General features: G+C 51.1%; 177 protein-coding genes and 2 tRNA genes (1 of these 179 running past the window's edge). 89 read left to right on the top strand and 90 right to left on the bottom strand.

From position 1 onward, the window contains the following. Window positions 1–245 (top strand): transposase (locus FCL47_RS08395; RefSeq protein ID WP_136813034.1); only part of this gene is annotated, 245 nt, incomplete at its 5' end. After that, the gene (locus FCL47_RS08390; RefSeq protein WP_255580662.1) at window positions 235–699 is read left to right on the top strand and encodes a Card1-like endonuclease domain-containing protein; all 465 of its coding nucleotides are present in this window, start codon (window positions 235–237) and stop codon (window positions 697–699) included. The genes FCL47_RS08395 and FCL47_RS08390, both read left to right, overlap by 11 nt. A gap of 428 nt (window positions 700–1127) precedes the next feature. Here FCL47_RS08390 and FCL47_RS08385 read toward each other — a convergent pair whose 3' ends face one another. The 5 genes from FCL47_RS08385 to FCL47_RS08365 all read right to left on the bottom strand — a co-directional run bounded on the left by FCL47_RS08385 (window position 1128) and on the right by FCL47_RS08365 (window position 5183). Further along, window positions 1128–1406: a lipid-A-disaccharide synthase N-terminal domain-containing protein gene (locus tag FCL47_RS08385; RefSeq protein ID WP_136813032.1), complete on the bottom strand. Its 279-nt coding sequence runs from the start codon at window positions 1404–1406 to the stop codon at window positions 1128–1130. Between the two features lie 210 nt (window positions 1407–1616). Continuing rightward, entirely contained in the window at window positions 1617–1826 is a 210-nt protein-coding gene (locus FCL47_RS08380; RefSeq protein ID WP_136813031.1) for a hypothetical protein, read from the bottom strand. A 25-nt stretch (window positions 1827–1851) separates the two neighbouring features. Further along, on the bottom strand, window positions 1852–2568 hold the full coding sequence (locus FCL47_RS08375; protein WP_136813030.1) for a glycosyltransferase family 2 protein: 717 nt from the start codon (window positions 2566–2568) through the stop codon (window positions 1852–1854). Continuing rightward, window positions 2565–4160, bottom strand: coding sequence for a glycosyltransferase family 39 protein (locus FCL47_RS08370; protein WP_167496418.1), 1596 nt, complete (start codon window positions 4158–4160; stop codon window positions 2565–2567). The genes FCL47_RS08375 and FCL47_RS08370 overlap by 4 nt, the downstream gene beginning before the upstream one ends. An 87-nt stretch (window positions 4161–4247) precedes the next feature. Continuing rightward, complete coding sequence (locus tag FCL47_RS08365; RefSeq protein WP_136813028.1) at window positions 4248–5183, bottom strand: DUF2279 domain-containing protein; 936 nt, start codon at window positions 5181–5183, stop codon at window positions 4248–4250. A gap of 558 nt (window positions 5184–5741) precedes the next feature. Between FCL47_RS08365 and FCL47_RS08360 the strand changes: the two genes are divergently transcribed. Next, window positions 5742–6188 carry a PilZ domain-containing protein gene (locus tag FCL47_RS08360; RefSeq protein WP_167496417.1) on the top strand — a complete coding sequence of 149 codons (447 nt, stop codon included), beginning with the start codon at window positions 5742–5744 and terminating at the stop codon, window positions 6186–6188. Window positions 6189–6238: 50 nt separating this feature from the next. Here the strand turns inward: FCL47_RS08360 and FCL47_RS08355 are convergent, their stop codons facing one another. From FCL47_RS08355 to FCL47_RS24370, 5 genes are all read right to left on the bottom strand, one after another. After that, window positions 6239–6928, bottom strand: a complete 690-nt coding sequence (locus tag FCL47_RS08355) for a hypothetical protein (protein WP_136813026.1) — start codon at window positions 6926–6928, stop codon at window positions 6239–6241. 197 nt (window positions 6929–7125) lie between these two features. Next, window positions 7126–7755: a hypothetical protein gene (locus FCL47_RS08350; RefSeq protein WP_136813025.1), complete on the bottom strand. Its 630-nt coding sequence runs from the start codon at window positions 7753–7755 to the stop codon at window positions 7126–7128. A gap of 96 nt (window positions 7756–7851) precedes the next feature. After that, window positions 7852–8340 carry a DUF5658 family protein gene (locus tag FCL47_RS08345; RefSeq protein WP_136813024.1) on the bottom strand — a complete coding sequence of 163 codons (489 nt, stop codon included), beginning with the start codon at window positions 8338–8340 and terminating at the stop codon, window positions 7852–7854. Between the two features lie 330 nt (window positions 8341–8670). Further along, entirely contained in the window at window positions 8671–13113 is a 4443-nt protein-coding gene (locus tag FCL47_RS08340; RefSeq protein WP_205747251.1) for a DUF4082 domain-containing protein, read from the bottom strand. A gap of 114 nt (window positions 13114–13227) precedes the next feature. Then, window positions 13228–13401, bottom strand: a complete 174-nt coding sequence (locus FCL47_RS24370; RefSeq protein WP_153306361.1) for a hypothetical protein — start codon at window positions 13399–13401, stop codon at window positions 13228–13230. A 444-nt stretch (window positions 13402–13845) separates the two neighbouring features. Between FCL47_RS24370 and FCL47_RS08335 the strand changes: the two genes are divergently transcribed. The 10 genes from FCL47_RS08335 to purL all read left to right on the top strand — a co-directional run bounded on the left by FCL47_RS08335 (window position 13846) and on the right by purL (window position 28936). Beyond that, the gene (locus tag FCL47_RS08335) at window positions 13846–15285 is read left to right on the top strand and encodes an efflux transporter outer membrane subunit (protein WP_136813023.1); all 1440 of its coding nucleotides are present in this window, start codon (window positions 13846–13848) and stop codon (window positions 15283–15285) included. 5 nt (window positions 15286–15290) lie between these two features. After that, a complete protein-coding gene (locus tag FCL47_RS08330) occupies window positions 15291–16592 on the top strand; it encodes an efflux RND transporter periplasmic adaptor subunit (RefSeq protein ID WP_136813022.1) in 1302 nt (433 codons plus the stop codon). Next, window positions 16589–17314, top strand: coding sequence for an ABC transporter ATP-binding protein (locus FCL47_RS08325; RefSeq protein WP_240744176.1), 726 nt, complete (start codon window positions 16589–16591; stop codon window positions 17312–17314). Before FCL47_RS08330 ends, FCL47_RS08325 begins: the two co-directional genes overlap by 4 nt. Then, window positions 17314–18525 carry an ABC transporter permease gene (locus FCL47_RS08320; protein WP_205747250.1) on the top strand — a complete coding sequence of 404 codons (1212 nt, stop codon included), beginning with the start codon at window positions 17314–17316 and terminating at the stop codon, window positions 18523–18525. Before FCL47_RS08325 ends, FCL47_RS08320 begins: the two co-directional genes overlap by 1 nt. A 245-nt stretch (window positions 18526–18770) precedes the next feature. Further along, window positions 18771–19208 (top strand): PilZ domain-containing protein, encoded by a 438-nt coding sequence (locus FCL47_RS08315; protein WP_136813020.1) that lies wholly within the window; start codon window positions 18771–18773, stop codon window positions 19206–19208. A gap of 35 nt (window positions 19209–19243) precedes the next feature. Beyond that, window positions 19244–20158, top strand: a complete 915-nt coding sequence (locus tag FCL47_RS08310) for a DUF362 domain-containing protein (protein ID WP_136813019.1) — start codon at window positions 19244–19246, stop codon at window positions 20156–20158. A gap of 96 nt (window positions 20159–20254) precedes the next feature. Then, window positions 20255–21802: a 4Fe-4S binding protein gene (locus FCL47_RS08305; protein ID WP_136813018.1), complete on the top strand. Its 1548-nt coding sequence runs from the start codon at window positions 20255–20257 to the stop codon at window positions 21800–21802. Continuing rightward, window positions 21786–24248 carry an AAA family ATPase gene (locus tag FCL47_RS08300; RefSeq protein WP_136813017.1) on the top strand — a complete coding sequence of 821 codons (2463 nt, stop codon included), beginning with the start codon at window positions 21786–21788 and terminating at the stop codon, window positions 24246–24248. Before FCL47_RS08305 ends, FCL47_RS08300 begins: the two co-directional genes overlap by 17 nt. 235 nt (window positions 24249–24483) lie before the next feature. Next, complete coding sequence (locus FCL47_RS08295) at window positions 24484–24879, top strand: hypothetical protein (RefSeq protein WP_136813016.1); 396 nt, start codon at window positions 24484–24486, stop codon at window positions 24877–24879. A 250-nt stretch (window positions 24880–25129) separates the two neighbouring features. Then, window positions 25130–28936, top strand: a complete 3807-nt coding sequence (gene purL, locus FCL47_RS08290; protein ID WP_136813015.1) for a phosphoribosylformylglycinamidine synthase — start codon at window positions 25130–25132, stop codon at window positions 28934–28936. 88 nt (window positions 28937–29024) lie between these two features. On the opposite strand, the gene FCL47_RS08285 is transcribed toward purL, so the two are convergent. The 3 genes from FCL47_RS08285 to FCL47_RS08275 are packed head-to-tail and all read right to left on the bottom strand — an operon-like array spanning window position 29025 to window position 31437. After that, window positions 29025–30359: a serine dehydratase subunit alpha family protein gene (locus tag FCL47_RS08285; RefSeq protein ID WP_136813014.1), complete on the bottom strand. Its 1335-nt coding sequence runs from the start codon at window positions 30357–30359 to the stop codon at window positions 29025–29027. 30 nt (window positions 30360–30389) lie between these two features. Further along, complete coding sequence (locus tag FCL47_RS08280; RefSeq protein WP_136813013.1) at window positions 30390–30770, bottom strand: RidA family protein; 381 nt, start codon at window positions 30768–30770, stop codon at window positions 30390–30392. Between the two features lies 1 nt (window position 30771). Continuing rightward, window positions 30772–31437, bottom strand: a complete 666-nt coding sequence (locus FCL47_RS08275; RefSeq protein WP_136813012.1) for a transcriptional regulator — start codon at window positions 31435–31437, stop codon at window positions 30772–30774. 269 nt (window positions 31438–31706) lie between these two features. Here FCL47_RS08275 and FCL47_RS08270 point away from each other — a divergent pair, with 269 nt between their 5' ends. From FCL47_RS08270 to FCL47_RS08250, 5 genes are all read left to right on the top strand, one after another. Further along, window positions 31707–33767 carry a serine protein kinase PrkA gene (locus FCL47_RS08270; protein ID WP_136813011.1) on the top strand — a complete coding sequence of 687 codons (2061 nt, stop codon included), beginning with the start codon at window positions 31707–31709 and terminating at the stop codon, window positions 33765–33767. Between the two features lie 80 nt (window positions 33768–33847). Further along, on the top strand, window positions 33848–35230 hold the full coding sequence (locus FCL47_RS08265; protein WP_136813010.1) for a DUF444 family protein: 1383 nt from the start codon (window positions 33848–33850) through the stop codon (window positions 35228–35230). A gap of 38 nt (window positions 35231–35268) precedes the next feature. After that, window positions 35269–36894 carry a SpoVR family protein gene (locus FCL47_RS08260; protein ID WP_136813009.1) on the top strand — a complete coding sequence of 542 codons (1626 nt, stop codon included), beginning with the start codon at window positions 35269–35271 and terminating at the stop codon, window positions 36892–36894. A gap of 56 nt (window positions 36895–36950) precedes the next feature. Next, a complete protein-coding gene (locus FCL47_RS08255; protein ID WP_136813008.1) occupies window positions 36951–39242 on the top strand; it encodes a serine protein kinase PrkA in 2292 nt (763 codons plus the stop codon). 12 nt (window positions 39243–39254) lie between these two features. Beyond that, entirely contained in the window at window positions 39255–39929 is a 675-nt protein-coding gene (locus tag FCL47_RS08250) for a uracil-DNA glycosylase family protein (protein ID WP_136813007.1), read from the top strand. Window positions 39930–39939: 10 nt separating this feature from the next. Here FCL47_RS08250 and FCL47_RS08245 read toward each other — a convergent pair whose 3' ends face one another. Continuing rightward, a complete protein-coding gene (locus FCL47_RS08245; protein WP_136813006.1) occupies window positions 39940–40707 on the bottom strand; it encodes a sirohydrochlorin cobaltochelatase in 768 nt (255 codons plus the stop codon). Window positions 40708–41043: 336 nt separating this feature from the next. Between FCL47_RS08245 and FCL47_RS08240 the strand changes: the two genes are divergently transcribed. The 4 genes from FCL47_RS08240 (at window position 41044) to FCL47_RS08225 (ending at window position 45651) form a co-directional block, all read left to right on the top strand. Beyond that, window positions 41044–42600, top strand: coding sequence for a DUF3373 family protein (locus tag FCL47_RS08240; RefSeq protein ID WP_136813005.1), 1557 nt, complete (start codon window positions 41044–41046; stop codon window positions 42598–42600). Window positions 42601–42757: 157 nt separating this feature from the next. Next, window positions 42758–43537, top strand: coding sequence for a peptidoglycan editing factor PgeF (gene pgeF, locus FCL47_RS08235; protein WP_136813004.1), 780 nt, complete (start codon window positions 42758–42760; stop codon window positions 43535–43537). A 28-nt stretch (window positions 43538–43565) separates the two neighbouring features. After that, window positions 43566–44240, top strand: a complete 675-nt coding sequence (locus tag FCL47_RS08230) for a response regulator transcription factor (RefSeq protein WP_136813003.1) — start codon at window positions 43566–43568, stop codon at window positions 44238–44240. Then, window positions 44221–45651, top strand: a complete 1431-nt coding sequence (locus tag FCL47_RS08225) for a cell wall metabolism sensor histidine kinase WalK (RefSeq protein WP_136813002.1) — start codon at window positions 44221–44223, stop codon at window positions 45649–45651. The genes FCL47_RS08230 and FCL47_RS08225 overlap by 20 nt, the downstream gene beginning before the upstream one ends. On the opposite strand, the gene FCL47_RS08220 is transcribed toward FCL47_RS08225, so the two are convergent. Next, window positions 45609–46349, bottom strand: coding sequence for an endonuclease/exonuclease/phosphatase family protein (locus FCL47_RS08220; RefSeq protein ID WP_136813001.1), 741 nt, complete (start codon window positions 46347–46349; stop codon window positions 45609–45611). The genes FCL47_RS08225 and FCL47_RS08220 overlap by 43 nt on opposite strands. A 204-nt stretch (window positions 46350–46553) precedes the next feature. Between FCL47_RS08220 and hemC the strand changes: the two genes are divergently transcribed. Further along, window positions 46554–47483, top strand: coding sequence for a hydroxymethylbilane synthase (gene hemC / locus FCL47_RS08215; RefSeq protein WP_136813000.1), 930 nt, complete (start codon window positions 46554–46556; stop codon window positions 47481–47483). Window positions 47484–47523: 40 nt separating this feature from the next. Next, the gene (locus tag FCL47_RS08210; RefSeq protein WP_167496416.1) at window positions 47524–48507 is read left to right on the top strand and encodes a Gfo/Idh/MocA family protein; all 984 of its coding nucleotides are present in this window, start codon (window positions 47524–47526) and stop codon (window positions 48505–48507) included. Window positions 48508–48675: 168 nt separating this feature from the next. Here FCL47_RS08210 and FCL47_RS08205 read toward each other — a convergent pair whose 3' ends face one another. The 3 genes from FCL47_RS08205 to FCL47_RS08195 form a co-directional block, all read right to left on the bottom strand. Next, the gene (locus FCL47_RS08205; RefSeq protein WP_136812998.1) at window positions 48676–51732 is read right to left on the bottom strand and encodes a molybdopterin-dependent oxidoreductase; all 3057 of its coding nucleotides are present in this window, start codon (window positions 51730–51732) and stop codon (window positions 48676–48678) included. A gap of 10 nt (window positions 51733–51742) precedes the next feature. Further along, on the bottom strand, window positions 51743–52399 hold the full coding sequence (locus FCL47_RS08200; protein WP_136812997.1) for a 4Fe-4S dicluster domain-containing protein: 657 nt from the start codon (window positions 52397–52399) through the stop codon (window positions 51743–51745). 74 nt (window positions 52400–52473) lie between these two features. Next, the gene (locus tag FCL47_RS08195; RefSeq protein ID WP_136812996.1) at window positions 52474–53496 is read right to left on the bottom strand and encodes a transglutaminase-like domain-containing protein; all 1023 of its coding nucleotides are present in this window, start codon (window positions 53494–53496) and stop codon (window positions 52474–52476) included. Between the two features lie 309 nt (window positions 53497–53805). On the opposite strand from FCL47_RS08195, the gene FCL47_RS08190 reads away from it, so the two are divergent. After that, window positions 53806–55758: an ATP-binding protein gene (locus tag FCL47_RS08190; RefSeq protein ID WP_167496415.1), complete on the top strand. Its 1953-nt coding sequence runs from the start codon at window positions 53806–53808 to the stop codon at window positions 55756–55758. 35 nt (window positions 55759–55793) lie between these two features. Here FCL47_RS08190 and FCL47_RS24365 read toward each other — a convergent pair whose 3' ends face one another. Next, window positions 55794–55946: a hypothetical protein gene (locus tag FCL47_RS24365; RefSeq protein WP_153306360.1), complete on the bottom strand. Its 153-nt coding sequence runs from the start codon at window positions 55944–55946 to the stop codon at window positions 55794–55796. A gap of 195 nt (window positions 55947–56141) precedes the next feature. On the opposite strand from FCL47_RS24365, the gene FCL47_RS25595 reads away from it, so the two are divergent. Together FCL47_RS25595 and FCL47_RS08180 are read left to right on the top strand one after the other, a co-directional pair. After that, window positions 56142–56390 carry a tyrosine-type recombinase/integrase gene (locus FCL47_RS25595; protein ID WP_136812994.1) on the top strand — a complete coding sequence of 83 codons (249 nt, stop codon included), beginning with the start codon at window positions 56142–56144 and terminating at the stop codon, window positions 56388–56390. A 64-nt stretch (window positions 56391–56454) separates the two neighbouring features. Next, window positions 56455–56531: transfer RNA gene (locus tag FCL47_RS08180), tRNA-Pro, on the top strand. Between the two features lie 86 nt (window positions 56532–56617). On the opposite strand, the gene FCL47_RS08175 is transcribed toward FCL47_RS08180, so the two are convergent. The 5 genes from FCL47_RS08175 to hutH form a co-directional block, all read right to left on the bottom strand. Next, entirely contained in the window at window positions 56618–56962 is a 345-nt protein-coding gene (locus FCL47_RS08175; protein WP_136812993.1) for a DUF1330 domain-containing protein, read from the bottom strand. Between the two features lie 29 nt (window positions 56963–56991). After that, window positions 56992–57441 carry a PaaI family thioesterase gene (locus FCL47_RS08170; RefSeq protein WP_136812992.1) on the bottom strand — a complete coding sequence of 150 codons (450 nt, stop codon included), beginning with the start codon at window positions 57439–57441 and terminating at the stop codon, window positions 56992–56994. Window positions 57442–57501: 60 nt separating this feature from the next. Further along, window positions 57502–57816, bottom strand: a complete 315-nt coding sequence (locus tag FCL47_RS08165; RefSeq protein ID WP_136812991.1) for a YdhR family protein — start codon at window positions 57814–57816, stop codon at window positions 57502–57504. Between the two features lie 225 nt (window positions 57817–58041). Then, window positions 58042–58794, bottom strand: a complete 753-nt coding sequence (gene hutC, locus FCL47_RS08160) for a histidine utilization repressor (RefSeq protein WP_136812990.1) — start codon at window positions 58792–58794, stop codon at window positions 58042–58044. A gap of 12 nt (window positions 58795–58806) precedes the next feature. Further along, window positions 58807–60339 (bottom strand): histidine ammonia-lyase, encoded by a 1533-nt coding sequence (gene hutH, locus FCL47_RS08155; protein ID WP_136813052.1) that lies wholly within the window; start codon window positions 60337–60339, stop codon window positions 58807–58809. A gap of 308 nt (window positions 60340–60647) precedes the next feature. On the opposite strand from hutH, the gene FCL47_RS08150 reads away from it, so the two are divergent. From FCL47_RS08150 to pta, 4 genes are all read left to right on the top strand, one after another. Beyond that, window positions 60648–62708 carry a urocanate hydratase gene (locus FCL47_RS08150; protein WP_136812989.1) on the top strand — a complete coding sequence of 687 codons (2061 nt, stop codon included), beginning with the start codon at window positions 60648–60650 and terminating at the stop codon, window positions 62706–62708. Window positions 62709–62811: 103 nt separating this feature from the next. After that, complete coding sequence (gene hutI / locus FCL47_RS08145) at window positions 62812–64053, top strand: imidazolonepropionase (protein WP_136812988.1); 1242 nt, start codon at window positions 62812–62814, stop codon at window positions 64051–64053. Window positions 64054–64124: 71 nt separating this feature from the next. Further along, window positions 64125–65738: a glutamate formimidoyltransferase gene (gene ftcD, locus FCL47_RS08140; protein WP_136812987.1), complete on the top strand. Its 1614-nt coding sequence runs from the start codon at window positions 64125–64127 to the stop codon at window positions 65736–65738. A 248-nt stretch (window positions 65739–65986) separates the two neighbouring features. Beyond that, on the top strand, window positions 65987–68113 hold the full coding sequence (pta, locus tag FCL47_RS08135; RefSeq protein ID WP_136812986.1) for a phosphate acetyltransferase: 2127 nt from the start codon (window positions 65987–65989) through the stop codon (window positions 68111–68113). A gap of 72 nt (window positions 68114–68185) precedes the next feature. Here pta and hypB read toward each other — a convergent pair whose 3' ends face one another. The 12 genes from hypB to FCL47_RS08075 all read right to left on the bottom strand — a co-directional run bounded on the left by hypB (window position 68186) and on the right by FCL47_RS08075 (window position 81600). Beyond that, window positions 68186–68950, bottom strand: a complete 765-nt coding sequence (hypB, locus tag FCL47_RS08130) for a hydrogenase nickel incorporation protein HypB (protein WP_136812985.1) — start codon at window positions 68948–68950, stop codon at window positions 68186–68188. Between the two features lie 119 nt (window positions 68951–69069). Continuing rightward, window positions 69070–69417 carry a hydrogenase maturation nickel metallochaperone HypA gene (locus tag FCL47_RS08125; protein ID WP_136812984.1) on the bottom strand — a complete coding sequence of 116 codons (348 nt, stop codon included), beginning with the start codon at window positions 69415–69417 and terminating at the stop codon, window positions 69070–69072. Between the two features lie 33 nt (window positions 69418–69450). After that, entirely contained in the window at window positions 69451–69942 is a 492-nt protein-coding gene (locus FCL47_RS08120) for a HyaD/HybD family hydrogenase maturation endopeptidase (RefSeq protein WP_136812983.1), read from the bottom strand. 76 nt (window positions 69943–70018) lie between these two features. Next, window positions 70019–71035, bottom strand: a complete 1017-nt coding sequence (hypE, locus tag FCL47_RS08115) for a hydrogenase expression/formation protein HypE (protein WP_136812982.1) — start codon at window positions 71033–71035, stop codon at window positions 70019–70021. 169 nt (window positions 71036–71204) lie between these two features. Continuing rightward, on the bottom strand, window positions 71205–72290 hold the full coding sequence (hypD, locus tag FCL47_RS08110) for a hydrogenase formation protein HypD (RefSeq protein WP_136812981.1): 1086 nt from the start codon (window positions 72288–72290) through the stop codon (window positions 71205–71207). A gap of 13 nt (window positions 72291–72303) precedes the next feature. After that, entirely contained in the window at window positions 72304–72567 is a 264-nt protein-coding gene (locus FCL47_RS08105; RefSeq protein ID WP_136812980.1) for a HypC/HybG/HupF family hydrogenase formation chaperone, read from the bottom strand. Then, window positions 72536–74917 carry a carbamoyltransferase HypF gene (gene hypF, locus FCL47_RS08100; RefSeq protein WP_136812979.1) on the bottom strand — a complete coding sequence of 794 codons (2382 nt, stop codon included), beginning with the start codon at window positions 74915–74917 and terminating at the stop codon, window positions 72536–72538. The genes FCL47_RS08105 and hypF overlap by 32 nt, the downstream gene beginning before the upstream one ends. Then, on the bottom strand, window positions 74892–75536 hold the full coding sequence (gene cybH / locus FCL47_RS08095) for a Ni/Fe-hydrogenase, b-type cytochrome subunit (RefSeq protein WP_136812978.1): 645 nt from the start codon (window positions 75534–75536) through the stop codon (window positions 74892–74894). Before cybH ends, hypF begins: the two co-directional genes overlap by 26 nt. Window positions 75537–75596: 60 nt before the next feature. Continuing rightward, entirely contained in the window at window positions 75597–77297 is a 1701-nt protein-coding gene (locus tag FCL47_RS08090; protein ID WP_136812977.1) for a nickel-dependent hydrogenase large subunit, read from the bottom strand. Between the two features lie 95 nt (window positions 77298–77392). After that, the gene (locus FCL47_RS08085) at window positions 77393–78469 is read right to left on the bottom strand and encodes a hydrogenase small subunit (RefSeq protein ID WP_136812976.1); all 1077 of its coding nucleotides are present in this window, start codon (window positions 78467–78469) and stop codon (window positions 77393–77395) included. 756 nt (window positions 78470–79225) lie between these two features. Then, window positions 79226–80596 (bottom strand): polya polymerase, encoded by a 1371-nt coding sequence (locus FCL47_RS08080; RefSeq protein WP_136812975.1) that lies wholly within the window; start codon window positions 80594–80596, stop codon window positions 79226–79228. Window positions 80597–80613: 17 nt separating this feature from the next. Next, complete coding sequence (locus FCL47_RS08075) at window positions 80614–81600, bottom strand: nitronate monooxygenase family protein (RefSeq protein WP_136812974.1); 987 nt, start codon at window positions 81598–81600, stop codon at window positions 80614–80616. A gap of 732 nt (window positions 81601–82332) precedes the next feature. Between FCL47_RS08075 and hisS the strand changes: the two genes are divergently transcribed. Together hisS and aspS are read left to right on the top strand one after the other, a co-directional pair. Next, a complete protein-coding gene (hisS, locus tag FCL47_RS08070) occupies window positions 82333–83595 on the top strand; it encodes a histidine--tRNA ligase (RefSeq protein ID WP_167496413.1) in 1263 nt (420 codons plus the stop codon). Between the two features lie 65 nt (window positions 83596–83660). Then, window positions 83661–85445 (top strand): aspartate--tRNA ligase, encoded by a 1785-nt coding sequence (gene aspS, locus FCL47_RS08065; protein WP_136812972.1) that lies wholly within the window; start codon window positions 83661–83663, stop codon window positions 85443–85445. 125 nt (window positions 85446–85570) lie between these two features. Here aspS and FCL47_RS08060 read toward each other — a convergent pair whose 3' ends face one another. Genes FCL47_RS08060 through FCL47_RS08040 form a run of 5 tightly spaced genes read right to left on the bottom strand, consistent with a single transcriptional unit; the run spans window position 85571 to window position 90608 of the window. Further along, window positions 85571–86485 (bottom strand): DMT family transporter, encoded by a 915-nt coding sequence (locus tag FCL47_RS08060; protein WP_136812971.1) that lies wholly within the window; start codon window positions 86483–86485, stop codon window positions 85571–85573. 12 nt (window positions 86486–86497) lie between these two features. Beyond that, window positions 86498–87622 carry an AI-2E family transporter gene (locus FCL47_RS08055; protein WP_136812970.1) on the bottom strand — a complete coding sequence of 375 codons (1125 nt, stop codon included), beginning with the start codon at window positions 87620–87622 and terminating at the stop codon, window positions 86498–86500. Between the two features lie 27 nt (window positions 87623–87649). Next, window positions 87650–88414 (bottom strand): LUD domain-containing protein, encoded by a 765-nt coding sequence (locus FCL47_RS08050; RefSeq protein WP_136812969.1) that lies wholly within the window; start codon window positions 88412–88414, stop codon window positions 87650–87652. After that, window positions 88414–89868: a LutB/LldF family L-lactate oxidation iron-sulfur protein gene (locus FCL47_RS08045; protein WP_136812968.1), complete on the bottom strand. Its 1455-nt coding sequence runs from the start codon at window positions 89866–89868 to the stop codon at window positions 88414–88416. The genes FCL47_RS08050 and FCL47_RS08045 overlap by 1 nt, the downstream gene beginning before the upstream one ends. Further along, entirely contained in the window at window positions 89865–90608 is a 744-nt protein-coding gene (locus FCL47_RS08040) for a (Fe-S)-binding protein (RefSeq protein ID WP_136812967.1), read from the bottom strand. Before FCL47_RS08040 ends, FCL47_RS08045 begins: the two co-directional genes overlap by 4 nt. 548 nt (window positions 90609–91156) lie before the next feature. Between FCL47_RS08040 and FCL47_RS08035 the strand changes: the two genes are divergently transcribed. Then, a complete protein-coding gene (locus FCL47_RS08035) occupies window positions 91157–92158 on the top strand; it encodes an ABC transporter substrate-binding protein (protein ID WP_136812966.1) in 1002 nt (333 codons plus the stop codon). A gap of 68 nt (window positions 92159–92226) precedes the next feature. Here the strand turns inward: FCL47_RS08035 and FCL47_RS08030 are convergent, their stop codons facing one another. The 6 genes from FCL47_RS08030 to FCL47_RS08005 all read right to left on the bottom strand — a co-directional run bounded on the left by FCL47_RS08030 (window position 92227) and on the right by FCL47_RS08005 (window position 96347). Beyond that, window positions 92227–92652 (bottom strand): iron-sulfur cluster assembly scaffold protein, encoded by a 426-nt coding sequence (locus tag FCL47_RS08030; protein ID WP_136812965.1) that lies wholly within the window; start codon window positions 92650–92652, stop codon window positions 92227–92229. Between the two features lie 4 nt (window positions 92653–92656). Next, entirely contained in the window at window positions 92657–93064 is a 408-nt protein-coding gene (locus FCL47_RS08025) for a bacteriohemerythrin (RefSeq protein ID WP_136812964.1), read from the bottom strand. A 180-nt stretch (window positions 93065–93244) separates the two neighbouring features. Then, the gene (locus tag FCL47_RS08020) at window positions 93245–94531 is read right to left on the bottom strand and encodes a citrate synthase (RefSeq protein WP_136812963.1); all 1287 of its coding nucleotides are present in this window, start codon (window positions 94529–94531) and stop codon (window positions 93245–93247) included. A gap of 166 nt (window positions 94532–94697) precedes the next feature. Next, entirely contained in the window at window positions 94698–95252 is a 555-nt protein-coding gene (locus FCL47_RS08015) for a flavodoxin family protein (RefSeq protein ID WP_136812962.1), read from the bottom strand. Window positions 95253–95285: 33 nt separating this feature from the next. Next, window positions 95286–95684 (bottom strand): tRNA (N6-threonylcarbamoyladenosine(37)-N6)-methyltransferase TrmO, encoded by a 399-nt coding sequence (tsaA, locus tag FCL47_RS08010; protein ID WP_136812961.1) that lies wholly within the window; start codon window positions 95682–95684, stop codon window positions 95286–95288. A gap of 48 nt (window positions 95685–95732) precedes the next feature. Continuing rightward, window positions 95733–96347: an alpha/beta hydrolase gene (locus FCL47_RS08005; RefSeq protein WP_136812960.1), complete on the bottom strand. Its 615-nt coding sequence runs from the start codon at window positions 96345–96347 to the stop codon at window positions 95733–95735. 149 nt (window positions 96348–96496) lie between these two features. Between FCL47_RS08005 and FCL47_RS08000 the strand changes: the two genes are divergently transcribed. From FCL47_RS08000 to FCL47_RS07990, 3 genes are all read left to right on the top strand, one after another. Continuing rightward, entirely contained in the window at window positions 96497–96880 is a 384-nt protein-coding gene (locus FCL47_RS08000; protein WP_136812959.1) for a YhbY family RNA-binding protein, read from the top strand. Window positions 96881–97276: 396 nt separating this feature from the next. Then, window positions 97277–97939 carry an HAD family hydrolase gene (locus FCL47_RS07995; RefSeq protein WP_136812958.1) on the top strand — a complete coding sequence of 221 codons (663 nt, stop codon included), beginning with the start codon at window positions 97277–97279 and terminating at the stop codon, window positions 97937–97939. Window positions 97940–98345: 406 nt separating this feature from the next. After that, on the top strand, window positions 98346–100394 hold the full coding sequence (locus FCL47_RS07990; protein WP_136812957.1) for a methyl-accepting chemotaxis protein: 2049 nt from the start codon (window positions 98346–98348) through the stop codon (window positions 100392–100394). A gap of 124 nt (window positions 100395–100518) precedes the next feature. Here FCL47_RS07990 and metF read toward each other — a convergent pair whose 3' ends face one another. Beyond that, window positions 100519–101406 carry a methylenetetrahydrofolate reductase [NAD(P)H] gene (gene metF / locus FCL47_RS07985; protein ID WP_136812956.1) on the bottom strand — a complete coding sequence of 296 codons (888 nt, stop codon included), beginning with the start codon at window positions 101404–101406 and terminating at the stop codon, window positions 100519–100521. 513 nt (window positions 101407–101919) lie between these two features. Between metF and FCL47_RS07980 the strand changes: the two genes are divergently transcribed. The 3 genes from FCL47_RS07980 to FCL47_RS07970 all read left to right on the top strand — a co-directional run bounded on the left by FCL47_RS07980 (window position 101920) and on the right by FCL47_RS07970 (window position 107356). Then, window positions 101920–104073, top strand: a complete 2154-nt coding sequence (locus FCL47_RS07980; protein ID WP_136812955.1) for an EAL domain-containing protein — start codon at window positions 101920–101922, stop codon at window positions 104071–104073. 436 nt (window positions 104074–104509) lie between these two features. Further along, a complete protein-coding gene (locus tag FCL47_RS07975) occupies window positions 104510–105310 on the top strand; it encodes an ABC transporter substrate-binding protein (protein WP_167496412.1) in 801 nt (266 codons plus the stop codon). Between the two features lie 6 nt (window positions 105311–105316). Continuing rightward, a complete protein-coding gene (locus tag FCL47_RS07970) occupies window positions 105317–107356 on the top strand; it encodes a response regulator (protein WP_136812953.1) in 2040 nt (679 codons plus the stop codon). Between the two features lie 141 nt (window positions 107357–107497). Here the strand turns inward: FCL47_RS07970 and FCL47_RS07965 are convergent, their stop codons facing one another. From FCL47_RS07965 to hslO, 4 genes are all read right to left on the bottom strand, one after another. Continuing rightward, a complete protein-coding gene (locus FCL47_RS07965; protein ID WP_136812952.1) occupies window positions 107498–108517 on the bottom strand; it encodes an alpha-hydroxy-acid oxidizing protein in 1020 nt (339 codons plus the stop codon). 176 nt (window positions 108518–108693) lie between these two features. Continuing rightward, on the bottom strand, window positions 108694–109011 hold the full coding sequence (locus FCL47_RS07960) for a hypothetical protein (RefSeq protein WP_136812951.1): 318 nt from the start codon (window positions 109009–109011) through the stop codon (window positions 108694–108696). A 121-nt stretch (window positions 109012–109132) separates the two neighbouring features. Continuing rightward, a complete protein-coding gene (locus FCL47_RS07955) occupies window positions 109133–109510 on the bottom strand; it encodes a PilZ domain-containing protein (RefSeq protein ID WP_136812950.1) in 378 nt (125 codons plus the stop codon). An 89-nt stretch (window positions 109511–109599) separates the two neighbouring features. Continuing rightward, on the bottom strand, window positions 109600–110511 hold the full coding sequence (hslO, locus tag FCL47_RS07950; protein ID WP_370459545.1) for an Hsp33 family molecular chaperone HslO: 912 nt from the start codon (window positions 110509–110511) through the stop codon (window positions 109600–109602). Between the two features lie 252 nt (window positions 110512–110763). Between hslO and FCL47_RS07945 the strand changes: the two genes are divergently transcribed. Then, window positions 110764–111327 (top strand): chalcone isomerase family protein, encoded by a 564-nt coding sequence (locus tag FCL47_RS07945; RefSeq protein ID WP_136812948.1) that lies wholly within the window; start codon window positions 110764–110766, stop codon window positions 111325–111327. 78 nt (window positions 111328–111405) lie between these two features. Here the strand turns inward: FCL47_RS07945 and FCL47_RS07940 are convergent, their stop codons facing one another. The 5 genes from FCL47_RS07940 to FCL47_RS07920 form a co-directional block, all read right to left on the bottom strand. After that, window positions 111406–112149, bottom strand: a complete 744-nt coding sequence (locus FCL47_RS07940) for a FadR/GntR family transcriptional regulator (protein ID WP_136812947.1) — start codon at window positions 112147–112149, stop codon at window positions 111406–111408. A 21-nt stretch (window positions 112150–112170) separates the two neighbouring features. After that, window positions 112171–114345, bottom strand: coding sequence for an L-lactate dehydrogenase (quinone) large subunit LdhH (gene ldhH, locus FCL47_RS07935; RefSeq protein WP_136812946.1), 2175 nt, complete (start codon window positions 114343–114345; stop codon window positions 112171–112173). Window positions 114346–114358: 13 nt separating this feature from the next. Then, window positions 114359–114919, bottom strand: coding sequence for a lactate utilization protein (locus FCL47_RS07930; protein ID WP_167496411.1), 561 nt, complete (start codon window positions 114917–114919; stop codon window positions 114359–114361). Between the two features lie 472 nt (window positions 114920–115391). Then, on the bottom strand, window positions 115392–116831 hold the full coding sequence (locus tag FCL47_RS07925; protein ID WP_136812944.1) for a sigma-54 dependent transcriptional regulator: 1440 nt from the start codon (window positions 116829–116831) through the stop codon (window positions 115392–115394). Then, entirely contained in the window at window positions 116824–119502 is a 2679-nt protein-coding gene (locus tag FCL47_RS07920; RefSeq protein ID WP_136812943.1) for an ABC transporter substrate binding protein, read from the bottom strand. Before FCL47_RS07920 ends, FCL47_RS07925 begins: the two co-directional genes overlap by 8 nt. 307 nt (window positions 119503–119809) lie before the next feature. On the opposite strand from FCL47_RS07920, the gene FCL47_RS07915 reads away from it, so the two are divergent. Further along, a complete protein-coding gene (locus tag FCL47_RS07915) occupies window positions 119810–120862 on the top strand; it encodes an adenylate/guanylate cyclase domain-containing protein (RefSeq protein ID WP_136812942.1) in 1053 nt (350 codons plus the stop codon). A gap of 74 nt (window positions 120863–120936) precedes the next feature. After that, window positions 120937–122217 carry a DUF401 family protein gene (locus FCL47_RS07910; protein WP_136812941.1) on the top strand — a complete coding sequence of 427 codons (1281 nt, stop codon included), beginning with the start codon at window positions 120937–120939 and terminating at the stop codon, window positions 122215–122217. Between the two features lie 104 nt (window positions 122218–122321). Here the strand turns inward: FCL47_RS07910 and FCL47_RS07905 are convergent, their stop codons facing one another. Continuing rightward, window positions 122322–122672 (bottom strand): cupin domain-containing protein, encoded by a 351-nt coding sequence (locus FCL47_RS07905; protein WP_136812940.1) that lies wholly within the window; start codon window positions 122670–122672, stop codon window positions 122322–122324. A gap of 84 nt (window positions 122673–122756) precedes the next feature. After that, window positions 122757–123650: a DMT family transporter gene (locus tag FCL47_RS07900; RefSeq protein WP_136812939.1), complete on the bottom strand. Its 894-nt coding sequence runs from the start codon at window positions 123648–123650 to the stop codon at window positions 122757–122759. 479 nt (window positions 123651–124129) lie between these two features. On the opposite strand from FCL47_RS07900, the gene FCL47_RS07895 reads away from it, so the two are divergent. The 8 genes from FCL47_RS07895 (at window position 124130) to FCL47_RS07860 (ending at window position 132282) form a co-directional block, all read left to right on the top strand. Next, a complete protein-coding gene (locus FCL47_RS07895; protein ID WP_136812938.1) occupies window positions 124130–125113 on the top strand; it encodes a dihydroorotate dehydrogenase-like protein in 984 nt (327 codons plus the stop codon). An 89-nt stretch (window positions 125114–125202) separates the two neighbouring features. Beyond that, the gene (rsxC, locus tag FCL47_RS07890; RefSeq protein ID WP_136812937.1) at window positions 125203–126525 is read left to right on the top strand and encodes an electron transport complex subunit RsxC; all 1323 of its coding nucleotides are present in this window, start codon (window positions 125203–125205) and stop codon (window positions 126523–126525) included. A 190-nt stretch (window positions 126526–126715) separates the two neighbouring features. Further along, window positions 126716–127783 carry an RnfABCDGE type electron transport complex subunit D gene (locus tag FCL47_RS07885; RefSeq protein WP_240744175.1) on the top strand — a complete coding sequence of 356 codons (1068 nt, stop codon included), beginning with the start codon at window positions 126716–126718 and terminating at the stop codon, window positions 127781–127783. Beyond that, complete coding sequence (locus tag FCL47_RS07880) at window positions 127780–128676, top strand: FMN-binding protein (protein WP_136812936.1); 897 nt, start codon at window positions 127780–127782, stop codon at window positions 128674–128676. Before FCL47_RS07885 ends, FCL47_RS07880 begins: the two co-directional genes overlap by 4 nt. Window positions 128677–128697: 21 nt before the next feature. After that, window positions 128698–129318: an electron transport complex subunit RsxE gene (gene rsxE / locus FCL47_RS07875; protein WP_136812935.1), complete on the top strand. Its 621-nt coding sequence runs from the start codon at window positions 128698–128700 to the stop codon at window positions 129316–129318. Then, a complete protein-coding gene (locus FCL47_RS07870) occupies window positions 129315–130256 on the top strand; it encodes an electron transport complex protein RnfA (protein WP_136812934.1) in 942 nt (313 codons plus the stop codon). Before rsxE ends, FCL47_RS07870 begins: the two co-directional genes overlap by 4 nt. An 89-nt stretch (window positions 130257–130345) precedes the next feature. After that, window positions 130346–131221, top strand: a complete 876-nt coding sequence (rnfB, locus tag FCL47_RS07865) for an RnfABCDGE type electron transport complex subunit B (RefSeq protein ID WP_136812933.1) — start codon at window positions 130346–130348, stop codon at window positions 131219–131221. Window positions 131222–131244: 23 nt separating this feature from the next. After that, a complete protein-coding gene (locus FCL47_RS07860) occupies window positions 131245–132282 on the top strand; it encodes an FAD:protein FMN transferase (protein WP_136812932.1) in 1038 nt (345 codons plus the stop codon). 79 nt (window positions 132283–132361) lie between these two features. Here the strand turns inward: FCL47_RS07860 and FCL47_RS07855 are convergent, their stop codons facing one another. The 3 genes from FCL47_RS07855 to FCL47_RS07845 form a co-directional block, all read right to left on the bottom strand. Then, window positions 132362–133708, bottom strand: coding sequence for a sigma-54 dependent transcriptional regulator (locus tag FCL47_RS07855; RefSeq protein WP_136812931.1), 1347 nt, complete (start codon window positions 133706–133708; stop codon window positions 132362–132364). Continuing rightward, a complete protein-coding gene (locus FCL47_RS07850; RefSeq protein WP_136812930.1) occupies window positions 133705–134322 on the bottom strand; it encodes a hypothetical protein in 618 nt (205 codons plus the stop codon). Before FCL47_RS07850 ends, FCL47_RS07855 begins: the two co-directional genes overlap by 4 nt. A gap of 110 nt (window positions 134323–134432) precedes the next feature. Then, window positions 134433–135944: a HAMP domain-containing sensor histidine kinase gene (locus tag FCL47_RS07845; protein ID WP_136812929.1), complete on the bottom strand. Its 1512-nt coding sequence runs from the start codon at window positions 135942–135944 to the stop codon at window positions 134433–134435. 563 nt (window positions 135945–136507) lie between these two features. Between FCL47_RS07845 and FCL47_RS07840 the strand changes: the two genes are divergently transcribed. Beyond that, window positions 136508–136813: a hypothetical protein gene (locus FCL47_RS07840; RefSeq protein WP_136812928.1), complete on the top strand. Its 306-nt coding sequence runs from the start codon at window positions 136508–136510 to the stop codon at window positions 136811–136813. A gap of 179 nt (window positions 136814–136992) precedes the next feature. Here the strand turns inward: FCL47_RS07840 and FCL47_RS07835 are convergent, their stop codons facing one another. Genes FCL47_RS07835 through FCL47_RS07825 form a run of 3 tightly spaced genes read right to left on the bottom strand, consistent with a single transcriptional unit; the run spans window position 136993 to window position 139728 of the window. Then, the gene (locus FCL47_RS07835; protein WP_136812927.1) at window positions 136993–137688 is read right to left on the bottom strand and encodes an aspartate/glutamate racemase family protein; all 696 of its coding nucleotides are present in this window, start codon (window positions 137686–137688) and stop codon (window positions 136993–136995) included. A 54-nt stretch (window positions 137689–137742) separates the two neighbouring features. Next, window positions 137743–138276 carry a hypothetical protein gene (locus tag FCL47_RS07830; protein ID WP_136812926.1) on the bottom strand — a complete coding sequence of 178 codons (534 nt, stop codon included), beginning with the start codon at window positions 138274–138276 and terminating at the stop codon, window positions 137743–137745. Window positions 138277–138336: 60 nt separating this feature from the next. After that, the gene (locus FCL47_RS07825; RefSeq protein WP_136812925.1) at window positions 138337–139728 is read right to left on the bottom strand and encodes an ATP-binding cassette domain-containing protein; all 1392 of its coding nucleotides are present in this window, start codon (window positions 139726–139728) and stop codon (window positions 138337–138339) included. 240 nt (window positions 139729–139968) lie between these two features. On the opposite strand from FCL47_RS07825, the gene FCL47_RS07820 reads away from it, so the two are divergent. Beyond that, entirely contained in the window at window positions 139969–140820 is an 852-nt protein-coding gene (locus tag FCL47_RS07820; RefSeq protein ID WP_167496410.1) for an alpha/beta hydrolase, read from the top strand. Between the two features lie 10 nt (window positions 140821–140830). On the opposite strand, the gene yciA is transcribed toward FCL47_RS07820, so the two are convergent. Next, window positions 140831–141244 carry an acyl-CoA thioester hydrolase YciA gene (gene yciA, locus FCL47_RS07815; RefSeq protein WP_370459544.1) on the bottom strand — a complete coding sequence of 138 codons (414 nt, stop codon included), beginning with the start codon at window positions 141242–141244 and terminating at the stop codon, window positions 140831–140833. A 176-nt stretch (window positions 141245–141420) separates the two neighbouring features. Here yciA and FCL47_RS07810 point away from each other — a divergent pair, with 176 nt between their 5' ends. From FCL47_RS07810 to FCL47_RS07800, 3 genes are all read left to right on the top strand, one after another. Then, complete coding sequence (locus FCL47_RS07810) at window positions 141421–141783, top strand: PilZ domain-containing protein (RefSeq protein WP_136812922.1); 363 nt, start codon at window positions 141421–141423, stop codon at window positions 141781–141783. Window positions 141784–141860: 77 nt separating this feature from the next. Beyond that, window positions 141861–142526, top strand: coding sequence for a ferric reductase-like transmembrane domain-containing protein (locus FCL47_RS07805; RefSeq protein WP_136812921.1), 666 nt, complete (start codon window positions 141861–141863; stop codon window positions 142524–142526). 51 nt (window positions 142527–142577) lie between these two features. Next, window positions 142578–143177 carry a YceI family protein gene (locus FCL47_RS07800; RefSeq protein ID WP_136812920.1) on the top strand — a complete coding sequence of 200 codons (600 nt, stop codon included), beginning with the start codon at window positions 142578–142580 and terminating at the stop codon, window positions 143175–143177. A 12-nt stretch (window positions 143178–143189) separates the two neighbouring features. Here FCL47_RS07800 and FCL47_RS07795 read toward each other — a convergent pair whose 3' ends face one another. Continuing rightward, window positions 143190–143681: a DUF1499 domain-containing protein gene (locus FCL47_RS07795; RefSeq protein WP_136812919.1), complete on the bottom strand. Its 492-nt coding sequence runs from the start codon at window positions 143679–143681 to the stop codon at window positions 143190–143192. A gap of 186 nt (window positions 143682–143867) precedes the next feature. Here FCL47_RS07795 and FCL47_RS07790 point away from each other — a divergent pair, with 186 nt between their 5' ends. Further along, window positions 143868–144089, top strand: a complete 222-nt coding sequence (locus FCL47_RS07790; protein ID WP_136812918.1) for a hypothetical protein — start codon at window positions 143868–143870, stop codon at window positions 144087–144089. 109 nt (window positions 144090–144198) lie between these two features. On the opposite strand, the gene FCL47_RS07785 is transcribed toward FCL47_RS07790, so the two are convergent. After that, the gene (locus FCL47_RS07785; RefSeq protein ID WP_205747248.1) at window positions 144199–144834 is read right to left on the bottom strand and encodes a cob(I)yrinic acid a,c-diamide adenosyltransferase; all 636 of its coding nucleotides are present in this window, start codon (window positions 144832–144834) and stop codon (window positions 144199–144201) included. Then, a complete protein-coding gene (locus FCL47_RS07780; RefSeq protein ID WP_136812917.1) occupies window positions 144812–145297 on the bottom strand; it encodes a dihydrofolate reductase in 486 nt (161 codons plus the stop codon). The genes FCL47_RS07785 and FCL47_RS07780 overlap by 23 nt, the downstream gene beginning before the upstream one ends. 342 nt (window positions 145298–145639) lie before the next feature. Between FCL47_RS07780 and FCL47_RS07775 the strand changes: the two genes are divergently transcribed. The 4 genes from FCL47_RS07775 to FCL47_RS07760 all read left to right on the top strand — a co-directional run bounded on the left by FCL47_RS07775 (window position 145640) and on the right by FCL47_RS07760 (window position 149059). Then, entirely contained in the window at window positions 145640–146515 is an 876-nt protein-coding gene (locus FCL47_RS07775) for a hypothetical protein (RefSeq protein ID WP_136812916.1), read from the top strand. Between the two features lie 144 nt (window positions 146516–146659). Beyond that, complete coding sequence (locus tag FCL47_RS07770) at window positions 146660–147109, top strand: NfeD family protein (RefSeq protein ID WP_136812915.1); 450 nt, start codon at window positions 146660–146662, stop codon at window positions 147107–147109. 79 nt (window positions 147110–147188) lie between these two features. Continuing rightward, entirely contained in the window at window positions 147189–148154 is a 966-nt protein-coding gene (locus FCL47_RS07765; protein WP_136812914.1) for an SPFH domain-containing protein, read from the top strand. Window positions 148155–148159: 5 nt separating this feature from the next. Next, window positions 148160–149059 (top strand): DMT family transporter, encoded by a 900-nt coding sequence (locus FCL47_RS07760; protein WP_136812913.1) that lies wholly within the window; start codon window positions 148160–148162, stop codon window positions 149057–149059. A 26-nt stretch (window positions 149060–149085) separates the two neighbouring features. Here FCL47_RS07760 and FCL47_RS07755 read toward each other — a convergent pair whose 3' ends face one another. Next, a complete protein-coding gene (locus FCL47_RS07755) occupies window positions 149086–149916 on the bottom strand; it encodes a DnaJ domain-containing protein (protein WP_167496409.1) in 831 nt (276 codons plus the stop codon). Window positions 149917–150177: 261 nt separating this feature from the next. Between FCL47_RS07755 and FCL47_RS07750 the strand changes: the two genes are divergently transcribed. From FCL47_RS07750 to FCL47_RS07705, 10 genes are all read left to right on the top strand, one after another. Next, window positions 150178–151365 (top strand): anaerobic nitric oxide reductase flavorubredoxin, encoded by a 1188-nt coding sequence (locus tag FCL47_RS07750; RefSeq protein WP_136812911.1) that lies wholly within the window; start codon window positions 150178–150180, stop codon window positions 151363–151365. A gap of 566 nt (window positions 151366–151931) precedes the next feature. Next, a complete protein-coding gene (locus FCL47_RS07745; protein WP_240744174.1) occupies window positions 151932–152339 on the top strand; it encodes a hypothetical protein in 408 nt (135 codons plus the stop codon). Between the two features lie 257 nt (window positions 152340–152596). Continuing rightward, window positions 152597–153745 (top strand): iron-containing alcohol dehydrogenase, encoded by a 1149-nt coding sequence (locus FCL47_RS07740; RefSeq protein ID WP_136812910.1) that lies wholly within the window; start codon window positions 152597–152599, stop codon window positions 153743–153745. Continuing rightward, complete coding sequence (locus FCL47_RS07735; RefSeq protein ID WP_136812909.1) at window positions 153745–154935, top strand: ATP-binding protein; 1191 nt, start codon at window positions 153745–153747, stop codon at window positions 154933–154935. The genes FCL47_RS07740 and FCL47_RS07735 overlap by 1 nt, the downstream gene beginning before the upstream one ends. A 12-nt stretch (window positions 154936–154947) precedes the next feature. After that, a complete protein-coding gene (locus FCL47_RS07730; protein ID WP_136812908.1) occupies window positions 154948–156285 on the top strand; it encodes a sigma-54 dependent transcriptional regulator in 1338 nt (445 codons plus the stop codon). A 386-nt stretch (window positions 156286–156671) separates the two neighbouring features. Continuing rightward, window positions 156672–157853 (top strand): iron-containing alcohol dehydrogenase, encoded by a 1182-nt coding sequence (locus tag FCL47_RS07725; RefSeq protein ID WP_136812907.1) that lies wholly within the window; start codon window positions 156672–156674, stop codon window positions 157851–157853. A 95-nt stretch (window positions 157854–157948) separates the two neighbouring features. Beyond that, entirely contained in the window at window positions 157949–159676 is a 1728-nt protein-coding gene (locus tag FCL47_RS07720; RefSeq protein WP_136812906.1) for an aldehyde ferredoxin oxidoreductase family protein, read from the top strand. A gap of 232 nt (window positions 159677–159908) precedes the next feature. Continuing rightward, entirely contained in the window at window positions 159909–160823 is a 915-nt protein-coding gene (locus FCL47_RS07715) for a DMT family transporter (protein ID WP_136812905.1), read from the top strand. Between the two features lie 71 nt (window positions 160824–160894). Next, window positions 160895–161854: a multidrug resistance efflux transporter family protein gene (locus tag FCL47_RS07710; protein ID WP_136812904.1), complete on the top strand. Its 960-nt coding sequence runs from the start codon at window positions 160895–160897 to the stop codon at window positions 161852–161854. Between the two features lie 46 nt (window positions 161855–161900). After that, window positions 161901–163886, top strand: a complete 1986-nt coding sequence (locus tag FCL47_RS07705) for a cation:proton antiporter (protein WP_136812903.1) — start codon at window positions 161901–161903, stop codon at window positions 163884–163886. On the opposite strand, the gene FCL47_RS07700 is transcribed toward FCL47_RS07705, so the two are convergent. From FCL47_RS07700 to FCL47_RS07685, 4 genes are all read right to left on the bottom strand, one after another. Beyond that, complete coding sequence (locus FCL47_RS07700; RefSeq protein WP_136812902.1) at window positions 163849–165372, bottom strand: acetyl-CoA hydrolase/transferase C-terminal domain-containing protein; 1524 nt, start codon at window positions 165370–165372, stop codon at window positions 163849–163851. The two genes, FCL47_RS07705 and FCL47_RS07700, sit on opposite strands and share 38 nt — an antisense overlap. Before the next feature lie 111 nt (window positions 165373–165483). Then, a complete protein-coding gene (locus FCL47_RS07695; RefSeq protein ID WP_136812901.1) occupies window positions 165484–165978 on the bottom strand; it encodes a hypothetical protein in 495 nt (164 codons plus the stop codon). 39 nt (window positions 165979–166017) lie between these two features. Continuing rightward, window positions 166018–166371, bottom strand: a complete 354-nt coding sequence (locus tag FCL47_RS07690; protein ID WP_136812900.1) for a hypothetical protein — start codon at window positions 166369–166371, stop codon at window positions 166018–166020. 118 nt (window positions 166372–166489) lie between these two features. Beyond that, a complete protein-coding gene (locus tag FCL47_RS07685) occupies window positions 166490–166825 on the bottom strand; it encodes a hypothetical protein (RefSeq protein ID WP_136812899.1) in 336 nt (111 codons plus the stop codon). A gap of 339 nt (window positions 166826–167164) precedes the next feature. Here FCL47_RS07685 and FCL47_RS07680 point away from each other — a divergent pair, with 339 nt between their 5' ends. The 3 genes from FCL47_RS07680 (at window position 167165) to FCL47_RS07670 (ending at window position 171687) form a co-directional block, all read left to right on the top strand. Beyond that, on the top strand, window positions 167165–168193 hold the full coding sequence (locus tag FCL47_RS07680) for a TAXI family TRAP transporter solute-binding subunit (RefSeq protein ID WP_136812898.1): 1029 nt from the start codon (window positions 167165–167167) through the stop codon (window positions 168191–168193). A gap of 135 nt (window positions 168194–168328) precedes the next feature. Continuing rightward, window positions 168329–170434 carry a TRAP transporter fused permease subunit gene (locus tag FCL47_RS07675; protein ID WP_205747246.1) on the top strand — a complete coding sequence of 702 codons (2106 nt, stop codon included), beginning with the start codon at window positions 168329–168331 and terminating at the stop codon, window positions 170432–170434. Beyond that, complete coding sequence (locus FCL47_RS07670) at window positions 170431–171687, top strand: lactate racemase domain-containing protein (RefSeq protein WP_136812897.1); 1257 nt, start codon at window positions 170431–170433, stop codon at window positions 171685–171687. Before FCL47_RS07675 ends, FCL47_RS07670 begins: the two co-directional genes overlap by 4 nt. A 26-nt stretch (window positions 171688–171713) precedes the next feature. Here FCL47_RS07670 and FCL47_RS07665 read toward each other — a convergent pair whose 3' ends face one another. Next, window positions 171714–173489: a gamma-glutamyltransferase family protein gene (locus tag FCL47_RS07665; RefSeq protein WP_136812896.1), complete on the bottom strand. Its 1776-nt coding sequence runs from the start codon at window positions 173487–173489 to the stop codon at window positions 171714–171716. Window positions 173490–173680: 191 nt separating this feature from the next. On the opposite strand from FCL47_RS07665, the gene FCL47_RS07660 reads away from it, so the two are divergent. The 3 genes from FCL47_RS07660 to FCL47_RS07650 all read left to right on the top strand — a co-directional run bounded on the left by FCL47_RS07660 (window position 173681) and on the right by FCL47_RS07650 (window position 178750). Beyond that, window positions 173681–175060: an FAD-binding oxidoreductase gene (locus FCL47_RS07660; RefSeq protein ID WP_136812895.1), complete on the top strand. Its 1380-nt coding sequence runs from the start codon at window positions 173681–173683 to the stop codon at window positions 175058–175060. Window positions 175061–175388: 328 nt separating this feature from the next. Further along, window positions 175389–176681, top strand: a complete 1293-nt coding sequence (locus FCL47_RS07655; protein WP_136812894.1) for a (Fe-S)-binding protein — start codon at window positions 175389–175391, stop codon at window positions 176679–176681. 404 nt (window positions 176682–177085) lie between these two features. Beyond that, complete coding sequence (locus FCL47_RS07650) at window positions 177086–178750, top strand: cyclic nucleotide-binding domain-containing protein (RefSeq protein ID WP_167496408.1); 1665 nt, start codon at window positions 177086–177088, stop codon at window positions 178748–178750. A gap of 14 nt (window positions 178751–178764) precedes the next feature. Here FCL47_RS07650 and FCL47_RS07645 read toward each other — a convergent pair whose 3' ends face one another. Together FCL47_RS07645 and FCL47_RS07640 are read right to left on the bottom strand one after the other, a co-directional pair. After that, the gene (locus tag FCL47_RS07645) at window positions 178765–179787 is read right to left on the bottom strand and encodes a response regulator (protein ID WP_136812892.1); all 1023 of its coding nucleotides are present in this window, start codon (window positions 179785–179787) and stop codon (window positions 178765–178767) included. 764 nt (window positions 179788–180551) lie between these two features. Next, window positions 180552–180755, bottom strand: coding sequence for a hypothetical protein (locus FCL47_RS07640; RefSeq protein ID WP_136812891.1), 204 nt, complete (start codon window positions 180753–180755; stop codon window positions 180552–180554). Window positions 180756–181084: 329 nt separating this feature from the next. On the opposite strand from FCL47_RS07640, the gene FCL47_RS07635 reads away from it, so the two are divergent. From FCL47_RS07635 to ggt, 4 genes are all read left to right on the top strand, one after another. After that, window positions 181085–182047, top strand: a complete 963-nt coding sequence (locus tag FCL47_RS07635; protein ID WP_136812890.1) for a DnaJ C-terminal domain-containing protein — start codon at window positions 181085–181087, stop codon at window positions 182045–182047. Between the two features lie 2 nt (window positions 182048–182049). Continuing rightward, window positions 182050–182349, top strand: coding sequence for a chaperone modulator CbpM (locus tag FCL47_RS07630; RefSeq protein ID WP_136812889.1), 300 nt, complete (start codon window positions 182050–182052; stop codon window positions 182347–182349). A gap of 222 nt (window positions 182350–182571) precedes the next feature. After that, window positions 182572–182994 (top strand): RNA-binding protein, encoded by a 423-nt coding sequence (locus FCL47_RS07625; protein WP_136812888.1) that lies wholly within the window; start codon window positions 182572–182574, stop codon window positions 182992–182994. Between the two features lie 181 nt (window positions 182995–183175). Next, window positions 183176–184912 carry a gamma-glutamyltransferase gene (gene ggt, locus FCL47_RS07620; RefSeq protein ID WP_136812887.1) on the top strand — a complete coding sequence of 579 codons (1737 nt, stop codon included), beginning with the start codon at window positions 183176–183178 and terminating at the stop codon, window positions 184910–184912. A gap of 117 nt (window positions 184913–185029) precedes the next feature. Here ggt and FCL47_RS24360 read toward each other — a convergent pair whose 3' ends face one another. After that, the gene (locus FCL47_RS24360) at window positions 185030–185206 is read right to left on the bottom strand and encodes a hypothetical protein (RefSeq protein ID WP_153306359.1); all 177 of its coding nucleotides are present in this window, start codon (window positions 185204–185206) and stop codon (window positions 185030–185032) included. 308 nt (window positions 185207–185514) lie between these two features. Here FCL47_RS24360 and FCL47_RS07615 point away from each other — a divergent pair, with 308 nt between their 5' ends. After that, window positions 185515–186063, top strand: a complete 549-nt coding sequence (locus FCL47_RS07615) for an NUDIX hydrolase (protein ID WP_136812886.1) — start codon at window positions 185515–185517, stop codon at window positions 186061–186063. A gap of 179 nt (window positions 186064–186242) precedes the next feature. Beyond that, window positions 186243–186692, top strand: a complete 450-nt coding sequence (locus tag FCL47_RS07610; RefSeq protein WP_136812885.1) for a CBS domain-containing protein — start codon at window positions 186243–186245, stop codon at window positions 186690–186692. 221 nt (window positions 186693–186913) lie between these two features. Here the strand turns inward: FCL47_RS07610 and FCL47_RS07605 are convergent, their stop codons facing one another. The 8 genes from FCL47_RS07605 to FCL47_RS07570 all read right to left on the bottom strand — a co-directional run bounded on the left by FCL47_RS07605 (window position 186914) and on the right by FCL47_RS07570 (window position 199680). Beyond that, window positions 186914–190036, bottom strand: a complete 3123-nt coding sequence (locus tag FCL47_RS07605) for an efflux RND transporter permease subunit (RefSeq protein ID WP_136812884.1) — start codon at window positions 190034–190036, stop codon at window positions 186914–186916. A gap of 57 nt (window positions 190037–190093) precedes the next feature. Next, window positions 190094–191224, bottom strand: a complete 1131-nt coding sequence (locus tag FCL47_RS07600; protein ID WP_136812883.1) for an efflux RND transporter periplasmic adaptor subunit — start codon at window positions 191222–191224, stop codon at window positions 190094–190096. A 230-nt stretch (window positions 191225–191454) separates the two neighbouring features. Further along, entirely contained in the window at window positions 191455–192159 is a 705-nt protein-coding gene (locus FCL47_RS07595) for a DUF1003 domain-containing protein (RefSeq protein WP_136812882.1), read from the bottom strand. Window positions 192160–192208: 49 nt separating this feature from the next. Then, window positions 192209–194779, bottom strand: coding sequence for a bifunctional lysylphosphatidylglycerol flippase/synthetase MprF (gene mprF, locus FCL47_RS07590; protein WP_136812881.1), 2571 nt, complete (start codon window positions 194777–194779; stop codon window positions 192209–192211). Window positions 194780–194998: 219 nt separating this feature from the next. Beyond that, on the bottom strand, window positions 194999–195718 hold the full coding sequence (locus FCL47_RS07585; RefSeq protein WP_136812880.1) for a GMP synthase: 720 nt from the start codon (window positions 195716–195718) through the stop codon (window positions 194999–195001). A gap of 6 nt (window positions 195719–195724) precedes the next feature. Further along, window positions 195725–196885 carry an iron-containing alcohol dehydrogenase gene (locus FCL47_RS07580; protein WP_136812879.1) on the bottom strand — a complete coding sequence of 387 codons (1161 nt, stop codon included), beginning with the start codon at window positions 196883–196885 and terminating at the stop codon, window positions 195725–195727. Window positions 196886–196897: 12 nt separating this feature from the next. Then, on the bottom strand, window positions 196898–198289 hold the full coding sequence (locus tag FCL47_RS07575) for an aldehyde dehydrogenase family protein (protein ID WP_136812878.1): 1392 nt from the start codon (window positions 198287–198289) through the stop codon (window positions 196898–196900). A gap of 20 nt (window positions 198290–198309) precedes the next feature. Further along, window positions 198310–199680, bottom strand: coding sequence for a glutamine synthetase family protein (locus tag FCL47_RS07570; RefSeq protein WP_136812877.1), 1371 nt, complete (start codon window positions 199678–199680; stop codon window positions 198310–198312). Window positions 199681–200027: 347 nt separating this feature from the next. Between FCL47_RS07570 and FCL47_RS07565 the strand changes: the two genes are divergently transcribed. The 4 genes from FCL47_RS07565 to FCL47_RS07550 all read left to right on the top strand — a co-directional run bounded on the left by FCL47_RS07565 (window position 200028) and on the right by FCL47_RS07550 (window position 202422). Continuing rightward, complete coding sequence (locus FCL47_RS07565; RefSeq protein ID WP_136812876.1) at window positions 200028–200438, top strand: Fur family transcriptional regulator; 411 nt, start codon at window positions 200028–200030, stop codon at window positions 200436–200438. 7 nt (window positions 200439–200445) lie between these two features. Beyond that, window positions 200446–201063: a nitroreductase family protein gene (locus FCL47_RS07560; protein WP_136812875.1), complete on the top strand. Its 618-nt coding sequence runs from the start codon at window positions 200446–200448 to the stop codon at window positions 201061–201063. Window positions 201064–201065: 2 nt separating this feature from the next. Then, the gene (locus FCL47_RS07555) at window positions 201066–201440 is read left to right on the top strand and encodes a hypothetical protein (RefSeq protein ID WP_136812874.1); all 375 of its coding nucleotides are present in this window, start codon (window positions 201066–201068) and stop codon (window positions 201438–201440) included. A gap of 70 nt (window positions 201441–201510) precedes the next feature. Next, window positions 201511–202422 (top strand): TIGR01212 family radical SAM protein, encoded by a 912-nt coding sequence (locus tag FCL47_RS07550; RefSeq protein WP_136812873.1) that lies wholly within the window; start codon window positions 201511–201513, stop codon window positions 202420–202422. A gap of 306 nt (window positions 202423–202728) precedes the next feature. Here FCL47_RS07550 and FCL47_RS07545 read toward each other — a convergent pair whose 3' ends face one another. Together FCL47_RS07545 and FCL47_RS07540 are read right to left on the bottom strand one after the other, a co-directional pair. Then, window positions 202729–203268, bottom strand: a complete 540-nt coding sequence (locus tag FCL47_RS07545; RefSeq protein WP_136812872.1) for a LysM peptidoglycan-binding domain-containing protein — start codon at window positions 203266–203268, stop codon at window positions 202729–202731. Beyond that, a complete protein-coding gene (locus tag FCL47_RS07540; protein WP_136812871.1) occupies window positions 203265–204113 on the bottom strand; it encodes a tetratricopeptide repeat protein in 849 nt (282 codons plus the stop codon). The genes FCL47_RS07545 and FCL47_RS07540 overlap by 4 nt, the downstream gene beginning before the upstream one ends. A gap of 280 nt (window positions 204114–204393) precedes the next feature. Between FCL47_RS07540 and FCL47_RS07535 the strand changes: the two genes are divergently transcribed. After that, the gene (locus FCL47_RS07535; RefSeq protein WP_136812870.1) at window positions 204394–205167 is read left to right on the top strand and encodes a 1-acyl-sn-glycerol-3-phosphate acyltransferase; all 774 of its coding nucleotides are present in this window, start codon (window positions 204394–204396) and stop codon (window positions 205165–205167) included. Window positions 205168–205260: 93 nt separating this feature from the next. Here the strand turns inward: FCL47_RS07535 and FCL47_RS07530 are convergent, their stop codons facing one another. Then, window positions 205261–205626 carry a hypothetical protein gene (locus FCL47_RS07530; protein ID WP_167496392.1) on the bottom strand — a complete coding sequence of 122 codons (366 nt, stop codon included), beginning with the start codon at window positions 205624–205626 and terminating at the stop codon, window positions 205261–205263. A 289-nt stretch (window positions 205627–205915) separates the two neighbouring features. On the opposite strand from FCL47_RS07530, the gene FCL47_RS07525 reads away from it, so the two are divergent. Continuing rightward, a tRNA-Sec gene (locus FCL47_RS07525) sits at window positions 205916–206013 on the top strand. Window positions 206014–206035: 22 nt separating this feature from the next. Here the strand turns inward: FCL47_RS07525 and glyQ are convergent. Continuing rightward, a protein-coding gene (glyQ, locus tag FCL47_RS07520; RefSeq protein ID WP_136812868.1) for a glycine--tRNA ligase subunit alpha crosses the window boundary here: on the bottom strand, window positions 206036–206735 show its 3' portion. The gene runs 167 nt beyond the window's last position; 700 of the gene's 867 nt are visible here — the last part of the coding sequence; the start codon falls outside the window, past its right edge — the gene reads right to left on this strand; the stop codon is at window positions 206036–206038.

Here is a 206735-nt window from a genome sequence, read left to right as displayed (position 1 = left end):
CTGGAATTTACGAGAATCCTGACAACAGGATCTTTCACTGGGTCAACACCATGATCAGCAACGTAAAGAGGGCTATTCATGGAACATATCATTCTATAAGCTCAAAGCATTTACCTCGTTACCTGGCTGAATTTTGTTTTCGATTTAATAACAGGTTCTATATAGGCGCAATGATAGGAAATTTGATTAAGTATGCAGCCAATACGAAGCCTAGACCCCTGCGCCTCTTAAAGCTTGCGGAGTAAGAGGGGTAATCAGAAATACTTTTATCAAAAAAAGGATAAAATTATTCACCTCACGATTCAGGCTTCACCGACGATTAAGAATTTTTTTACCGGTGAATGGATGGAATGGTATGTATTTATAAAATCATTAGAGTATTTTCGTGATAAGCAGCTATCAATCTCTTGTTTAAGAAGTCTGATTGTGACCTTTCCAAACGAGGATGCTCATGAATTAGATGTGTTTTTCCTGATTAACAATAGCATTCCACTTTGTATAGAATGTAAGACAGGAGAGTTTCGACAAGATATTGAAAAATATTCTAAACTGCGGAAGCGGTTACACCTTGATAAAACGCAGTTTCTTCTTTGTGTGATTGGCTTAAGTCAAGAACAGGCTCAGGGATTGACCGCAATGTATGATGTAACATTTGTTAACGAGAGTACTTTTCTGCAGCACGTTGAAAAATTGTTATGATTTTTCCGTTTTTTTACAGGAAGTGCGAATGTAAGCTTTGGTTGATAAGGCTGGAGGATGGTGGGAATGCCTCGTCTCACCTTTAATAATTTGTAACTGTAAAATTATTCCATGATCCCCGAAAATCATGAGTTCCTGTTCGATATCCTGGCAGTTTGATAGCGCGCAATATGCGGCCTTGATGTTGGTTGGGAAAAATGTAACATGTTGTAGTTTTTTGATAAAATATGCATAAAAGTGGGTTTGACTCACGTCTCGTCAATCAGAATAATGAAATCATTGAAGATGCCGAATTCTTCCTGCGTGAAAGTCTCTATGTAGCCACTTGCGTTATCCGCAAGGTAACCAACGAGAGGAATCAAAGATGGGCTCTTCTGTTTCCAACCCAATCTGCCGTGTACCAGAGTACTTCTGACTATATTTTTAGATTAAGCGTGATTTTCCTTTGGTGTTTCGTGCATTACGAAATAAAGATTGCGGCAATAGACAAATAAACCGGTTGCCTGGCCTAAAATAAAGACTGGGTCTCGCTTGTAAAGAGCGTAGGCAAGTAAAGTGGTTCCACCGAAAAGGCTGAAATACCAGAATGCCACGGGCATTACCGACCTTTTTGCTCGTTCGCTGGCCAGCCACTGCACAAGAAAACGACAGGAGAAACATGCCTGTCCGATAAAACCTATAATCAGCCAAAGCGTTGAAGTACTCATCAGAATTCCTCTAGTTTATATTTCAAATTGTTATGTGATTACCACTAAAGTTCAGCTTGGAAGGTCCGAGGGAATATGAGGTGCCCTTTTCACGGGACGCCATAAACCCATCCCTGGGGGCTTGACCGCAGCCATCCAGGCTGCGGAACACCCGTGCAAAGGGCACCTCATATTCCCATATAGCTGAGGTTTAGTGGTAATCACAAATTGTTATGCTAAGCACCACTCGGGCAGATGCTCTGTCCCTGGTAAAAGGGGGATTGCAATGGCCTCTTGTTGATAAGCAGTAGTAAAAATCATATGGCTGATTCGTCCGATAGCATCACTACACAAATCAGCATGCCGGGAGTAATTATCTGAGCCGATACGAGTCCATCCAATAAATGCTAATATATACAGCAATGCCTCATTTGCAGCCAAAATGCTTCCAGAAAAAAGACCGCGCTTATTTTGGGCCAGACGTTAGACGGTAATGGATATATCGGCTGCGCATCCAGCGAAAAGCCAGAGTGTCAAAGAAAGGCCCTATGAGACGGTTGAAAAGATGATATTTGCTTGTTCCGGCATACCGTGGAGAGTGAGACACAGGGATTTGTTTAACCTTTCCCCCCTGCAACTGAACAAGAGCTGGTAGAAATCGATGCATACCTATAAAGAATGGTATATTCCGGGCATAGGAAGTCTTCACTATTTTTAAAGGACAGCATGTGTCCTTTATAGCATCATTGATCATCCATCGCCGATAACTGTTAGCAATTTTTGAGGACAATCTTTTAATCAGGCTGTCTTTTCTGTTCTCCCTGATGCCATTGACCATGTCGTATTCGGGAAAATATTCAAAATACGGAAGAAAATCGGCAGGATGTGTTTGTAGGTCGGCATCGATGTAACCGACCAATGTTGTCTCGCAGTGATCCAATCCAGCCTTGATAGCTACACTGAGACCATAGTTCTTGTCAAGCGACAACACCTGGCAGTATTCAGCCTGCAGGCATTTATTATGGAGGATTTTGCGGCTATTGTCCGTTGATCCGTCATCTATAAAGAGGACGCGGCTTGGTACGGAGCAGGTCCTGATAAAGCTGTCCATTTCGATGAAAAATGCCGGGAGGCTCTCTTCTTCGTTAAAAACCGGGACTATGATGGTGAGTTCGTCATTCATGATTTGGGTTCACTTTTGTTCAGAGAGTCACTCTGGATTGCTGGCTGAGCAATCCACTGTTGATAATTGGCAACAAAATCTTTCGCTGGGCTAAAAATCAGCCATCCATCACTATACTGCCTGGCTATTCCGGTTGTTTTTGACTGCTTATTGATCTTGATTTTCGTGAAGACCAGGCAGAAAGCCTGGGGATTATCAACACTCCATATTACCAATTCCTCGAATGTGTTTTGAGGAGTAACTGGTGTCAGCAGTCTACCCGAAAACTGAAATTGGTCCATCAGTTTTGGTGGAAATACTGCAACCGGTTTGTTTGCATCCTGTGCCTGTTTGATTTTTTCACCTATCACTGTCTGGTCGTAGATGGTATGCAGTGGGTCTGCAAGGGCAAGCTGGAGGAGTATTACCAGCAGCAACATACTGGACGACACTATCTTGACAGACTTGAGCATTGACTCAGGGCGGGTCATATACAGAAAGAGGCCGGCAGAAAATGGTACAACTGCAATCCATTTAGGAAGGTATTGCAACATTTCCCTGTCGCCACCATGCAATGACAATTGAGGGACGATAAGGAGCGCAAGAGACAACATCAGAAAAATAACCAATAACGGCACCTGGTCATATGGTGTTCGCTTTGGGACCGTGGTGACCGTATGAGCGATGAGCAGAGAACTGACAGGGAGTAAAGGCAAAATATAGTGGATCTGTTTCCCGCTCACACAGGAGAGGAGAAAAAAAGCAGGAAGCAAGGCGCATAGACAAAAACGTGTTGCAGCATCGAAAGATTTTTTCTTCCAGCCACGCCATGCCGGCAGCCAAAAAAACCAGGGGAGATAGAGCAATGGCAAAAGAAGGGCGTACCAATAAAAAGGCCTGCCATGGGCAAAAGCCTTGACCATACGTCCTGCCGTCTGACTAAAGAGTATTGCCTGTCGGTACTCTTCTCCTCCCTGTATTGCAGCCGGAATTGCCCAGCAAAGAGCAATGCCTATTCCGGCAAGAAGCGCTAAAAAAGAAGAGCCATACCATTTTCCCCAAGGCATGGTGTCTTTTTCACTCCATAGAGGGGCAAGCAATACTGGTGGTAAAACATAGAGGAGGACAATAGGCCCTTTTGCGAGTATGCCCAGGCCAATGGCCAAACTGAGGAAGGACCACGGCAAAATTGTTGCTGCGCGCCGTGCTGCCAGAATTGCGAGAAGGGCCAGCAGCGCTATAAAAGTCAACAGTGCATCGAACATGGTCAGGGAACCGTAGAGGCTCCAGACGAAGGTTCCCAGGAGAATAAATGGGGCAGCCAGCCGAACAGCCTTGTTTGCCGGCCATAAGATTTTCCCCAGATGCACCGTTAGTGCAACAGAACCGAACGCAAAAAATGGCCCAACCAGCCTGGCCGACCATTCACTTACGCCAAAGAGCAGCCAGGAAACATGGATAAGCCAGAATAATAACGGTGGCTTGTGACTGTACGGATGCCCATTGATATGCGGAACCAGGAAGTCGTTACTGTGCCACATTTCCCAGGCAACCGAAAGATATCTCGTTTCGTCTATCGGAATAAGTGGTCTGGCATAGATGGTAGAAAGCATTAAGATCAGGCATAATACAGTCCATTGCCAGTTTTCTGCTAATTTCTGTCTCAACATTTTGAATTTAATATTTTTTTCTGTTTGTTATTATCTGGAAAGATCCGACGATGCTTTGAGAACGGTGTAAGGAGGCTGGATATATTCAAAGACTTTTCCTGTCTTTTTCCAACCTTTCTCTCTCAATATGCTTGAGAAATTGAGGCTGATACCTACGTAAAAGGATCGAGTATCCTCTTCTTCCGCGTCTCCGTATCCTCTGGTATAATACCCTCCCGCGAGTTCAACATACTTGAGAAAGGTGTTTTCGAATCTGTCGAAACCATCGAGCTTGAGGACCATCGAATAATACTGATTAGAGTAATCATCAAATATTCCGTTGACGGGGACGTTGAAAACATACTCAACCCTGAGGTCAATTTTTCGATCAAGTTCCGGGTATCGTTGCATCAAGACACTCGTCAGCGCCCCAGCCGTGTTCATTGCCATATCTTCCCAGGAAAATCCCTGTGTTTCACTTGTTGCATCACCAATTTCCATAAAGGCCTGCACAGTCCATGCGGATAATGCTGCATATGTGTTTGCCTGTTTCGGGACGTATCCCCAGCTCGTGTAGAGGCCGGTAAGCGCATCGGAGAAGGCATAGGTTGACCACAAATGGCCAAGTTTATCCGCACCACCATATTTAGAGCCCTGTTCAAACCATCCTTCATGAGCCTTGTTCAAGCCGGCTGAACCGTAGTCCCAGGTCGCCAGTCCCCAAATTCCAATGGCTGTTGCGGCAGTGAGATTAGTGTAGAGCATCTTGTTAGCCTTTGGCTGCCTGGACCACCAGCTTTCTTGAGGATTGGCCAGCATAGTGAGATCGGTTTGCGCGTTTGCTGTTGAATCGATATATCCAGGTTGATTCGCTCCTGTCGCAGGGCGTGTCGGAGCGATAACATTTTGTGCTTCATCGGCTGTCGCCATTGCAATATTGAAGCAACTTACTAGGATCACTGTTGGCAGGAGTAGTTGTTTTTTCATGAGGTGTGTTATTTTTTGACTTTAAGTTTTTGCTGGAGCTGTAAAAATCACCCTAAGGGTAAAGCTGTCTTCCTCTGGGAGCAGGTAAAGTTTTGTGCTATACCGCATTGAATTGCAGGGTCAAACGAGTGCATCAGTTTTTATCGTAAAAGGATGAATGATGTCCTGAAGTCAATTGACAAACATTCCGCATGCTCCACGCTTCGTCACCCGTAAAACAATTGGCGCTATTGTATGTGGTTCAGATGAAGAAGCAGTGAAGTCACCCAGAAAAAAGTCTGGTTTTGCTTATGCATGGTCAAATCCGGCACTTGAAACTGAGTGTTTCGTCAGTGGCAATAAACTGAAAAATAGGTGATCTTTGTAGTAATAATAAATAGTTGAATGTTTGTGATGATGCAAGAATTGAGATGATAATTGAGGTGATCTGGTCTACGGAATATTGAATTGCAGGCAATGCGACAAAGTAGTATATTTTGAGCTTTAATCTGTTGTTAACCTGAAATCAATTTTGGCTGAATGGCTTGTCGACAGCTGATTTTACAAAAGAGGATATTGATGACTTTGAATTGGGAGGAAATTCCCTCTATAGACAATCTTAAGCTGGATTGGGATTATGAACCGGAAAATCCGCTGGGCAAGAGGTCGACGATACGACTGGGCAAAAAGCAACTGCTGCGTATACTTGACAAAAATTCCGTGCCGGTGAGCATAGCTCCAATAGTGCCGGCAAAGGTATTGGCAAAAAAATCCCATGAAAATGGGTATCTGATTGATCTTTCTGAAGAAGGTTTGGCGGTAACTCTTGATCGTGCGATAGAACCTGCTTCGCAGGTGAAGGTTGGTTTTTTTCTCGGGAAACGCAAAATTATTGCAAAAGGAATTGTCAGATATGTTTCTGTTTTGGCCGGGGAGTATCGCATAGGGATAGAATTTGTTCAATTAAGCGAGGAAAATGTGTTATTCATTAAGTCATTGCATTCTTCAGCTATTTACAAACTCTAGACCGCAGTGATTCTGAGGTGCTGTATCTGGTTGAACGTTCGACGCATGAATTAGAATGACAACTCTTTTCTAATAACCAAGGGTTTGTATCCAAGCACCGCATTCATATGGTGCAACAATGCGTGCTGGCCCTCTGTCCTCCATATCTCTGCTATCTTGGCATCAATTTCTCGATATTTTTCCAGTAACCTGTGAATATCCGCAAAATTTTCGGGAGAATCCTGAAAGGACTCATCAATGAGTCCCAGCCACAGGGAACTGACCCCCATAATGAAAGCTGGCCAGTTCTTCTGAAGATCCAGGGACCAGTGGGTGTCACTGGTGGCCTCAATGGCAGAAAAATTCGGGTGGTCTGGGTTGTCTGTGATGACTCTTTCTACAAGATTCGCTGATATGGCTCTTTTGAGTATTTCACTCTCATGAATTTCGGCAAAGACGGCAGATGCTATTTCAGGTTTGCTGTAAAAAATTAACGAGAATTGCTGGCCTGCCTGATCACGTGCTGCTCTTCGGTGAAAACGCCAATATGGGATATCGTCTATATGTCTGACAAGAACCGGCGAAACAACAGCATGGGCTAACAGAAGATCAATTACGAGATCAGGCCCGACATTGGCAGGCCAGACATTCTTAAATTTGCACCGCCACCAGTAGGTATTGTCCAGGACTTTATAGCTGGGAGGAACGTTGTGCACTGACACATCTTGAACAGGCTTATTGCTTGCACTGCATCCGCACATTAAGACTCCTGCGAAAAGAACCATTGCAATGATTTTTTTTTCAGTTAGAGAAGTCATTTAATGCCTCACTTTCTTTCCTAAAATACAAATGTTCTGTCTTTACGTTACCTTGCAAATCAGAGCCGATTGTGAATGCCTTTGCTGAGAGCAACATGCCGCCGAGAAATGATACATTCTTTGCTGTTGCGTCTGCGCAACTAGTTCTGATGAGCCAATTGGACCAGCACCGGTGGGGTTGGCTTGTCGTACAGAATCAAAAAGACCAGAAGCAGGAAAAAAATCGAGATCTGTAGAGCAAGCAGAAAGAATGTGGTGACGATCTGATTGGACAGGTTTTGTTTTGCCAAAAGAATCAGGTAATTCCTTTCATGATTATCTATAAACAGGTCCTTATCTTGCTGGGTAGGCGAATAGAGGGTGAACATGTTGTCGTGGGTTAGAAATGGCAGCGCTACGCCGGTTTTCTGATAAATTATCCGACCGGCAATGTGCCTTTCTTTTTCACTGTTGCCTGCAACCAGCAGCCTGGCAAATTCAGGATCAATTTTTTTCCCGCTATATTGTTCAAATGAACTGAGATTTGCATAGTTGCTGCAGAGCCCATAAGTTAGTATCGCAATGTTAAAGATAAAGATCCCTATAAATACAAAGGAGTAGACTCTTTGTCCGTCAGCTTGCAGGGTCCAGAAACTTACTGGTAATAAAATAGACAACAGAAGAAGTGCCGGGAATTTTATCATGGGCAGGAGGAAAATGTCTCTGGCAAAGATATAGCCCAGGACAATAACGATCCACAATAATACGGTAACAAAGGGTATATATTTCATGTTCGGAACCTTCTGCTGGATTTTTTAATTGACCTCCCTGTCATTGACGATGCCGTGGTCAAATGGTGCGGTTTTGCTCTGATAATGAATAGCTTATCACACTGGGCTCAATTTGGTCAGCAAATAGAGTTCCCAGATGATGACAGCTCCAAATACTGCGATACAGGAGGGGAACAGCATGGATGATACTATACGGTATCTCGCAGATATGACTGTGTGAAGTACAACCAGGATCAATAATGCAAATGCGGTAAGTCCATATTTGACGGTGATAAAAATTCCCGGACCAAGATTTAAATAGTAGCGCATTACCGGGTTGAGTTCCACTGCTCCTCGGTGTATGAGAACAAGGGTCAGCGTTGCGTCCAGCAGGCTCAACCCCAACACAATCAGCGTATAGATCAGTAAAGTCGGATGGTAATGATCAAGACGGGGGATGCGCCTGCAGTCCTCGGCACGCCGCAGGTTTCTCCTTTTTCCTTCGAATAACAAGAGCTTGTAGGAGCTGATATGTTCTTGTCGGCGGTCATGATCGGAGCGCCGCTCTTTGTTTGATAGTGTTTTCAAGTGGGTGGATTTATTCATTCTTACTCTTGCAATGAATTGGCACTGTCCCCGATCTTTGAGTGCCTCTTTAGTCTCCGCGATAAAAATAGGAAATCCTGAAATAAATTTAAAAGCAGAAGCTTACATTTACTTCCGGCGCGCTATACCGGTCAAGAGAGTCCGGAACAGAATACCCACTCTTGGGGAGTTAATGCAACCCTGCTGCCAAGTAAGAGACGATAACGACAGTGTCTAAAAAACGGGATCGCCTCATTTTTAGGTTCTGTCATTGAGGTAGATCCTGTTTGAGGGCACATGCTGCCTGGCTCCGACCAAGATTGTTTGGACAATCGCAGTCGGAAGTACGGATTATGGAGCGGTTGTGCTGAACACCACATCAACCCAATAGTTGGATTCGAGCCACCCCTGGCTGGGAAAGCTGCTTGTGGAGCCATAAGCATACACGCCGTTGAAACCGGAAACCCCGTCTGCCAGGGCGTGCAGCGGAGGGCTGTCCATCCCGTTACCGGCGAAGTAGCCTTGATCGTCGCTGTAGTGACCGACGTTGGTGTGGTAAGAGGCAACATATATCGTGTTGGCTGTGATGGGCACGGGTGTGGGGAAATTGACCTGTTGCCAGCCCGTCGCCGTTTCAGTGGCGAAAGTGGCGGTTGCGAGCAATGTACCTGTGCTCGTCCAGAGATTGCCAATGTGGATCCCGGTATTGGCGGTTGCTTTGTAAAAGCGGATACCGGTAATAAAACCATTTGTGTCCGAGCGAAACTTCACCCCCAGTTCGACCGCACTGTCAGGACCGGAGTCAATCAGTCCGGGAATGGTAGTACCAGGCCAGATAGTGGCATTCGTCTGTTGCGGTGCAGTGGTTATGATCAGATTCGTCGTGCCGGTTTTACCGCTGAGTGCCGCCGAAATGGTCGCACTGCCCGCGCTTACTCCAGTGGCGAGGCCGGAATTGGTGATGGAAGCAATACCGCTATTCGAACTGGTCCAGCTTGCCTGGGCGGTGATGTTTTGAGAACTGCCATCGGAGTAGAGTCCCGTGGCCGTAAACTGCCGCGTGGCTCCGGTTGTAAGAGTCGAGCCGGTCGGAGTGACCGAAATAGATGACAGTGTCGGTGTTGGTACTGTGGTCGCGTTAAATACCACATCTACCCAGTAGTTGGAAGACTTCCACCCCTGATTGGGGAAGCTGCTGGTGGAGCCGTAGGCAAATACGCCGTTGAATCCGGAGATCCCATCCGCCAGAGCATGAAGAGGCGGGCTGTCTTTACCTGCGCCGGCGAAGTAGTTCAGATCATCGCTGTAATGGCCAACATTGGTGTGATAAGAGGCCACGTATACCGTGTTGGCCGTGATGGCCACAGGCGCAGAGAAACTTACCTGTTGCCAGCCAGAGGCTGTCTCGTTGCTGAAGGTGGCCGTAGCCAGCAAAGTTCCCGTGCTTGTCCAGAGATTACCTATGTGGGTACCGGTATTGGTGCTGGCCTTATAGAACCGGATGCCGGTGGCAAAACCACTCGTGTCCGAACGAAACTTAACTCCCAGCTCGACCGCGCTGTCAGGACCGGAGTCAATCAGTGCTGGAACAGCAGTTCCAGGCCAGATAGTGGTATTCGCCTGTTGCGTGGTAACGACAATGCCGAGCGACCTGGTCACCGGGGTCGATCCCCCGGAATCCGATGCTTGAACCGTAAAGTTGAAGGTGCCGCTGGCTGTCGGTATTCCGGCGATGACACCAGTACTGCCTGCTAAAGAAAGACCCGTCGGCAGTGAGCCGCTCGCTATCGCCCATATATATGGCGGAGTGCCACCGCTTGCGGCCAAAGTTGCCGAGTACGATCCATTTTGTGTGCCGGCAGTCAGTGAGGCGGTCGTGATGGTCAGCGGTGTTGATTGTACAGCCAGAGTCGTATTGCCTGTTACGCTGCTCAGTGCTGCCGCGATGGTCGTAACGCCGGAGCTTACGCCAGTGGCCAGGCCGAAGCTGTTAATGGTGGCAACGCCCTTGCTCGAGGACGTCCATGTTGTCTGGTTGGTGATATTCTGGGTGCTGCCGTCAGTGTAGGTTCCGGTAGCGGTGAATTGTTTGGTAGCTCCGGTCGAGATTGTCGGGCTGACAGGAGTCACACTGATGTTGGCGAGTAAAGGAGGTTGAGCGGCACTGAACGCCACGTCGACCCAATAGTTAGAGGCATTCCACCCATTGTTGGGGAAGCTGCTGGTGGAGCCGTAGGCATACACCCCGTTGAATCCGGACACCCCGTCCGCCAGGAAATGCAGTGGGGGAGAGTCTACGGTGTTGCCGGTAAAATAGTTCAGATCGGCGCTGTAGTGGCCGACATTGGTGTGGTAAGAGGCCACGTATACGGTATTGGCCGTAATCGCCACGGGTGTCGCGAAGTTCACCTGCTGCCAGCCGGAGGCGGTCTCATTGGTGAAGGTGGCAGTAGCCAGCAGAGTTCCCGCGCCTGTCCATAAATTTCCAATATGGATGCCCGTATTGGTGCTGGCTTTATAGAAGCGGATGCCGTTAATGTACCCGCTTGTGTCGGAGCGAAACTTAACTCCCAATTCCACGGCACTGTCCGGACCGGCGTCAACCAGTAAGGGCACTGTAGTATTAGACCAGACTGAGCCACCATTGCCGCTGCCGCCACCGCTGACCGTGACATTCACGCCTGTCGAAGGAATTTCAATGTTACCGCTGTCGTCAGTGGCCCGACTGCGAATGGTGGTGGCGCCTGGTGTTGGCGACTGCCATGTATAGCTCCAGCTCGCCCTGCCCGTCGCAGGATGCCAGGTAGTCCCGCCGTCGGTCGAAATTTCAATCCCACCCACAACACCACCCCCTGCATCTGTCGCGGTCCCGGTGATCTGTGTCGGCGAGCCTCGTGTGACAGTCGAACCTGCCAGGGGTGAGGAAATAATGGAAGTCGGACGTGCTTGATCGGTTGAGGCCGTGGCCGGTACAAGTCCCGGCTTTAAGGTTGCCGGCTGTGAACCCATATCGGCAAAAAGATTGACTGTGGCCTGTTGCATGTTGATATCTGTTACTGATCCAACGCTGCTCTGGTCATGATTGGCATCCAGTCCCCAGGACCACTCATACGTCCCTGTAGAAAAAACGAGGGAGCCGCTCGCATGTCGGTAAAGAGTCACGTTGTGAACTGTGCTGCATGCCCCAGTGGTGTTGCCGAAGTCCAAAAGGCAGGCACTTGTCGTGGAAACAGGCGTGGTGGTAAGATGTATAATACCGGCTGGCCTGAAGCCGTTATCTTCATCCATATCGAGTTCGTCATGCAAGGTGCCGGGAGCAAGTTGTGCAGTCTGTCCGGCTGTTAATGTGGCCATGCTGGTGTTACGCCAGAACCGCATCTTGCCATCGGCCGCGGGGACCGTCATGGGCCCGCCCCTGTAACTGGAAGCAAACCGGGTAAGGGTGCCTGTCAAGGCATTTTCCGGACGACCACCGTCGGCAGGAGGGCTGAAACGCGGATCCCGCCAGGTGCCTGTCCAGGTCGGGGGATCTGCGGGGTCGATTGCCGCATTGGCCCAGGTCTCCTTGTAGCAGACCAGGGTTCGGTAAGGTGTGCCGGAGCCATCGATACTGTTTTCCCACCTGGTTTTCCAATAAATTGTATTTCCGCTGAAGAAGGCCAGGTTAACCCCGGCGTTGCGTGCCGCCTCCACGTTGCTCCGCTGATTTCCCGACCAGTATTCGTCATGGCCGTTTGTCATCCAGATCTTGTGATTGAGCAGCAGTGCTCCATTCCGGTCGGTGTCGACTCCGGTCGAATACGTGACGTTGTACCCGTTTGCCTCCAGCCAGCGCACCATCGGATATTCAGCGTTGAACACCCAGGTCTGCGGTTCGAACGATCGAGTCTGAAAGGGACGATTGTAGCTGATTTTGTAGGCGCGACAACTCGAATTACCGCCACCGCCGCCGCAACCATAAAAATTCTGCCCGCCGTAATAATTGTAGGCTTGCCATGCCGTATCAGCGGTCTGAAACAAGATGTCTGAGTTACTGGCATCATCACGCACAACAAATATGATATGACTTGCGCCACCGGTGTCGTTGCGTATGGCCCGGGCGAAATATATGCCGGACGTTGCATTGGCTGGTACTGCCCAGGATGCTGAAACAGCCCAGTTGCCACAGTCGGTAAGGCCTGTCATCTGGTCATACAGGCAGTTCGGCTGATTCTGTGGCAAAGGTACTGAAGGGTTTACCGTGGTGACGAGGCGGGCGCCGTTACCGCCGTAATACCCCATACGGTAAATATCCAGTCGCCAGGAATTTGAAGGGGTGTCGACTTTAAACTGGACGAGGCTGCCCTTGTTTACGCTAATGTTGGTGGCAAAGCCCTGGATGCTTGTGTCACCGGCAGGGGATGGAATATCCCAGGTACTCTGCGGAGTTCCTGGCAGACAGTTTTCCGCTTCGATGGCGTTTGCCGGTGAGGCACACGAACTCTCCGCCTTGCCGGCACTGAAAAGCAAAGCAGAGCTCACAAATAACAATGCACTTAACAGCCATGCCAGCTGTTTTTTGTGGTGATGTTCTCTGTATGATGTGGCGCCGTTTTCTTCATCGATTCCGCCTTGTTTTGCAGAAGATGACCTCTGCAAGGCCGGAGCAGCATACTTGTCAGCGTTATGCCGGTCCATTGTGCTAAAACTTTCCTGGAACAGGCGTCGCAGCGTCTGCCCGAGCCAACCTTGAAAAAGTGGAGAAGACTTGGCCGAATTCAACCTGAAAACAGGTGTGCTGTGTCTGGCTTTCATAAGAGTATCTCCTCACGGTTATGCAGGGAATTGTTGTAATTTCGGGCAGACATAAAAAGATCTTTTTGTTGTTACAGCTTGACGAGTGAACTCATGCCTTGCCGATAATAATTATCACTCTTGTTCATGAATCGTATGCACTTTTAGCGGGAAGTAAATAGCTGGATACTTGTGTATAAAAAAAATCATTATTGCAGTTTTTCCAGGTAAAACGGAACCTCCTGCAAACGGAAAATCCGGTTGCTTGACAAGGATATCTCTGGTGTTATCCTGCTGTTTTTGTGCCAAACGGACTTTCCGAGTGTAACATAACGGCAGGAAAAAAATTCTCGGGGGCGAATTGTTCTCTCCTGCCGGAAGGTGAACTTATCGGAAAATGCGTAAAATGGACTTGATTTGTATAGTTGTCGGCGAGTTGTCATATCTGGTGTGAACTATTTTGATCAAGTGGTGTGTTGGAATGCCGTAGTATTCATTCCTGTTTGTTTGCAAATGTTTTTCCATAAATCCTGGGTAAAAATGATACAGCAGGGGGGATTTTTTATGCAGTTCAATAATGAAGTGATGACGCCGGCAATTCTCTCTCATCCTGAACGTCACGATAGAAGCGGTTTTAATTTTATTAGCAGTATGGTATCATTTTTGCTAGGTGCATTTCGTTAGTCAGTTCCCACGCCTCTTGCCCATTATTGTTTTCAGTTCTCTACGGATTATAATCTCGGCACTATGCCCATGAATCAAATAAAACTCTGCCTGACGGTACTCTGTCTTCTGCAAGGCCTTCTCGGCTGTGCCAAGGTGGGTCCCGATTATTTCCGGCCCGACCTGAAGACTCCAGCCGCATGGCAGGCCCCCATGGCGCAAAGCTTGACCAATGGTCCAGTCGATCGGCAAATCCTGGCCCAATGGTGGACACTGCTCAAGGATCCCCTGCTGAGCAGCTATATTCATCAGGCCATTGCCGGAAATCTCGATCTTGACCAGGCGCGGTCCCGTCTGCTGCAGGCTCGGGCCAGTCGCGATATCAGCTCGGCCGGTCTGTTGCCAGCAGTTGATGCCAGCGGCTCTGTAACGAGAAGCGGAACGAGCAACAGCAGCGGCGGCAACGATTTAACCTATCATTCCCTCGGATTTGATGCGGGCTGGGAGCTTGATCTTTTCGGCGGCAGACGGCGGGCGGTAGAAGCTGCACAGGCGAAGGCGGAGGCAAGCGAGGAAGATCTCCGCGATGTCCTGGTTTCCCTGCTTGCGGAGGTGGCACTGAATTATATCGACATCCGTACCTATCAGGCTCGCCTGCAGATCGCCCGGGATAATCTTGCCGCCCAGCAGGAAATTTTTGCCCTTACCGAAGCCCGCTATCAAAGTGGCCTGACCAGTGAACTCGCGCTGCAGCAGGCAAAATATCTGGTGTCCAGCACCCGTGCTCAGATCCCGGATCTGCAGACTGGTCTGGCAAACGCGGCCAATGCGCTTGCCGTTCTGCTGGGCCGCCCTCCCGGTTCCCTGAACGAGCAGCTGAAGGAGAACGTTCCATTGCCGACTTTGCCGCTCTCGGTAGCTGTTGGCATTCCGGCAGATACCCTGCGGAGTCGACCCGATATCCGCAAGGCCGAACGGTTACTTGCCGCGCAGACAGCCCAGATCGGAGTCGCCACCGCCGAACTCTATCCCGCTTTTAAATTGAGCGGTTCCGTTGGTCTTGATGCCCTGTCCATTGGCAAACTGTTCAACTCCGGCAGCGGCAGTTACTCTTTCGGGCCGAGTTTCAGCTGGCCGGTGTTCGATGGTGGAGCGATTCAAGGCAACATTCAACTTCAGAACTTTTTGCAGCAGGAAGCCCTGGCCGGATATAAAGCTGCGGTGCTCTCTGCTCTCAAGGAGGTGGAAGGGGCTCTGGTGGCTTATGCCCAGGAACAGCAGCGTTATCAGGCTTTGCATGATTCGGTGGAAGCGGCCGAACAGGCATCTGCATTGGCTGAGATGCAATATGAGGCGGGGCTTATTAATTTTACCGAGGTCCTTGACACCAGAAGATCTCTGCTCTCGTTTCAAGATCAGGCAACCCAGAGCAGTGCCGCCATGACCGGCAATCTGATACGACTGTATAAAGCCCTCGGTGGGGGCTGGACATCTTTTGTTGCAGATACGCATACTTTCAGCGGGAAATAACCAGAATGGCATCAAATAACAAACCGAACGTTCAGGACAGCGGCCTCGCCGAAACCCTCCGGCTGCATCAACAATCAGACACAAAAAAGCAGCGAAAGCGGCTGCTGGGCTGGTGCGCTTTTTTTCTGCTGCTCGCCGCGGGAGCGGTGATATGGGCAATGCGGGACCCAAGCGGCACAATACAATATAGAACCCAGCCTGCCCACCGCGGCGACATGATCATTAAGGTCACGGCCACCGGTAATCTCCAGCCTACCAACCAGGTGGTCATCAGCAGTGAACTGTCCGGCACGGTCAAGTCGGTTGAGGTCGATTATAATGACCAGATAAAGATCGGCCAGGTCCTGACCCGACTGGACACCTCGACGTTGTCGGCGCAGGTCCTTCAATCCCGCGCCGCTCTCGCTTCGGCCCAGGCGAAAGTTCTGCAGACCCAGGCAACAATCACGGAGACCCAGGCCGCCTTCAACCGGTTGCTTGAGGTCGGCAGGCTCAGCCGTAATAAGGCCTTGGCAAAGAGTGAGCTGGATACCGCCAGGGCGGCGCTTGATCGAGCGAAAGCCGATTATGCCGGGGCTCTTGCCGCAGTATCCCAGGCCGAGGCTACCCTCAAACTGAACCAGACCGATCTGGCTAAAACCGAGATTCGTTCGCCGATCAACGGCATCGTTCTGACCCGATCGGTTGAGCCCGGACAGACCGTGGCCGCTTCGCTTCAGGCTCCGGAGCTGTTCTCTCTCGCCGAAAACCTGGCCCAGATGGAGCTGCATGTGGATGTCGATGAAGCGGATGTCGGCCAGGTGCAGGCCGGGCAAACGGCCAGCTTTACCGTTGATGCCTACCCGGACCGCAGCTATCCGGCAGAACTGACCCAGGTCCGCTTTGGGGCAAAAACCACCAACGGTGTGGTGACTTATGAAACCATCCTCACGGTTGATAATTCGGATTTGTCACTGCGGCCGGGGATGACTGCAACCGCTGATATTATCGTGACCAAAAAAAATGATATCCTGCTCGTGCCCAACGCCGCCCTGCGTTTTACGCCGAAGAAACTTGATGCAACGAAGAGTGGTGGTGGGAGTCTTTTCAGCAAACTTATGCCTCGTCCTCCCCGGCGGACAGATAAACGGAAAGAAGCTGGTGGAGTAGTGGAAAAGAACCAACAGGTGTGGGTCCTGATCGGCGATCGGCCGGTGGCTACTCCGGTCACCATCGGTCTGACCGATGGTACTTCAACTCAGGTTGTTGGCGGCAATCTTCAAGCCGGCATGGAGCTGATTATTGATGCGGGGATCGGCAAACAATGATGACGTTCACCACCACAGCTGGCGATGAGCCCCTTATTGCCCTTAAAGGCGTAACCAAGGTATACGGCACCGGCCCGGCCGCCATGCATGCCCTGCGGGGTATTGACCTGACCATCAGGGCCAGGGAGTTTGTTGCCGTTATGGGGCCAAGCGGTTCCGGCAAGTCTACCTGTATGAATATCCTGGGCTGTCTCGATACCCCTTCCTCGGGAGCATTCCTGTTCGAGGGGATCGCTGTGGGCGAGCTGTCACGTGATCAATTGACCCTGATGCGCAGGCATTGTCTGGGCTTTATTTTTCAGGGATTTAACCTGTTGAACCGCACTTCGGCACTGGAAAATGTCGAACTGCCTTTGATTTATCGCGGCATCCCCGCTGCCCGGCGGCATGGCCTGGCCCTGGATGCTCTGGCGACCGTTGGCCTGACCGGCTGGGAGCACCATACCCCCGGCGAGCTCTCGGGTGGCCAGCAGCAGCGTGTGGCCATCGCCAGAGCCATTGTCACGGAGCCAAAGGTACTGCTCGCCGACGAGCCCACCGGCAACCTCGATTCGGCGCGCAGCCGGGAAGTTATGGAACTGCTGAGCGCTTTCAATCGTGACCGTGGCCTGACGGTCATCATGGTCACTCATGAACTGGAAATGGCCGCTTATGCCGACCGCCAGATCCGTTTTATCGATGGGCAGATCGATGCCTCTGCACCAACAGGGAGGACCGTCTGATGCTCTGGGAAACCATGATTCTGGCACTTCGCGAGATACGCCGCAATGTGCTGCGCTCCTCACTCACCATTCTTGGGATCGTCATCGGCGTCGCCGCCGTCATTACCCTGGTGACCCTGGGCAAAGGTGCCACGGCCCAGGTCGCTGCAGAAATTTCGAGTCTTGGCAGCAACATGCTGCAAATCCGCACCGGGCAGGGCTTTCGAGGACCTGGAGGGGCAAGTGAAACGGCCAAGGCCTTCAATCTCGATGATGCCAGGGCCATCGCCCAGCAGATCACCGGTATTGCTGCGGTCGCTCCGAGCGCTGCAAGCGCGGCCCAGGTCGTTGCCGGCAATACCAACTGGTCGACCGGTATCACCGGCAGCACCGATGCTTTTCTCTTCGTCCGGGCCTGGTCGCTGGCACTCGGCCGCTCGTTTACCGAGAATGAACAGCGGTTCGGCAAGGCGGTGTGCATCCTGGGTGCTACCGTAAAAAAAGAGCTTTTCGGCAGCCGGGACCCTCTGGGTGCCTCAATCCGTTTCAAGGGGATAACCTGCCAGGTCATCGGTGTGCTGGAAGCCAAAGGCCAATCCGGCGGCGGCAACGACCAGGACGATTTCGTCCTTATTCCACTGCACACCCTGCAAAGAAGGATAACCGGCAACACCGATATCAGCGCGATTTATGTTTCTGCAGAAGACGGGTTTTCCACCACCAAAATTAAAGAAGACCTCGAACAGCTGCTGCGTGAACGGCGACATATCGGCAGCGATCAGGACGATGATTTTTTTGTTCGCGATATGCAGGAAATTATGACCACGCTTACCGGTACAACCCGGATACTCACCACTCTGCTTGGCGCGGTTGCCGCGGTCAGTCTTCTGGTCGGCGGGATAGGGATCATGAATATCATGCTTGTCTCGGTCACGGAACGAACCCGCGAAATCGGTATCCGCCTGGCCATTGGCGCCATGGAACATGATGTCCTGCTGCAGTTTCTGGTGGAGTCGGTTGTGCTGTCATCGTTTGGCGGGCTGTTCGGCATTGCCTTTGGTCTAGCCGCCGCCGCCCTTGGTGCGCAGGCCATGCATATGCCGTTTATCTTCAGTCCCGGCATCGTCGCTGTGGCCTTTTTATTCTCCTGCGCGGTTGGTATCATCTTCGGCTTTTTTCCCGCACGAAAAGCCGCCCGGCTCGATCCGATCGAGGCCCTGCGCCATGAATGATCATACTCCCGGGGACCATTTGAGCAGGAGACAAACGACTTGTTCTTTCACCCTTGTGTGAATATATATTTAGTGACTTAGAAATAGTTTCCTTGTGTTTTTTACAAGAAAACTATTTCGTGAGGGGACTTATCCCCGCACAGCACGGGGACTAAAAAGAGTCCCGCAAAGCTTTTGGGCGGGATAAGACGTAGTAAAAATGCAGGATTCATGTATCTCACCAGAAATTCTTTTGGGAGAAAAATATGACAGTGAAGAAAACAGGTTGGGACGATATTCCATCAATTGAGGGGCTTGAAGTCGATTGGAATTACGAACCGGACAATTCTCTGGGCAAGAGAGCCTGGGCCAGGATGACGGAGCGGGATCTGTTGCCTCTTTTTGATGTACAAAAGATGCCGGTTCAGATTGCCGCAAAGAATTTTGACGGACTGGGGTCTTTGGTGGATATCGGTCAAAGCGGCATGGCCGTTCTTTTAGATACCAGACTGGACCTGAGCGAGCCGGTGAAGATAGGGTTTTTTCTCGGTAAACAGAAGGTTATGTCGCGGGCGGTGATAAGAAACGTGGGCGATAAACGAGGCAAACACCGGATTGGCATGGAGTTTATGGACTTTAAGAAAGAATACCAATCCTTCATTGCCGGGCTCGTCTCCACCAAGCACTACAGCTCTCTCAGGTGATCCCGATGGACTCCGCTGCACATCACAGAAAATCTATGAACAGAAGACAATTCGTCAAAGATGTCTTGCTGTGGACTGCCGGGTTGAGCCTTGGCGTTCCCTGCCTCAGGATCTTTCCCGCCGAGGCAGCGCTTCCAACTCCGATCCTTGGCGTCGCCAAAGGTGCGGATTATCGGTTGCTGGTTGTAAAAGCTGTTGAAATTGCAGGAGGAGTTGGTAAATTTATCAAAACAGGTGATACTGTCGTCATAAAGCCGAACATGGGCTGGGACCGGACGCCCGAGTTGGGAGCGAATACCCATCCCCTGGTTGTGCGCACCCTGGCCGAGCTGGCGCTTGATGCGGGTGCGACGAAGGTGCAGGTTTTTGATCACACCTGCAATGAAAAACGGCGGTGTTATACCAACAGCGGCATCATCGACGAGTTGGAAAAATTGGGGGATGCGAGAATAGCGTGGGAACATATCGATCCCCGTAAATTTGTCCCCGTTGATATCGACAAAGGGAAATCCCTTAAACGGTGGGAGATCTATAAAGATGCCCTGGCCGCCGACTGCTATATCAATGTTCCGGTCGCCAAACACCATGGACTGAGCCGATTATCGCTTGGGTTGAAAAATTCGATGGGGGTTATCGGCGGTAATCGTGGCCGGCTGCATCATAATCTCGGTCAGGAGCTGGCGGATCTGGCGACCGTGGTGCAACCCAAACTGACGGTGATCGATGCCACCAGGATGCTGTTGCGCAATGGGCCTCAGGGTGGTCGAAGAGAAGATGTCAAGGAGATGAATACGGTCATCGCCTCTTCCGATCCGGTGGCCGCCGATGCCTATGCCACTACCCTTTTTGCGATGCAGCCGCAGGACATTGCCAGTACCCTGGCTGCCTATGAGATGGGGCTTGGCGAGATGGATATTGATAAGATGGAGATTAAAACCGTGCAAATATGAAGCTTTTTACTTAACCATCTCAAGGTCTATGTTTTTACGAGTTTGGCAAATATGATGACCGTTACAAAACCCCCAAAAAGAGGAGGTTGGCGCCTGATGGTTCTTCGGCGTTGCACGCAACTGCTCTTTTTAGCGGTATTTTTGTATCTGTTTATCAAGACCGATTACAACGGTTCCGACCGACTTGACGCTGCGGTCAATATCCTCTTTCGTCTCGATCCTTTTCTTGCTGCGGCCGTGATGCTTGCTGCAAAAACTTTTGTGGCCCTGTTTCTGCCCGCTCTTGCGGTGGTGGTGCTGACGTTTTTTGTCGGCCGGGCGTTTTGCGGCTGGTTCTGCCCGATGGGAACCCTGCTCGATCTTTGTCAGAAGTTCATTCCGGCAACCTGGAGAAAAAGCCGCACCTTTTTTCCCGATCTGGCCCTTATAATTCTTATTTTCACGCTTGTTTCTGCCCTATTCGGATTTGGCATAGCCGGTTATTTCGATCCATTCTCGATTCTGGTGCGCGGGCTGGCCCAGGCACTATATCCTGCCTTCAATAACCTGACTGTCGGATTTTTCACCTATACCTATCAGGAGCTGCCCGTTGTCAACGGTTTCACTGAGCCGGTGTACAGCTTTCTTCGCGCCACGGTGCTGCCTTCCAGCCAGAAATTTTTCCAGCTTGCCTATTTTTCGCTGTTTGTGCTGCTCACGGTTTTGCTGTTGGAGGCGGTGCAGCGAAGATTTTTCTGCCGCAATCTCTGTCCTCTTGGGGCGCTGCTCGGTCTTATCGGCCGCAGCGGAACATTTGCCGCCAAGGGTGGCAACGACGATTGCCGCGCTTGTCGCATCTGCAGCAGCAACTGCCGGATGGGCGCTATTGATGACGATCGGAAAATCGATATGGGGAGCTGCACTCTCTGTTACGAGTGCGTGGAAAAATGTCCCCGACAGATAATTGGTTTCGACTTTGCCCTTATCGGCCGGAAAAACAGTCGGCCGTCTCTTTCCCGCAGAAAATTTATTGGCGCGGCCCTCCTCGGTTTTCTGCTGCCTTCGGTCAAAGGGGTTGCGGTGCAGGCGAAAAATCCGGATCCTTTATTGATCAGGCCGCCGGGAGCCCTTGCGGAGAAAGAATTCCTGCAGCGCTGCGTCCGCTGTGCCGAATGTATCCAGGTCTGTCTTGGCAACGCCCTGCAGCCATCGCTTTTCCAGGCAGGACTCGACGGCATGTTCAGCCCGATGCTGGTGGCACGGAGCGGGTATTGCGAATTCAACTGCACGCTTTGTGGCCAGGTCTGTCCCACCGGGGCCATCCGACAGTTGACCACGGTCGAAAAGCACCAGTGGAAAATCGGCCATGCCTGGTTTGATAAAAATATCTGTCTTCCCTATGCCAGGGCCACTGCCTGCATGGTCTGCGAGGAACATTGCCCGACACCGGATAAGGCTATTCGCTTTAAAGAAGTAGTCGTGGCAGGTACGGACGGGCAGGCGATAACCATCGGGCAGCCCTATGTGGTGGAGGAGCTCTGCATCGGCTGCGGTATCTGCGAGACGAAATGCCCCCTGCCCGGCAGGAGTGCCATCTTCATCACCAGTGCCGGGGAACATCGGCATCCGGACAATGCACTGACGAGCTATGGCGGATATAACTGAAAGTCTGCGCGGCATTGTCCAGCGGGTCACCTACCACAATGCCGACACCGGCTGGTCGGTCTTGCGGGTTTCCCCCTTCAACAGCCCCGGTAGTCTGGAGACGGTGACCGTGCATCAGACCCAGGTCTTTGCCGGGGCGACCATGGAATTTCATGGCGCCTGGACGGTGCATCCCCAGTTTGGCCGACAGTTTAAAGCCCTTCGGGCCATTGAGAAAAAACCCGCGACCACCGCCGCGCTGGAAAAATATCTGGGCTCCGGGCTGATTCATGGGGTCGGGCCGAAAACCGCCGCCAGGATCGTTGGCAACTTCAAGGAAAGTACCCTGGATGTCTTTGAGTACGATATAAGCAGGCTGCTCGAGGTGCCCGGCATCGCCAAAAAAAAGCTGCAGATGATCGAGCAGGCCTGGCGGGAGCATAAAGTCGTGCGGGAAGTGATGATGTTTTTGCAGGGGCATGGCATCTCGACCCTTTTTTCGGTAAGGATTTATAAAAAATACGGGGATCAGGCCATTCAGATGGTCAGTGAAGATCCTTACCGGCTGGCGAATGATTTTTATGGCATCGGTTTTTTCTCGGCCGATAAAGTCGCCCTCAGCCTGGGACTGGCCGAAGACAGCGAGCAGCGCATAACCGCAGCCGTCAGGCATGTCCTGGCCGCCGGCCGCGAGCAGGGGCACTGTTATCTGCTGGCAACTCAGATTACCACTGAAGTCGGCAGCCTGCTTGGCTTTAACCCGGAAGGCCGTCTTGGCGATATCCTGCACCGGATGGAGGCTGAGAATCAGCTGAAAGTGCGTTTGCTGCCCCTTCCTGACGGGGGCGATCTGGTCTGCTACTACTCCAAATCGCTCTATTACGATGAAGCCTTTGTCGCAGAAAAAGTGCGCGGCATGGCCTATCCGCTGAACATTGACGGTCAGGCTGCCGGTACATGGACCCGGCTGCATTGCCAGAAACAGGGGATCGCACTCAGCGAGGAACAGGCGGTTGCCGTGCAGGCCGTTATCGCCAATCAATTTTCGGTTCTGACCGGGGGACCGGGCTGTGGAAAGACTACCACCACTCTTGTTATCGTCAGGCTGCTTGAGCATCTGGGCAAACGGGTGCTGCTCGCCGCTCCAACCGGCCGTGCCGCCCAGCGGATGACAGAAGTCATCGGCAGGGAGGCCAAGACCCTGCACCGCCTGCTGGAGTGGCAGGGCGGGGCGTTCAAGAAGAATGAGGAGCAACCGCTGCAGGCCGACTTCCTCATTGTCGATGAATGTTCCATGCTCGATATTTCCCTGACAGCGTCCCTGTTAAAAGCAGTGCCCGCCGGATGCCAGGTGCTGTTTATCGGCGATGCCGATCAGCTGCCCTCGGTGGGTGCCGGCAATGTCCTGCGGGATATCCTCGATTCGGGTGCGGTTGCCGCGTTTCGACTCACCCGGATTTTCCGTCAGGCGCAGGAGTCAAAGATAATTCAGTATGCCCACCAGATAAATAAAGGTGTCACGCCGCCCATCGACTCGCCTTTCAAAAAACCGGAGATCTGGCGAAAGAGTGACTGTCTGTTTATCGATTCGGATGAAGCCACCCAGGAACAGCTGAGCTTTGTGGCTCGGGTGAAACGTTTCTATGATTTGCAGACGCCCCAGCTTGAAGGGCTGACGACCTCCGAAAACCTCTATGAATTCAGAACCTCCGAGCAGATCCGTTCTGCCTATGAAGAAGATTTTGTCATTCCCAAAAAATTTCTGCACGTCGATCTGCACAAGGTGCAGCAGGCCCAGGGCGGAGTCGATGAATTAAAAGCGGTCCTGGCCAGGGTGCACCCCTGGTCAACCCTGCATTATGGCTTAGCTGCGGTTGATACGGTGGTGCGCCTCTATCTGGAGTGGATCCCCAAATACCATGGGCGGGAATGCGAGATCCAGATCCTCTCACCGATGACCCGCGGCAGTCTGGGGACCGCGAATCTGAACAGGGTCATCCAGGAGGCGGCCAATCCACAGGCAGAGGGCAAGGCGCAGCTGTTGGTTGGGGAGCGGATCTTTCGGGTCGGCGACCGGGTAATCCACCGGAGAAACAACTATGACCTGGTCGTTTTTAACGGTGATATCGGCACGATTTTATCCATCGATAACATCGGTCTCAGTTGTGTGGTGGCCTTTTTCCCGGAAGGGCGGGAGGTTGTCTATCAAAAAGACGATATCCTGGAACTCGACCTGGCCTATGCGATAACCATTCATAAATCCCAGGGCAGCGAATTCGGCGCCGTCATCATGCCGGTATTGACCCAGCATTTTAAGATGCTTTTTCGTAATCTCATCTATACCGGGCTGACCAGGGCACGAAAGCTGGCGGTGCTGGTCGGCACGCGTAAAGCCATGGCCATGGCCGTGGGCCAGCAGGACACCAGCAAGCGCCAGACAGCCTTGCGGCTGTTGCTGCATCGTTAACCGCGGTGGGGGTCGAATGACAGGAGTGTCATATGGCAATGACAGCTTTGCGGCAACTGTACCTTGCTTTTTGCGTGGAAAAAGACGAGAATTACCGGCCACCGAAAAGTTGCAATGTCGCCTAAGTGCGTTACCATATGCGGGCAGGCGCACCACAGATATCTTTTTCGAGAAAGTAATGTGTAGGACGTTTTTACTTTAATTATCTCAAATTTACGGTTCTTACGAGTTTGTCATGTATATATGTGTTGATTTTGATGGAACAGTGGTCGATCACCGATACCCGGAAATCGGCGAACCCGTCCCTGTGGCAGTTGCCTGGCTGAAAAGGTTGCAGTTTCTTGGTGCAAAAATCATTCTGTTTACCATGCGTTCCAATAGAGCGGACGGGATGAACCTGTTGCAGGATGCAGTACGTTATATGGAGGAAAATGGTATTCAGCTGTTTGGCGTGAACAGAAACCCTGATCAGGATATCTGGACCAGCAGCCCCAAGGCCTACGGAGAAGTATATGTTGACGATTCGGGGTTTGGCTGTCCGCTCATTCAGCCGGAAGGCTTCGCCAGGCCTTGCGTAGACTGGAAAAAAGTAGGTCCGCAGCTTGAACATATGCTGCTCAGCCGGAAGTAGATGTGCGAGGTTCGGTCGTTATACTCTGCTCAAAATGATGGGGAAATAATTGCCGAATAATGCTAGTGTCTGCCCATATAGCCACTCAGGCGCGTTATGGAGGCCTTGCCGTGTCAGGCTCCTTGCGCTCTTTATCACTGATAATCTCACCTTAAATCGAATTTAAGACTGGCTCGTTTAAAAGCTTCACGTGCGACTGACGGATGAAGCGCTTTGGTAAGCCATTATATAAAGTATAGAGGAAATAATCATGGGTGTCACCGTCACACAGCTGTATCGAAAAATTGATGACCACAAGGCCTATTGTTTTAACATCGAATCAATCCGGCCGTTAACCAGCGAGGAAATGACCTGTCTGCGGCTTATTCTGGCGGATGGGTTTCTCGTTGACAGTGTCAGTGATGCTCCCGTTCTGCAAGGCGACAGGGTGGTGGAAGTAGGGCCCCGGCTCAATTTTGCCACCGCCTGGTCATCGAATATGGTCTCCATCTGCAAGGCCACAGGGCTGGACATGATCACCAGGGTGGAGCGCTCCAGGCGGTATCTGGTACCGGGAAACATCGATGTGCAGGAATTTATTCACCTTCACCATGATCGGATGACCGAGTGCCACTATCCGGCGCCGCTGACGAGTTTTCACACCGGAGTGGTGCCGGAGGCGGTCTATGAGGTGGATCTCAAGACGCTGGGGGCGGATGGCCTGAACGAGTTGCCGGGGATTTCCATGGACGAATGGGACAGGAACCTCTACTACGACTACTTTGTCAACCAGCAGCACCGCAATCCGACCATCGTTGAGATCATGGATTTGAACAATGCCAATTCCGAGCACTCCCGGCATGGTTTTTTTAAAGGAAAACAGGTGATTGACGGCGAGGAAATGGACAGCACCCTCTTTGATCTGGTGACCGCAACGCTCAACGCACATCCCAAGGGATCGCTGATTGCCTTTAAAGATAACTCCAGCGTCATTCAAGGCTATGCAATCGATACCCTGGTGCCGGCGCAGCCCGGCAGTCCCTCTCCGCTTGTGCCGGTGACGGTGCAGTATCATCCCCTTCTTACCGCGGAGACGCATAACTTTCCCACAGGGGTCGCACCTTTCCCGGGCGCGGAAACCGGCACCGGCGGGCGGATTCGTGATGTCCAGGGCACCGGCCAGGGCGGTTTTGTCGTCGCCGGGACCGCTGGGTATTGCGTTGGAAACCTGCATATTCCCGGCTATGAACTGCCCTGGGAACAGAGTTATCCCTGCCCCGACAATCTGGCCTCGGCCCTGGAAATAGAAATTGAAGCCAGTAACGGCGCCTCGGATTACGGCAATAAGTTCGGCGAACCCCTTATTCAGGGCTTTACCAGATCCTTTGATATGCGTCTGGATAGCGGTGAAAGGTGGGGCTTTCTCAAGCCGATCATGTTTACCGCCGGGGTCGGCCAGATTGACGGCCGGCATACCGAAAAAGCCTCCGCAGTGCAGGGCATGCTCATCGTCCAGGTGGGTGGGCCGGCCTATCGCGTTGGTTTCGGCGGCGGGGCCGCATCCAGTATGCTCCAGGGGGAAAACGAGTCGAGTCTGGATTTCAATGCGGTGCAGCGCGGCGATGCGGAAATGGAGCAGAAGATGAACCGGGTCATCCGCGCCTGCAACGAGATGGGCGAAAAAACCCTGATCGATGTGATTCACGACCAGGGCGCAGGCGGCCCGGCCAATGTGTTGAAAGAGCTGGTGGAAAAATCCGGTGGCCGGGTGGAGGTCCGTAATATCCGGGTCGGCGACCCGACCATGTCGGTGCTGGAAATTTATGTTGCCGAATACCAGGAGCGGTGCGGTTTTTTGATTCGCCCGGAAAATATTGCCCAGTTCGAGAAGATTTGTGTTCGGGAGAAGGTCAATTGCGAGGTGCTGGGGGAGGTGACCGGCGATTTGAAGTTTGTCCTCCATGACGCAAACGATGACACCACTCCGGTGAATATCGATCTGCCGGTCCTGCTCGGTGAAATTCCCCAGAAGACATTTACCGATACCAGAACGCCGCTGCGCGCACAAGCTCTGCAGCTCCCGGCAGAATTGACGGTGGCTTCCGCGCTGCATGATGTGCTGCGCCTGGTTTCCGTTGGTTCCAAGAGATTTCTCACTAATAAAGTCGACCGGGCGGTGACCGGCCTTATCGCCCGACAGCAGTGTTGCGGCCCTCTCCAACTGACCGTCAGTAATGTCGCCGTGGTGGCGCAGAGTCATTTCGGCCGGACGGGTATCGCTTCGGCCATCGGCGAACAGTCGATTAAGATGCTGGTTGATCCGGCAGCCGGTGCCCGGATGGCCGTCGGCGAGGCACTGACCAACCTGGTCTGGGCAAAAATCGAGGAGCTGGAGCAGGTCAAATGTTCGGCTAACTGGATGTGGGCCCCAAAGCTGCCGGGTGAGGGTGCGGCCATCTATGACGCCGCCCGGGCCATGCGCGATATAATGGTTGAGGTCGGCATGGCGGTGGATGGCGGCAAGGACAGCCTGTCCATGGCCACCATGGTTGGGAAAGAGACGGTCAAGTCACCGCGTGAACTGGTCATCTCGGCCTATGCGGCGGTGCCGGAAATCGGCAGGGTCATAACGCCCGATATTAAAGAAATCGGCTCGCCGCTGCTCTATGTCGATCTCGCCGGCGGTCAGGCCAGGATGGGCGGCAGTGCCCTGGCCCAGGTGATGGGCCAGGTGGGAGATAAAAGTCCTGATGTCGAAAACGGTACGGCTCTCAAAGACAGTTTCCTGGCAGTGCAGGAACTGATCGCCCAGGATCTTATTGCTGCCGGTCACGATCGCAGTGACGGCGGCTTGATTACCACTCTGCTGGAAATGGCGTTTGCCGGCAATTGTGGCCTTGATATTGACCTGCATGGGACCAATACAGTTTTTGCAACACTTTTTGCCGAGGAACTGGGGCTGGTGGTTGAATGTCGACCGGGTAAAATTTCCCAGGTGGAGCAAATTCTGGCTGGTGCCGGAGTATCCTTTGTCCAGCTTGGCACGACAACCGAGGCACAACAGATACAGATACGCTATAACGGCGAGAAGGTCCTGGATGAACCGATGATCGTTCTTCGCAGCTGGTGGGAAGAAACCAGTTATCAGCTGGAACGGCTGCAGATGAATCCGGCCTGTGCCGATGAAGAAAAGACCAATATCCATGACCGGAAAGGGCCGGCCTATCATTTGAGTTTTACGCCTGAGCCGCCACCTGCTGCGCGTCTCACCCGCACCGATAAGCCCAAAGTGGCAATTCTGCGTGATGAGGGCTCTAACTCCGATCGCGAGATGTCTTCGGCCTTTTATCTGGCCGGGTTTGAGCCCTGGGATATCTGCATGAGCGATCTGCTGGCCGGAACCGTTACCCTGGACGATTTCCGCGGCCTGGCCGCAGTCGGCGGTTTTTCCTATGGTGATGTGCCGGAATCGGCCAAGGGCTGGGCGGCAACCATCCTGTTCAATCCGCGGTTAAAAAAGATGTTTGACGAATTCTACCGGCGGCCCGATACCTTTACCCTGGGGATCTGCAATGGCTGCCAGTTGTTTGGCTTGCTTGGCTGGGTCCCGGAGATGGGGCTGCCTGCTGAACGCCAGCCCCGGTTTATTCGCAATGTTTCGGGGAGATTTGAGTCCCGCTGGACGACGGTCAAGGTGCAGAAAAGCACGGCGATGATGCTTGCCGGTATGGAAGGGCTGGTCTTTGGCATCCATGTTGACCACGGGGAAGGCCAACTGCATTTCCCGGACAAGGATCTCCTTGACAAGGTAAAAGCGTCGGGCATGACGCCGCTGGTCTATGTTGACGATGATGGTCAGCCAACCGGGAAATATCCGTTTAATCCCAACGGCTCAATCGATGGACTTGCCGGGCTGTGCTCAGCCGACGGCAGGCATTTAGCCCTCATGCCGCATCCCGAACGGGTCTTTCTGCCCTGGCAGGCCCACTATCTGCCGGAAGAGATGAAAGGCTTGCAGGTATCCCCCTGGATGCAGATGTTTACCAACGCCTATGACTGGTGCCGGAAAACGAAGTAGTCGATGACCCCTTGTTCCCATGCGTTGCATGGGAACAAAAAAAGCAGGTGAAGATTTCTATGCCCTTTGGGTAGTTTTTACGACGCCATCATTTTGCGTCCTGTTGATTCTTCTTTGTCATCTGTTTTTCCAGCATGATCTTCAGGATGGTCTTATCGGCCTGGATCATCCCGTCGTGGCTGAGGGCGCCCATGTTCTGGATGGTTTTTTGCGTGGAGTTGCCGATGATGCCGTCGGTGTCCTTGACATTTACCCCATGCAGGGAAAAGAGCGCGGCCTGAACGGCAGCGCCCGCCGCGGTGTTGAGTTTGATGGCGCAGCCGGCTTTCGCACCATCGCAGATAACTCCGGCCAGATCCTCCAGGATATTTTTGATCGCTCCTTCCATATGGTGTACGTCGCCGCCGACCAGATAGGTGATACCCGCTGTCGCCCCGGCCCCGGCAGCGATCGAACAGCCACAGACGGCGGAGAGCCTGCCGGTGTGGGCCTTGACATAGGCCGTGACGATGTGACTGAGGCCGATGGCTCTCAGGATGGTTTCCCGGTCATGGTCGATAAAATCCTTGATCGCCCAGATCGGTAAAATAGCCGTGAGACCATGATTGCCGCTGCCGGCGGAACTCATAGCCGGCAGATTGGCCCCGCCCATCCGGGCATCGGCCGCAGCGGAGGTGAGCCTGCGCGCCGAGCTCGACATATCTTTGACCATCAGTTTCTGTTTGATCAATCGGTCGATGGCCTTGCCGATGCCAAGGCCGCTGCCGTGTTTCAAGCCATATTCGGCGAGAGCCAGATTGTGATTAACTCCCACCTCGAGAAAGTTGAGATCGTCCTCGTCCAGATCGGCGGTAAGCTCAAGTATGTCCGGCAAGGTCAATTCCCGCAACCAGGTTTCCAGGTCAGCCAAAGTGTGTTTGCCGCCTTTACTGTGGGATTTGGTGAGAAAAGGGGAGTCGGTGATTTCTTCGCCATTCAGTTTCAGGCTGACAATATTGTTGTGCAGGTCGATAATAAGTGATTCGGCGATGTTGCTGCCCGAGATAAGTTTTGTTTTGACGTAGAGGCCGACTTCATCGCGCAGGTTAACGGTCACCTTGTTTTTGTCGAGCAATGCCTTGGCCTTTGCTATGGTCGTTTCGTCAAGACTTTCCAGTACTTCCAGGCCTCTTCCCGGATTTCCACCATACGCCCCGAGGGCCGCTGCGGTATCAAGGCCCTGCATGCCGCCGGTGCCGGGAATGATGACCGCCATGCCGTTTTTGTAAATATTGGGATCGATCCAGATTTCAATGGCATCGAATTCTTTTTCCGGCAGAAGTGTTGCTGCCGCGGCACCACCCAGGGCGATGGCAACCGGCTCGGTACACCCGAGAGCCAGGATAACCTCCATCTCCAGGATGTCTTTGACCGTAAATTTCATAAGGCTTTCCTTTCTTCCATATAAAATCAATTAGATGGCAAGTATGAATTCAATTTCAATGTTTGCGCCAAGGGGTAATGCCGCCACCTGGACAGTTGATCGTGCCGGTGGGGAATCGGCGAAAAAACTCCCGTAGGCGCTGTTGACTTCCTGAAAATCGCCCAGGTTCGTCAAAAATATCGTCGTTTTGACCACACGGCTCAAGTCGGTACCTGCCTCTTTGGCGATGGCCGTGGCATTGGTGATGATCTGCCTTGTTTTGGCGCCGATATCGCCGTCGAGCATCCTGCCGCTGACTGGATCTATCGGCAGCTGGCCGGAGATAAAGAGCAGGCTCTCGGTGGCGATGGCCTGGGAATATGGACCGATGGCGCTGGGTGCCTGCGTGGTGGAAATGACTTTTTTGAGCATATTATGCCTCTGATATTATGGTTGAATTGCTGGAACGAACTTTTTTCAGATAATTGTAGACCGTGAATTTCGTGACACCCATCATCTGGGCCACCTGTTCGACTGCGCCTTTAAGCAGGAAGGTGCCATTTTCTTCCAGCCGGCGGGTGAGTTCAGTTTTTTCATCGACATTCATCGTTGCCGGATGTTTTCCGATGTCCTCTACTGCATGATAAAAAAGAGCCTCAACTGTTTCTCCTGCGGCGTGGGCAAATGTTTCTGTTCCTGCTTGACAATTGTTTTCCTGGATGTTGATAAAAGGCATCAGGGCCTGGCTGGCATTGTAAAAATCGGTGGTATCCAGATTTATACAGAAGGCGGCAAGCGGTCTGCCGGCTGTGTCCCGGATAAATGTTGTTGTCGATTTCAGCGAGCGGCCATCGGTTGTTGTCGTCCTGTAATTATGCCTGTCCACGGCCTGACCGGAATTTTGCTGGAGCATTTTCAGCAGCAGGTCGGTGGCTGGAGCACCGGGTGTTCTGCCGGTCACATTTCCCCGGATGTAAATAAGGGAGTTTTCCAGCTGGGTTAAATCATGGACACTTGCTTCACAATTTTTGCCGAGCAGTGCTACAACCGCATCGGCCATTCGTTGCAGGTTCTCAAAAACACGTTCTTTTTCAGTCATATATACATGGAGTCATGTCGAGTTTTATTTTGTGAATATGCACTAATCTATTCTGGCAATTGATGCGGGTTGTGTCAATAAAAAAGTTGAGCTGTTCAAAAAAAGTTGAATGAACTGGCCCCTGGAAAAAGTTGGGCTCGAAATAAGTCGGAGAGCTGTCGCTGCAAATGAGAATTATTTGTGGTTCTTTCTTGCAAAAATATCATTGGTGCCAATATTCTACTAACAACTAGAGGTATCAATCTATCTCAATCAGGCAGGAGGGGACGATGGCAGACCAAAGAAGTAATTCACTCCATAACCATTTTACCTCGGTGAAGAAAGGCGAACGTGTTTTTGAAAACGCCTTTGAGAGTGTTTCCCGAATGGTATTGGAAGGGGATATTGACAAGGTAATGGTCAACGGTAAAAACACCTTTGATTTCAGGATATTCCGGGAAGGCAAAAAACATATCGTCGGTATGTACGACGAAATAAACTCGTTTGTGTCGTTTGTCAAAGATGCCTCCCAGGGTGGGTCATCGAAGGAGATGGCCTTTGTCCTGGTTGGGGAGCCGGGCAACGGCAAGACCTTTCTGGTTGAATATCTCTGTAAAATGTACCGTGATTTTCTATCACTGCCTAAAAACCGCAAATATACTTTCCGCTTTGTCGGCCTGGACAAGCTCGGGTCGTACGGCAACATAACCACCATTGAATCCCAGACCTATGAAGATCCGATGGTGCTGGCCATGAATCTGCACGAATCAAGTGCCGAGTCACAGCAATACCTGTCCCGAAGGTATCGTGTTGCGGATAAGATGCTGGAAACCTGGTATGAAAATTATCGTCCTCTGGGTGCATGTTCTGCCTATATCTGGAATAATATCCGGGAGTATACCAATGGCAACCTCGATGATATGCTCGATTTCATTGAAATTGTACCTGTTCCCCTGATAGAGAGCCTCGGTACGGTGACCGGCAAGTATCCGGCCAAGGATAAGATCACCTCGTCGGCGGTTGATCTGCTCGGTGAAGAGTCTATCCAGCGGTTGCTGCATATCACCGATACCAATAATCCATACCGGTTTGATCTGCGCCGAGGGGCTCTGGCCCGGGTCGCCGGCGGCGGTATCCATTTCAGCGATGAGATCTATAAAAACAAAAAGGATCTGGTCCAGGTCTATCTTGGCATCATTCAGAACCGGTGCATTGAGATTGACGGTTACAAGTGGCCCATCGACACCCTGATCATCGCCACCAGCAACAACTCGGAATTCAATCGTTTCCTGGCTGAAAAGGAGGAGGCGCCGATTGTCGACAGGTGTCGTATCTGCTATGTCTCCCACAACACCAATTACGTGCTGCAGAAAGAACTCACCACCTATGCCATCGGCAATGAATCGAAGACAACCCTGACCGGGGATGCCATGCATCAGGATCCCAACCTCAACTACGCCGCTTCCGTGGGTGTGGTGCTCACCCGGCTGCCAAGATCGGAAAAACTCACCCCCATTGAGACCATGAAACTTGCCGCTGGAGAGGTGGCCGGCGAAAAGAGTTTGAAGACGCTGTCCGAGGTTATCGATACCCTCAGCCAGGAACACGACATTACCAAACGGTATGGTCAGAAAGGCCTCGGCCAGCGAAATCTCGGTCGTTCGATCCAGTTGATGCTCGAGAGCTCCGAAACCAACGAGGGCAAGTGCATGTTCGCCTACGATGTCTTTCATGCCATTGAGCGGGCGATCCTCGATTATGTGTCGGAGGCGAAAGATCGGGCCAAGTTCCTCGATGACCTGAAAATTGCCAAGGGGCTGTATCGCGAGCGGATCATGACTGAAATGTTCAACGCCTATATGGATGAACCGCTGGCCATCCGTAAAGATGTACTCAACTATGTCAATATGATCATCGGGATAGACGCCGAAAATCTGGGGACAGACAAGATGTGGAAATACAAAAACCCCCAGACCGGTGAACTGCAGGCCTTAAAGATCGACGAGCGATACATTAACTCGGTGGAAGATGGTCTCGGTCTGAAGACGAGGGAACAGAAGGACTCCTTCAGGACATCGATCCGGAAGATCTACGGCCAGAAAATCTCGGTCCGGCCGGACTATGATTTTATGGACAACCTCGAGCTGGTCAAGGCGGTTACCGATGTCCGGCTGAAATCGGATATCGCCGGGTCCGGCAGTCTGATCGGAGCATTGGCAAACCGCACCAATGAAGAGAACCAGAAGCTGTACGACCGGATGATTGAAACCATGCTGAAGAAGCTCGGGTATTGTACGACCTGTGCCCAAAAAACTATCGAATATTTCTGTACCCAGGTCGATGAAAACTGATGGTGTCGTAAAATCTCTCTAAAGGCGAAGGTTTTCCTTAGCTATCGCATATCTTTAAAGATGTACCCGGATACGATAAAATGAAACAAAAACTGCACGCCCTCTATCGTACCTTGAAAGAAAAGGGACTGACCCCGGAACAGGACCGGAAAATCCGCTATGAGCTGGATTTGCTCGAACTTGACCGGGATCATCGCTATGCGCCTGCGCCCGTTGTTCGGAATATTTACCAGTACAATGATCTGGAGATGCTGCATGACGCGTCTCCGCCAAAACTGCTGGCGCTCACCACCGTTCAGTCGCTTGATTATCTGCTGGAAAAAGACAAGCAGCGTGAGGAGGATGGCTTCCCCCGAAAAATAAGAGTCGGCAAGATGGTCAAACCGAGCCAGAATGGGGATGACAAGGTCGTTATCGTGCCGACCACGGTGGAGGAAAAACTGGTCCATGATAAAGTCCGGTTGAATGAAGAAGGCGAAGGGGATGGAGACGATCAGGGGGCCGGGGAAGGTGGTGCCGGCGAAGGCGAAGAAGGCGAAGTCATTGGCGAGCAGCCGGTCAGGCCGGAACAGGGAGGCCAGGGCGGGGCAGGCAAAGGCGAGGGTGGGGAACACGACGTCGAATCAAATGCCTACGACCTTGGCCGCATTCTTACCGAACAGTTTGAGCTGCCCAATCTGAAAGATAAGGGGAAAAAGAAATCGCTCACCAAGTACACCTATGATTTAACCGATAAAAATAGAGGATTTGGCCAGATACTGGATAAAAAGTCGACCCTCAGAAAGATTATCCAGACCAATATTGCCCTCGGTCGTATCCGTGCCCGGGACAAGATCGACAGTCGAGGGCTGCTCATCTCCCCGAGGGACCGAATCTACCGAATCCTGTCCAGAGAAAAAGATTATGAGTCCCAGGCGGTGGTCTTTTTTGTCCGGGACTATTCCGGTTCCATGGGCGGTAAACCGACGGAGCTGGTGGTCAACCAGCATGTCCTTATCTATTCCTGGCTGATTTACCAGTATAAGAACCAGGTGGAGACCCGTTTTATCCTGCATGATACCGAGGCGAAAGAGGTTAAAAATTTCCAGACCTACTATAACTCGACCGTGGCCGGCGGCACCCAGGTGGCCAGTGCCTACAGTCTGGTCAATAAAATTGTCGAAGAAGAATCGCTTGAACGGGACAATAATATCTATGTGTTCCACGGTACCGATGGTGATGACTGGGATACCAAAGGAGATAAGGCCCTGCCGGAACTGGAGAAGATGCTGCATTATGCCAGTCGCGTCGGCATAACTATTGCGGAAAACGGCTACGGCATCTCAGGGCAGACGGAGGTGGAACGATATATCCGTAAATCGGGGCTGCTTGAAGAGCGAAAAGATGTGCTGCGAATGGATGTGATTTCCGAGGACACCAATGAAACGAGACTGATCAAGGGAATCAGAGAACTTATTTCGTAATTTCTTTATAGCGATACGTGTTCTCATGGTGAGGTGATATGGAACTGCTGAGTCAACATGCAAAGAAAATCATGGAGGGGTGCAAGGAACGCGCCCGGGATGCTGGTCTGCGTTTTCAGGATGACAGCCTGGAATATATAGTCACGAACCGTGATTTTTTACAGCTGTCGCCGAAAAATATGATCCCCACCCTCTATGATTACTGGGTACAGGATGTTGAGGTGCTGAAGGACCAGGGACAGTATGAACTCTATCCCAATAACCCGTATGAAACGGTCATCAATACCCGCCCGCCTATCTCCTTCTATAATGACAACAATCCGGACTGGCTCAACGTGATGATTTTCTATCACGTTATCGGGCATATCGATTTTTTTCAGAATAATCTCTATTTTCGCCATACCTGGGATTACGATTTTGCCGGCAAGGCCCTTGCCGATAAACGATTGTTTGCCAAGCTCCGCTCAGAGAAAGGGAGGTGGGTCGATTATGTTATAGAATTTTCCCGGGCCATTGATAACCTGGTCGGCTATTTCGATCTGCTCTCCTCTTTTGCCATAGAAAAGAAAAAACTGTCGAAAATAGATTACTATTTCGATGTGTTCATCCAGCAGAAAGAAAACCATACCATTGCCGGATATGTCGCGGAGATTGATAAATATAACAAATCCATGCGGGAATTTCCTCAGAACGGGGAGGCGCTGTTTCTCGAGAGTGTAAAGAGTAAATATGCCGAGTTTGAATCCCTGTACAACAAGGCTGTCAATGAGAACGGGCAGGGAAAAAGGCATGACCTGCTCCAGTTCCTCATGGAACATTCCGAGTTTCTCAATCGTGATGAAAATAAATGGATGCTGATGGTCATTGAGGTGGTTCGCAGCACATCGCTTTATTTTCAGCCGCAGATCAGAACAAAGATTCTCAATGAAGGGTGGGCAAGTTACTGGCATGAAAATCTTTTTTTAAATGACGATCGAATCAGTGGCCATGAGGTTGATTTTGCGGTGATAAACGCCAAGGTGACCTCGATGCCGCGCGTCGGTATGAATCCGTACGCGCTTGGCATGCGCCTTTTTTATTATCTGGAATCGCAGGCGAATGCTGGAAAAATATCATATGATTATCAGAGGATAGCCGACAATTACCGACGGAAAAATTTTAATTCCGAAACCGGCGGCGGCAGGGATTTTATCTTTTCTGTTCGGGAAAATTTCTGTGATTCGATGTTTATCAATGCCTTTCTCGATCAGGATTTCGTTGACCTCCATCAACTCTTTGTTGTTGATAAACGCCTCAATAAAGAACGGATGACCTGGGAGTATTATGTTAAATCGAAAAAAGCAAAGCATTACAAGAAGATGATCGCTGATTCTCTCTATCATCCTCCGGCCTTGACAATCAATGTCGATGATGACAATACGCTGGTTCTCAATCATGTTTTTGAAGGGAAACCGCTCTACCGAGACTATATCGAGGGAACGCTGCTGGGGCTGGAATTTCTTTGGGGAACAAAAGTGAGCCTGTACACCCACGAAGCGGAACTCATAAAAAAAGAGCCGGGTCAGGTAAAGGATGGACAGCGAGAAGAAGAACGGAAAATTAAGTGGAAACGCTTTCGCTATACTATGAAAGATCGGAAGATGACACGGGTTGTGATCAATTAGGAGCCTCTTCCCGGACAGACTCCTTGTGACGGAATAACAGCAGTAAAGGTGAGTACATGCGCGATTTAAGCAGGGCGATGGAGAATCTGGATAGAAATAAAGACCAGTTGCGTCAGTCGCCGATTCTCTCTTTTCCGGATTTTCTCCAGCAGGTAATCGAGCACCCGAACCGGATAATACGTAACGTGTATCAGGTCTATTCCGATCTGATTGACAGCCTGGTCGATGATGGTATTGATGAATATGACAACGATCCTGAATCCATTCGATTTTTGAAATATGATTGTACCAGGCTTTTTGTCGAAGGTTCCGACCGGCCTTTTTTTGCTGATCGACTCTTTGCCAACCGGCTTATGCGTCATGTTGACAGTTTTAAACTGGGGTCGAAACAGAATAAGATATATATCTTCGACGGTCCGCACGGCAGCGGGAAATCGACATTTCTGAATAATCTCCTGCGCTCTTTTGAAAATTACGCCAACTCGCCAGAGGGCTCCCGGTACGAGGTGATCTGGCGGTTAAAGCATGATCACCTGGTGGGTGGAGTGCACAGTTTAAATTCTCTGACCGACAAACTGGCCTGGGTTCTGGAGAATGACGGCAAGACAGAGTTGGCCACGGAAATGAAATGTGCCTGTAAATCGGATACTGATTTAGGCGGGTATTTTGATGTTCCCTGCCCGAGCCATGATAATCCGCTGCTGCTTATTCCCAAGGAAGTCCGGCGCAAATTCTTTGATGATCTCTTTGAAGATGATGTCTTCAAATGGCAGTTGTTTACCGAAAAGAAGTATGAGTGGCTCTTCCACGAAGAACCCTGCACCATCTGTGTTTCCCTCTATCAGGCATTGCTGCAGAAGTTTCGGGATCCGCAAAAAGTTATGGAATGTGTCTGCGCCCGTCCCTATGTGTTTAACCGGCGGCTAGGCGAGGGGGTTTCCGTTTTCAACCCCGGCGATAGACCTTTGCGCAATCCCATTATGCACAATCCGATTATTCAGAGGAGCCTGGACTCCGTGCTGGCGGATGGTAAGCATGTCAGCTATCTCTATTCCCGCTATGCAAAAATCAATAATGGCATCTATGCGCTGATGGATGTCAAATCGCATAATACCGAACGGCTGATGGAGCTGCATAACATTATCAGCGACGGGGTCCACAAGGTGGAAGATATTGAGGAGAAAGTGAATTCTCTCCTCTTTGCCCTGATGAATCCGGAAGATAAAACACTGCTTGCCGACCTGCGCGCCTTCTCTGACCGGGTGGAATATATAAATATCCCTTATGTCCTCGATTTGCAGACCGAAGTCGATATCTATCGGGAGAATTTCGGCAAACACATCGATGAAAGCTTTCTGCCGCGTGTCCTGCATAATTTTGCCAGGGTTATTATTGCGACCCGGCTGCGCACCAAGTCGGAGGCGATGGAAGAGTGGATCGGCGAACCGGAAAAATACGCAATGTATTGCGATACCAATTTACAGCTGCTGAAGATGGAGATTTTCACCGGTTATATTCCCAAGTGGCTGGCAGAGGAAGATGTCGCCCAATTCACCGCCAAGAGAAGGCATAAAATAGTTGCCGAATCGGAAAGCGACGGGTGGAAGGGCTTGTCCGGTCGTGACTCGATCAAATTGTTCAATGAATTTTATTCTACCTATGCCCGGGAAGACAAGCTGATCGACATGGCGATGCTGGGAAAATTTTTCCGGAAATATTGCAAACAGGATCGCGACATCCTGCCCATGGGTTTTCTCGATTCCCTGCTGCGGATGTACAATTACACCGTCCTTCAGGAGGTAAAAGAATCGTTGTACTTTTATAACGAGGAACAGATCTCACGGGACATCATTAATTATATGTTTGCCGTCAATTTTGATGTCGGAACAACCGAGATCTGCGGATTCACCGGGGAGCGACTGGATATCACCGAGGCGTTCTTCCATCGGATGGAGACCCGGCTGCAGATTGATCCGAAAATGAGTGTCTCATTTCGTAACAGCGTACAGAAGTCCTATACAACGACGGCACTGCCGCAGGAAATGTTGCGCGACGGCCTGCCGATTACCAAAACCTCGCTCTACATTCACCTGTATGAAAAATGCACGCACAATCTGAAAGAGAAGGTGCTGGAACCGTTTTTGAAAAATGAAAACTTTCGTCGAGCTGTAAAGGATTATAATCAGGAAGATTTCAAGACCTATGATAAAAAGATCCAGAATGATGTGCATTTTATGATGGAGAATCTCCAGCACAAATATCTCTATTCCCGTCAGGGTGCCAAGGAGATCTGTATCTATGTGATTGACAATAATCTGGCCCGTCAATTCTCCGGGCTAGTGGAATAAGCTGCGAGTTGCATGGGTTCCTTCACCCATATTCATCCCTACGAGATTTTTATTCCGGAAGGCGCGGACAAGATTATTATCGGGACCTTACCACCGCCCAGATTTTCCCAAGGTCGGCTCAAGGAGCGAGATGTCGATTTTTGCTATGGCAGTTGCGATGGGATGCTCTGGCCGGTACTCAGTGAAATCTTTCAGCTCGGCCTGCACTATGACAATTCGCCGGCCGCGGTGCAAGAACGGCAGGATTTTCTCATTCGGCAAAAAATTGGTATCTGCGATATAGTCCAGTCATGCAGGCGCAGTAAAATAGATGCTTCGGATATTGGCATGACGGATATCCGGCTGCGCGATATAGTGAAGCAGCTGCAATTGCATCCAACTGTCAAGACGCTCATTTTCACCGGTGGCAACAGCAGAAATGGGCCGGAATACCTGTTTCGTCAACATCTGAAGCCCTATGGCTTAAAACTCTCTCCCGTAAGCCGCGAGGTCCCTAAAGTACACCAGTTCACTCTCGCTGGCAGAGTGCACACGACAATCTCCCTCACCTCTCCCTCCAATGCGGCCAACCGGGCAATCGGCAGCAGTTCCCTCTATAAGAAAAGAAAAAAAGAAAATCCAGCCTATTCCACGTTTGACTTTCGTGTTGAACAATATCGAACAGTATTTCTTGCGGTGGCTCCCTGACACCTGCGCGTTATCCGATCGTCTGGCTGGCCTCCATAATATGGCGGATAATAATATTTTCGAAACCGTCATACATGCCTAGGCCATGAGCAATGGATTCCACCCTGAGCCCTTTTTCCTCCAATCGGGATTGCCAGGAAGACGGATTGTGACTGATGATATCTCGTCTATAGTGCATGCCGGCGACAAGAAATAAGGGGATGATACACACTTCAGTGAAGCCACTCTCTGCGATTTCATCAACAAGCTGTGTCGTATCTGGGGATTTTTCCACCACCCCGACAAAGATTCTTGGGCTGAATTTTCTGCGGAGGATTTTTTCCAGGCAGTAGTAGGCCGTCCAGATCGGATGATCTGTGCCATGACCCAGGACTACAATGGCTTTCTCCGGCCGTGCATCGATAACCGGCCGCAAAATTTCTCCTATTTGATCGTAGTCTTGCGGGCTGGTGAGCAGTGGCATGCCGAGCGCGCACTCAAGGCCTGATTGCGCACTGTTTTTTGCGAGCCGGTGAAATTCTGTGCCGGGAAATAAATGCAGTGATTGGACGATAACCCTGGATACACCCCGTGCAGCCAGATTCTGCAGCACCTGTTCGGGATGGAGCACTGCCGATTCCTGTCGCTGGTGCAGCTCCCGGGTGATCTTTTTTGAGGAGTATGCCCATATGATCTCAGCCTGGCCAAAATGGTCTTCAATGCAGTTGCTTAATCTATTATAAGTTGCAATCGCCTTCGAAGTGGTGCCAAAGGCTGATATGACAATGGGGAGTTTCATGCCAGATAGAAGATTGAAGGAAGGTATACCCTTCAACAGGGTACTGGACAGAGTGCCACACTTCGCAAGGGGATCAATCCCTTATACTATACTCGCATGTTGCTGGGAAAGAAAAAAAATTACGATAAAATAATAGTTAAATAAAATCAAAATAAATGATACAATAATTTGTACTGCACAATACAGATTTTTTGATAAACCTCCTTGACAATAGAAAGACATTTGTAGTATTTAATAGATCATCTATTAAATTAAATACTGTTTTACTTAAGCGGGAAGGGATGAGGGAGTAGCGCAGATAGAAAGAGCGGAAAAAACTACAGTGGGAGGAGAACAATGGTAAAGAAAATTTCAGTGATCGCGCTGGCGGGAATGCTAGCCCTGCCGACGTTTGCCATGGCAGCCGGTAAAACGAACGTCGCCGATCTGGAGAAGAAGATTGACGAACTGAGCCGGCAGCTGGATGAGCTTCGAGGGGCAATGGCCGCCCAGTCGAAACAAAATGAGGCACTGGCAGATAATGTCGATGAGCTTGGCAGCGACATGGAAGAGATGGATGAAAGATCGGAAAAATGGGACCTGATCTCTCGTTTCGATTTAAGCGGAGATTTTCGCAGCCGCGCGGATTTTTACAATGCCGATACCGTCCGCGGTCGGAGCCTCGACAATGATACCCTCTGGACCAACCGTTTTCGTCTGAATATGCGGGTCAAGGCGACAGAAAATGTCGAATTTAAAGGCCGCCTGGCCATGTTCAAGACCTGGGGTGACCAGTCCGCCTTCAGCGACGACAGCGGGGCCATGTATCCGCTTTTCGACGGCAATGTTACCCGGTCCCCTGTTGGCAGCAGTGCCCTGTATGTTGACCGTGCCTTTGTCAACTGGAACAACATCGGTGGCTTGCCGGTCTGGTTCTCTATCGGCCGTCGGCCCACCACCGATGGTCCTCCAGCCCAGTTACGAATAAACAGCGATGAGCGCCTGGCAACGCCGATGGCCTTCATGGACTGGCCGTTTGACGGGGTATCTGCCGGCTATGCCTGGAACTGGGGCGTTGAAGAACTTGGCTCCAGCCGGGTTCGTTTCTGTTATGGACGAGGTTTTGAGGCAGGTCTTGAGGATACCACGGACAATATCAAAGATACTGATTTTGCCGGCCTGAGCTGGGATATCATGAAAAAGGGTGATCGTTTTGCCTATATCCAGAGCTTTATGGCCTTTGATCTCTTTAATTATCCCAATTTCCAGGATCCATTCATCGATTATGGTGCACAACAGCCAGTCTCAATGGATCCAACGGTAATGGGAGGGTATGGCGACAGAATAAATCTTGGCAATATCTGGCATACCGCCGGAGTCTATCAGGATAAGATTGCCGGCTTGAATTATTTCATAGCCGGTGGCTGGTCGCAGACGCATCCTAATTCAAATGGTATGTTCAATGATCCGTTCAGCGCTACCGGTCCCAATACCGACAGTGAAAACGGATACTCAGCCTATCTTGGGGTGCGCTATGACCTCGACAACGCCGGCTTGAAATTCGGTGCTGAATTTAACTACGGTTCACAGTACTGGCTGGCGATGGCTCCGGGGCATGATGATATCTATCAATCCAAGCTTGCCACCAGAGGCCAGGTCTATGAGATATACACCCTCTGGGATCTGCCGACTGGCGAAGCAATCTCCAAATATGCCAAGACATTTATGCGGCTTGGATATCAGCATTATGAATATGATTACTCAGGTTCAGCGGATTGGAATATGGCATCGTATGATCTAGATGATGCCGGCGATCGTGCGAAAATCGATATGTTAAATGGAATGATGTATAATGGATTTGATCCGGTGAAACGTGCCGATCAGGTATACGTCACTTTTGAGGCGTTCTTTTAAACAGTAAGTTTTATACCGAAACACCAAGGGCCATGTTCACGTAAGTGAGCATGGCCCTTTTTTTATTGCCCCATGATCTTGTCTGCTATACTTTGCATAGTGTTTCCAGCAAGAAGTCCGGGCATATCGCTAAATACAATTATCAGGTTAAGTAAGAATGGCAGAGCCATCGGTAATAAATCCAATTACAGGCACATTTCCCGCCCAAAACGGCACGCGCTGTACCTACGGCTTGTTTAATCGCCATGGCGGCTCGAGCAGCGGTCTGTATGCATCGCTCAATGTTGGCCAGAATGTCGGCGATCAGGACGGCTCCGCCCTGGAAAATCGCAAAAGAGTGAAGGAATTTCTGGCAGTTCCTCATCTGCTTGCCGCAAAACAGGTGCATGGCAGCGGCATCTACTGCCTGACGGAACCGTTGACGGCAGACAAAGAGGTCGAGGGCTTTGACGCCCTTATCACCGATCGTACGGGGGTCGGCCTGATGATTCAGCAGGCGGATTGCCAGGCGGTACTGCTCTTTGACCCGGTGCAGGAGGTGATTGGCGCAGTGCATTGCGGCTGGCGGGGGAGCGTGCAGGCCATTCTTGCCCGGGTGATCGCCGTCATGACGGACAATTATGGAACGGTTCCGGCGAATCTCCAGGCGATGATCAGCCCTTCTCTGGGGCCCTGTTGTGCCGAATTCGTCAATTACCGACAGGAACTGCCAACCGGGTTTTATCCGTTTATGGTCCGGGATAATCATTTTGATTTCTGGCGGATCAGCCGATCGCAGCTCAGAGATGCGGGACTGGTCGAACAGCATATCGGGGTCGCAGAAGTTTGCACCTGCTGTTCCAATGATTATTTTTCGTACCGACGGGCAAGTCGTGTAAGTCACGGGCTGACCGGGAGAAACTGTTCGGTCATTGTTCTGCGAAAGGAAGCAGACTGAAATTTTGTTCACCGTTTACCGGAAAACCATGCGTATTTTACTGATTGAAGATGATGTCAAAATAGCCTCCTTTATTGAAAAGGGCTTCAAGGAAGCAGGTTTCAGCGTCGACAAGTGCACCGATGGCCAGACGGGCCTGGAGCATGCTCTGGCCGTTGCCTATGATGCCGCAGTTGTTGATCTCATGCTGCCCGGACGTGACGGTCTCAGTGTTATTGAGGCTATGCGCGCAGAAGAAGTCAACACCCCGGTGCTGATCCTCAGTGCCAGGCAGTCTGTTGACGACAGAATCCAGGGACTGCAGCGGGGCGGGGATGATTATATGGTCAAACCCTTTTCTTTCAGTGAGCTCCTGGCCAGGATCCAGGCGCTTATCAGGCGGGACAAGAAAAATACCAAACCGATGTTTCTCGCTGTGGCCGATCTGGAAATGGATCTTTTGAAACACGAGGTCTGCCGTAATGGTGAGAAAATCGACCTGCCGTCCAAGGAATATGCTCTTTTAGAGTACATGATGCACAATCCGGGCATCGTCCTGTCCAAAACCTCAATTCTCGAGCGGGTCTATGATTATTCCTTTGATCCGCAAACCAATGTGGTTGATGTGCTGGTCTGCCGTCTGCGCAATAAAGTAGATAAGGATTTTAACGTTAAGATGATCCATACCGTCAGAGGCGTGGGCTATGTTCTTAAAGCTGAGTAGGGAGGATTTCAGCTGGTCCCGTTCAAAGAAAGTACTGCCGGTTTTCTTTCTTCTCTGGGGGGGTGGGCTGCTGCTTGCACTGCTCTATCTTTTCAGCGTACGCAGCCATCTGCAGACCATTGAACGCGATCAGACGGAAAAGCTGCTCGACAGCTATCTGGCCGAACATCAATCGATAAATCGTTTGTCAGGCAGCCACCGGTTGCCGCGCGATACCCTGCTGCAGGGCCTGGCTTTTATCCGTATCATGCTGGGCAACGACCAGGTGGTGGTGGCTGATCAGGCAGATGCGCTCAGCCTTAAAGGGCTGGTCAACCTGCCGCCTGCAACCAGCGGGGTATGGCTGCCGGTGGGGATGGGGGAAGAAAAGCACCTGCTGACCGTCATCGTCCGGAAATATGACAATGGTCTGCTCATACAGGCCGGGAAAGAAGGGCGGGAAGGGTATACCCTTTTCCATCAGTTGGTGCGATATACCATATTTTTGGTCGCCTGCAGTGCTCTCATGCTCTGGCCATTGTCTCTCTACTTCATAAAGCAGAGCCTCACCCCGCTCATTACCACCCGGGAGAAAATCGGCGATCTTATTCAGCGCTCAAAGACCGGGTTTTTGCCGGAGCAGGGCAACGGGCCGGAACTGGACAGTCTCTACGGCCAGATAAATCAGCTTATCCGTCAGAATCGACACCTGGTTTCGGAAATGCAGCATTCCCTCGACAATGTCGCCCACGATCTTCGTACGCCCATGACCAGGCTGCGCTCTGTTGCTGAATATGGCCTGCAGGCCGAAGACGACACGTCTCGTCTGCGCGATGCACTCTCTGACTGTCTCGAAGAATCGGAACGGGTTCTGGCCATGCTGAAGATCATGATGAGTGTCGCTGAAGCTGAGTCCGGAACGATGCGACTTGAGCTGCAGGAATGTGATATTATATCGAGCCTGCAGCAGGTTGTCAGCCTGTATGAATATGTCGCCGAAGAACAAAAAATAACGGTGCAGCTGCAGGCAGGCGAAAGTGACAAGCAGGTGACAGCCATGGTGGACAGTACCAGGATATCCCAGGTATGGGCCAATCTCCTTGATAACGGCATAAAATATGGCAGGGAAGGCGGATGGGTCAAAATTGCTGTGCAGGTCGTCGGAGGCGAATTGATCATATGCTTTGCCGATAACGGCATGGGGATTTCAGAATCCGAACAGGGGAAAATCTGGGAGCGGCTCTACCGCGGGGACCGCAGCAGGTCCCGGCCGGGCCTTGGCCTGGGACTCAGCTATGTGCATGCGGTGGTTGCGGCACATCATGGGCAGGTTTCGGTGCACAGCACCTTGCATGAGGGCAGTCAGTTTGAGGTGCGTTTGCCGCTCGCTCAGGTGAGGACACAGGAAAAATCGCATATGAGCGGCGAATGATCGGACAGGCGGACGTCGGGGATGTAAAAGTTATCGATGCGGATGCCGGCGCTATGCAGAATAAAGTCAATCTGCCTCAGAGGTGCATGGCTCGGATGCGATGGGACATTGGTGAGATTGGCGTTTTTCAGGCCCGTTGCGGCAAGGAACAGATTGAGTTCGCGACTGCCCCAGAAGGTATTGAAATCGCCGGCAATAATCACTTCTTTGTCGGTGTTCTGGGTAAGGGCATGGAGTTGTTCGAGCTGGTTCTGTCGGTGGCGGTATTTGAGAGACAGGTGGACAATGAAAATGGCGATGGCCTGCAGATCAGTCTGGATGACCAGTTGTTTTACTCCCTGTTCGAAATAATGGAAATGAAAGTTTTCAATATTCTGTTTGGTCAGCAGGGCATTGGACTGTTGCTTCAGGACGGGGACTTTCTGCGCCAGCGAATTGGTGTTGTATTTGCTTTCAATGATGAAATTGTAGCCCAGCGTGTCGGCGATGGTTTGCGCCTGGCAGAAATGTCCGCAGCGATAGGAGCCTGAATCAACTTCGACCAGACCGACGATATCAGGATTAACACTGGCGATAAAGCTGATTATCCGCTGCAGGTTGACGGTGGTCCTTTTGAAAAAACCGGCAAAAGGCAGCGGCAGGTGGTAGCCGAGTTGATGGCCGGTGCCGTATCGGATATTGTAGAGAAGTAATCGCATGGTGCTATAATACTTCTTTTGCACTCTTTGAAGCAATGGCTGGTTGCAAGAAATCGCGACAAATTTATGATTTTGTAAAAGACGGTTATAGAGTAGTCTGCAGGCGTTGATTTCCTCTCCGAACGGGTATGCTGAGCCGGATGGAATAGAGAATTCCGTCCTGCTCCTTCGCATAATTATATGCAATAACAATACGATAATATTATGATAACAATAGGGTCAAGAAAAAGTAAGCTCGCCATGTGGCAGACAGAAACGGTTGCCGGATATCTCAACGATGCCGGCCTGCAGACGCAGATCAGTTCCATGGACACTATCGGCGACAAAGTACTCGACACCTCAATTGCCAAAATAGGCAGTAAAGGGGTTTTTACCGTGGAACTTGAAGAGCAGCTGGCCGGTGGAATAACCGATATTGCCGTACACAGTGCCAAAGACATGCAGTCTCAGTTGCCGGAAGGTTTTAGCCTTATTGCCTTTACGGAACGGGAAAAAGTCAATGATGTGCTGCTGAGTACCGACAGTTCAATCGATATAGCCGACAGCACCCGGCCGCTGGTTATCGGGACTTCCTCGGTGCGGAGGAGGGCCTTTCTCAGGCATTACTACCCCCATGTGTCCATCGTTGAGATGCGGGGCAATCTGCAGACCAGGATCGAAAAGATGAAGCGTGGCGACTGCGACGCCCTGTTGCTGGCCTATGCAGGCGTAAAGCGGATGGGCTATGCCGATATGATAATTGTGGAGTTTGACGAGGGGCAGTTTGTGCCGCCGGTGGGCCAGGGATGTATCGCCATTGAGTCGGCTACCTCGCTTGCCCCGGAAAAAATCCGGGAAATTCGGGCATGTTTGAATAATCCGGTGAGCGAGACCTGTCTTCTGGCCGAACGGGCGTTTCTTAAAAAACTTGAAGGCGGGTGCAGCATTCCGGCTTTCGGCCATGCCATTCTTGATGGCGATGAGATTACCCTCACCGCCGGGCTTGCCAGTCTTGACGGCAGCCGGATCCTGCGCACGACGGAAAAAGGCCCGGCCCAGGATCCGGAAGCGCTGGGCAAGATGGTCGGAGAATATATCCTGAAGAACGGTGGTCGGGAAATGTTGGCGGAAATCAGGCGATTACAGGCTGAGTAATAGTTTCATGACTCCAGGCACCAGACACCAGGGACGACGCATGATCAAAAATGATCCACTCAGAGTCGGTATCATTGGTACGGGGAAACACGGCAGCCGGTATGCCAATCATATCGTTAAGGATCTTGGCCACTGTTTCCAGCTTGCCGCGATCAGCAGGCGATCTGCCGCTGCAAAGGAACAGGCGGCAGCCTGGAACACCAGGCTGTTTGCCGATTGGCGCGAGCTGGTCAGTTCCCCCCTGGTGGATGCGGTTATTTGTGTTACCACCCCCAATCTCAATCCGGAAATTGCCCGTTTTTGTGCTGCGCAGAATAAACCGCTGCTCCTTGAAAAACCGCTGACTACTGACTTTCATACTGCAAAAGAACTGGTTGCCCTGTTTGAGCGAAAGTCCCTGCCGCTTACCATCGGCCAGACGCTGCGATATAATAGTGTGATATGTGCCCTAAGAGATATGCTGCCCTCGATGGGCAGGGTATTTTCCCTTGGTGCCTCGCAACGGTTGGAGCCGTCGACGCTTTCCTGGCTTGAACAGCCGGAAATTGCCGGTGCAGGGGTGATTTTTCACACGGCGGTGCACCTTTTTGACGCCCTGCGTTTTATTACCGGCCAGGAGATCGTCAGAATCCGGGCGACCGCCCGAAATATTTATAATCCGCGACTGGAAGATGTTGTAACCGCCGAGGTGCTGATGGCGGATGGGGCACTCGGGACCATTGATACCAGTAAAGTAAGCCCTTCGCGGGCCTGCCGGTATGAATTTGTATGTGAAAAAGGACAGTTGCATGGTGATCAGGTGCACGGCCTGCTGCAGAAAATAGTCGGCATGGATATCAGCCACCTGCCGGTACCACCTCCGGGCCCGGCGATCCTGCCGTTGCTTGAGGATTGGTATGCATATCTGCAGGGCGACATCGATAATCCGATTCCCGGCGCGGAAGGGCTTGCCGCGGTAAAAATCTGTCATGCCTGCCGAAAATCTGTTGCCACCGACCAATGGGTAACTATTGATGAATTGTAAATCGGTACCCATGCTGCGAGAAGGTATCGTTGCTAAGAACAACGTCAGACGGGATGATCTCTGCTGCAAAAAATAAGTTTGTGGCAGATCGTGAACAGCGGCAAATGCCATCCATCCGCCGCCATAATCCATTACTTTTTCTCATGTACAATATCTGTTGCTTCCCTGTCAGGCTGATTTTTCAATTTTAACCCGAGTGCTGCTGAAGTCAGGTATACCTGCCAACACGTCTACCAGCGGGGTGTTCGCCATATTGGTGTCGAGTCTGCCGATCAGGTTGGGATTGGTCCCGGCACCCAATGCAGGAACCCCGGTCACTCCATCTTTGTCGCACACTTCCGGGCCACCGAGGAAAACATCCTTTGCGCCAACAACCAGAACTGGACTGGCGCCAAGCTGACTGTGACCGTAATGAAACGAAATACCTACACAGCCTGGACGAATGACCTGGGTTACCGCAACCTTTCCAGTAATCCCTGCAGGATTGCTCACGGAGCGCAATCGCACCTTATCGCCACTTTGCAAACCAAGTGCTTTGGCGTCCAGGGTATTGATCTGAATAAAATTTTCCGGAAACAGCTCCATGGCATAGCGATGCCAGGTAGTCCTCGATTGGGTGTGGACATGCATCTTATACGTGATAACCGTAAAAGGATAGTCCTGGTCCTGCTGCGCAATGTTTTTGCCTGAAGCGTCTTCCGGTGTCAGGTATTGCACTGTGCCTGAAAACCGTTTTCCCGTGAGACTGCTGCGCGTTTTGGCCAGTTTCTCATTGTAAAGGACCACTCTGTCAATGCCATGCAGAAAGGTCTCCCCGGAAAATCCCGTATCGTACCCTGTAAAGATGCCGCCTCGAGCCAACATATGGCAGAGCTGACGCCAGTGCTGATCGGAAAACATCGTCCGATTTCGGGCTAAGGGATAATTCTTTTCGACAAAGCGGGTATCTTCCTTGGATGCCTGCGGCAGATTGGCGCCCTGGGCAATATTGGCGTAGGCCCTCAGGTAGAAATCCTCGGCGGTGTTAAGTGGATACATTGCGTCATTGCTGCCGGCAATGGCATTGTCGCCAAATCCGGGTAGTTTGAGAGCCAGTGCCAGATCGATGAGGAATGTTTCAAGGCAGAATGGCTTGTTATCAGGTGTCCTGCCGGTAAGAGGTTCCAGGCAGGGTATGCGCACGCCGGTAAACTTGAGGGCGGGGGCATGGGGATTCAGCCAGCCATAGTGTCCTTCGAGATAGGTGACGTCCGGCACGATATAGTCGGCATAGAGATTTGATTCGTTTATGCCTATATCGATTGATACATGGAGCGGTACCTTTTCGCTGTTTCGGAGTGTTTCCCGATAGCGATAGCCGCCGGGGGTTGAATAGACAGGGTTGTAGAAATAGGTGAAGAGAACTTTACAGCCGTAGGGGTATTGTTCATCGATGCCGCTCATTGCCTCGACGCTGAGACCGCCTCTAGTAAAAGAAAACCAGGGCCGATGCGAGGGGTACCCGGTGCCACCTTGGCTTTTCTTGGCCGCAAATTCGGCGGTCTCTTCGTATTTGCCACCCTCTCTGGAAATTTTAACACCAGTTGGTTTCTTTTTACCGGGAAAGTTATTGAGATCATATTCGCCATTCTTCCAGGATGCCACTGCGCCGCCACCGGTGAGATAGCCGCCTTTCATTCCGATGCTGCCCACCAGAACACTGAGCAGTGCCACCGCAAATGCGGCGTAAGTACCATTGGTATAGTTACCGGCGCCATGATATTGACAGACGGCTGCTTTCGTCCCGTAGCTGGTGAAATCCCTGGCTGTCTTTATGATCTGTGCCTCTGGAATTCCACAGAACGTTGAGTATTCGCCAAGTGTATGGGCAAAAACCGCACGTTTCATAAGGGCAAAGGATGTTGCCACTTTGAAAGTTTTGCCATCTTCTGCCATGACGGATGCTTCTCTGTCCAGTAGTGCCGTCTCGTTGGCGGTATAAGGAAGTGGATTTGCGTCATCATCTAACACCATGAAGATGGTTTTGTCGTTTTCTGTGGGATTGCTTTGCAAATCAGCTACTCGTAAAAACTGTCCATAACCGGGATGATCAGGTTCATCAATGACCAAATGGGTTGCATTGGAGTAACAGGAAAATCCTTTTTTCTTCGCAGCATCAAGATGAGCAAGAGAGAGGTAGGCGCTATTGCATCGATTGTTTTCAATCATCCAGCGGATCATCCCCATGGCAAAGGCTCCGTCCCGTCCAGGAATAACAGGAACCCAATCGTGGGAGTGGACCGCGGCATTCTGTGCCCTCGGATCGACGATTGTAAACTTGACCTCGCCTTTGGCATACCTGTCAGCTACTGCTGCCCCATAAGTATTGATACCGGGCTGAAGTGCCTCATAGATATTAGCACCAAAGACAAGAATATATTCAGCACCCCAAGGGTCGGCTTTCAGTTCAACCTGTTTTCCCTCTGTCAGTGCAAAATTACCCATCCTGAAGCCAAGGCCGCAAATGTCGGTATGCCCAATACGATTAATTGAGCCAATCGAAGATTTTACAAACCGATCAATGAACTCTGATCGTCCGGATTGCAGCCGTCCGGTGATCATGGCAAAGCTGTTTCGTTTGGAACCAAGTTTTGGATCTTTTGGGTCAATCAGTGCATCGGAGAGACAGGATTCAAGTCCAGGTACATCACGGGTTTCACCAAGGTGGGAAAAGAGTCTGCCGCCTTGGGCGATTTCCCTGATAAGCTGGTCCCAGCTGATCTCCTGAAATTTCCCTTCTCCTCTTTCACCGCATCTTTTCAGTGGTTTGATGAGTCGTCTTTTATTGTAGACGTAGCCCACCGCGTCGTGGGCCTTACCACAGACAGGACTTGGCAAGTGCAGGGTCGATTCGACTGGGGTGTCATAGTGTATCGGTTTACCCATGCTGTTATATGGGTGGTAGGGGTTGCCGGAGATTTTTTCCAATCGGTTGTTTCTGACGACCTGTCGGTTGCCGCAACGGGCGTTGCAGCCGAGGCACACAGAATGTACCACCCGAACGTCATCATCTGTCTGATCTGCGGTCTGCCCGTAATGCGCTTCCGGTACCCTGCGCCTCTCCTCTGCTTCAGCGCGGCTCGACGCGGTGAAACCAATGGCCGCCATTGTCGCGGCCGTGCCCTTGATAAATTGACGCCTGTCAATAGTGTCAGCGGGTGTATCCTGTTTGATTATTTCTGTCATGGATAATTCCTCAACCTTTTTTGGCAATGGTATGGAAAAGTCTTTCCTTGTGCTCTTCGAAGATATTGGGCTGATCTTGTATCAAGAGGCGGACGTAGTCAGCAAATTCTCCTTGTGGGTTTGATAGGTCGCCAAAAACTCGAGCATGCGACGGGCAGCCGTCAATGCATGCAGGGGCCAGGCCTTTCTGCAGTCTGCTGACACAAAAATCACACTTATCGGCTTTGTTGCCATTGTTTGGATCGAGAAATCTGGCGTTGTAGGGGCAGGCGTCGACACACGCTCCATCCCCAACGCACAAATCCCAGTCGGTGACAACAATTCCGTCTGCAAGGGCAAAGGTTGCCCCATAACCACATGCCTGAATACAGGGAGCATTTTCACACTGGTGACATAATTCCGGAGAGTATGTTAGCCAGGCGTTTGGGAATTCACCTTTGTCTTTGGTGATAATGGTGGTGTTGAAATAGCCCTCCGGAGTAAGGTTGTGTTCTTTGCAGGCTATGACACAGGAATGACAGCCAGTACAGCGGTTGACGTCGATGATCATTGCGGGTCTGACCGTTGACGAACTGCCTCGAGATACAGCGGTAGAAAGTGTTGCTATCCCGGTCAGACCGAGAATGAGCACGCCGGTTCTTTTAAAAAACGTTCGTCGTTCTTCCATTGTTTCGTTTCTCCAAAAATAAATGGGACCACCGAATTTCGGTGATCCCAGGTTTTTCGACGGAGTATCTGTTATTATTTATGGTAAGTGATGGTGTACTTGAAGGTCGCGGGTTCAAGCCAATCCAGGGCCTTGCCGCCAATCTCGGCGTAAGGGTATCCGAAGGTGTTGAGCGGTTTGCCCGCTTGCGGAGGATTAAGTAATAAGTCCCGTCCAATCGCCAGCTTGACACGGTAGGCGTCCCACGCACCCCAGAAATACTCTCGGTATTCTTTGGTTTTCTGATCGTCAAGTTTGAGATTTTGAGTCAGCATCATTTTGCGGACATCGGCAGGGTCGACAGGCACCCAGCCATAACCTGGCAGGAAAAATTCCGCCCAGCAATGTTGCCACGTTGTTATGTCTTCAATTTCCTTTTTCCCCTGACGGATACCGAAGACTTCCCGGGCCGGAACTCCCACCGCCCGGCAGAGGGAGACAAATACTGAATGAATGTCGGTACATTTACCACCCGGTGTTTGCAGCAGGGAGCAGACATCGCCGGGGCCGCAACCTTTGGTGTTGGGGTCACGGTACATATTCTCACAAGTCCAGTCATAGATAGCTTTGGCCTTGCTATAGACGGTAGTATTGTGACCGACTATCTTGTCTGCCAAATCCTTGACCACTCCATCAATAGGCCCAAGACTGGTCGGGGCAAGGTACAGGGCATAATCTGCAGGGTCCCAGGGTGCTTCCTGTTTCGGAAAATCTTTTCTGATGACTTCCTGGCGGGTAACGGAGAATTTGAGCACGAGTTTTCGGGTGTTCGTGCCTTTGTCCCAACGGGCATAGAGCATCGGCGTAGAATATTTTTGGTCGGAATAAACTGCCGATTGAGCATAGTTACCGGATACGGCAATATTCGATACCAGCTGGTCCCGATCTGAGAGAGGATAGGGAATCCACAATTTTGTCTCCTGGTCGGAAGGGTGACCGGAGAGATCGAATTCCATGGTAATTGTTCCAGATGATTCGGACGCTGCTAAGACCGTGAGGACAGAGAAGGGCATCGCCAGCAACAAGGCTGCCGCAATAAGTATCAGATTCTTTTTCATTTGCTTATCTTTTCCTTTGCATGAATACTATAGGCATGCCTGATTATTGATAACGTAAGAAACCAACTCAATCGTGGTCTAACTTAGGCTAATTGCTAAGCAGTGTAAAATATTTAATCCCTATAATTGGCAGGAAAGTAATAGAATTTGTCTATTGGTTCAATAGGTATAGTGGATCGACTGACATTCAGCTTCACAGACCATAAAGTTTAAAAGGTACGTCCGCACATTTTGGAGCATTGCTTTCGAGAGAGGCACTATCTAAGATAAATGGTGAATACATGGAATCAGAACCAGAAACTCGGGTATATGCCAGACAACGACTTTTCCAATTCAATTCCATCGGGCACGGCTGGAGCGATTCTGCCTGTAGGCCGGATTCGAAAGAGCTTTTTTGTTTTTTTACCAGGATCAATCTATGATACGGATTCACTCGACACCTTTCTCAATGATCTGGCCTGGCTTCGTAATATTGCTATCGTGGTGCTCGCGGTATCTCTTCTGGTTATTGTCATAGCCACGGGCATAATTTTACGCGTGCTTATACGAAAGCCCTTAACCATTTTCTCTCAGGAGATGGAAAAAGTAGCCCGGGGTGATCGTGGCTATCGATTCTATGATGTTCGCCATAAGGAATTGATCGGTATAGCCCAGCGATTCAGCAAGATGGCAGATGAAGTATGGGAACGCCAGCAGTCTCTAAAGGAGGAGGTCGTTGAGCGTAAACGTGCAGTGGACAGAATGCGGGAAAGTGAAGCGAGGACACATGGAATTCTCGATGCCATTCCCGATATGTTGTTTCAGTTCGATAATGTCGGCCGGTTTTTAGAATTGAGGGGGGGGGCGGAAGATTTCACTATCACCTCCGAGCAGTGTGTAGGGAAGACAATTGAACAGGTTATGCCGGCGGATGTCGCCGGGAATTTCCGAAAGCAGCTTATCGGAACCTTTGCTTCCAGAGGAGTGAGGGTATTTGAATATCACCTGCCGGTTAGAGATGAAGTCCGGCATTTCGAATGTCGGTTAGTCGCGGTATCCGATGATCTGGCGCTGGCCATGGTACGAAATATCACCGAGCGGGTGACTGCTGCCGAGGAAAAGAAACGACTGCTTGAGCAACTCCAGCGGGCTCAAAAAATGGAGGCCATTGGTATTCTGGCAGGAGGTGTTGCTCATGATCTGAACAATGTCCTGTCGGGACTGGTCAGCTATCCTGAACTCATCTTGATGAAACTACCGGAGAACAGTCCTCTGGAAAAATCCATCCGTACCATTCAAAGCTCCGGCGAACGCGCTGCCAATATCGTTCAGGATCTGTTGACCTTGGCACGTCGAGGGGTTGCGGTCTCCGAGACTGTCAACCTGAATGAGGTGATTAACGACTACCTGAAAAATCCCGAATATGAAATTCTTCGCAGAACTCATCCTGGAATCAAGATGGAACTGAACCTATCCCCTGATCTTCTCTCTCTTTCAGGGTCTCCTGTTCATCTCGCAAAAACTGTCATGAACCTGATTGTCAATGCAACAGAAGTGATATCCACTGAAGGTGTTATCCGTATTAAAACTGAGAACCGTTATATAGATACCCCGATTAAAGGTTATGACGATGTTGAAGAAGGGGATTATGTCATGCTGCGGATAATGGATAACGGCATCGGCATCCCGGATGAGGATGTCAGTCGAATATTTGAACCCTTCTATACTAAAAAAATGATGGGGCGCAGTGGTACTGGTCTCGGTATGGCCGTGGTATGGGGAACCGTCAAGGACCATCACGGCTACATCGACATTCAGAGCGTGGAGGGTCAGGGCACTGCCGTTACTATTTATCTTTCATCCACAAAGGCACCTCGAATACAGGTGAATGAACTAGAAAAAATAGAGGAAATGAGAGGTGCCGGGCAACGGATTTTAGTCATTGACGATGTAAAAGAACAGCGGGAAATCGCCACGGCTATCTTGAGCCAAATCGGCTATCAAGTGGAAAGCGTTTCCAGTGGCGAGACCGCTGTCGATTATCTCTTAAACCACCAGATCGATCTATTGGTTCTGGACATGATCATGGATCCAGGCATTGACGGTTTGGAAACTTATCGGCGTATCATCTGTAATCACCCCGGCCAGCGTGCCATTATCACCAGCGGGTTCTCTGAATCGGAGCGAGTGAATGAGGCAAAGAGACTGGGTGCCGCAGTCTATGTGAAAAAACCCTATCGAGTGGAAGCCCTGGCAAAAGCGACCAGGGATGCATTGCAATAACTGACGGTCAAGGTACCGCTTTACGGTATTCTTGCTTATTCTCGATCTCGAAGGTCGGGAAACTGAAAAATCCTTGTTCCCATTTCGCCCTTCATCCGGTAGAGCAGGCAGAGGCGCCCCCCTTGCTGCACCCCGCGCAATAGACGAATCTCCTCTACCGCAACCCCGATCACCTCGCCGGTCATCACCTTTCGGTGAACTTCCAGGCCAGTTCCCGGAGCCGGATAATATCCAATTACTAATGACAGACGTTGTGTCTGACAACGAGGAAAGTATCCACATTGTGCCCGGCATACTCGAATATTGTTGTCTTTGGCGGCCCTTCTTCACTTTTTTGGTTTATTTTTAATAGACATGGTGAACCAGCAATATCAGTCCAGCAAATGGCAGATGGTTTGTCAGATATCCAAAAGGCAAAACGGAGGGCGAAAATTACCCGCAGGATAAAAATGTGTGATTTGAGGCACGCAATTGCGACAAAATTACTTGACAACGGAGCAGATTTGAAGCACGTTAGCGTCTTACAAGGTCGCCGATCTGTTCAACAAACGGTCGACACCTGTCAGCACTTTTCACAGAGCTTGAGCGAAGAGGCTGTAGGGAAATTACCCTCAGTTTTCGAGGAGGAATAGCCCTTGGTACCACTGGTAACAGTTGGTAATATAAATCTAAAAAGAAAAAACGTGCAAACGCAGTCGGGGAGTGGCTCAGTCTGGTAGAGCACAGCGTTCGGGACGCTGGGGTCGGAGGTTCAAATCCTCTCTTCCCGACCAATTCTAAAGGGTTTCAGGCGATTGTCTGAAACCCTTTTTTTGTTGCACATGCTGTCATCCCTGGGGCCGTATCACTCAGTACCGCTTTACTCCTGCTCTTCATTCTTTCCCTTGAGTATTGGTCTGAGGTCTTCGAGCTTGTCGAACAGATGCCAGATGTAGTTGCTCGTTCCATTGACGCGGTGCGCATGCAGATCGGCAAGGGCTGGGTCGTTGCAGTAGTTGTCGAAGGCTGCCTGTGAGGCCCACTCAACCAGGATAAAAACACTGCGGGGCTCGATGTCGCCTCCGGCAGCCGCACGGAATTTTCCCAGGGCCACGACGCGGCCATCGTGAGCTTTGACTTCCTGGACCGATTTCCTTGAATAGGCGAGGTACTCATCCCTGTTCGAAACGTTGAAGAGATTGAGGGCGTAGACAGGCTGGGACATGGGTGTTTCTCCTCGGTGAGTTTTGGCGGTTAGTTCTTTGTCTCCAGTTTGGCGGCATCTATAACCATCAGGGTGATAGTGCTTCTGGAAACCATTTTTTCATGGGTGTCCCTGATATCAAAGACTGTGGATTGAGCGACAATTATTTGTTTTCCCTGACTGATTATTTCTGAGCTGCACCGCAGTGCATGGCCATAGGCGGGTTTTAAAAAATTGATTTTAAATTCGATGCTCAATATTCTTTTCCTGTCGGGCACAAGGGTGTAGGCAGCGTAGCCGGCGGTATGGTCAGACATAGTAGCAATTACCCCGGCATGTATGAAATTATCCTGGGTTTTATGATTGTCGCCAATTTTTAAAGTGGATGCAAAAATTCCTTTTCCTGCTTTTAACACCTCGAATCCACAGAATTCAATAAATCCCCGGCGAAAATCTTTTTCAAGAAAGTCAAGCCTCTCCTGAGTGAGTTCTAATTGCATAATCAACCTCTCTTGCTAAATGTTTTTTCCCGGAAAGGACCTCGAGTCATTCTCCTCTTTTTACTGCTCAGAGATGATTTCATGTAAAACATTGTCGACCACAACAGGCGTGTCGAGATACGTCAATGTGGGATCGGAGCCATACTTACTCCGCACGAACGCTTTCCACTCGTCCGTGTACAACGCATCAGCATCCTCCCGGGACTGCCAGAGGTAGACACCTCCGGCTTTGGTGCCGTCTGGCGTCAAAAAATAGTACTTTCTTATCAACCCGGGCATGCCCTGGTATTTCGGAGCGGTACCCAGGAAAATCTGTCGAGCCGCATGGTTCGTGAGTGGTTCTGGAAGTTTGAATTCAGCAATTACGGTAATCATTGATCCCTCCGGGTGGTTCACGTGTTTCAAATTCAACGTGTATCAGGTTACTGCGTTTAACAGACGGAAGAGGTACAGAGGTACCTTGAGGCAGATTGTCTTTCCTGCAAACCAAAAAAGACAACAAGCTGTATGGTACTAACCATTTTTTTTCATGGGTGACAAGGGCAGGAGTACCACTCAACTTCTCATTCTGATGCGGTCGATTGCCCCTTCCCGGAAAATTTATGCAATGTCGATGCTGCCGGATGCGGTGGGAGTGAATTTGCCGCCCAGGGTATAGCGGGAGCCCGGTGAGTAGAAGGTGCTGCTGGTGGCAACCAGCTCACCGACCCAGGTCTTGCGATGCAGGGCCAGGCATGGTTCTGCTGCGTTTATTTCCAGGAGGTCGCGGATCCAGGGGTCGGGGATCAACGCCTCGACGATATGTTCAACCGCAGTTACCGCAGCGATGCTGAGCAGGTAATCGCTTACGGTAATCCGGCTGAAATCCTGGTTGAGATAAGCAGGGGCAATGCGGGGATTGATATATCGGCAGCCAAGCTGGATCGGCACCTTATGGTCTTTATGGACAATAATGGAGTGGAATACGGGAGCATACGGCTGCAGTTGCATCGCCAGGGCCACCGACGGTTTGGCCTTTTCTTCCTGCAGCAGGTGCACCGTGCAGGAGTAGGAGCCACCCCTGGCACGAATCTCCTCGGCAATGGAGCTGATCTGCAGCAGGGCCGCCTGCGGTTTTCGATCGGCGACAAAGGTGCCGCGGCCCTGGATGCGTTTGATTCGCCCTTCGGCGGTCAATTCCCGCAGGGCCCTGTTGACGGTCATGCGGGAGACATTGAGGCCGGCAACCAGCTCGGCTTCCGATTCGATCTTCATGCCGGGCAGCAAGGCCGAATCATTGATCTTGTCGATTATATACTCTTTTACCTGCTGGTAGAGCGGCGGTCGGCCAGTCTGAGTGGTTAGTTTATCCATCTTTCTGAAATGTCAGGTGAAACTCGGCAACAGATCGGCGCTGACCAGATGATTGAAGGCACCCGCCTGCACCAGCTGTTGGGCATTTTTGATATCCGGGGCAAAGTACCGGTCCTGGTCATAAAAGGCAACCACCTCGCGGACCAGCGCTTTCGCCTCTTCAAGCAGGGGCGAGGTCTTGAGAGGGGCGCGGAAATCGACACCCTGGCAGGCTGCCAACAGCTCAATGGCCAGTACACCCGCGGTATTGTCGGCCATTTCAAGAAGTCGTCTGGCGGCAAAGGTAGCCATGGAGACATGATCCTCCTGGTTGGCTGAGGTCGGCAGGCTATCGACGGATGCCGGGTGGGCCAGCGACTTGTTTTCACTGGCAAGAGCCGCTGAAGTTACCTGGGCAATCATAAAGCCGGAGTTGAGACCGCCTTTTTCGACGAGAAACGGCGGCAGCTTGGACATGTGGGCATCGATCAGCAGGGCCATGCGCCGTTCGGAAAGCGCGCCGATCTCGGCAATGGCCAGGGCCAGGTTGTCCGCGGCCATGGCGATCGGTTCGGCGTGAAAGTTGCCGCCGGAGATAATGTCGTTTTCCCGGGAAAAAACCAGCGGATTGTCGGATACCGCGTTTGCCTCTGTGGCGATTACCTCGGCACTATTGCGGATCTGGGTGAGGCAGGCACCCATGACCTGCGGCTGGCAGCGCAGGGAATACGGGTCCTGCACCGCCTCGCAGAATTTATGGGAGAGCTCAATTTCACTGTGGTCCAGAAGGCGCCGGTAGCAGGCCGCAACATCGATCTGGCTTTTATGGCCCCGGACCGCATGGACCAGGGGATCAAAAGGCCGTCGACTGCCCAGCGCTGCCTCAACGCTGAGACTGCCCGAAACCATGGCGGCGGCAAACAACTCTTCGGCGGCAAACAGTCCCTCCAGGGCAAAAGCGGTTGACGCCTGGGTACCGTTCAACAGGGCGAGCCCTTCTTTAGGGCCGAGGGTGATGGGTGAAAGACCGGCTATCTGCAACCCTTCCAGGCCGGAAATTATTTTTCCTTGATGCAGTGCCTCCCCTTCACCAAGGAGAACCGTGCTCATATGGGCAAGAGGGGCCAGGTCGCCGGAGGCGCCAACCGACCCTTTCTGGGGGACGCATGGGTACACTTGGGCATTGACCAGCTGCACCAGCGCTTCGATGACCTCGAGCCGAATGCCGGAATAGCCCCGAGCCAGACTGTTGATTTTAAGGACCATCATCAGCCGCACGGTCGATTCCCGCATAAAAGTGCCGACGCCGGCGGCATGGGAGAGGACGATGGATCGCTGGAGATGTTCCAGTTCTTCGTTCGGAATAATGGTGCTTGCCAGCAGGCCAAAGCCGGTATTGATGCCGTAAATGACCCGTCCCTGTTTGATGACGTCTTCTACGGTTTTAACCGATGCATCAATTGGTGTCCGGCAACTTTTCGCCAGGCGTACTTTCACCGGTGCTTTCGCGATGAGCCGGAGTTGGTCAAGGGTGAGTTTGCCAGGGTCGATTTCTATTTCGGTGATCATTATTGTCGTCCTGTGAAATGAATGGGGGAGCTGCAGCCCTACGCTCCAGAGCTGATATTCTAAAGAATGTTTGCTTTTTATTGTATAGACAACACAGGCTGAAATCAACATTAATCCGTTCGTTTATTGGAACTTGTATGTACAAATTGCAGATGGTACTATTGTTCGAAAATGATTACCAATAAAGATGGCGTTGTAATGCTGGAAAAATGGCCCCCCAAGACCATTTCTTACGGGCAGACAACGGCGCAGATGAAGAGTGTTTACGACGCCTTTTATGAAGAACACAAACCAGGGAGAGTGATATGGTGCATAACACCCAGATTGCCGAGGTCATGAGGATTCGACTCGATGATGAACTGCCGGAAAAGCAAGACTTCCAACCAGGTATTCGACGTGCGCCGGATCGCGGTTTTCGGTTATCCAGAAGCCAGACCGAAACCGCCTTGAAAAACGCCTTGCGCTATATTCCCGAACAGTATCACGCAACCCTGCTGCCGGAATTTCTCGAGGAACTGAACAGCCGGGGCCGAATTTACGGCTATCGCTATCGTCCCTCTGGCCCGATCACGGCCAGACCCATTGATGAATACGCAGGCAACTGTCTGGCCGGCAAGGCTTTCCAGCTGATGATTGACAATAATCTCGATTTTGCGGTCGCCCTCTACCCCTACGAACTGGTGACCTATGGAGAGACCGGCAGCGTCTGCCAGAACTGGATGCAATTGCGGCTCATCAAAAAATACCTCCAGGTTATGACCGAAAACCAGACCCTGGTGATGCAGTCCGGTCATCCGCTGGGACTGTTCCGGTCGAGCCCGGACAATCCGCGGGTGATTATCACCAACGGGTTGATGGTCGGCCTCTACGACAATCCTGGCGACTGGGAAATCGCGGCGCAGATGGGGGTTTCTTCCTATGGCCAGATGACCGCGGGTGGCTGGATGTATATCGGTCCTCAGGGTATTGTCCACGGCACTTACAATACCCTGCTGGGTGGCGGCCGAAAAATGTGCGGGGTGGACGCTGCGGGCAATTTGGCCGGGCTGCTCTTTGTCACTTCCGGACTTGGCGGCATGAGCGGAGCGCAGCCCAAGGCGGCCAAGATTGCCGGCGCGGTTTCCATTACCGCCGAAGTTGATTTGTCGCGAATTGAAACCCGTCGGCAGCAGGGTTGGGTTGATGTCGTCTCCGCCGATCTGGCCGAGGTCGTCAGTGCCGCCCGGCAGAGTCTGGCCGCGAAAGGCAATACCTCGATTGCCTACCACGGCAATGTGGTTGACCTGCTCGAGTATCTGGCGGCAAAGGAGTTGAAGGTCGATCTGCTGTCCGACCAGACCTCCTGTCATGTTGTGTATGATGGCGGCTACTGTCCGCAGGGAATTGACTTTGCCGAACGGACCCGTCTGCTTGCCACCGACCGGGCGACTTTTAAAACCCTGGTCGATACGAGTCTTCGACGTCATTATGCTGCTATCCAGAAATTGTCGCAGCAGGGGGCTTATTTCTTTGATTATGGCAATGCCTTTTTAAAAGCCGTCTTTGATGCCGGCGTGACCGAAGTGGTGAAAAACGGAGTCGATGCCAAGGATGGTTTTGTCTTCCCGTCCTATTTTGAGGATATCATGGGGCCGATCTTTGACTATGGCTACGGACCCTTTCGCTGGGTCTGTTTGAGCGGCAAGGCAGAAGACCTTGATAAAACCGATCAGGCGGCGATGAGCTGCATCGATCCCGCGCGACGGCCGGAAGACCGCGACAACTATATCTGGATCAAAGAGGCGAAGGCCAATCGGCTGGTGGTGGGCAGTCAGGCACGGATTCTTTACTCCGATGCGGCAGGACGCACGGCCATTGCCCTGAAGTTTAACGACATGGTGCGTTGTGGCGAGGTCGGTCCAATCATTCTTGGTCGCGATCACCATGATCCGGGCGGGACTGATTCCCCGTTCCGGGAAACAGCCAATATTTATGACGGCAGCAACGTCTGTGCCGATATGGCGACCCACTGCTTTGCCGGTAATGCCGCCCGGGGCATGTCCCTGGTCGCCCTGCATAACGGTGGAGGAACCGGGATAGGCAAAGCGATTAACGGCGGTTTCGGCATGGTCCTGGACGGCAGTGATCGGGTGGATGAAATCCTGCGCAGCGCCATGTCCTGGGATGTAATGGGCGGTGTCGCCCGCCGTAACTGGGCGCGAAACCCCAATGCCATGGAAGTGGCGATGGCCTATAACAGAGACAACACCAATGGCGATCAGATTACCATCCCCTTCCAGACCGATGAGAAAAAGGTGGCCGAGGCAGTGGCTGATCTCTTTAGTGCCTTCGCCCCTGAAGGCTGTGAAAAAAATAAGAAATTCTGAGATAAATTTGAAATCAGAGGCTTAGACGTATCTCCACGGCACTTACACCCGCTTGTGGGGTTTTTCAAAGCAGCTCAGATAAAGGATTAGAGCGAGGCAGAGGATGTCACAACAACTTTTTCGTAATACGAAAATATACAGTCCGGTGGACAAGGGACGGCCGTGCTCCGGCATGGAGCAGGGGGAGCTGGCCCATTTCTTGAGAGGCGCACTGCTTGTTGAAGATGGTCTGATTGTGGCCGCAGGCGATGAGCAAGAGGTGTTGGCTGTCATAAAAACCGCCGGGGAAACAGAGGAAATAAACTGCGAAGGCCGGTGCATGGTGCCGGGCTTTGTCGATCCCCATACCCATATGTGTTTTGCCGCCCTCAGGGAAGCGGAATTTGCCCTGCGGATGCAGGGGACTGCGTATCTTGAAATTCTTCGCCAGGGCGGCGGGATCCTCTCTTCGGTTAAAGCGGTCGCTGCCGCCAGTGAGCAGGAGCTTTATGACAATACCCTTGGCCGCGTAATGACTGCGCTGCGGCTCGGCACCACGTCCATGGAAATCAAAAGCGGCTATGGGCTGGACACGGAGAATGAGCTGAAGATGCTGCGGGTTATCGGCAGGGTGGCAAGTGACACCCCGCTTGATATCGTGGCCACCTTTCTTGGCGCCCATGCCGTCCCCGAGCGGTATAAGAGTGATCCCGACGCGTTCGTAACCCTGCTTATTGACGAAATGCTGCCGCGGGTCAAAGAACAAGGGATTGCCCGATTCTGCGACGTGTTCTGCGAGACCGGCGTTTTTACCATAGAGCAGAGCCGCAGGCTGCTGAAAGCCGCACAGGCGATGGGCCTGGGGGTGAAGATCCATGCCGATGAGGTAAACGATCTGGGTGGCGCCGGGCTTGCCGCTGAGCTGGGCGCCTGTTCCGCCGACCACCTGCTTGCCGCAGGTACCGCAAATATCCAGGCGATGGCGCAGGCCGGGGTTGTCGCCACCCTGCTGCCGGCCACTGCGTACAGTCTCAGAAAAAACTATGCCCGGGCTCGACTGATGATCGAGACCAATGTGCCCGTGGCACTGGCCACCGATTGTAATCCGGGGTCGAGTTTTACCGAATCGATGCAGTTCGTCATCGGCCTGGCCGTCCTGAACATGCACATGACCCCGGCGGAAGCGCTGACCGGCGCGACATTAAACTCGGCCTATGCCATAAATATGGCGGATAAGGTCGGCAGCCTGGATAAAGGCAAACAGGCAGATTTCCTGCTTCTGGACGGGGATTCCCCGGTTATTCTTGCGTACCATGCCGGGGCAACATCGGTTGTCGATGTCTATAAAAAAGGGCAAAAAATATAAATTACTCGGGTTACTGGTTCCCATGTGGTCCATGGGATCTACCGGATACCGGGCTGTTTGGGGAGAGTGAAATGAAAAAAATAGTGGAATGTGTTCCCAATTTCTCAGAAGGAAAAAATGAGCAGACCATCCAGGCGATAGCCAAAGCCATTGAAACGACCGCTGGCTGCACCCTCCTCGATGTCGATGCCGGCAGATCGACCAATCGAACCGTTTACACCTTCGTCGGCGATCCGGACAGCGTGGTCGAGGGTGCTCTTGCCGCGGCACGGGTGGCTACCCAGCTGATCGATATGCGCAAGCATAGCGGCGAACATCCGCGCTTTGGCGCCATGGATGTCTGCCCGTTTATACCGGTAACCGGAGTGACCATGGAGGAATGTGTCGAAATCTCGAAACGATTCGCCCAAAGGGCCGCCGACGAACTCAAGGTGCCGTTTTATCTGTACGAAGCCGCCGCGGCCCATGATTATCGTCGAAAACTCCCGGATATCCGTCATGGCGAGTATGAGGGCCTTGCGGCACGCCTGAAGGATCCAAAGTGGCAGCCGGATTTCGGGCCGCAAGAATTTGTGCCGACCTGGGGCATTACCGCCACCGGTGCCCGCAATTTTCTTATTGCCTATAACGTCAATATCCTGGGGACACCGAACCAGGCCCATCGTATTGCCCTGAACCTGCGCGAGGCGGGCAGGGGGGAAGAGCAAACCGGTCGACTGGCCGAGGTGAAGGGCATGGGCTGGTTTGTCCGGGAATATAATATGGCCCAGGTGACCGTCAACCTCCTTGACTTTACGGTAACCCCCCTCCATGTCCTGTTCGAGGAGGTAAAAAAAGAAGCCGCTGCCCTCAATGTCGGCGTGGCCGGCTCCGAGATTGTCGGGCTTGTGCCGCTTGCGCCACTGCTGATGGCGGCTGATTATTATATCGAAAAAGAAAACCTGTTTATCTATGAAGAAGATCAGAAGATACGGCTGGCAGTCGAGCGGCTGGGACTGAACTCCGTGGCTCATTTTGTTCCCCAGGACAAGATTATTGAATACCGGGTGGCTGAAAAGCCGGTCGAGCCCCTGGCCGGCTCAACAGTCCGCGGTTTCATTGAAGAAATTGCCGCCCGCACCTCCGCACCGGGCGGAGGCTCTGCGTCGGCCGCCATTGCGGCGATCGGCACCGCCCTTGGCGCCATGGTTGCCAAACTTACCTACGGGGTGCGTAAATTCGAAGCGGTGCAGCCGCATATGCAGCGGGCAATCCCCGTACTGCACGAGCTCACCGGCAAGCTTATCCCGATGATTGATGCCGACACCTCAGCCTTTAATCTGTATATGGAAGGGGTACGGATGCCCCAGGATACAGAGGAAGAAAAAGCAGCCCGAAACGACTGCATGCAGGCGGGTCTGAAGACGGCTATTCAGGTGCCGCTGACCACCATGCGGCTGGGTGATGCGGCCTGGGACAGCCTCTGCGAAGTGGCTCGGTACGGCAATCCGGCCTCGAGCTCAGATACTCTGGTTGGCGCCCGGGCCCTGGAAACCGGGATATGGGGAGCCTATCAGAATGTGCTGATCAATATGACGGACATTCAGGATACGGTTTATAAAGAAAAAACCCTTGGTGAAGCGGAAAAAATTGCGGCTCGAGCCGCGGAAAAATGTTCTGAAGTGCGGCGAATACTACATTCCTGATCCTTGGTGACGCTTCGTAACCCCATACGATAATTTGGCTTACCGTTAGACCATTGTCGGCAGCAATAACGCGAGGATCATTTTTTCGCTAAAAACTTGAATTTCCGGAAAAATTTGGGTATACTCGACGTCTTTTTCGAAACCTTGCCCGTGGTGTGAAGACATCTTATCGTGTTCCACGACGTGACATGCAGGCCGCAGGCCGAGCAATTTTTTAAAATTTTTGGAGTTTTGCAGTAGAGAATATCATGGCAAATAAACTGTATGTAGCGGGAACAGAACCCCGCAGTGGAAAATCGGCTATTATCCTTGGCCTGATGGAGCTTTTGACCAGAAACATCAAGAAGGTTGCATTTTTTAAACCGCTTATCGAGGATGATTATTCCAGGGTCGGTAAGCTCCGGCGGGATAATACTATCAATCTTATCATGCAACACTATCATCTGTCTTTGGATTATCATGAGATGTATGCCTATTCTGTCGCCCAGGCCAGTCAGCTTATTGCCATGGGGAGAAATGCAGAGTTACATGATGGTATAATGGCTAAATACAATAACCTGGCTGAAAAGGCTGATTTTGTCCTGTGTGAAGGTATTGAATTGGCAGGGGCGGCCGCCTCCTTTGATTTTGATATCAATGTTGATATCAGCAATAATCTCGGTTGCCCCCTGATGCTGGTAGCCGGAGCGAAGAACAAGACGATTGAGGAGGTGGTACGCTCAATCAAGGTGTACTATGAGTCGCTCGCCGAACGGAGTTGTGACCTGGTGGCAACCATCGTTAACAGAGCTGATCCGGCAATTGCTGAAGCTATGGAGGTGCGGCTTCTTTCAGAAAGCATAAACCGGAAAAAGCTTGTTTATGTTATTCCAAACAATGAAAACCTGGGTAATCCTTCTATAGGCGAGGTCGCCCGTCTGTCGAGCGCTGAAATTCTCTACGGGGAGGAAAACCTCACCCGTCATGTTCGCAGCTTTACTATAGCTGCCATGCAGCTGAGAAATTTCCTGGACAGGATTGAGTATGGCACGCTGGTGATTACTCCCGGCGATCGCTCCGATGTCATTCTGGCCTGTCTGGCTGCAGGAGAGTCAATGACCATGCCGAACATCTCCGGGATCATGTTGACCGGTGGATTGGTTCCTGAAGCACCGGTCCAGAGGGTTATTGAAGGATTCAAGCAAACGGTCCCGATAATTTCAGTAAATGAAAACACCTTCCAGGCGGCAATTCGAGTCGATAATATCCATGCTAAAATTACCCCGGACAATACCAGAAAGATAACTCAGGCCCTGGCGGTTTTTGAACGGCACATTGATATGAATGAGCTCAGTGACAGAATTATCAAGACCAAAACCACCATTGTTACGCCGAAGATGTTCGAGTCCCAGCTGCTTCAGCGCGCCAAGGCCCACAAGCAGCATATTGTGCTGCCCGAAGGTGAGGATGAACGGGTTCTGAAGGCCGCAGAAATTTTGTTGCGTCGTGACGTCGTTGATCTAACCCTGCTTGGACGGGAAGATAAAATACACGAACGGGTCAGAAGTTTGGGGTTGCATCTGGAAAAAGCAAAAATCATTGATCCGAGAAAATTTGCATTTCTTGAAGAATATGTAGACACCTACTATCAGTTGCGCAAGGATAAAGGGATAACCCTCGATAATGCCCGGGATATTATGGTTGATTTGAATTTTTTCGGTACCATGATGATTTATAAAGACCATGCCGACGGTATGGTCTCGGGCGCGGTGCATACCACCGCAGATACTATCCGTCCCGCCTTTCAATTCATTAAGACGAAACCGGGTTGTTCGGTTGTTTCCAGCGTATTCCTGATGTGCTTGAATGACCGGGTACTGGCCTACGGAGACTGTGCTGTCAATCCGGACCCGACCGCCGAACAGCTGGCCGAGATCGCTATCGGTTCAGCCAAGACGGCTGCCCTTTTTGGTATTTATCCGCGGGTGGCCATGCTGTCCTATTCATCCGGCAGATCAGGAAAAGGACTGCAGGTGGATAAGGTGAGGAAAGGTACTGAAATTGCGCAGGAAATGGCGAAAACACTGTATCCTGGCCTGGAGATCGAAGGGCCGATTCAGTATGACGCAGCCGTTGACATGGAGGTTGCCAAGACCAAGATGCCCGACAGCAAGGTCGCCGGCAGGGCGACGGTGTTTGTCTTTCCGGATCTGAACACCGGCAACAATACCTATAAAGCGGTACAGAGATCGGCCGGCGCGATTGCCGTGGGGCCAATTCTGCAGGGATTGCGTAAACCGGTAAATGATTTAAGCCGTGGCTGCCTGGTGCCGGATATTGTCAATACCGTCGCAATCACTGCCGTTCAGGCATATGCGGATAAACAGAGCGAGTAAAGAATTACGTACCTGGTCGTGCACGTGACCGCCGTCGGCGCCCTGCCGACGGCGGTCACTGCCAGTCACACCTTACGCTTTCTTGACGGCCCGCATCTTTTTAACTAATTCGCGCAAATAATTGAGCCAGCTCTCCATGCCATTGCCGGTCGTGGAGGAAAGGTCCATGGTCCTGAGCTTAGGATTGAGCTGCAGCGCGTCGCCCATTGCTTCTGCTACCGGAAAATCAAAGTAGGGCAGAAGGTCGGTTTTTGTGATGACAAAGGTATGCGAACTGGTAAAGGCTTTAGGGTATTTAGCCGGTTTATCAGGCCCTTCGGGGACGGAAACCAGGACTACGCGCTCATGCTCGCCGAGGTCGAAGGTGGCCGGGCAGACCAGGTTGCCGACATTTTCGATAAAAAGCAGCTCTATCGCCTCTCCGCCAGGTTCTTTCTGTAGCCGGTGAAACCCTTTGTGCGTCATGGCCGCGTCAAGGTGGCAGGCTCCACCGGTAGTCAGTTGAATCACCGGTACACCTTTTGCCCTGATTCGTTCGGCATCCCGTTCTGTTTCAATATCGCCTTCGATAACCCCGATATTAATCTCTCCTTTCAATGCCTCGATGGTGTGTTCCAGCAGGGTCGTTTTGCCGGAACCGGGACTGCTGATCAGGTTGAGCGCAACTGCGCCGATCTCATCGAAATGCTCGCGGTTGGCCCGGGCAAGAGCATCGTTGGCGGCAAACAGGCTGGCGTGCACATCCACGGTTTTGCTGTGGCTATGGCTATGACCTGAGGAATGGTCGTGGTCGTGACTATGGTCGGAAGGGCTGGGGCAGCCGCAGGTATCGCACATTATGTTACCTCGTCGAAGTAAATTTTGAAAAACCATTAATGTTTAATTTTACAATGGCGTCGTAAAAATTCTTCATCTGCTTCGTTGCTGCCAAATATGAAGTTTTTTACTTAGCCATTTCATTCCATTTCCACCTGGCGCAACAGCAGATCACTGCCGCCATCGGGAATAAGCAACAACTCTCCGCAGGCTGGACATGCATCCGGTTTTCTGCCGGCGGTGATCTCCACATGACTGCAATTTGTGCATCGGTAACTCACGGGAGGCACCTGGATAATCATTTTTGCACCTCGTACCAGCTCATCATCGGCGGATAAAATATCGAAACCGAACTGGAAAGAGTCGACGACAACCCCGCAAAGGGGCCCGATCTCCATGGTGACGCTGATGATCCTGGTCGCATTATTGGCCGCAGCCAGCTCTTTCAGTTGCTCGAAAAGGCCCTGGACTAATGATATTTCATGCATAACAATTCATGGTTTCTCAGGATGAAAACAGATTTACTTTCTGGTGACTTCCACGCCCAGTTCGGCCAGACGGGCGAGGATCATCTCGGCCACTTCTACTTTTCGTTTCTCCACCACATCGGAGAGTTCGATGGATTCCTCAAGTTCCTTGGGGATAACCGTATAAAACTCCACATGTTCGGGGGCTGCGTCACGCAGTTTTGATACTTCAAGTATCTCCAGCAGACCGAGTTGATGGGGGGACATCCGGGTTTGAAAATTACCGGCCTGCACATCGTCTAAGGTGTAAAAGTGAAATTCTCCTGGTTCGCCTTCAATATCAACCACATCGATGACAAAGATCGGATCGCATTCCTCCAGGAAAGGGGCCATGTAAATTCCGGCGGTGCCCACATCCTGAATTTCTACTTTGTCCGGGAAGCTATAATTTTCCTGGAGATAGTGGACGACATGGACACCAAAACCTTCGTCTCGTAAGATAAAGTTGCCGATACCGGCAATGCCTATTTTTTTCTCTATTATCATGGGGTGCCCTGCTCCTGAAAAGACTCTCGGCTTATTGTTCATGTATCGGGGGGGTGTATTGGCCACGTTTGATTGCTTAACAGATGCGAGGCAGAGGGACCCCGTGAAGCGGTGTGACCACCCTCGCTCCGCCGACCGGGGTATTAATGATAACCCGTCCGGCTTTTTCAGCAGTGAGTCTGCCGATAATTGCTGCTTCTCTGCCCTCAGGGGTCGCCCGCATAACGGCAAGGGCCTGTTCCGCCTGTTCCCCGCTGACAATCGCGAGGCATTTGCCTTCATTGGCCAGATAGAGGGGCTCCAGGCCAAGGAGTTCACAGGCGGCGCGAACCTGCGGGCGAACCGGCAGGGCCTCGTCGGAAAGCTCAATGCCAAGCCTGCTGTTTTCGGCAATTTCACAAAGCGTCGAAGCGACCCCGCCTCGGGTCGGGTCGCGCAGGGCGTGCACCGTACCGGCAGGCAGCTCCCGCAGCAATGTTGCCACGAGTCTATGCAGCGGCATGGTGTCGCTGTGCAGATCCCCCTGCACGGAGATCCCCGCCCGCCGGGTCATGATGGTGATACCGTGATCCCCCATGGTTCCAGAAAGAATGACTGCGTCACCGACTCGGGCGTTCCTGGAGGAAATGTCGATCTTTTCGTCGACAAAGCCGATGCCGGAAGTATTGATGAAAATTTTATCGCCTTTGCCTTTGGGGACCACTTTGGTGTCGCCGGTAACAATTGGGACCCCGGCCTCTTTGCACGCCTGGCTGATGGAGATGATCACTCGTTCCAGATCCGCAAAGCGCAGCCCTTCTTCAAGGATCAAACCCAGGCTGAGGCAATAGGGCACGGCGCCACGCATGGCCAGATCGTTGATGGTGCCATGAACGGCAAGTTTGCCGATATCCCCACCCGGGAAGAAAATGGGATCGACCACGTAGCTGTCGGTGGTGAACGTCAGTTTGCCCGGTTTATTGGGCAAAATAGCACTATCTTCGAGACCTCGCAGGATCGGGTGGTCAAGATATTTTAGAAAGAGATCGCCGATCAGCTGCTGGCTGGCGAGACCGCCGCTGCCATGGTCGAGTAAGATTGTTTTTTCAGACATGATTTTATTTTTTGGTGATAAACTCGTAAAAATTCACATTGCAAGATGGTTAAGTAAAAAACTTCATATGCGAGGCGTAAGATTTTTATATCATTTCGGCGTACTAAAGTACGTCGTAATGATATGAAAATTGCAACAACGACGCAGATGAAGAATTTTTACGACGCCATCATTCACGTCCATATTTATGATACGCTGCGCAGGTCCCTTCACTGGACACCATGCAGGGGCCAACGGGATGGGCGGGAGTACAGCGGGTATCGAAAAGCGGGCATTCTCGGGGGGTGTTCATTCCTTTTAAGATGTTGCCGCACATGCATCCCCTGGGTTCCTCTGCCTGGGGCAGGGTAATGTCGAGTCGCACCTCAGCGTCAAAGGCACCATATTTTTCACGAATTTTCAGACCGCTTGCCGGAATACGGCCAAGGCCGCGCCAGTCCATGTCGGCCGGTTCAAAAATTTCTTCGACCATCTTCCGGGCCCTCATGTTGCCTTCCCAGGAGACGGCGCGGGGGTAGGCGTTTTCCACTTTTATATCGTTCGTGCCTACCTGACGGGCGAGAAGGATGAGGCTCTTGACCAGATCGGCCGTCTCAAAACCGCCGACCACACAGGCCAGATGATATTTTTTTGCCAGTGGTTCCCAGGCCCCTGCGCCAATGATTGACGAGACATGGCCCGGACAGAGCAGGCCGTCGATTTTGAGCCGGGGATCACTGAGCAGGGCTTCCATCGGCGCCGGCATGGTTTTCTGGGTAGAAAAGACCATGAAATTATGGATCTTTTTGTTCCTGGCGGCAAGAATCGTCGCGGCGATTCCCGGGGTCGTTGTTTCAAAACCAACGCCGAGAAAAACCACCTGCTGGTCTGGATGCTGTATTGCCAGCTCGAGGGCATCCATCGGCGAATAGACTATGTCGATTTGAGCCCCGCCCGCGCTGGCCTGGGCAAGCGAGGTGCGGGTACCCGGTACGCGAAACAGATCACCAAAAATAGCCACCCGCACTCCAGGATAATCAGCTATGGCGATAAAGGCATCCATGTGTGAGGCAGAGGTGACGCAGACCGGGCAGCCGGGGCCGGAAACCAGTTCCATCCCCTCCGGCAGGATGCTCCGCAGCCCGTTGCGAAAGATGGCCATGGTATGGGAGCCGCATATCTCCATCACCCGCAGTGGTCTGGTGACGGTTTTTTTCAGCTCTTCAACCAGCGGTTTGACAAGTTGGAGATCACGGTATTCATCAAGGTGTTTCATGGTTTATTCCAGATCAGGAAAGTAACTCTTCCGGCATATTGTCGGCCAGCTCCTGGAGAAGAGCGATGTTTTTTAACGCCTCTTCCTCGACCAGGGAATGGATGGCAAAGCCGGCATGGATAATGACATAGTCACCAACGGCCGGCCAGTGGTCGACGATGTCCAGTCGGACTTCCTTACTTATGCCATCGGTATCGACCGTGGCTATCTGGTTGCTGGTGAAATCGTCAGGGTCACCCTGAACATTAGTCACCCGCATGGGAATTGCGAGACACATGGCGCAGACCTCCTATGATTGTCTGACCGAAAGCAATCGCGCCGTCATTGAGGGGAAGCGAATTGCCGGTGTAAACGTTTAAATGTAGAGCCTGTAGTGTATGTAAAAGGCCACCGAGGAGCAAGCTGTTTTGCATACATCCTCCAGAAAGCACAACCTTTTGGATGCCGGTCTGAAGCGATAATTTTTCAATAAGTCTGGTGATGCTGTTGATAAGCATCGCGTGGAACTGTAGAGCAAGTGCGGATCGATCTTCGCCTCTCTGCATTCCATCGTGTATTGTCTTAACAAATTCTGCCGAACAAATCTCCCATTTTCCGTTATTTTCTGCCAATAAAGCGTTCGTGTTGGTGTGCAAAATGGGCGAAATATCCTTGAGCCAGGAGCTGGTCTGAGCCTTTTTCGCCAATGTTTCCAATTCCATGGCCGCCTGGCCTTCGAAGCTGATCCGTTGCCGGATACCGAGCAGCGAGGCGGCTGCGTCGAAAAGCCGGCCGCAGCTGGAGCTCAGTGGACTGTTGAAGCCGCTTGTGAGCATAGACGAGATAACCCGTAATTTGCCCTCATCTTCCTGCCGGAGCGCAGCCGGCAGCCGGTCCATGGCTATGCCATCGTCACCGAAACTATGGAATAGAGCGGAGAGACCCATCCGCCAGGGCTCGGTCGCTGCTGCATCGCCACCGGGAAGGTGCATCTGGCTGAGGTGCCCCAGTCTACTGTAGGCAGTTAAATCGGCCTGTAAAATTTCACCGCCCCAGATTGTGCCGTCATCGCCAAGGCCGGTGCCGTCGAGTATGACCGCCAGGACCGGCTCGTCAATTCCATGCTCGGCCATGACTGCAACGGCATGGGCGTGATGATGCTGGACCCGGTAGAGAGGCAGGTCACTCTCTGCGGCATAGCGGCTGCTCAGATAGTCGGGGTGGAGATCGCAGGCGACCACCTCCGGTTCGAGCTGAAAGACGTTCTTGCAGTGCGTAATTGACTCCTGGTAGAACTCGTAGGAGGCCAGATTGTCGAGATCACCGATGTGCTGACTGAGCATGACGGTCTGGTCGCGACCCAGTCCAAAGGTGTTTTTCAGGCCGGGACCACAGGCCAGGATGTTCGGCAGCCGCCAGGGGATCTGGATTGGTGCAGGGGCAAAACCGCGGGCGCGGCGCAGGATAACCGGCTGCTTGGCGATAATTTTAACCACCGAGTCATCGACGCGGGTGACGATGTCGCGGTTGTGCAGCAGAAACAGATCGGCGATCGTCTTGAGTCGGGCAAGGGCGTCGTCATTGGCGGTGCAGATCGGACTGCCGCTGCTGTTGCCGGAGGTCATGACCAGCGCTTCCGGACAATTTTTTTGTTGAAAAAGCAGGTGGTGCAGCGGGGTGTACGGGAGCATCACGCCGATTTCATCAATTCCCGGGGCAAGATTGTCAGCCAGCCTGGTGTCTTTTCTTTTTCCGAGCAGAACAATCGGCTGTTCCGGTGAGGCAAGGAGCTGCTCGGCAACTGGGGTAAGGAGACAGAATTTTTCTGCTGCTGCTCTGTCAGCCACCATGATGGCCAGAGGTTTGTCCGGGCGGCCTTTTCTGTCGCGGAGCACTGAGACTGCTCGGGTGGAACACGCGTTCACTGCCAGATGAAACCCGCCGAGACCGCGGATGGCCAGGACCAGGTCTTCCTGCAACGAGGTCGCTGCCCGGGCCAGGACCGAATCGGTCTGCAGACATCTTCCATCTCTGTCGTATAAAGTGATATTCGGACCACAGTCGGGACAGGCATTAGGCTGGGCGTGGAACCTCCTGTTGCCCGGATCATGGTATTCCGCGGTGCAGGCCTTGCACATCGGGAATACCTTCATGGAGGTCTTGGGCCGGTCGTATGGAATTGTTTCGACGATAGTAAAGCGCGGCCCGCAGTTGGTACAGTTGATGAAAGGGTAATGAAACCGTCTGTCGGCGGGATCGAGCAGTTCTCTCAGGCAGTCACGGCACAGGGCAATATCCGGTGGAATTGCCGTGTTGGCAGAGCTGCCGGCAATACTTGGCAGAATGGAAAAAGAGGGTGCCGTGTTATCGTCATTATCACCTGCGAAGGGCAGGCAATGGCTTTCCAGTGAGATGATCCTGGCCAGTGGTGGGGCCTGGTCAACTATGGCCTGCATAAAGATATCAAGCGTATCGCCTGGGGCCATGGCAGTGATTGCCACGCCAGTGCTGGTATTCGTTACGGTTCCGGAAATTGCGAAACGACGGGCTAAGTTGTAGATGAAGGGTCGAAACCCTACGCCCTGGACAGTGCCCCGAACGAGAATTTCGACCCTTTTCTTTTTATGCTCTGTGTTTAAATTTTGCACCGGTAAAGATGGAGGAAATTAATCCCTCCGGCTCCTGGCAGTCATTCCATATGCAAAGGTAGATATGGACGACGGCGAAGATCATAAACCACCACATCAGCAGATGGTGGAGATAACGAGCAGACTGCTGGCTGCCGAAAAGTATCCCGCCCCATTTGGCCAGGAGGGTTACTTCCGGGAAAAGCATGTAAAATCCGCTGCAAATCATGACGAGCGCGGCGAAAAAAGTAAAGAGGTACGTCAATCCGGCCAGAAGATTATGGCCGAGTCGTTCGTCATGCTTATCACTGATATAGCTGTACTGCAGCAGGGTCATCTTGAGATTGTTGATATTCCGCTTACTGATCGGCAGGATATCCCAGACCCTTTCCTGGGCATTACCGAAAATATACAGGAATAATCTGATCAATACGGCCGATGCCATGGTGTATGCGGCGATATAATGAATATACCGCATCGTTGCCATCGGAAAGCTCGCACTGCCTTCAATCATGGTGTTTGTCCACGGATTGTTGATGTAAAAGCCGGTGACTACCAGAAAAACGATAGACAGGGCAAACATCCAGTGGAACAGCCGGAGCAGTACGCTCCAGCAGTAATGTCTTTCATAAGTTGCCATTCTTATAACCTCCTACGGCTTGTGCCGGAAAGAAAAGTTTTGAGTTAGGTGAAATCAGGCTTACAGCGCTTTCACTTTCATAACTTCCTTACCTTCTGGGTCCAGCATATGGACGGCGCAGGCGATGCATGGATCAAAAGAATGCACAGTACGAAGAACCTCGAGAGGTCGTTCGGGGTCAGCAATCGGATTGCCCATAAGAGATGCCTCGTAGGGGCCGAGCTGTCCCTCCGCGTCGCGCGGACCTGCATTCCAGGTAGAAGGAACGACGCACTGATAGTTTTTAATCCTGCCATCCTGGATGACGATCCAGTGCGACAGCAAGCCACGTGGTGCTTCATGGACGCCGACGCCGCGCTGCTCTCCTTTGGGGAAAACCGGTGGATTGAAGATCTCGTAATCCCCGGAGCCAATATTATTTACCAGTAACTCCCAATGCTTAAGAGCAAGGTCGGCCATCATTCCGGCACGGACTGCGCGGGCGGCATGGCGGCCGATGGTGCTGTGCAGGATATTCGGACCGACAGTCACACCAGCAACTGCACTGATGCGGCTGAGACAGGCATCGACACTCTTTACCGTCAGTTCGTGTCCCTGGGCATACCCGACAACCATCTGGGCCAGAGGGCCAACCTGCATTGGTTTATTCTGGAATCGTGGGGCCTTGAGCCAGGTGTACTTGCCATCATCCTGGAAATCGGTGTATTTAGGATCGGTTGACGATTCCCATGGGTGCTTGGACCAGTCGCCGTCATACCATGCCTTGGCGATGGATTCCTCGACATTTTCCTTGAAATATGGATCAGCCAGGCCGGTGATCGGTTTGACTGTGGCGAGATCGCCGCCAAACACGGTTCCGCCGGGCAGGTCGGATTGGGTTCCGGCCGCGTCAAGGAACATATCCGGTGCGGCAAGATAGTTGGTAACGCCGGCGCCATAGGGGAGCCAATCTTTATAGAGGGCGCCGACTGCAACAACGTCGGTGATGTAGACCATCTGGATAAAGCTCCGCACTTCTTCTACCAGCTGCTTAATGTAGTAGAGGCGTTCCATGGTCACCGCAGTCTCGTTTTCCGGGTTGATATTGGTGGTAACCCCACCAACCGCGAGATTCTGGATATGCGGGTTTTTGCCGCCGAGAATGGCCAGGGCCTGGGTGGCTTTGCGCTGATAATCAAGGGCTTCGAGGTAATGGGAAACCGCCATGAGATTTGCCTCCGGCGGCAGTTTCATGGCCGAATGGCCCCAGTATGCATTGGCAAAAGGCCCGAGCTGGCCGCTGGCCACCAGGGTTTTAAGCTTATCCTTTACTGCCGCAAAACGCTTGGGACTGTTGCCCGGCCAGTCTGACAGGCTGTCAGCCAGTTTAGCGGTGGCGACAGGGTCCGCGTCAAGGGCGGAGACAACATCAACCCAGTCGAGGGCGGACAACGCGTAAAAATGGACAATATGGTCATGCAGACAATGAATCGACTGGACCATATTACGAATCAACTGGGCATTGAGAGGAATTTCCAGGCCAAGGGCGTTTTCAACTGCACGAACGGAAGCCAGGGCGTGGACCGTGGTGCATACCCCGCAGATACGCTGGACAAATACCCAAGCATCCCGAGGATCCCGGCCTTTGAGAATGTTCTCCAGACCACGATACATCTGGCCGGAGGACCACGCCTTGGTGACCAGTCCTCCGTCAACTTCTACATCTACTCTTAAGTGACCCTCAATCCGGGTGATCGGATCAATGGTAATTCGCTGCGCCATGTGAACAACCTCCATATAAGATAGGACAACCTGCCGCCGTAAAGTTATCTGCTTTCAGGCGTCGGGAGAAAATATTTTCGCCAGGGAACTGCTTTTTATGCGTCTCCGCTCTTTTTGCCTTTGATGATTCGTTTACCGATGCCGACTGCGGCATGAATGCCGACTGCAGCGGCAGTAACGCCTAACACGGTTTTACCAACCTTGTCGGCGCTGGCGACGATTCCGGCGGAGGGGATTTTTACCATCGGCAGTCTCTCGTTGAACGGGGTCATGGTATCCCAGAAATTCGGTTCGGTACAGCCGAAACAGCCGTTGCCGACACTGACCGGCCAGACACCGACGTCGTTGAAACGGGCGGTAGGGCAGTTGGAGAAAGTTTCCGGGCCCTTGCAGCCTACTTTGTAAAGGCAGTAGCCGAGCTTATGGAACTCATCGCCGTATTGTTCTACAAATCGACCCTCGTCAAAGTGGGCCCGGCGTTCACACTGGTCGTGAATCCTGCGTCCATAGGCAAAGAGCGGCCTGTTCAAGTTGTCGAGAGCGGGCAGTCTTTTGAAGGTTAAATAGTGCAGAATGGTACCAAGGAAAGAAACCGGGTTAGGCGGACAGCCTGGAATGTTGACAATAGGTACGCCGCTTACCAGATCCTGGACTCCGACGGAACCGGTGGGGTTAGGGGCTGCAGCCTGCACGCCGCCGAAGGTTGCGCAGGTGCCGATAGCAATGATTGCCGATGCCTTTGGGGCAACCTCGGCCAGGATATCCATGGCGGTTTTCCCGGCAATCTTGCAGTAGATGCCGCCATCCTTGGTGGGGATACCGCCTTCAACGACCAGAATGAACGGATGGTTGTCAACAGTATCATGCAGATTTTTTTCTGCCTGATGTCCTGCGGCGGCCATGACGGTTTCATGGTAATCGAGGGAGATAATATCGAGTATCAACCGGGCAAGATCTGGATGAGAAGAGCGCAATAAACTCTCTGTGCAGCCGGTGCATTCCTGGAAGTGGAGCCATATAACGCGTGGGCGCTCAGCGGTTGCAGCCGCTTCGACCAGTTTGGGGATCATAGTCTCGGACAATCCCAGGGCGGCTGCCGCCATTGTGCACCCTTTGAGGAATCCGCGTCGATTAAGCTGCGGGTCCAGCATCTTGTTTAATGTGTCTGCCATGTCAACCTCCTATTGCTGTGTGACAACAAATGTGCGCAAGCGCGCGATTGTTCGGCGGTACGTTTAGCCGATAAAGAAAGTCTATTAAAATACGGTATAAAACGTCAAGCCAGTTGGCCTGATTATTTCCATGGGAGTCTGTAACTGTTGATTTAAGACCCAAAACTTCATTGCATAGTCGAGAATCGCAGAGAGACTTGGGAGTCGGCACGTAATCAGAGCAGCTGGTTGTGCTCTGCACAGCGACTTCCGGGGTGTGTTTGAGGACTGGATGAAACAGAGAGCTGTTCTTTAGAGGCGAGACAGGCGTGCTGCATTGCTTTGCTGGGAGCAAGGCATAATAGGGTGAGGCAATATGTTGAACAGTTCTTTTTGCCATTGTGCAAAGAGTGCGCCGTGATTTTGGGTGTTGGCCCTGAAACTGTTGTGCAAGCCATATCTCCAGTAGAGAAAGTGGTTATAGATAACACCACGCTGTGACGAAATCAAGACCATTTTACAAGTATGTCGAATATCTTTCCGGTAATAAGGAAAAAAACCATTCGGCTGTCAGTAAAGTGGATATTTTTCCTGTTGTTCGTGTTGTGCAAACACTGAGTGCGCACAGCGGAGATATCATTCCGGTGTTGTCCCGTGCAGCAGAGGTGTATTGGTGCATTCGAGTGTCATAAAAGAAGGGGGGACATGGGGGCAGTATAAAAGACGGATGAGAAGTGGATGGTTTTCGACAAGAGAGGCAAGTTGAAAAAAAGAAGCTTATTTTTTAAAGCCAAAAATGCCCCCCTTGCCATGCGCGGCAAATGCCGGCTTGCCTTTTGGCGGTGAAGACTTTCTCCCCGGTCTCTTTATCTCTTCTTTGATCTGTGGAATCGGAGGTTCACCCAGGAACAGGTGATCGATGGATTCACCTGTGGTCGCTGCCATGTAGCAGTTGTAGAAGAGGCAGGATTTCTTGAAATAGCTTTTCTTCTTCAGCCATTTTGGCCAGCTGTTTTGCTGCTTGTTGTGGATAAGCTGCGATAGGTTGATTAAAAGACTGACCATTTCCTGGCGCAGGGAGCGTCGCAGGTTAAGGTCGATACCGATAGTCCTGTCAATATCCTCGCGGATCTGCTTGCCCACATGATAAAGAGGCGCCCCTTTGCGAAACTGGCTGATCAGCTGAAAACGGGCTTCAACCCAGGGTATGAGAAAAAGGGCGATCAGGAAAAAATCGGGCTGGCGATGGATGTTCAGTTCCAGTGACAGATTGTTTATTCGGTCGATGATGCGACATATTCCGGAAAGAAGCTCCCGGGGGTTTTGCAGGGGCGCCAGGTTAGTGGCGAAAATTTTTCGATAGAAGGGGAAAAGAGCGAACAGGAGTCCCGAGTCAATGGCCAGTTCCAGCCAGGGTTCGGCTGCACCGCTGTAGAGGTCTTTCAGAAATTCGTCACGCAAACGGGACGGGGGGCAGAGTGACAGTTTGTGGCTGTTGCTGCACAGTGCCTGCCAGGTTTGTTCTTCGATGGTGAAATTGATTCTGGCTGCATGGCGGATCGCCCGTAACATGCGGACGGGATCCCGGCTTATTCTTTTGACTGGCTCGCCGACTATGCGGATAATTCCCTGGTCGAGGTCCAGGCTGCCGTCGACATAGTCGATAATGGTATTCGTCTGGATCTCAAAAAAAAGCGAATTGATGGTCAGGTCTCGACGCTGCGCGTCCTCGCTCAGCGTGCCGAAGGTGTTGTTGGGGGCAAGGACGGTTTCCGGACCGTCAATGTCATGCTCGCTGAGGGATCGGAGGGTACTTATCTCGATGGTCTTCCCGCCCTTGAAAAAGAGCTGTACCAGCCTGAAGCGCCGGCCTATGGTATTACTGTTGGGGAAGAGCCGGCGCAGCTGGCCGGGGTGAGCGTCGGTGCTGATATCAAAATCTTTGGGGGTTTTGCCAAGATATAAATCGCGAACGCCGCCCCCGACAAGGTAACCGGCAAATCCGGCATCATTCAGTTTTTTGAGGACGAAAAGAGCGTCCCTGTCGATCATCTCGGCCCTGATCGGGTGCTTTTCAGGGGGGATAATGCGGCAGGAAGGCGATGGCGACGCTTCTTGCTGGGTGTCGGTTTCTGTTGGGGAAATCATTTGTAAAGAGGTGGTTGTCAAATTGCCGGACTGAATCCTTTCCCCTCTTTGTAAACCGCTTCGGCTTGCTGCTTGAATTGTCGGAAAATTTCAGCGACAGAAAGGATTTTATCCATTTTGTAGCTGTTTTCACCGGAGAAGATCAGGCCGTCACGAACATTACCCGATTTGGCCATCATCAACCTTTCGTTGATGCAGTAGTGGTGGTCACATTTTTTCAGACATACCTGGGGACATTTTTTGGTGCTGACGTCTTCGCCTGCATTCAAAGCCTGGACAAAGGGGTTGTTTATGGCACGACCGGGCATGCCTACCGGGGAGGAAGTAAGGACGATGTCTTCTTTTTTGGCGTTAAGATACGCCTGCTTGAATTCATCGGCGATATCGCATTCTTCACTGAGTACGAAGCGCGAGGCAATCTGCACCCCGTCGGCACCGTACTTATCCATCATTTCCGCCATTTCATAGCCGTTGGTTATGCCGCCGGCGGCGATAAGCGGGATGTTTTTTACGACATCACGGATGGCGGGAAAAATTTCGCGGAGGGGTTTGTCGGTACCGAGATGGCCTCCTGCTTCTTTTGCTTCGACGATAACCGCTGCTGCGCCGAGTTTCTCGGACAGTTTGGCCAGGGCCGCAGAGCTGACGATCATGACGATGGGCGTGTTATGTTCCCGGCCAATTTTAAAAATATCCCGGGAAAAGCCGGCCCCGGTGATTATCATATCGATTCCGGCGTCTATCGAACTCATGACCAGCTTGTAGAAATCCTTCATGGCGTACATGATATTGACGGCGACTATACCGCTTGTCTCCGCCTTGGCTTTTTTAATATCCTCGTAGAGCTCTTCGGGAGGGAGGCCGGATCCGCCAATAACACCGATGCCACCGCAATTGGCAACCGGAACGGCCAGCGCTGAGGTAGATACCCGAATGGACATTCCGCCCTGAATTAATGGAAATGAGGCTTTGAAATTGGCAATATTAAGAGAAGGTAACTTCATGCAGAAAGGATTCCTTTTAGTACCTGAAAAATTATTTTTAGCAGTTTTCACATAAAAACAATTTTTTGCGATGCACCAGTCCAGTTTTATCGGGGATTTTAAAACAACATATATGAGAAATGAGATAATGCACTTCTTGCCTGATTTTGTCAAGAGTAGTATCAGTCAATTGCAACACGATTTTTTGGCCAAGGTGCCCTGGAATTCACCTTTTACACCTGCACTTTATTGTGGGTTTACAATGAATAGCCGGGCGGTAAACTTGACAAAATCACAAAATTGCAGTTAATTTCTTCATTTTTGGTTTTAATGGGATAACTCTTTCCTGATAACTTTTCCGTTTTTTAGTGACTTAGAAATAATTTTCTTGTGCTTTTTACAAGAAAATTATTTCGTTAAGGAACTTATCCCCGTCAGGCGAGGACTAAACAGAGTCCCGCAATGCTTTTAGGCGGGATTAGTGGCCAATTGTCAGTTTTCTTGTGCTTTTTACAAGAAAACTATTTCGTTAAGGAACGTATCCCCGTCAAGCGAGGACTAAACAGAGTCCCCGTCAAGCGAGGACTAAACAGAGTCCCCGTCAAGCGAGGACTAAACAGAGCACCCCTCAAGGGGGTACTAAACAGAGTCCCGCAATGCCCGGGGACTGAACAGAGCCCCCCTCAAGCGAGTACTGAAAAAAATCCCACAAAGCATTTCGACGGGATTTCTTATAACCATATGGAGATAGCTTTGAAAATCAAGGCCCTGAAAGGCTTTAAAGATATTGTGCCGGGAGAGGTGCTGCTCTGGCAGTACCTTGAAAGAGTGGCCAGAGATGTCTTTGATCGGTTTCATTTCCGTGAGATCCGTCTGCCCATTTTAGAAGAGACCGAGCTGTTTGCCAGATCTATCGGCGAAGCAACGGATATCGTCGAAAAGGAGATGTATACCTTTGTTGACAAGCAAGTCACCATGCGGCCCGAGGCTACGGCTTCAATGGTGCGTGCCTATATAGAACACGGACTCTATGTCGAAAAACCGGTGCAGCGACTCTTTACCATTGGACCAATGTTTCGTCACGAGCGCCCCCAGAAGGGACGACTCAGGCAGTTTCATCAGATGGATGTCGAGGTTCTCGGCTCGGAAAATCCTCGGGTGGACGTCGAACTGATTGCCATGGGTGCCATGCTGCTGGACGAACTCGGTATGCAGGTCAGTCTGGAACTCAATTCTCTTGGGTGTCCGGCGTGTCGACCGGGGTATCGGGCTGAACTTATATCCTATATAGACAAGCGGCATGATTTGCTGTGCAGTGACTGCAAACGTCGAAGTACGACTAATCCGCTCCGGGTCCTCGACTGCAAAGTACCTTCCTGTCGGGAGCAGATCGTCGATGCCCCCTCTATTCTTGAGTACCTCTGCGACCAGTGCAAAGACCATTTCGGCAAGGTTCAGGCAGGTCTTGAACAGCTGGGGGTCCCATACCGGCTGAACAAATTTATGGTCCGTGGACTGGATTATTATTGTCGCACAACTTTTGAATTTATCACCGCCGATCTTGGTTCCCAGGCCGCGGTGGCCGCTGGAGGAAGATACGACGGTCTGGTCGAAATACTGGGTGGACCAAAGAACAGCCCCGGTATCGGCTTTGCTATCGGCATGGAACGTTTGGTTCTGCTGCTGCAGCAGCAACAGGCGGTTATTCCGGAAGATGAGGTCGACCTGTACATTGCCGGCATCGGCGAACAGGGCTCCCGGAAAGGTTTTGAGCTTGCCAATGCAATGCGGGCCCGAAAGTTCTCTGTTGCTATGGACCATGAAGGTCGAAGCCTGAAAAGCCAGATGAAGCAGGCCAATAAGGCCGGGGCGCGCTTTGTCTTTATTATTGGTGATGCCGAACTGGAATCGGGTAAAGGAATCCTGCGCAATATGCTGGGAAATGAAGAACAGCAGGAAGTTCTTCTGTCTGCGGCAGCGCTGGCTGATGCTTTGCCAGAGAGCTTGGTATCTTGATTACGTTAACGAACACAACAACACCTGACAGTGAAAAATTCAACAAATAGACTATAAAATAAATTATGGAATCAATGGGGCAGTTGAGCCGGACGCATTCGTGCAATGATCTTGGCAAAAAAAATGTAGGCGAGCAGGTCACCCTGATGGGCTGGGTCCTGCGCAGGCGCGACCACGGCGGGGTTATTTTCATAGATCTGCGTGATCGGGGCGGGATAACCCAGGTGGTTTTCAACCCTGAGATCGACCCGGAAGTGCACGCGAAGGCGCATCAGCTTCGCAGCGAGTGGGTCCTGGCCATACGCGGCCGGGTCGAAGCCAGACCCGGCGATATGGCCAACCCGAAACTTGCCACCGGCGAGATAGAGGTGCTGGTTGATGAGCTGCGAATTCTGAACAGCAGCGAGACACCGCCCTTTCCCCTTGATGAAGACACCGAGGTGTCGGATAATCTGAGGCTGCAGTATCGCTATCTTGATCTGCGTCGTCCGGAAATGGCGGCCAACCTGATCATGCGCCATAAAGCGGTGCAGAGTGTCCGCAATTATCTGAACGATAACGGTTTCCTCGATATCGAAACCCCGATGCTCACCCGTTCCACTCCGGAAGGCGCCCGCGACTATCTGGTGCCCAGCCGGGTAAACAGCGGCAAATTCTATGCCCTGCCCCAGTCGCCGCAGCTGTTCAAGCAGCTGTTGATGATTGCCGGCATGGACCGGTATTATCAGATCGTCAAGTGTTTTCGTGACGAGGACCTGCGTGCCGACCGGCAACCGGAATTCACCCAGATCGATATGGAGCTCAGTTTTGTCGACGAGGAGCAGATCATGGCGATTAATGAAGGATTGATCGCCACCTTGTTTAAAGACACTCTTGGCCTTACGCTTTCTCCGCCTTTCCCGCGACTGACCTTTGCGCAGGCGATGAACCGGTTCGGCACCGATCGTCCGGATGTCCGCTTTGGCATGGAACTTATTGATCTGACCGGGATAGCTGCCCAATGCGGCTTTAAGGTGTTTCGGGCCATTGCCGACAAGGGCGGCACGGTTCGGGCGATCAACGCCAAGGGCTGTGCCTATTTTACCCGCAAGGAACTCGATGTCCTAACCGAGTATGCCGCCCAGTTCGGTGCCAAGGGTCTCGCCTGGGTGAAGATGAAGGAGGGCGGCGAATGGCAGTCGCCGATCGCCAAGTTCTTTACCGAAGAGGAACGGACAGCAATTGCGTCCGCCACCGACGCGGTGGAAGGGGATCTGCTCTTTTTCGGGGCCGACAGCAGCAAAGTCGTCTTTCAGGTACTGTCCGAGCTGCGGGTCGAGCTTGCCAGACGTCTTGAACTCTTGAAAAAGGACGAGTTCAACTTTGTCTGGGTCACCGATTTTCCCCTGATGGAATATGATGAAAAGGAAAAACGTTTCCAGGCCCTGCATCACCCCTTCACTGCACCGAAGGAAGAAGATGTCGCAAAGCTGGACAGTGATCCGGCGGCAGTTTCCAGTCGTGCCTATGATCTGGTGCTGAACGGGACGGAAATCGGCGGCGGTTCCATCCGTATCCACCAGAAGAGCATGCAGTCAAAGGTTTTGGATGTCCTCGGTATTGGCGAGGAGGAAGCCAATGATAAATTTGGATTCCTGCTGCGCGCTCTGGAGCTCGGTGCCCCGCCGCATGGCGGCCTGGCCTTCGGCCTTGACCGGCTGCTGATGATCATGACCGGCAGCGATTCTATCCGCAACGTCATTGCCTTTCCAAAGACCCAGAAGGCGACCTGTCCGCTTACCGACGCTCCTGCCTCGGTGGCCAGAAAGCAGCTGACTGAGCTACACATCAGACCCGACTGGAAAGAATAAGTGTAACTGTCCAGCAGCACGCCATCTGACGGTGATCAGGGCGCCTAGCATACCATAGTATAGCTAGGCGACCTGCTTACTGCCAGCTGACCCACTGTTGAACAGTTACGTATAAGCCGGTCGTGTTACCCTTGCTCTTCCTTCCCGGTTGCTTGTACTCTTTTGCCTTTTTGCACCCTGAAGGTGGTGAGCAGAATGCCTCCGAAAATAAGGCAGATCGCCTGGACATGGGTGGGCGTCAGCGTCTCGCCGAGAAAGAGTACGGCGAGGATAGTGCTGAAAACCGGCATCAGGTGGATAAATGGTCCGGCGATATTGGCCCCGAGCATCGTCACCGCCCGATTCCAGAAGATAAAGGCCAGGACCGAGGCAAAGATCGCCACATAGAGGATGGTGACAAGTGAACCCATTGAAACGGTCATGGTTTTGCCGGTGGCGATTTCCAGCAGATAAAGCGGCAGCAGGATGACCAGACCAACCATAACTATCCCCACCTGGTAGGCGAGTGGATGCAGCCCTTGCGGGTATCTTTTTAAATGGGCTGAATAATAGGCCCAGCAGACAGCCGCAATAAAGACCAGGATATCTCCCCTGTTAAATTGCAGTTTCAGAAAAGTTGCCGATTCTCCGCCGGAGATGATCAGTAAGACGCCGCTGAGGGAGGTGGCCACCCCCAGACATTGCCTGACGCTGAGGCGATCCTTGTACAGTATCCAGGACAGCACCACAATGATAACCGGGATGCAGGAATTGACCAGCACCGCATTGATGGCGGTAGTGGTCTGCATGGCCATATAAATCAAGCTGTTGAATCCGGCCACCCCGACAATGCCCTGGATGATGATAAATTTTTTATGGTGCAGGGCAAGTTGCCGCTGGGCCAGGAGGTGGCGGAGGCCGAATCCGCTGAGAATCAGCAATGCCACCATCCAGCGCCAGAACGAGAGGGTGAAAGGCGGAATTTCTGCATGCATGCCCCGGCTGAGGACAAAATTACCGGACCAGAAAAGGGTGGTGAGGATTAAAAGAATATACGGCATTGCAATCCGATGTCATCCCGAGACGTTATTGTCCGTTTCCTGGTTGTCATCCGGGGTATCGTGTCGTTTCTTCAGAACAACGTGGACATTGGGAAGATACTCTTTGAAGACATCGCCGTAGATTTCCCAGACGGTAATAAAAAGAGCGGCCACGAGCGGTCCGATGATGATGCCCAGTAAACCGAACATGGACAGACCGCCGAGGGTACCAAACAGAACGAAGAGATCATGCATTTCGGTATCCTTGCCAACCAGCCGCGGCCGGACGAGATTGTCGAGATTGCCAGCCACGGCCCCGCAGAGGATAATCAAAATGAACACTCCGGTAAAATTGCCGGACAGCGCGAGAATGATAAGTGCCGGAAACCAGATGATTGCCGTGCCTAAAGCAGGAATGATTGACATCACTGCCATCAGCGATCCCCAGAAAACCGGGCCCTCAATGCCGGTTATAGCAAAGGCTATGCCGCAGATTGTTCCCTGCATGATACCGATGATCACGGTTCCTTTGATAGTCGCTCTGGTCACCGAGGTGAACCGGTAGAGCAGGCGCTGTTCGTTAAAGTCGTCTAATGGAAGAAAGAACAGTATCTTACGCAGCAACAGATCGCCCATGGTGAGGAAATAAAACATCACGTAGAGCATGATAACGGATGAGAACACCGCCTCAATCGTTACCTTGGTAACGGAAGAGAGGGAGTTGATCAAAAAAGTGGAGACGGTGCCGACCATCTCTCCGGCTTTCTGGACGATGATATCACGGTAGGGGAGGATTTCCTGGTAATAGGGAATTTTCTCGAGATAGACGGTGAGGGTGGTCGGTTGATTGATGAAGCTTTGTACAAAAGGGGTAACCGACTGGCCGATGCTGATGGCCTGGGTCACTATCAGAGTGATAAGGATAGTGAGCGGTGTCAGGACCAGCAGCACAATAGCCAGCACGGTGAGGATGGAGGCCAGCGTTTCCCGGCCGCCCAGTTTTTCTGTGAGCAGGTGGTGGGCCGGTGCGACCATCGCTGAAAAAAGGCCGGCCATGAAAATCGCCATCAGGAACTGATGGATCATACTCAAAAAGACGGCTGAAATAAGGATAACCAGACTAAGCAGGGTTACTTTGTTGACCAGTTGTTGTTTCATAGTTGAATGGACGGCTTGAGTATTTCTTTACGCTGCTTCGGTAGTTGCTGCATCACTTCCGGCAGCAGAAGGTTCGGCGAGAATGATCAGGTGCACTTCGCGGGGACCGTGTGCCCCGTGTACCATATGCGCCTCGATGTCCGCTGTCTTCGAGGGCCCGGAGATAAACACCAGGCTGTCCAGATGCGCTCTGCCGCGCAGCAGGGTATAGGCTTCCTGCAGATCGGCGACGATATGCTCTCTTCTCATAATGGCAATATGGATCGACGGCAGAAGCGATGTCGAGCGCGGTCGTCCGGGTTCGGTCAGCTGGATCAAGGTGGCTGAATCGGCCACCCCGATGGTCGGCGCGGTAATACCGATGAAGGAGGCGATAGTTTTCTCCTGAACCTGTCGGTCCGAGTTGAAGGCGGTGTGCACGGTGACCGCCTCCCGGTTGAAGCGCTTCCACAGCTGGAGGGCGGCGATATCCGGATGATCGTGGCCGATAACATGTTTGGTATGATTGAATTCGGGTTCTTTGCTGCGGATCAGTTCGACGACTACGGCGGCGGCTGCATCAGAAGAGGCGACGATATGGCTGCAGATGTTTAAACTGTTGCCGTTTTTCAGGAAAATTTCTACCAGCTCGTCCTGTTCTGCCACGGTTCTGCCAGCAATTTTTTGCCGGATTTCGGTGGTATCCGGGGAGGCAAACAGTTTGGGAAACATGCTTTTTACGCGCTCGCTGTGCGGTGCTTCACCGAGGGCGGTGCGGATGTTGCCCAGAAAAAAAGCCTGATTGTGGTCCATTATTGGTTCTCCTCGGTTTCTGGAGCCGCAGCAGCCTGGCGGTTGCGATATTTTTCTTCCCAGAGCTCAGTGAAGGTCTTTTTGGCAATGGGCGGCAGGTCCCGTCCGTCGGTCCACCCGGAGGCGATTCCAGCCATGCTGCTGATCATGTTGTTTTTCTTTATAAAAACTCTCTGGAAAAGCCGGCCGATTTTAAGCAGGCTTCGATAGAGAGGTTTTCTCGTTATAATGAGCCGCCAGATGGTAAAGCCGTAGGCCTCGGCGGGATTGTGCTGCCTGGTGTCCCACCTGTCGCTGGCATAGGCCAGCTTCTGGCGCAGAGCGGCGAGCATCCGCGGCAGATCGATCTGCACCGGGCAGATATCCTTACAGGCGCCGCACAGGGTCTCGCCTTTGCAGAGATCGGCATGTTTATTGATCCCGTCCAGCAGCGGTGTTATGACCGCGCCAATCGGGCCGCAGTAGGAAGAATTATAGGCATGACCGCCGATTCTGCCGTAAACCGGGCAGATGTTGAGGCATGCGCCGCAGCGGATGCAGGCCAGCACTTCGCGAAACTCGGGGTCGGCCAGAATTTTTGCACGGCCGTTGTCGATGATGACCAGATGAAATTCTTTGGGGCCGTCAGGGTCGTCCGCGCTGCTTGGGCCGCCTGTGAAGCTGACATAGGTCGACAGCTTCTGCAGCGCCGCCCCACGGGTGAGGAGCTGGACGGTTTCCCGATGCTCCTCGAGGGTGGCGACGATGCGTTCCATGCCCATCAGCGCGACATGTACCGGCGGCATGGTCGTGGCCATCCGGATGTTGCCCTCGTTGGACACTAAACTGATATGGCCGGTTTCGGCACAGGCGAGGTTGCAGCCGGTCAGTCCCATGTCGGCGCTCAACAGTTTTTCACGCAGCTCTTTGCGGGCGGCCATGGTCAGTGTCGGTGGATCGTCGGTGTAGTCCATGCCCAGCTTTTCGGCAAAAAGCTGACCGATCTGCTTGCGGTCCATATGGATGCACGGGGCGATGATATGTGACGGTTTATCGCCGGCCAGCTGAATAATATATTCGCCCAGGTCTGTTTCGACCACTTCGATGCCGTCCTCCTCCAGGGCCGGATCAATACCGATCTCCATGGAGATCATTGATTTTCCTTTGACGACTCTTTTTACCTTGTTATCTCTAGCAACTTTCAGGGTATAATCAATGGCATCCTGGGCAGTTTCGGCGAAGTAGACCTTGCCTCCCCGGGCACGCACATTTCTGGCAAGCTCGGCGAGGAGAATGTCCAGGTGCTCAAGGTTTTTCAGACGCGATTTTTTCACCCGTCTGCGCATCTCCTGATCTTCCATGTTCGCCCACAACGCCATGGCACCCTTGCCGAAACGATCCTGCAGGGTATGCAGGCTGGCCTGGAGTCTGGGCGATGCCAGGGCTTTTTGTGCTTCTTTGCTGTAGTCGTTCATGCCTTGCCTCCCGTGGGGCCAGCTAAGAGCTGGGCAATATGCCGGACCTTGACATCTTTTTGCCGTCTGGAAATACGGCCGAGAATGTTCATCAGGCAGCTGATGTCGCAGCCGGTGACGGTGCCCGCCCCGGTGGCGAGGATATTGTCGATTTTCTCATCGGCCATGGCGACACTGATCTCGGGATAATTGACGCTGAAGGTTCCGCCGAAGCCGCAGCAGGTATCGCTGTCCTTCATCTCAATCAGCTCCAGGCCGCGAATGTTCCGGAGCAGGACTCGCGGCTGGGCGGCGATGCCCAGGCCACGGCTCAGGTGGCAGGAATCATGGTAGGTAACCGCACCGACATACTCGGCTCCGACGTCGGTTATATTCAGTTCGTCGACCAGATACTGCGTGAACTCAAAGGTTTTTGCGCCGATGGCCAGAGCCCTGCTGTGCATTGCGGGATCGTCGGTAAAGAGCTCCGGGTAGTGATGTCGGACCATATGGACACAGGAACCGGAGGGGCAGACAATGACCTCCGTGTCTTCAAAGAGATCGATGAAATGTCTGGCAGCGGCGGCGGCATCCCGGGTGTAGCCGCTGTTAAACGCCGGTTGACCGCAGCACGTCTGCCCTGTGGGATAGTCGTATGGAATACCAAGTTTGTCAAAGACCGTGATCATTGCCTCGCCGGTTTCGGGAAACATGGTGTCAACAAGGCATTGGATAAAGAGAGAGACAGTTTTTCCAGACATTGTTCAGTCCTTTTGTTGACAGGAGAATAAAAATGGGTGACCGATAACGGTGTCCGGTTGCTCGTATATAAGGTGATCCGAAAAAAAAAAAGCAGTGCAGCCGGGCAAGGCAATTCTATTTACTTGAATGAATTCTCATAATCATCTACAAAGGTCAAGAGGAATATATCGTGTAAAAGTCCTCACCCAGGCAGACGGAAAGATAGCCGGGATTCTTTACAATCTCCCCTCGAGGAAGACTCTTTTTAGTATTCGCTTGCCGTGTTACGTTCCTTCACAACATACTTTTCCTGGGAAAAACACAGGAGAAATGATAATTGGATCATTGATCCCGCCCAAAAGCTTTGCGGGACTCTGTTTAGTCCTCGCTTGACGGGGACTCTGTTCAGTACCCCCTTGAGGGGGATTCTTTACGATCCCCCCTTGAGGGGGATAAGTTCCTTCACGAAATACTGTTCCGGTAAAAAAACCGGAACAGTATTTCTAAGTCACTAATATAAAAAGATCCATTTGTCGAGTTAAGTAAATTAAAGATGATGAGGAGTGAAATGAAGAAAACTTTGAAAATTATTGTAGTAACTCTGCTGTTGGCTTGTGTTGCCGCCACGGTAAATGCTAAAAAACCGGTAACAAAAAAAACGGCAGGCAAAAAGGCAGTTGTCATCGGCGTCAGTCAATTCGTTGAGCATCCTGCCCTGAACGCAGTGCTGTGGGGGTTTAAAGATTATCTCAAGGAAAACGGAGTCAATGTTACCTATCGAGAATATAGCGCCCACGGCAAGATCGAGCAGACCGGTCAGGTTGCCGCTCAGATTGCTTCTGATAAACCTAATCTCATTCTGACGCTTGGTACCCCGAGTGCTGAGGCCTGTGCCAAGGTTTATGGTAAGGCGCCGCAGCTGGCACATACCCCGATGTTGTTCTCTGCCGTTTCTGATCCTGAGGCCGCAGGGCTTGTCGTGGACTCTATGCACCCGGGACCTCATATTACCGGCGTCTCCGATCAGATGTCGATGGAAAAACATCTGGAGATGATACGCCGTTTTCTGCCCCAGCTGAAAAAACTCGGGGTGATGTATAATGGTGGGGAAAAGAATTCGGTCGCCAATGTGAAGCGGCTGAAAGAGGCCGCTGCTAAACGAAATATTACTGTTGTCGATGCACCGGTGGCCAATTCCGCCAATGTCTCACGGGTTGCCCAGAGTCTTGTCGGCAAGGTCGATGCTGTTTATGTACCGACGGATAATACCGTCGTCTCCGCCATCGAGGCGGTGGTAAAGGTATGTGAGCAAAACCGGCTGCCGTTGTTCAGTGGAGATATCGACACGGTGAAGAGAGGGGCAATTGCCGCCCTGGGTTTTGATTATTTTCTGCATGGCAGACAGACTGCGATCATGGCCAGAAAAATTCTGGCCGGCACCAAAGTTGAAACCCTGCCGGTCGAGTTCCAGAACGATCTTTCTTTTACCATCAATCCGAAAGCTGCAGAACGGATGGGCCTGGCGATTAACAAATCAGAGCTTGCTTCAGCAACCACCGTGCTGAAGTAGGAGAAAAAATACAACCTCCCTGCCGCCTGTTGCGGCCGGGGAGGTTGTATGGTATGCGAATAACCGGATCAGCGATTGGGGTAATTATTTTTCCACGGTTCTTTTTGCCTGTTGGTGTAGTCGGTCAACGCCTTATAAAAAGCGCCGACAGCCAGTTCGGCACAATGGAAATGATCCGGTGGCAGGGTTTGCAGATATTCTGCCACGTTTTCCGGAGTGAGCCTCCAGCCGTCGGAAAGCGTTCGTCCTTCCATCAAAAATGACACGGTGTTGCCGCAGGCAACAGTATTGGAGCATCCGTCAACCCGGAAGGTGACCATTCTGATCTGCCCTGCCTGTATGGCCAGGTAGATTTCAATTGTGTCGCCGCAGTCGCCTGTTCTTTTACCGTATCCATCGGGCTTTTCGAGTTCACCATAGCGTTCTGCTCTGGAAACCATAGCCTGAAAATTCTTGGAATGATCCTTTAGGGAGGGGCGTGTCGTTGTTTCCATACTGTTAACTGAGACCTTTGCTTTTGAAAAAATCTTTATATTTCATATCCTCCTTGAGGATGTGTCCAATCAGCCAGGTTCTGAGGTAATCGAGAAGCGCCGTAGAAAGAAGGTTTGGGCCAAGGTCCGATGCCGAGTAAAAGGCAATGGTTTTATCAATGAATTCCTGGTGCTGCTTTTCCTGCTCGCTTTTATGCTCATAGCCATATTCTGCCATAAGGTATTCTTCAGCCCGAAAATGAACCTGGGCATAGTCGGTCATTTCGGTCAGGAGGTCGGCGATTGTCTGTGGCTCAGTCAGAACCTTCTGTTCTTTAATGAGTCTGTTGATCATGCCGATCAGTTTCTTATGCTGTTCGTCCATTTCCTTGACGCCAACACTGAATTCATTTTTCCAAGTGATAATTTCCATAAGCTTCCTCAATATAACTTGTTGTTATCTCACAATAGTCTCTGAAAAGAGATGCAGAATACCACGAAGCTGATTCTTTACAAGAAATAATTAGCGCCGGCAGGGCAGCGGTAAGCGACGCCTGATCTCTGCAGGACTGCAGAAATCAGGCGATGGGGCGCAGCGAATAGACGATACGTATTAGCGTTCGGCCATGGGGATGAAATGGCGGGTCGTTTTGCCGGTATAGATTTGACGCGGGCGTGATATCCGCAGGTTATGATCGTGCATTTCTTTCCAGTTGGCGATCCAGCCGGGCATGCGGCCGATGGCAAACATGACGGTATACATATTAAGTGGAATACCGATGGCCCGAAGCAGGATGCCGCTATAGAAGTCAACGTTGGGGTAGAGATTTCTGGACACGAAATAATCGTCGCTGAGGGTGGCATCTTCAAGTTCCAGCGCGATATCCAGCAGGCTGTCCTGCACTTTAAGAGCCTCTAATACATCATGAACACGCTTTTTCAGGATTAAGGAACGGGGATCGAAGTTTTTATACACCCGGTGGCCAAAACCCATAAGTCTGAACGGATCGTCTTTGTCTTTGGCTTTTTCAAGATAATAGGTCAGGGGTCGGCCTGATTTTTTAATATCTTCGAGCATGGTAATGACCGCTGCATTGGCTCCGCCATGCAATGGCCCCCAGAGCGCACAGACTCCTGCTGCAACTGAACTGAAGAGATTTGCCCGTGAGCTGCCGACTACCCGGACGGTCGAGGTTGAACAGTTTTGCTCGTGATCGGCATGCAGGATCAGAAAGAGGTTAAGCGCCTTGTCGATAATTGGTGTGACTTTGTATTCCTGATATGGATCGGAAAACATCATATGCAGAAAATTGCCGCAGTAGGTAAGGTTGGGGTTTGGGTGATTGATCGGTTTACCGGCGGCCATCCGGTAGGCGAAGGCGGCAATTGTTCTAACCTTTGAAAGCAGGAGTGATGCGGTGCGGTCGAATTGCTCTCCGGTGGTTGGAACCTCGAGCACTTCCGGATGAAAACATGATATGAGGTTCAGCATGGCCGAAAGGATCGCCATCGGCGGGGCCGATTTTGGAAACCCGGAAAAGTGGTGTTCCAGATTGGTGTGCAGCGGTGCATGCTCTTTCAGTCTGTCGGAAAAGGATTTAAGCTGCTCTTTGTTCGGCAGTTCCCCATATAGAACAAGATAGGCAGTTTCAATAAAAATTGCTTTTTCAGCGAGTTCTTCAATCGGATATCCCCTGTATCGGAGGATACCTTTGGCCCCGTCGACATAGGTTATGGACGAGTAACAGGAGCCGGTGTTGCCGAATCCGGGGTCCATGGTGATGTATCCTGTTTCCGCCCGGAGGTTTTGCGTATCGATACATTTTTCGTTCTCTGAACCGGTAAAGACATCGAATTCATAACTCTTTCCTTCAACGTTCAGTGTTGCTTTGTCGCTCATAGTATTCTCCAGGGCAATGGTATTGTTGTACCGTCTTAATCACAAAGGCGTACGGCAATTTTATATGCAGCCGGCAGGTCTGATAAAGAGAGGTTCTACCTGTAACGTATAGTAATCATTCATGCAGTTAGCAATAGGAACAGCAGACAGATGTTGCCGATTGCCATCAGACAGCCAACTTTTGGCCGAGAGAATAGGCTCGGTCCAGGGTTTCCTGCTGGGCGAGGATATCCTCTTTGGCCCGTGTCCCAGTCGCCTGTACCCGACCTGCCAGGGTGAAGCCGAGAAAAGGAAAGAGCTTTTCCTGGTAATCGAAGTAGGGCTTGAACTTCTCTGCATCCGGATTGCCCTGGGTGTAGGCAAAGGCGATTTTTTTCGGGCCGTTCAGGCGGCTTTCATACTGTGGCGTGAGTACACGGCACAGTCGATCCATAAAGACCTTGGTGTTGCCGCTTACCTGCCATGCATATACCGGTGATCCCAGCACGATGACATCACTTTGCTGGAGGGTGTCGTAGACACGGTCCATATCGTCATGCATGACACAGTCTCCGGTGGCCCTGCAGGCACCGCAGCCCATGCAGTAATCGATGGTCAGATCGGCAAGTTTCAAGAATTCAATCCGGCCTCCTGCAGCTTCCGCCCCGGCCAGTATCCTGCGCACCAGTTTTTCCGTATTGCCGTCTTTTCTCGGGCTGCCGTCAATGCCAAGTATTTTCATGCCGGTACTCCTCTGTTATGTGAAATGTAGTTATCAGCTTATTTTTTTCTTAATGTCAATGATTGGTGTGCCGTCCAGGATATCGAGGCCGGAGACCTCCACCTGATTACCATGTACTGCCAGCACCTTCAGTTCTGAAATCGCCAGCGGATTGGGCCGCATCGGACTGCGGGTGGCAAAGACGCCGCGAAGCCCCCGCGATTTGTCTCCCCGCGGATACACTTTGAGGACGTCTCGCGTTGACTGATGCAGCCAGAAGAGCACAACGATAGTCTGTCCGGCGGCAATTCCGTCAAGGCCTTCCTGATATTCCGGAAAGATCTCCAGGGTCCCGGTTCTATCCGATTCGTCAAAATTTTTCGGAGCGTCCTCACGGCTGGTAATATCACCGTGGAGCAGGCCGATAATGTGTAATCTTGGTTGTTCCGCCATGTTATGTGCGCCTTCCTGAAAAATTGATGGTGTTGTAAAAAGAACAGCCTAATGCAACTGCAGCCATGCCAGAAGCGGGTCGATCCATTCCCGGTAGGGACGATAAATCAGGCCGTGGCCGACATCGAGGGCCAGAACGATTTGCTTGAACTGTCCCAAGCCTTCGGAGCGCTGAAAGTAGAGAGCCGGCGTGATTGACAGCTTGTCGGACCGATCGTGGATCGACAGAACATTACCATGCAACTTGAGATTTTCATCGGTGAGACATTTTTCGAACAGCCCGGCCAGAAACAGGTAATTTATCTCTTTTTCTTCAAGCATGCTCGAGACATAAGCACTGATAATGCCGCCTTTGGAGGCACCGACAAGAACTATATTTCCCGGTAAAACGCCGCTCGCCAGCAGTTTTTTAACCTGGGATACAATTTTTTTGGCATAGGGGACAACCTGGGTATCTTTTGCACGCACCTCGCTGATGACCACGAATCCTTTCCCGGCCAGTTCCTCAAGGATCATCTGGTATTCATAGTAACCGTGTTCTTCACTTAAAGGGCGGCTTCCCCCAACTTCGACAATCAGGCCATGCAGATAAAAAAGATAGCGCCTGGTGGTGTCGGGCTTGTCTGGTACATCCTGCAGGATGTTGGTGTTTGTCGTCGGCATAGAGTTGTCTCCTGTTCGAAAGGTTCTGGGTTCTTTTCATATCAGGAAGTTGCGGGTGGTTTCAAGGAGATTTTTATTTGGTCGGCGGCATCAAGCGACCCGTTCGGCTCAAGAAACTGAACCGTAATTCTGATATTTTTTCAGCGAAAATGTCCAGATATACAAATTGCCATGGCAAGAATCCATTAGTCCGGATCGACAGCGTCGTCGCCTGCTGGGCTCCTCCATTTTCCTTTGAGATGCTCAATGCCCTCAATCCGATTTTTAAGATTGGCAAAAGTACCGGTGTTTATCATCAGTTTTGCGGTGAAGTCCTTGAGGCATTCGAAGCACATACCCGCGACATCCAGCTCGGTGAGATTCTGAAAATTCCGGGCACAGGCAAAGCAGAGACCGTCCTGATTTTCGCTGAATATGATCGTGTCGGCGCTTCCATCTGCCACGTGTCTGCAGACAATCCAGACGGGAACATCTCCGTGTTTGGTGCATGTTTCTTTTTCGGTCATTTCGCTCCCTTGGCTGTAGATTGGTAAATCGTTGTCGGGCCTGAAACAAGAATCACAACAAATCATCTAAGGTAGGACCATTATTACGATTGTTATATATCTAACCTGTTGTTTGTGCCTATTTGACAAACTAACAAACTTTTATTCGAGATCCAAATCAATTCCGCTTTGTGATTACCACTAAACCTCAGCTAGAGGGGGATATGAGGTGCCCTTTGCACGGGTGTTCCGCAGCCTGGATGGCTGCGGTCAAGCCCCCAGGGATGGGTTTATGGCGTCCCGTGCAAAGGGCACCTCATATCCCTCGGGATCTTCTAAGCTGAACTTTAGTGGTAATCACATTCCGCTTTGAAGACGGCATTTGCCTGAAAACATTCAATAGTGTATCTTTACCGTTCAATTTTCACCAACCGGAGATCTCCCATGAAACTGTATGACAGCTATCTTTTCGATGCCGATGGTACCCTCTTTGATACCGTAGAGCTTATCTGTACCTGCTTTCAATATGTAGCCGAGAAATATGCCGGTAAAACCATGGATAGAAGGGATATCATCCATGGTATCGGACTGCCGCTGAAGAGTCAGCTCATCACCCATCTGGGGCCCGAACTTGACCATGAACACATTCTTGATGACTATCTTCAATACCAGCTCAGCATCATGCAGGACAGTATTCGCCTCTTTCCCCACGTCATTGAGACCCTGGCTCTACTGAAGAGCGCAGGAAAAAAACTGGCCATTGTCACCTCGCGAAGACGGTTCAGCCTGGAGAAAATTCTGCAGTCCACCGACACAGCCGGGTACTTTGATGTGCTGGTAACCCCCGAAGACACTGCCAGACATAAGCCTGACGCCGAACCAGCCTTAAAGGCCATGTCCCTGCTTGGTGCAGAGAAAACCAGTTCCGTATTCATCGGTGACGCCCTCTATGATATCTGCAGCGGAGCCAGCGCCGGCATCGACACCATTTTTGTCAACTGGAGCCATGCTGCACGCTCCTCCCTTCCGGTTGCCCCCACCTGGGCGATCAATTCTCTGCAGGAGTTGACCTTGAGCCTGCACTGCAGGAAGACGGATACGGTGTAAACCGACCATTTCCCAAAAAAATTATGCAAAGTTGTGACAAACAATAAAGTCCTTGACTTCTTGCTGTCAAATCCAGAGAATTAATAATAATTCACGATGTCAGTGTCTGCACGTACCTCTGCATTGCCGCCTGCCCGTATGATTATGCCGTTGTGCCATTCATTGTAAGTTGTGATTATCACCACTAAACCTCAGCTATATGGGGATATGAGGTGCCCTTTTCACGGGACGCCATAAACCCATCCCCGGGGGCTTGACCGCAGCCATCCAGGCTGCGGAACACCCGTGCAAAGGGCATCTCATATCCCTCTGGACCTTCTAAGCTGAACTTTAGTGGTAATCACATTGTAAGTTGAAATTTTGTATAGAGTTTTATTCTATTTTAAAAAACATCAGGAGTATTTGCGTGAAAAATTTAAAACTCAGAGTGAAGTTGGTGGGAGGATTTATCCTTACCGCCTTGATCATCCTTGCGGTTGGTATTACCGCAATTGTCGAGCAGGGTAAGCTGCACCATCTGCAGGAGGAAATGGCCGAACAGGATTTGCCTGCCGTACAGGATATCCTCATGATGAAAAGTGAATTTGCCTCCATTGCCAGCCTGATGCGTACCATTCTCACCCCCTATGCCTCTGTCGAGCAGCGCAAAATGGCGCATGAAGGACTTGTTGAGGGTAGAAAAGTTTACGGTCCGATAAAAGAGGCCTTTTTGAAACTCGATTTTGCCGCGAAGATAAAACCCGAGTGGGAGGCGTTTTCAGGTCATGTCGGCCAGTGGGCGGCAGTCAACAACAAGGCCGTGGCAATTTCTCAAAAACTGATCGACTCCGACGTGACCAACCCCGTTATCCTCAACAATCATATGAATGAGTTTGAAAATGCACACCAGGCTCTTCTTGCGAAAGTTGGCAGGCTTATGGCTTTTAATGAAACTTTTGACGGTGGTGCGGACGGAACAGCGTGTTCGCTGGGCAAGTGGCTGGACAATATGGACACGACCAATCCGGATATTGTCGCTCTGGCCAAAGAACTGCAACCGATTCACCTGGAACTGCATAAGCATGTCAGTGAAATAAAGAACGATATGGCCGAGGGTAAGGCCGATGAGGCGCGGAGTATCACCCTCAATGAACTGTATCCTCTTTCTGAGCAGGTTTTTGCCCTGGTTGCAAAAATGAAAGCAGTAAGCGATGTCGCCTACAACTCCTTTATCGAGATGAATGGCCTGCTTCTGGGAGATGCCGCAATGCATCAGAAAGATACGTTTAATGCTATGGGCGAGATAGTCAAGAAAGCCAAGGAGGAAGCAGCCAGTACTGTCAAGAGAGGCGAGGCTATCGCCAGGACGAGCACGTTAATTACGATTATAGGCATTTGTCTTGGGGTGGTGCTGGCTTTAGGTCTTGGTTTTTATCTCACCTTTATTATTACCAAGCCACTGCAAAAAGGCGTTGAGCTTTCCAGAGCCATGGCTGCCGGGGACATGACCAAGTCCATGGATGTCGATCAGAAGGATGAAATTGGTATTCTGGCCTCTTCCCTAAACGAAATGGCCAGGAATCTGCGACAGATGATTACCGATGTCAGTGCGGGGGTTGACAATGTTGACGATTCCTCCAGCCAGTTGGCGGCCATTTCCAATCAGATGCAGTCCGGCGCAGAGAACACCGCCAGCAGATCGGGCCAGGTGGCCGCGGCGGCCGAGGAGATGAGTTCAAATCAGAATACTGTTGCCGCGGCAATGGAACAGGCTTCAGTGAATGTGAACATGGTCGCCACAGCCACCGAGGAAATGAACGCCACCATCAATGAGATTGCCCGGAATTCGCATCACGCTCAGGAGATAACAACGCAGGCAGTTGATAAATCTCAGAAAGCGTCGCAGCGGGTCAATGAGTTAGGTAAGGCCGCCGATGAAATAAACAAGGTGACCGAGGTTATAACCGAAATTTCAGAGCAGACCAACCTCCTGGCGTTGAATGCCACCATCGAAGCGGCACGGGCCGGCGAGGCAGGAAAAGGTTTTGCAGTCGTGGCCAATGAAATTAAAGATCTGGCCAAACAGACAGCACAGGCAACTCTGGATATCAAGACCAAAATTCAGGGAATACAGCAGGCAACCGGTATAACGGTGACGGAAATCAATGAAATCCAGAAAGTTATATCGGATATTGACCAGATCGTATCAACCATTGCCGCGGCGATAGAAGAACAGACTGCGACAACAAAGGAAATTGCAGAAAATGTCAGTCAGGCGTCGAGCGGAATCACCGAGGTTAACGAAAATGTTGCCCAGAGCTCTGCTGTTTCGCAGGAAATTGCCGCCGATATTGCCGAAGTAAATAATAGTGCCAACGAGATGAATCAGGCAAGTTCCCGAGTGAAAGAGAATGCAGGGGATCTCGCGGGTATTGCCAAGAACCTCAAGCAGTTGATCGCCAGGTTTACTGTCTAGGCAACACTCCACCCGCTGCCAATGCGCTTCTTGCAGAAAAGAAGAGTGGCAGCGGGTGGGAAGAGCATCAATTGCGATCGATCTCCCTTTTACGACGATGAACCGGAATTTTAAATATGGCGAATCAGACAAAACTCCGTGTAGTGGTTACTCCCAGGGAATCGTAGATCTGTCGAGTGGCATTTGATTTGTTAAGCGTATACAGATGAATGCCTCTGGTATTGTGATCAATGAGATCACGTACCTGCTCGGTAGCCCAGTGGATGCCCACCTTGGCTTCATGCTCTTCATCTTCAGCACGATGCATCGCCTTGATTAAACTTGCCGGAAAACGTGTGCCGGCGGAAACCTCGGCCATCCTCTTCATGAGTTTCACCGAGGTAATCGGCGCAACACCGGCAACGATAGGCACCCGAATGCCGGCCAGTTCACAGCGCTCGCAAAAGTCATAAAATTCATTGTTGTCAAAAAAGAGCTGGGTACAGATATAGTCAGCCCCGGCATCGACCTTAGCCTTGAGGTGATCAATCTCCTGCAGCCGGTTAGGGGTTTCAGGATGGCCTTCCGGGAAACCCGCTACGCCGATGCCCATCTTGGGATAATGCTTGCGGATGAATTCGACCAACTCAAAGGCATATCTGAAGCCGCCCTCTACCGGTTCAAAAGGTCCCTGACCTTGTGGTGGATCGCCACGCAGGGCCAGAATATTCTCAATTCCACTGGATGCATAGGTGTCCAGAATCGACCTGATTTCATCCCTGGTTGAACCAACGCAGGTCAAATGCGAAACGACGGTTAAATCGGTCTCTTTCTGGATGCGCAATACCAGGTCATGGGTCAAATCACGGGTTGAGCCACCGGCGCCATAGGTGACACTCACATACGCCAGTTCAAGCGGTGAAAGATCGCTGATCGTCGCATAGAGCTGTTCCGCCGCTTCCTTACTTTTTGGGGGAAAGAGTTCAAAACTAAAGGTAATCGGATTCTGCTTAAAAATTTCTGAAATGTGCACTGTTTTCTTCCTTGTGTAAAAAAAAATCCCTCCGAAGAGGGCGTTCAACTTAAGAGGACCAGGTCATTGTATGCCCTCAAGCCGTTCTTTGTAACTACTCCTGCAAAGGAGGTCAACCCCTAAATATCCGAGCCGATCTCGATTGAGTTGCCAAAGAGGTCTTGCAATGTGACTGCCACTAAAGCTCAGCCGGAAGGTCCAGAGGGACAGAATATTTAGTGGTAACCAAAAGTTACAATGCCCGGTCCTGTATGGTGTTGGTCCGAGCAGTAATCCCGGTACGACGTTTACTGTTTTCCGTCTTTTTACGCTTCTGGCGGTAAAACCCTCGACGTATGATCGCAATGGGCGCGCTTGACTGAGCAACCAGATTTAGGTAGAATTTATTGGTAGTTGCATTTATATGCTGTGCTGACAATGTGGGGTACACTGCCCTTGTAAATTTTCCGGAAATGGAAAAATATTGCTGAGTCAGATATTGCTGCTGGTAAATCAAAAAAAAATCGAGGCTATTTGAAACTGGTTACCGCATCAATTTTCAGGCTTATGGAATATATTGGGGAGCTGCCGCTCTTGCTGGCGATAAGGCGGGGACTGGCCATGGTCCTTCCGCTGATCATCGCCGGATCATTGGCCCTGCTGCTTCTCAATATACCCATTCCCGGTTTTCAAAGTTTCCTGGACGATACCCTCGGAGCTCAATGGCGCACATTGTGTACACTGATTGAGCAAGGGTCGTTCGGCATTGCCTCTCTGGCGGTGCTTATTAGTATAGTTTCTGCTTATGCCCGTGATAAAGGGAGCCTGATCAATGGCATTGGGGTCAATCCCGTTGTAACCACAGCTGTCTGTCTCTCCGCTTATTTTGTTGCCGCAGCACCTTTAGATGGCAATATTCTCCAGGGTTTCTTTTCTCTGGGCAGCGGAGGATTCCCCATTGCGTTATGCATTGCAATTACCAGCGCTCCTTTATTTCTGTTTTTGATGAGATTCAGTCCCTTGAACAACTTCTTGAGCTCAGCCGGGGATGATTCTGATGTAAATGGGGCTTTAGCCGCCATTCCGGCCGGTATTGCAACAATTTTTATCTTCGGTCTGGTCCGGTTATTTTTGAACCAGGCCGGTTTCACCGATCTCCACAACCAGGCACAATTTTTATTCGGGGCGCCTTTTCAGGGTGCGGGCAACACCTTGTCAACCGGATTGGGATATATTGCTCTGTCCCAATCCTTGTGGTTTTTTGGCCTGCATGGACCAAATCTGCTGTTTCTTGCGGAAAATCAAATTCTGAGTCCCGCTTCACTGGCGAACATTCAGGCGGTCTCTCAAGGGGTGGAACCGTCGTTTATTCTTACAAAGCCCTTTCTCGATGCATTTGTCCACATTGGAGGGTCTGGAAGCACGTTGGCTCTGATCCTGGCAATTTTGCTGAGAAGCAAAGTCATAAGCAATCGTCGACTGGCCTTGATTGCCATTTTGCCCGCGCTGTTTAATGTCAATGAAGTTATTCTCTTTGGCCTGCCTCTGGTGCTCAACCCAATCTATGCCATTCCATTCCTGCTGGCTCCAGTCGTCCAAACCGCGGTAGCGTATTGGGCGACCTTTTTGCATCTGGTGCCGATGACTGTGAACGATATACACTGGACTACTCCTTTAGGGTTTGGCGGCTATGCGGCCACGGGGGCAATATCCGGGGCTGTTTTACAGGTAATTTGTATGGCGGTTGGAATAGTGGTCTACCTGCCTTTTGTCGAATTGGGAAATATACTCAACGCCCGCCGTTTCAAGCGATCTATGAATGTCCTTATGGCTGTTGCCGGCACCGCTGATCAGAAGCCGAGCAAGCGGTGTCTCGATTTGCCGGGGCAAGAGGGGATGCTCGCCAAGGCACTGGCCGCCGATTTAACACGAGCTCTGGATTGTGATGATCAGATTTATCTGGTCTATCAGCCACAAATTGATGCGGATAAAGGCAAAGTTGTCGGCGCCGAAGCGTTACTTCGATGGAAACATCCAATACATGGATTGATTCCACCCCATGTGGCGGTCGCTTTGGCGGAAGATGCCGACATCATTGGTCGTTTAGGATTAAGAATTCTGCTCGATGCCTGTACACAGCATGCGGTATTACTCCAAAAAGGGGTGCGTGACTGTGTCCTTGCGGTCAATATGTCGGCAGCACAGTTCGAAGATGTGAAGTTGGTGGAGAAAATAGTCGATGTGCTTGAAAAGACGGGCCTGGAGCCGACAATGCTTAAGGTGGAAGTCACTGAATCCATCGCCCTTACCCCCGATGCTTCATCTGTTGCGATACTGCGCGACTTACGGGCTATCGGCATTCGTGTAGCCATTGATGATTTTGGCATGGGCCATACTTCTCTCCGCTATCTCAGGGAGTTTCCGGTTGATACCGTTAAAATTGACCGTTGTTTTACTCAGGAATCCGCTGCTGGGGTCAATGACCATATAATCGCCAGCATTGTACAACTCTGCGAAGCAATGGGGATCCAGATAATTGTTGAAGGGGTGGAGACGGTGGCGCAGCTTGAGCGATTCCGCGCCCAGCGCTGTTCCCTGTTCCAGGGGTATCTGTTCAGCCAGCCTTTGTCGGGTGAGGGGTATGTAGATTTTATCTGTCAAAGACAGGTGGTAATACCAAAAAATTAAGTTGGTAAGTTGCCAGTTGCCTCATCACGAACGTGGCCGGCAGGTGTTAGAAAATATCTGCTATGTCTCAATTGGTCGAAAATGATGGCTACCTGTCAGCAACAATTGCCCCCGCTGCCCCAGTTTCGGGTCTCACAGGTATATTGATCCAATTTCCGGCGGGTCAAAATTTGTTTCATCGTGCATAAAGGGCCTGTTCGTTTTCCGGGACGACGCAAACCCATCCTGGGGGCTTCTCTGCAGCTATTCATGGCTGCAGAGAAGCCCTTTGCATTTTGGTTTCCTCTCCAGTCGCATCAAATCACCTGGTTGTACACGAAAATTTCCAAGGGCTTTATCGGGTTAGGCCATGTCCTTGTTGGTACTTTGTGTTAAGATGGAGCAGATACGATATTTCAAAAAAGAAATCCTCGGGGTTGAATCAACGGAGGACCTTATGAAAATGAATCTGTTGTCCATTGTCTGTATTGTTCTTTTCATTGGCTTGAATGGTTACATCTTGAGGGCAGACGAACAAGTACCTTTCCCGCAAGTTATTGTCGTAGAGAATGATTGGCCGCCATATTTTTTCGGTGAGACACACGAACAGCTGCCCGGGTTTGCCAGAGAACTTCTGCAGAAATGCATCCCTTCCGCGGGATATGTGGCAAAATTTCAATTCTACCCTCTTAAGCGTATGTATTCGTATCTACAGAGCGGTGAAATTGATATTGCATTGTTTTCCCATAAAGCGGACCGTGACAGCTTCGTCCTGTACGGCAGAGAATCACTTTTTTCTTCGGGCTATCGGCCTGTTATTCGCAGTGAAACGGACATCAGGATAGATTCGCTCGATGATTTTGATGCATTGCGTCTTGGCCATCTGGCCGGCCTGAAATATTCGCCTTCCTTTCTTGAGTATATCGATCGTCGACAAAAAGCAGGATCCCTGATTACCACGACAACGGGTGACTCTGCCCTGAGAATGCTTCTTGAAGGAATAATCGATGTTTTTGTAGATACGCAGGACACTGTCTTATGGCGGGCCAAAAAAATGGGTGTACTTAACCGCATAAAGATCGTTGATTATGATATAAAATCAAGTGATTACTTTATGGCTGTCGCTAAAAAAACTAAGAGGATTCAGGCCCCTCAGGAATTTTTAGATACGTTTGACAGATGCTTGGCGGAGATGAAAAAGAACGGAGAATATACGGACATCGCCAAAAAATATACTATACAAGCCGGTCGGCCATAAAAAAGCATGCACAATCTGAAACTACGACCAGCGATTGCCCTGGTTCTCTTGATTGGATTTCTTATCCCGGTACTTTTTGCGAGCCAGTTGACCCTGCTTGCGCAAAAGCATGTCCTGATGCAGGAGTTGAAGAAAGAACATGCCAGAAGACTAGAAATTCTGGCCCTTGCCATGCAGGAACCGGTCTGGACGCTTCTGCCGGAGACTGGTCTCCCGTTGGTGGAGGCCATGATGACTGATAAGCGGATGATTTCTATCAAGGTGATCTCGGAAGAAGGGGTTTTTATTGAAAAGCACTCATCCAACCACCCCCCACCCGTGAATATTTTAACCGGAGACACTGAAATCTTCTATCACGGCCGGGAACTTGGCAGAGTTTCAGTTGCTATAGACACCAGTCCGCTTGAAAGAACCATTGCCTCCCAGTCGTCCCGGTACCTGGCCATTATTCTGGTTCCTTTTATCCTGAGTATATTTATCCTTTTCTTTCTGCTGCGGCGAAAAATCATCAATCCGATTGAACTGCTGATCACCCAGTCTGAAGATCTCGCCAGAAAAAAGCTGGAGAAGGAGTTCTACTGGAAGCAGGAGGACGAAATCGGACTCCTCGGCCGAAGCCTGGAAAAGACTCGGCAGTCTCTGCGTAGAGTATTTGCAGATCTTGAAAAAGCAAAAAACCAGGCAGTCATCAACGCCAGTGACCTTGAAACAAGCAATAGCCAGCTTACGGAGCAAATATCCGAGCGCATTAAAATCGAACAGGAGCTCCGTCTTCATAAACAACAGCTTGAGCAGATTGTGCAGCAACGTACTGCGGAGCTCATCAAAACAAACGAGAACCTGATCAGAGAAATGAAGGAGAAGAAAAAGGCTGAAGATGAGCGCAGGAATATCGAAGTGAAACTTCATCGTGCAGAAAAGATGGAAGCCCTTGGCCTTCTGGCGAGTGGTGTTGCCCATGATCTGAACAACATCCTCGCCGGAATTGTGAGCTATCCGGAGATTCTGTTGCTGAGGATGGATAAAGAGAACGATTTATATAAACCACTCGAAACCATCCACAGTGCGGGACAACGTGCGGCTTCTGTGGTGTCCGATCTTCTCACCATTGCCAGAAATGCAGCTACTGTTCGTGTGCAACATAATCTCAATGATTTAGTTCAGGAATATTTTTCCAGTCCCGAATTCTTTCAGCTGCAGAATATTTCTGATAAAACGCATGTTGAGTTGATTCTTGAAGCACACAAGCCGTATGTATTGTGTTCGACGGTTCATGTGAAAAAGTGCCTCATGAATCTGGTAACAAATTCAGTGGAAGCCATAGGAAGCGGCAAGCGTGGAACAATAACCGTCTCAACGTATAACACGATTGAAACAGAGAGAACTGAAAACCAGGCAAAGGAAATCGAATACATCGTGCTGAGCATAGCGGACGATGGCCCTGGCATTGCTGAAAAGGATCTCGAAAATATTTTTGAACCCTTTTACAGCACAAAACAAATGGGAAGGAGCGGCTCGGGGCTTGGTCTGGCCGTGGTCTGGAGTTCGATGCAGGAGCATAATGGCAAGGTTAGTGTCAGCAGCAATAGTGAAGGCTCCTGTTTCAAACTCTATTTTCCTCAGGCGCAAGTGCAGGACAATCAATCGGCAACCAAGAAAAAAGAAACATATATACAAGGAAAGAACCGGACTGTTCTGGTCGTGGATGATGAGCCGCTCTTATTAACTATTGCCGAAGACATGCTTGCTGCGTTGGGTTTCAGGGTGGTAACGGTTTCCTCAGGCGAGGAGGCCGTTGAGTTCCTGCAAACAGCCACCGTTGATCTGGTTATGCTGGACATGGTGATGGAGCCTGGGATAAACGGCAGGCAGATCTATGAACAGATCCAGCGTATTCATCCCGGACAGAAGGCGTTTATTGTCAGCGGATTCGCCATGAACGATGACATTCAGGCTGCCCTTGATCTGGGTGTCCGTTCCGTTTTACAAAAACCTTATGCTATAAACGAATTGAGTGAGGCCATGAAGCTGGCACTCGATTCATAAGAGGGACTGTCGTGGCGAAATGAGAACCACAGAGTGGATGGGTGCAGGGACAAGCGGCATGCACCTCCATTTGCACCACCGGCAGGGGGCGGGCAAACGGAGAATACATATTGGATGAACAAAGTTGCCTGTGACTGGTAATTATCCATTACCGGCAAACAAAATTTTCCGGTCGACAGAGCAGGCGGCACTGGTTCCAGTGAGGACCATTGTCTGTTTTAATTCCGCGGCAATTGTGTCGATATAGGTTTCAACACCTTGCTGCAGCCCACCAACGGCGGCCACGGAGAACGGACGACCGACGAGCACTGCATCAGCTCCTAAAGCCAGCATTTTCAAGACATCTCCTCCTGTACGGACACCGCCATCGGCCAGAATTGTAATCTTTCCTTTTACTGTGTCGGCGATTGCGGCAAGGACATCTGCTGCACCGGGGGCAGAGTCCAGCACTCTGCCGCCATGGTTGGAAATAATAATTGCATCGGCTCCAGCAGCAACAGCCAGCTCGGCCTCATCGACGGTCATGACGCCTTTGAGGATAAACTTTGTTTGTGTCTTGCGGATTATTTCTGTGAGTTTCTCAAGTGACTTTGGGGAAACAGGCCGGCCCATTTTGCGTAGCGTGATAAGACCTGCGGCATCGATATCCATACCTATGATGTCGGTGCCGGTGGCCTTGGCGGCCTCAATTTTTTTGAACAACTCTTCGTCTTCCCACGGTTTAATGAAGGGTATCCCGTGGCCATCCGCTGCTTTAATCGCATTAAAACCTGCCTGGTGAATGAAATCCGGCACCCCGTCTCCGCTGCAGCCGATGATGCCTTTGGCTTTGCAGCCGTTGATGATCGCCTGGATGTAGTCTTCTTCGGATACAGCGCCACCCATATTGAAAGAGACGCCGCCGATTGGTGCGGCAAGGATGGGGAGTGTGAGTTTTTTACCCAGCAGGTTCACTGTGGTATCCGGTTCAATGACGTCATGAATCAGGCGCATATTGAACTTTATCTTCGATATCGCTTCAATGTTACTTATAAAAGAGGAGCCGCTTCCCAGTCCGCCCATGCCGGGGACTTGTCCGGCACATGCCTTGCCGTTGCAGATTGGGCAGACTTTGCAGTAGGGGTCCATCATTTTTCGTGCGTTGTTGCGAATTTCTTTCATTCCAGTCTCCGAGTAATAATGTAGAGGGCAGTAATATGGCCGGGCAAAACTCTTGGTTGTCAGGCGGTCCGTACGCGTTAAACGGTTCCTGTCGATTTATAATAAAAAGCTCCCTCAGGCAAGCGAATTCCAGCGATTTTTCTCGCGCCGGCGATGTCCATTGGCGCGCAGATTAGCTACTGCCAGCCATATTCTGCAAGCTGAGCAAGAAAAAGATAGACGGTGATGAAGAAAATGGTGCCGATCCCCAGTGCCGCAACTCCACTCTGCAAATAATTCCGGTAAGCGAGGACCCTGTTCCTGAGGGCCTTACCGATTGTGCTCTCATTTTTCGGCCAAAAGAGAAGTTGTTTCCAGGTGGTTATACCCCTCAAGGGGGTACTGAAAAGAGCACCCTGATTTCGGCGGCAATCGGTTCTGGTATAACTTTTGGTATTGCTGGATGGGAAATGGGTGAAGATACCTTCGCTGATGGTTTCCGTATTATTCTTCATGGCGTACTCTCCTTATTTGGTAGTTGTAAGGAGAGTATAACAGGGCAGGGGTATCACAGAGTGAGTACCCTGTTATTTTTATAAAAGAATGAGCACAGGGGGTATGAGGACTGCATCGGGATTATTTTTCGATAGGGATCTGGTTAAGCAAGGAGTTGCGGTGCTCCGCCGCCAGCAAGGTTAAAAAATCGGTCAGAAAATTTTCTGCAATTTCGGTGAACTCGGCCGAAAAACCACCGGCATCAATCCGTACCACCCTTGCTTTCAGTTCGAGGGGCTTGTCGCGCATCGCAAGTTCCAAAACGATCAAAAGTTGATCGCCAACCTCGAGTTCTGTGCTGTTTTTCGTTACAAAACAACCACTCGTTGATACGTTCTGTAGTATAGCCTGGCCCATTTGACCATTAGCCATATAGGTTAATTTTTTATTGGCCAGTTTGAAGCGGAATGCGGTTCGCCTGGAAACATTTGTTCTGGAAGACTTTGTTTTGGTAGCCATTTCAACATGAATCTTGAGAAGTTTTGGTGGTCCGTCAGCGAGATATCAACCTGCCGCCGCAGCTGTTCAACCCTAAATTGCACATCCTCTTAGTTTGCGGGCGTCTGTCCGTTTTTCAGCAGCTTTGTGAGCTCATCGTGGCTAAAATGGTAGCTTTGCCTGCAAAATTCACAACGAACCTCGGCGCCGTCTTCTTTTTCCAGGAGCTGCCGGATATCATCTTCGCCAAGCGAAAAAAGTGCTCCTTCCATTTTGCCCTTACTGCAACTGCAGGCATAGAAAAGTTTTCGTGTGCCGATTTTTTTGTGTGGAACTTTGGTAAACAGCTGGGAAAGTATTGCGGCTGGTTCTTTGCCCTCCAGCAGGAGTTGGGAAAGCGGCGGCATTGCCGCGATCTCCTGTTCCAGATGGGTCAGCAGTGTTTCATCGGCTGGGGGAAGGGATTGGATGAGAAAACCTCCAGCGGCGGCAATAGTCCCGTCTTTTTGCAGATGAATGGCCAGGGCGATTGCCGATGGTGTCTGTTCCGACTGGGACAGGTAATAGGCGAGATCTTCACCTATCTCACTGGTGTAGAGCTGGATAGTGCCCGGGTATTTCTGATTGTTGCCGATATCTTTGACCACCGTGAGAAAGCCCGCCCTGCCAAGCCCTGTTGCTACATCTATCTGTCCGTTACTGAGTGGTACTTCGGCATGGGGATTGGCAACGTATCCGCGCACCCAGCCGTCATAGCCCGCTTCCGTGATGATTTTCTTGAGGGGGCCGCTGCCTTCAAATTTTAAAAAGACACTCTGGCTATCCTTTAAAAGGGCTGCCAGAAGGGCGGCGCCGGTCAGTGCCCTGCCGAGCGCGGCTGCGGCCAGCGGTCCGACATCATGGCGTCTGCACGCCTCGGTTACAAGGTCGGTGGTATTGCAGGCTACGCCAAAAAAATTGCCCGATTCCGAGATAACTCTTTCTATTGTGTCAGCCATGGTTTCCTGTTCGTGGTGGTTGATTGCCGGAGCGAGGACGTAAAAAATATCTTACTATCAAATACCGGTAGATGGGAAGTAATCTGAAAATCTTTTCGGTATTCCACTCTGGCACTGAACAAAGTTTCAGATCGTTAAGAGTAAGGCACGAATTCCCATGGAGCAATATCGAATCTGTTGTCAGTCAAATATTACGTTTACGTACTCGTTAAAAAAAGGTAAATTGGTGGAGTTTTTTTTTGGCTCTATTTCAACCTCAGACAAAGGAGTGTGACCATGCGACTTTTTATTCTCTGCTGTTTGTTTTTGTGGAGTGTGCCCGCAAATGCCCAGGAAATTGCTGGAGTGATGGTGCAGGAAACACTGAAAAATGACGATGGTACAGTCATGCATCTGAATGGCGCCGGGATCAGATCAAAGTTTTTTTTCGACATCTACATTGCTGAATTGTATATGGAGCATCCCTCGAATGTGGCGGGGGAGGTGATAAATGGAGGCGGTCGTAAACGGATTACAATGCAATTCCTCTATGATGAGGTGGGCAAAGATAAACTGATAGAGGGTTGGAACGAAGGTTTTACCGGCAATACCAGCGCCGCGGAAATAGCCACATTACAAGCCCGGATAAATCAATTCAATTCGATGTTTGTCGATGTCAAAAAAGGTGATTTGATTGTACTCGATTTCGTGCCGGATCAAGGGACCTTCGTCACTATTGCCAAGCAGGAAAAAGGTGTCATCCCCGGTAAGGATTTCAATGATGCCCTGCTCAGGATCTGGCTGGGCGACAAACCGGTTGACAAGGGGTTGAAAGAAAAAATGCTGAGCTACAATAAATAAGTTGCCCTGCAGTCAGCCACTTTGAATAGTGACTCGGCAGGGGCATTTGCCCCAGCCGAGCAGTATTGTTTCGTTGCTTCACGCGGCCATGTGATGCATGGGAATGCCTTCGAGAATGAAGTTGTGTCGTGCAAAATAATCCTGCACAAAAAGGATGTGCGCGCGCATGGCGTCGTGGGCCTTTTGTGGCTCACGATCAACGATGTGGCGGTATATAGTGCGGTGCTGTTCCAGCACCTCCTGGTAGGCGAACTCATTATCCTTCATTCGAGCCAGGTTCTTTTTTATCCCGATATACAGAAAATCGTAAAAACTCCTGGTTAGGTTGAGCTGAACAGGATTTTTGGTGGAAAAGGCCACTGCCATATGAAAAGCTGCATCGGCAGCTGTCGAAATGGCATTGGTTGTGGCCAGGTCTGCAGCCATTTCCTCGAGGCAGTCGCGTATACCGGCCAGGTCCTGTGCGGTGGCTCTTGTGGCGGCAAGTTTTGCTGCGTTGCATTCGAGGCCCATGCGCACCTCAAGAAGATCGGTATACGTGGCTTCATCTGTGGTCATCAGGTCAGAGAGTGGGTGGCCCTCGCGCGCTTCCGGGGAACTGACAAAGGTCCCATGTCCCTGGATATGATTGAGCAGTCCAAGATTTACCAGCTTGTCAATGGCGTTTCTCACCGAAGTTCTGCTCACCTGCATTGAGGCGGCAAGATCACGTTCCGGAGGAAATTGCTGCTCCGGCTTGAAGGCGCCTCGGTAAATCAGTTCCCGCAGCTGCTCAAAAACCTGACTGGAAACCCGTTTTGGTCTAATTGGTCGTATGTCCATAATATTACCCCGTAAAACAAGTTATTTTGTTTTGTCCAATGCTTCCGCCAGAAGTTCCATGGTATGGACACAGCGGATTGTCTCATCTGCTTTACCGACAGCACCTTTCAGCATGATCATGCAACCCGGACAATCGGTGGCCACAGTTTTGACTCCAGTATCCTGGATAGTTTCCACTTTATCTTTGGTGATTTGTCTCGAGATTTGCGGATGGCTGAGAAAGGAATAGGTGCCGCCAAACCCGCAGCATCGATCAGAGTTTTTCATTTCCTTAATGTCATGCCCTGAGGCGAGAAGAAGAGCCCGTGGTTCCTTCCAGACATTGGAGCCTCGTTTGAGATGGCAGGAGTCGTGATACGTTACTGCTTTCCCCGTCCCCATTGCCTTAAGTTTTGCTGAAGCGCCGAGGATGTTTTCCATGAATGCTGATGCATCCATGGTTTTGCTGGAAAGGGCCATGGCCTTGGCCGACCATTGGGGGTGATCCGCCAGGCGATCGACAAAATCACGCTTAATGGCCATAGTGCAGGTGGGGCAGATGCACAGAATGTAATCTACCTTTGCATCGGTAAAAGCCTGCACGCTTTGTTTGGCCAGGTCTACACCCGTTTCGGTGTCACCGGCATAGAGGGCGGGGATGCCGCAGCAGTTCTGGCTCTTTGGAAATACCACTTCGACATTGAGAGAATTGAGAACCTTGATCATGCTCACGCCAACTTCCGGGTAGACAAAATCCGCCCCGCAGCCGACAAAGAAACCGACCCGGTATTGGGGATTGGTGACCTGCTGGGGGATGGAGTCGAATTGGTCCCGAAATGATTTGGGGGCAATGGATGGCAGATCTCGCCACTCGGTAAAATCGCGATCCATAAAATGCAGAGGCAGATGGCGGATAATGCGGCGCTCCGAATCACTCCTGTTTTTATGCGTTATCGGGCCCTGCAGCTTGGAGGCGGCCCGGACCATACTGTGAAACAGGCCGCGATTCTTCATTACTGCCTTGAAGGCGACATTCTTCACCACCCCCATGCCGAAGTCCTTGGTTACCTCATTACGCAGATGGAGGATGATTTCTTCCAGATCGATTTTGGAAGGACATACGGCAACGCAGGAGCGACAGCCGATACATGCTCTGGTTATTTCTTTCGCCTTGTCCAGTCCTTCGTAAAAGGCGGTGAGGATAATGCCGATGGCGGAGATGTAGATAGAGCCGAAGACATGGCCGCCGACCGTCTGGTATACCGGGCAGACATTGGCGCATGCGCCGCACTGGATGCAGCGCAGGGCGTTCTGGCAGACTTTTGATTCATACAGCGCTTCCCGGCCCCCGTCGATGAGAACGATGTGCTGTTCTTTTTGCTCGCCGTTCACCGGGACAGCTCCCCGAATCCAGGTAATATAGGAGGTAAGCAGCTGGCCGGTCGCGTTTCGCGGCAGGAGCCGGGTAATTTTGATGGCATCCTCGATATTGCGCACCAGCTTATGGATCCCGGCAAAGACCACGTGTACCTTGGGCAGGGTGGCACAGAGTCTGGCGTTGCCCTCGTTGGTTACCAGGCCGATTCCTCCGGTATTGGCCACGAGGAAATTGGCACCGGTCAGGCCGATGTCGGCGTTGAAATATTCTTTTCTGAGGCGCAGGCGGGCATGATCGACCAGGGTCTTAATCTCCGGTGTAAGACGGGTGCCGCATTCCTTGGTGAACAGTTCGGCAACCTCTTCCTTGAACATATGGATGGCCGGCATCACCATATGGCTCGGGCGCTGCCCGGCCAGCTGAATAATCCATTCGCCAAGATCGGTTTCCGACGCTTTGATCCCGTGAGCCTCCAGCGCCTTGTTCAGATGGGCCTCTTCGGATACCATTGATTTGGATTTGGCAATATGTCTGGCCCCTTTCTGTTTGGCAAGGTTGATCACATAATCATTGGCCTCTTTGGTGTCTTTGGCGATAAAGACCTTGGAACCCGCTGCTTCCGCGTTTTGGATGAATTCAGCCAGGAGTTCTTTGCGGCGTACCCGGACTTCATCTTTAATTGCCGCGAGTTCTGTTCGCATCGCTTCAAAATCAAGACCTCGGTAGGCATTTTCCCGCGCGATCAGATAGGCGTCGCCAAAGAGATGCAGAGCCTTGCTCAGTTTCGGGTTGGCGATAGCGGCTTCGACGCTTTTTTTATAGGTATCGTTGGTGGCCATGGTCGTTCCTTAATCAGTTTTCCATTAAATCACTGGAGATGCCTGCAACCAGCAGAATATGCACTTCCCGGGGGCCGTGGCAGCCGATGGTCAGCACCCGTTCAATATCTGCGGTACGGCTGGGGCCGGTGATGTAGGCGATAAATTTCGGTTCATTTCCCTGGTGAAAGGCGGTCATTGGCTCGACTGCTGCCAGATTGTCTCGGAGGATTTTCGTCGGATCGACCAGGATAAAATGCATTTCCGGCAAAGTTGTGGCAAGGCGCATCTCCTCGTCGGTGCTGTCAAGAACTACCGTGCCGGTGTCGGCCAGGCAGAAATTACAAAAGGTAATTCCGGCTCCGGGAAGTTCGCCTGCATTTCTGAATTTTCCGGTAAAGACGTCAGCGCCGGCCTCTGACAAAAGTGCCCGCAGATGATGTCGTTTCACAAGAGATGTTTCAGGGACAAGAGTGTTGCCTTTGGCCGTGTCTTTAATATACGTGACAGCGTCTTGGAGAGTGTTCATTCGCAGAACCTCTGCGCCGACACGTTTGGCGGCCTCGATAAAACGTTCGGTGATATTGTCTGTCATGGACTTTCCCATATGGAGAGTTGATGACGTCGTAAAAATTTCTTAAGTCTGATTTCTACGAGTTCGTCGCGATTGATGTTGCAGGTCTTTTGGTGCATTGCTCCAGACAAACAATAGCAACAGTTGTGCCATTTGGCAGTAAATTGATGTTTATGCGTTAAATATCAATGAGTTGTTGCTTTTGTGGTGATGTTTATGCGAGACTGGAATGGTGTTGTCTGAAAAAAAAGACATTTTCTCGGGCTGATGGCCGGCTGTTTTGCGGTCGTTGCCAGTTTTATGGCTGATGGTGCAGCTGTAAGGTGCAGATAATATGAGTATATATGCAGCAGGTAGTCATTGTCCGAAAAATAAGACGAACCGGCTGGAATCAGCTGGTTTTGCTCGGTGCTACTTTTGTGATCCGCCAATACATTTCGTCATCATTCTGTAAACATAGCATTTAATGACTCGTCCGGAAAAAAGGACAAGCTCACAGGGACAGCTTGTGTTTGTTGAGAAGGGCATAGAAATGGGACCGGGACAATCCGGACACATGCATTATTTTCTGAATATTGCCGTCACACTGGCGGATCAGCTCGCCGAGGTAGGTTTTTTCTGCCGTATTTTTAAACTCTTTGAGTGGCAGAAGGGGGCTGTCGAAGATATCTTCAAATATTTTTTGGCCCACCGTCTGGATGAGAGGATTCGATCTGTCACCTGCCGGTTCACTGATCCCGGTGCTGGCAAGATGGGAGATCTGGGCTTTGGCAACCTGTATCCGCAAGCTTCTCGGCAGATGCATGGCATATAACGTTTTTTCGTCTCCGGCATCTATTACTGCCCGCTCGAGAATGTTGAACAGTTCGCGGACATTGCCGGGCCAGTTATATTCCGTCAGCGTCGGGATAAAATCTTCACCGAATTTCTTGCATTTCACGCCAAATTTTCGGCACAGCTGCTCAACGCTCACGGTCGCCAGTTGCTGGATATCTCCGGTTCGCTGCCTGAGCGGGGGCAGATGAATGTGTACGGTGTTGATTCGGAACTGGAGATCGTTGCGAAAGTGTCCACTTGCAACTAATTCGTCAAGATTTCGATTGGTTGCGGCAATGAGTCGAAAATTGCTTTTCTGCTCTTTGACCGCGCCCACTGGCCGGAATTGTCTTTCCTGAAAAACCCGCAGAAAGATTTTCTGGGTCGACAGGGGCATTTCGCTAACCTCGTCAAGAAACAGTGTGCCTCCATCCGCCGCTTTAATAAGCCCCTGCCGATCAAACTGAGCGTCGGTGAACGATCCCTTCAGGTGACCGAAAAGAGTCGATTCGACCAGGGTTTCGGTGAGTGACGTGCAGTCAACTACCACGAAATTTCCCGAGGCACGATTGCTGTTCCGGTGAATGATGCCGGCAAATAATTCTTTTCCGGTGCCGGTTTCGCCGGTTATCAGCACATTGGCATCCGACCGTGCGGCCTTGGCGGTGAGATCAAGGCATCCCTTCATTTCCGCACAACTGCCGACCACTCCTTCCAGGGAAAGTTCCTCCTTGGCGATGGTACCTTTTTTTTCCTGTCGGTATTTGAGAGCTCTGTTGAGAGTGAGGGTAATGTCTCGAATGGAGGTGGGCTTGACAAGATAATCCCACACCCCGCCCTGTATTGCCAGCTCCGCGCCGTCCGGATTGCCTTTCCCGGTCAGGATGATAACCTCGGGAGGATCGTTTCCGGCGATCAGGGCAGGGAGGATGTCGAGTCCGTTGCCATCGGGCAGGCAGACGTCAAGAAAAACCACATCATAGCCGCTCTGCCGGGCTAAACGCAGACCTTCTTTAGCGGTGTGGGCCATGTCGGCATTATAGGAAAGCCGCGTGACCAGGCTGACCATTGTTTCACAGGCTTCAACATCATCGTCGATTATAAGGATCTCAGGCATGATTGTTTCCGTTTTGCAGAATCTCACGGATTCCGTCCATAAGGTCTTTCTTATGATATGGTTTGATAATCACCCGGTGGATATTCGGGTATTCTCCCGCCGCAATGCGTGCATCATCCCTGCCGGAGATGAGTATGACCGGCAGTTCAGGGAGCAGGCCGGCCAACTGGATGCCACTCATGACCGGCATATCGAAATCGGTGATAAGCAGGTCAAACTTGTAGCTGCCGGCAGAGACCAGACGCAACGCTGCTTTCGGTTCGCGCAGCGCGGTGACATGAAACCCCATTTCCTCCAGCAGGCGGGGGGTTGTCTGCAGCTGATCCTCGTCGTCTTCGACAAAAAGGATATGGCCGCCGATCCGGTCGATGCCGTCTGGACTGCTGGAGACGATATCGGCACAGGCTTCTGCTTCCGGGAGAAGAATTGTAAACGTTGCTCCTGCTCCTTCGCTGGAATGTACTCGAATCGATCCTTGATGACCTTTGATAATACCATGGACAACTGCCAGTCCAAGGCCGGTTCCTTCGGCTTTACTCTTGGTCGAAAAGAACGGGTCGAATATTTTATCCTGTATTTCCGGACTGATACCAGGCCCATTGTCCGTCACCGTGAGTTTGATGCAGGGAGTGGTTGTAGCTTGACCGGATCCAGGTATCCCTTTTTCGTCAACCACATGGGCAAGAGCGATATCGATTGTACCTCCGGTCGTCCGCAGGGCATGGAAGGCGTTGGTGCACAGATTGAGAATCGCCTGGTGCATCTGGGTGGGGTCGGCATGGACGAAGAAATTCCTGCCCGGTGCAGCATGACTGCGCACGGTGATACTGGCCGGCATGGACGCCTCCATCAGCTGGACAACTTCCTGAACCACCCGGTTCAGGTCTGTCGGTCGAAACCCTTCCTTGGAGGGACGACTGAAAGATAGTATCTGCTGGACAACTCTGCCGCCTCGCCTTGCCGCCTTGAGAACCCTGGCGAGGTCAGCTTCTGTCCGACTGCCGGCGGCGACATCGCCGATAGCAAGCTCCGTTGAATTGATGATTGAGGTGAGAATATTGTTAAAATCATGGGCAATACCACCGGCAAGGGTACCGATTGCCTCCATTTTTTGTGACTGAAGGAGCTGCTTTTCCAGGTTTTGTTCCTTGGTGATATTTTCTGCAGTGGTGAGAATCCCCACTATCCGGTCACTCTGGTCCTTCAGTGGTACCTTATTGACTTCAATCCAGGCATCACCCCCGTTTATATCGCGGACCTTTCGGCGAATTTTGCGGAATGGTTCCTTTTGGGCAACAACGGAGGTATCGGCGTTTGTCGACCATTCACTATAGAGGTTGTCTCGCAGGAGTTCCCCGGTATTTTTACCGACGACCTGGAGGATGTCCCTGATACCGAAAAAATCCATAAATGCCTGGTTGGCACCAAGGTATTTCCCTTCCGCATCTTTCCAGGAGACGAGCTGCGGGATGCTGTCCATCAAGGTCTCCTGAAATGCCAGTTGATCGGTTATTTTTCGTTCTACCTTACGGCGCTCAAGCATTGCACCTACCATTGACACCAGGGCAAGAAAGAGGATGACAAAACTGACCATCATGGTCCAGAAAAGTTCTTTGGAAAGAGAATAGATGGCTTTTGGGGTATTGATTATCCTGCTGTTTGGCGGGAGGAGCTTCTGATTGATGCCGAGTTTTTCCATCACCTTGTAATCAAAAAGATACATTCCTCCTTCGGGCTGTCGTATGATCGGGATATCGTCGGCTTTCGTCCCGTCGAGGATTTGCAGGGCCATCTTACCGGCCGTTTTGCCGTCTTCTATTCCCGAAAGAACCCTGCCTCCGACAGTGCCGTAGCCGACCAGAAATTCCCAGGAGGAGTATATGGGGACGGAACTGTGTTTATAGATGGCTTCCGTTACTTCTTCTGCCGTGTAAAATCGGCCATTGATTGACTGGTAATACGGGGCGATAAATAAAAAAGTGTCAGTTGGCAGTTCACTCACTCTTTTCTGCGTCTCCTCAAGGCTCAGTTCTGTCCAGAACTCAATCTGCAGCCCCAGATTATTTGTCTTGAGTAATTTTTCAGCCTGGTGCCGAATCGCGGTGCCGGTGGTAGAGTTGTCAATAAGAAAAACAAGTCGATCTTTCTCAGGGTGCAATGTCTTGGCCACCTTGAGGGTATCAATAAAATCATAGACTTCGACAATCCCGGTAATATTGCCTGCAGCAATTTCCGAATCCTTGAGGTCGTTTACCCCGCAGAACACCACTGGAATGTTTTTGAACAGATCGTGCCGGTGATGGTTTACAAAATTTAAGGCATCATTGTCGGAGAGGACAATGACGTCAAAAGCCTCATGCTTGAATTTTTCTTTATACAACGCGTACAGATTTTTGGAGATAAGGTCGTAATTGTATTTTTTTGCATCCATATATTCGATCTGCAGATCCACTTTATAGTGGCTCTGGTTCAAGACGGTACGGATTCCTTCTAACAGTCCGTCCGACCAGTGGTAGCCATTATGGTACGAGTTGAGGTAGAGAACGGTTTTTTTCTCCTGGTCGGCACGACTCGGTGATGGCAGCGCCAGGAAGGCGAGAACGGTAACAATACAGATCAGGGAGAAAAAAAGAGTGGTCCGGGGTGTCAGTGAACCGTGATTTGTAATCATAGTACTCATATTGGGTCAGTCATCAATCTTGGGTGAAAAGAATATATTACCTTTATTGTAAGGCAAAAGCAAAAAGGATGGCGCCATTCCTGTTGTTTACCTAAAGCAGATCCGGATTAAGGAGGCAAAGTCTGCCTGGTTCCCTTTTCTCTGGGGGAACTATCGGACGCTGCGGGGAGACATTTGACTTCCTGCAGGCTGCTTTGCTACTATGAAGTATCTTTGGTGGCTGGCCTTCTTTGATCTTGCTGCCGGGTACAGTTCCTGAAAATTTTTTACGACGCCATTTTATAAAGGTTTTTCCGCCATGCATCTCGACCTGAAGCACAATTATTCACGCCTGAAAATGTTTCTTGTCGTGTCCATACTCGTTGCCTGTACTCTCTGTTTAATGCAATTTGTCGATGTTTTTCTTGGCGTTGATGCAAGTCTTCTCCCCTTTGACCCGGAAAAACAGTACAGTCCACTGCCGACAGTGGTCATGGTTCTGGTTATCCTCTTTCACACCATATTCCCCGGCATCATTATTCTGGAAGAAGGTCCGGTCAAGGGGACTATCTATACCGTTGTCTCCTGGTTTTTCTACGGGGTGCTTGTGCATTCCTATACCTCGAGTTATTCATTGTACCTCCCTTTGACGGCTCCCCTGATCGGTTGCATGGTTTCTATAATACGGGTGCTTGCCTGGGAGCACAGTTTTGTGACAGAAGAAAAAGAGACCATCAGAAAAACGCTGGGCTCGCTCGTTGAGCCGAGTGTCGCTGATTATCTTCTCAAAAACCCAGACCTGCTCAAGCAGGATGGGGAACGAAAGACGGTGACAATCATGTTTGCCGATCTTCGCGGCTTCACCAAACTGTGTGAAGTGATTGCCCCTGAACATGTAATTGCCATGCTCCGCGACTGTTTCGGCAAGCTCATCTCGATCGTGCGAACCAATGGTGGCACGATTGATAAACTTGTCGGTGATTCTATGATGGTTGTCTGGGGCAATCCGGTTCCCCTTGAAAATCACGCTGAAAAGGCCGTCGAAGCCGCTATTGAAATGCAGGCAATGATGAACAGCCTGAAAAAGAAATGGCAGCAGAAGCTCGGGGTTGATATCATGCTGGGCATCGGCATAAACACCGATGAAGTGGTGGCCGGTACTATCGGTTCGGAAGAGTTTTGTGACTATACGGTGCTCGGCTGCGGGGTTAATCTCGCCTCTAGGCTTGAGTCCATCTGCCCCGGCGGTTTAATCTATGTATCAAAAAAAACCCACTCAATCCTTGACGGCACTTTCGAATTTCAGGAACTGGATGAACAGAAAGACAAAAATAATTGTGGTATGTCAGGAGTGTATAAGGTCATTGCCTGAAAATCACGCTCTCTGATGTATCTCATGTGCTTTTGTGCCGCATACATTGCACATTCTCTTTGTGGGTATGATTTATGGAAATTATGACAATTGCCCTGCCTTTTGTAAAGGTGATCGGGGCGTTCTGTCTCATGTTGATTGGTATCAGAAACAAGTTGGGGCTGGCCCTGTCCATCTTGCTGGGCGGGCTGTTCATGGGGCTTGTTTTTGGTCTTTCTGTCCCGGTACTTCTGCAGACCGGCGTCATGGCGCTGGTGCAGGAAAAGTTCCTCTTTCTTGTTGGCATTGTTGGCTCTATACTCATTCTTTCCGACGCCCTGGAGCGATCGGGGCAGTCCGCCCGACTTATGACCGCCCTGTCCGGTTACCTCGTTCGACCGCGTTTACGGCTGATATTCTTTCCGGCACTGATTGGTCTTCTGCCAATGCCCGGCGGGGCGATTTTCTCGGCACCCATGGTGAAGGCGGTGAGCGCCGATATGACCCTCGGCAATGAAGACAGGGTGGTGATCAATTACTGGTTCCGGCATGTCTGGGAGATGGCCTGGCCGCTCTATCCCGGTATTATTTTGACTGTTGCTCTGGCCGATATTCCCATCACCGCGCTTATTTCCAGGTCCTGGCCGGGGGTTGCGGCAATGTTTGGTATTGGCTGGTTCTTTTTTCTCAGGGGCGGGGTGTTGCATGCAGATGTCGTGCCGGGCGAAGCGAGACCTGACAAAGGGGGGCGAACCACGGTGTTAAGGGAAGGACTCCCCCTGTTTATCGCTATTGTCGGGGCGATAGGACTGGAGTCGCTGCTGGCCAGGTTTGCTCCCCATATTTCCTTTGAATGGGGGGTCATTGTCGCTCTCGTCGGAGCCATCATCTGCATCATCGCCCAAAATCAACTCGGATCAGGTTTGCTCTTCTCCGTCCTGAAAAAAAAGAGCCTCTGGACCATGCTCATGGTTATTGCGGCGATTTTTATTTTCAAGGATCTGATGCAGGCGGCGGGAATTGTTCAGGCCATGGCGGCCAGCGCCGGAGGCGGGGTTGCCCTGTTTGCCGCGGCTGTTTTCTTACCATTTCTGGTAGGGATGGTGGCGGGGATAAACGTCGCTTTTGTCGGCGCGACGTTTCCACTGCTCATTGGTCTGCTGCACTCTCTTGGCATGGCAGATAAGCTGGTTCCCTATCTTGTTCTCGGATCCTTTTCCGGATTTACCGGAGTGATGATCTCTCCCATTCATATCTGTTTTGTACTCACCTGCAATTACTTTGAAACAGACCTGGGCCGGGCCTGGCGTAGAATCATCGCCCCGTCAATCTGTTTCGGACTGTCGGGGGTGCTGCTTTTCTGGGTACTATTATAAGGCAAGGAGTGGAAGGGGACAAAAATTCTGGATGGCTGTGGGGGAAAAATCGACCTGATGCCCATGCGCCGCAGGGGCATCAGGTCGATGGGATGGTTTACGTATTAGATTTCAGAAACACCTGAAGGGATTAAACAGATGAAAACGAAATCTTCGCCACCTCCGTTCATGAACTGGTGCTCTTCATCGCCGGGAATGAAAACCACTGTGCCGCTGGTGACCTGTCGCCATTCGCCGTTTTGATAAACCTGCCCTTTGCCGGAATGGACAAAAATTTCGTGCTCCCATTTATGGGCGTGTCTGGGGGTAAAACCACCCGGGGCGACGGTGAAAACCCGCATGCAAAAGTTGTCGGCCGCGTCTTCTTTGCCGATGACGACTCTGCCGGTGACACCTTTTGCTGTCTCGTTATCAAATTTGTGGGACGGGGAATCTTTATAATCGACGATTTTCATAATAATCACTTTGCGTATAGGGGAGAAAACGGATAATAACCTACTGTTATAAATAATAGAGCGAAATTCAGATTATGCAACTGTTTAGCGTGGAGGCCGGGAGGCCTTGCCGGTCAGGCCCATATATATGGCCGCCAGGGTGATAAGGAGTCCTAGCCAGTTGAGGGTGTCGGTAGGTCGATTAAACAGCAGAACATCCCAGATAAAAGCCAGAGAGGGCTGGAGAAGCAAAATCAACCCCGCATGGGAAGCACGCATCTTGGGCAGAGCATGGGCGATGAGGACCCAGCCGACTGTCTGGCTGAACAGGCCAAGACCGAGCAGGGCAGAGAGGCTTTTGTAGTTGGGAATTGTAAATGAATCGCCGGCGTGGAGCATTTTTATGCCGAGGAAAAAGGCGCAGGTGACCGATACAATCATAAGGGTAGAAAACAGGGAATGGGTATCCCGGGATCTGATTTTTCTCAGACTGAGAAGAAAGGCGGTGTAGCATGCCGCAGTAAGCAGCCCAAAATAAATGCCTGTTTTATAATTGTTTGTCAGGGTATTCCAGTGTATACCGACGATCAGCAAAAGGCCGAGTATTGCCAGAGGGAGGGCCGCGAAAAATCTCGGGCGGCTTTTTTCGCCCAAAAAAAGTATTCCTGCGGCGGCGAGAAAAAAAACCTGGAAGTTGCCGAGAAGCGTCGCGAGGCCCGGACCTATATACATGATGCTTTCATGCCAGAAAAAAAGGTCAAGCGCAAAGACGAAACCACAAAAGGTGATAAGAAGCCATTCGGCTCGAGTGAGTTTCTTGAAACCCTTCACCCAGTAGGTGGCACCAAAAAGAAATACCGCGCCAAAAAACACCCGGTAGAAACCCGAAGCAGTGGGGGAGACATCCGCCAGTTTAACAAAAATTCCCGAAAAACTAATGAGAAAGGCACCGCAAAGCACCTGAAATGTTGGAAGTTGCCGGAGCTGGGTGATGAGCATTGTTGGCGATAGAGAGGAAGGGAAACTGTTGGCGGCTCAAGCCACGGAAGAGTCGGTTTCGATGACAGTGTCGCTCGTTGCATAGTTACGCACTGCTAACATAATGGGCTTTATAAAATTGTGCACCGAATATAAAGGGTCGGATGCATTTGCTGTGATGGGACGCCTGATGACGCGAACGCATGCACAACAAGTTGGGCGGGGAGCGACTGTTGTGCGGCGTTCAAAAAAACTAATACAAATATAATGAAAATTTTATGTGTTGTAAATACATATAGATAGGCATTTATTGATGATTTATTGCTGAAATGATGTTGAATTTTTGGGGAAATTTAGTATTGCTGTCACTTTGATTTTGTCGAGAATCGATTGATTCCCGCTGCCGCGAGGCACAATACGCACAATCATTTGCCCAGCGAGGCATTTTGAGTCTTGTTTGCCAGGCAGAATATATTTTTATGGAGAACACCTCAGACGATATGAATGATTTATCAACGAAGTATCTTGGGCTGGATTTGAAAAATCCGTTGATTATCGGCAGTTGCGGGTTTACGAATTCGGTTGGTAAGATCAAGGAACTCGCGGACCATGGTGCGGGTGCAATTGTGCTGAAGTCTCTTTTCGAGGAACAGATCCAGGCCGAGTTGTCGGCAAACCTTGAAAATTATAATGCAGATTACCCCGGGGCGACGGATTATATTCGTGAATATACCAGGGGCAATGAGGTCGATGAATATCTGCAGCTCATCTCCGGGGCGAAAGAGATGGTTGATATTCCGATAATAGCGAGTATCAACTGTGTCTCGGCGAGCGAGTGGGTTTCCTTTGCTCAATCCATTGAGCAACAAGGTGCGGATGCCATAGAACTGAATATCTCTCTGCTGCCTTCCAATCCAAAAATGACCAGCGCTGACAATGAGAAGAAGTATCTGGAGATTATCGCTGCGGTCAGTGATATGGTGTCAATACCACTCACCCTGAAAATGAGTCCCTATTCTGCTTCCCTGGCCAATCTTATACAGAAATTGAGCTGGACCGACAGGGTCGCAGGTTTTGTCCTGTTCAACCGGTATTATTCCCCTGATATAGATATACAGAAGATGGTGGTCAAGTCAGCCAATGTCTTGAGTAGTCCGGCTGAAGGGATTGGGCCCCTGCGGTGGATTGCCCTTATGTCCGGATTGATTGAAAAGGATCTGGTGGCATCAACGGGGATTCATGACAGTGAAGGGCTGATCAAGCAGCTTCTGGCAGGTGCAACAGCCGTACAGATTGTCTCAACGGTATACAAAAACGGTGCAGGTCAGATTGCGACGATATTACAGGGGCTTGAAACATGGATGGAACAAAATTCGTTTTCCAGTCTGGCCGATTTTCGAGGCAAACTGAGTTACCAGCAGGCAACCGAGCCGGCTGTCTTTGAGAGGACTCAATTTATGAAATATTACGGGGGATTGTCCTGATCGGCCAATCCTGGTCAGAGATCAAATGTCGCTGCAGGTATGCACAGAGCGGCATTTTTCCTGCAAATTAATTAAATTATCAAATAGATATGACATCGTTGCTGACATTTCCCATAGGTGGGGTTCATCCGCCTGAACGTAAAACCCAGACGCAGGGCTTGGCTGTTGAAGTGATGCCCGTTCCTGACGAACTTGAAATCTTTCTCGGCCAGCATATTGGTGCTCCGTGTACCCCGACTGTCGCCAAACGCGATGCGGTGGTCGAGGGTGCGGTTATCGGTGAGGTAAAGAAGGGCCTTGGGGTACCTCTCCATGCCCCGGTCGCCGGTAAGATTAAAAATCTGGCAATGTCCGCCCATCCTATTCGAGTAACGAGCCCGTCTATTACCATTGAAGTGGACAAAGAAGCAGAACCTGTTCAATATCAGTGGGTTGACTGGCACAATATGTCAGGTCCCGAGCTGCTGGGCAAGATACACGATGCCGGTATTGTCGGCATCGGTGGCGCCGGCTTTCCGACCCATGTCAAGCTCAGTCCACCGGCCAACTCCCCGGTTGATACCCTGGTGCTCAATGGCGCAGAATGTGAGCCCTATATCACCGCCGACCATCGGCAGATGCTGGAAAACTCAGCAGAGATAGTCGAAGGGGCTAAGATCATCCTCAAGGTTCTCAACATCAGTAAATGCCATATTGGTATTGAAAACAATAAACCAGATGCTATCCGAGAGATGAGCCAGGCTGCTCAGGATGCATCCGGTGCGAACTGCACCATTAAAATTGAGCCTCTGCAGGTCAAGTACCCCCAAGGATCGGAAAAACAATTGATCCAGGCGGTTACCGGCAGGAAAGTCCCGGCGATGGCACTGCCGTCGGCAGTCGGTGTCGTTGTGCAGAATGTGGCTACGGCCAAGGCCATCTACGATGCCGTGGTATACGGCAAGCCGCTCTATGAAAAAATTGTCACTATTGCCGGAAAAGGTATTGCCAGACCTGCCAATCTGCAGGTAAAGATAGGTACAAAAATAAGCGATATCGTTAACTATCTTGGTGGCTTGCAGCCGGGTCTCAGTAAGGTCATTATGGGCGGACCGATGATGGGGTTTGCCATCTCGAACCTGGATGTTCCGGTAACGAAAACCACGTCGGCAGTTCTTTTTTTAACGGAAGACGAAATCGATACCAGACCGCATTCGCAGTGCATCCGCTGTGGCTGGTGTCTTGACGCCTGCCCGATGGGGCTTGAGCCCAAAGAGATTGGAATTTATGTGGAAGCGAAACGGGCGGAGGATACCGCACAGTTCGGCGTCTTTGATTGCTTTGAATGTGGTTCATGCGCTTATGTGTGCCCGGCCAAACGACCGCTGGTGCAGTTTGTGCGAATGGCCAAGATGAAAGCGAAAAGAGCATAGTAGCAGAGAACAGTTTGATCATCGTGTAGGAATATGAAATTGAGAGTGGCGAAGTAGGTAACTGCGGACCGGGCACATTTTTATCTGGCTTGGAAAGTTTTTTACGACGCCATCACCGTTTGCTTTTTGAAGAGAGAGTTGGCCCTGTTCACAGGGTGTATGCATTAATCAGGATGTATTGAGGAGAGTCGTGAGCAATCAGCAAGCTTCAGACGACCAGACAACTGCACCAGCAGGCCTGTGGAAGGTTTCCATTTCGCCGCATTTGAAGAGCAGTGAGTCGGTTGAGAAAATTATGTGGACGGTTGTGGCCTGCCTTGTGCCGCCACTGATTTTGTCGGTTTTCGTGTTCGGCATTCAGACGCTTTTAATCACAGCCGTTTCCGTTATCAGCTGTGTGGTCGTTGAGGCCGTAAGCCAGAAGGCGCTGGGCCGTACAGTGACCATAAAAGACGGCAGTGCCGTTCTTACCGGCATGCTGCTGGCCTTTGTCATTCCGCCGGGCGTTTCGCCGCTGCTGCCTATCCTGGCGGCGGTATTTGCCATCTATATCGGCAAGCACCTGCTGGGCGGTATCGGTTATAACTTCTTTAATCCCGCTCTGTTAGGCCGCGCCTTTCTGCTGGCTTCTTTTCCGGTGGCGATGACCTCTGCCTGGTTGTCTCCGATAGATATTTCCGGCGACGGGTATGGCATCTTTTCCTACTTCAGCAGTTCAGTCGACGCGGTGTCCACGGCAACGCCGCTGGCCGTTTTGAAAGAACATGGCATGGCGGCTTTTATCGATAAGTTTGGCAGTGGCGCAAGTCTGTATACCCATTTTTTTCTTGGCTGGCGGCCCGGATGCATTGGTGAAACCTCAGGTTTTCTGCTTGTCCTCGGTGGGCTCTATCTCATCTATCGCGGCTATATCACCTGGCATATTCCGGTTTCTCTGCTTGGCACCATTGCCGTACTGAGCTGGATATTCGGCGGCGAAAATTATTTCAGCGGTGACCCGCTGCTCGCCGTTCTCTCCGGAGGAGCCGTGCTTGGCGCCTTTTACATGGCTACCGATTATGTCACCAGTCCGACCACGAAAACATCGAAAATAGTATTTGGTATGTGTATCGGTGCCCTTACCGTTTTGATCAGATTGCGAGGCGGATACCCCGAAGGTATCTGTTATGCCATACTCCTGATGAACCCTCTCAGCACCGTTCTCGACAGTTGGTTTAAACCAAAGCGTTTTGCTCCGCCGGCAGGAGGTGTAAAATGAAAGATATGCTGACTATAGTTGTCCGGCTCACCATTTCCTGTCTGCTGGCTGCATCCGTCATGGGGGTGTGCTTTATCTTTACCAGTAACGCCAAAAAGCATAATGAACACGTCAAAGAGCAGCAGGTCATGTATGAACTGCTTGGCTACAAAAACGGTGCAAAGATACCGGAGTCGCTTGCCCTGCATGAGGTATACCGATATGTTATCAGCAGCAGCGAGAAGCAGTCGATCGGGTACCTGGTGCCCAAGGCATCCGGTAAAGAGGCAGGGTATGACTTTGTCAATATTGACCTGAATGGCGCCTTGCTGGAAAACAAAGCGGTAGCCCTGAGCGAAACCGAAGTGCTCGAAACAGAGACACGTAACAAGGCGGTTCAGCAGGCGGTCGGCGCCGGATATACCGCGAACTTTGCCGACCGGATCATTATCGTCACCGATAACGGGAAGCGGATTGCCTACCTGATCGGCGGCAAGTTCCAGGGTTTTAAAACCTTTGTCAACGTTATGCTGGCGGTCGATCCGAATTTTTCCCTGCTTGGCATGGAAATTCTCGAGCATGAGGAAGATCCCGGGCTTGGCGCGGAAATCGAGCAGGATTACTTTAAGAACCAGTTTAAGGGCAAACCTTTTGAGGCACTGAAAACCATCAATGTCGTCAAAGCGCCTATTCCTGACGATTATCTCAAGGCCTTGACCGGCAAACTGAGTGAAGCGGATATTCTCAAATTTCGCGAACAATACAAAGATAAAGATATTTATGCCCTTACCGGTGCGACCATTTCGTCTAAAGCCGTGAGCAATGGTGTCAAAGGCATTGTTCTGAAATTCGCTTACCGCATCAATGTCTTGGATAAGGTTCTGCGAGAACAGCAGCTCGCTGTATCGTTTTAATACTTGTAAGAGGAAGTCGACGTGGCAAATGACAAATCCAGCATGCAGCTGATAAGCAGAGGCATCTTGAGTGAAAACCCGATTTTCAAGCTGGCGCTCTCGATGTGTCCCGCCGTGGGTATTTCAACCACGGTGATGAACGGTCTCCTCCTGGGAATTGCAGTGCTCTTTGTGCAGGTTTTTTCCAGTGTGACGATATCGATCTTTAAAAACCTCATTCACCCGAGGATTCGCATCCCCACCTATACCTTGACCATTGCCACCTGGGTGACGGTGATTGATCTGGTGCTTGCGGCGTACCTGCCGGAAGCCTATGCCAAGATGGGGATTTTCGTCAAACTTATTGTGGCTTTTGCCATCATCACCATGCGGCTTGAGATGTTTGCCAGTAAAGAAAGCGTCAACGATTCGTTCTGGGACGGATTAGGTATGGGGCTTGGCTTTATGGTTGGTATGATGACCATCGGATTTGTCAGGGAACTGCTTGGCTCGGGGGCAATTTTCGGCTACGACGTCCTTGGCTTCAAACCCCTGCTTTTTTTCATTCTGCCCAGTGCCGGTTTTTTTGTTGTTGGCCTGATGATGGCCTTTTTCAACTGGATCGAAATTTTTTATAAACGCTCAAAAGGTTTGAAAAGATGAATCTTGCATACACCAGATATATCGTTCTGACGGCGTTGTTATTTCTGCTGGCTCCGATTTTTGCCAGGGCCGAGGGACTCGTTGTCAATCAGAAATTTATATCGGATAAAGAAATTCAGGTTACTTTCTCCGGGCCGGTTGATAAGGCTGTCACGGAGAATATCCAAAACTACACCATCTATGAAGAACCGGATCCGGACATCAGGCTGGAACTGAGCTCTGCCGTTTTGGCTGACGACGGGAAAAGTGTCACCCTATTCTTTAAGGAACCACTGAATACCGCCAAAACCCATGTGATCACGGTGCATGGCCTGGCCGGAATCGATAAAACCACTTTTACAGTCAGCAAGTCGTATCTCGGCTATCTGTTCGGTATTCTCATTTCGGCTCTACTGATCAATAACTTTGTCTTTACCAAGTATCTCGGTCTCTGTGTCTTTTTCGGTACCTCAAAGAAAAAAGATACCGCCAAAGGAATGGGCGTGGTCTTTACCATGGTCATGGTCGTTTCCGCCCTGATGAGCTGGTTCTTCTACAATTTTATCCTTATTCCTTTTGACCTGAATTTTCTGCAGATCGTGGTCTTTATCGGGCTGGTATCCTTGACGGTCCAGGCGGTTGACACGATTCTCAGGAAGGTCAACCCGATTCTGTTCAACTCATTCGGGGTATACCTTGTTCTGGTTATTGCCAACTGCGTTATTATTGCCGTGCCGCTGATTCTGGCCAATAATAATTATAACGTCTTTGAGACCTTTATGCTGGCGCTTGGCGCAGGTGGCGGATTTCTTCTGGCCCTGTATCTGATGAGTTCGGTGAGTGAACGTATGCAGCTGGCTAATATTCCCAAAACGTTTAAAGGGCTGCCGATTGCCTTTATTGTTGCAGGACAGTTTGCCATGGCCTTTCTAGGATTCTCCGGGCTGCAGTTATTTTAGTGCCTTGCTTCTCCAAAAGGCATTGACATGAATCCCGGCTGCTTCGCAGTTTGCCGGGTGGTAACATAGTATTAATTGAGAGTAAAAATATGGATCCGGCATTAGTAAAATTAGCATTAGGCGGTCTGGTTCTGCTCGGTTGCATTGGTCTGTTCTTTGGTATCGGCCTGGCCATTGCTGCCCACAAATTTGCAGTAGAAGTCAATCCGCTTATAGAAGAAGTTGTTGAGTCCCTGCCGCTTGCCCAGTGCGGTGGTTGCGGCTATCCAGGATGTGAAGGCTATGCCATTGCCGTGGTAAATGATCCTGATGTACCGCCAAACCTCTGTTTTCCTGGAAAGGAGAAGGTGGCCGCCAGGGTAGCTGAGCTGACCGGTAAAAAAATGACCGCTCTGGAAGACCAGGTCGCACTCGTTCGCTGCTCAAGAGTCGAAGGCCGGGTAAGCCATAAACACGAATATTACGGTTTTGCCTCCTGTACCGCGGCCAATCTCAGTTTCGGTGGGGCCTCAGCCTGTCAGTATGCGTGTATCGGCTTGGGAGAATGCGCCGAGGTCTGTCCCTTCGATGCAATAGACATGGTCGAGAATTTTCCGGTTATCAACCCCGATAAATGTGTCAGCTGCGGCGTTTGTGTTAAGACCTGTCCAAAACACATCATTGAGATTCAAACCTTGAAGGCGCGGGTTTATGTCCCCTGTTCGACCCAGGACCTTGGCAAGAATGTCAAGGCTGTCTGTGAAGTCGGCTGTATCGGCTGTAAAATGTGTGTTAAGGTATGTCCGGCAAATGCAGTTACCTATGAAGGCAATATTGTTAAAATTGATCATAAAGCCTGTATTGCCTACGGCCCAAGTTGTGAAACGGTCTGCGTGACCAAATGTCCCCGTAATATATTCAGACCCTATGCAGGTCGTCAGGCTATCTCCAGAAGCGTGGCCGATGGCCTGAAAATGGCTGGTTAATAATTTAAGATTTGGAAAAAGATATGAAAAATCCAGAGACTCCCTTTGATCAGAAAAGAAGATCGTTCCTGAAACTCTCCGGCTTGTTGGGACTTGGCGTCGCATCAGCTGCACTTCTGCCGGCTGAAAAGGCCGAAGCCTTATTCTTTGGTCCGAAGGAATACAAAGTAACAGAGACACGGCTGGCCATGGGGACCTTTGTGGCGATGACGGCAATTCATCCCTCGCGGGATGAAGCAGAACAGGCGATTGGCCTTGCCTTTGAGGAAATTGACCGTCTCAACGCCATGTTGACCCATTTCGAAAAAAGTTCGGCTGTCGGTTCTTTTAATGCCGCTGGGAAGATCGAACATGCACCGCAGGAAATGCTCGACCTGGTTGCTCGCTCGTTGTACTTCAATCAACAGACCGGCGGGGCCTTCGACATCACGGTTAAACCACTGGTCGACCTGTATAAAGACAGTTTCGCCAAAAGCCACCAACCTACCGAAGGCGAAATAGACCGGACCTTAAAGCTGGTCGGCAGCAACAATATTAACTTTCGCAGTGGGTCCCTGCAATTTGCCGGAAGCGGTATGGGCATTACCCTTGATGGTATTGCCAAAGGGTATATCGTCGATAAGGCCTCGGCTGTGCTGCGCGCCAATGGCGTCGCCAATCATCTTATCAATGCCGGGGGCGACATCCGCACCAGCGGTTTGGCTGCAAAGGGAAAAGCCTGGACTGTGGCAATTCAGGATCCGGCGAAAAGCAAGGAATATCCAGATGTCATTACCATGAAGGACGGGGCCATTGCCACTTCGGGCAATTACGAAATCTATTATGATAACGAGAAGATGTTCCATCATATCATTAACGGCAAAACCGGCCATTCACCGCATTTGTCAAGCAGCGTGACGGTCATGGCTCCGACGGTTATGGATGCCGACGCTCTGGCAACGTCTATTTTTGTCATGGAGCCTGCCGCCGGTGTTCAATTCATCAATAGCCAGCCTGAATATGAATGTTTTGTTATCGGTAAAGACGGTGAAATAAGCAAATCGAAAGGGTGGCTGGGGTAACGGAAAAAAGATTTGGATGGTGATTACCGGGGGAGTCAGCCATTGCGGCCTGCTCCCCCTTTTTTATGTCATCGCTGTATCAACTTTTGAATTCAGAGGCATCCAGGTCATACTTTTTGCTTTTATACTGAATGGCTCTACGGCTGATACCGAGCAACTCGGCCGCGTCCTTCTTGACTCCTTTGGTCTGTTTTAAGGCCCGGATAATTGCCTCTTTTTCACTTTGTTCAATGGAAAAATTCGGATCGCTCCCCTTGTCAATAATGCACATGGATTCGTTATCCAGCTGCAGGTCTTCCGGCAAAATCTGGTTGTTTTTGCACAGGATTATCCCGGTTTCCAGGGCGTTTTTCAGTTCGCGCACGTTGCCGGGCCAGGAAAGTGTCTGCAGCCAGTCCAGGGTTTTTTGCGGGAGCATCAGGCGGGGCAGGCTGTTGTCTTCTGTGTAGCTGTCGACTAAAAACTGGGCTAATTCAGGAATATCTTCCCGTCTTTCCCGAAGCGGCGGCACGGTAAGGGTGACAACCTTCAGCCGATAGTAGAGGTCAAGTCTGAACTTGCCTTCTTCGGCATCTGCTTTCAGGTCTGCATTCGTCGCGGAAATTACCCGGCAGTCGACATCGATTTCCTTAATCGCTCCTACCTGCCGAATGGTTCTCTCCTCGAGAAAGCGCAGAAGCCTGCTTTGCATATCCTGCGAAATATTACCCACTTCGTCGAGAAAAAGGGTGCCGCCCTGCGCGGCCTCAATCAACCCTTTCTTGTCGCTTATGGCGTGGGTGAAGGATCCCTTGACGTGGCCGAAGAGCTCGCTCTCTAAAATTCCCGAAGGGGTGGAGCCGCAGTCGACGACGATGTATGGTTTATTTTTTCTGGGACTGAGATTGTGCACCATTCTGGCTATGCACTCTTTGCCGACACCACTTTCGCCTAATATCAAAACGTTGGCATTGCTTACGGCGACCTTGAGCAGTATTTCTTTCAGTTCGGTCATGGCAGCACTCTTGCCCCAGACCATGCCGTTTTCAATTTCAGGCCGAGACTCGACCGGTTGCCATACCTTGGCCACAATTTTTTCTATTTTCTGGACAAGTTCTTTCCCGTCAAAGGGTTTGGTGAGATAATCCACAGCTCCGGCCTTAATGGCATCAACCGCATTGGGAATGGTGCCATAAGCGGTGAGAAAGATAACCGGCAGCTGCGGGAAATTTGGTCTGATCTTATCCAGCAGTTCCAGCCCGCTCATCTCCGGCATTTTTATATCCGAGACAAGTACGTCAACACGGTCGTTGTTCAGGATTTCAAAAGCTTCGTGGCCGCTGGAAGCCTTGTGGGTGACGAAACCGGCAGCCGTAAGTCGGGCATCTAACACCTCTAAAATTGGCGTTTCGTCATCAACTATCAGGACATGTATTACTTTATTCATAAAGATTTTCTTTTGCTCTGGACGTTTTCATCGATAGCTTCGATTTCTTCGATCTGCTTCCGTAGCTTTTTGATCTCGAGTTGTAATTGTTCATTTGCCGTTGTCATTTGGGTAATCTTCAATTGCTGATTGGCAATTACGGAATTTTGTAGATTTTCATGTTCCGTGAAAGTCTTGCTTTTTTCTTCTATAAGTGTGCTCTGTTGCTTCAGCGCGAGTATTAGCAGATGTCGATTTTCCGTAAATGGTGCCGTGCCCTTGCCGGCATCCCATTTTTGCAGATTGCTGATAGCTTCAATCAGCTGGTTCGCATTGCGAGCGAGCATCATTTGGGTGCTTGCCAATCCATAAAGAGCATGATTTTTATCCTCCGGAGAGAGTGCGGTTTCATATATCTGTTCATACTGGAGCAGAGCATTTTCGAAATCACCGTTCAGGAAGAGCTGTTCGGCCAAAGCATGGGGATGGTGGTCGACGGGTACTGGAAAATTCTTCCGCTGCAGCGCTGTACAGGAAGTAGAGAGAAACAGCAGCACTACGGCGAGAATTACCGTACGGGCCTGCCGAAACAAAATCGGTTGCTGTGCATTCATAATTGTAAGAGTTCCAAACATATTCTTCTCAAAGTGCATCCTTTATCGTTTCCGCCGCAACGAGGACCTGTTGCCGGCGTCAAGGTCGCATAGTGAGGAGATAATTTTCATTTCTCCAGAGTATACCCGCCTTACGATCGAGTTGGTAGTGAAAAGGAGAAGGTGCATCCCCGGTCTGCATTGTTCGCGACCTGTATCCTCCCGCCATAACTGGTGATAATTTTTCTACAGATTGCCAGTCCTAACCCAACCCCATCGACATGACCCCGGGCTGTTTTGGTTCGGTAATATTTGGTGAAAACAAGTGAGAGTTCATCGTCGGCAATACCGGGACCAGTGTCAGACACCTGGAAGAGCAGATATTTTCTTTTGATGTCCTTCGTGCAAGATACCTTGACGGTTCCGTTTTCCGGGGAATATTTGATGGCATTGCCAATGATGTTGACGAATACCTGTTGCAGCTCTTCGGGAACACCAAACAGATCAGGACAGCCTGCCGTATCTTCTGTGTCTAACCTTACTTTTTTCTTGGCTGCTAAGGAAGCAAAAGTTTTGGTACAGCGTAGTATAAGTTGCCTGGTGTTGAGGCGGACTGATTTTTTCTTGCGCCCGCTAGATTCAAGGACAGCAACATTGAGCAGATAATTGAGCAGAGTATTGATCCGCTGGATTTGATCGTTTGCAAGGCCGAGAAATTTTCGTTGCTGGTCGTTTACCGGACCAAAAACTTCTTCGACAATCATATTGACCGATTCTCGAATAGATGAAAGCGGGGTTCTGATTTCATGGCTTAAGGTGGCGATAAATTCATTGCGGATATTTTCCTCTTCATTGAGCTGTCGGCTCATATCATTATAGGAAGCAGCCAGTTCGTAAAATTCTTCTCCCCCTTTAAGATTGATCGGTTGATTCAATTTATCCATTGAGATTCGTTTCAGAGCCTGGGCAAGTGTTTTGAGCGGAGAGAAAAATGATCGGGTAATAACCCAGATACCGACAAAGCCGACCAGAATACTTATGCAGAATCCATAGAAGCCATTTCTGACACTGATGCGGCTCCTCTCGTTGAGTCCACGCATGGCCTTTTCTATCTCTTGCTTATTAAGTCGTTTGGTGTTGCTGATATCTGCTATCCATTTGGAAACAACCAGCTCAGTGACCCATTTGGCGCCGATTTCCGGGGGAGCCCCCTTGTCCCACAGGCCGGCTCTGTGGCGGCTGTAGCTGAATTCAAAGTCATGCCATGCCTTGTTGCTTCCCGTTGTAAGCGATAATTGTACCGCCTGCTGCAATGCATCCTCAAAGGTTTTTTTGGCCTGTTCGAAATACTCTGAATATCTTTCTTTTTTTAAGATATTCAGTTTTTTATGATTTTCTTCCATGTCAAGCAGACTTGCTTTCAAGGTATCTGTCAGTTCGTCTATTTTATTATTTGTCGTGACTATTGTTTCAGTGGTTTCGACCATCCTCTGCACATTGAAAAGCAGAATAGCAACGGTTCCCGAAAAAATGAGAAAAAACATAAAAAAAATCAGTGCAAGTTTCTGCTGTATACCAATTTTCAAACCCATCGTTCTCCCTTCAGTAAAATGCCGATAGAGATCCTGCCTGTTGATTTTAGCAAACGATAAACCAGCTGTCATCTATAGACTGGTACGCCTGGGTATTTAAATAAAATACTGTTATTGCGATTTTCTTACGTAAACGTTTGTCGGTCCTCAAGTCTGTATTGTCACCGTCAGTGGTACGCATTTGCCATCTTGAAGTCATGTTGGTCGGATCTTTTTCCTGGTAAATGGTTACGTTCTGCACCTTTCTTTTATAAGTACTCGTACATTTCTTGGCTGAAAATAAAAAATATGTTAATAATGCCCCTAAAAATTTCGCCGCGTGGTTGCCGGATGGGCATAATTTATTTGCGACTCAAAGTAAAATTGTAATATGATTGGTTAATCATCTAAAAAGAACATACGATTACCAATAAACCCATCCCTGGGGGCTTGACCGCAGCCATCCAGGCTTGCGGAACACCCGTTAAAAGATCGCCCGATATCCTTGGGATCTTCCGGGCTGAACTTTCGTGGTAATCGGAACAGCAAAAGAAACAGTTGATAGCATACCTGCTGCCTGACCTGGAATATGTACGCGGAACGATGCTTCCGGGTCTCGGTAAGATTCTATATTTTCCTTTTATAATAATATTTTTATGAAACACGTTGTTACCGCTCTGCTTGTTGCGAGTCTCTGCGCCTTTGGCATGATGGCTGTGGCAGAAAAAAACGGACCGTCCGATTCCCGGGCGTATGGCGAGACAATGAGCCGCCTAATTTTCCATGAACAGAGTGTATTTTCGGGTCTGGTCCTGGAAACGAATCGGGGCATTGCCATCACCACCAATCGGGGAACCTTTCTTTTAAAAGGTATGGAACCCGCGGCCTTTGTCGGCAAAAATGTGCGGGTGACGGGCGTGATCAAAGATCAGGCCATATATGCCGTGAAGATAAACATTTGATGGCGTCGTAAAAACTCCCCTGAGAATCGAGAAATCTTTTTCTGCTTCGGGGTTTGCTCGCAGGAAGTGGCCTTGTGGGGGATACTGTTTCCTCTGTAAACTTTTTAAAATCGGAGTTTATGGCCTGCGCTGGAAGGTGCTGGTCTTTAGGGGCAGCTTTTGATTCCTGTAACGCCGGCCTAGTCCGATAAGGCAAAGCTGACAGCCTGCTCAACATGCAGCGCAGTCGTGTCAAAAAGCGGGACTGTCGTATGGTCCTGGTTGACCAGCATGCTGATTTCGGTACACCCCTCTATAACCGCTTCCGCTCCTTGGCTGCGCATTGTCTCGATAATGCGCAGGTACGTTTTTCGTGATTCGTCTCTGATTTTCCCCCGGCAGAGTTCATCGAAAATAATGTCATGAACTCTGCTGCGATCCTTGGATGAAGGGACGATTACTTCGAGGCCGTGGTAGTTTGAAAGCCTGCCTTGGTAAAACTCTTCTTCCATGGTAAAAGCGGTCCCGAGGAGGCCGACGGTGTGTAGTTTGGCGGCCTTGATTTTTTCAGCGGTTGCATCGGCGATGTGCAGAAGCGGTATTTCCACAGAGTCGGTTATGGTCGGGGCGACTTTATGCATGGTATTGGTGCAGATGAGGAGAAAATCTGCTCCGGCTTTTGCGATCTTTTGTGCCGCATCGGCCAGACGCTTCCCCACTTCGGTCCAATCCCCTTTTTGCATGAGGGTTTCGAGCGGTTGGAAATCAACGCTGACCATGGCAATTTGGGCTGAATGAAGTCCTCCCAGGCGATCATTGATGCCCTGATTGAGCATCCGGTAGTAATGGGCGGTGCTTTCCCAGCTCATGCCTCCCAGCAGGCCGATAGTTTTCATCCTTTTCTCTCCAGTTGTCGACAATTTTTGTCTCTGGTTCGAGGTCCCTGTATGCTAGAGCATGGCCTTGAGTCGAGCAGCAGTCTGCCCGGCATCAGCTTTCTCGAATGCCGCGTGCAGTGAGCGCAATAACTCGCGGAGTATGGCTGTTTTCGGTTTGGGGGAGAGCAGATGAACCTCAATGGTTTTGAGGTCCAGAACAATCTCCTCGAGCAGATCGTATTCCAGCTTTAATCCGGAAATCGACTTTTTAATTTCTTCGCTGAGCTGTTGCATCGCTTGGCGATCGGATTCACCCGCCACCGGACCGTGGCTGAGCTGGATTCGATTATCTGCCGACTGGGGAGCGGCAACAGCAATGCCGAGCACGGCCAAGCCATCCGCGGTAATGCTGATGCCTCCGGCAAGCGTTCGCAGCTCTGCCTGCCCCAGCACCATCAATTCCTCGGCAAGACTGCCGGCTTCCCCCTTGTCAAGACCAATTGCGGCCCCCACCTCGTACATGGAAACCTGCACTGCAGTATCTCCGCCGGTCAGTCGGTAAAGTTCGGTCAGGTACTCTTTGCTTTTGTCCTCTTCGGTTTCCATATGATTATGATCCCCTTTTTATATTGGAACAGTGGAAGTATCGATCCTGGCAGTCTACCATCAAGGGACATAGGTGTCGAGCTGGATCTGTTTGGTGAAAAAGGGCCGATGTTCGTCTTTCCGGTGGCTGATAAAAAGGATCGTCGAAAGTTTCTTGTCGGCGATTTCTTCAAGCAGGTCGAGCAATCTGCCTCGGTTAATATCGTCCAGCCCCTGGGTTGGTTCATCAAGGATGAGCAGCTTCGGCCGTTTAATCAGCGCCCGGCCAATCAGGACCAGCCGCTGTTCGGCAAAACTCAGTCGCCGGAACGGGACACCGCTTTTCCCGGCCAGCGACAACCAGCTCAACCAGCGCGTAGCGGTTTTGATCTCGGATCCGGACACCTTGGCATACAAGCCGATGGAATCGTGCAATCCGGATAGGATAACATTCAGGGCGCTGCCTGGAATCCGGTGCTCCCGGTGAAGTGCCGGAGAAACAATACCCATATGTCTTTTAATCTCCCATATCGATTCTCCGGATCCACGGGGTTTGCCGAATATCCGCAGCTTATTGGCGTAGCATTTTGGATTGTCCCCGATAATAATATCAAGAAGAGTCGATTTGCCGCAACCGTTAGGTCCGGTAATTAAAGTGTGATCCCCCGTAGAGATCGTCAGGTCAAGTCCGGTAAAAAGTTTTTTGTCACCATACCCGGCGAAACCGTCAACCAGGTGAATGAGCTCCTGCGCCACGCTGTGACCTGGGTGCGTTTGGGCCGCATCATCTCCGGTGATGGGGGTCGGAGATGTCCGGCTTGATTGCCCGGAGCTTTTCAGCAGCGGCAGTATCCGCTGTTTTTCGCCGGTCAGTTCCAGTCGTCCCGCTTGGATAAGAGCGAGATGTGTGGCCCAGTCAGGGATGTCGTGCAGGCTGTTGACCAGCAGGATCAATTCGATATTTTGCTCAGACAACTGCTGCAGGGCAAGGTTGAATTCATGGCAACTCTGTTCATCAAGGCCGTCATAAGGGCTCTGGATGATCAGAGTCCTGGCCCCCTGGGTAATTTTCTGCAGAAAGAGGAGCTTTCTGGTCTGTCCTGAACTGAGCTGGCGGTATCCCAGCTGAAGACAATGGTCCATGGCAAAGGTTTTGAGCAGGGGCAGGTGCTCGTGATAGTTGGGTAAAAACTCACAAACCAGTGTGCCGGGATCTGTTTTATTCATGAAGTCGCTGTCGTCGTTGCGCAGCTCCTCTTCATAGATGTCCTGTTGCGCCTGGAAAGAGAGAATCTCCGGCTGCTCGGGAAGACGGAGATTCTCTGCGGAAAAGTCTTTTAAGGTGCCGGAGAGCAGCTCCAGCAGACGGTCGATGCCGGAGTTGTTTTCGCCGAAAAAACACCATGTCTGGCCAGTTGCAGTCGCCAATTCATCGATGGACAGCTCTTGGTGCAGGAAATTTTGTATATACATTCTGGTACACTACCATGTTGCTGAAAAATAAGTTAATGAGGTGTAGTAACATTTGATATTGTACCTCCCTCAGGGCGCATGGAAAAAAACGGCTCAATTTCTGCTCGCCGCATTTCGATGCTCAAAAACGAGTGAGGCAGTATGTTATCATGAGTACGTGTGGGACTATAGCCAATCTCGAGGTAAAAAGAAAGGCGGTTGCCGCTCTGTCCGTATGGGTACAAAAGGATGAAAGGAAAGATGACTCTGGGAATACAGTTCTTTGTTTTATTGCTGATCGTTTACCTGTTCTGCATGCTTTTCATGTACCTGCGGCAGGAATCCTTTCTTTTTTTTCCGCCGGCTGCGCGACACGAAAACCATGGTTATACCGATGTCGTCGATTATCAGCTCCGGCAAAAAGCGGTCACATTGCGCGGCTGGCTGGTCAATCCGGGCCTGGTTCGGGAAAAATTGCTTATTTATTACGGCGGGAATGGAGAAGATATATTTAATAACATCGACGAGTTTGTGGACGTGAAGGCAGCATCTCTCTTTGTCGCCTACCGGGGGTATGGGCCGAGTGATGGCAAGCCTGGCGAGGCAGAACTGTTTGCCGACGCCCTGGCGGTCATTGACGACGTGCGGCACAGCTATGCACCCAGACAAATGTATCTGATAGGGAGAAGTCTGGGCTCCGGGGTGGCCTGTTATGTTGCGGCCCAAAGAAATGTCCAGGGGGCTGTCCTGGTGACGCCGTATGACAGTATTGTCAATATTGCCAGGTCGAGTTACCCCTGGCTGCCAGTATCCCTGCTGCTCAGGCACCGCTTTGATTCACTGCAGTTTCTGGCCCAGATCGGCTGTCCGCTGCTGGTAATTTACGGCGGTCAGGACCGGGTGGTTCCGCCCGAACGAACAAATAATCTTATCGAGCATATCGTTGGTAAAAAAGAAATAGTTTTTATCGACCGGGCCGATCACGGAACAATTGATATGTTTGCGGACTATTGGCCGGCGGTTCTTCGTTTTATTAATCCACCGGAAACAGGCAGCAAGGAAGTCAAAAAAAGCACAAATCGATTGAACAGTCTTGATGACGGCGAGCTGTGAGAGTGAGTTCTCAGCAAACGCAATCGCGCTGTATGACTTGCTTCCTGCCACTGTGATCGACAGCAACGTAGGTGAAGGCGGCTTTGGTCACCTGGAATTTCAGCTCTTCTCTCGATGGTCTGTTAAGAGATGGTTTTACCCAGACCTCAAGGTTGATGGTGATTGAGGTCGTGCCGATTTTGACGACTTCGCCATAGCAGCAAACGACGTCGCCGACGTGTACCGGTTTGATAAAGGTAATAGACTCAACGGCTACGGTGACGATCCGTGAACAGGTCTTTTCTCGAGCCATGATGCCGCCGGCTATATCCATCTGCGCCATGATCCAGCCGCCAAAAATATCTCCATCGGGGTTGGTGTCGGCAGGCATGGCCAGGGTGCGCAGAATCAGTTTGCCTTTAGGGTGATTGTTTCCCTGCATCAGAAGTTATTCCTCAGGTAGCATGATGTAACCGAATAGAGTGACATTGGCTTGGCCACTCTCTTTTGTCTCCTGCTATCTTACCACGGTTCGAAAAAAGATGATCGCTTGAATTTTATACCGGTTTCGATATAGTTTTAATAGAGTTGCTAAGGCGTTCCAAAAACAAAGGAGGAGATATGGCCGACGAGAAAAGACGATTCAGCCGGATTTTTTTTAATGTAAGGGCAAAACTGACGGTTGCCGGATGTGAGTACCCGGTCGATCGAATTGCGAATCTCAGCGTCGGCGGCTGCCTGCTGGAGATTGCTGAAAAGATTCCAGTGAACAGTGCCTGCACCTTTACCATTTTTTTGTCCGGACTGGCTGAAGGCGTCGTGGTGCATGGAGAAACCGTTCGTGTCGGCAGTGATGAAATAAGCCTGAAGTTTACCGCTATTGAACAGGAAAATCTTCTCCATCTCCAGAATATCATCCGCTATAACGCTGAAGATCCTGATGCGATAGAAGAAGAGATTAGTGCACATCCTGGTCTCAGATAAATTCTTTTCCTTAGATAGCCATCTTTGCGTTCGTGTCTTATCGTCAGAAAAGGAAGAGATGACAGGAGGGTTCACTCATGGCGAAAGTGGTTGCTTCCTCAACCAGATCCAAGTCGATAAAGTTGACATACTACCGTGTCTTGATCGGTGCAGTATTGCTTCTGGTCATCAGCGCAGCCTTGTCCATTCCCTTTGTCTATGAATCCCAGACCATCTGGTACAAGGTGGGCAATGATAAGATCATGCTGCGGTCAGGCCAGATGGCCGGTCTTCTTGCTGCTGTCTTATTACTTGTCCAGATCCTGCTTGCCGCAAGAGGGAAATGGTTACAGCAGCTCTTCGGTGTTGCCGGTCTGATGCGGTGGCACCGGATCAACGGGATCATTATTGGCCTGCTGGCTATCATGCACATGCTCCTGGTATTGATTCCAGAAGGGGTGACCAATCTGCCCATTGGCCTCAAATACTGGCCGGAGATGGTCGGTATGGTGCTGCTCTGTATTGTTGCCGTTCTGGTCATTTCTGCGCAGTGGCGTCAGCAATTGAGAATCAGCTACCGGCGATGGCGTCTCTTGCATCGCTTTCTGGGCTATCTCGCTGTCGTACTCATGGCCCTTCATGTCCTGTCTGTCTGTGATTCGTTTGAACAGAGCGTGCCAAGAGTTGCTCTGCTCTTCTCGGTGGTTGGTGTGATGCTGGCCGTGTTTGGCAGTAAAGTACTCTCAATGCCGCCAGGAGAATAAGGATCGCTGGAGAGAATAACCGTTCCACCAACACATCACGAGGAGACTGTTATGAAAAAGTTTTTATGTATGGTGATTGCTCTGTTCTGCCTGGTTTCGGCGGGACAGACGGTCAGGGCCGCGGCGCGGGAATGGGAGTTGGACAAGGCACATTCCAATTTTTATTTTCGGATCAGTCATATTTATTCAAAAGTAGACGGAAAGTTTAACGACTTTTCCGGTGAGATACAGTTTGATCCGGCAAATCTGGCGGAAAGCAGATTCGTCTTTGAGATTAAAACAGACTCGGTCAACACGGATATTGCCAAGCGGGACAAGCACCTCCAGTCCACCGATTTTTTCGATACAGAGCATTTCCCGTTGATGACTTTTGTCTCGACTAAAATTACCGATGCCGGCAACAATGTCTATGAAGTTGCCGGACAATTCACGGTCAAGGGCGTCGCGTACGACCTGACCCTGCCTCTTACCCTCGCTGGCATCAAGGATCATCCTGCGGTGAAAGGTAAGGAAGTTATCGGCTTTAACGGAGATCTGACTATCGACCGTCTTGCCTATCATATTGGAACCGGAAAATTTTACCAGATGGGATTGGTCGGTAAAGATGTTGAGATACTGGTTACCCTGGAAGCGCTCAGTGACAAAAAATGAGCAAAGGTGGTTCTACCCCGTTCCGGATGAAGTGTCCGGGCGGGGCTGCATGTCGCCGGCGGATTCTTGCTGGAAGAGTTGGCGTATTTTCTGAACACGTTTTTTGTTTACCCCGAAATCCCAGTACCCGACATTCGCCCCGGATCGAATGTGGATCACCTTTTCTGCGGGAACCATTCTGAGTTCCACATCATCGACGAAGTGAAAGACTGTCGAACGAAATGCAGCCCGGAGGTATAAGGGCTGTACTTCTTCGATTTCTCCACCCATACCTTTTATGATACCTTGTATCCGTTGCCAGGCTTTTTCGGAACTGCCGGAAAAGCTGAGCGGCCTCACTCGATTGGTGTTTGTACTGTCGCCGCTGTCACTGGTGACGCAGTTGGGGCTATTCGGGCAGGGGCGCAGATGGCCGTCGATCAGTGCACCGGCCGGGGAGGATACAGTGCAGGAGATAAGGCTTGACAGTAAAGGGAGTGACATAAGTATGGTTCGCATAGACATTGACAATCACCTTAGTTTGCTTACATTCTTTGGCGGATGCTTCGAATATATGTTGCCGGGGTATCGTTCTTCTCTCAAGCCGGTTTCTTTTCTTGTAAACATTCTGTTGCTCTTTTCGAGAAGAATATGACGGTTGTCGATAAATATAAGAAACCGTATCAAAGTGCTCATTTAAGGAGGCATGTTATGGCTCATACCTGTAAAAGTTGTGGGGCTGTGGCAGATGACCCTGGTCATCTGTGCAATCCTACCGTTGAATCGCTTTCCTGCTCGTACTGTGGAGCAACCGATGTTGCTGCCAGCCATGTATGCAAAGAAAAACTTGCAGCAATGAAATTTTCCTGTCAATCCTGCGGCCGGGTTGCTGCCGAGGAAACCGAACTCTGTAAACCTGCTGAAATATCTTGATCTAACCGGGAAAATCGTAGTTGTACATCCCATCAACAAAGGCCGGGTCGCCTATGCGAATCGGCCTTTGTTGTACCCCGTCCTGATGGTCTTTTTTCGTTTACCGATGTCAGAAATCGATTCCCGGTTGAGGTTCAATCTCTTTTCGATAGGCGTGCTTTATTTCCCGTACCTCGCTGACGGTATCAGCAAGCTCGATGATCTCCGGATGGGCGTCTCTGCCGGTCAGGACAAGGTGCATATGTGCCGGGCGGGAAGAGATGATATTCTTTACCTGGTCAAGATCAACCAGTTTTAACTGCAGGGCATTGTTGATCTCATCGAGGATAAGGGTGTCACAGTCATCGGCGCTGAGTATACGGGTTATCAGCTGAATGGCCTCCTGGGCATTTTTTCGGTGCTCGGAATGGGCATAAGGATTGCCTTCGATACCGCAGAACCCTTTACCGGTATGGTATAATTTGACCAGTGGTTCCAGCATCTTGACGCCGTCCCATTCCCCGGAATACAGATCTCCCTTCATGAATTGCACAATGGTTGTTTTCAGGCCGTGTCCGCAACCCCGCAAAGCCATGCCCATGGCGGAGGTTGTTTTTCCTTTACCGTTGCCGGTTATAACGACAATGAGCCCCTGTGGCTTTTTGGGAGTAAACTTGGTGATGATCGGCTGGTCATCCATTTTCGCCTCGCGTAATCGAAAAGTTGCTATGTTACAGGTCGCGTCAGTCATGTATCCGACGGTCATATCTCACGATCGTATATGGTTCTGATCCGTCGGGCAGATGCTGCCGGCTCACCTCAATAAATTGCTCTTCCGAAAATTCCGGGAAGCTTACATCACCCTCGACTTCTCTTTCCAGATAGGTCAGGAGCATGGATGTCGCCACCGATAAACCCTGCTTGAAGATGTCCGCGCCACCGATAAGAAAGACTTTTTTCACCTGTCCGCACAGCTTGAGCGCATCTGCAAGGCTGGGAGCGTATTCGCCGCCCCGCGGGGTATAGTGTCGATCACGACTGAGAACAATATGTCGCCTGCCCGGCAGGGGCGCAGGGAAAGACTCGAAGGTTTTTCGACCCATGATCATCGGATATCCCATTGTCGTTTTCTTGAAAAAACGCAGCTCTTCCGGGATGTGCCAGGGCATTTTACCATTCTTGCCAATTATGCGGTTTTGGGCCATTGCGGCTATGATGATAATTTCCATTTTAGGTGATTTCGGCAGAATGACTAAAAAAATATTTGTAATCAGCTTCTATTTAATGGCAGAATAACTGAAAAGATAATGTATTTGCATCAATTCCTCTCCTCGGAAAAATGAAAGAAAGCCGGGGTAAGTCCTTTAAGAGACATTGTTTTTTGCAACAAGACAAGAGTATTATCTGCAAAGTACTCATTAACAATACGAAGAGTGTACGCATAATTCAAATATTTTTATGAAATACTCTTGAGAAGAGTGGTAGCCAGAAGGTGGAGCATTACTGATGAATGAATGTATCTCCGGACGAGACTTACGGCAAGAAAAGATTAAAAGAGTTGGAGGAGTTTGATGAAATTACATTGTCCCCACTGCGGAGTAAAAGGTTCTGCAGATGATTCCTATCTTGGACGAAAAGTTAAATGTCCGAAATGTCAGGGTATTTTTGATGTCGTTCACGAGATGGCGGCTGAGCTCTCTACAGAAGCTGCCCATGTCGCAGCGGCGGCATCTGCTCCAGCGAATTCCCCGACTACTGCCAAAGAGGATGCAGCACCCATTCTTCAGCAAGAAACTGAAGCTCACACCGTCACCGCAGAAGCCCTGTCAGGCAATGCAACGGAACAAATGCTCGATCTCGACGACGGTCCGGCCGGAACAGGCCCGTCAATACAACCGCCTGCCCAGGAGATCGCCACGGAGGAGGAGTCACTCAATTGGGACGATGTCGCCGCTGAGATTGATCTGCAGTTAGCAGAAGTCGAGGGGGGGGCTGAGCAGGCAGACGTGCCGGAGGGGAGTCCGGTAGATATGGGGGCTCTTGAGGATGATTTTACTCAGCCAGCCGCCGGCGCAACTGTCGCCCCTGAAATTGCCGCAGTCGATGGAGACCAGGACGGGGAGATCGTATGGGATGATGTCCAGCTGGTTGAAGAAACCGATGAGAGCGAACCCGAGCCTGCCGTTGTTGACAAAAAACAATGCCGGCAATGCGGTAAGAGTGAAAACCATGGCGAGTCTTTTCTGACCAGAGATGGTCTGTTGTATTGCGCCGATTGTGCACCAGTTGAAGATGCAGCGAAGGCTGCGGACACCGGCGGGGAGCAGGATGCAGAAGGCGCCGCCGTAGCGGCTCGTGCAGCCGATGCAGCCAAGGACCAATCTTCTCTCGGGACTGCAATCAAGAAAGCATGGCTCCAGGTGAAAGGTATTTTTTCGCGTAATTGAGACGGTAGCGACCATCCCTGTATCCTCTTTGTTGATGATGTCCTGTGGGGGGTGGCGGTGTCTGGATAAATCTGGTAAAACTGAAGAAAGGAGGGCTGGCAGATAGCCCTCCTTTCTTCGTTTAAACCAAGAAGGGGAGATGCGATGACAATGATTGATCCTGCACTGTACTGGCTGATTATCGGGGTAATGCTGTTTTTTCTCGAAATGGCGGTGCCTGGTTTTGTCCTGTTCTTTTTCGGACTGGGGGCTCTGGTGACGGCTCTCGCTGCCTGGCTGACCCAGATCAGTATCGCCTGGCAGCTGGCTCTTTTTATCTGTGCCTCTCTTGTTTCCCTGCTGGGCTTAAGAGAGAGTATCCAGAACAGGTTGTTTCCTGCCAAACCCAAAGACGGAGAAGCCGATGAGGATGTGATGCGTGCAGTTCCCGGTGACAAGGGGGTTGTCAGCATGACCATCGCTCCCCCTGCCGAAGGGCGGATTAAATATTCGGGAACATCCTGGCGAGCCAGCGCCGACGAAAAAATAGAGGAGGGCGAGATTGTCGCCATCGTTCGTCAGAAAGATCTGGTTATTCATGTGGAAAAAGTCTAACCCCGGTAAACGGGAAGATATGCTGCCCATTCACCTGCTGTTTGCCAAGCCATCAACCCCGCAAGGGGAGGAGGAAAATATGGAACAAAATCTCATAGCTCTCGGAGTTATCCTGGTATTTGTCGTGGTGGTCCTGTGGAAGACTGCGGTGGTGGTTCCCCAGCGTTCTGAATATGTGGTTGAAAGGCTTGGCAAGTATCGGACAACCCTGGAAGCCGGCTTTCATATCCTCATCCCGTTTCTGGATGTAGTTGCGTATAAACGAATCTTAAAGGAAGAGCCGATAGATATTGCCGCGCAGACCTGTATAACCGCGGATAACGTCACTCTGGAGGTTGATGGGATCCTCTACCTGCAGGTAGTGAATTCGAAAATGTCCGCCTACGGCATTGACGACTATCGTTTTGCCGCCACTCAGCTCGCCCAGACCAGTCTGCGCTCGGCGATCGGCAAGATTTCTCTCGATAACACTTTTGAAGCGCGGGAGAGCCTCAACGGCCAGGTCGTTATGGCCCTTGATGAAGCGACTGCCAGCTGGGGCGTCAAGGTGCTTCGTTATGAAATCAAAGATATCCAGCCGCCAAGAACGGTCCTTGAAGCGATGGAGAAGCAGATGAAGGCCGAACGGGAGAAACGGGCCGAAATAGCCAGGTCGGAAGGCGAAAAGCAGGCTATTTTAAACCGGGCGGAAGGAGACCGGGGAGAGGCAATTTACCTGTCCGAAGGCGAGAAAATCAAACGGGTAAACGAAGCCGAAGGCCGGGCCCTGGAGATCCTGAAAGTGGCCGAGGCAACTGCTGAAGGCATCAAGCGGGTGGCAGAGGCACTCTCTGCTCCGGGTGGCAAAGAGGCCGCCAGTCTTGAGGTGGCCAAGCAGTATCTCACCGAATTCGGCAAACTTGCCAAAGAAAACAACACGATGATCGTACCTGGCAACCTCACCGATATGAGTGCGATGGTCGCTACGGCGATGTCAACCTTCCAGCATGTCAAGAAAGGGACGGATAGTACCGGTTCGGAACCGGAAATCCGCTTGCGGAGTTGAGGCTGTTGTCTGAAAAGGGTGCAAAGCATTCCCTGTTGTTTATTCATCTGCTGATGCTGTTGGCGGCGACTCTTGTTTCCACCTCTTTTACCGTCGGCGCTGCGATAACCGCGGAGCTTGATCCGGCGGTCCTGACCTTTGTCCGTTTTACCCTCGCCGCCTGTATTTTCGGGCCCTGGGTGTATTATAAATACGGCTTGGGCTTCTCTTTTTCGCTGTTTTTCCGTTGCGCTCTGATCAGTGGCTGCCTGGTGATTTTTTTCTGTGCCATGTTTTTAGCCCTGCGTTATACCAGCGCCCTCAATATCAGCGTCATTTTTGCTCTTGTTCCCTCCATCTCGGGGCTGTATGCCCTGGTGCTGCTCGGTGAGCGTTTACAGAAAGAGCAGCTGGTGGCGCTTGCCTGCGGGTTGATTGGTGTGATCTGGGTTATCTTCCGGGGGGATCTCGCGCAGCTTTTCGCCATGCAGTGGAACAGAGGGGATGTGATCTTTCTTGTCGGCTGTATTGGCATGGGGCTTTATACTCCGCTGGTAAAACTTGTCCACCGGGGCGAATCGATGGCGATCATGACCTTCTGGGTTCTGGTGACGGGCAGTCTCTGGCTTCTGCTGGTAACCGGCAGCAGGTTCCGCACGGTCGACTGGGCTGCAGTTCCGGTTTTTGCCTGGGCGGGAATAGCTTATCTTGTCGTATTCACTACTATTATAACATTTTTTCTGACCCAGTATGCAGTTACTTATCTGGGACCCACCCGGGTGGCTGCCTATTCCTATCTGTATCCTGCCCTGGTTCTGCTGATTGATCTGGCACTCGGCCATGGGCTGCCGCCATTGCGCGTTATACCCGGCGTCTTTGTCGTGCTTGCGGCCATGTTCGTTTTGCAGCGAAAAAAAGGGGTTTGATACCTTGTGAACACCGGCAGCGTGGGTCAGGCCGACTGGTCATATTCCTTTCTTACCAAATGCAGGAAGAGGTCGCCCCGTCCCCGTGGACCTGGGCGGCCTTTGCCCCGGATGCGCAGCCTTTGTCCATCCTTGCTGCCGGGCGGGATGCTGACCTTCAGGGTCTGTTCTCCCTGTTCTCCGTAGACAAGTACCTGGATGATTTTGCCGCGGCGCAATTCACTGTCGGTAAGCGGGGTATGATAGGTTGTGTCAAGATCGAGTTCCCGGGGGGGCGGAGAATTACTTTTACGAGGGCTGCCGGCACCTTTGCCCATACCAAGCAGCGAGCCGACGGCATTACCGACCGATTTGAGCACTGACGCTTTGTTCGTCAGACTTTTCCGGGCAACTCCGGTCAGCAATGGCTTCGCCAGGGATCCGAGCAGAAAAATACCGCCGACGAAGATACCGCCCTTGCCGCCGAAAAAACTTTTTCTGACGAACTGCGTGCTGTAGCGAAACCCGGATCGCTGGAACTCACGTAAAATTCCACTGAACATCTGTTGAAAACGGGGATCTTTAAAGAGGTCCCGAAGAATGTCTTCCTGGCTGTAGGTGAAGCCGCCGCCGGCACCACTTGCCTGACCATTGGTAAAGATTTTACCGCTGGCTCTGCAGGCATCATATTCCCGTCGTTTCACCGGATCAGTCAGAACGCCGTACGCTTCGGCAACTTCCTTGAATTTTTCTTCCGCTGCCGGATTATTCGGGTTCCTGTCAGGGTGATACTGCATTGCCAGTTTCCGATAGCTTTTGCGCAGCTCCTCGTCGCTGGTTGCGGTGGATACCCCTAGTATTTTATAGTAGTCTTTCATCGGGCAAATTTTTGTTGAAAACAACAGGAAGAAATTATCCAGACTGACCCAACTGATTAATATATTTCTTCTGTCGATTGTTACAAGAAATAAATAGGGATGCTCCAGGACTTCACTCCTTTGGTGAAAGATAATTCCCCCGCTGTGTTTTTTATGATTATGATGCATTGTATATGAAAAAATATATACTGCAGGTGCTTGAAAAAAGGCTGTATGTTGGCAGTCTAAAACAGTTCTGTAAAAATTGAGGGGGAAAATACCATGAGCATGCAAGTGAAAAACAATATTTACTGGGTTGGCAAGATAGATTGGGAACTGCGAAAATTCCACGGGGATGAGTATTCCACCCATAAGGGCTCTTCTTACAATTCGTATCTGATAAAAGAACAGAAAGTCGCTCTGATCGATACGGTGTGGGGACCTTTTGCCCGGGAATATGTTAAAAATCTGCAGCAGGAGATCGATTTGTCGCAAATCGACTATGTCATCGCCTGTCACTCGGAAAATGACCATAGCGGCGCTCTGCCGGAACTTATGCGGCACATCCCCGAGGTGCCTATCTACTGCACCAAAAACGGGGCGAAAATTCTCAAAGGGCTCTATCACCAGGATTGGAATTTTCAGGTGGTAAAAACAGGCGATAAGCTCAGCCTCGGTGACAAGGAGCTCATCTTCGTCGAGGCTCCCATGCTCCACTGGCCGGACAGCATGTTCACCTATCTGACCGGCGAAGAAGTTCTGTTCAGCAACGATGCCTTTGGCCAGCATCTCGCCTCTGAATTCATGTTCAATGACCGGGTGGACCAGGCGGAACTCATGCAGGAATGTCTCAAATATTACGCCAATATTCTCACCCCGTTCAGTCCCATGGTTATCAGAAAGATAAAAGAGGTGCTGGGTTTCAACCTGCCGCTCGATATGATCTGCACCAGCCATGGGATTATCTGGCGCGACAATCCAGCCCAGATTGTTGAAAAATATCTTGCCTGGGCTGATAACTATCAGGAAAACCAGATAACCATCCTCTATGACACCATGTGGAACAGCACCCGGCTTATGGCCGAAGAGATAGCGGCTGGAATCCGTGCGGCAGATGACCAGGTAACGGTCAAACTGTATAACCTGGCCAAGACCGACAAGAACGACGCCATAACCGAGGTCTTCAGATCAAAAGCCATCCTGGTTGGATCGTCGACTATAAATAACGGGATTTTAGTGGCTATCGCGGCGCTGCTGGAAGAGATGAAGGGATTGAAATTCAAAAATAAAAAGGCTGGTGCCTTTGGCAGTTACGGCTGGAGCGGTGAGGCGGTGAAACAATTATCGACCAGGCTTGCCGATGCAGGCTTTGAAGTAGTCGATGAAGGAGTACGGGTACTCTGGGCCCCGGATGCGGATGGAGCCAGGGCGTGCCGGGAATACGGCAAAACATTTGCGGCAAGTGTATAACCGGGGGCAGGCTTTCTGCTTGAACCCAAAAGTCTGCAATGAATAAAGGCGGCAGGGTAATTTTTTTTAATCATCCCGAACCCTGTTACCGCACCTGACTTTGCCGTTGCCTCAACGCGAGTACCCGGCCGGCCCTTCGGCCCGCAGTCGGCGGGTACTCATCGTTTTTTCTGCAGTACTTTCTTTTCCTTTGACGTTGCTGACGACCCCGGAATACCGGCCCGTGCGTTCTCTCGCTCAGATCCGTGCAGTGTCCGCCGACTGCGACCGGGAAAAACTATGGCAAGCGGAATCGAGAAATTGTATCTATACGCTTCCTGCCTCGACTGGTCGATAGCGGAAAAGTAACAAGAGTAGTAAATTTTATGTGATTACCACTAAACCTCAGCTATATGGGGCTATGAGGTGCCCTTTTCACGGGACGCCATAAACCCATCCCTGGGGGCTTGACCGCAGCCATCCAGGCTGCGGAACACCCGTGCAAAGGGCACCTCATAACCATCTGGACCTTCCAAGTTGAACTTTAGTGGTAATCACAAAATTTTATGAAAAGGAGAGTCTCAGGCATGATGGCAGAGATACAGAAATCTGGGGAATGTACCGACAAGAAGATGGGGCGCATTGGTTACCGGCCCTATTGGGTTTTGAGCTTTTCCGTCCTCGTCAGGGCAGTTCATCAGGTCGGAGCGGCGCTTTTCCTGGCGTCTTTCCTGCTCGATGAGGTCGTGCATCTGCCCACGCTTTATCTGGGGATTGTTTTTGCCAGCGGCGTAGTGTTGTTTTTTACCGAATGGATGAGACATAGACAGATTTGCAGGGAATTATCGGGTATGAGTACCCTGGTCAAGCTGATATTGCTTGGCGCAGCCTATCATGGCTTTTTTCCGGCATCAGCGACGGTATTGTCTGCTTTCGTGCTTGCCTCAATCAGCGCACATGCACCAAAACAGCTGCGGCACAGATTGTTGTATTAATGAAAAAATGTATTGATTTGCTCCCCCTGGCGCATTTTGTATTGGTCGGATATCCGCTGCTGGGTAATTGTGACCCGATTCTATGAGGGGGACATTGGGAAAACTGCGTCTGTGCTGGATTGACAATCAGGCGTGAGATTTGCATTGTTTCTTTGGAGTACGTTCTTGTCAGAGCTTATGAGTACATTGCCTGGTAAAGATAAATTTTCTGCTATCCGAAAGTGTGACGGCAGTAACCCATCCGCAGAGAGTACGATATGGATATAACTAAGTTTGCCATCCCCGAAATTATTTTTGGTCGGGGAAGTTTGGATTACGCAGGGCAATGTGCGCTGCGGCTTGGCGCGAAGAAGGTGCTTCTGGTCAGTGACTCCGGGATCGAAAAAGCCGGCTGGGTGCAGAAGTTGATGGACATTCTCAAAAAAGAGGGGATAGATTGGGTGTATTATTCCGGCGTCACGTCCAATCCCCGTGATATCGAAGTCGAGCAGGGGGCTCGGTTTTATCTGAACAATGGCGCGGACGTGATCATTGCCATCGGCGGCGGCAGCCCGATGGACACCGCGAAAGGGATTGCGATCATCGCCAGCAATGGCGGCAGGATCAGGGATTATGAAGGCGCCAACCGAGTCAGCCGCCCGCTGCCGCCGATGATGTTGATTACCACCACCGCCGGCAGTGGTTCCGATATCTCCCAGTTCTGCATCATAACGGATGTCGAGCGGGCGGTAAAAATGTCGATTATTACCCGTACCTTGGTCCCCAATATTTCCATCGTCGACCCGCTTATCCTGCAGACCAAAAGCGAAACCCTGATCATTCAGTCCGCAGTCGATGCTCTGGCCCATGCAATCGAGGCCTATACGTCGACGATTGCCTCGGCTTTTACCGAGATGCAGTCTTTAAAAGCCATCGATCTGATCATCAAAAATCTTCCCTGTGCGGTGGAAACGAGATCTCTGGACTGTCTGGAACAACTGAGTATTGCCTCCGTTGCTGCCTCCATGGCCTTCAGCAATGCCAGCCTGGGCGCAGAACACGCCCTGGCCCATTCGCTCGGCGGCCACTTTGATATGCGGCACGGGGTGATCCATCCGATCCTTCTTACTGCCGTCATGCGGTTCAATCTGCAGGGTGCGGAGGGAAAACTAGCCGACATCGGTCAGGTGATTCTCGGGCATAAGCTTGGTGCAGCACATGAAACCGCTCTTGCCGGGATTGAAAAGCTTGATGAGTTTTTTGCCACTTTTAAGGTATCGCAGAGACTTCGGCAGGAGATCGGCGAAGAGGATAAGCACTTTCTGAAGCCGATCTGTCAGATGGCGGTCAATGACGCCTGTGTTCTGACCAATCCCCGACCACCTTCCTGGCAGGAACTGCTGAGCATCTGCGAGGAGGTCTGGTAATGAAAATTACCACCCTGGAAGACCTGATAGGCATCGAGCATTCCAAGCTTGGTTTCTACCAGGAATTGCAGCAGAAAGTCGAACAGCTCAAAACTTCCAATCAGGAGCTGGAGAGAAAACGCAAGGAAATTCAGGCGGTTCTGGACGGCATTACCGATCTGATGCTGGTGTTGTCCGAGGACCTGAAAATCCAGCGGGTCAATCATGTGTTTTCTGAGTGGTTCCCCGGCATCGATCCCATCGGCAGAACCTGTTATCAGCTCTTCAGGGGCAAGCAAAGCCGATGTGAAGACTGCCCGGCCCAGCGCTCTCTCGTTCTCGACGAGATTGTCAAGGATCTCTGTATCTATAAGGTGAACGATAAATTCAGACATTTTGAAATTATTGCGTCTCCTCTTAAAACCGGCGTCTCGGCTGAACGCAATGTGCTGCTTTTTAAGCGCGATGTGACCCTGGAAAAAGAATTCCAGGCCCAGTTCTATCAGGCGGAAAAAATGGCCACGGTTGGTGCTCTGGCCGCCGGGGTTGCCCATGAAATCAACAACCCTTTGGCGGCAATAAGTGGTTTTGCCGAGGGGCTGCAACGGCGGATAGGACGGATTCAGGGAAAGGTAGAGCCGCAAATACTCGATGATTTTAACGAGTATACCGATACCATCATCAAAGAATGTCTCCGTTGCCGTGACATTGTGCAGACACTGCTCACCTTCAGCCGACCGGTCGCCTCGAGTCTGTCTCCGGTGGATATGAATCAATGTGTCCGGGATACCCTTTTTATTCTCAAGCATCATTTTAAAGAGCAGCATAATATTGCCGTCAAGACCGACCTGCAACCCAACCTGCCGGTTATCATGGGTGACGAATCACAGCTGAAACAGGTGATAATCAACCTTTTTACCAATGCTTTTGATGCAACAGGAGACGGTGATACAATTCGTATCATTACCAATGGAGGGCCAAACGGAGGCGTTGAATTGATTGTTGAGGATTCCGGCTGTGGTATTCCCGCCGAACTGCATGATAAACTCTTTGAGCCTTTTTTTACCACGAAACCGGTGGGCAAAGGGATCGGCATCGGTCTGTCGACCTGTTACTCAATTGTCAAGAATCATTACGGAGAGATCACCGTGACCAGCAGGGAAGGACATGGTACCTTTTTTAAAGTCTCTCTGCCGGGGATTACGCTCTAGAGGAGTACGCGTATGGAACAAGAAAAATACACAGTCCTGGCCATCGACGACGAAGAGCCGATACGAAGACTGCTGCAGAAGGAACTCACCACCGACCGGAGGGAAGTACTGACGGCGGCCACTGCCGCATCGGCACGGGAAATGTTGCGAACGCACTGGTTTGATGTGATCATCATGGACCTCCGTTTGCCGGACATCCACGATCTTGATCTGTTGATCGAGATAAAGGACACCGTGCCGCATATCGAAATCGTGATGATCACCGGTCATGGCGATATCGACAGCGCGGTGAAGGCGATAAAGCTGGGTGCCTGCGATTTTATCCGTAAACCGTTCAACCTGGACCGGCTGGAACTGGTAATTGAAAAAGCCCACCAGCGTGTCCTGCTCTCGCGGGAAAACACCATCCTGCGCCATAACAGCAGCATTGATCAGCAATCGGTGCAGTTCATCGGCAATTCTCAGGCCGTTCGGGACATTAAGTTTCTGGTTAACAAGGTGGCGCCGGCGAAAATACCGGTCTTGCTTACCGGGGAGTCGGGTGCCGGCAAGGATGTTGTCGCCAGGTTGATTCATCAGCGATCTGCCTGTGCCGGTCATCCGATGATTATTAAAAATTGTGCGTCCCTGCAGAAAGATCTGGCCCGGAGTGAATTATTCGGCCACATGAAAGGTTCTTTTACCGGTGCTACCGAATCGAGTGAAGGGCTGATGGCTTATGCCCACGACAGCACCCTGTTTCTCGATGAAATCGGCGAGCTTCCTCTGGGGGTTCAGGCCTCGCTGTTGCGAATTCTTGAAACCCAGACCTACAGGAGGGTTGGTGAAAAAGAAGAACGAATGGTCAACATCCGTTTTATATACGCCACCAACCGTAATCTTGCCGAAGAAGTGGAGAAAGGACGTTTTAACGAAGCCTTTTTTCACCGGATCAATGCCTTCAATATCGAGATTCCGTCGCTCAGTGAACGTAAGGAAGATCTGCCTCTGCTGGTGGATTTTTTCTTGACCCGCCTCAGTCCGGACAATACGTCGTATCGGATCGTCGACAATGCCATGGATTGCATTCTTCGCTATAACTGGCCGGGCAACGTCCGGGAGCTGCGCAATGTTATCGAACGGTCGATTATACTGGCGGAAAATAACATCATTACTGAACGTTGTCTGCCCCGGGAGCTGGTCTCAATATCGGAAGACAACCTGGCCACTCTCAGTCTTGAATCCGTTGAGAGAAATCATATCCTGAAAATGTTGCAATTTTATGATGATAACCGGCAGAAAACTGCAGAAACTCTCGGCATCAGCAGAAAAACACTCTATAGAAAACTCGAGAAATATGCCGGGCACTAATATCTCTTCCATGACTCCGGGTCGTTTTGACTTCTTTCCTCTCATGCCTGTGTCTTTTTGACCCACCGCCCCGGATACTGTCGGTATCTGTTGTTTTTGCGGTGAATTCCTCCCAGAAACTCTATCCGTAACGCTCCAGCTGTTCCTCCCGAGGGACACTTTGGTATCGCTGATTGTCGAGTGAAAACATGTAACTTTTTGTTTTTACTGTAAATGATAATTTGGCACGCCTCTTGCTTTTGTTTAATTGCGCAAGAGATGGATCCAGATGCAACTGTAGTGAAGGCTGATCTCGCCAATAAGTTTTGCGGGAGCTTTTTTAGTACTCGTTTGACAGGCGTAAGCCACTCAACACAATAACCTCAGTCAAAAAAGGAAGGTACATTATGGCAGTTCGAGAAGAAGTATACGGCTATTTCATTCCCAGTGTAACTCTGATAGGTATTGGTGCAGCAAAAGAGATTCCAGCAAAGATCAAAGCACTTGGTGGCAGCAAGCCGCTGATTGTCACCGACAAAGGTATTACCGGTGCCGGGATTACCAAACAGATTACCGATCTCCTCGATGGCGCCGGCATGAAATATGTCGTTTTTGACGAGACCATCCCCAACCCTACCGACAAGAACGTGGAAGCCGGAGTTGCGGTCTATGAAAAGAATTCCTGCGACAGCCTTATCACCCTTGGCGGCGGCAGTTCCCATGACTGTGGCAAAGGTGTCGGCCTGGTCATCGCCAACGGCGGCAGAATCCAGGATTTCGAAGGTGTTGATAAATCGACCAAACCAATGCCTCCCTATGTAGCGGTGAACACCACCGCCGGTACAGCTTCAGAGATGACCCGTTTCTGTATCATCACCGATACCAGCAGAAAGGTGAAAATGGCCATCGTTGACTGGCGCTGTACTCCAGGTATTGCCCTTGACGATCCGCTGTTGATGATGGGTATGCCACCGGCACTGACCGCAGCAACCGGTATGGACGCACTGACCCACGCGGTTGAAGCCTACGTTTCAACCATCGCCACTCCAATGACCGACTCGGCTGCGGAGAAGGCGATTGAACTGATCGCTACCCACCTCCGTCCTGCAGTTGCCAACGGCCAGGATATCGTTGCCCGTGAAGGGATGTGTTATGCACAGTATCTCGCCGGTATGGCCTTCAACAATGCCAGCCTTGGTCATGTTCATGCCATGGCCCATCAGCTCGGCGGTTTCTATGACCTGCCCCACGGTGAATGTAATGCAATCCTGCTCCCCCATGTGTGTAATTTCAACCTGATTGCCAAGATGGACCGTTTCGTCAAAATTGCCAAGTTGATGGGTGAGAATGTCGATGGTCTTTCCCCACGCGAGGCCGCTGAAAAAGCATTGTCTGCCATCAAAAAACTGTCCACCGATATCGGCATTCCTGCAGGTCTCGTTGAACTCGGCAAAAGATACGGCAAAGAAGTCAGCGCCAAGGATATCGACACCATGACAGGGAATGCTCAGAAAGATGCCTGCGGTATGACGAATCCCCGCACCCCGACAGATAACGATGTGAAGGCTATTTATAAAGCAGCATTATAATTCATTGTCAGCTGTAAATTGCTATTAATTTAGTATATTGCGGGGTATGGATTCGTCCGTACCCCGCAGTTGTTTAATTACCGAGGAGTATTGCCATGACAGACAAGATATTTCGTGTAAACATGTCCGATCTAACCACCAGAGTGGAAGAGGTCCCAGCTGCTTGGGCAGGGCTCGGTGGCCGCGGCCTGACTTCCAATGTGGTTGCCGCCGAGGTGGAGCCTACCTGCCACCCGCTCGGTAAAAATAATAAACTGGTTATCGCCCCCGGGCTGCTTTCCGGCACCCAGGCCGCCAACTCCGGCCGTCTTTCCTGCGGCGCCAAGAGTCCGCTGACGGGCACCATTAAAGAGGCCAATGCCGGTGGCACTTCGGCTCAGATGCTGGCTAAACTTGGGATTAAGGCGCTGATCATTGAAGGGAAACCACAGGTCGATACCTGGTACAGTCTTCATGTAACCGCAGATGGTGTTTCCATCAATGAGGAAACCGAGCTCATTGGGAAAGGAAATTACGAGGTTGTTACGACCCTCAATACTCGTCTGGGCGAAAAATTCGGGGTTATTTCCATCGGCCAGGCAGGCGAGATGAAAATGGCTGCGGCAAATATTTCCATCAAAGATCCCGGCTCAAGAATCCGTTCCAGCGGACGAGGTGGTCTGGGTGCGGTGATGGGCTCAAAACAAATTAAATTCATCGCGGTCGCGCCGACCGACAATAAGGTTGCCATTGCCAGGCCCGAGGAGTTCAAAGCAGCCAACCGGGCATTTGCCAAAGCCCTGGTCGATCATCCGGTCAGCCAGGCTCTGGGTCAGTATGGCACCAATGTTCTGGTCAACATCATCAACGAAGCGGGGGCGCTCCCAACCCGTAATTTCACCTCCGGTCAGTTTGCCGGTCATGAAGAAATTTCCGGGGAAACCATGTATGACACCATTGTCGCCCGCGAAGGAAAACCGAAACACAATTGCCATCCGGGATGCGTGATCAACTGCTCGCAGATTTATAACGACAAGGACAATCAATACAAGACCTCAGGTTTTGAGTATGAATCCATCTGGGCCCTGGGCGCCGATTGCTGTGTAGACAACCTCGATCATATAGCCGAAGCTGATTATATCATGGACGATCTGGGTATTGATTCGATCGAGACCTCAGTCGCTTTTGGTGTGGCCATGGAAGGCGGACTGCTTGAATTCGGTGATGGTCCGGGTGTGCTTCGGATCCTGCGCGAGGATGTCGGCAAGGGCACGCCTCTTGGCAGAATCATGGGGGGTGGGGCAGGTAATGTCGGCAGGGCTTTTGGGGTTACCAGGGTGCCGGTGGTCAAAAATCAGGCTATCCCTGCCTACGATCCTCGCGCCATAAAAGGTATCGGTATCACCTATGCCACCTCGACCCAGGGAGCTGATCACACTATGGGCTATACCATCGCCACCAATATCCTTGGTGTCGGGGGTAAAGTTGATCCACTCAGCCAGGAAGGACAGGTGGAGTTGTCGCGTAATCTGCAGATTGCGACAGCTGCAATCGATTCGACCGGCATGTGCCTGTTTATCGCCTTTGCCGCCCTTGACAGCGAAACCTGCCTGCCGGCCCTGATCGACATGATCAACGCCCGGTTCGGCATAGCGCTTACCGCCGATGATGTTACCAATCTTGGCATGTCCATTCTGAAAACGGAGCGCGCATTCAACATCGCGGCAGGTTTCACCAGCCAGGACGATCGACTGCCGGAATTCTTCCAGGAGGAACCGATCGCTCCGCATAATGTGGTCTGGGATATTAAGGATGAAACCATCGATTCATTCTGGAACTTCTGATTAGTACCTTACAGATTCTTTTCTTGGTTTTGTGCAAGAAAAGAATCTGTCTCAAGGTACTTACACCCCTCAAGGGGGTACTGAAGAGAGTCCCGGCTTATTTCCCGTCTCCCAGCCGGTAGCATCGCGTACAATGCAGTCGATGTGCTGCCGGCTGATATACTGCTTGTTTTTTCTCTGTTTTCCCTCTAAATATCGTCCTCTGAACATTTAAGTCGAGAGGTCGTTTATTATGCCATTTATCGGCGAGGCAATAGCTCTCACCACAGTGCTGTGCTGGACTTTCAGCGTGCAGTTTTTTGCTGCTGCCTCCAAAGAGGTTGGGGCGACCCCGGTTAATATCATTCGGTTGTTCGTTGCCCTGCTGCTCTTTACCGCCCTGCTGTTATTCAGGCAGGGGGCATTGTTCCCGGTTGATTTCCCGCTTCGTGCCTGGTTTATGCTCAGCCTTTCCGGCGTCATCGGTTTTTTCATCGGCGATATCTTTTTATTTAAGGCACTGGTGGAACTGGGGCCGCGGATTACTATGTTGATTCAAAGCCTGGCGGCACCTACTGCCGCGGTGTTCGGTTGGAGTTTTCTGCATGAGAGTTATAATCAGCAGCAGTGGCTGGGCATGGCTGTTACCCTCGCCGGGGTTTGTGCCGTAATTCTTGAGAAAAGCAGGGATGCGGCTCCTGCCAGAAAATTGCAGGTAGCCAGGGTCTCCTTTCGGGGGGTCGCCTTTGCTTTTGCGGCCATGCTTGGTCAGGCGGGCGGGTTGCTGCTCAGTAAAAGCGGTATGCAGACCGATGCCGGATATCTGGATGCATTTTCGGCAACGCAGATCAGGGCCCTCGCCGCCTTCTGCTGTTTTGTCCTTTATTTTACCGTGACCGGTAGATGGCAGAATGTCGGAGCCGCGCTGACCAACAGAAAAGCGGTGGCTTTTACCGCCATTGGCGCGGCCATTGGCCCTTTTATCGGCGTTTCCATGTCCCTTATGGCCCTGCATTATCTGCCGACGGGTGTTGCCTCGACCTTTTTTTCTCTGATCCCGATCTGTATTATTCCTTTTTCCATTTATCTCCAGAAGGAACATGTCTCCCTCCGGGCCATAGCTGGTGCAGTCGTGGCCGTTTTCGGGGTATATCTTCTTATGGTCTGAGAATTTGCCATGCATAAAGAGATATTTGCCGGTATCTTGTGATTTAATACGAAAAAAGATTTTTAGAAATTATGCTTCGACTGGTACTGACCGGAATTCTTGCCGCGTTATTTTTCAGCTCCACCTTCGTTCTGAACCGGGCCATGAGCCTGGAGGGTGGTCACTGGCTCTGGACGGCTTCGCTGCGATATATGTGGATGCTGGTGTTGCTCTGCATCTGGCTGGCTGTTACCGGACGGGGCAGACTGGGCATTAAAGCGCTGCATCTGTATCTCCGGCACTGGTTGTTCTGGACGATCGCCGGTTCTGTCGGTTTTGGAGTGTTTTACGCACTCATCAGTTTCAGCGCTTCCTATGCTCCCGGCTGGGTGGTTGCGGCAACATGGCAGCTGACTATCCTCGCGACCCCCGTGGTATTATTGCTGTTCGGCCGCCGGGTCTCTTTTCGCGCGGTGCTGTTCACCTTCATCGTTTTTGCCGGGGTGCTCCTGATTAATATCGAGCAGGCAACCGCCGTACCACTCCGCGATGTCCTGCTTGGTGCGTTACCCGTGCTTGGTGCTGCTTTTGCCTATCCTCTTGGCAACCAGATGGTGTGGGAAGCGAGAATAGCTGTTCATGAGCACGACGTGCCGTATCTCAGACGTCTTCTGCCCACCATCGATCATCCGGCCATGGACGATGCCATCTGCCGCGTTTTGCTGCTCACTCTGGGTTCGATACCGCTGTGGATAGTGCTGCTGGTGTGGCTCTCCCCACCGATGCCGGGTGCTGGCCAGCTGTTGATGACATTGCTGGTAGCTCTGTTTTCAGGTGTTGCCGCGACCAGCCTGTTTCTTGGTGCACGGCATATGGCTGGGAGTCCGTCCGAGCTGGCGGCTGTAGACTGCACCCAGGCGATGGAGGTAGTTTTCACTCTTGCCGGAGAGGCCCTGCTGCTCGGGGGAACGCTCCCCGGCTTCATGGGCTGGGCGGGTATTGTCTTGACTCTTCTTGGGCTGGTACTCTACCTGCAGATGCAGAAAATTTAACAATCCATTCTTTTGACGATTTTTCCTTTCCGCTGAGGGCTGCTGCATGGGTATTGCAACCGATATTATTATTCTTGTTCTGACTGCTTTTTTCTGTGGTCTGGTGATGCAACGACTGCATCAACCGCTGATTCTCGGATATATTCTGGCCGGCATCATTCTTGGCCCGCATACCGGCGGTGTGACGGTTCGCGATATTCATGATATTGAACTGCTGGCGGAAATCGGGGTGGCACTGCTGCTGTTTGCTCTTGGCCTGGAGTTTTCTCTTAAAGATCTCCGTCCGGTGAAATATATAGCCCTTATCGGTACGCCCCTGCAGATGGTTTTGACCATTGGCTTCGGCTATGCAATTGGTCGGCTGTTTGGCTGGGAATGGAAGACCGCTCTCTGGTTCGGCTCTTTAATCTCGCTGTCGTCGACCATGGTCATTTTGAAGACCCTGATGAATCAGGGCTGGCTGGGGACACTGTCGAGCAAGGTCATGATTGGCATGCTGATCATCCAGGATCTGGCGGTCGTGCCGCTGATGATCATTCTGCCCCAGTTAAACAATCCTGCCGGCGGTATTAGCGTTCTCGGTCTTGCCTTCATCAAGGCTGCACTCTTTCTGGTCGCCATGTTTTTTCTCGGCACCCGTCTGCTGCCCTACCTGCTCAAAACTATCGCCGAGATCGGCTCCCGTGAATTGTTTATCCTGGCCATTACCGCTATTGGTTTAGGTGTCGGCTATACCACCTATCTGGTCGGACTGTCTTTTGCCTTTGGCGCCTTTATTGCCGGCATGGTTCTCAGCGAGTCGGATTACGGCCACCAGGCTCTCAGTGATATCATTCCGCTGCGCGATCTGTTCGGGCTGCTGTTTTTTGCCTCGGTGGGCATGCTCCTCGATCCTCGCTTTCTGCTCAGCCACTTTACGCTCATCCTGCTTCTGGTCGTCGTTGTCAGCATCGGCAAGGGGTGTATCTTTGCTCTCCTGGCCAGGCTCTTTCGTTACCGCAACGTCATTCCACTCGCGGTCGGCCTGGGGCTGTTCCAGGTTGGGGAGTTTTCCTTTGTCCTGGCCCGGATCGGGGTAGCCAGTCAGTCTATTACCAGTGAATTTTATAATATGTTTCTGACTATGGCGGTCGTCACCATGGTGTTGACCCCCTTGATTTCGTCGCAGACATCGCGACTCTACAGCCTTAAAAAAAGATGGGTTCAGAACGAGCCTCTTGAAGCGCTCAATTTTCCGGAAGATGAACTGCGTAACCATGTGGTCATCGCCGGCTGCGGCCGTATCGGGATGCAGATTGCCGAGATGCTGCAGCAGCTGGCGATTCCCTTCGTCCTGGTGGAGCTTGACCAGATGCGCATCGAAAGGGCGAAGGCTGCCGGTTTTCCAATTGTCTATGGCGATGGCAGTCAGGAGGTGGTTCAGGAGGCGTTACGGATAGAGCGTGCTGCTCTTCTCGTTGTGACAATCCCGGGCATCGTCGTCGCTCGTTCCATAATCAGCCATGCGAGAAAAATCAACAGCGGGATCAGGGTGGTCGCCCGCATGTCCGACCCGGACTTTTTCGATGTCTTTAATGAATTGCAGGTGACGGATCTCGTTTATCCTGAATTTGAAGCGGGCCTGGAAATGATCAGGCAGGTGCTTCTCTATCTGCGAATTCCAGTGCCGGAGATTCAGCACCATACCGAAAATCTCCGCCATCAACTGCTTACCCAGGCAGCAACTCCTGCGGAAGGATATCGGACTCTTGGCCAGATGCGGGCCGCTGAACAGCAGTTCGATCTGCAGTGGGTCGAGATTGATACCGATAATCCGCTGATAGAAAAGAGTATTGCTGAAGCCGAAATTCGCAAGATAACTGGGGTGTCGATTGTCGGAATTATTCGCAACGGCACCCTTCAGACCAACCCTGAACCCTCTTTTCGGTTTCGGCAGCACGACCTGGTGGCGATTATCGGCTCAATCCAGGCCCGGCATAAATTTCATTGTTTTATTAATCCATTATCGGAAAAATGCGTTGTTTTGCCGTGAGGTGCATATCGCCTTTTTCCAGGAACGCCTGGTGCATGAAGAAGGCTTTCTCGATGATATGCGGCTCGTGGCCGCCGCGCTCCCGGACTGCTCGTTGATAATAGTCCCATAATTGATCGCGGTAATCGGGGTGAGCGCATTTTTTGATGACCTGCTCGGCGACCTGGCGAGGGGTTAAGGGGCGGGTATCCACCAGGCCGTATTCCGTCACGACCAGATCCACCGAGTGCTCGGAATGGTCGACATGGGTAACCATGGGGACGATGGCCGAAATCAGGCCACCCTTGGCGGTAGAGGGTGTAACAATAATGGACAAGGCACCGTTGCGCAAATAATCCCCCGAGCCGCCGATGCCGTTCATCAGTTGGGTGCCCATGACATGGGTGGAGTTCACCTGGCCGTAAATATCGACTTCGATAGCAGTATTGATTGCGATGACCCCGAGGCGGCGGATCACTTCCGGGGAATTGGATATTTCGACCGGCCGCAGGACAATTTTCTCCCGGTAGCGATAGATTTCATTAATAAAGCGTTCGCGGGATTTTTCCGACAGGGTCAGGGCCGAGCCGGAAGCCGCCCGCACCTTGCCCAGATCGATAAGGTCGAGCACGCTGTCCTGGAGAACCTCTGAATAGATATCGATGGATTGAAAGTTATGGTCGTCGATAAATCCGGAGAGAACGGCGTTGGCTACATCACCGACCCCCGCCTGCCAGGGCAGGGCTGCGGGAAGGCGATTTTTTTTGATCTCATGTCGCACAAAATCGAGAATGAACTCGGCGATTCGACTGGAGGTGGCGTCCGGCGGCGTGAAAATCGGGCAATGATCCCGCTCCGTGCTGAACAGGATGGCCACGACCCGGCTGGGATCCATTTTGATAAAAGGTTTACCTATCCGATCAGCACTGCGGTAAATGGGAATGGGCATCCGATACGGCGGATCTTCCGGGATGAAAATGTCGTGAATTCCTTCCAGGTCCGGAGAATTCGATGAGATCTCAATAATAATTTTTTCAGCTTCCTGCACATAGGTGGGGGTGTTGCCGACCGACATGGTCGGGATAAGATGGCCCTGTTCGGTTATCGCGGCGGCCTCGACTACAGCGACGTCACACCGCCCCCACTCCCCCGCCCGCACCTTGGCAGAGAGCTGGGAGAGGTGATCGTCTTTAAATTTTATATTGCCCTCGTTGATCTGGCCCCGCATATATCTGTCGCTCATATAGGGTCGGCGCCAGGAAAGCAGATTGGCCCGGGCCAAGGCCCCGTCGACCATATCGCCGGTCGATGCCCCGGCGAACAGGTTGATCTTGAATTGTTCACCCTGCTCCGCCCGCCGTACCAGCTCCCGGGGGATAAGTTTGGGATAACCGGCGGTGAATCCGGAAATAAACAGGTTTGTGCCGTCCTGAATATGTCGGGCGGCCGTGGCCGGATCGGTAATTTTGTCCTGCAGGGGTTTATAACGCACCCGGTCTGTCAACATGCCAGTGTCTCCTTCCATGAAAAAAAAATTCAATAGTACAATTGGGAATATATACCCGTCAAGCGAGGGCGAGGCAGAATACCGTAAAGCTCTTCTGCCCAGTTGGGAGGTTCAGTCCATAGGGACAAAAGCATATCCCCGGGACTGGTACCCGATCATTGACATGTAGCCGTTGGCGACCAGTTTCACCTGGGGGAGAAAATCTCCAGCATCGATATGCTGAAATCCAGCGGCAATAAGACATTGTTCCATAACTATTTGCCGGGCGGCAAATTTCTCAACCATAGCTGCGATCTGTTTTTTCTCAGGCAGATCCATATCGACAACGTAATCGGTACCCTTGGTAAAAAAGTTGCTCGCCTTACCGCGGATGCCGACTATAAAAACAGGGGTGGCGCCGGCGGCGGCAATCTGGTTGTATGTTTTTTCAATAAGCTGCAGCCGAATCAAAAGGAGCTTTCTCTCCCCGACAGTGACATCGAAATAGGCTTTTGTCGCGGTCAATCCTGCCGGCGCAGGCGTATGTTTTTCATTGCCTGCCGAGTCGGCATAGCCGAGGCTCATGCTGCAGAGGACTGAAACTATGGTGAGAAGGAGTATCTTCATGGCTTGTCCACCTTAAATGTCAACCGGAACGGCTTTTGTTCAGCAGCCCAGCTCCAGTGGCTTGAGGAGCTTCAAGGCTCTGTTTCCCTTCGGTCCTGGCTGATACCAGAATTTGATTGTGTCGCGCGGCTTCAACTCCTCCAGCCTGTAAAAGCCTTCAAAGAGGGTGTCTTTGTCGATGGAAAGGACAATGGTCGGTCCTTTCTTCTGCTTGATGGCGACCGTCTGCTCGTCAAGTGAGACTGAATTGACTATTCCTTTGGCGTACTGATAATTTTGGGCGGAAACATCTTCTTCGTACTGGGCTGCCATGAGGGGGCAGGCAAGGAATACCGTGACAAGAAGAAACAACAGGCTGCTGGATATCGGACTGAGCGATCTATGGAGTTTCATATATGACTGTTTGTAAAAGGTGAAACTGCTTGTGGTGGTTCACTTATTCTTACATCAATTAAGCACTGAAACACCTTTTCGCAATGATCCAGAAGAATGGATCGAGATGGGTGTGTATTTAGTGAACTTTTTTAAATAAATTATAGATCTCCTTTTGGTCGTGGAGAAAATGTATGCCGATTTTAAATGCAGATTGCTGCAAATGTTTACACGAATTCATCCAGACTGACCGGGCACTGATTGTAGAAGTATCGTCGGCACCCTCTGATTGTTCAACATGCAGAAGCAAAGTGTAGTCGTCGCTGTTCAGGGTTTCGTAAAATATATGCTTGCCGTTGAGCGCTGGTTTCGGCACGATCAGGCAGGCGCCCGAAGGAGAAAAATTAATGACGGTCGCGGTCAGCCGACCCGGCAGAGGTTTGCCGGTATGCATATCGAACAACCCGACGCTCATAATGAGTTCGTGCTCTATCCTGGGAGGTCGAAACAGAAAGGACACCATAATTTTTTACCAGAGTTGATTTGCCGTTCATGGGCCTGTCGAGAACACCTTCCGGAGTGTAGGCAATTGCTTGAATCTTGTCAAATTATACTGCACTAACGGATGGATAGATCGCCTGGCTTATACAAAAAGGCCATGAAAATCATCGGACACGAGTTTTAATACGAATAAAGGCCAGAAAGGTCTCTCCTTTACAGGATTTTCTTGCTACTATTATGGCGTAATCCTGGCCAGTAAAAAACAGGTTTTCGTGCCAATGGTCTGTTTATTAACATTATTTAACCAGAGGAGATGAAAATGAATTTGCCATCGTACCTGAAGCATTTTGCCGTCGCAGCTGCCGTCGTCAGTTTTTTGAGTGCCGGGCATGTCCGGGCCGCCGTTGATAAAAACTATCTGCTGGCCACCGCCAGTACCGGCGGTACCTATTATCCGGTAGGTGTCGCCCTGTCCACCCTCACCAAGGTAAAACTTCAGCCCGGCCACAAGATCAGCATGTCGGCGATCAACTCCGCCGGTTCTGGAGAAAACATTAAACTGATGCGGGACAATGAAGTGCAGTTTGCCATTCTGCAGGGGCTGTACGGCTACTACGCCTGGAATGGCAAGGGACCTCTCGCCCAGGATGGCCCCCAGAAAGAACTTCGTTCGGTCACCATGCTTTGGCAGAATGTTGAACATTTCACCATCCTTACCGACAAGGCCAAAACCGGCACCATCTCAGATATGGCCGGTTTGAAAGGGGAGCGGGTTTCTCTTGGTAAAAAAAACTCCGGTACCCTCGGCTCCAATGAGGTAATTCTCGGCAATCTTGGGGTGAAGAGTGACAAAGATTATGATCTGGTCTATGTCGGTTACGGTCCAAGTGCCGATGCGCTGCAGAACGGACAGATCGCTGCCATGTCCACTCCTGCCGGCGTTCCTGCCAGCGCTGTTACCAGGGCACTGGCTTCAATGGGAGACAAAGCGACTCTGCTCAGTTTTACCGAAGAACAGGTCAAGCAGGCCGATGGCGGCCTTGGCCTCTGGACCCCGTATCTCATTCCGGCAACTGCCTACCCAGGTTTGAAAAAAGATGTCATGACCATTGCCCAACCGAACTTTCTGGCGGTCAGAGCTGATATTGATGAAGAGTCCGTCTATCTCATTACCAAGACCATCTACGAGAATCTCCCTTTCCTGAATGCGATCCATAAGGCGACCACGGCCATGAGCACTGACAAAGCCCTTGCCGGTCTGCCAATGCCACTGCATCCTGGTGCGGCGCGCTATTATAAGGAAATCGGGCTCGTCATACCCGATAATCTTATTGCCAAATAAAATAGCGTTGAACAGGCCCGATCTCCTTCGTTGCCCTTCAAAGACATTTCCTGCGGGCGTAGATCGGGCTTTTTCTCGAGTCATCTCTTAAGTTGTACTTTTAATGAGTGTATCAAGAAGAAGGTGGTGGCGAATTTGGAACAAAAGCAAATTTTTCAGATATATGCGACATCAGGAGGGAAGGAGAAAATTGTCTTCGTGCTGGCGGTTGCGATTTCCCTGATGCATGTGTACTTCAATATTCTCACCGTTTTGCCAAGTCTCTGGCAGAATGCCTTACATTATTCGGGCTTTGCCCTGCTCTGCTGCCTCACCTACCCCCTGGGCGGGATCCGTCGCAAGAAGAAGTGGCTTCTGGCCGTCGATCTTGTCCTGGGAATCTCGGCCGCGACGGCGGCCATATATATGATTTCCATGGAAGATGCCATTTATGCCCGGGGCGTCCATCTCTCTTCCGCGGAATGGGTCGCGGGCTCGGTGCTGCTTCTCTCTGCCCTGGAATTTACCAGACGGACAACCGGCTGGGTAATCCCGCTTCTGATCGTTGTTGCCCTCACCTATGTCGGCTGGTGGGGAGCAATGCTCAACAACGTGTTCCGGTTCACCGGCCTGAGCGCGGAAACCCTGCTCTTTCGTTCCGTCTATGGCGATGACGGGCTGTTTGGCAATATTGCCCTGATCTCGTCCACCTTTGTCTTTATGTTTATTCTTTTCGGGGCGTTTCTGCTCCGATCCGGGGCGGGGGAATTTGTGGTCGATCTGGCCCGGGCGGTTGCCGGAAAAACCATCGGAGGACCAGGATTAGTCGCGGTTTTCGCCTCCGGGCTGACCGGAACCATTTCCGGCTCAGCCGTTGCCAACACCGCCTCCACCGGGGTGATAACCATTCCTCTTATGAAAAGGGCCGGTTTTGATCCCAAATTCGCCGCCGGGGTCGAGGCCGCAGCGTCCACCGGTGGACAGCTCATGCCGCCGATCATGGGTGCCGGTGCCTTTGTTATGGCCAGCTATACCCAGATTCCTTATACCGTTATCATTACCGCCTCTATCCTCCCGGCTATCCTGTATTTTGCCAGTGTGGCTTTTTATGTACGGATTGAGGCTAAAAAATGCAATGTCAGTATGATCGATGACGAGGATGTCAGACTGCTCGATGTCCTCAAGGAGGGCGGTCTACCATTTCTGCTGCCCATCTGTGCGCTGATCGGCATGCTTGTCTCAGGGTTCACCCCGACCTATGCTGCCGGAATTTCCATTCTCGCGGTTATCGGTTCTTCCTGGCTCACACCTAACAAGATGGGCATCCGGGCAATCCTCGAGGCCCTTGCCTTGGGCGCCAGGAACATGATCATGACCGGCATCCTGTTGTGCAGTGTCGGCCTGATGGTCAACGTTATTGCTACCACCGGCATCGGCAACACCTTCTCGCTGATGATAACCCAGTGGGCCAGCGGCAGTCTGCTCATCGCCATTCTTCTGATTGCTCTCGCGTCCCTGGTACTCGGCATGGGACTGCCGGTGACCGCGGCCTATATCGTTCTGGGCACCCTTTCTGCACCGGCGCTGTATAATCTGATCGTCGATTCGCAGATTGCCGAGATTATCGCCAAAGGGCTTCTTTCCGAGGAGGCAAAGGCCATCTTCATGCTCGCTCTGCCGGAAAAGGTCGCGTTGCTCGGTCAGGCAATGCCTCTTGATCAGGCCAGAGCCATCCTCGAGGCGGTTCCTGTCGATCTGCTGGGAACGGTTCGCGACATGGCGGTTACGCCCCATGCCGCCACCTTTGCCCTGCTATCGGCGCATATGATTATCTTCTGGCTCAGCCAGGACAGCAACGTCACCCCGCCGGTATGTCTTGCCGCCTTCACCGCCGCGGCCATTGCCAAGACCCCGCCGATGCAGACCGGGTTGTATTCCTGGAAACTGGCCAAAGGTCTGTATATCGTGCCAATCCTTTTTGCCTATACGCCGATGCTCGGGGGCAGTTGGGCGGATGACTTCACCATTTTCTTCTTTGCCATCATCGGTCTCTATGCTTTTGCCGGGGCATTTCAGGGTTTTCTGGAAAATCGCCTGAATCCATTTCTACGTATGCTTTCTCTTGCTCTGGCCTTTTTTCTTATCGCGCCCTGGCCGACTCTGGTACATGCTGCGGCGGCTGTGCTGTTTGTGGTTCTTTTTATTGCCAATCTCAAGCAGCCACAAGCGAACAATATTCTTCAGCAAACGGCAGAACAATGAACCAAGACAGGAGTTTTTCTTTTGCCTACGGGAATGACCGACGGGACCTGTCCCTGCCTGCGCATACCAGATACTTGCAGGTGCAGGAACCGCAACGCGACATTACGCCAACCCTCTTTCAGCAGAGGCTGGTCGAATTTCTGGGTAAAAATCCTCTGGATCTCACCTGTCCGGTGCTGGTGCTGGCAGATAAAACCAGGCTTTGCGGCTATCCGGAATATCTGCCGCTATTGCTTCGCAGCCTTGAGCAGCATGGGATGGATGGGACCCGCCTGAAAATTATTATCGGCTACGGAACCCATGGTCGCCAGAGCGATGCAGAATGCCGTCAGGCCTACGGCACAGCCTATGACAGGTATTCTTTTATTCATCATGATTGTACCATGAAAGATGGTTTTAAAGAGTGTGGCCGGACTACTCAAGGCACCCCTGTCCGTTTTCGCCACGACCTGCTTGACGCCAGTGCGATAATTACCATGGGGGCGGTTTCGCACCATTATTTTGCCGGCTACGGTGGTGGTCGAAAGTTGGTCTTTCCGGGCTGCGGTGAGCGCGAAGCCATCTATGCCAACCATGGACTGTATCTTGACGGGAATGCCGGCACCATCGCGGCCGGTTGCCGGCCTGGCATCCTTGACGGGAATCCGCTGGCCGAGGATTTGTTTGCCATAGAAGAAAAACTGCCGGTTCATCTGGCCATTCACGGCATTCTCGACTCCCATGGCGAGCTCTGCAATCTCGTTTTGGGGCGAGGCCGGGAGAGTTTTCTCGAAGCCTGTCGGCTGCACGGTGAAAATTGCGAGATAGTCGCCCCGGACTTTGCGGTCGTGATTGCTTCCTGCGGCGGTTACCCCAAAGATATTAATTTTATCCAGAGCCACAAGGCCATTCATAACGCGGCGATGTTTGTGCGTGACGGCGGCTTACTGCTGCTCTACGGGGAATGTCGGGACGGTATAGGGTCAACGACTTTTTTGCCGTGGTTTAAGATGGGTTCCTTTGCTGCCGCTTTTCGGGAGTTGTCCCGCAACTACCAGGGCAACGGCGGCACGGCGCTGGCCATGATGACCAAATTACAGCGAATCCGTATTGGGATGGTCACCGACCTGGACGAGGCAAGCTGCCGGTTGATCGGCATGGAGCGCTGGTCCCATGAAAGCGTCAAACAATTTCTCGGTGACCGGCAAAATGCAGCGAGTATTGCCTGCATCGGCAATGCAAGTCTTACCGTGAAGAAGGGGCAGGCCCGGTAAAACGCACAGCCTGCTTTTCAGCCGACTTACCAGCCCTGGGCGTACGACTCCCTTCTGGGGTCGGCGCCGGCTACCAGAGTCCCGGTATCCTTCTTGAGAAGAATGGCGCAGACTCCTCCAGCTTTCCAGGCCCAATCGGGCCATGTTGCCACCTTATGGCCACGTTTGATGAGCTCAGCAAGAGGCTGCGCCCCGACCCGTTGTTCTATCCTCAGTAAATTGGGATGATAGTCGTGGGGGGCAAAGGAGTTTGGGTAGGAAAAAGTGGCAAAACGCGGCTGCTCCGTGGCTGTCTGCACGTCCATGCCAAAGAGCGCGACGTTGAGGAAAGTCTGTAAAATTGTCTGGCACTGGGTGTCGCCGCCGGGGGTCCCGATTATCATCCACGGCCGGTCATCTTTAAAGATCATAAAAGGGGCGGGCGTCAGCCTCGGCCGCTTGCCACCCTGGATCGAACTGGCATGCTGTTCGTCGACAAAGGACTGGGAACCGCGGGTGGAAATCACCATGCCGGTGCCCGGAACCACCGGCCCGCTGAAGGACATATCGCTCGGCACAGCCGAAACACAGTTGCCGGCCTGGTCGACGACACAGATGTAGCTGGTATCGAGGTTGTCATTGGGCGCTGTCATGGGTGGGATAGTAGTGTGCTGCAGAACATATCCTGTGGGCGGTGGCGTGTTGTTAAACGGCCATGGATCACCACAATCCGGCATGACCGGAGAGGCGGCAGCGCTGATGCGTCCGGCGCAAAGTTTGGCATACCCTTTTGCCAGAAGGCCGCTGATCGGTACGGTGACAAATTTGGGATCCCCGTAGAACTGTTCACGATCGGCAAACGCTATTTTCAGCGCCTCCGTGACGGTATGGATATACTCGCCGGTGTTATGGCCCATCGCCTGCAGGTCAAAGTGCGCAAGAATATTCAGAGCTTGCAGCAATACCGGACCCTGGCACCAGGGACCGGCGCTTTTCACGGTATACTCGCCAAAGCTCACGCTGAGAGGATTTTCTTCGGTGCAGGAGTACGCGGCCAGATCGCTTGCCTGCATCAGCCCTCCATGCGCTTTGTTGTAGGCAATGATATCACCGGCTATTGAACCCTGGTAGAATGCATCCCGGGCCGCGGCAAGACCGGCAAGACGATTTCCTTGTTGCGGCGCATTGTGTTCTGCGGCGATCATGCGTCGCATGGTGGTGGCCAGATCTTTCTGGTAGAAGATGTCATCGACCTCCGGCGGCCGGCCATCTGGCAGATAAATTTCTTTATTCGTGGGCCATCTGGCGTACTTTTCCTGTAGTTCGTGCAGGGAATTGCGCATAAACTGGTGCATGGGAAAACCATTTTCAGCCAGGTCGACAGCATCGGCGCAGACCTGGGCAAAGCTCATGGTACCGTATCGGCCAAGGGCCCTTATCCAGGCATCAGGGGCTCCCGGTACAATACAGCGATGGATGCCGTCGGGGATCAGGCCGTTGTGGTTCTTTATGAAAAAGGCCACGCTGGCCTTCTGGGGCCAGACGCCAAGACCGTCGATTGTTGTCGTCAGCCCGGTTTTGGCAATATGGATCATCATGGGCGCCACCCCGGCAAAATTGACCATGTCAGACTGTAGAACCGTCAGGCAGAGCCCCGCAGCCGTTGCTGCATCAACGGCATTGCCGCCTTTGTCAAGGATTCGCATCGCCGCCTGAGTCGCCAGGTGGTGACCGGAGACCACCATCTGTTTTCTGCCCCGAATAGCAGGACGATAGGAGGTTCTGGTTTGTTCGTACTCGGAATAAATTTTTTCATCAGACATGGCATTCTTCCCTGTAAAACAAGATGAGCTGATTTTTATTATGTTCAGATAAGAACGTATATCCCGGTAATTTGCAATATCTTCAAAGCATTGACGGTAATTGGCAGGAGATGTATTGTCGCTTTCAATTTGTGCCACAAGCCTTATAGTTGCACATATCACTCATACTATAACCGCGGGAAAGAACCTAAATGGACAAACTGGTAGTCAAAGAACTTATAAACATTGCCGGCAGAGATAATGTTTCGACGGCAACGTCGGATAAAATCACCCATTCCTATGATGCCACGCAGCAGCGATATTTACCTGATGTTGTCGTCTATGCCGAAACAACAGAGCAGGTCAGCCTGGTGGTGAAACTTGCCAATCGCTGGAAAATACCGGTTCTACCCCGTGGGGCCGGAAGCGGCTTTACCGGCGGCACCCTGCCGGTCCGGGGCGGTATCGTGCTGGTGTTGACCAGGATGAACAGAATTATCGATATCGATACCGAAAATCTCATCGCCGAAGTGGAACCGGGGGTGGTCACCGCCGAACTGCAGCGGCAGGTGGAGAAACTGGGCCTCTTTTATCCACCTGATCCGGCGTCTAAGGAATTCAGTACCCTGGGCGGTAATGTGGCCGAATGTGCGGGAGGCCCGCGCTGTGTGAAATACGGCGTGACGAAAGACTATATTCTGGGCCTTGAGGTCGTTACTCCTACCGGTGATATAATCAAAACCGGGGGGCGGACCCTGAAAAATGTGGTCGGCTACGATCTGACCAAACTGTTTGTCGGCTCGGAGGGGACCCTGGGCATTGCCACGAGAATTATCGTCAAACTGTTGCCCAAGCCGGCGGCGAAAAAGACCATGCTTGTGCAGTTCGCCTCCATTGACGGGGCGGCCCAGTCGGTTTCGGCGATTATCAGGGCCAAGATTATTCCCACCACGCTGGAGTTCCTGGATGCAGCCACCATCAACTGTATCCGTGGCGCAAGCACTCTGCCTCTGGCCAAACTGTGCCGGGCCATCCTGATCATTGAAGTGGATGGCGACGCCCAGGTACTGGATAGGCAGGTGCGGGAGATCCTGGCCGTTATCGAGCCGTTTGGCATTCTGCATACCCGGATTGCCGAGACCGAGGATGAGTCGGAGGAGATCTGGCAGGTTCGGCGCATTGTCAGCCCCAGCCTGCGCAAGGTCAATCCCGACAAGTTCAACGAAGATATCGTTGTGCCCCGCTCCAAGGTGCCGGATATGATCCGTGCCCTGGAAAAAATTTCCCTGGATTACGGGGTGCCCATCGTCAATTTCGGTCACGCCGGGGATGGCAATATTCATGTCAATGTGATGGTCGATTTACGAGAAGACGGCATGCCGGAAAAAATCGACAAGGTGATGGACGAGGTTTTCAGTGCCGCCGTCAAGCTGAAGGGGGCGATTTCCGGAGAGCATGGCATCGGTACGTCCAAAGCAAAATATCTGCAGATGGAGCTGGATGTCGCGACCATCGCTTATATGCAGCGGATTAAGGCGGCATTAGACCCCAACAACGTCCTTAATCCGGGGAAGATATTCTTAGTGACTTAGAAATAATTCTCTTGTGTTTTTTACAAGAGAATTATTTCGTGAAGGAACTTATCCCGCATATCTTTTGGGCGGGATTAGTGGCCAATCATCAATCTTCTTGTGTTTTTTACAAGAGAATTATTTCGTGAAGGAACTTATCCCGCATATCTTTTGGGCGGGATTAGTAGCCAATCGTCAATCTTCTTGTGTTTTTTACAAGAGAATTATTTCGTGAAGGAACTTATCCCCCTCAAGGGGGCATTGAAAATAATCCCGCACAGTATTTGGGCGGGGTGAGACAACTACAATGAGTTAACGGTAAAAGCAAGCTCCGTATAAGAAGTACATTATGACCCATACAAAGAATAAGAGTTTACAGGATTTTGAACAAGTCATCCGCGAGTGCGTCAAGTGCGGCGTCTGTCAGGCCCATTGTCCCGCCTATCAGGTGAATAAAAAAGAAGGAGCGGTTGCCAGGGGTAAAATTGCCCTCGCGGCAGCCCTGCTTGATGGGGAAGCGGGGTTAGAAGCGCATCTGCAGCAGGATATCAGCATGTGTCTGATGTGCGGCTCGTGTGTCAATAAGTGTCCCAACAAGGTGCCGACCCATGAAATCGTCGGGGCCATCCGCCGACAGATTACCGATAATCGGGGTCTGTCGCTGGTCGGCAGGGGAGTTTCGACCCTGCTGGGGTCCCCGGCGCTGATGAAGACCCTCAGCAAGGGGAGCGCATTACTTTCTCCCCTGGTGTTGAAAAAGGTGCCGGAATCGAGTGGCTTACGGCTGCGCTTTCCGACGCCGGTCATGAAAGATCGGACCGTGCCGAATATTGCCTTTCATAATCTTTTTGACCGGGTGCCGGAGTTTATCGAAGGACGATCTGATAAACCGGTGGTTGGTTTTTTTGCCGGTTGTTCCATCACCTATATCTACCCGGAAATAGGGGAAATCATGGTGTCCATTCTGCAGCGGATGGGCTATTCGGTGTATGTGCCGAGAACACAGCAATGCTGCGGTATCCCTGCGCTTTCTTCGGGAAACGGCCGACTGGTCGAGCAGCTGGCCGAGACCAATGTCGATGCCTTTCGCCGAAAAGAGGTACAATACATCATAACTGCCTGTGCTTCCTGTAATGGCGGGATCGGCGAATATTACCGGACCATGAAGGCTGATTATGGCGATTTCACCGGTAAAGTGGTTGACTTCAGTGTCTTTTTGAAAAAAGAACGGCTTTTCGCAGAACTGGCCGGGATGGAAAAGTGGCCGGATAGGGTGAGGACCACCTATCATGATCCCTGCCATCTCAAGAATCAGGGGATAACGCGAGAGCCCAGAGAGTTGCTGCGCGCTTTGCCTAATGTCGATTTTGTTGAAATGGAAAGTGCCGCGACCTGCTGCGGTCTGGGGGGGACTTTTTCGGTGTATCATTACGAGGCCAGTAAAGCCATTGGCGCCAGGAAAATTGACGGATTAAAAGAAAGCAAAGCACAGTTGATCGCCACAGCCTGTCCCGGCTGCATCATGCAGTTGCAGGATACAATCAATCACGCGGGTCTGTCGGTGAAAGCCGTACATCTTCTGGAATTGGTGGCAGAGGCACTGCAACAACAGCCTCGAAAAGCACTAGAAAACGGGCTCTAGCAGATGTGCTTTTCATCAGCGTGTCAATCTGAGGAAGACTGTTGCTGCAAGAGTTGTAACCGTGGTAAACGGGAAATAAACCGGGATAAGCACCTTTGCGGTGCACTCGAGTTCATGTTGTTAAAACTCGCCCTGGCTTACCCGTTTTTTTTGACAGAGTTCAAAGAGTAAGGTACTAATATCCATATAGGGCTTTGGACGGAACAGTCCGGATCATGTGGGATTCAAGGCTATTGTACTGTTCTGTTCGCGGCAATTGATCAAGTTTTCACCCTGTTTCTCTGCAGGGTGCCTGTTGAAATTTTTAACATAGTGTTTGGATGAACTCCTTTCTCACGAAAATATCACAACTTCCTTCCATTCAGAAAGTACTCTTTCTTTCGACTCGAGGAGATGTCCTCTTTTTGCATGATAACAGTGAGGTTGGTGAAAAAGCTGAGCACGTTTCCCCGTGGCATGCGATTATCGATCAATTGCATTCGCCTGTCGAAGCGGAGTTGTTCTTCGAACAGGGCGGTTATTATCTCCACTCAACCGAGATTGGCTATCTTATTGTCGGCATGAACGGTTTTGACCGCCTGCAGAATATAAAAGCGGCCTGTACACAATTAAAAGCGAAACTGAGCGATTCGACTATCTGTAAGAAAGTTTTGCTCCGGATGCTGCAGGATGCCGATGACACGCATAAGCCGCAATTTATCATGGCCCTTCTGCCTTTTGCAGATGAAGAAATTGCCGAAAAACTGATTGCTCTCCTTGGCCGAAATGCTCAAGTCATTCCGCAGATCAGCGCAAAGCTGGTGGGAAATATTTGTCAGGTCCTTGGCCAGTCTGCGTCTCCTGCAGCCCGCCAGGTGCTAAAAAAAATATTGCAGGACCATTATTCTGGAAAAACCGTGTTGGATAATGAGGTTCGGTACGCAGCCCAGGTGGCGGTTGCCCAGCTGGAACTGGCCTTGCCGCCGGAAACCAGCACGGCCTCTCCAGGCACAGACAATCCTGTTGCTAAGGCGCTGCCTGAAACCAAACCCCCGCTTGCTGCTTCCTCTTCTTTGCCAAAAAGCTATGCTGCTCAGGTGCCAGAGGGCCCGAAAATAGAAGATCTGTTGCATCAGGGCAAGAAAGGTGACGCTATCGCACTTATGTTGGCACAGATTGAAATCTGCGCCCATAAAAAACAATTCGACATGGCTGAGCATCTGCGCGACTGGATCCTTCAGGCGGATTCGACTGCGTTGCGCGAGATAATCCTTGCCGCGGAGATAATCGAGGAACAGAAAAATCTTTCCATCAGTGATGCATATCGAGCTGTCTGGGCCAAGCTGGCCGGGAAGCTGTCGACAGAAGAGTTTTCTTCTCTCTATCATGCGATGGTTCATAAACATTATAAAACTGGTGAGATTGTCGTCGACCAGGGGCAATTTGTGTCGACATTGTTTTTTATCGATCGCGGGAAGGTGCAGCTTTTTTCGGCAAGCCATGGGGGCGAATATGCCCTGAAAACCCTGGACGCCGGCGAAATATTCGGTGCTGAAACTTTTTTCGATATATCCATATGGACGATGAGCGCACGAAGTCTGGGGGCAGATATCTCCCAGCTCACCTGGGACCGTCTCCTGAGTCTCAAAGAAAGTTGTCCGGCAATTCGTACGAAGCTCATGGATTATTGCAATCAATTTAAATTGACCAATATCACCTTTGATAAGCCCGGAACGACCAGGAGACGCTTTGAGCGGGTGAAAATATCTGGCAAGGTGGCTGTTGCACTGGTCAAAAATATAGGCGAAGAAAGTCTCTTTGGTACCAAAGGGAATCTTATAGATATTTCAAGAGGAGGTCTGGCTTTTAGTCTGCGGTTTTCCAAAAAGAAAAATGCCGTAGCTCTGCTCGGCCAGGATGTGAATGTCACCGTGCGAACGGATCTTTCCCCCCATTCAGTTCAGCGCAAGGGGGTGATTAAAGCGGTCCAGTGCCACGACTTTGTCGGCAATGATTATACCATTCATATGGAATTTCAGGAAACTCTGAGCAGTGCGGAGGTCTCTCAGGCTATCGGGCGAATTCGATAGGTAATTTCCATATATCACAATTTCGTTTTGGTGAGCAGGTCGACAATCTTGTTCGGAGCACAGCTCGGGGCAATGTCCAACACCGTCGGGGGGTGTCCGGACAAGACTATCTGGTGGTCTTTTTTGTGGGTGATATAGGCAAAGCTGAATGCACCATAACGTTCCATTTTTCCCATATCCGTAAGTTGTGTCACCGCCTGCGTCACCGTGGCATCTTGAAAAGATTTTTTCAGGCCCAGTTCATCGCCTAACTTGGTTTTTAATACTTCTATTCTGGCCGCAGTCAAGGCGTTTGTCTGTTTGTTTTCGTTGCCTGGCTCCTGCGGAGGATTGGGTGCATCTTCCGGTTCGGGGCTCGTTGTTTCATCTTTCATACCCACCGCCTTCATAATTATGGGAGTCAACCCGCTGTTGATGACATTTTTTCTTGGTTCACACTCATTGCGTATAAAGATTGTTGCTGAATCCCAGGAGAAAAGTTCATACGCTGCCTCAATGCCATGCAATTCGCCTATCCTTGCATCAAGGAGCTCGCCTTCCTGGAAAAAAAGAATGCCGCCTCGCTGTGTTGCGTTGTCAATTATTCGTATGGTGCAGGATTTTGCGTCCATTTCCATTAATTGCAGAAATACTGTCGGAGAAATATCATGCATTATGCCGCCAGCCGCCTCATGCTGCAATACGCCGTTGATGGCGGTAACCAGCTTGTCTGCCTGCAAAGGTTTTTTGAGATATCCTGTAATACCACTCCCTTTTGCTACTGCCTGAAGACGTATTTCATCCATCGAGGATACAATAACGGCCGGAATGTCTGGATAATGTTGCCGAAGGTGGGTGATCAAACTCATGCCGTCCATGCGCGGCAGTATCGGTTCCACAATAACAAGCGATACGGGGACCTTCTTCAATTGCCTGACAGCCTCAAAACCATCGCAGGCGGTGACAATCGCAAAGTTTTCCCTGTATTGATTCAGACTCTTGGTCACCGCATTGCAGAGCACTGCGTCGTCATCGACAAATAGAATGTTTCTCACCATAAAATATGCTGCCGCTCCAATTTTGAAATTCCTGATTCTCTGGGTATTCCCAGTGAGTAAATCATTGTAACGCTAATTGCAAGTGGTATAGGTCGTAAAACAAACCGCGGTAGAGCGGTCGCTCTTTTAGCTGCAGGATATTCTCCTGGTCTGTTCCTTGTCAGTTTTTATCCCGGATGCGAAGGTAATTCTTTTAGGAATTGTGTGGGGCTTTGTCTCTCGTCTGCATCACGGCACTAATTAACGGCAGGATCAACCCGGCTATCGATAAAAAATCCAGCTATACGGAAAAACATCCAGATATCCGGAAAGTTAACAAATATGACGGCGTATTTTGCTACAAGGAGCATCTTCTGTGGACTCGCATTCTGAAAAACACAGCATCCTTGCTCCGCATGAAAAAACATATGCTATACTATCAAGATCTTATCTTGATAGTCGTGTGGGCTCCTCAGTTTGGCACCACTATTTCGCAAAACGTATCTGCTGAGAAAAAATGGCATGATAATTGAAGAACAAAGAGTAGGGAGAGGGAATGCTGAAACAACGGCCGGCCGGTCGATGTTCCAGCAAATATTCGTATGTTGCATTGGCTGTGAATATTGTGACGAGGAGCAGCTTATGACTGCCAGAGAAGCAATTAGAATCCTCATGTTGAGTCCGATATATTTCAGGATACCACCCCAGAAACGTATTCAACTCATCAAGGAATATTGTCTGATGTATGATGCAGACGACTCTAAAAAGAAATAAACCCGAAACAGTTATTCTTCGGCCGCAAACTCCACTTCCATATCGATCAATTCCTTCGCTCTTTCCAGAGCCCGTTCTGCATTGTCCCCGCCCATTGCGACGTTTTGCGCCTTGCCTGATGGATCAGTGATAGTAAAACTGAAATGAGAACACAGCTTTTCTGCACCGGCAACGGTTATATTCCAGCCTCGATAGACATCTTGAATTTCCTTCATGACACACCTCCGATTATTTGGATTCCTCCCGGTCGTCTACAAAACTGTAAGGCAGTTTGCCGCTTTTGAAAAGGTTATCCCGGGTATCTTATTGTTCATCATGGGGTGTTGGCCTGCCACAGGTGGTTGCAGAAAATTCCTGCCATTCAGCAGGGGGGCGAGGTGCAGATAGATTTTTTTATCGACTCATACTGTACCGATAAGGAAGACGTGTTTATAATTGATTCTGACAAATATTTGAACTGACGATTTATTGGCGGAGGCATCGACAAAAATCGACAATTGACTGAAACTCAACGATAAGTGAACCGGTTGGACCGGCAAGGGATATGGATTATAAGGACTATTACAAAACCCTGAATGTCGCCAAAGACGCATCCCAGGAGGAGATTAAGAGGGCTTATCGAAAATTGGCCCGGAAATATCATCCCGACGTCAATAAAGACCCGAAGGCCGAGCTCAAATTCAAGGAAATTAATGAGGCGAATGAAGTCCTCGGCGATGCGGAGAAACGCAAGGCCTATGACAGTTTCGGCAGCAACTGGCAGGCAGGTCAGGAATTCAGGCCGCCGCCAGGGTGGAATACCCGTCAGCAACAAGGCGGCTTCAGATCGCAACAGGCGTCTTCGGAACATTTCAGCGATTTCTTCGAATCGCTCTTCGGCGGAGGCCGCGGCGGTTTCACGACCGAAGATTTTTCTTCATTTGGCCGGGGACAGCATGATCGTGGCAATGATCTGCACGCCAAGGTAGCCATTACTCTGGAGGACAGCTATCACGGGGCGAAAAGAACCATCACCCTGAACAGAACGGTGGGGGACGGTAATGGCGGCATGACTATCCAACCCCAGTCGCTGCATGTCACAATTCCCAAAGGAGTCATCGAAGGTCAGCAGATCAGGCTGGAAGGGCAGGGGGATGTTGGGTATGGGCGGGGAGCGCGGGGTAATCTCTTCCTGGAAATCGTCTTTGAAAAACATCCGTATTTTACGATCAACAAACGCGACATTTATCTCGTTCTGCCGGTGACACCCTGGGAGGCAGCTCTCGGGGCAACGATTGCTGTGCCGACTCTCGGTGGTCATGTTGATTTAAAACTGCCAGCAAATTCGCAGACAGGACGAAAACTGCGACTGAAGGGCCGGGGACTCTCATCAAAAACTCAGGTCGGTCATCAATATGTAACTCTTGCAGTCCATACCCCGCCGGCTGACACGCCGGAACAAAAGGATTTGTATGAAAAAATGGCGAAATTGATGCCCTATAATCCCCGGTCAGGGTTTGGAGGTTGAATATGAAAGAAGAATATTCCTGCACTGTCCTGGACGACAGCACGACGTGGGGAATCACTGAGATCTGTACCCTGTGCCGGGTGGAAAATGAGTTGATCCACGAAATGGTCAACGAGGGGGTGCTCATTCCGGAAGGGAGCTCGCCTGAGACCTGGCGGTTCAACGGGCTGGCAGTGAAAAGAATTCAGGTGACGCTGAGATTACAAAACGACCTGCGGGTGAATCTCCCGGGGGCCGCATTAGTCCTTGATCTGCTGGAAGAGCTCGATGAGTTGCGCGCTCTCTTGAGACAGCTTGATTGAAAGCTGGCAGCAGGCAGCGTAACCGTCCGAAAAAAACAGGGACGCTTAAAAAGTAAAATGAAGGGGGAACGTTGCAGCAGAAAGACTTACTCCCGAGAAATGAAAGATGAGCGGGGAGAAGTGCCTTGGTGGCACTATTTTAGTTGTTTACGTTAACAGTGTTCTCCGTATGTTCTGTTTCCAGGCAGACTTTCGGAGTAAGGCACTTAAAAGGAGCAGCACATGAAGATCTATGTGGGGAATATGTCCTACGAGGTTAAAGAGGATGATTTGCGGCAGCTCTTTGGCGAGTATGGCGACGTTCAGTCAGCCAGTGTAATTACCGACAAAGTCACTGGCAGATCAAAGGGTTTCGGCTTTGTCGAGATGGCTGATAAAGAGACCGGACAGGCGGCTATCGACGGCCTGAATGGCAAGGAATTTAAAGGCAGGACAGTAACTGTCAGTGAAGCCAGACCGCAGGACAAAAATCGTGAGGATCGCCGAGGTGGCGGTGGCGGCGGTCGAGGCGGCAAAGGAGGCTTTGGCGGAGGCGGTCAGGGCAATAAAGGCAACTTCAGTGGTGGCCGCGGCGGTGCCGGTGGCGGCAGGAGTGGTTTTGGCGGAGGCGGTGGCCGGGGGGGCGGCCGTGGTGGTGACAGATAACCCTGTAAAAGTATAGTTTATATTTCCTCAATGACGACCCCGGCCAGAACTGATGGTTTTGATCGGGGTGTGTTCTCCATGCAATTCTGCATTTCAAATTGCTGCATAGCCTTTAACGTACCTGAATGAGCTCTTCTCGGCAACGCAATCATGTTGCGAAATCAAGAACCCAGGAGGACATATGCGTGCAATATTTTTCCAATTAAATCATAGGCGTGTCGCCTGCCTGCTGGCGGCTTTTGTATTACTGGCTGTCACGATAGCCCATTCTGCTGCGATCCTGGAAGGTGAGCGGATGAGCCCGGTGCAGGGCCGCGAGGGAATGGTTGTTACCAGCCATTTCCTTGCTACAGAATCAGCTCAGGAAGTACTGAAGAAAGGTGGCAATGCCATTGATGCGGCGGTTACCGCTGCGTTTTCACTGGCTGTCACCCAGCCCAGGTCCGGTAATATTGGCGGCGGCGGATTTATGCTTATTTCTTCGGAACAAAACAATGAGGTGGTCGCTGTTGATTATCGGGAGAAAGCGCCGGCGAAAGCAACCGTTGACATGTTCCTTGATAAAGAGGGCAATGCGGACAGTCAGCTGTCGAGGTACAGCCATCTGGCGGCCGGGGTGCCGGGAACGGTTGCCGGGCTCGCCCTGGCGCTGGAAAAATACGGGACCATAAGTTTAAAGGCGGCAATGGCCCCGGCAATCAAACTGGCCGGGGAGGGTTTTGTCGTCACACCGCGCTTTAGCGACGGTCTGAAAGAAAAAGAGGCTATGCTTAAGAAATGGCCAGCGTCGGCAAAGATCTTTTATAAACCGGACGGCAGTACCTTTGCGCCGGGGGAAATCTTTATTCAGAAAGATCTTGCGGCGACGCTGCAGCGTATCGCCGATAAGGGCGCTGTAGAGTTCTATGAAGGGAAAACAGCTGAACTGCTGGTGGCGGAAATGGCCAGACACGGCGGCCTTATCACCATGGAAGATATGAAAAACTATGCCCCGGCCATGCGCAGTCCGGTGCATGGCACCTACCGTGGCTATGACATATATTCGATGTCGCCGCCAAGTTCGGGCGGGGCGCATGTGGTGCAGATCCTCAATATCCTCGAAGGATATCCCATCGCTGAATATGGCCACAATTCGGCCCGGACCATCCATCTGATGGCTGAGGCGATGAAGCGTGCCTACGCCGACCGTTCTTTTTATCTGGGCGATGAGGATTTTGTCAAGGTGCCGTTGAAGGGCCTTATCGCAAAAGACTATGCGTCTAAAATCCGTGCCGGTATTGACACCGAAAAAGCAACCCCGAGCAGTACCATTGCTCCCGGTACACCGCAACCATATGAGAGCAGCGAGACAACGCATTTTTCGATAGTCGATAAATTCGGCAACGCCGTTTCCAACACCTATACGATCAATTTCAGCTACGGTTCCGGCATTGTGGTCGATGGAGCCGGATTTCTGCTCAATAACGAGATGGATGATTTCTCCGCCAAACCGGGAGTGCCGAACGCCTACGGCCTGATCGGCGGAGAAGCCAACAAGGTGGAGCCGAACAAACGGATGCTCAGTTCCATGTCGCCGACTATTGTCAAAAATGAGGGCAAAAACTTTCTGGTGACCGGCAGCCCCGGGGGCTCGCGGATTATCACCACTACCCTGCAGGTGATTATGAATGTCATAGACCACGGCCTTAACATCCAGAGTGCTGTGGCGGCCCCGCGCGTCCATCATCAGTGGTTGCCGGATGAACTGCGGATCGAAGAGGGGATCAGCCCCGATACCATCAAAATATTGCAGGAAAAAGGACACAAAGTGGAACAGCAAGAGGCCATGGGGGCCATTCAGTCGATCATGGTGAAAGATGGTATAATGTACGGTGGTGCCGATCCCCGGAGATCGACGGCGCTTGCCGCCGGAATCTGATAAGCGGCGGATCGACGGGTAAGCGCCCTGGGAACCAGTTCTCGGCCAAGCTCCTTGTACCGTTCCTCGTTCCTGCCGGTTTTTTCTTCGTCGGTCTGCTAAGAGTTGCCTGTCATCTTAGATGAGGTGGCCGGCAAGATTGGCGACAATAAGCAGAAAACCCAAAAAACAGCCGATCCTGAGGATCTTGACATGTTTGTCCGTCAGGTCATGCCATTTCTTTGGTTTGTATACACCAGATGACAGGCCAAGAAACATAAGTGCCAAAATTGAGTAGGCAACGATAATTCCCATACGATTTCTGTCTCCTTTCTATCGCTTGTTCATCCTGGTGCTGGATCGGTCCCGGGGGTACTGGTCAGGATGCCTTGCAGCCCGGATTACCCGCAAAAATTTATTGAAGTCAATCACATGTACAATAGGATTGCAAGTGGTGTCGTGAGAATTCGGACCGCCCCGGAAAGAGAGTCTGCACGACTATCCTGCAAGAAACCATTGCCTGACCATTCTGCAAGGGGTACTCTGGAAGAGCATTTTTCAGGAGAATTTGGCCCGCATCTGTTGTGGTGGAGTCGGCAAACCTCATAGCTATTTACAATACCATGAATTTCTGTTCACATTGTGCTGCGCCGGTCGTTTCACTGATTCCGCAGGATGATAACCGACCTCGCTCGATCTGTACTTCCTGTGGTCGTATCCATTACCAAAATCCCAAGATAGTGGTGGGGTGTATTCCCATATGGGAGACCAGGATACTTCTCTGCAAAAGAAATATTGAACCGAGAAAGGGTTTCTGGACATTGCCGGCAGGCTATCTTGAATGCAATGAAACAACCGAAGCAGGGGCAAGACGCGAGACTGCAGAAGAAACGGGTGCGTCAGTCGTTGCATTGCAGCCATATCGCCTCTTTGATATCGTCCATATCGGCCAGGTTTATCTCATGTTCCTGGCCCGGCTTCAGGCTCCCCGGTTTCATGCGACCAGGGAAAGCATGGAGGTCAGGCTGTTCGAAGAAAAGGAAATCCCCTGGTCCACAATCGCGTTCCCGGTCATTGAAAAGACATTACGGCATTATTGGCATGACCGCCCGGAAAATAATTTCTCCTTTCGTCTGGAACAGGAAACCGGCACTATGCAAAAAGATGATTGAAGAACCGGGTGGGGTGCTATTTTGACGAACGATCCATCTTCCCTGTTTCCTCTCGAGCCGTAAATGATTAAGTTGTAGAGATAAAAAATCGGTAGAATGGCAACAACTCGGAAGAAAAAAGAGACCCTTCGGGTAGTTTTCACAATGCCACCAATGAAGAAAGACAACAGGGGGAATGCATGCAAAAAGCTGCGGAAATTATGACGAAAGATGTTATCACTGTTACACCTGAAACAACAGTAATCGAACTGGCGCAGCTTCTCGCCTCAAAGAATATCGGTGGTGTTCCCGTCCTTGACGCATCCGGTACTCTTCTTGGCGTGGTGACGGTAAACGACCTGATCGACCAGAAGAAAAAGCTTCATATTCCCACCGTTATAACCATCCTCGATTCTGTCTTCTACCTCGAAAATCCGGACAAGATGGAAAAAGAAATGAAGAAAATCGCCGGGGCGACAGTTGGCGATATCTATAGCAAAAACCCACGTACGGTGGTCGAAGAAACGCTTATCGATGAAATAGCAACCCTGATGTCGGAAAAAGACGTCCATACCCTGCCGGTAATGCGCGGTGACACACTGGTGGGCGTGATCGGCAAAAGGGATATTATAAAAACGTTAATTCCCTAGGTGATATGGTAGGCGTCATGCACCCGTAAAGAGCGCATGACTGTTTAAAATGATCCAGGTCGATATAACAAATGGCGACCTGGGTCTGTTTTGCTTTTGCTCTGGCCAGAACACGATTCAAAAAACCAGTAAGAGCGTCAGGCAGAGCTGGTGTTTGAATTGTTCCTGCCAGGGCCGCATGTCGGTTACGTCGTGATCTGTCCTCCGGTCGTCCTTCCCCCCTATTGTGCCGCCTCGATACTTTCAGGTTCATTCTCACTGAACGCCTGTTCCTGATCCCCCCTGTCCTTGGCATGATCTTTGGCTATCAGCATATAGATGGAAGGGATGATAAACAGGGTAAACATCGTGCCGACGGCCATACCGCCAACCAGCACCAGACCGATCGAGTTTCGGGCAGCCGCCCCGGCCCCGGTAACCAGCGTCAGGGGAAAGTGTCCGGCGATAGTGGCCCCGGTAGTCATCATGATAGGGCGCAGGCGGGTAATCGCCGCTTCGTGCACAGCCTGGCGTTTACTGTGTCCCTGTATCTGCAGTTTATTGGCAAATTCGACGATGAGAATCCCGTTTTTGGAAACCAGACCGACCAGGGTGATCAGTCCAACCTGGGAATAAATATTCATGGTTGTGGTCCAGCCATGCGTCCAGAAGGCAACGCTGGGATCAGGCATTTTCAGAAAGGTGAAGACCAAGGCGCCAAACATGGCCAGGGGCACCGATCCGCCCAGAATAACAAAGGGATCGCGGAAGCTGTTGAACTGGGCGGCCAAGACCAGAAAAATCAAAATTACCGCCAGGCCGAAAGCCTGGATAAATTTATTGCCCTCTGTTCGCAGCTGACGTGATTCGCCTGTGTAATCAAGTACGTACCCCTGTGGTAAGATCTCGGCCGCCTTGTCTTCCAGAAATTTCAAGGCCTCCTCCAGCGGACGAACAGCCACGCCACTGATTTTGACCGCATTGAGCTGCTGAAAACGGTTAAGCGAGCGCGGTACAGTGCTGTCCTTTATGGTGGCAATGGTACTGAGTGGGATTAATTTTCCATTACTGTCGGTGACATAGATGTCTTTCAGTTGATTCGGGTTGAGCCGATCCACCCTCTGAATCTGGGGGATCACTTTGTAGCTGCGGCCGCTGATATTGAAGCGATTGACAAAATTACCGCCGACCATGGCTGTCAGGTCGGCACCCACCTGCTGAAGATTCAGGCCCAGATCGGCCACCTTGTCCCGGTCGATAACCAGTTCGGACTGGGGTTGATCGATCTTGAGATCGATCAAGGGCGGAAAGGCAAACATGCCGCTTTTCATGGCGGCGAGCTGGATCTGGTTGGCAAAATTAAGAATCTGCGCCGGCTCGGCCGTAGAGGCCAGAATAAATTCCACTGGAAATTGTCCGCCGCCGGGAAGCGCAGGCGGGGTTACCGGGAACATGCGGATGCCGGTGATGCCGTGCAGTTTTTGCTGTACTTCCGGCATAATCTCAAAAATAGTGCGTTCACGCTCCTCCCATGGTTTGACGACCATGCCGGAAAAGCCGGACGAAGGCATGGTGACTTGAAAGACAAATTGGGTCTCCGGTACGCTCAGAAAGGCATCGCTGACGGCAGCAGCGTAGAGGCTCGTCTGGTCGAGGGTGGAGTTGGCAGATGCATCCAGAATACCAAAAATGACGCCCTGGTCTTCGGCCGGGGCCAGCTCTTTGGCCGACATGGTAAACATGGGGATGGACAACGCGCTCAACAGGAGCCAGACCATATACACCGCTGGCCGGGCATTAAGCGTTTTGTCCAGCAATCGACCGTAAAAATTGCGGATCTTTTTAAAATCACGTTCAATCTTGCCGGCAAAGCCATGTTCGGTCATGCCTGGCTGTAAGAGTTGTGAAGCCATCATCGGGGACAAGGTGAGGGCGACGATGCCGGAGATAACGACGGCACCGGCGAGGGTGAAGGCAAATTCCCGAAACAGCGAACCGGTCAGACCGCCCTGCAGGCCGATAGGGGCATAGACAGCCGCCAGGGTAATTGTCATCGAAATCAGCGGACGCAACAGTTCTCGGGCACCAAAAATAGCGGCCTGCATTGGGGTCTGACCCTGGCTTAAGTGACGTTCGACGTTTTCGACCACGACGATGGCATCGTCCACCACCAGACCGACCGAGAGGACGATTGCCAGCAAGGTGAGCAGGTTGATGGTGAAGCCGAAGGCCTGCATGAGAAAAACAGCCCCGATCAGTGACATGGGGATGACCACCACGGGAATTATTGCCGCCCGCATCGACCCCAGAAAAAGGAAAATAATGATAATGACGATGAGCAGGGTCTCGCTGAGCGTCTTGATCACCTCGTGAATAGCATTGTCGATATAGGCGGTGCCATCGTAGGCGAGGCGACCCTCAAGTCCGGTGGGCAGCTGTTTTGTAATGGCATCCAGCTCTATTCGCACCCCTTTGATAACATCCAGGGAATTGGCGTTCGGCAGGGGCCAGATTCCCATAAACACAGCTGTCTGGCCGGAAAAGCGCACCTCCGCATCGTAACTTTCAGCTCCGAGTACCACTTCGCCGATATCCTCAATGCGGACGATAGCGCCATTTTCCTCACGGATCACCAACCGTTTAAATTCTTTCACTGAACGGAGATCGGTATTGGCGGTCAGGTTGACCTGGATGAGCGACCCCTTGGTGTTGCCCACGGCGGCCAGAAAGTTATTGGCCGCCAGGGCCTGACGCACCTGGCTTGGGCTGATATTGAAGGCGGCCATGCGGTCGGGCTTGAGCCAGATACGCATGGCAAAGGTGCGGGCGCCGAGAATATCGGCCCGTTGTACGCCGCTCAGCGCGGAAAGCCGGGGTTGGACGATACGCACCAGGTAATCGGTGATCTCGTTCTGCTGCAATATATCCGAGGTGAAGCTCAGATAGGCGGAGGCAAACTGGCTGTCGGCCGATTCGACGTTGATGATCGGTACCTCGGCTTCCGGCGGCAGGTCGCCGCGCACCTGGTCTACTTTGGAACTGATCTCCGACAGGGCCTTGATCGGGTCGTAATTGATCTTCAAGCGGGCATTGATGGTGGACAGGCCCTGGGTGCTTTGCGACTCCAGGTAATCTATACCATCGGCGGCGGCAATCGCGCGTTCCATCGGGGTGGTAATGAAGCCGCGCACCAGGTCGGCGCTGGCACCGACATAGACCGTGGTAACAGTGACCACGGCGTTATCGCTGCGCGGGTATTGGCGGACGTTCAGGGAGCGGATAGCCTGCAGGCCGGCGATAATGATGAGAAAGCTGATCACCAGAGCAAGTACCGGGCGACGGATGAAAATATCAGTGAATTTCATAAGTGATAAACTCGTAAAAGTCTCATTGCAAGCAGGTTAAGGAAAAAGCTGCATCTGTCAGCTTTCCGCCGGGTGGGGTGACACCTTAAATTCGGGCTGTAGTTTATTATCCACCTTGACCGCCTGGCCGTTGCGCAGTTTAAACGCGCCGGTGCTTACCACCTCTTCGTTGCCTTTCAGGCCTGAGGTCACGACGACAAAATCGCCGCGCTTTTCGCCGAGACGAACGAACTGCTGGCGGATGGTTTTACCGCCAGGGGCGCCGGCTTCACCCTTTTGGTCTTCGATCACGAACACCGAGTCACTGTATGGGGCATACAGAACAGCCGTGGCCGGAATAATCAGCACCTTTTCTTTTGCCGGGAGGACGACAGTCACATTCACGTACATGCCGGCACGAAACTGTTCCTCTTCATTCGCCAGCGTTGCCTGCACCCGAAAATTGCGGGTGGCGGCGTCTACTTCCGGACTGATGGCGGTTATCGGGCAGGTGACGATCTTGCCCGGCAGGGCGTCCGAGCTTACCCGGACGGTGAGTCCTGGGTGAACCTGGGCCAGCTGCTGTTGCGGCAGAAGAAAATTGACGAAAAGTGGCTGCATGGACTGCAGATTGACGATGGCATCGCCCTCCCTGATGACCTGGCCCAGATTCACCTGACGAATGCCCAGTCGACCGGAAAATGGGGCTCGGATGGTTTTTTTGGCAATGACTGCGCGAAAATTGTCTGCCTGGGCGGTAGTCTGGGTCAGTTGGGCCTGGGCGCTATCAAAGTCGGCCTGAGAAATAACCTTGTCCGCCAGCAGTTTTCTGGATCGGTTGAATTCGATTCGCGCGAGGTCGGATGCGGATTCGGCAGATCGGAGCTGGGCTGTTTCGACCGATATGTCCTGCTGTACCAGAAGGTCGCCGGCTGCTACGCGGGAACCGGCTTCAAAAGCTATATCGACCACCTTGCCTGTTTCTTCGGCGGTTACTACCACGCCCTGCACGGCGTCGAGTGAGCCGACCGAGGTAAGCATTGTTTCCCAGAAGTCGGCGGTGACAGTTGCCGAGGTGACTATTTCAGGCGGCGGAGTGAATTTTTTACCCTGAGCAATCATTGCCCGAATCTGCAGGGCCTTGATGCCAGCCAGAATGCCGACAATAAGAAGGAGACCGAGAATGGTCAGAAAAATTTTTTTCTTCATTGTTTTTTAATTCCTGTAAAAAAACATGATCTGCTTTAATAAAAGCTCACACCAGAGGAAGGCCGGATAAAACGTTTCCTCTGCGATCCGTACTCTTTTTTCTATCAAACCCTTGACTCTCGAATCTGACCTATGATAATTGCCACGACATGGATGTCAATCAATTTGACAGGTTCTGCGGGCATGATCCATTTCCGGATTGACAAAACAACATTTACCTGCCCCCTCTGCTATGTTCTGTTTTTGATTTCATTGATCAACTCCAGCTGAATATCCTGTATTTCGACAAGACGCTCCCATTGATGCATTAACAGATGATCAACTTTCTGGTGCAGATGCCGAATTTCCAGCTCAGCCTTCAGATTGACCTGATAGTCCCGTCGGGCATGCAGTCGGTCCCTGGCCTCCTGGCGCCCCTGACTCATCATGATGATCGGCGCCTGCAGCGCAGCAATGCAGGACAGTACCAGGTTAAGGAGGATGTACGGGTACGGATCGAAGGGCTGTTTGAATACATTGATGGTATTGACGATAATCCAGATGACCAGCACCCCGCTAAAGGTAAAGATAAAGCCCCAGCTGCCGGCCAGCTGGGCAAACTGGTCGGCCATTCGTTGTCCGAAGGTTAACCCGGCGAACAGCTCGGTGTCGGGGTTGGTCGCCAGGATCTCCTGCTGCCTGAGGCTATCGATGACTTCCTGCTCAAGGGAGCTGATTTCACCTTTCTCTGTCTGGAGAAGATGCTGGACATACTGGTGCCGGTACTTCTGGATATCCTTGTTGCAGATCCAGCCATCCTCTACAAAACTGCCATGTTCGTTGTGGATCAAGTCGGCGAGAACGGGCCTGACCAAAGAGGCATGGTAGAGTTCGCGCCGTTGATCGCAGCCGCAGATCTGGCAGGTGGGCTTGATTTTCAGGGGTTTTTTATTCATTTGACACCTTCCTGTATTCAATCAAAGATTTCTCATTTGTTTCCCGGTGTTACTTGGTGACTATTCCTTTAATGCCGCCGCTTATCAAGGCGGCCACATTGAGAAGGATGCGCGGCAGGGTAAAACCTCCGGGGCAGGCAATGTAGCGGGGCTCCCAGACCGGATCGAATTTCTGCTTATAGCCGCGCAATCCTTCGAAGTTGTAAAAATGTTCCCCTTGCTGAAAGATTACCGCGCCGATCCGGTTCCAAAGCGGGGCAAAGGGTCGGTTCTCCAGGCCGGAGAGGGGGGCCATGCCCAGATCAAAGTGCTGAAAACCTTGATCTTTTCCCCATAACATCAGGCTGATGAAGAGATAATCCATAACGCCGCGCGGGGCCTCGGGCAGAAAGCGCATCAGGTCAAGTGACAGTTCGTTTTTGTCCTCACTCATCCACAGGTTGGCAAAGGCAATAATCCGTCCCCGTTGTTTCACTACGGCGACAGGAAAATGCCTCAGGTATCTTTCATCAAACCTCCCCAGGGAAAAGCCTTTTTCACGGGTATTTTTTTCTTTCAGCCAGGCGTTGGAAATCTTCTGCAATTCAGGCATAAGTTCGGGGACAAGGGAAACGGGGATGACTTCAAAACTGCATTCTTCCTTGTCAAGACGACGATGACTGTAGCGCAGGTCACTGCGTTTTTTCCCTTCCAGGGAAAATTTGGGCAGCTCGACACTTGCTGCCTCGCCGAGCTTAAAAAGAGTCATCCCCATATCGAGATATACATGGAGCATATCGGTGCCGACTTCATAAAAAACGGTCTGTCCGCCATGTCGCTGGACAAGTTCGCGGAAATTCCAGGCCAGGCTGCGGGCCACCTCCCGTGGGCCGACCGGGTCGCCCAGGGCGACCCATGATCGGCCTTCGACCCCGTACATGACAAAACCCTTTTGCTGATCATCAAAGAGCAGGGCCTTGTCGCCGAGAAGGGCGACATAGGGAAGAGTGACCGGAACCTGCCTGATAATCAGTTGGGCCTGGTCCAGTTCGTCCGGTCCCGGCTGTCCGGGGTCTTTGACGGCAGGCCGGAGCAACCGGGCCATAGCCAGAATCAACAGCAGTGCGGTGGAGCCGACCATCGCCCGGAGAAACCTGGGGGCATCGTCTTTCAGGGTGAATTGCCACCAGAGCTGAGAGGAAAAATCGACGTGTTTGAAGGAGAAAAATCCCAGCCAGAAGGAACTGAGCAAAACCAGCAGGACCGTCACAATCCATCCCGGGCTGAAGGGTTCGCTAAACAGCGACGCCCGTCGGTAAAAGTGTTTGCGACAGGGGAGCAACGCGGCCAGGATCAGGCCAAGCAGCAGCGATTCCTCATAATCGACGCCTTTTAGCAGTGAGAACAGGCTGCCGAGTCCGAGCAGAATGGCGGTCAGAACATAGGCCGCATCGAGGCGACCAAGAATTCCCCGCGCCAGGAGCAGCAGGCAGCATCCGGCCAGGCTGCCGAGAAAGTGGGACAATTCAATTAAAGGCAGGGGGATGATCGTATCCAGCCAGTGTAAACGACCGGGAACGGCCGGGGTGGCCCCCGAAAAAAGGAGCAGTGCTCCGCCTACCAGGGTAGTGGCCGCCAGCAGCGGTGGAACCATGATACCCCACCAGCGGTCGGCATGGCGCATCGCTTTTTTAACCAGGGGTTTTTTTTCTAATAGTTCATTGGCGCCGAGCAGGATGGCTGCAAGGGAAAGCGGCAGCAGATAGTAGATACCTCGATATATCAGCATGGAACTGAGCAGCGCGTCTGCCGGGATCTCTGGTGCCAGGATGAGAATCATAGATTCAAAAACGCCCAATCCACCAGGTACGTTGCTGATCAGGGCGACCATCTGGGCCAGGAGATAGATGCTGAGAAACTGAAAAAAAGAAAAGCTGGATTGCTCGGGTAACAGAGTAAACAGCACATACCCGGCAAGGGTCCAGTCCAGGGAACCGACTAGTAACTGTGATCCGGCCAAACGCATGGAAGGGAGCGGGATGTCCCAGTTCCAGAAGCGAAAGGGTCTTCTTCGTATCAGGACGATAAGCAGATAGCCGGCCGTCAGGGCGAGTAAACCCAGGCCAATCGGGCGGATGGAATATATCCCTGTTAGTCCTCCAATAGCCGGCATTTCGAGAGGGGCAACGATTAAAACTATACCGCCGACGGTGGCAAGGCCCAACCAGAAGGTCAGGGTAGTGAAGGAAACCAGGCGGGCAATCTCTTCGGTTGACAGGCCCCACGCCGAATAAAGCCGGTAGCGGATCGACCCGGCAGTAAGAAGAAACAAGCCGATGCTATTGCTGAAGGCGTAGCTGATAAAAGCTGCCACTGTTGCTTTGCCCTTGTGCAGAGGGTGTTGCACATAGCAGATCCCCAGCTGGTCGTAGACGGTCATCACCAGATAGCTCAATACAGTCAAACCCAAAGCGGAAAATATCTGCGAGGAAGGTATGACCCGCAGTTGAGCGAGTATATGATGGTAATTGTACTGGCGCAGGGCGTCATGCAGCACCCACAGCGCCAGGGTGAAAAGACTCAGCGTGATGAGCGGAAGTGCCCGGTGGATAAGAGAAGATCGTTCTGCCGTTGATGCCATAATAGCCTGTGTCAGGGGTTGGTGTGTGCGGGGAGGACACGGGGCACGACCGCGGGCGGCTGCATTATTCCCCAATGTTTTCCCACGAATTTATAGAGTTGTCGCGGACTCGTCGTAGAAATAAAAAACAGCATAGCGTAATGCTTAGTAGAACGTTAATCAATAAACAGCATCATAAAAAACCAGCAGAAGCCAAAAAAGTTTCCCGGCGATGGACAATCATGAACGCCGCAGTGCTTGTCCTCCTATAAAATTAATGATCCAGCGGGCAACAATCTCATTGTCAGGTGTCTTTGCCAGAGACTGTAAGCCAGTTTCAATGGTAGGTGGGGGAATAATTGTCCGGCGCTCATTCATCAGGGTCCTGGCGTAATCAGGGTGCCATTCGGGATGACCCTGGATGCTCAGAAAATGGTCATTCCACTGGACCATAAAAAACGGACAGAAATCACTTTCAACAATAACCTCTGCCTGCTGTGGCAGAGAGACAACCTGGTCCTGATGACTGACGATGATATTGATATCTTCCTTTTTCTCGTTCATCCAGTACGGCCGGCAGACAATACGGTTGTTTGCCACCCCGATTCCCCAGCCTTTTTCCGACTTCTCCACCCTGGCCTGCAAAGCGACCGCTATGATCTGATGGCCAAAACAGATGCCGATGAATTTTCTATTTTCCCGTGCCAGTCGCCTGACAAATTCAACGAGAGTAGGAATCCAGCTGTCCTGATCATAAACACTTGCCCGGCTGCCGGTGGTGATGAAAAAATCATAGATATCGAGATCGTCGGGATATTGTTCTGCCCGGCAATCATAGCTGTCAAAGATCAAGGAATCGTCAATCCGTGAAAACATGCGTTTGAACATTTCGATGTAGGAACCGAACTGCGGTCGGAATTTATCCAGAACCTCATCGCACTGCAGAAGAGCAACCCGCATGTTTGTTCAGAGTGTACCATGAACAGCGGCGACGAATATATCGCTGTACTGTTCCTGGCTGAAGCTGATGGGGTTGCCACCGGCGGATGGATCTGCAACGGCCATTCTGGCCACCGTTTTTCTCCGGCTCTCATCGATATTGATTGCCGCAAGACTGTGCGGAATGGCCAGCATTTCCCGCAAACTCAACACCCAGTTTAAAAAGCCGGTAAAGCTTGCATCGGCCAGCCCCATATACCTGGCTAACCAGCTGATTTTCTGCTCAATTGCACTTTTGTTAGCCTGCAGCACATAGGGCATCAGGATGGCATTCAGCGTGCCGTGGTGGGCGTCGTACAGCGCGCCGAGCGGGTGGGCAAGGGCATGCATTGCCCCCAGACCTTTCTGGAAGGCCGTTGCGCCCATGCTTGAGCAGACCAGCATCTGGGTGCGTGCCGCAATGTCTGTACCGTCGGCTACGGCGCGGGGCAGATATTCCTGGACCAGGCGAATCCCTTCTGCGGCAATTCCGGCGGCCATCGGATGATAAAAGGGCGAACAGAGCGCTTCAAGGCTATGCGACAGGGCGTCCATTCCTGTTGCCGCCGTCATACCTTTGGGCAGGCCGACCGTCAGTTCAGGGTCAAGGATGACTTGTTTCGGCAACATATTTGGATGGAAAATGATTTTTTTTGTGTGCTGCAGCTGGTCGGTAATGACGGAGGCGCGTCCTACTTCCGAGCCGGTGCCTGCGGTGGTGGGGACGGCGACGACCGGTGCCATGGCAGCAGCATCGACACGGGTCCAGTTATCGCCGACATCTTCAAAATCCCAGATGGGCCTGTGTTGGCCAATCATAAGGGCAACCGCCTTGGCCGCATCGAGAGCGGAGCCACCGCCAAAGGCAATAACGCCGTCATGGGCATGCTGCCTGTAATAATCAACCCCGGCCGTGACGTTGTCTTCGGTGGGGTTGGCTTTGATCTTGGAAAACATACCGCATCTAAGGCCTGTGCCCTGTATATCGTCCACTGCTTTTTGCACCATCGGTACCGCAGCAAGTCCGGGATCGGTGATCAGCAGCGGTGCCTGCATTCCCAGGGATCTGCAGAGATCAGGGAGTTCTGCAATCCGTCCCCGGCCCACATGCACATTTGTCGGGTAATTCCAATTAGCCGTATAATCCACTGTCGTGTTCCTTTAAATATCAGTTTTTATATGAAAAGATTTTGGCCTGGTGACAGCCTGGTAACCGATTACCGACAGCGTGCAGCCATGTCCGGAATTTTTAACGCCGGTCCAGGCCAGCTCCGGATCAAGATAGTCACATCTGTTGATAAAAAAAGTGCCGGTATCAATTTGTCGGCCAAGTTCAATGCCCGTTGCAATATCTTTGGTGAAAATGGCCGCAGTCAAACCAAACGCACTGTCATTCATCAGTTCGACAGCTTCTGCATCGGAGCGAACCTTCTGGATACCGACAACGGGGCCGAAGCTCTCCTCCGTCATGACCCGCATCGAGTGGTCGACCTCGGTAAGTATCTGCGGTGCCAGGTAGGGGCTGCCCGGCGCATCCATCGCAAAATCGGTGGGTGCAATATGTGCTACTGCCCCTTGGCGGACCGCTTCTCGTATCTGTTCGCGGACAAAGTCGGCGGCACCTCCTTTGACCAGTGGACCAAGAGTCGTCGCCGGATCATCGGAGCGTCCCAGCTGCAGCGCTTTGACCCAGGCCACCGCCCGCTGCAGGAATTGGTCATGGATTTCTTCATGAACATACACCCGTTCAATACCGCAGCAGGACTGGCCGGAGTTGAAAAAAGCCCCGTCCATCACCGTGTCCACCGCATGGTCTAAGGCCGCGTCGCGGCGGACATAGGCCGGATCTTTGCCGCCAAGTTCAAGGCCGATTCCGATAAAGCGGCCCATTGCCGCTTTTTCTACCATCTCTCCCCCGGGAACAGATCCGGTAAACGCCACATAATTAACCCGGCTGTCGCGAATAATTGTTTCAGTAGCATCATGGGTCAGATGCAGAAATTGAAAGACTCCCGCCGGCAGACCACCATCCCTGAAGGCCTCAACCAATCGTTCGGCACAGAGCGGCGTCTGGGCCGAGTGTTTGATGATCACCGCGTTTCCCGCCAGAATGGCCGGCATCACACCATTAATTGCCGTTAAATAGGGATAATTCCACGGCGCGATGACGAACACCACCCCGACCGGTTCCCGTTGTATCCAGCGCTGAAAGCCGGGCTTTTCATCGAGTTGGATCGGTGCCAGGCCCTGATCGGCAAGCCTGATCATGGTTCGGGCCCTTTCTTCCAGGCCGGCAACTTCGCCTGCGGCATATCGGATAGGCCGGCCCATCTGCCAGCAGATTTCCTCGGCGATTCTCTCTTTTCGGGCGACAAAGGCATCTATTGCCCGCGAGCACAGCTTTTTGCGCTCAGCAAGTGGAACCTTCTGCCAATCCTGCTGGGCCTGGCGGGCAGTGGTGAGACAGGACTGCATCTCATCTGTAGTTGCATAATTTCTTTCTACATAGACTGATCCATCGATAGGACTGATGGTTGAAAATGACGTGCTCATTGTGTACTCACCATAAAAAATCAGATTATTTCAAAATAGCGTTGCAGTTCCCAATCGGTAATGTGTTTGCGAAATTCCCGTTCCTCCCATTCCCGTGTGGCGGCAAAATGGGCGACAAAGGAATCGCCGAATAGCTCGCGGGCCGCGGCTGATGTCTTCAATGTCTGCGCCGCTTCCCACAGGGTCTTGGGCAGGGCTAAATGTTCGGCATGTTTTTGAGCATAGGCATTGCCGCTGGTGCACGGCTCCGGCTGCCATCCCTTTGCAATACCATAGAGCCCGGCCCCAAGTGCGGCGGCCAGGGCCAGATATGGGTTGGCATCGGCCGCCCCCACCCTGTGCTCCACCCGCTGTGATTTTTCGCTTCCCGGGATAACCCTGAGTGCGGTGGTTCGATTATCAATGCCCCAGGTGGCATCGGTCGGGGCCCAGAATCCGGGGATGAGACGGGAGTAGCTGTTTACTGTGGGAGCGAGCATACAGAGCAGTTGCGGCATCAGTTTTTGTTGCCCGGCAACGAACTGCAACTGGATGTCACTCATATTATGTTGTTTTTGGTTATCGTAAAAGGCTGAAGTATGATCTTTGCTATGGCGCAGTGACAGATGGATGTGGCCACTCTGGCCCGGATAATCGTTGGACCACTTGGCCATGAAGGTGGCCATGATATCATGGCGTTGCGCAAACACTTTTAAAAATGTCTTAAACAGAGCTCCTTTATCGGCAGCATTCAGTGCCCCATCGACAGTAATCGCTGCCTCGATGACGCCAGGACCGGTTTCGGTATGTATGCCTTCCAACGGAAAATCCATGGCGTTGGCCAGGTCGATCATCTCATGATACAACCCGGCATGGGTAGAGTTGCGCAGCATTGAATAGCCGAACCAGCCGGGAGTCATTGGCTTCAGGTTGGTGAAATTTTTCTGTCGCACACTGTCGGGCGTTTCATCAAAAAGAAAAAATTCGTATTCGAGAGCGGCAAAAGCGGCGAAACCCATATCCGCAGCTCTGTCGATGACTCGGCGCAGTACACCTCGTGGACAGACTGCTTCCGCCGTTCCCGCGAATTCGGCGAGAAAAAGCAGCATCCCGTCTTCAAAAGGAATATCGCGACAACTCGCCGGCAGGATTCTTACCGGGGCATCAGGGAAGGCCGTGTGCCAGCCGGTATAGCTGACGTTGTCGTAGAGCTGATCCTGCATATCCCAGCCGAGCACCACGTCGCAGAAGCTAAAGCCATTGTCGAGCGAAGAAAAAAACTTTTCCCGGCTCATATATTTGCCCCGCATGACGCCATCATTATCAAACAGACCAATTTTGACATGGCTCAGACCACGTTCCTCAACGATCAGCCTGGCATCCTGTACAGTTTGAACTTCTCTCGGTTCCATGGCTTGCATCCCGTTTTGTTCATTATACTCGATTGTTTCGGTTCTCAGCGTTTCTCCCGTGGTAATACCATAAAATATGACAAGACTACGTAAAAATCTTCATCAGTTCAGGACATTTTTCGTAATAAAATTAAGGAATCCGGATGACTCTGTCGAGAGTGACAGCAGAACTCCTCGTGAACCCTGGTAAGACGTTACGATCCCGCAAACATCACCCTGTATTGGCGAAAAGCTCATGGCCTCCAGAGCCGCAAATGTGCTGCATTTTCTGCCGTCGGCAAAAAATCTTGACGAGCAAACGATAATTAACTACAATTAATATTAATTATTAATAACAAAGGAGCCTTATGCAGCTTCGAATGACCAATCAGCGGGAAATTATCCTGCGGGAATTAAGAAAAAGCAGGCAACATTTATCGGCAGATGAACTCTATGACCGCGTCAAGCTGATCATGCCGCGTATCAGCCTGGCGACCGTATATAGAAATCTAGAGATACTCTCGGAAGCAGGGTTGATTGGTAAACTGGAAATTAGCGGAAGACAAAAACGCTTCGATTTCGATGTCTCAGACCATGACCATATCTACTGTGTTGTCTGTCATAAGGTTGACAATCTCATTATTGAGCGGAATAATGTCAACGTGGATCGGTTGGGTACCGCCGCAGGGTATGCCATAACCGGATATAGGGTCGAAATTGTCGGCATATGTCCGGAGTGTCAGAAGAAAGCAAAGGATGTGCCAAAAAACATTGAGTGAGCGACCAATGCAAGAGATCATTGTCAGAACCCGGACGTTCCGGCGTTTTGTCCAGAAGGAACCGTTAAGTACAGCCACTTTGCACGAGCTCATTGATTTAGCCCGTTTAGGAGGCTCGGCTCGCAACGGTCAACCGTGGCAGTACATGGTCGTCAATGACGCCGAACTCTGTGCCCGGATTTTTCCCTATCTCGGTTGGGCCGGCTATCTCCCCGACTGGCATGGTCCGGTTGAAGGTGAACGGCCATCCGCCTATGTCCTCTGTCTGCTGAACAAAAATCGATTAAAGGGCCCGGAGAGCGAGGCCCAGTTTGATCTGGGCATAGCGACGCAGAATCTGCTTCTCGGGGCAATGGAAAAAAAGATCGGCGGCTGCAGGATTGGGGCATTTAATCCAAAACTTGCAACACTTTTCAGGCTTGCCGACAACCTGCGTCTCTCCCTGGTGATTGCCCTTGGTAAACCAATAGAGACAGTTATAATTGAACAGTGCAGAGATGAAGATGATGTTCGGTACTGGCGCGATGAGCATGGAGTGCATCATGTGCCGAAACGATCCCTGGAAAGCTGTCTGGTCGAAGTTGAATTGTTTGATGATGGAGTAACAAAGAGAAAGAGCTTATGAGCATGCAGCAGACATTTCAGCAGCAGATCGATGGTCTCCGCGACCAGGTGCGACAACTGGATGATGATTGCAGCAACGATATTGTCGAAGAGACGGCAACCCGCCTGAAAGGACTGAATTTCTCACCCCCGGTGATCACGCCGCTGGACACTTTTCTCAGGCTGCAGCGTCGTGAGCTGCTGGCTGAGATAGAACGTATTCTGGCCATGCCCGATGCACAGGCCTGCGCTCTGGCACCTGATAACACGAAAAAGTGTGAAGATCTCAGAGTGCAGTTTATCACTGTTCTTATTTATTATTATAAAAAGCTCGTGCAGCTGAGAAAAGGCAATCCGGAAGATTGGGACGAGGTCGATGATTTGTACGTCCATGATTGATGGGCGGAGTATGGGCTCAATGTGTCTGTGCTAACTGTTTGCTGAGATCCTGAAAAAGCCCGTCCGGCCTATGCCATCTCCAATTATTCGTACCTTCAGCGCCCACTATCGGGAAAAATATGGTCATGGCGTGGGCAAGATTCCTGTCGATATGGGGCAGCCATGCCCAAACCGGGTGCACGGCGGCTGCATCTTCTGCCGACCGGCAAGTTTTACACCATCTTACCTCAATAATACCGAAGATCTCGCAAAACAGGTGTCTGCCGGCAAAGACAATCTGCTGCGCGGACGATTTAAAAAATATTTTGCCTATTTTCAGCAGGAAACCTGCACTGCGGTTGCCGTCGAGCAGCTATTGCCGGCCTTGGAGCTGCTGCTGGCCGATGCCGATTGTATCGGCTTGATTCTTTCCACCAGGCCGGACTACGTAAGTGAACAGCTCCTTAAACGGCTCGCTGAACTGGTCAAATGGACTGGCAAAGAGTGTCTTTTTGAACTTGGTTTGCAGACCATTCATGAACGTAGCCTGCAATGGCTCAATCGGCATCATAGCTTTGCCGACTTTCAGGACGCTGTCTGGCGGATCAAGAGTGTCGGCTGTTTTGAGGTGGGAGCGCATCTCATTTTTGGTATCCCTGAAGAAACGGAAGCAGATATGCTCGATTCACTCAGGACTGTCTGTGAGCTTGGCGTAAATGCCCTGAAGCTGCATCATTTACAGGTTATTCGGGATACGCCATTGCAAAAACTTTATCGACAGGGGGACGTTGCCCTGTTTTCCTTGGATGCGTATATCGATTTTTTACTGAAAGCACTACCGGTGATCCCAGCAGAAGTAACCATGCATCGGCTGTGGGCAACCGCGCATCCCGGACTGCTCGTTGCTCCGAGATGGAATATCCTTACAAGTCATCTCAGTGAAACATTACGCCAGAAAATGGCAGCAGCAGGGTTGCATCAGGGACAGGCAGTGAAAGGCTAACTACCTTAACGAACCCTGCACATCTCATCGTGTGATCAAGTACGATACTATTCATGGTTACCTTCTCTAGTCTTTGCGGGACTCATTTCAGTACTCGCTTGACGGGTGCTCATTTCAGTACTCGCTTGACGGGTGCTCATTTCAGTCCCCGTGCCGTGCGGGGATAAGTTTATTCACGAAATAATTTTCTTGTAAAGATAAGAGGATTGATAATTGGTCAATAATCCCGCCCAAGAGCGTTGCGGGATAAGTTCCTTCACGAAATAATCAACTTGTAAAAAGCACAAGTTGATTATTTCTAAGTCACTAAAATCCTTTGGGGCCAAAAAGTAAGGGCGCCTCTTCCTTTGCAGGTGCTGCAGGTGCTGCCGGTGTGACTGTAGTTTTTGCCTGGGAAATCTTTTTTTTCCGTTTCCGTTGTGGTTCCGTTTGAGACTGTTGGACAAATTCGGGGGGAAGCGGGGTCGGTCTTGTAATCATCCTGCGCGGGATTTTAATCTTATTCCCCAGAAAAATTCGGTTGGGGTTGATGGTCGGGTTACATTTTGCCAGCAGTACCCAATTTTTCTGGTCGCCGGTATACCATCTGGCAATGATTGAAATGCTCTCGTTGGGCACGCTGACCGTATGAACGTAGTAGCCTTCGGGGTAGGCCTTGTCGCCTGCTTGAAATTCCATCTCTGGCAGTTCCGTCTCTGGCTGTTCCGCCACGGCTTCTATCGTTTTTTCGGGCACCGGTGCCGCGTTTTTGCCTACATGCTTGGGTTTAGGTGTACAGCCTGCAAGGACAAGCGCAGATATCAGGGTGAGAAAAAAGACAAGATACGTGTGGTTAGATGGTCTCATTCTGCTGAAACTCCTTGTATTTTTTTAAGATAGTTTTGTACAGACTGATTTTTGGGATTCACGGTCAGGGCTTTTTTAAGATTGGCGAGACTCTGTTCCTTTTTGTTTTGTTTGTCCTGAATTATAGCAAGGTTAAATAGTGCTTCGTCGAGATAGTCAGGTTTGAGCGCTATGGCTTGGTCGTACATTTCTTCAGCCTTGGCGTAATTTTTTGACACCGCATAAACAAAGCCCAGGTTAAAGAAAGTATCTGGAAATTTCGGGTTTAATGCAATGGCTTTTTGGTAACTCTCAATTGCGGCGACATAGTCTTTTTGGCTTGTGAGGACCAGGCCCAGCTGAAAATGGGCTCGAACGCTTCGTGGATCCAGTTGGAGAGCTTTTCTTAAAAGAACGATCGCCTGTTTCGGATCATTTTTACGCAGGTTGTCAGCGTGTCCAAGCAAGGCCTCGGCATATGGCAAGGTGATTTTATCGCTCATCGCCGGATAACTGGTCTGAAGCTTGGCGAAGGAGGAAATGGCTTCCGGGAACTGTCTGTTGATGAGGGCGAGCATGGCTTTTTGGTATGCCACATTACCTGGAGCTTCAGCCGAGGCGGAAAAGACCGGGATTGTGCTTGCCAAAATAATTGCCGCAACAAGTGAAACAAATAAAAGCTTTGTGATCAGGCCAGTTTCAGTCCGCTCCGGAGGAATCAGACCAGAAGGTGTTGCTTCTCCTGGCAGGCCCAGTTTATGTGAGACGGCGAGGGGCGCTTCGTTGTTGTCTTGCATAAAACCAATTCTGATATTTTTTGATAGAGTTCTGCCGATATCGAGAAAATCTAACCACTGCGTTGCCAAACTTAACAGCTTCAGCGTTGAGTATCAATCGGAATGGATACAGGCACAAACAAACATCACAATACACCGTGTTTGGCTGCTGATAGCTGATGTTAACAAAATACTCAATTTTTATTGATACAGAAGGGCCGTTCGTGCTATCTACAAATTGTAATAATCGGCAACGTCCATCAGTATCAATTCTGTTTTATCATTATATGCTATGCGTATCTCTTAAACGAACTGAGACTTTCTCTGGTCTGGCCCGATATCTCGAACCTACAACCCTGGCAATAGAGCTATGCATAAAATCCCGTATACCAATTTTCACTATCTGACAGAAAAACGGCCTCAGTCAAAGCTTTTTCCCTCGCTGAATTTTTATCTGCACCTTTTTTGTATTGTGTACCGGGCCAGCAGGCTTGCCAAGCGTGGACGTTATGATGGCTCAAACTGGATGGAGAGCAGCTACGAGGTGATGCAGCAACTGGAGAAGGTCGGAATTAGGGTCGAAATATCGGGGATTGAAAACGTCGTCGCTGCAAGTGGGCCCGTTGTCATTATCGGTAACCATATGAGCATGATGGAAACCTTATTGCTTCCGGTTATGATCCAGCCGATAAAACCGGTAACCTTTGTGGTGAAAGATTCACTCCTTTCCTATCCGGTATTTAAATATGTCATGCGTTCCCGTAATCCGATTACCGTAACGCGGACAAATCCAAGGCAGGATTTAAAAACCGTATTGAACGAAGGGCTTGACAGGTTGCAACATGATATTTCCATCATCGTTTTTCCGCAGACAACCCGATCTCATACCTTTGATCCCAATCAGATGAGTTCGATCGGCGTGAAGCTCGCCAAAAAAGCGGAGGTAGCTGTCGTACCCTTGGCTTTGAAAACAGATTGCTGGCAAAACGGAAAAAAAATCAAAGATTTTGGCAAACTGGACGTAACTAAAAAAGCACATTTTGCTTTCGGCGAACCCGTCAGGGTCAAAGGAAAAGGTGATGAGGAGCATGCTGCTATCAATGCCTTCATTGCTGGGAAATTGCAGGAGTGGGAGGGGGAATAGAAGGAAGGAGCAGGGGGGGGCTGAGGTTTTGCGAGAGGAAAACCTCAGGGGCTTTTTTACCGCACCTGAGGTGTCATAAGTCAGTCTTCTGTTTCAGATTTCATCTTCCTCGTCTGAAAGCTCATCATCCAGGTCGAGGTCATCGTCGTCATCAGCATCAATATCTTCGTCGGATTCATCGCTATCATCGGTGTCGTCTACATCGGTGTCATCATCAGATTCAACATCGTCGTCATCCAGATCTTCACCTTCGTCGTCATCCAGGCTGCTTTTTTGCCGGACGGCTTTGGGGATTTTCGACTCCGGCAGGACCAATTCGGTAATTTTTATAATTTCTTCTTTAAGATCCGGGTCGCTTTGGCAGATGTCACAGCTTGCGGCATGTTTTTCGATGAAAGATATCATGCGGGCTGGAGCCATGGTTTCTTCGCGAACATGAAGATACCACGACTTAATCATCTTAATTAGTCTTTCACACTGCATAGGTATGGTTTGAATTATGTCCTTGATGGGTGGTTTAGAAATTCTTTTTTAAGTTTTAGTGAAGAATTTCGTGCAAGTTCTAATTTCCCGCAAAGAGGGTTGCATAAAGAATCCCGCTCATCGGGTTAGCGGTAAAAAATACGTGGGGTGCAGAGCATTGTATACGACTGGCTCAATTAAAAAGAGTAATATAATAAATAGTTGTTTTCAAGGTCAACACTTATTAGTATATTCTTTTCTTTTTGTCACACCTTCAAATGCTTGTGGAAGTGGATAGGGCACTGGTGGCTCTCCCGGACTTCAAATCCGGTGTAGCGGGTTAATAGCCCGTTAGGTGGGTTCGATTCCCATGCACTTCCGCCAATCTGTTGTGTGCGGTCTGCCATTATTTGATGAGCGGGTGATTCATGCTCGCCCGTTGTTCAACATATGCTTCTGCAACCTTTCTGGCGATATTTCGGATACGTCCGATGTATCTGGTTCTTTCATTGACGCTGATAGCTTTGCGTGCGTCAAGCAGATTGAAGGTGTGTGAGCATTTCAGGCAGTAGTCATAAGCGGGCAGAATGAGTTTTTTGTCGACCAGTTTATGTGCTTCCTGTTCATAGGTGTCAAAAAACATCAGAAGTTTTTCAACATTTGCTTCTTCAAAGTTGAAGGTGGAAAATTCGACCTCCGCCTGATGAAAAATTTCACCGTAGCTGACTGTATCGTTCCAGGCTATATCGTAGACGCTTTCAACGCCTTGAAGATACATGGCGATGCGCTCCAGGCCGTAAGTGATCTCGACCGTTGTCGGATGCAGTTCGATGGACCCGGCCTGCTGGAAATAAGTAAACTGGGTTATTTCCATGCCGTCCAGCCACACCTCCCAGCCCAGTCCGGAAGCACCAAGGGTTGGTGATTCCCAGTCATCCTCAACAAAACGGATATCGTGATCGAGAAGATTGAGACCGAATCTTTCCAGGCTTCCCAGGTAGAGTTCCTGTACATTTAAGGGCGAGGGCTTAATTACCACCTGATACTGGTAATAATGCTGCAATCTGTTCGGATTATTGCCATACCGTCCGTCGGTTGGCCTTCTG

The organism is Desulfopila sp. IMCC35006, assembly GCF_005116645.1.
Lineage (GTDB): Bacteria > Desulfobacterota > Desulfobulbia > Desulfobulbales > Desulfocapsaceae > Desulforhopalus_A.
The sequence above is the reverse complement of the archived record's forward strand: the minus strand, read 5'-3'. Positions and strand labels throughout refer to the sequence as shown.

What these genes read in the sequence shown, in the direction of transcription:
- FCL47_RS08385 (WP_136813032.1), bottom strand. Translation starts at nt 1,406, where the DNA reads ATGAGTACTTCAACGCTTTGGCTGATTATAGGTTTTATCGGACAGGCA.
- FCL47_RS08375 (WP_136813030.1), bottom strand. Translation starts at nt 2,568, where the DNA reads ATGAATGACGAACTCACCATCATAGTCCCGGTTTTTAACGAAGAAGAG.
- FCL47_RS08370 (WP_167496418.1), bottom strand. Translation starts at nt 4,160, where the DNA reads ATGCTTTCTACCATCTATGCCAGACCACTTATTCCGATAGACGAAACG.
- FCL47_RS08365 (WP_136813028.1), bottom strand. Translation starts at nt 5,183, where the DNA reads ATGAAAAAACAACTACTCCTGCCAACAGTGATCCTAGTAAGTTGCTTC.
- FCL47_RS08360 (WP_167496417.1), top strand. Translation starts at nt 5,742, where the DNA reads ATGACTTTGAATTGGGAGGAAATTCCCTCTATAGACAATCTTAAGCTG.
- FCL47_RS08355 (WP_136813026.1), bottom strand. Translation starts at nt 6,928, where the DNA reads ATGTGCGGATGCAGTGCAAGCAATAAGCCTGTTCAAGATGTGTCAGTG.
- FCL47_RS08350 (WP_136813025.1), bottom strand. Translation starts at nt 7,755, where the DNA reads ATGAAATATATACCCTTTGTTACCGTATTATTGTGGATCGTTATTGTC.
- FCL47_RS08345 (WP_136813024.1), bottom strand. Translation starts at nt 8,340, where the DNA reads ATGAATAAATCCACCCACTTGAAAACACTATCAAACAAAGAGCGGCGC.
- FCL47_RS08340 (WP_205747251.1), bottom strand. Translation starts at nt 13,113, where the DNA reads ATGAAAGCCAGACACAGCACACCTGTTTTCAGGTTGAATTCGGCCAAG.
- FCL47_RS08335 (WP_136813023.1), top strand. Translation starts at nt 13,846, where the DNA reads ATGAATCAAATAAAACTCTGCCTGACGGTACTCTGTCTTCTGCAAGGC.
- FCL47_RS08330 (WP_136813022.1), top strand. Translation starts at nt 15,291, where the DNA reads ATGGCATCAAATAACAAACCGAACGTTCAGGACAGCGGCCTCGCCGAA.
- FCL47_RS08325 (WP_240744176.1), top strand. Translation starts at nt 16,589, where the DNA reads ATGATGACGTTCACCACCACAGCTGGCGATGAGCCCCTTATTGCCCTT.
- FCL47_RS08320 (WP_205747250.1), top strand. Translation starts at nt 17,314, where the DNA reads ATGCTCTGGGAAACCATGATTCTGGCACTTCGCGAGATACGCCGCAAT.
- FCL47_RS08315 (WP_136813020.1), top strand. Translation starts at nt 18,771, where the DNA reads ATGACAGTGAAGAAAACAGGTTGGGACGATATTCCATCAATTGAGGGG.
- FCL47_RS08310 (WP_136813019.1), top strand. Translation starts at nt 19,244, where the DNA reads ATGAACAGAAGACAATTCGTCAAAGATGTCTTGCTGTGGACTGCCGGG.
- FCL47_RS08305 (WP_136813018.1), top strand. Translation starts at nt 20,255, where the DNA reads ATGGTTCTTCGGCGTTGCACGCAACTGCTCTTTTTAGCGGTATTTTTG.
- FCL47_RS08300 (WP_136813017.1), top strand. Translation starts at nt 21,786, where the DNA reads ATGGCGGATATAACTGAAAGTCTGCGCGGCATTGTCCAGCGGGTCACC.
- FCL47_RS08295 (WP_136813016.1), top strand. Translation starts at nt 24,484, where the DNA reads ATGTATATATGTGTTGATTTTGATGGAACAGTGGTCGATCACCGATAC.
- purL (WP_136813015.1), top strand. Translation starts at nt 25,130, where the DNA reads ATGGGTGTCACCGTCACACAGCTGTATCGAAAAATTGATGACCACAAG.
- FCL47_RS08285 (WP_136813014.1), bottom strand. Translation starts at nt 30,359, where the DNA reads ATGAAATTTACGGTCAAAGACATCCTGGAGATGGAGGTTATCCTGGCT.
- FCL47_RS08280 (WP_136813013.1), bottom strand. Translation starts at nt 30,770, where the DNA reads ATGCTCAAAAAAGTCATTTCCACCACGCAGGCACCCAGCGCCATCGGT.
- FCL47_RS08275 (WP_136813012.1), bottom strand. Translation starts at nt 31,437, where the DNA reads ATGACTGAAAAAGAACGTGTTTTTGAGAACCTGCAACGAATGGCCGAT.
- FCL47_RS08270 (WP_136813011.1), top strand. Translation starts at nt 31,707, where the DNA reads ATGGCAGACCAAAGAAGTAATTCACTCCATAACCATTTTACCTCGGTG.
- FCL47_RS08265 (WP_136813010.1), top strand. Translation starts at nt 33,848, where the DNA reads ATGAAACAAAAACTGCACGCCCTCTATCGTACCTTGAAAGAAAAGGGA.
- FCL47_RS08260 (WP_136813009.1), top strand. Translation starts at nt 35,269, where the DNA reads ATGGAACTGCTGAGTCAACATGCAAAGAAAATCATGGAGGGGTGCAAG.
- FCL47_RS08255 (WP_136813008.1), top strand. Translation starts at nt 36,951, where the DNA reads ATGCGCGATTTAAGCAGGGCGATGGAGAATCTGGATAGAAATAAAGAC.
- FCL47_RS08250 (WP_136813007.1), top strand. Translation starts at nt 39,255, where the DNA reads ATGGGTTCCTTCACCCATATTCATCCCTACGAGATTTTTATTCCGGAA.
- FCL47_RS08245 (WP_136813006.1), bottom strand. Translation starts at nt 40,707, where the DNA reads ATGAAACTCCCCATTGTCATATCAGCCTTTGGCACCACTTCGAAGGCG.
- FCL47_RS08240 (WP_136813005.1), top strand. Translation starts at nt 41,044, where the DNA reads ATGGTAAAGAAAATTTCAGTGATCGCGCTGGCGGGAATGCTAGCCCTG.
- pgeF (WP_136813004.1), top strand. Translation starts at nt 42,758, where the DNA reads ATGGCAGAGCCATCGGTAATAAATCCAATTACAGGCACATTTCCCGCC.
- FCL47_RS08230 (WP_136813003.1), top strand. Translation starts at nt 43,566, where the DNA reads ATGCGTATTTTACTGATTGAAGATGATGTCAAAATAGCCTCCTTTATT.
- FCL47_RS08225 (WP_136813002.1), top strand. Translation starts at nt 44,221, where the DNA reads ATGTTCTTAAAGCTGAGTAGGGAGGATTTCAGCTGGTCCCGTTCAAAG.
- FCL47_RS08220 (WP_136813001.1), bottom strand. Translation starts at nt 46,349, where the DNA reads ATGCGATTACTTCTCTACAATATCCGATACGGCACCGGCCATCAACTC.
- hemC (WP_136813000.1), top strand. Translation starts at nt 46,554, where the DNA reads ATGATAACAATAGGGTCAAGAAAAAGTAAGCTCGCCATGTGGCAGACA.
- FCL47_RS08210 (WP_167496416.1), top strand. Translation starts at nt 47,524, where the DNA reads ATGATCAAAAATGATCCACTCAGAGTCGGTATCATTGGTACGGGGAAA.
- FCL47_RS08205 (WP_136812998.1), bottom strand. Translation starts at nt 51,732, where the DNA reads ATGACAGAAATAATCAAACAGGATACACCCGCTGACACTATTGACAGG.
- FCL47_RS08200 (WP_136812997.1), bottom strand. Translation starts at nt 52,399, where the DNA reads ATGGAAGAACGACGAACGTTTTTTAAAAGAACCGGCGTGCTCATTCTC.
- FCL47_RS08195 (WP_136812996.1), bottom strand. Translation starts at nt 53,496, where the DNA reads ATGAAAAAGAATCTGATACTTATTGCGGCAGCCTTGTTGCTGGCGATG.
- FCL47_RS08190 (WP_167496415.1), top strand. Translation starts at nt 53,806, where the DNA reads ATGCCAGACAACGACTTTTCCAATTCAATTCCATCGGGCACGGCTGGA.
- FCL47_RS25595 (WP_136812994.1), top strand. Translation starts at nt 56,142, where the DNA reads ATGGCAGATGGTTTGTCAGATATCCAAAAGGCAAAACGGAGGGCGAAA.
- FCL47_RS08175 (WP_136812993.1), bottom strand. Translation starts at nt 56,962, where the DNA reads ATGTCCCAGCCTGTCTACGCCCTCAATCTCTTCAACGTTTCGAACAGG.
- FCL47_RS08170 (WP_136812992.1), bottom strand. Translation starts at nt 57,441, where the DNA reads ATGCAATTAGAACTCACTCAGGAGAGGCTTGACTTTCTTGAAAAAGAT.
- FCL47_RS08165 (WP_136812991.1), bottom strand. Translation starts at nt 57,816, where the DNA reads ATGATTACCGTAATTGCTGAATTCAAACTTCCAGAACCACTCACGAAC.
- hutC (WP_136812990.1), bottom strand. Translation starts at nt 58,794, where the DNA reads ATGGATAAACTAACCACTCAGACTGGCCGACCGCCGCTCTACCAGCAG.
- FCL47_RS08150 (WP_136812989.1), top strand. Translation starts at nt 60,648, where the DNA reads ATGGTGCATAACACCCAGATTGCCGAGGTCATGAGGATTCGACTCGAT.
- hutI (WP_136812988.1), top strand. Translation starts at nt 62,812, where the DNA reads ATGTCACAACAACTTTTTCGTAATACGAAAATATACAGTCCGGTGGAC.
- ftcD (WP_136812987.1), top strand. Translation starts at nt 64,125, where the DNA reads ATGAAAAAAATAGTGGAATGTGTTCCCAATTTCTCAGAAGGAAAAAAT.
- pta (WP_136812986.1), top strand. Translation starts at nt 65,987, where the DNA reads ATGGCAAATAAACTGTATGTAGCGGGAACAGAACCCCGCAGTGGAAAA.
- hypB (WP_136812985.1), bottom strand. Translation starts at nt 68,950, where the DNA reads ATGTGCGATACCTGCGGCTGCCCCAGCCCTTCCGACCATAGTCACGAC.
- FCL47_RS08125 (WP_136812984.1), bottom strand. Translation starts at nt 69,417, where the DNA reads ATGCATGAAATATCATTAGTCCAGGGCCTTTTCGAGCAACTGAAAGAG.
- FCL47_RS08120 (WP_136812983.1), bottom strand. Translation starts at nt 69,942, where the DNA reads ATGATAATAGAGAAAAAAATAGGCATTGCCGGTATCGGCAACTTTATC.
- hypE (WP_136812982.1), bottom strand. Translation starts at nt 71,035, where the DNA reads ATGTCTGAAAAAACAATCTTACTCGACCATGGCAGCGGCGGTCTCGCC.
- hypD (WP_136812981.1), bottom strand. Translation starts at nt 72,290, where the DNA reads ATGAAACACCTTGATGAATACCGTGATCTCCAACTTGTCAAACCGCTG.
- FCL47_RS08105 (WP_136812980.1), bottom strand. Translation starts at nt 72,567, where the DNA reads ATGTGTCTCGCAATTCCCATGCGGGTGACTAATGTTCAGGGTGACCCT.
- cybH (WP_136812978.1), bottom strand. Translation starts at nt 75,536, where the DNA reads ATGGCAACTTATGAAAGACATTACTGCTGGAGCGTACTGCTCCGGCTG.
- FCL47_RS08090 (WP_136812977.1), bottom strand. Translation starts at nt 77,297, where the DNA reads ATGGCGCAGCGAATTACCATTGATCCGATCACCCGGATTGAGGGTCAC.
- FCL47_RS08085 (WP_136812976.1), bottom strand. Translation starts at nt 78,469, where the DNA reads ATGGCAGACACATTAAACAAGATGCTGGACCCGCAGCTTAATCGACGC.
- FCL47_RS08080 (WP_136812975.1), bottom strand. Translation starts at nt 80,596, where the DNA reads ATGATTTCCCCAACAGAAACCGACACCCAGCAAGAAGCGTCGCCATCG.
- FCL47_RS08075 (WP_136812974.1), bottom strand. Translation starts at nt 81,600, where the DNA reads ATGAAGTTACCTTCTCTTAATATTGCCAATTTCAAAGCCTCATTTCCA.
- aspS (WP_136812972.1), top strand. Translation starts at nt 83,661, where the DNA reads ATGGAATCAATGGGGCAGTTGAGCCGGACGCATTCGTGCAATGATCTT.
- FCL47_RS08060 (WP_136812971.1), bottom strand. Translation starts at nt 86,485, where the DNA reads ATGCCGTATATTCTTTTAATCCTCACCACCCTTTTCTGGTCCGGTAAT.
- FCL47_RS08055 (WP_136812970.1), bottom strand. Translation starts at nt 87,622, where the DNA reads ATGAAACAACAACTGGTCAACAAAGTAACCCTGCTTAGTCTGGTTATC.
- FCL47_RS08050 (WP_136812969.1), bottom strand. Translation starts at nt 88,414, where the DNA reads ATGGACCACAATCAGGCTTTTTTTCTGGGCAACATCCGCACCGCCCTC.
- FCL47_RS08045 (WP_136812968.1), bottom strand. Translation starts at nt 89,868, where the DNA reads ATGAACGACTACAGCAAAGAAGCACAAAAAGCCCTGGCATCGCCCAGA.
- FCL47_RS08040 (WP_136812967.1), bottom strand. Translation starts at nt 90,608, where the DNA reads ATGTCTGGAAAAACTGTCTCTCTCTTTATCCAATGCCTTGTTGACACC.
- FCL47_RS08035 (WP_136812966.1), top strand. Translation starts at nt 91,157, where the DNA reads ATGAAGAAAACTTTGAAAATTATTGTAGTAACTCTGCTGTTGGCTTGT.
- FCL47_RS08030 (WP_136812965.1), bottom strand. Translation starts at nt 92,652, where the DNA reads ATGGAAACAACGACACGCCCCTCCCTAAAGGATCATTCCAAGAATTTT.
- FCL47_RS08025 (WP_136812964.1), bottom strand. Translation starts at nt 93,064, where the DNA reads ATGGAAATTATCACTTGGAAAAATGAATTCAGTGTTGGCGTCAAGGAA.
- FCL47_RS08020 (WP_136812963.1), bottom strand. Translation starts at nt 94,531, where the DNA reads ATGAGCGACAAAGCAACACTGAACGTTGAAGGAAAGAGTTATGAATTC.
- FCL47_RS08015 (WP_136812962.1), bottom strand. Translation starts at nt 95,252, where the DNA reads ATGAAAATACTTGGCATTGACGGCAGCCCGAGAAAAGACGGCAATACG.
- tsaA (WP_136812961.1), bottom strand. Translation starts at nt 95,684, where the DNA reads ATGGCGGAACAACCAAGATTACACATTATCGGCCTGCTCCACGGTGAT.
- FCL47_RS08005 (WP_136812960.1), bottom strand. Translation starts at nt 96,347, where the DNA reads ATGCCGACGACAAACACCAACATCCTGCAGGATGTACCAGACAAGCCC.
- FCL47_RS08000 (WP_136812959.1), top strand. Translation starts at nt 96,497, where the DNA reads ATGTCCAGATATACAAATTGCCATGGCAAGAATCCATTAGTCCGGATC.
- FCL47_RS07995 (WP_136812958.1), top strand. Translation starts at nt 97,277, where the DNA reads ATGAAACTGTATGACAGCTATCTTTTCGATGCCGATGGTACCCTCTTT.
- FCL47_RS07975 (WP_167496412.1), top strand. Translation starts at nt 104,510, where the DNA reads ATGAAAATGAATCTGTTGTCCATTGTCTGTATTGTTCTTTTCATTGGC.
- FCL47_RS07970 (WP_136812953.1), top strand. Translation starts at nt 105,317, where the DNA reads ATGCACAATCTGAAACTACGACCAGCGATTGCCCTGGTTCTCTTGATT.
- FCL47_RS07965 (WP_136812952.1), bottom strand. Translation starts at nt 108,517, where the DNA reads ATGAAAGAAATTCGCAACAACGCACGAAAAATGATGGACCCCTACTGC.
- FCL47_RS07960 (WP_136812951.1), bottom strand. Translation starts at nt 109,011, where the DNA reads ATGAAGAATAATACGGAAACCATCAGCGAAGGTATCTTCACCCATTTC.
- FCL47_RS07955 (WP_136812950.1), bottom strand. Translation starts at nt 109,510, where the DNA reads ATGGCTACCAAAACAAAGTCTTCCAGAACAAATGTTTCCAGGCGAACC.
- FCL47_RS07945 (WP_136812948.1), top strand. Translation starts at nt 110,764, where the DNA reads ATGCGACTTTTTATTCTCTGCTGTTTGTTTTTGTGGAGTGTGCCCGCA.
- FCL47_RS07940 (WP_136812947.1), bottom strand. Translation starts at nt 112,149, where the DNA reads ATGGACATACGACCAATTAGACCAAAACGGGTTTCCAGTCAGGTTTTT.
- ldhH (WP_136812946.1), bottom strand. Translation starts at nt 114,345, where the DNA reads ATGGCCACCAACGATACCTATAAAAAAAGCGTCGAAGCCGCTATCGCC.
- FCL47_RS07930 (WP_167496411.1), bottom strand. Translation starts at nt 114,919, where the DNA reads ATGACAGACAATATCACCGAACGTTTTATCGAGGCCGCCAAACGTGTC.
- FCL47_RS07925 (WP_136812944.1), bottom strand. Translation starts at nt 116,831, where the DNA reads ATGCCTGAGATCCTTATAATCGACGATGATGTTGAAGCCTGTGAAACA.
- FCL47_RS07920 (WP_136812943.1), bottom strand. Translation starts at nt 119,502, where the DNA reads ATGATTACAAATCACGGTTCACTGACACCCCGGACCACTCTTTTTTTC.
- FCL47_RS07915 (WP_136812942.1), top strand. Translation starts at nt 119,810, where the DNA reads ATGCATCTCGACCTGAAGCACAATTATTCACGCCTGAAAATGTTTCTT.
- FCL47_RS07910 (WP_136812941.1), top strand. Translation starts at nt 120,937, where the DNA reads ATGGAAATTATGACAATTGCCCTGCCTTTTGTAAAGGTGATCGGGGCG.
- FCL47_RS07905 (WP_136812940.1), bottom strand. Translation starts at nt 122,672, where the DNA reads ATGAAAATCGTCGATTATAAAGATTCCCCGTCCCACAAATTTGATAAC.
- FCL47_RS07900 (WP_136812939.1), bottom strand. Translation starts at nt 123,650, where the DNA reads ATGCTCATCACCCAGCTCCGGCAACTTCCAACATTTCAGGTGCTTTGC.
- FCL47_RS07895 (WP_136812938.1), top strand. Translation starts at nt 124,130, where the DNA reads ATGAATGATTTATCAACGAAGTATCTTGGGCTGGATTTGAAAAATCCG.
- rsxC (WP_136812937.1), top strand. Translation starts at nt 125,203, where the DNA reads ATGACATCGTTGCTGACATTTCCCATAGGTGGGGTTCATCCGCCTGAA.
- FCL47_RS07880 (WP_136812936.1), top strand. Translation starts at nt 127,780, where the DNA reads ATGAAAGATATGCTGACTATAGTTGTCCGGCTCACCATTTCCTGTCTG.
- FCL47_RS07870 (WP_136812934.1), top strand. Translation starts at nt 129,315, where the DNA reads ATGAATCTTGCATACACCAGATATATCGTTCTGACGGCGTTGTTATTT.
- rnfB (WP_136812933.1), top strand. Translation starts at nt 130,346, where the DNA reads ATGGATCCGGCATTAGTAAAATTAGCATTAGGCGGTCTGGTTCTGCTC.
- FCL47_RS07860 (WP_136812932.1), top strand. Translation starts at nt 131,245, where the DNA reads ATGAAAAATCCAGAGACTCCCTTTGATCAGAAAAGAAGATCGTTCCTG.
- FCL47_RS07855 (WP_136812931.1), bottom strand. Translation starts at nt 133,708, where the DNA reads ATGAATAAAGTAATACATGTCCTGATAGTTGATGACGAAACGCCAATT.
- FCL47_RS07850 (WP_136812930.1), bottom strand. Translation starts at nt 134,322, where the DNA reads ATGTTTGGAACTCTTACAATTATGAATGCACAGCAACCGATTTTGTTT.
- FCL47_RS07845 (WP_136812929.1), bottom strand. Translation starts at nt 135,944, where the DNA reads ATGACAGCTGGTTTATCGTTTGCTAAAATCAACAGGCAGGATCTCTAT.
- FCL47_RS07840 (WP_136812928.1), top strand. Translation starts at nt 136,508, where the DNA reads ATGAAACACGTTGTTACCGCTCTGCTTGTTGCGAGTCTCTGCGCCTTT.
- FCL47_RS07835 (WP_136812927.1), bottom strand. Translation starts at nt 137,688, where the DNA reads ATGAAAACTATCGGCCTGCTGGGAGGCATGAGCTGGGAAAGCACCGCC.
- FCL47_RS07830 (WP_136812926.1), bottom strand. Translation starts at nt 138,276, where the DNA reads ATGGAAACCGAAGAGGACAAAAGCAAAGAGTACCTGACCGAACTTTAC.
- FCL47_RS07825 (WP_136812925.1), bottom strand. Translation starts at nt 139,728, where the DNA reads ATGTATATACAAAATTTCCTGCACCAAGAGCTGTCCATCGATGAATTG.
- FCL47_RS07820 (WP_167496410.1), top strand. Translation starts at nt 139,969, where the DNA reads ATGACTCTGGGAATACAGTTCTTTGTTTTATTGCTGATCGTTTACCTG.
- FCL47_RS07810 (WP_136812922.1), top strand. Translation starts at nt 141,421, where the DNA reads ATGGCCGACGAGAAAAGACGATTCAGCCGGATTTTTTTTAATGTAAGG.
- FCL47_RS07805 (WP_136812921.1), top strand. Translation starts at nt 141,861, where the DNA reads ATGGCGAAAGTGGTTGCTTCCTCAACCAGATCCAAGTCGATAAAGTTG.
- FCL47_RS07800 (WP_136812920.1), top strand. Translation starts at nt 142,578, where the DNA reads ATGAAAAAGTTTTTATGTATGGTGATTGCTCTGTTCTGCCTGGTTTCG.
- FCL47_RS07795 (WP_136812919.1), bottom strand. Translation starts at nt 143,681, where the DNA reads ATGTCTATGCGAACCATACTTATGTCACTCCCTTTACTGTCAAGCCTT.
- FCL47_RS07790 (WP_136812918.1), top strand. Translation starts at nt 143,868, where the DNA reads ATGGCTCATACCTGTAAAAGTTGTGGGGCTGTGGCAGATGACCCTGGT.
- FCL47_RS07785 (WP_205747248.1), bottom strand. Translation starts at nt 144,834, where the DNA reads ATGACCGTCGGATACATGACTGACGCGACCTGTAACATAGCAACTTTT.
- FCL47_RS07780 (WP_136812917.1), bottom strand. Translation starts at nt 145,297, where the DNA reads ATGGAAATTATCATCATAGCCGCAATGGCCCAAAACCGCATAATTGGC.
- FCL47_RS07775 (WP_136812916.1), top strand. Translation starts at nt 145,640, where the DNA reads ATGAAATTACATTGTCCCCACTGCGGAGTAAAAGGTTCTGCAGATGAT.
- FCL47_RS07770 (WP_136812915.1), top strand. Translation starts at nt 146,660, where the DNA reads ATGACAATGATTGATCCTGCACTGTACTGGCTGATTATCGGGGTAATG.
- FCL47_RS07765 (WP_136812914.1), top strand. Translation starts at nt 147,189, where the DNA reads ATGGAACAAAATCTCATAGCTCTCGGAGTTATCCTGGTATTTGTCGTG.
- FCL47_RS07755 (WP_167496409.1), bottom strand. Translation starts at nt 149,916, where the DNA reads ATGAAAGACTACTATAAAATACTAGGGGTATCCACCGCAACCAGCGAC.
- FCL47_RS07750 (WP_136812911.1), top strand. Translation starts at nt 150,178, where the DNA reads ATGAGCATGCAAGTGAAAAACAATATTTACTGGGTTGGCAAGATAGAT.
- FCL47_RS07745 (WP_240744174.1), top strand. Translation starts at nt 151,932, where the DNA reads ATGATGGCAGAGATACAGAAATCTGGGGAATGTACCGACAAGAAGATG.
- FCL47_RS07740 (WP_136812910.1), top strand. Translation starts at nt 152,597, where the DNA reads ATGGATATAACTAAGTTTGCCATCCCCGAAATTATTTTTGGTCGGGGA.
- FCL47_RS07735 (WP_136812909.1), top strand. Translation starts at nt 153,745, where the DNA reads ATGAAAATTACCACCCTGGAAGACCTGATAGGCATCGAGCATTCCAAG.
- FCL47_RS07730 (WP_136812908.1), top strand. Translation starts at nt 154,948, where the DNA reads ATGGAACAAGAAAAATACACAGTCCTGGCCATCGACGACGAAGAGCCG.
- FCL47_RS07725 (WP_136812907.1), top strand. Translation starts at nt 156,672, where the DNA reads ATGGCAGTTCGAGAAGAAGTATACGGCTATTTCATTCCCAGTGTAACT.
- FCL47_RS07720 (WP_136812906.1), top strand. Translation starts at nt 157,949, where the DNA reads ATGACAGACAAGATATTTCGTGTAAACATGTCCGATCTAACCACCAGA.
- FCL47_RS07715 (WP_136812905.1), top strand. Translation starts at nt 159,909, where the DNA reads ATGCCATTTATCGGCGAGGCAATAGCTCTCACCACAGTGCTGTGCTGG.
- FCL47_RS07710 (WP_136812904.1), top strand. Translation starts at nt 160,895, where the DNA reads ATGCTTCGACTGGTACTGACCGGAATTCTTGCCGCGTTATTTTTCAGC.
- FCL47_RS07705 (WP_136812903.1), top strand. Translation starts at nt 161,901, where the DNA reads ATGGGTATTGCAACCGATATTATTATTCTTGTTCTGACTGCTTTTTTC.
- FCL47_RS07700 (WP_136812902.1), bottom strand. Translation starts at nt 165,372, where the DNA reads ATGTTGACAGACCGGGTGCGTTATAAACCCCTGCAGGACAAAATTACC.
- FCL47_RS07695 (WP_136812901.1), bottom strand. Translation starts at nt 165,978, where the DNA reads ATGAAGATACTCCTTCTCACCATAGTTTCAGTCCTCTGCAGCATGAGC.
- FCL47_RS07690 (WP_136812900.1), bottom strand. Translation starts at nt 166,371, where the DNA reads ATGAAACTCCATAGATCGCTCAGTCCGATATCCAGCAGCCTGTTGTTT.
- FCL47_RS07685 (WP_136812899.1), bottom strand. Translation starts at nt 166,825, where the DNA reads ATGAGCGTCGGGTTGTTCGATATGCATACCGGCAAACCTCTGCCGGGT.
- FCL47_RS07680 (WP_136812898.1), top strand. Translation starts at nt 167,165, where the DNA reads ATGAAAATGAATTTGCCATCGTACCTGAAGCATTTTGCCGTCGCAGCT.
- FCL47_RS07670 (WP_136812897.1), top strand. Translation starts at nt 170,431, where the DNA reads ATGAACCAAGACAGGAGTTTTTCTTTTGCCTACGGGAATGACCGACGG.
- FCL47_RS07665 (WP_136812896.1), bottom strand. Translation starts at nt 173,489, where the DNA reads ATGTCTGATGAAAAAATTTATTCCGAGTACGAACAAACCAGAACCTCC.
- FCL47_RS07660 (WP_136812895.1), top strand. Translation starts at nt 173,681, where the DNA reads ATGGACAAACTGGTAGTCAAAGAACTTATAAACATTGCCGGCAGAGAT.
- FCL47_RS07655 (WP_136812894.1), top strand. Translation starts at nt 175,389, where the DNA reads ATGACCCATACAAAGAATAAGAGTTTACAGGATTTTGAACAAGTCATC.
- FCL47_RS07645 (WP_136812892.1), bottom strand. Translation starts at nt 179,787, where the DNA reads ATGGTGAGAAACATTCTATTTGTCGATGACGACGCAGTGCTCTGCAAT.
- FCL47_RS07640 (WP_136812891.1), bottom strand. Translation starts at nt 180,755, where the DNA reads ATGAAGGAAATTCAAGATGTCTATCGAGGCTGGAATATAACCGTTGCC.
- FCL47_RS07635 (WP_136812890.1), top strand. Translation starts at nt 181,085, where the DNA reads ATGGATTATAAGGACTATTACAAAACCCTGAATGTCGCCAAAGACGCA.
- FCL47_RS07630 (WP_136812889.1), top strand. Translation starts at nt 182,050, where the DNA reads ATGAAAGAAGAATATTCCTGCACTGTCCTGGACGACAGCACGACGTGG.
- FCL47_RS07625 (WP_136812888.1), top strand. Translation starts at nt 182,572, where the DNA reads ATGAAGATCTATGTGGGGAATATGTCCTACGAGGTTAAAGAGGATGAT.
- ggt (WP_136812887.1), top strand. Translation starts at nt 183,176, where the DNA reads ATGCGTGCAATATTTTTCCAATTAAATCATAGGCGTGTCGCCTGCCTG.
- FCL47_RS24360 (WP_153306359.1), bottom strand. Translation starts at nt 185,206, where the DNA reads ATGGGAATTATCGTTGCCTACTCAATTTTGGCACTTATGTTTCTTGGC.
- FCL47_RS07615 (WP_136812886.1), top strand. Translation starts at nt 185,515, where the DNA reads ATGAATTTCTGTTCACATTGTGCTGCGCCGGTCGTTTCACTGATTCCG.
- FCL47_RS07610 (WP_136812885.1), top strand. Translation starts at nt 186,243, where the DNA reads ATGCAAAAAGCTGCGGAAATTATGACGAAAGATGTTATCACTGTTACA.
- FCL47_RS07605 (WP_136812884.1), bottom strand. Translation starts at nt 190,036, where the DNA reads ATGAAATTCACTGATATTTTCATCCGTCGCCCGGTACTTGCTCTGGTG.
- FCL47_RS07600 (WP_136812883.1), bottom strand. Translation starts at nt 191,224, where the DNA reads ATGAAGAAAAAAATTTTTCTGACCATTCTCGGTCTCCTTCTTATTGTC.
- FCL47_RS07595 (WP_136812882.1), bottom strand. Translation starts at nt 192,159, where the DNA reads ATGAATAAAAAACCCCTGAAAATCAAGCCCACCTGCCAGATCTGCGGC.
- mprF (WP_136812881.1), bottom strand. Translation starts at nt 194,779, where the DNA reads ATGGCATCAACGGCAGAACGATCTTCTCTTATCCACCGGGCACTTCCG.
- FCL47_RS07585 (WP_136812880.1), bottom strand. Translation starts at nt 195,718, where the DNA reads ATGCGGGTTGCTCTTCTGCAGTGCGATGAGGTTCTGGATAAATTCCGA.
- FCL47_RS07575 (WP_136812878.1), bottom strand. Translation starts at nt 198,289, where the DNA reads ATGAGCACGTCATTTTCAACCATCAGTCCTATCGATGGATCAGTCTAT.
- FCL47_RS07570 (WP_136812877.1), bottom strand. Translation starts at nt 199,680, where the DNA reads ATGGAACCGAGAGAAGTTCAAACTGTACAGGATGCCAGGCTGATCGTT.
- FCL47_RS07565 (WP_136812876.1), top strand. Translation starts at nt 200,028, where the DNA reads ATGCAGCTTCGAATGACCAATCAGCGGGAAATTATCCTGCGGGAATTA.
- FCL47_RS07560 (WP_136812875.1), top strand. Translation starts at nt 200,446, where the DNA reads ATGCAAGAGATCATTGTCAGAACCCGGACGTTCCGGCGTTTTGTCCAG.
- FCL47_RS07555 (WP_136812874.1), top strand. Translation starts at nt 201,066, where the DNA reads ATGCAGCAGACATTTCAGCAGCAGATCGATGGTCTCCGCGACCAGGTG.
- FCL47_RS07550 (WP_136812873.1), top strand. Translation starts at nt 201,511, where the DNA reads ATGCCATCTCCAATTATTCGTACCTTCAGCGCCCACTATCGGGAAAAA.
- FCL47_RS07545 (WP_136812872.1), bottom strand. Translation starts at nt 203,268, where the DNA reads ATGAGACCATCTAACCACACGTATCTTGTCTTTTTTCTCACCCTGATA.
- FCL47_RS07535 (WP_136812870.1), top strand. Translation starts at nt 204,394, where the DNA reads ATGCATAAAATCCCGTATACCAATTTTCACTATCTGACAGAAAAACGG.
- FCL47_RS07530 (WP_167496392.1), bottom strand. Translation starts at nt 205,626, where the DNA reads ATGATTAAGTCGTGGTATCTTCATGTTCGCGAAGAAACCATGGCTCCA.